The 218585-nt window shown below is 72.8% G+C and carries 212 protein-coding genes, 1 tRNA gene, 2 pseudogenes and 1 riboswitch; of the genes and pseudogenes, 120 read left to right on the top strand and 95 right to left on the bottom strand.

Annotation, left to right across the window (positions count from 1 at the left end):
* Positions 1-2: 2 nt before the first annotated feature.
* On the bottom strand, positions 3-362 hold the full coding sequence (locus tag ACZ4TG_RS29620) for a metal-sensitive transcriptional regulator (RefSeq protein ID WP_468168227.1): 360 nt from the start codon (positions 360-362) through the stop codon (positions 3-5).
* Positions 363-556: 194 nt separating this feature from the next.
* On the opposite strand from ACZ4TG_RS29620, the gene ACZ4TG_RS29615 reads away from it, so the two are divergent.
* Positions 557-1177, top strand: a complete 621-nt coding sequence (locus tag ACZ4TG_RS29615; RefSeq protein ID WP_365924998.1) for a DUF47 domain-containing protein — start codon at positions 557-559, stop codon at positions 1175-1177.
* 5 nt (positions 1178-1182) lie between these two features.
* On the top strand, positions 1183-2184 hold the full coding sequence (locus ACZ4TG_RS29610) for an inorganic phosphate transporter (protein ID WP_468168224.1): 1002 nt from the start codon (positions 1183-1185) through the stop codon (positions 2182-2184).
* Positions 2185-2366: 182 nt separating this feature from the next.
* Here ACZ4TG_RS29610 and pstB read toward each other — a convergent pair whose 3' ends face one another.
* The 7 genes from pstB to mshD form a co-directional block, all read right to left on the bottom strand.
* The gene (pstB, locus tag ACZ4TG_RS29605; protein WP_382642909.1) at positions 2367-3143 is read right to left on the bottom strand and encodes a phosphate ABC transporter ATP-binding protein PstB; all 777 of its coding nucleotides are present in this window, start codon (positions 3141-3143) and stop codon (positions 2367-2369) included.
* A gap of 56 nt (positions 3144-3199) precedes the next feature.
* A complete protein-coding gene (gene pstA / locus ACZ4TG_RS29600) occupies positions 3200-4282 on the bottom strand; it encodes a phosphate ABC transporter permease PstA (RefSeq protein WP_468168220.1) in 1083 nt (360 codons plus the stop codon).
* Positions 4282-5271: a phosphate ABC transporter permease subunit PstC gene (gene pstC / locus ACZ4TG_RS29595; protein ID WP_468168217.1), complete on the bottom strand. Its 990-nt coding sequence runs from the start codon at positions 5269-5271 to the stop codon at positions 4282-4284. Before pstC ends, pstA begins: the two co-directional genes overlap by 1 nt.
* Positions 5272-5400: 129 nt before the next feature.
* The gene (pstS, locus tag ACZ4TG_RS29590) at positions 5401-6540 is read right to left on the bottom strand and encodes a phosphate ABC transporter substrate-binding protein PstS (protein WP_468168214.1); all 1140 of its coding nucleotides are present in this window, start codon (positions 6538-6540) and stop codon (positions 5401-5403) included.
* A gap of 468 nt (positions 6541-7008) precedes the next feature.
* On the bottom strand, positions 7009-7935 hold the full coding sequence (locus ACZ4TG_RS29585) for a CHAD domain-containing protein (protein ID WP_468168211.1): 927 nt from the start codon (positions 7933-7935) through the stop codon (positions 7009-7011).
* A 4-nt stretch (positions 7936-7939) separates the two neighbouring features.
* Positions 7940-10189 carry an RNA degradosome polyphosphate kinase gene (locus ACZ4TG_RS29580; RefSeq protein WP_468168208.1) on the bottom strand — a complete coding sequence of 750 codons (2250 nt, stop codon included), beginning with the start codon at positions 10187-10189 and terminating at the stop codon, positions 7940-7942.
* 237 nt (positions 10190-10426) lie between these two features.
* Entirely contained in the window at positions 10427-11356 is a 930-nt protein-coding gene (mshD, locus tag ACZ4TG_RS29575) for a mycothiol synthase (RefSeq protein ID WP_468168205.1), read from the bottom strand.
* Positions 11357-11474: 118 nt separating this feature from the next.
* Here mshD and ACZ4TG_RS29570 point away from each other — a divergent pair, with 118 nt between their 5' ends.
* Complete coding sequence (locus tag ACZ4TG_RS29570; protein WP_468168202.1) at positions 11475-13289, top strand: bifunctional metallophosphatase/5'-nucleotidase; 1815 nt, start codon at positions 11475-11477, stop codon at positions 13287-13289.
* Positions 13290-13415: 126 nt separating this feature from the next.
* Here the strand turns inward: ACZ4TG_RS29570 and ACZ4TG_RS29565 are convergent, their stop codons facing one another.
* Positions 13416-14195 carry an alpha/beta fold hydrolase gene (locus tag ACZ4TG_RS29565; protein WP_468168199.1) on the bottom strand — a complete coding sequence of 260 codons (780 nt, stop codon included), beginning with the start codon at positions 14193-14195 and terminating at the stop codon, positions 13416-13418.
* A gap of 119 nt (positions 14196-14314) precedes the next feature.
* On the opposite strand from ACZ4TG_RS29565, the gene ACZ4TG_RS29560 reads away from it, so the two are divergent.
* The gene (locus ACZ4TG_RS29560; protein ID WP_468168196.1) at positions 14315-14884 is read left to right on the top strand and encodes a TetR/AcrR family transcriptional regulator; all 570 of its coding nucleotides are present in this window, start codon (positions 14315-14317) and stop codon (positions 14882-14884) included.
* 77 nt (positions 14885-14961) lie between these two features.
* Positions 14962-15831, top strand: coding sequence for a phosphatidylinositol-specific phospholipase C (locus tag ACZ4TG_RS29555; protein ID WP_468168193.1), 870 nt, complete (start codon positions 14962-14964; stop codon positions 15829-15831).
* Here the strand turns inward: ACZ4TG_RS29555 and ACZ4TG_RS29550 are convergent.
* The 5 genes from ACZ4TG_RS29550 to ACZ4TG_RS29530 form a co-directional block, all read right to left on the bottom strand.
* On the bottom strand, positions 15811-17250 hold the full coding sequence (locus ACZ4TG_RS29550; RefSeq protein WP_468168190.1) for a sensor histidine kinase: 1440 nt from the start codon (positions 17248-17250) through the stop codon (positions 15811-15813). The genes ACZ4TG_RS29555 and ACZ4TG_RS29550 overlap by 21 nt on opposite strands.
* Complete coding sequence (locus tag ACZ4TG_RS29545; protein WP_468168187.1) at positions 17247-17993, bottom strand: response regulator transcription factor; 747 nt, start codon at positions 17991-17993, stop codon at positions 17247-17249. The genes ACZ4TG_RS29550 and ACZ4TG_RS29545 overlap by 4 nt, the downstream gene beginning before the upstream one ends.
* Before the next feature lie 51 nt (positions 17994-18044).
* Positions 18045-19262: a S1C family serine protease gene (locus ACZ4TG_RS29540; RefSeq protein WP_468168184.1), complete on the bottom strand. Its 1218-nt coding sequence runs from the start codon at positions 19260-19262 to the stop codon at positions 18045-18047.
* 168 nt (positions 19263-19430) lie between these two features.
* Positions 19431-20453 carry a LacI family DNA-binding transcriptional regulator gene (locus ACZ4TG_RS29535; protein ID WP_468168181.1) on the bottom strand — a complete coding sequence of 341 codons (1023 nt, stop codon included), beginning with the start codon at positions 20451-20453 and terminating at the stop codon, positions 19431-19433.
* A 24-nt stretch (positions 20454-20477) separates the two neighbouring features.
* Complete coding sequence (locus ACZ4TG_RS29530) at positions 20478-21257, bottom strand: response regulator transcription factor (protein ID WP_468168178.1); 780 nt, start codon at positions 21255-21257, stop codon at positions 20478-20480.
* 461 nt (positions 21258-21718) lie between these two features.
* Between ACZ4TG_RS29530 and ACZ4TG_RS29525 the strand changes: the two genes are divergently transcribed.
* The 13 genes from ACZ4TG_RS29525 (at position 21719) to ygfZ (ending at position 31456) form a co-directional block, all read left to right on the top strand.
* Positions 21719-21973: a MoaD/ThiS family protein gene (locus tag ACZ4TG_RS29525; protein WP_468168175.1), complete on the top strand. Its 255-nt coding sequence runs from the start codon at positions 21719-21721 to the stop codon at positions 21971-21973.
* A 10-nt stretch (positions 21974-21983) separates the two neighbouring features.
* Positions 21984-23591 carry a hypothetical protein gene (locus tag ACZ4TG_RS29520; RefSeq protein WP_468168172.1) on the top strand — a complete coding sequence of 536 codons (1608 nt, stop codon included), beginning with the start codon at positions 21984-21986 and terminating at the stop codon, positions 23589-23591.
* 80 nt (positions 23592-23671) lie between these two features.
* On the top strand, positions 23672-24388 hold the full coding sequence (locus ACZ4TG_RS29515) for an LmeA family phospholipid-binding protein (protein ID WP_468168169.1): 717 nt from the start codon (positions 23672-23674) through the stop codon (positions 24386-24388).
* 155 nt (positions 24389-24543) lie between these two features.
* Complete coding sequence (locus ACZ4TG_RS29510) at positions 24544-24633, top strand: Ms5788A family Cys-rich leader peptide (RefSeq protein WP_353962230.1); 90 nt, start codon at positions 24544-24546, stop codon at positions 24631-24633.
* A gap of 190 nt (positions 24634-24823) precedes the next feature.
* Positions 24824-25669 carry a sulfurtransferase gene (locus tag ACZ4TG_RS29505; RefSeq protein WP_468168165.1) on the top strand — a complete coding sequence of 282 codons (846 nt, stop codon included), beginning with the start codon at positions 24824-24826 and terminating at the stop codon, positions 25667-25669.
* A 75-nt stretch (positions 25670-25744) separates the two neighbouring features.
* On the top strand, positions 25745-26035 hold the full coding sequence (locus tag ACZ4TG_RS29500) for a DUF1416 domain-containing protein (protein WP_468168162.1): 291 nt from the start codon (positions 25745-25747) through the stop codon (positions 26033-26035).
* Between the two features lie 125 nt (positions 26036-26160).
* Complete coding sequence (locus tag ACZ4TG_RS29495) at positions 26161-26424, top strand: DUF3099 domain-containing protein (protein ID WP_468168159.1); 264 nt, start codon at positions 26161-26163, stop codon at positions 26422-26424.
* Between the two features lie 114 nt (positions 26425-26538).
* Positions 26539-27264, top strand: coding sequence for a hypothetical protein (locus ACZ4TG_RS29490; RefSeq protein ID WP_468168156.1), 726 nt, complete (start codon positions 26539-26541; stop codon positions 27262-27264).
* Between the two features lie 65 nt (positions 27265-27329).
* A complete protein-coding gene (locus ACZ4TG_RS29485) occupies positions 27330-28157 on the top strand; it encodes a hypothetical protein (protein WP_468168153.1) in 828 nt (275 codons plus the stop codon).
* Positions 28154-29044: a hypothetical protein gene (locus tag ACZ4TG_RS29480; protein ID WP_468168150.1), complete on the top strand. Its 891-nt coding sequence runs from the start codon at positions 28154-28156 to the stop codon at positions 29042-29044. Before ACZ4TG_RS29485 ends, ACZ4TG_RS29480 begins: the two co-directional genes overlap by 4 nt.
* 268 nt (positions 29045-29312) lie before the next feature.
* Positions 29313-29885: a heme-binding beta-barrel domain-containing protein gene (locus tag ACZ4TG_RS29475; protein ID WP_468168147.1), complete on the top strand. Its 573-nt coding sequence runs from the start codon at positions 29313-29315 to the stop codon at positions 29883-29885.
* Between the two features lie 76 nt (positions 29886-29961).
* Positions 29962-30417, top strand: coding sequence for a Fur family transcriptional regulator (locus ACZ4TG_RS29470; protein WP_468168144.1), 456 nt, complete (start codon positions 29962-29964; stop codon positions 30415-30417).
* Between the two features lie 70 nt (positions 30418-30487).
* On the top strand, positions 30488-31456 hold the full coding sequence (ygfZ, locus tag ACZ4TG_RS29465) for a CAF17-like 4Fe-4S cluster assembly/insertion protein YgfZ (RefSeq protein ID WP_468168141.1): 969 nt from the start codon (positions 30488-30490) through the stop codon (positions 31454-31456).
* A 5-nt stretch (positions 31457-31461) separates the two neighbouring features.
* Here ygfZ and dtd read toward each other — a convergent pair whose 3' ends face one another.
* Positions 31462-31887 carry a D-aminoacyl-tRNA deacylase gene (gene dtd, locus ACZ4TG_RS29460; protein WP_468168138.1) on the bottom strand — a complete coding sequence of 142 codons (426 nt, stop codon included), beginning with the start codon at positions 31885-31887 and terminating at the stop codon, positions 31462-31464.
* 132 nt (positions 31888-32019) lie between these two features.
* On the opposite strand from dtd, the gene ACZ4TG_RS29455 reads away from it, so the two are divergent.
* The 9 genes from ACZ4TG_RS29455 (at position 32020) to ACZ4TG_RS29415 (ending at position 38812) form a co-directional block, all read left to right on the top strand.
* Positions 32020-32631 carry an RsiG family protein gene (locus ACZ4TG_RS29455; RefSeq protein WP_468168135.1) on the top strand — a complete coding sequence of 204 codons (612 nt, stop codon included), beginning with the start codon at positions 32020-32022 and terminating at the stop codon, positions 32629-32631.
* Between the two features lie 98 nt (positions 32632-32729).
* Positions 32730-33974, top strand: coding sequence for a GNAT family N-acetyltransferase (locus tag ACZ4TG_RS29450; RefSeq protein WP_468168132.1), 1245 nt, complete (start codon positions 32730-32732; stop codon positions 33972-33974).
* 124 nt (positions 33975-34098) lie between these two features.
* Positions 34099-34995: a sigma-70 family RNA polymerase sigma factor gene (locus tag ACZ4TG_RS29445; protein WP_468168129.1), complete on the top strand. Its 897-nt coding sequence runs from the start codon at positions 34099-34101 to the stop codon at positions 34993-34995.
* A 5-nt stretch (positions 34996-35000) separates the two neighbouring features.
* Positions 35001-35768: a putative protein N(5)-glutamine methyltransferase gene (locus ACZ4TG_RS29440; RefSeq protein WP_468168126.1), complete on the top strand. Its 768-nt coding sequence runs from the start codon at positions 35001-35003 to the stop codon at positions 35766-35768.
* 100 nt (positions 35769-35868) lie between these two features.
* Complete coding sequence (gene sigJ / locus ACZ4TG_RS29435) at positions 35869-36765, top strand: RNA polymerase sigma factor SigJ (protein WP_468168123.1); 897 nt, start codon at positions 35869-35871, stop codon at positions 36763-36765.
* Between the two features lie 54 nt (positions 36766-36819).
* Positions 36820-37245 carry a hypothetical protein gene (locus tag ACZ4TG_RS29430; protein ID WP_468168120.1) on the top strand — a complete coding sequence of 142 codons (426 nt, stop codon included), beginning with the start codon at positions 36820-36822 and terminating at the stop codon, positions 37243-37245.
* Positions 37246-37326: 81 nt separating this feature from the next.
* The gene (locus tag ACZ4TG_RS29425) at positions 37327-37728 is read left to right on the top strand and encodes a helix-turn-helix domain-containing protein (RefSeq protein WP_468168117.1); all 402 of its coding nucleotides are present in this window, start codon (positions 37327-37329) and stop codon (positions 37726-37728) included.
* A gap of 24 nt (positions 37729-37752) precedes the next feature.
* Positions 37753-38328: a hypothetical protein gene (locus ACZ4TG_RS29420; protein WP_468168115.1), complete on the top strand. Its 576-nt coding sequence runs from the start codon at positions 37753-37755 to the stop codon at positions 38326-38328.
* Between the two features lie 145 nt (positions 38329-38473).
* On the top strand, positions 38474-38812 hold the full coding sequence (locus ACZ4TG_RS29415) for a DUF2516 family protein (protein ID WP_468168112.1): 339 nt from the start codon (positions 38474-38476) through the stop codon (positions 38810-38812).
* 49 nt (positions 38813-38861) lie between these two features.
* Here ACZ4TG_RS29415 and ACZ4TG_RS29410 read toward each other — a convergent pair whose 3' ends face one another.
* The 3 genes from ACZ4TG_RS29410 to ACZ4TG_RS29400 form a co-directional block, all read right to left on the bottom strand.
* Positions 38862-40139, bottom strand: coding sequence for a PP2C family protein-serine/threonine phosphatase (locus ACZ4TG_RS29410; RefSeq protein ID WP_468168110.1), 1278 nt, complete (start codon positions 40137-40139; stop codon positions 38862-38864).
* Positions 40140-40530: 391 nt separating this feature from the next.
* Positions 40531-41661: a C40 family peptidase gene (locus ACZ4TG_RS29405; protein ID WP_468168107.1), complete on the bottom strand. Its 1131-nt coding sequence runs from the start codon at positions 41659-41661 to the stop codon at positions 40531-40533.
* Positions 41662-41874: 213 nt separating this feature from the next.
* Entirely contained in the window at positions 41875-42687 is an 813-nt protein-coding gene (locus ACZ4TG_RS29400) for a class I SAM-dependent methyltransferase (protein ID WP_468168104.1), read from the bottom strand.
* Between the two features lie 210 nt (positions 42688-42897).
* Between ACZ4TG_RS29400 and mshA the strand changes: the two genes are divergently transcribed.
* Together mshA and ACZ4TG_RS29390 are read left to right on the top strand one after the other, a co-directional pair.
* On the top strand, positions 42898-44280 hold the full coding sequence (gene mshA / locus ACZ4TG_RS29395; protein WP_468168101.1) for a D-inositol-3-phosphate glycosyltransferase: 1383 nt from the start codon (positions 42898-42900) through the stop codon (positions 44278-44280).
* Positions 44273-44758 carry a type III secretion system chaperone family protein gene (locus ACZ4TG_RS29390; protein ID WP_468168098.1) on the top strand — a complete coding sequence of 162 codons (486 nt, stop codon included), beginning with the start codon at positions 44273-44275 and terminating at the stop codon, positions 44756-44758. Before mshA ends, ACZ4TG_RS29390 begins: the two co-directional genes overlap by 8 nt.
* Positions 44759-44777: 19 nt before the next feature.
* Here ACZ4TG_RS29390 and ACZ4TG_RS29385 read toward each other — a convergent pair whose 3' ends face one another.
* Positions 44778-46169: an MDR family MFS transporter gene (locus tag ACZ4TG_RS29385; protein WP_468168095.1), complete on the bottom strand. Its 1392-nt coding sequence runs from the start codon at positions 46167-46169 to the stop codon at positions 44778-44780.
* A gap of 185 nt (positions 46170-46354) precedes the next feature.
* Here ACZ4TG_RS29385 and ACZ4TG_RS29380 point away from each other — a divergent pair, with 185 nt between their 5' ends.
* Positions 46355-47116 carry a phosphoglyceromutase gene (locus ACZ4TG_RS29380; RefSeq protein WP_468168092.1) on the top strand — a complete coding sequence of 254 codons (762 nt, stop codon included), beginning with the start codon at positions 46355-46357 and terminating at the stop codon, positions 47114-47116.
* A 78-nt stretch (positions 47117-47194) separates the two neighbouring features.
* Here the strand turns inward: ACZ4TG_RS29380 and ACZ4TG_RS29375 are convergent.
* From ACZ4TG_RS29375 to phoU, 4 genes and pseudogenes are all read right to left on the bottom strand, one after another.
* Positions 47195-48175: pseudogene (locus ACZ4TG_RS29375) on the bottom strand (tyrosine-type recombinase/integrase); the annotation flags it as partial.
* Between the two features lie 1088 nt (positions 48176-49263).
* Complete coding sequence (locus tag ACZ4TG_RS29370) at positions 49264-49713, bottom strand: hypothetical protein (protein ID WP_468168089.1); 450 nt, start codon at positions 49711-49713, stop codon at positions 49264-49266.
* Positions 49714-51077: 1364 nt separating this feature from the next.
* Positions 51078-51227, bottom strand: coding sequence for a hypothetical protein (locus ACZ4TG_RS29365; protein ID WP_468168087.1), 150 nt, complete (start codon positions 51225-51227; stop codon positions 51078-51080).
* A gap of 154 nt (positions 51228-51381) precedes the next feature.
* Positions 51382-52059 (bottom strand): phosphate signaling complex protein PhoU, encoded by a 678-nt coding sequence (phoU, locus tag ACZ4TG_RS29360; RefSeq protein WP_468168084.1) that lies wholly within the window; start codon positions 52057-52059, stop codon positions 51382-51384.
* 233 nt (positions 52060-52292) lie between these two features.
* On the opposite strand from phoU, the gene phoR reads away from it, so the two are divergent.
* Positions 52293-53531, top strand: a complete 1239-nt coding sequence (gene phoR / locus ACZ4TG_RS29355) for a two-component system sensor histidine kinase PhoR (RefSeq protein ID WP_468168081.1) — start codon at positions 52293-52295, stop codon at positions 53529-53531.
* 5 nt (positions 53532-53536) lie between these two features.
* Positions 53537-54208 carry a two-component system response regulator PhoP gene (gene phoP / locus ACZ4TG_RS29350; protein WP_465270294.1) on the top strand — a complete coding sequence of 224 codons (672 nt, stop codon included), beginning with the start codon at positions 53537-53539 and terminating at the stop codon, positions 54206-54208.
* A 155-nt stretch (positions 54209-54363) separates the two neighbouring features.
* Here the strand turns inward: phoP and ACZ4TG_RS29345 are convergent, their stop codons facing one another.
* Positions 54364-55041: a DUF461 domain-containing protein gene (locus ACZ4TG_RS29345; RefSeq protein WP_468168079.1), complete on the bottom strand. Its 678-nt coding sequence runs from the start codon at positions 55039-55041 to the stop codon at positions 54364-54366.
* Positions 55042-55701: 660 nt separating this feature from the next.
* On the opposite strand from ACZ4TG_RS29345, the gene ACZ4TG_RS29340 reads away from it, so the two are divergent.
* From ACZ4TG_RS29340 to ACZ4TG_RS29315, 6 genes are all read left to right on the top strand, one after another.
* Entirely contained in the window at positions 55702-56184 is a 483-nt protein-coding gene (locus tag ACZ4TG_RS29340) for a CarD family transcriptional regulator (protein WP_003953493.1), read from the top strand.
* 265 nt (positions 56185-56449) lie between these two features.
* Positions 56450-57196, top strand: a complete 747-nt coding sequence (gene ispD / locus ACZ4TG_RS29335; RefSeq protein WP_468168076.1) for a 2-C-methyl-D-erythritol 4-phosphate cytidylyltransferase — start codon at positions 56450-56452, stop codon at positions 57194-57196.
* Positions 57186-57692: a 2-C-methyl-D-erythritol 2,4-cyclodiphosphate synthase gene (gene ispF, locus ACZ4TG_RS29330; RefSeq protein ID WP_468168073.1), complete on the top strand. Its 507-nt coding sequence runs from the start codon at positions 57186-57188 to the stop codon at positions 57690-57692. Before ispD ends, ispF begins: the two co-directional genes overlap by 11 nt.
* Before the next feature lie 91 nt (positions 57693-57783).
* Entirely contained in the window at positions 57784-59184 is a 1401-nt protein-coding gene (gene cysS, locus ACZ4TG_RS29325; RefSeq protein ID WP_468168071.1) for a cysteine--tRNA ligase, read from the top strand.
* 95 nt (positions 59185-59279) lie between these two features.
* Positions 59280-60251 carry a 23S rRNA (guanosine(2251)-2'-O)-methyltransferase RlmB gene (rlmB, locus tag ACZ4TG_RS29320; RefSeq protein WP_468168068.1) on the top strand — a complete coding sequence of 324 codons (972 nt, stop codon included), beginning with the start codon at positions 59280-59282 and terminating at the stop codon, positions 60249-60251.
* Positions 60252-60402: 151 nt separating this feature from the next.
* Entirely contained in the window at positions 60403-61956 is a 1554-nt protein-coding gene (locus tag ACZ4TG_RS29315) for a DoxX family protein (protein ID WP_468168065.1), read from the top strand.
* A gap of 145 nt (positions 61957-62101) precedes the next feature.
* On the opposite strand, the gene ACZ4TG_RS29310 is transcribed toward ACZ4TG_RS29315, so the two are convergent.
* From ACZ4TG_RS29310 to ACZ4TG_RS29300, 3 genes are all read right to left on the bottom strand, one after another.
* A complete protein-coding gene (locus ACZ4TG_RS29310; RefSeq protein ID WP_468168062.1) occupies positions 62102-62872 on the bottom strand; it encodes a nucleotidyltransferase family protein in 771 nt (256 codons plus the stop codon).
* Between the two features lie 52 nt (positions 62873-62924).
* On the bottom strand, positions 62925-63338 hold the full coding sequence (locus tag ACZ4TG_RS29305) for a hypothetical protein (RefSeq protein ID WP_468168059.1): 414 nt from the start codon (positions 63336-63338) through the stop codon (positions 62925-62927).
* Between the two features lie 262 nt (positions 63339-63600).
* Positions 63601-64689 (bottom strand): ABC transporter ATP-binding protein, encoded by a 1089-nt coding sequence (locus ACZ4TG_RS29300; RefSeq protein WP_468168056.1) that lies wholly within the window; start codon positions 64687-64689, stop codon positions 63601-63603.
* 200 nt (positions 64690-64889) lie between these two features.
* On the opposite strand from ACZ4TG_RS29300, the gene ACZ4TG_RS29295 reads away from it, so the two are divergent.
* A tRNA-Thr gene (locus ACZ4TG_RS29295) sits at positions 64890-64965 on the top strand.
* A 96-nt stretch (positions 64966-65061) separates the two neighbouring features.
* On the opposite strand, the gene ACZ4TG_RS29290 is transcribed toward ACZ4TG_RS29295, so the two are convergent.
* Positions 65062-66441, bottom strand: a complete 1380-nt coding sequence (locus ACZ4TG_RS29290; protein WP_468168053.1) for an NAD(P)/FAD-dependent oxidoreductase — start codon at positions 66439-66441, stop codon at positions 65062-65064.
* Between the two features lie 146 nt (positions 66442-66587).
* On the opposite strand from ACZ4TG_RS29290, the gene ACZ4TG_RS29285 reads away from it, so the two are divergent.
* Together ACZ4TG_RS29285 and ACZ4TG_RS29280 are read left to right on the top strand one after the other, a co-directional pair.
* Positions 66588-67505, top strand: coding sequence for an aminoglycoside phosphotransferase family protein (locus ACZ4TG_RS29285; protein WP_468168050.1), 918 nt, complete (start codon positions 66588-66590; stop codon positions 67503-67505).
* A gap of 63 nt (positions 67506-67568) precedes the next feature.
* The gene (locus ACZ4TG_RS29280) at positions 67569-68045 is read left to right on the top strand and encodes a GNAT family N-acetyltransferase (RefSeq protein WP_468168047.1); all 477 of its coding nucleotides are present in this window, start codon (positions 67569-67571) and stop codon (positions 68043-68045) included.
* A 25-nt stretch (positions 68046-68070) separates the two neighbouring features.
* On the opposite strand, the gene ACZ4TG_RS29275 is transcribed toward ACZ4TG_RS29280, so the two are convergent.
* Positions 68071-69063: a zinc-binding dehydrogenase gene (locus tag ACZ4TG_RS29275; protein ID WP_468168315.1), complete on the bottom strand. Its 993-nt coding sequence runs from the start codon at positions 69061-69063 to the stop codon at positions 68071-68073.
* 146 nt (positions 69064-69209) lie between these two features.
* Here ACZ4TG_RS29275 and ACZ4TG_RS29270 point away from each other — a divergent pair, with 146 nt between their 5' ends.
* Complete coding sequence (locus tag ACZ4TG_RS29270) at positions 69210-69884, top strand: pentapeptide repeat-containing protein (protein ID WP_468168044.1); 675 nt, start codon at positions 69210-69212, stop codon at positions 69882-69884.
* Positions 69885-69945: 61 nt separating this feature from the next.
* On the opposite strand, the gene ACZ4TG_RS29265 is transcribed toward ACZ4TG_RS29270, so the two are convergent.
* The 4 genes from ACZ4TG_RS29265 to ACZ4TG_RS29250 form a co-directional block, all read right to left on the bottom strand.
* Entirely contained in the window at positions 69946-70449 is a 504-nt protein-coding gene (locus ACZ4TG_RS29265) for a hypothetical protein (protein WP_468168041.1), read from the bottom strand.
* Positions 70450-70514: 65 nt separating this feature from the next.
* On the bottom strand, positions 70515-71621 hold the full coding sequence (locus ACZ4TG_RS29260; protein ID WP_468168038.1) for a M4 family metallopeptidase: 1107 nt from the start codon (positions 71619-71621) through the stop codon (positions 70515-70517).
* 166 nt (positions 71622-71787) lie between these two features.
* Positions 71788-72411: a response regulator gene (locus ACZ4TG_RS29255; protein ID WP_468168035.1), complete on the bottom strand. Its 624-nt coding sequence runs from the start codon at positions 72409-72411 to the stop codon at positions 71788-71790.
* Entirely contained in the window at positions 72408-73526 is a 1119-nt protein-coding gene (locus tag ACZ4TG_RS29250) for a sensor histidine kinase (RefSeq protein WP_468168312.1), read from the bottom strand. The genes ACZ4TG_RS29255 and ACZ4TG_RS29250 overlap by 4 nt, the downstream gene beginning before the upstream one ends.
* Positions 73527-73875: 349 nt before the next feature.
* Between ACZ4TG_RS29250 and ACZ4TG_RS29245 the strand changes: the two genes are divergently transcribed.
* Together ACZ4TG_RS29245 and ACZ4TG_RS29240 are read left to right on the top strand one after the other, a co-directional pair.
* The gene (locus ACZ4TG_RS29245; RefSeq protein WP_468168032.1) at positions 73876-74454 is read left to right on the top strand and encodes a GlcG/HbpS family heme-binding protein; all 579 of its coding nucleotides are present in this window, start codon (positions 73876-73878) and stop codon (positions 74452-74454) included.
* A 67-nt stretch (positions 74455-74521) separates the two neighbouring features.
* The gene (locus tag ACZ4TG_RS29240) at positions 74522-75922 is read left to right on the top strand and encodes a M1 family metallopeptidase (RefSeq protein ID WP_468168309.1); all 1401 of its coding nucleotides are present in this window, start codon (positions 74522-74524) and stop codon (positions 75920-75922) included.
* Here the strand turns inward: ACZ4TG_RS29240 and ACZ4TG_RS29235 are convergent.
* Both ACZ4TG_RS29235 and ACZ4TG_RS29230 read right to left on the bottom strand, forming a co-directional pair.
* A complete protein-coding gene (locus tag ACZ4TG_RS29235) occupies positions 75919-76446 on the bottom strand; it encodes a GNAT family N-acetyltransferase (protein ID WP_468168029.1) in 528 nt (175 codons plus the stop codon). The genes ACZ4TG_RS29240 and ACZ4TG_RS29235 overlap by 4 nt on opposite strands.
* A 71-nt stretch (positions 76447-76517) precedes the next feature.
* Positions 76518-77093 carry a TerD family protein gene (locus ACZ4TG_RS29230; protein ID WP_468168026.1) on the bottom strand — a complete coding sequence of 192 codons (576 nt, stop codon included), beginning with the start codon at positions 77091-77093 and terminating at the stop codon, positions 76518-76520.
* 178 nt (positions 77094-77271) lie between these two features.
* On the opposite strand from ACZ4TG_RS29230, the gene arfB reads away from it, so the two are divergent.
* On the top strand, positions 77272-77706 hold the full coding sequence (arfB, locus tag ACZ4TG_RS29225; RefSeq protein ID WP_468168306.1) for an alternative ribosome rescue aminoacyl-tRNA hydrolase ArfB: 435 nt from the start codon (positions 77272-77274) through the stop codon (positions 77704-77706).
* A gap of 105 nt (positions 77707-77811) precedes the next feature.
* Here the strand turns inward: arfB and ACZ4TG_RS29220 are convergent, their stop codons facing one another.
* Positions 77812-78381, bottom strand: coding sequence for a flavin reductase family protein (locus ACZ4TG_RS29220; protein ID WP_468168023.1), 570 nt, complete (start codon positions 78379-78381; stop codon positions 77812-77814).
* Positions 78382-78695: 314 nt separating this feature from the next.
* Between ACZ4TG_RS29220 and cdgB the strand changes: the two genes are divergently transcribed.
* Together cdgB and ACZ4TG_RS29210 are read left to right on the top strand one after the other, a co-directional pair.
* Positions 78696-80381: a diguanylate cyclase CdgB gene (gene cdgB, locus ACZ4TG_RS29215; protein ID WP_468168020.1), complete on the top strand. Its 1686-nt coding sequence runs from the start codon at positions 78696-78698 to the stop codon at positions 80379-80381.
* Positions 80382-80449: 68 nt separating this feature from the next.
* Positions 80450-81499 (top strand): CBM35 domain-containing protein, encoded by a 1050-nt coding sequence (locus ACZ4TG_RS29210; RefSeq protein ID WP_468168018.1) that lies wholly within the window; start codon positions 80450-80452, stop codon positions 81497-81499.
* A 92-nt stretch (positions 81500-81591) separates the two neighbouring features.
* Here the strand turns inward: ACZ4TG_RS29210 and ACZ4TG_RS29205 are convergent, their stop codons facing one another.
* From ACZ4TG_RS29205 to ACZ4TG_RS29195, 3 genes are all read right to left on the bottom strand, one after another.
* Complete coding sequence (locus tag ACZ4TG_RS29205) at positions 81592-82512, bottom strand: 1-phosphofructokinase family hexose kinase (RefSeq protein ID WP_468168015.1); 921 nt, start codon at positions 82510-82512, stop codon at positions 81592-81594.
* A gap of 101 nt (positions 82513-82613) precedes the next feature.
* Positions 82614-83765: an N-acetylglucosamine-6-phosphate deacetylase gene (gene nagA / locus ACZ4TG_RS29200; RefSeq protein WP_468168012.1), complete on the bottom strand. Its 1152-nt coding sequence runs from the start codon at positions 83763-83765 to the stop codon at positions 82614-82616.
* Complete coding sequence (locus ACZ4TG_RS29195) at positions 83765-84697, bottom strand: ROK family protein (protein ID WP_468168303.1); 933 nt, start codon at positions 84695-84697, stop codon at positions 83765-83767. Before ACZ4TG_RS29195 ends, nagA begins: the two co-directional genes overlap by 1 nt.
* Before the next feature lie 210 nt (positions 84698-84907).
* Between ACZ4TG_RS29195 and ACZ4TG_RS29190 the strand changes: the two genes are divergently transcribed.
* From ACZ4TG_RS29190 to otsB, 3 genes are read left to right on the top strand one after another with little or no spacing between them, the layout of a single operon-like run.
* Positions 84908-86212, top strand: coding sequence for an extracellular solute-binding protein (locus ACZ4TG_RS29190; protein ID WP_468168010.1), 1305 nt, complete (start codon positions 84908-84910; stop codon positions 86210-86212).
* Positions 86213-86255: 43 nt separating this feature from the next.
* Entirely contained in the window at positions 86256-86492 is a 237-nt protein-coding gene (locus tag ACZ4TG_RS29185) for a DUF3263 domain-containing protein (protein ID WP_468168007.1), read from the top strand.
* 33 nt (positions 86493-86525) lie between these two features.
* On the top strand, positions 86526-87377 hold the full coding sequence (gene otsB, locus ACZ4TG_RS29180) for a trehalose-phosphatase (RefSeq protein WP_468168004.1): 852 nt from the start codon (positions 86526-86528) through the stop codon (positions 87375-87377).
* A gap of 57 nt (positions 87378-87434) precedes the next feature.
* Here otsB and ACZ4TG_RS29175 read toward each other — a convergent pair whose 3' ends face one another.
* Both ACZ4TG_RS29175 and ACZ4TG_RS29170 read right to left on the bottom strand, forming a co-directional pair.
* Complete coding sequence (locus ACZ4TG_RS29175) at positions 87435-88868, bottom strand: alpha,alpha-trehalose-phosphate synthase (UDP-forming) (RefSeq protein ID WP_468168001.1); 1434 nt, start codon at positions 88866-88868, stop codon at positions 87435-87437.
* A 70-nt stretch (positions 88869-88938) separates the two neighbouring features.
* The gene (locus tag ACZ4TG_RS29170) at positions 88939-89889 is read right to left on the bottom strand and encodes a glucosyl-3-phosphoglycerate synthase (RefSeq protein WP_468167998.1); all 951 of its coding nucleotides are present in this window, start codon (positions 89887-89889) and stop codon (positions 88939-88941) included.
* Positions 89890-90084: 195 nt separating this feature from the next.
* Positions 90085-90242, top strand: a riboswitch (SAM riboswitch).
* Between the two features lie 17 nt (positions 90243-90259).
* On the opposite strand from ACZ4TG_RS29170, the gene thrC reads away from it, so the two are divergent.
* The 5 genes from thrC to ACZ4TG_RS29145 all read left to right on the top strand — a co-directional run bounded on the left by thrC (position 90260) and on the right by ACZ4TG_RS29145 (position 95225).
* Positions 90260-91549 carry a threonine synthase gene (gene thrC, locus ACZ4TG_RS29165; protein WP_468167995.1) on the top strand — a complete coding sequence of 430 codons (1290 nt, stop codon included), beginning with the start codon at positions 90260-90262 and terminating at the stop codon, positions 91547-91549.
* A gap of 34 nt (positions 91550-91583) precedes the next feature.
* Positions 91584-91859: a MoaD/ThiS family protein gene (locus ACZ4TG_RS29160; protein WP_468167992.1), complete on the top strand. Its 276-nt coding sequence runs from the start codon at positions 91584-91586 to the stop codon at positions 91857-91859.
* A 425-nt stretch (positions 91860-92284) separates the two neighbouring features.
* Positions 92285-92491 carry a cold-shock protein gene (locus tag ACZ4TG_RS29155; protein WP_030009783.1) on the top strand — a complete coding sequence of 69 codons (207 nt, stop codon included), beginning with the start codon at positions 92285-92287 and terminating at the stop codon, positions 92489-92491.
* Positions 92492-92814: 323 nt separating this feature from the next.
* Entirely contained in the window at positions 92815-94437 is a 1623-nt protein-coding gene (gene groL / locus ACZ4TG_RS29150) for a chaperonin GroEL (protein ID WP_468167989.1), read from the top strand.
* Positions 94438-94616: 179 nt separating this feature from the next.
* Entirely contained in the window at positions 94617-95225 is a 609-nt protein-coding gene (locus tag ACZ4TG_RS29145) for a phosphoribosylanthranilate isomerase (protein WP_468167986.1), read from the top strand.
* A 20-nt stretch (positions 95226-95245) separates the two neighbouring features.
* Here the strand turns inward: ACZ4TG_RS29145 and ACZ4TG_RS29140 are convergent, their stop codons facing one another.
* Entirely contained in the window at positions 95246-95677 is a 432-nt protein-coding gene (locus ACZ4TG_RS29140) for a MarR family winged helix-turn-helix transcriptional regulator (protein ID WP_468167983.1), read from the bottom strand.
* Positions 95678-95765: 88 nt separating this feature from the next.
* On the opposite strand from ACZ4TG_RS29140, the gene ACZ4TG_RS29135 reads away from it, so the two are divergent.
* From ACZ4TG_RS29135 to ACZ4TG_RS29125, 3 genes are all read left to right on the top strand, one after another.
* Positions 95766-96689 (top strand): quinone oxidoreductase family protein, encoded by a 924-nt coding sequence (locus ACZ4TG_RS29135; protein ID WP_468167980.1) that lies wholly within the window; start codon positions 95766-95768, stop codon positions 96687-96689.
* Positions 96690-96791: 102 nt separating this feature from the next.
* Positions 96792-97532 (top strand): SDR family oxidoreductase, encoded by a 741-nt coding sequence (locus ACZ4TG_RS29130; protein ID WP_468167977.1) that lies wholly within the window; start codon positions 96792-96794, stop codon positions 97530-97532.
* A 125-nt stretch (positions 97533-97657) separates the two neighbouring features.
* Entirely contained in the window at positions 97658-98362 is a 705-nt protein-coding gene (locus tag ACZ4TG_RS29125; protein WP_468168300.1) for a beta-glucanase, read from the top strand.
* A 24-nt stretch (positions 98363-98386) separates the two neighbouring features.
* On the opposite strand, the gene ACZ4TG_RS29120 is transcribed toward ACZ4TG_RS29125, so the two are convergent.
* Positions 98387-98911 carry a hypothetical protein gene (locus tag ACZ4TG_RS29120; RefSeq protein ID WP_468167974.1) on the bottom strand — a complete coding sequence of 175 codons (525 nt, stop codon included), beginning with the start codon at positions 98909-98911 and terminating at the stop codon, positions 98387-98389.
* A 112-nt stretch (positions 98912-99023) separates the two neighbouring features.
* Positions 99024-99359 carry a protease inhibitor I9 family protein gene (locus tag ACZ4TG_RS29115; RefSeq protein ID WP_468167971.1) on the bottom strand — a complete coding sequence of 112 codons (336 nt, stop codon included), beginning with the start codon at positions 99357-99359 and terminating at the stop codon, positions 99024-99026.
* Positions 99360-99725: 366 nt separating this feature from the next.
* Here ACZ4TG_RS29115 and ACZ4TG_RS29110 point away from each other — a divergent pair, with 366 nt between their 5' ends.
* Positions 99726-100907 (top strand): S8 family peptidase, encoded by a 1182-nt coding sequence (locus tag ACZ4TG_RS29110; RefSeq protein WP_468167968.1) that lies wholly within the window; start codon positions 99726-99728, stop codon positions 100905-100907.
* A gap of 61 nt (positions 100908-100968) precedes the next feature.
* A complete protein-coding gene (locus ACZ4TG_RS29105; protein ID WP_468167965.1) occupies positions 100969-102372 on the top strand; it encodes an outer membrane protein assembly factor BamB family protein in 1404 nt (467 codons plus the stop codon).
* On the opposite strand, the gene ACZ4TG_RS29100 is transcribed toward ACZ4TG_RS29105, so the two are convergent.
* Positions 102359-102613, bottom strand: a complete 255-nt coding sequence (locus ACZ4TG_RS29100; protein WP_468167963.1) for a DUF397 domain-containing protein — start codon at positions 102611-102613, stop codon at positions 102359-102361. The genes ACZ4TG_RS29105 and ACZ4TG_RS29100 overlap by 14 nt on opposite strands.
* Entirely contained in the window at positions 102597-103433 is an 837-nt protein-coding gene (locus ACZ4TG_RS29095; protein ID WP_468167960.1) for a helix-turn-helix domain-containing protein, read from the bottom strand. The genes ACZ4TG_RS29100 and ACZ4TG_RS29095 overlap by 17 nt, the downstream gene beginning before the upstream one ends.
* Positions 103434-103548: 115 nt before the next feature.
* Between ACZ4TG_RS29095 and ACZ4TG_RS29090 the strand changes: the two genes are divergently transcribed.
* The 3 genes from ACZ4TG_RS29090 to ACZ4TG_RS29080 all read left to right on the top strand — a co-directional run bounded on the left by ACZ4TG_RS29090 (position 103549) and on the right by ACZ4TG_RS29080 (position 105687).
* Positions 103549-103770, top strand: a complete 222-nt coding sequence (locus tag ACZ4TG_RS29090) for a hypothetical protein (protein WP_468167957.1) — start codon at positions 103549-103551, stop codon at positions 103768-103770.
* Positions 103767-104306, top strand: coding sequence for a hypothetical protein (locus ACZ4TG_RS29085; RefSeq protein ID WP_468167954.1), 540 nt, complete (start codon positions 103767-103769; stop codon positions 104304-104306). Before ACZ4TG_RS29090 ends, ACZ4TG_RS29085 begins: the two co-directional genes overlap by 4 nt.
* Before the next feature lie 73 nt (positions 104307-104379).
* Positions 104380-105687, top strand: a complete 1308-nt coding sequence (locus tag ACZ4TG_RS29080) for a lipase family protein (RefSeq protein WP_468167951.1) — start codon at positions 104380-104382, stop codon at positions 105685-105687.
* 63 nt (positions 105688-105750) lie between these two features.
* Here ACZ4TG_RS29080 and ACZ4TG_RS29075 read toward each other — a convergent pair whose 3' ends face one another.
* The 3 genes from ACZ4TG_RS29075 to ACZ4TG_RS29065 are packed head-to-tail and all read right to left on the bottom strand — an operon-like array spanning position 105751 to position 109276.
* Positions 105751-107274: a PTS transporter subunit EIIC gene (locus ACZ4TG_RS29075; RefSeq protein WP_468167948.1), complete on the bottom strand. Its 1524-nt coding sequence runs from the start codon at positions 107272-107274 to the stop codon at positions 105751-105753.
* Positions 107275-107300: 26 nt separating this feature from the next.
* The gene (gene murQ / locus ACZ4TG_RS29070; protein ID WP_468167945.1) at positions 107301-108290 is read right to left on the bottom strand and encodes an N-acetylmuramic acid 6-phosphate etherase; all 990 of its coding nucleotides are present in this window, start codon (positions 108288-108290) and stop codon (positions 107301-107303) included.
* A complete protein-coding gene (locus ACZ4TG_RS29065) occupies positions 108287-109276 on the bottom strand; it encodes a MurR/RpiR family transcriptional regulator (protein ID WP_468167942.1) in 990 nt (329 codons plus the stop codon). The genes murQ and ACZ4TG_RS29065 overlap by 4 nt, the downstream gene beginning before the upstream one ends.
* 124 nt (positions 109277-109400) lie before the next feature.
* Here ACZ4TG_RS29065 and ACZ4TG_RS29060 point away from each other — a divergent pair, with 124 nt between their 5' ends.
* Together ACZ4TG_RS29060 and ACZ4TG_RS29055 are read left to right on the top strand one after the other, a co-directional pair.
* Positions 109401-109775, top strand: coding sequence for a hypothetical protein (locus ACZ4TG_RS29060; RefSeq protein WP_468167939.1), 375 nt, complete (start codon positions 109401-109403; stop codon positions 109773-109775).
* Positions 109776-109782: 7 nt separating this feature from the next.
* Positions 109783-110052, top strand: coding sequence for a DUF4031 domain-containing protein (locus ACZ4TG_RS29055; RefSeq protein WP_468167936.1), 270 nt, complete (start codon positions 109783-109785; stop codon positions 110050-110052).
* Positions 110053-110427: 375 nt separating this feature from the next.
* On the opposite strand, the gene ACZ4TG_RS29050 is transcribed toward ACZ4TG_RS29055, so the two are convergent.
* Positions 110428-111642: a Cmx/CmrA family chloramphenicol efflux MFS transporter gene (locus tag ACZ4TG_RS29050; RefSeq protein ID WP_468167935.1), complete on the bottom strand. Its 1215-nt coding sequence runs from the start codon at positions 111640-111642 to the stop codon at positions 110428-110430.
* Positions 111643-111698: 56 nt separating this feature from the next.
* A complete protein-coding gene (locus ACZ4TG_RS29045) occupies positions 111699-112364 on the bottom strand; it encodes an HD domain-containing protein (protein ID WP_468167934.1) in 666 nt (221 codons plus the stop codon).
* Positions 112365-112489: 125 nt separating this feature from the next.
* Between ACZ4TG_RS29045 and ACZ4TG_RS29040 the strand changes: the two genes are divergently transcribed.
* Positions 112490-113176 carry a copper homeostasis protein CutC gene (locus ACZ4TG_RS29040; RefSeq protein WP_468167932.1) on the top strand — a complete coding sequence of 229 codons (687 nt, stop codon included), beginning with the start codon at positions 112490-112492 and terminating at the stop codon, positions 113174-113176.
* A 109-nt stretch (positions 113177-113285) separates the two neighbouring features.
* Here ACZ4TG_RS29040 and ACZ4TG_RS29035 read toward each other — a convergent pair whose 3' ends face one another.
* Positions 113286-115259: a HelD family protein gene (locus ACZ4TG_RS29035; protein ID WP_468168297.1), complete on the bottom strand. Its 1974-nt coding sequence runs from the start codon at positions 115257-115259 to the stop codon at positions 113286-113288.
* 494 nt (positions 115260-115753) lie between these two features.
* Between ACZ4TG_RS29035 and ACZ4TG_RS29030 the strand changes: the two genes are divergently transcribed.
* A complete protein-coding gene (locus ACZ4TG_RS29030; RefSeq protein ID WP_468167930.1) occupies positions 115754-115942 on the top strand; it encodes a hypothetical protein in 189 nt (62 codons plus the stop codon).
* Positions 115943-116379: 437 nt separating this feature from the next.
* Entirely contained in the window at positions 116380-117282 is a 903-nt protein-coding gene (locus tag ACZ4TG_RS29025) for a glycosyltransferase family 87 protein (protein ID WP_468167928.1), read from the top strand.
* A gap of 33 nt (positions 117283-117315) precedes the next feature.
* Here ACZ4TG_RS29025 and ACZ4TG_RS29020 read toward each other — a convergent pair whose 3' ends face one another.
* Both ACZ4TG_RS29020 and ACZ4TG_RS29015 read right to left on the bottom strand, forming a co-directional pair.
* Positions 117316-118959, bottom strand: a complete 1644-nt coding sequence (locus tag ACZ4TG_RS29020; protein ID WP_468167926.1) for a DNA repair helicase XPB — start codon at positions 118957-118959, stop codon at positions 117316-117318.
* Positions 118960-119057: 98 nt separating this feature from the next.
* Positions 119058-119330: a hypothetical protein gene (locus ACZ4TG_RS29015; protein ID WP_468167924.1), complete on the bottom strand. Its 273-nt coding sequence runs from the start codon at positions 119328-119330 to the stop codon at positions 119058-119060.
* 22 nt (positions 119331-119352) lie between these two features.
* Between ACZ4TG_RS29015 and ACZ4TG_RS29010 the strand changes: the two genes are divergently transcribed.
* Both ACZ4TG_RS29010 and ACZ4TG_RS29005 read left to right on the top strand, forming a co-directional pair.
* Positions 119353-119820: an N-acetyltransferase gene (locus ACZ4TG_RS29010; RefSeq protein WP_468167922.1), complete on the top strand. Its 468-nt coding sequence runs from the start codon at positions 119353-119355 to the stop codon at positions 119818-119820.
* Positions 119821-119873: 53 nt separating this feature from the next.
* Positions 119874-120173: a hypothetical protein gene (locus tag ACZ4TG_RS29005; RefSeq protein WP_468167920.1), complete on the top strand. Its 300-nt coding sequence runs from the start codon at positions 119874-119876 to the stop codon at positions 120171-120173.
* Here the strand turns inward: ACZ4TG_RS29005 and ACZ4TG_RS29000 are convergent.
* Both ACZ4TG_RS29000 and ACZ4TG_RS28995 read right to left on the bottom strand, forming a co-directional pair.
* Positions 120137-120751, bottom strand: coding sequence for a DUF4291 domain-containing protein (locus ACZ4TG_RS29000; protein ID WP_468167918.1), 615 nt, complete (start codon positions 120749-120751; stop codon positions 120137-120139). The two genes, ACZ4TG_RS29005 and ACZ4TG_RS29000, sit on opposite strands and share 37 nt — an antisense overlap.
* Before the next feature lie 65 nt (positions 120752-120816).
* Complete coding sequence (locus ACZ4TG_RS28995; RefSeq protein WP_468167916.1) at positions 120817-123255, bottom strand: helicase-associated domain-containing protein; 2439 nt, start codon at positions 123253-123255, stop codon at positions 120817-120819.
* 131 nt (positions 123256-123386) lie between these two features.
* Between ACZ4TG_RS28995 and ACZ4TG_RS28990 the strand changes: the two genes are divergently transcribed.
* A complete protein-coding gene (locus tag ACZ4TG_RS28990; RefSeq protein WP_468167914.1) occupies positions 123387-124382 on the top strand; it encodes a hypothetical protein in 996 nt (331 codons plus the stop codon).
* A 120-nt stretch (positions 124383-124502) separates the two neighbouring features.
* On the opposite strand, the gene ACZ4TG_RS28985 is transcribed toward ACZ4TG_RS28990, so the two are convergent.
* Genes ACZ4TG_RS28985 through ACZ4TG_RS28975 form a run of 3 tightly spaced genes read right to left on the bottom strand, consistent with a single transcriptional unit; the run spans position 124503 to position 127395 of the window.
* A complete protein-coding gene (locus ACZ4TG_RS28985; protein WP_468167912.1) occupies positions 124503-125303 on the bottom strand; it encodes an ABC transporter ATP-binding protein in 801 nt (266 codons plus the stop codon).
* Positions 125300-126352: a FecCD family ABC transporter permease gene (locus ACZ4TG_RS28980; RefSeq protein WP_468167910.1), complete on the bottom strand. Its 1053-nt coding sequence runs from the start codon at positions 126350-126352 to the stop codon at positions 125300-125302. The genes ACZ4TG_RS28985 and ACZ4TG_RS28980 overlap by 4 nt, the downstream gene beginning before the upstream one ends.
* Positions 126349-127395, bottom strand: a complete 1047-nt coding sequence (locus ACZ4TG_RS28975; protein WP_468167908.1) for a FecCD family ABC transporter permease — start codon at positions 127393-127395, stop codon at positions 126349-126351. Before ACZ4TG_RS28975 ends, ACZ4TG_RS28980 begins: the two co-directional genes overlap by 4 nt.
* An 80-nt stretch (positions 127396-127475) precedes the next feature.
* Here ACZ4TG_RS28975 and ACZ4TG_RS28970 point away from each other — a divergent pair, with 80 nt between their 5' ends.
* Positions 127476-128129 carry an HAD family hydrolase gene (locus tag ACZ4TG_RS28970; protein WP_468167906.1) on the top strand — a complete coding sequence of 218 codons (654 nt, stop codon included), beginning with the start codon at positions 127476-127478 and terminating at the stop codon, positions 128127-128129.
* A gap of 53 nt (positions 128130-128182) precedes the next feature.
* Here ACZ4TG_RS28970 and ACZ4TG_RS28965 read toward each other — a convergent pair whose 3' ends face one another.
* Positions 128183-128440 (bottom strand): hypothetical protein, encoded by a 258-nt coding sequence (locus tag ACZ4TG_RS28965; RefSeq protein WP_468167904.1) that lies wholly within the window; start codon positions 128438-128440, stop codon positions 128183-128185.
* Positions 128441-128615: 175 nt separating this feature from the next.
* On the opposite strand from ACZ4TG_RS28965, the gene ACZ4TG_RS28960 reads away from it, so the two are divergent.
* Positions 128616-128999, top strand: coding sequence for a cold-shock protein (locus ACZ4TG_RS28960; protein WP_030012939.1), 384 nt, complete (start codon positions 128616-128618; stop codon positions 128997-128999).
* Between the two features lie 67 nt (positions 129000-129066).
* Here the strand turns inward: ACZ4TG_RS28960 and ACZ4TG_RS28955 are convergent, their stop codons facing one another.
* The 4 genes from ACZ4TG_RS28955 to ACZ4TG_RS28940 form a co-directional block, all read right to left on the bottom strand.
* Positions 129067-129939 (bottom strand): 1,4-dihydroxy-6-naphthoate synthase, encoded by an 873-nt coding sequence (locus ACZ4TG_RS28955; RefSeq protein ID WP_468167902.1) that lies wholly within the window; start codon positions 129937-129939, stop codon positions 129067-129069.
* Complete coding sequence (locus tag ACZ4TG_RS28950; protein ID WP_468167900.1) at positions 129923-130651, bottom strand: futalosine hydrolase; 729 nt, start codon at positions 130649-130651, stop codon at positions 129923-129925. The genes ACZ4TG_RS28955 and ACZ4TG_RS28950 overlap by 17 nt, the downstream gene beginning before the upstream one ends.
* 10 nt (positions 130652-130661) lie before the next feature.
* Complete coding sequence (locus tag ACZ4TG_RS28945) at positions 130662-131153, bottom strand: DUF2771 domain-containing protein (RefSeq protein WP_468167898.1); 492 nt, start codon at positions 131151-131153, stop codon at positions 130662-130664.
* A 70-nt stretch (positions 131154-131223) separates the two neighbouring features.
* Entirely contained in the window at positions 131224-132603 is a 1380-nt protein-coding gene (locus ACZ4TG_RS28940) for an MFS transporter (protein WP_468167896.1), read from the bottom strand.
* Positions 132604-132927: 324 nt separating this feature from the next.
* Between ACZ4TG_RS28940 and ACZ4TG_RS28935 the strand changes: the two genes are divergently transcribed.
* The 3 genes from ACZ4TG_RS28935 to ACZ4TG_RS28925 all read left to right on the top strand — a co-directional run bounded on the left by ACZ4TG_RS28935 (position 132928) and on the right by ACZ4TG_RS28925 (position 135839).
* On the top strand, positions 132928-133836 hold the full coding sequence (locus tag ACZ4TG_RS28935; protein ID WP_468167894.1) for a DUF3027 domain-containing protein: 909 nt from the start codon (positions 132928-132930) through the stop codon (positions 133834-133836).
* Between the two features lie 145 nt (positions 133837-133981).
* Positions 133982-134200 (top strand): hypothetical protein, encoded by a 219-nt coding sequence (locus tag ACZ4TG_RS28930; protein ID WP_468167892.1) that lies wholly within the window; start codon positions 133982-133984, stop codon positions 134198-134200.
* 121 nt (positions 134201-134321) lie between these two features.
* Positions 134322-135839, top strand: a complete 1518-nt coding sequence (locus ACZ4TG_RS28925) for an SPFH domain-containing protein (protein WP_468167890.1) — start codon at positions 134322-134324, stop codon at positions 135837-135839.
* A 71-nt stretch (positions 135840-135910) separates the two neighbouring features.
* Here ACZ4TG_RS28925 and ACZ4TG_RS28920 read toward each other — a convergent pair whose 3' ends face one another.
* Positions 135911-136912, bottom strand: a complete 1002-nt coding sequence (locus ACZ4TG_RS28920; protein ID WP_468167888.1) for an SdiA-regulated/phytase-like domain-containing protein — start codon at positions 136910-136912, stop codon at positions 135911-135913.
* Positions 136913-136988: 76 nt separating this feature from the next.
* Between ACZ4TG_RS28920 and ACZ4TG_RS28915 the strand changes: the two genes are divergently transcribed.
* Positions 136989-137672 (top strand): GDSL-type esterase/lipase family protein, encoded by a 684-nt coding sequence (locus ACZ4TG_RS28915; RefSeq protein ID WP_468167886.1) that lies wholly within the window; start codon positions 136989-136991, stop codon positions 137670-137672.
* A 59-nt stretch (positions 137673-137731) separates the two neighbouring features.
* A complete protein-coding gene (locus ACZ4TG_RS28910) occupies positions 137732-138721 on the top strand; it encodes an aldo/keto reductase (RefSeq protein ID WP_468167884.1) in 990 nt (329 codons plus the stop codon).
* Positions 138722-138928: 207 nt separating this feature from the next.
* Here the strand turns inward: ACZ4TG_RS28910 and ddaH are convergent, their stop codons facing one another.
* The 4 genes from ddaH to ACZ4TG_RS28890 all read right to left on the bottom strand — a co-directional run bounded on the left by ddaH (position 138929) and on the right by ACZ4TG_RS28890 (position 142644).
* Positions 138929-139777 carry a dimethylargininase gene (gene ddaH, locus ACZ4TG_RS28905; protein ID WP_468167882.1) on the bottom strand — a complete coding sequence of 283 codons (849 nt, stop codon included), beginning with the start codon at positions 139775-139777 and terminating at the stop codon, positions 138929-138931.
* Between the two features lie 332 nt (positions 139778-140109).
* On the bottom strand, positions 140110-140676 hold the full coding sequence (gene thpR / locus ACZ4TG_RS28900) for an RNA 2',3'-cyclic phosphodiesterase (protein WP_468167880.1): 567 nt from the start codon (positions 140674-140676) through the stop codon (positions 140110-140112).
* 164 nt (positions 140677-140840) lie between these two features.
* Entirely contained in the window at positions 140841-142181 is a 1341-nt protein-coding gene (locus ACZ4TG_RS28895) for an MFS transporter (protein WP_468167878.1), read from the bottom strand.
* 25 nt (positions 142182-142206) lie between these two features.
* On the bottom strand, positions 142207-142644 hold the full coding sequence (locus ACZ4TG_RS28890) for a MarR family winged helix-turn-helix transcriptional regulator (RefSeq protein WP_266574971.1): 438 nt from the start codon (positions 142642-142644) through the stop codon (positions 142207-142209).
* 153 nt (positions 142645-142797) lie between these two features.
* Between ACZ4TG_RS28890 and ACZ4TG_RS28885 the strand changes: the two genes are divergently transcribed.
* Positions 142798-142980, top strand: a complete 183-nt coding sequence (locus tag ACZ4TG_RS28885; protein WP_030156886.1) for a hypothetical protein — start codon at positions 142798-142800, stop codon at positions 142978-142980.
* A gap of 15 nt (positions 142981-142995) precedes the next feature.
* Here ACZ4TG_RS28885 and ACZ4TG_RS28880 read toward each other — a convergent pair whose 3' ends face one another.
* The gene (locus ACZ4TG_RS28880; protein ID WP_468167876.1) at positions 142996-144423 is read right to left on the bottom strand and encodes an NCS2 family permease; all 1428 of its coding nucleotides are present in this window, start codon (positions 144421-144423) and stop codon (positions 142996-142998) included.
* A gap of 138 nt (positions 144424-144561) precedes the next feature.
* Between ACZ4TG_RS28880 and ACZ4TG_RS28875 the strand changes: the two genes are divergently transcribed.
* Both ACZ4TG_RS28875 and ACZ4TG_RS28870 read left to right on the top strand, forming a co-directional pair.
* Entirely contained in the window at positions 144562-144867 is a 306-nt protein-coding gene (locus ACZ4TG_RS28875; RefSeq protein WP_468167874.1) for a DUF2530 domain-containing protein, read from the top strand.
* 122 nt (positions 144868-144989) lie between these two features.
* Positions 144990-147482, top strand: coding sequence for a cation-translocating P-type ATPase (locus tag ACZ4TG_RS28870; RefSeq protein ID WP_468167872.1), 2493 nt, complete (start codon positions 144990-144992; stop codon positions 147480-147482).
* Positions 147483-147547: 65 nt separating this feature from the next.
* Here the strand turns inward: ACZ4TG_RS28870 and ACZ4TG_RS28865 are convergent, their stop codons facing one another.
* From ACZ4TG_RS28865 to serC, 4 genes are all read right to left on the bottom strand, one after another.
* A complete protein-coding gene (locus ACZ4TG_RS28865) occupies positions 147548-150679 on the bottom strand; it encodes a sacsin N-terminal ATP-binding-like domain-containing protein (RefSeq protein WP_468167870.1) in 3132 nt (1043 codons plus the stop codon).
* A 54-nt stretch (positions 150680-150733) separates the two neighbouring features.
* Positions 150734-151348 (bottom strand): class F sortase, encoded by a 615-nt coding sequence (locus ACZ4TG_RS28860; protein ID WP_468167868.1) that lies wholly within the window; start codon positions 151346-151348, stop codon positions 150734-150736.
* Positions 151341-152165 carry a hypothetical protein gene (locus tag ACZ4TG_RS28855; RefSeq protein ID WP_468167866.1) on the bottom strand — a complete coding sequence of 275 codons (825 nt, stop codon included), beginning with the start codon at positions 152163-152165 and terminating at the stop codon, positions 151341-151343. Before ACZ4TG_RS28855 ends, ACZ4TG_RS28860 begins: the two co-directional genes overlap by 8 nt.
* Before the next feature lie 322 nt (positions 152166-152487).
* Positions 152488-153609 carry a phosphoserine transaminase gene (serC, locus tag ACZ4TG_RS28850; RefSeq protein WP_468167864.1) on the bottom strand — a complete coding sequence of 374 codons (1122 nt, stop codon included), beginning with the start codon at positions 153607-153609 and terminating at the stop codon, positions 152488-152490.
* 174 nt (positions 153610-153783) lie between these two features.
* On the opposite strand from serC, the gene ACZ4TG_RS28845 reads away from it, so the two are divergent.
* From ACZ4TG_RS28845 to ACZ4TG_RS28835, 3 genes are all read left to right on the top strand, one after another.
* On the top strand, positions 153784-156474 hold the full coding sequence (locus ACZ4TG_RS28845; RefSeq protein ID WP_468168294.1) for an FAD-binding and (Fe-S)-binding domain-containing protein: 2691 nt from the start codon (positions 153784-153786) through the stop codon (positions 156472-156474).
* Between the two features lie 76 nt (positions 156475-156550).
* Entirely contained in the window at positions 156551-157486 is a 936-nt protein-coding gene (locus tag ACZ4TG_RS28840) for an EamA family transporter (protein WP_468167862.1), read from the top strand.
* A gap of 2 nt (positions 157487-157488) precedes the next feature.
* Positions 157489-157848, top strand: coding sequence for a DUF1801 domain-containing protein (locus tag ACZ4TG_RS28835; RefSeq protein ID WP_468167860.1), 360 nt, complete (start codon positions 157489-157491; stop codon positions 157846-157848).
* Between the two features lie 77 nt (positions 157849-157925).
* Here ACZ4TG_RS28835 and ACZ4TG_RS28830 read toward each other — a convergent pair whose 3' ends face one another.
* Both ACZ4TG_RS28830 and ACZ4TG_RS28825 read right to left on the bottom strand, forming a co-directional pair.
* Positions 157926-158885 (bottom strand): helix-turn-helix transcriptional regulator, encoded by a 960-nt coding sequence (locus tag ACZ4TG_RS28830; protein ID WP_468167858.1) that lies wholly within the window; start codon positions 158883-158885, stop codon positions 157926-157928.
* Between the two features lie 347 nt (positions 158886-159232).
* A complete protein-coding gene (locus ACZ4TG_RS28825; RefSeq protein ID WP_468167856.1) occupies positions 159233-160855 on the bottom strand; it encodes an alpha/beta fold hydrolase in 1623 nt (540 codons plus the stop codon).
* A 321-nt stretch (positions 160856-161176) separates the two neighbouring features.
* Here ACZ4TG_RS28825 and ACZ4TG_RS28820 point away from each other — a divergent pair, with 321 nt between their 5' ends.
* From ACZ4TG_RS28820 to ACZ4TG_RS28790, 7 genes are all read left to right on the top strand, one after another.
* Positions 161177-161977: a TIGR03084 family metal-binding protein gene (locus ACZ4TG_RS28820; RefSeq protein WP_468167854.1), complete on the top strand. Its 801-nt coding sequence runs from the start codon at positions 161177-161179 to the stop codon at positions 161975-161977.
* A 68-nt stretch (positions 161978-162045) separates the two neighbouring features.
* On the top strand, positions 162046-163896 hold the full coding sequence (locus ACZ4TG_RS28815) for an acyclic terpene utilization AtuA family protein (protein ID WP_468168292.1): 1851 nt from the start codon (positions 162046-162048) through the stop codon (positions 163894-163896).
* Positions 163893-165491 carry an acyl-CoA carboxylase subunit beta gene (locus ACZ4TG_RS28810; protein ID WP_468167852.1) on the top strand — a complete coding sequence of 533 codons (1599 nt, stop codon included), beginning with the start codon at positions 163893-163895 and terminating at the stop codon, positions 165489-165491. Before ACZ4TG_RS28815 ends, ACZ4TG_RS28810 begins: the two co-directional genes overlap by 4 nt.
* An 8-nt stretch (positions 165492-165499) precedes the next feature.
* A complete protein-coding gene (locus ACZ4TG_RS28805) occupies positions 165500-167455 on the top strand; it encodes an acetyl/propionyl/methylcrotonyl-CoA carboxylase subunit alpha (RefSeq protein WP_468168289.1) in 1956 nt (651 codons plus the stop codon).
* Positions 167452-168627 (top strand): acyl-CoA dehydrogenase family protein, encoded by a 1176-nt coding sequence (locus ACZ4TG_RS28800; RefSeq protein ID WP_468167850.1) that lies wholly within the window; start codon positions 167452-167454, stop codon positions 168625-168627. Before ACZ4TG_RS28805 ends, ACZ4TG_RS28800 begins: the two co-directional genes overlap by 4 nt.
* Positions 168628-168891: 264 nt before the next feature.
* A complete protein-coding gene (locus ACZ4TG_RS28795; protein WP_468167848.1) occupies positions 168892-169629 on the top strand; it encodes an enoyl-CoA hydratase family protein in 738 nt (245 codons plus the stop codon).
* Entirely contained in the window at positions 169617-170204 is a 588-nt protein-coding gene (locus ACZ4TG_RS28790; protein WP_468167846.1) for a TetR/AcrR family transcriptional regulator, read from the top strand. The genes ACZ4TG_RS28795 and ACZ4TG_RS28790 overlap by 13 nt, the downstream gene beginning before the upstream one ends.
* Positions 170205-170338: 134 nt before the next feature.
* Here the strand turns inward: ACZ4TG_RS28790 and ACZ4TG_RS28785 are convergent, their stop codons facing one another.
* A complete protein-coding gene (locus tag ACZ4TG_RS28785; protein WP_468167844.1) occupies positions 170339-171445 on the bottom strand; it encodes a citrate synthase 2 in 1107 nt (368 codons plus the stop codon).
* A 200-nt stretch (positions 171446-171645) separates the two neighbouring features.
* On the opposite strand from ACZ4TG_RS28785, the gene pdxH reads away from it, so the two are divergent.
* The 3 genes from pdxH (at position 171646) to ACZ4TG_RS28770 (ending at position 174811) form a co-directional block, all read left to right on the top strand.
* Positions 171646-172308, top strand: a complete 663-nt coding sequence (gene pdxH / locus ACZ4TG_RS28780; protein ID WP_468167842.1) for a pyridoxamine 5'-phosphate oxidase — start codon at positions 171646-171648, stop codon at positions 172306-172308.
* A gap of 418 nt (positions 172309-172726) precedes the next feature.
* Positions 172727-173332 (top strand): PH domain-containing protein, encoded by a 606-nt coding sequence (locus ACZ4TG_RS28775; RefSeq protein WP_468167840.1) that lies wholly within the window; start codon positions 172727-172729, stop codon positions 173330-173332.
* Between the two features lie 132 nt (positions 173333-173464).
* Positions 173465-174811: a PAS domain-containing protein gene (locus ACZ4TG_RS28770; protein ID WP_468167838.1), complete on the top strand. Its 1347-nt coding sequence runs from the start codon at positions 173465-173467 to the stop codon at positions 174809-174811.
* 10 nt (positions 174812-174821) lie between these two features.
* On the opposite strand, the gene ACZ4TG_RS28765 is transcribed toward ACZ4TG_RS28770, so the two are convergent.
* Complete coding sequence (locus tag ACZ4TG_RS28765; protein WP_468167836.1) at positions 174822-175577, bottom strand: SIS domain-containing protein; 756 nt, start codon at positions 175575-175577, stop codon at positions 174822-174824.
* 234 nt (positions 175578-175811) lie between these two features.
* Here ACZ4TG_RS28765 and ACZ4TG_RS28760 point away from each other — a divergent pair, with 234 nt between their 5' ends.
* Together ACZ4TG_RS28760 and ACZ4TG_RS28755 are read left to right on the top strand one after the other, a co-directional pair.
* Positions 175812-176504 carry a metal-dependent transcriptional regulator gene (locus ACZ4TG_RS28760; protein WP_468167834.1) on the top strand — a complete coding sequence of 231 codons (693 nt, stop codon included), beginning with the start codon at positions 175812-175814 and terminating at the stop codon, positions 176502-176504.
* A gap of 365 nt (positions 176505-176869) precedes the next feature.
* Positions 176870-177769, top strand: coding sequence for an alpha/beta fold hydrolase (locus ACZ4TG_RS28755; protein WP_468167832.1), 900 nt, complete (start codon positions 176870-176872; stop codon positions 177767-177769).
* Here ACZ4TG_RS28755 and ACZ4TG_RS28750 read toward each other — a convergent pair.
* Together ACZ4TG_RS28750 and ACZ4TG_RS28745 are read right to left on the bottom strand one after the other, a co-directional pair.
* A complete protein-coding gene (locus ACZ4TG_RS28750) occupies positions 177753-177938 on the bottom strand; it encodes a DUF397 domain-containing protein (protein ID WP_468167830.1) in 186 nt (61 codons plus the stop codon). The genes ACZ4TG_RS28755 and ACZ4TG_RS28750 overlap by 17 nt on opposite strands.
* A gap of 11 nt (positions 177939-177949) precedes the next feature.
* Complete coding sequence (locus tag ACZ4TG_RS28745) at positions 177950-178774, bottom strand: helix-turn-helix domain-containing protein (protein ID WP_468168286.1); 825 nt, start codon at positions 178772-178774, stop codon at positions 177950-177952.
* Between the two features lie 216 nt (positions 178775-178990).
* On the opposite strand from ACZ4TG_RS28745, the gene ACZ4TG_RS28740 reads away from it, so the two are divergent.
* The 5 genes and pseudogenes from ACZ4TG_RS28740 (at position 178991) to ACZ4TG_RS28720 (ending at position 182003) form a co-directional block, all read left to right on the top strand.
* On the top strand, positions 178991-179455 hold the full coding sequence (locus ACZ4TG_RS28740) for an ATP-binding protein (protein ID WP_468167828.1): 465 nt from the start codon (positions 178991-178993) through the stop codon (positions 179453-179455).
* Between the two features lie 461 nt (positions 179456-179916).
* Positions 179917-180372: a MarR family winged helix-turn-helix transcriptional regulator gene (locus ACZ4TG_RS28735; RefSeq protein WP_468167826.1), complete on the top strand. Its 456-nt coding sequence runs from the start codon at positions 179917-179919 to the stop codon at positions 180370-180372.
* Positions 180369-181220, top strand: coding sequence for an alpha/beta fold hydrolase (locus ACZ4TG_RS28730; protein ID WP_468167824.1), 852 nt, complete (start codon positions 180369-180371; stop codon positions 181218-181220). Before ACZ4TG_RS28735 ends, ACZ4TG_RS28730 begins: the two co-directional genes overlap by 4 nt.
* A 48-nt stretch (positions 181221-181268) precedes the next feature.
* Positions 181269-181562 (top strand): annotated as a pseudogene (locus tag ACZ4TG_RS28725) (transposase); the annotation flags it as partial.
* An 84-nt stretch (positions 181563-181646) separates the two neighbouring features.
* A complete protein-coding gene (locus tag ACZ4TG_RS28720) occupies positions 181647-182003 on the top strand; it encodes a maleylpyruvate isomerase N-terminal domain-containing protein (protein WP_468167822.1) in 357 nt (118 codons plus the stop codon).
* A 22-nt stretch (positions 182004-182025) separates the two neighbouring features.
* Here ACZ4TG_RS28720 and ACZ4TG_RS28715 read toward each other — a convergent pair whose 3' ends face one another.
* A complete protein-coding gene (locus ACZ4TG_RS28715) occupies positions 182026-183339 on the bottom strand; it encodes a serine hydrolase domain-containing protein (protein WP_468167820.1) in 1314 nt (437 codons plus the stop codon).
* Between the two features lie 357 nt (positions 183340-183696).
* On the opposite strand from ACZ4TG_RS28715, the gene ACZ4TG_RS28710 reads away from it, so the two are divergent.
* A complete protein-coding gene (locus tag ACZ4TG_RS28710; RefSeq protein WP_468167818.1) occupies positions 183697-183882 on the top strand; it encodes a hypothetical protein in 186 nt (61 codons plus the stop codon).
* Positions 183883-184024: 142 nt separating this feature from the next.
* Here ACZ4TG_RS28710 and ACZ4TG_RS28705 read toward each other — a convergent pair whose 3' ends face one another.
* From ACZ4TG_RS28705 to ACZ4TG_RS28695, 3 genes are all read right to left on the bottom strand, one after another.
* Positions 184025-185632: a transporter gene (locus ACZ4TG_RS28705; protein WP_468167816.1), complete on the bottom strand. Its 1608-nt coding sequence runs from the start codon at positions 185630-185632 to the stop codon at positions 184025-184027.
* On the bottom strand, positions 185629-186432 hold the full coding sequence (locus ACZ4TG_RS28700; RefSeq protein WP_468168283.1) for an ABC transporter ATP-binding protein: 804 nt from the start codon (positions 186430-186432) through the stop codon (positions 185629-185631). The genes ACZ4TG_RS28705 and ACZ4TG_RS28700 overlap by 4 nt, the downstream gene beginning before the upstream one ends.
* A 207-nt stretch (positions 186433-186639) precedes the next feature.
* The gene (locus tag ACZ4TG_RS28695) at positions 186640-187317 is read right to left on the bottom strand and encodes a bifunctional DNA primase/polymerase (RefSeq protein ID WP_468167814.1); all 678 of its coding nucleotides are present in this window, start codon (positions 187315-187317) and stop codon (positions 186640-186642) included.
* 215 nt (positions 187318-187532) lie between these two features.
* On the opposite strand from ACZ4TG_RS28695, the gene ACZ4TG_RS28690 reads away from it, so the two are divergent.
* Positions 187533-188915 (top strand): transcriptional regulator, encoded by a 1383-nt coding sequence (locus ACZ4TG_RS28690; protein WP_468167812.1) that lies wholly within the window; start codon positions 187533-187535, stop codon positions 188913-188915.
* A 116-nt stretch (positions 188916-189031) separates the two neighbouring features.
* The gene (locus ACZ4TG_RS28685; RefSeq protein ID WP_468167810.1) at positions 189032-190600 is read left to right on the top strand and encodes a hypothetical protein; all 1569 of its coding nucleotides are present in this window, start codon (positions 189032-189034) and stop codon (positions 190598-190600) included.
* A 90-nt stretch (positions 190601-190690) separates the two neighbouring features.
* Here the strand turns inward: ACZ4TG_RS28685 and ACZ4TG_RS28680 are convergent, their stop codons facing one another.
* Positions 190691-191974, bottom strand: a complete 1284-nt coding sequence (locus ACZ4TG_RS28680) for an ABC transporter substrate-binding protein (protein ID WP_468167808.1) — start codon at positions 191972-191974, stop codon at positions 190691-190693.
* Between the two features lie 196 nt (positions 191975-192170).
* Here ACZ4TG_RS28680 and ACZ4TG_RS28675 point away from each other — a divergent pair, with 196 nt between their 5' ends.
* Positions 192171-192617, top strand: a complete 447-nt coding sequence (locus ACZ4TG_RS28675; RefSeq protein WP_468168280.1) for an SCO4402 family protein — start codon at positions 192171-192173, stop codon at positions 192615-192617.
* Positions 192618-192631: 14 nt separating this feature from the next.
* The gene (purU, locus tag ACZ4TG_RS28670; RefSeq protein WP_468167806.1) at positions 192632-193504 is read left to right on the top strand and encodes a formyltetrahydrofolate deformylase; all 873 of its coding nucleotides are present in this window, start codon (positions 192632-192634) and stop codon (positions 193502-193504) included.
* A gap of 99 nt (positions 193505-193603) precedes the next feature.
* Here purU and ACZ4TG_RS28665 read toward each other — a convergent pair whose 3' ends face one another.
* Both ACZ4TG_RS28665 and ACZ4TG_RS28660 read right to left on the bottom strand, forming a co-directional pair.
* Complete coding sequence (locus tag ACZ4TG_RS28665; protein ID WP_468167804.1) at positions 193604-194929, bottom strand: maleylpyruvate isomerase N-terminal domain-containing protein; 1326 nt, start codon at positions 194927-194929, stop codon at positions 193604-193606.
* Positions 194926-195489 (bottom strand): sigma-70 family RNA polymerase sigma factor, encoded by a 564-nt coding sequence (locus ACZ4TG_RS28660; RefSeq protein WP_468167802.1) that lies wholly within the window; start codon positions 195487-195489, stop codon positions 194926-194928. Before ACZ4TG_RS28660 ends, ACZ4TG_RS28665 begins: the two co-directional genes overlap by 4 nt.
* 324 nt (positions 195490-195813) lie before the next feature.
* Between ACZ4TG_RS28660 and ACZ4TG_RS28655 the strand changes: the two genes are divergently transcribed.
* The 3 genes from ACZ4TG_RS28655 to ACZ4TG_RS28645 all read left to right on the top strand — a co-directional run bounded on the left by ACZ4TG_RS28655 (position 195814) and on the right by ACZ4TG_RS28645 (position 197674).
* Entirely contained in the window at positions 195814-196332 is a 519-nt protein-coding gene (locus ACZ4TG_RS28655; RefSeq protein ID WP_468167800.1) for an EF-hand domain-containing protein, read from the top strand.
* Positions 196333-196421: 89 nt separating this feature from the next.
* Entirely contained in the window at positions 196422-197174 is a 753-nt protein-coding gene (locus ACZ4TG_RS28650; protein ID WP_468167798.1) for a nucleotidyltransferase domain-containing protein, read from the top strand.
* A 47-nt stretch (positions 197175-197221) separates the two neighbouring features.
* Positions 197222-197674, top strand: coding sequence for a GNAT family N-acetyltransferase (locus ACZ4TG_RS28645; RefSeq protein WP_468167796.1), 453 nt, complete (start codon positions 197222-197224; stop codon positions 197672-197674).
* 14 nt (positions 197675-197688) lie between these two features.
* Here the strand turns inward: ACZ4TG_RS28645 and ACZ4TG_RS28640 are convergent, their stop codons facing one another.
* Positions 197689-199416 (bottom strand): AMP-binding protein, encoded by a 1728-nt coding sequence (locus ACZ4TG_RS28640; RefSeq protein WP_468167794.1) that lies wholly within the window; start codon positions 199414-199416, stop codon positions 197689-197691.
* A 127-nt stretch (positions 199417-199543) separates the two neighbouring features.
* Here ACZ4TG_RS28640 and ACZ4TG_RS28635 point away from each other — a divergent pair, with 127 nt between their 5' ends.
* From ACZ4TG_RS28635 to ACZ4TG_RS28620, 4 genes are all read left to right on the top strand, one after another.
* On the top strand, positions 199544-200755 hold the full coding sequence (locus tag ACZ4TG_RS28635) for an amidohydrolase family protein (protein ID WP_468167792.1): 1212 nt from the start codon (positions 199544-199546) through the stop codon (positions 200753-200755).
* Positions 200746-201900 (top strand): acyl-CoA dehydrogenase, encoded by a 1155-nt coding sequence (locus ACZ4TG_RS28630; RefSeq protein ID WP_468167790.1) that lies wholly within the window; start codon positions 200746-200748, stop codon positions 201898-201900. The genes ACZ4TG_RS28635 and ACZ4TG_RS28630 overlap by 10 nt, the downstream gene beginning before the upstream one ends.
* A gap of 5 nt (positions 201901-201905) precedes the next feature.
* Positions 201906-202802 (top strand): acyl-CoA dehydrogenase family protein, encoded by an 897-nt coding sequence (locus ACZ4TG_RS28625; RefSeq protein WP_468167788.1) that lies wholly within the window; start codon positions 201906-201908, stop codon positions 202800-202802.
* A 387-nt stretch (positions 202803-203189) separates the two neighbouring features.
* Complete coding sequence (locus ACZ4TG_RS28620; protein WP_468167786.1) at positions 203190-203663, top strand: ATP-binding protein; 474 nt, start codon at positions 203190-203192, stop codon at positions 203661-203663.
* A gap of 156 nt (positions 203664-203819) precedes the next feature.
* Here the strand turns inward: ACZ4TG_RS28620 and ACZ4TG_RS28615 are convergent, their stop codons facing one another.
* Both ACZ4TG_RS28615 and ACZ4TG_RS28610 read right to left on the bottom strand, forming a co-directional pair.
* On the bottom strand, positions 203820-204686 hold the full coding sequence (locus tag ACZ4TG_RS28615; RefSeq protein WP_468167784.1) for a hypothetical protein: 867 nt from the start codon (positions 204684-204686) through the stop codon (positions 203820-203822).
* A gap of 59 nt (positions 204687-204745) precedes the next feature.
* Entirely contained in the window at positions 204746-205672 is a 927-nt protein-coding gene (locus ACZ4TG_RS28610; RefSeq protein ID WP_468167782.1) for a cyclase family protein, read from the bottom strand.
* Positions 205673-205780: 108 nt separating this feature from the next.
* Between ACZ4TG_RS28610 and ACZ4TG_RS28605 the strand changes: the two genes are divergently transcribed.
* From ACZ4TG_RS28605 to ACZ4TG_RS28595, 3 genes are read left to right on the top strand one after another with little or no spacing between them, the layout of a single operon-like run.
* Complete coding sequence (locus ACZ4TG_RS28605; RefSeq protein WP_468167780.1) at positions 205781-206701, top strand: SDR family NAD(P)-dependent oxidoreductase; 921 nt, start codon at positions 205781-205783, stop codon at positions 206699-206701.
* A 9-nt stretch (positions 206702-206710) separates the two neighbouring features.
* Complete coding sequence (locus ACZ4TG_RS28600; RefSeq protein WP_468167778.1) at positions 206711-207910, top strand: acyl-CoA dehydrogenase family protein; 1200 nt, start codon at positions 206711-206713, stop codon at positions 207908-207910.
* Positions 207911-207914: 4 nt separating this feature from the next.
* The gene (locus ACZ4TG_RS28595) at positions 207915-208982 is read left to right on the top strand and encodes a Zn-dependent alcohol dehydrogenase (protein WP_468167776.1); all 1068 of its coding nucleotides are present in this window, start codon (positions 207915-207917) and stop codon (positions 208980-208982) included.
* A gap of 136 nt (positions 208983-209118) precedes the next feature.
* On the opposite strand, the gene ACZ4TG_RS28590 is transcribed toward ACZ4TG_RS28595, so the two are convergent.
* Positions 209119-209742, bottom strand: a complete 624-nt coding sequence (locus ACZ4TG_RS28590; protein WP_468168277.1) for a flavin reductase family protein — start codon at positions 209740-209742, stop codon at positions 209119-209121.
* 130 nt (positions 209743-209872) lie between these two features.
* Here ACZ4TG_RS28590 and ACZ4TG_RS28585 point away from each other — a divergent pair, with 130 nt between their 5' ends.
* Positions 209873-210772 (top strand): hypothetical protein, encoded by a 900-nt coding sequence (locus tag ACZ4TG_RS28585; protein ID WP_468167774.1) that lies wholly within the window; start codon positions 209873-209875, stop codon positions 210770-210772.
* Positions 210773-210911: 139 nt separating this feature from the next.
* Positions 210912-211688 (top strand): VOC family protein, encoded by a 777-nt coding sequence (locus ACZ4TG_RS28580; RefSeq protein ID WP_468167772.1) that lies wholly within the window; start codon positions 210912-210914, stop codon positions 211686-211688.
* A 33-nt stretch (positions 211689-211721) separates the two neighbouring features.
* Here the strand turns inward: ACZ4TG_RS28580 and ACZ4TG_RS28575 are convergent, their stop codons facing one another.
* From ACZ4TG_RS28575 to ACZ4TG_RS28560, 4 genes are all read right to left on the bottom strand, one after another.
* Positions 211722-212522, bottom strand: coding sequence for an enoyl-CoA hydratase/isomerase family protein (locus ACZ4TG_RS28575; RefSeq protein WP_468167770.1), 801 nt, complete (start codon positions 212520-212522; stop codon positions 211722-211724).
* A 104-nt stretch (positions 212523-212626) separates the two neighbouring features.
* Complete coding sequence (locus ACZ4TG_RS28570; RefSeq protein ID WP_468167768.1) at positions 212627-214861, bottom strand: acetate--CoA ligase family protein; 2235 nt, start codon at positions 214859-214861, stop codon at positions 212627-212629.
* Positions 214862-215075: 214 nt separating this feature from the next.
* Positions 215076-215843 carry a DUF3592 domain-containing protein gene (locus tag ACZ4TG_RS28565; protein ID WP_468167766.1) on the bottom strand — a complete coding sequence of 256 codons (768 nt, stop codon included), beginning with the start codon at positions 215841-215843 and terminating at the stop codon, positions 215076-215078.
* Positions 215844-215967: 124 nt separating this feature from the next.
* A complete protein-coding gene (locus tag ACZ4TG_RS28560) occupies positions 215968-217143 on the bottom strand; it encodes a flavin-containing monooxygenase (protein ID WP_468167764.1) in 1176 nt (391 codons plus the stop codon).
* 180 nt (positions 217144-217323) lie between these two features.
* On the opposite strand from ACZ4TG_RS28560, the gene ACZ4TG_RS28555 reads away from it, so the two are divergent.
* Together ACZ4TG_RS28555 and ACZ4TG_RS28550 are read left to right on the top strand one after the other, a co-directional pair.
* Positions 217324-217776, top strand: coding sequence for a DoxX family membrane protein (locus ACZ4TG_RS28555; RefSeq protein WP_468167762.1), 453 nt, complete (start codon positions 217324-217326; stop codon positions 217774-217776).
* Positions 217773-218201 (top strand): Zn-ribbon domain-containing OB-fold protein, encoded by a 429-nt coding sequence (locus tag ACZ4TG_RS28550; RefSeq protein WP_468167760.1) that lies wholly within the window; start codon positions 217773-217775, stop codon positions 218199-218201. Before ACZ4TG_RS28555 ends, ACZ4TG_RS28550 begins: the two co-directional genes overlap by 4 nt.
* The last annotated feature ends 384 nt before the right edge of the window (positions 218202-218585 follow it).

The following is a 218585-nucleotide window of genomic DNA, read 5'->3' as shown; positions in this document are numbered from 1 at the left end:
GATCAGGTCCGCAGCAGCCGGGCGATCGCCTTCGTGGCTTCCTCGACCTTGGCGTCGATCTCGGCCCCGCCCTTGACGGCGGCGTCCGCGACGCAGTGCCGCAGGTGCTCCTCCAGCAGCTGGAGCGCGAAGGACTGGAGTGCCTTCGTGCTCGCCGAGACCTGGGTGAGTATGTCGATGCAGTACACGTCCTCGTCGACGAGCCGCTGCAGGCCGCGGATCTGGCCCTCGATCCGGCGCAGCCGCTTGAGGTGCTCGTCCTTCTGGTGGTGGTAGCCGTGCACCGCCGGTGCCGCCTGGGTGCCGCCTTCGACGCCGGCTCCGGCCTCGGCGCCGGGACCCTCCGCCTCGATGGTCGTCATGCGTCCTCCCGTGGTCCGGAACGAGGGATGTATACCCCTCATGGGTATAGGGTACTGGCCCCCCGGCGAACGGGCAGGGGTCCGTGCCGCCCACTCTGCCCGATGGAGGACACTGGGGAACCGCCGGTTAGCCGTGGCCGGGGGATGCGCCTAGCATCAGCCTGACCGAATCCAATGCACCCCGAGGACCTCACGTGCGATTTCGTCTGACCCCCAGGGAGACGAGCTTCTACGACATGTTCGCCGCATCCGCGGACAACATCGTCACGGGCTCCAAGCTCCTGATGGAACTGCTCGGAGCGGACTCCTCCGCCCGGGCCGAGATCGCGGAGCGGATGCGGGCAGCGGAGCACGCGGGGGATGACGCCACCCACGCGATCTTCCACCAGCTGAACTCCTCCTTCATCACGCCGTTCGACCGCGAGGACATCTACAACCTGGCCTCCTGCCTCGACGACATCATGGACTTCATGGAGGAGGCGGTCGACCTGGTCGTCCTCTACAACGTGGAGGAACTGCCCAAGGGCGTCGAGCAGCAGATCGAGGTACTGGCCCGGGCGGCCGAGCTGACCGCCGAGGCCATGCCGCACCTGCGGACCATGGACAACCTGACCGAGTACTGGATCGAGGTCAACCGGCTGGAGAACCAGGCGGACCAGATCCACCGCAAGCTGCTCGCCCAGCTCTTCAACGGCAAGTACGACGCCATCGAGGTGCTGAAGCTCAAGCAGATCGTCGATGTGCTCGAAGAGGCCGCCGACGCGTTCGAGCACGTCGCGAACACGGTGGAGACCATCGCGGTCAAGGAGTCCTGAACCTCGTGGACACCTTCGCGCTGATCGTGACCATCGGTGTCGCGCTCGGCTTCACTTACACCAACGGGTTCCACGACTCGGCGAACGCGATCGCGACCTCGGTCTCGACGCGTGCGCTGACGCCGCGCGCCGCGCTCGCGATGGCCGCGGTGATGAACCTCGCCGGTGCCTTCCTGGGCAGCGGCGTGGCCAAGACGGTGAGTGAGGGCCTGATCGAGACGCCCCACGGCAACCGGGGCATGTGGATCCTCTTCGCGGCGCTGGTCGGCGCGATCGTCTGGAACCTGATCACCTGGTACTTCGGCCTGCCCTCGTCCTCCTCCCACGCGCTGTTCGGCGGCATGGTGGGCGCGGCGCTGGCGGGCGGGACCGAGGTCATCTGGTCCGGGGTGATCGACAAGGTCGTCATCCCGATGTTCGTCTCGCCGGTCGTCGGCCTCGTCGTCGGCTACCTGGTCATGGTGGCCATCCTGTGGATGTTCCGCCGGTCCAACCCGCACAAGGCCAAGCGCGGCTTCCGTATCGCGCAGACGGTGTCGGCGGCCGGGATGGCGCTGGGCCACGGCCTCCAGGACGCCCAGAAGACGATGGGCATCGTGGTGATGGCCCTGGTCATCGCCGACGTGCAGGATTCGGGCGACGCGATCCCGATCTGGGTCAAGATCGTCTGTGCCGTGATGCTGTCGCTGGGCACCTACGCGGGCGGCTGGCGCATCATGCGCACCCTCGGCCGCAAGATCATCGAGCTGGACCCGCCGCAGGGTTTCGCGGCGGAGACCACCGGCGCCTCGATCATGTTCGGCTCGGCGTTCCTCTTCCACGCGCCGATCTCCACCACCCACGTGATCACCTCGGCGATCATGGGTGTGGGCGCGACCAAGCGGGTCAACGCGGTCCGCTGGGGCGTCGCCAAGAACATCATCATGGGCTGGTTCATCACCATGCCGGCGGCCGCGCTCGTCGCGGCCGTGAGCTTCTGGATCGTGAACCTGGCCTTCGTCGACTAGCGGGCGGGTGCGCGGCTGTACGGACGACCGAGCACCCGGCGTGACGAAAGCGGGCCGGCTCCCCCCACCCAGGGGGAGCCGGCCCTTTTCTTTCGCCTTGCGGTGGCACCGCCATGCAGCACCGCAGGACGTATCGGTTCACGCGGCGCAGCCGCATGAGGTCTGGTGTCGGGGGTCCGGCTCTAGCCGAAGCGGCCCGAGATGTAGTCCTCGGTCGCCTGGACGGACGGGTTGGAGAAGATCCGGTCCGTGTCGTCGATCTCGACGAGCTTGCCCGGCTGGCCGACGGCGGCGAGGTTGAAGAAGGCGGTGCGGTCCGAGACGCGGGCCGCCTGCTGCATGTTGTGCGTCACGATGACGATCGTGAACCGCTCCTTGAGCTCCCCGATCAGGTCCTCGATGGCGAGGGTGGAGATCGGGTCGAGCGCGGAGCAGGGCTCGTCCATCAGCAGGACCTGGGGCTCGACCGCGATGGCGCGGGCGATGCACAGGCGCTGCTGCTGGCCGCCGGAGAGGCCGGAGCCGGGCTTGTTCAGGCGGTCCTTGACCTCGTTCCAGAGGTTGGCGCCCTGGAGGGACTTCTCGACGATGTCCGTGAGCTCGGACTTCTTGAAGGAGCCGTTCAGGCGCAGGCCCGCCGCCACGTTGTCGAAGATCGACATCGTGGGGAAGGGGTTCGGGCGCTGGAAGACCATGCCGACCGTGCGGCGGACCGCGACCGGGTCCACGCCGGGGCCGTAGAGGTTCTCGTCGTCCAGGAGCACCTTGCCCTCGACGCGGCCACCGGGGGTGACCTCGTGCATGCGGTTCAGGGTGCGCAGGAAGGTGGACTTGCCGCAGCCGGAGGGGCCGATGAAGGCGGTCACGGAGCGGGGTTCCACGGTCATCGAGATGTCGTCGATGGCCTTGTGGGAGCCGTAGAAGGCGGAGAGGCCGCTGACGTCGATTCGCTTGGCCATGAGGGTCACTTCTCTTTCAATGCAGTCTCACGCGGCGGAGCCGCAAAAGTCGATACCTAGCGGCCGGTCTTCGGGGCTTTCCAGCGCGCGATGCCGCGTGCCACCAGGTTCAAGATCATGACGAAGGCGATCAGGACGAGCGCAGCGGCCCAGGCCCGGTCGTAGGAGGCTTCACTGCCGACCTTGTACTGCTCCCAGATGTACAGCGGGAGCGAGGACTGGGCACCTTCGAAGGGGTTGTTGTTGATCAGCTGGGTGCCGAAGACCAGCAGCATGATCGGGGCGGTCTCGCCGGCGATGCGGGCGACGGCCAGCATCACACCGGTGGCGATGCCGCCGATGGCGGTGGGGAGGACCACCTTGATGATCACGCGCCACTTCGGCACGCCGAGGGCCAGCGCGGCCTCGCGCAGCTCGTTCGGGACGAGCTTGAGCATCTCCTCGGTGGAGCGGACCACGACCGGCATCATCAGGATCGACAGGGCCATCGCGCCGGCGAAGCCGGACGGGCCGAAGCCGAGCATCAGGTTCCAGGTCGTCAGGATGAACAGGCCCGCGACGATGGAGGGGATGCCGGTCATCACGTCGACGAAGAAGGTGACGGCCTTGGCGAGCGAGCCCCGGCCGTACTCGACCAGGTAGACGGCGGTCAGCAGGCCGATGGGGGCGGCGATCGCGGTGGCCAGGGCGACCTGCTCGATCGTGCCGAGCAGCGCGTGGTAGACGCCGCCGCCGGCCTCGAAGCTGGTCACGCCGTTCATGGAGTGGCCGAGGAAGTTCCCGTCGAGGACCTTCATGCCGCGGCTGATGGTCGTCCACAGCAGCGAGAGCAGCGGGACGAGCGCGAGGATGAAGCAGACCCAGACGACGGAGGTCGCGACGCGGTCCTTGGCCTGGCGGCGGTTCTCGATCACCGAGCTGGCGACGTACGTCACGGTGACGAAGAGCAGGGCCGCGAGCAGCCCCCACTGGATCTTGCTCTGGAGGCCGAAGACGGCTCCGATGCCGCTGCCGAGGGCGGTCGAGAGGACCGCGATGCCGGCCGGGGCCCAGCGGGGCAGGCCGCCGCGGGTCAGGCTCGCGGGGGCGACGGACTTGCGGGCCCGGGTGGGCCGCTGGTCCTGGATTGCGTGGCTCATCAGGCGTTCGCCCCCGAGAAGTCCTTGCGACGGGCGATGATCAGCCGGGCCGCGCCGTTGACCAGCAGGGTCAGGAGGAACAGGACCAGGCCGGAGGCGATCAGCGCGTCGCGGCCGAACTCGTTGGCCTCGTCGAACTTCGCGGCGATGTTCTGCGCGAAGGTGCCGCCGCCCGGGTCCAGGATGTGCAGCGAGATGAGGAAGCTCGGGGAGAGGACCGTCGCGACGGCCATGGTCTCGCCGAGGGCGCGGCCGAGGCCGAGCATCGAGGCGGAGATGACCCCGGAGCGGCCGAAGGGCAGGACCGACATCCGGATGACTTCCCAGCGGGTCGCGCCGAGGGCCAGTGCGGCCTCCTCGTTCATGCGCGGGACCTGGAGGAAGACCTCGCGGCTGACGCTGGTCACGATCGGGAGGATCATGATCGCGAGCAGGATGCCGACGGTGAAGAGCGAGCGCGCGACGCCGACCTGCGACTTGTCGAAGACGTAGGTCCAGCCCAGGTACTCGTCCAGCCAGAGGTTCAGGCCGCCCAGCTGCGGGACGAGGAAGAGGGCGCCCCAGATGCCGTAGATGATCGACGGCACGGCGGCCAGCAGGTCGACCACGTAGGCGAGGGGCGCGGCCAGCTTGCGCGGCGCGTAGTGCGAGATGAACAGGGCGATGCCGACGGCGATCGGGACGGCGATGACCATCGCGATGATCGAGCTGACGACGGTGCCGAAGAGCAGGACGGCGATGCCGAAGACGGGGGGATTGGCGGACGCGTTCCAGTCGAAGGTGGTGAAGAAGTTGCCTTCGTTCTTCGACAGGGCGATCGACGCGCGGTAGGTGAGGAAGACGGCGATCGACGCCATGATCACCAGGAGCGCGATGCCGGAGCCCTTGGAGAGGCCGGCGAAGATCTTGTCACCGGCGCGGCCGGTGGACCTCGTGCTCTTGGAGACAGGCGGAGCCGTGTCTATCTGGGTGGGTGTGGTGGAAGCCATGGTCTTTCCGGTCTGTGTGGGGGGCAGGCCCCCTGGCGGCGGTGCACCGGATTCCCCCGGGTGGAGGGGGAGGGTCCCCGGGTGCCGGGCCGGTCGGACGGGACCGGCCCGGCACCGCGGGGGTCAGGATCAGGCCAGCGACTTGATGACTTCGCGGACCTTGGCGTTGATCTCGGCCGGGATCGGGGCGTAGCCGTTCTCGCCGAGGATCTTCTGACCCGCGTCGGACGCGGTGTAGTTCAGGAAGGACTTCACGGTCGGCAGCGTCTCGGCCTTGTTGCCCTTGTCGCAGACGACCTCGTACGTCACCAGGACGATCGGGTAGGCGCCCTCGGCCTTGGTGGTGTAGTCGAGCTTCAGCGCCAGGTCGGAACCGGTGCCGGCGATCTTGGCGGCGGCGATGGCCTTGGAGGCGTTCTCGCCGGTGGCCTTGACCGGGGTGCCGGCGCCGGTGTTCACGTCGACGGTCTTGATGCTCTGCGAGCTGGCGTAGGAGAGCTCGAAGTAGCCGATCGCGCCGTCGACGGCCTTGACCTGCGAGGCGACACCGGCGGAGCCGGAAGCGCCCTGGCCGCCCGGGGCGGGCCACTTCTTGGAGGCCTCGTACGTCCAGGCGTCGGGAGCGGCGGCCTTGAGGTACTTGCCGAGGTTCTCGGTGGTGCCGGAGTCCTCGGAGCGGTGGAACGCCTGGATGGCGGTCGAGGGAAGCGTGACGCCGGGGTTCAGCTTCTTGATCGCCTCGTCGTCCCACTTCTTGATCTTGTCGTTGAAGATGTTGGCGATCGTCGCGGCGTCGAGGTTCAGCTTGTCCACGCCGGAGACGTTGAAGCCGAGGGCGATCGGGCCGCCGACCATCGGCAGGTTGATGCCCTGGCCGCCGGTGCAGATCTTCTTCGACTCCTCGACCTGCTCGGGCTTCAGCGCGGAGTCCGAGCCGGCGAAGCCGACGGTGCCCTGGTTGAAGGCGACGATGCCCTCGCCGGAGGAGGAGGACTTGTAGTTGACCTCCACGCCGGAGCAGGCGCCCATGTAGTTCTTGACCCACAGGTCGACGGCGTTCTTCTGGGCGGAGGAGCCGGAGGCGAGGAGCTTGCCCTTGGCGTCGTCGCACTTGACGTCGCCGGCGGCGGGTGCCGAGGCCTTGCCGCTCGCCGAGGTGTCGGTCTTGGTGTTGTCGTCCGAGCCGCACGCCGTGAGGACCAGGGCGCCGGACACGACGAGCGCGCCGAGGGCGGAGGCACGAAGCATGCTCTTGCGCTGAAGCTTCACTTTCGGGTGTTCCTTCCAGAAGCCGCCGGCCGCTTTCTGTATCGGGGCGGCGTGCGAAGAGGACTACGGGGTCACTCGGTGCGGGCGGCAGGTTGTGCGCCCGGCTCGCACCTTGCGCTACCGAAATTAGGCAGAACAGGTGAAGCGGTCGACGGGGGTTGGTGAACGGACGGTGAACCGTGGCGGACGGCCTGGTGCGGTTGGGGGGGTTTGTACCCGGACGTAACGGGGCGTTATCCGCACGTTATCCTGCCGTGACCTTCTCCCGGCCCTCGCCGGGTGGTGGTGACGCGATGGCCGGAACTCGACGGTTCCCTGGTGGGGGCGTGGGGCTGCGGGGCCGTGGGGCTCCGCCAATTCTGCGGCTGCCCAGGCAGGCGCGCCCCAAGCACCGGCGGGCCGACGGTGCGAGGGGCGCGTCAGGGGAGGGCCGCGTCAGTGGGAGGGCCGCGTCAGGGGAGGGCCGCGTCAGTGGCGGGACGGCAGCGGCGCCGGGTGCCAGAGGGCCTGGAAGCACTGGCGGGCCGCCTCGACCGCGTGCCGCTGGTCGGCGTGCAGGACTCCGAGGGCGTAGGCGGTGGCCGGGGCGATGCGGGGGGTGCGGGCCGCCGTCGCCGAGGCGGCCGCCGCCTCGGAGGCGTCCCGGTGGCGGTCCAGGGCCTCCCCGGCGGCCGCCAGCCGGGCCACGTCCTCGCCCAGCGCCTCCCGGGCGTACCGGTGGACCCGCAGGAGGCGGCGTACCTCGTGCCAGGCCGCGTCCTCGTGCGCGGAGTACGGGGTGCCGTCCTGCTCCGGCGGGAGCGCGGACACGGCCGCGGACAGCCGGGTTCCGGCCACCGCCGCCAGCGGTACCAGGACCTCGCCGGCCCGCCCGCGGGCCGCGACCGGGTCCAGCGGGACCTCGGAGGCGAGCACCGCCACCGCGTCGGCCACCGCGTGGAACCGGGCCGAGCCCAGCGCCTGGAGGGTGGCCGAGTGGGCGCGGGTCCGGGCCAGGGTGAGCTGCCGCTCCAGCAGCGCGCCCGCGCGGGCGGAGCCCACGGTGAGCGCGCCGGCGGTGCCCCGGGGCGCCGGGACCTCGGGGCTGCCGGAGAGCCGGTGCAGGGCGTCCATCAGCCGGGACAGCCGGGCGGCGTACGCGTGCTCGTCGGCCAGGGTCGAGGAGAGCCAGACCAGCTCCGTGCGCAGCGAGTCGGCCCAGGCGGACTCGGTCACCACGCGGAACGTGCTCAGGGAGGCGGAGATCCGGCGCGCAGCCCCCCGCAGGCTGCGCGCCGCCTCACCTCCTGTGTCGGCGTCGGCCCCGTTCGCCGCGCTCTCGCCGTGCAGGCGCAGGGCGCGCAGGAATGCGGTGGCCTGGGACCGCAGGTACGTGCCGAGCACGTCGCCTGCCATCGGGTCATGGTTTGGCTGAGCCACGCCGGCGCCTCCGGGCGTCTATGAGCATCTCCTGTACGTGCCGCAGCGGCTGGCCTTCGGGGTCCGTGCTGTGCCGGGTCCATTCGCCGTCCGGCCCCAGGTGCCAGGAGGCGGTGTCGTCGGACATGCCGGTTTCCAGCAGCCGGTCCAGTGCCGCGCGGTGGGCCGGGTCGGCGACCCTGACCAGTGCCTCGATGCGGCGGTCGAGGTTGCGGTGCATCATGTCGGCGCTGCCGATCCACACCTCGGGTTCGCCGCCGTTGCCGAAGGCGAAGACCCGGGAGTGCTCCAGGAAGCGGCCGAGGATCGAGCGGACCCGGATGTTCTCCGACAGCCCCACGACCCCGGGTCGTACGGCGCAGATGCCGCGGACCCAGATGTCGACCGGGACGCCTGCCTGGGCGGCCCGGTAGAGGGCGTCGATGAGGGCCTCGTCGACGATCGAGTTCATCTTCAGCCGGACGTACGCGGGCCGGCCGGCCCGGTGGTGGTCGGCCTCCTTGTCGATGCGCGCGATGAGCCCGTCGCGCAGCGACTTCGGTGCGGTCAGCAGCCGGCGGTAGGTCTCGCGCCGCGAGTAGCCGGACAGCCGGTTGAAGAGGTCGGAGAGGTCCGCGCCGACCTGCGGGTCCGCGGTGAGCAGGCCGAGGTCCTCGTAGAGGCGGGCGGTCTTGGGGTGGTAGTTGCCGGTGCCGACGTGGGAGTAGCGGCGCAGCTGATCGCCTTCCTGGCGGACGACGAGCGAGAGCTTGCAGTGGGTCTTGAGGCCGACGAGCCCGTAGACGACGTGGCAGCCGGACTCCTCCAGCTTGCGCGCCCATTTGATGTTGGCCTGCTCGTCGAAGCGGGCCTTGATCTCGACGAGTACGAGGACCTGCTTGCCGGATTCGGCCGCGTCGATGAGGGCGTCGACTATCGGGGAGTCGCCGGAGGTGCGGTACAGGGTCTGCTTGATCGCGAGGACGTCCGGGTCGGCGGCGGCCTGTTCCAGGAAGGCCTGTACCGAGGTGGAGAAGGAGTCGTACGGGTGGTGCAGCAGGACGTCCCGTTCGCGCAGCGCGGCGAAGATGTCGGGCGCGGAGGCGGACTCCACCTCGGCGAGGTCGCGGTGGGTGCCGGCGACGAACTTCGGGTACTTCAGCTCGGGCACGTCGAGGGAGGCGATCCCGAAGAGGGCGGTCAGGTCCAGCGGGCCCGGCAGCGGGTACACCTCGGCGGCGCTGACGTTGAGCTCCTGCACGAGGAGGTCCAGTACGCCGGGGTCGATGGACTCCTCGACCTCCAGGCGCACGGGCGGGCCGAAGCGGCGCCGCATGAGCTCCTTCTCCAGTGCCTGGAGCAGGTTCTCCGCGTCGTCCTCCTCGACCTCCAGGTCCTCGTTGCGGGTGACCCGGAACATGTGGTGCGCGAGCACCTCCATGCCGGGGAAGAGCTCCTCCAGGTGCGCGGCGATGACGTCCTCCAGCGGGACGTAGCGCTGCGGGGAGGCCTCCAGGAAGCGCGAGAGGAGCGGCGGGACCTTGACCCGGGCGAAGTGGCGGTGGCCGCTGACGGGGTTGCGCACGACGACGGCCAGGTTCAGGGAGAGGCCGGAGATGTACGGGAAGGGGTGCGCGGGGTCCACGGCCAGCGGGGTGAGCACCGGGAAGATCTGGTTGCGGAACAGGGTGAAGAGGCGGGCCTGCTCCTTCTCGGTGAGGTCGGGCCACCGGATGAGGTGGATGCCCTCCTCGGCGAGCTGCGGGGCGATGTCGTGCTGGTAGCAGGCGGCGTGCCGGGCCATGAGCTCGCGCGAGCGGGTCCAGATCTGCTCCAGCACCTCGCGGGGCTGGAGGCCGGAGGCCGAGCGGGTGGCGACGCCGGTCGCGATGCGGCGCTTGAGGCCGGCGACGCGGACCATGAAGAACTCGTCGAGGTTGCTGGCGAAGATCGCCAGGAAGTTCGCCCGTTCCAGCAGCGGGGTCGCGGGGTCCTCCGCGAGCTCCAGCACCCGTTCGTTGAAGGCGAGCCAGCTGCGCTCCCGGTCCAGGAACCGCCCGGGGGGCAGCTCGCCGCCTTCCTTGTCCTCGTAGGCGTCGAGGTCGGCGTCGAGGTCGGGATCGAGATCCACGTGGCCGGCGTTCGGGCGGTGCGCGGCTATGGAACCGATGCGCGACGGCGCCGGGGCGGGGGTGTGAGACGGGTGCTGGGCGGGGACCTCGGTGGGACCTGCGCTGGGCTTGTGGCTCATGACTCCATTCTTCCGCGCACGCGGCAGGACAGGCGCGTCGGAAGTGTCGGCCGTCAGTCGGAGTCGGGGCTGCATGGTGGGAGACTGGCAAGCGCGTCTTAATGCCCGGTTAATGGCGAATGGCTTCCAGGCTCCGCCTGGCGCACGGGCGGGCGCCGGGGGCCGCGCGTTGCTCCGTTCGGGCTCCCGCGTGCGCGGGAGCCCTCGCGGCCCGTACGGGGGCACCCGGCGGGCGGGTCAGCTCTCGGTGCGGTACATCAGGTCGACCTCGTGGGTGGTGAAGCCGAGGCCCTCGTACACGGCGAGGGCGGCCGGGTTGTCGGCGTCCACGTAGAGCATCGCGGTGGGCAGGCCGGCCGCGGCCAGGTGGCGCAGGCCGATGGCGGTGAGGGCCTTGCCGAGGCCGCCGCCCTGGGCGCCGGGGCGGACGCCGACCACGTAGACCTCGCCGAGCTGCTCCGCCGCGTGGACCTTCGTCCAGTGGAAGCCGACCAGCTCGCCGTCGCGTTCCGCGAGGAAGAAGCCCTTCGCGTCGAACCACGGCTGCGCGATCCGGTCGTTGAGGTCCCGCTGCGTGAGCGAGCCCTGTTCGGGGTGGTGGGCGAAGGCGGCCGCGTTCGCCGCGAGCCAGGCCGCGTCGTCGGAGCCGGGGGCGAAGGTGCGCACGGTGACCCCGGGCGGCAGTGCGGGTTCGGGCAGCGGGGGTGCTTCGGGGCCGAGGGGGCGGCGCAGCTGGCGGAGTTCGCGGAAGAGGGTCAGGCCGAGGACCTGTGCGAGGTGCCGGGCGGCGGACTTGCCGCCGTGCGCCCACACCCGGATCCGCTTGCCGGAGGCGGCCAGCAGGGCGGTGCCCAGGGCCCGGCCGTGGCCGCGGCCGCGCAGGGCGGGGTGGACGACGAGCTCGGCGGCCGGGGCCTCGACCGGGTCGGTGTCCTCGAGTTGCCCGTATGCGGCGAGCCGGCCGCCGTCGCTGAGCAGGAAGTGCCGGATGCCTTCGCGGGTTCCGCCGCGGAGCTGGAGGCGGCCCTGTTCGGACACGGCTGTGGTGCCGTCGGTGCGGGCCGCGTCCTCGATCAGGGCGAGTACGGAGTCGGCCTGTTCCTCCGTCAGCTCGTCGAGGATCTGAATCTGCCGTCCTGGTTCCAGGGCCGCTGCTGCGTCAGTCATGACCCCACCGTACGACCGCAACCTGCCCGTAACCCATTAGCCCCTGTCGTGCTACGCGCGTTGACAATAGGCTGCGGCGGACCTCCCAAGTTGTCTCGCTGTCCACAAAGGGGAATAAATGTCAGCGACGCCACAACGGCACCGCCGAGCCCGCCGGTTGACCTTCGCCGCTCTCGCCGTCACGGCCGGGGCCGGAGCCATGGTCGCCGCCGCCCTCCCGGCCGGAGCCGCGAGTGGTGGCGGTACGGCCACGAGCCGGACCGTCGACGTGCAGATGCTGTCGTTCAACGACTTCCACGGCACGCTGGAGCCCCCGCAGGGCTCCTCCGGGACCGTGGGCGAACGCCAGGCGGACGGCACCACCAAGTCCATACCCGCAGGCGGCGTCGAGTACCTGGCGACCAGCCTGCGCGAAGCCCGCAAGGGCCACGAGTACTCCGTCACCGCCGCGGCCGGTGACATGATCGGCGGCAGCCCGATGCTGTCCGGGCTCTTCCACGACGAGCCGACCGTCGAGGCGCTGAACAAGCTCGACCTGGACGTCACCAGCGTGGGCAACCACGAGTTCGACGAGGGCAAGACCGAGCTGCGCCGCATGGCGTACGGCGGCTGCCACCCCACCGACGGCTGCTTCGAGTACGGCAAGACCTTCGGTGGATCCGAGTTCCAGTACCTCGCCGCCAATGTGACGGACGAGAAGACCAAGCGTCCGCTGATGTCGCCCACCTTCATCTGGAAGAAGGGGGACGTGAAGATCGGCTTCATCGGCGTCACCCTGGAGGGCACTCCGGACGTCGTGACCGCCGAGGGGGTCAAGGGCCTCAAGTTCGGCGACGAGGTCGAGACGATCAACAAGTACGCCGCCGAGCTGAACAAGCAGGGCGTGAAGTCGATCGTCGCGCTGATCCACGAGGGCGGTCTGCCCGCCAACGGCGCGTACAACTACGACTGCGACGTGCCGGGCGCGGGCGCCGGCGTATCCGGTGCGATCGTCGACATCGCCAAGAACGTCGACGCCAAGGTCGACGCGCTGGTGACGGGCCACACGCACCAGGCGTACGCCTGCAACATCCCCGACCCGGCGGGCAACCCGCGCATGGTGACCTCGGCGGCCTCCTACGGGCGGCTGTTCACGGACACCACGCTGACGTACGACCGGCAGACCAAGGACATCGTCCGTACGCCGGTCAGCTCGCCCAAGCCGGTCAACAAGGTCGTCACCCGTGAGCAGCCCAAGGCCGCGGACATGACCGAGCTGCTCAAGCGCTGGAACGCGCTCGCGGCCCCGGTCGCGAGCCGTCCGCAGGGCTACATCTCGGCGGACATCGCGGGCCGCGGCTCCGACGCGCCCGAGAAGCCGCTCGGCGACCTGATCGCCGACGCCCAGCTGGAGGCCACGGCCCCGGCGGACAAGGGCGGCGCGCAGCTGGCCATCATGAACCCGGGCGGCATCCGCGCCGACCTCGCGTACAAGGCCGCGGGCGACGAGGGCGACGGCGTGGTGACGTACGGCGAGTCGTACACGGTCCAGCCCTTCAACAACCTGATGAACATCGTGGACCTGACCGGCGCGCAGCTGGTCACCGCGCTGCAGCAGCAGGTCAGCGGCACGGTCAACGGCCCGAACCCGAAGATCCTCCAGGTGTCGAAGGGCTTCACGTACACCCTCGACCTGACGAAGACGGGCGCGGACCGCATCGTCGTGGACTCGGTGAAGCTGAACGGCGCGGCCATCGACCCCGCCAAGACCTACCGGGTCGCGATGAACGAGTTCCTCGCGGGCGGCGGTGACGGTTTCACCGTCCTGAAGGACCACAAGAACAAGCTGGTGGGCGTGCCCGACCTGGAGGCGTTCAACGTCTACCTGGGCAAGTCGACGGCGGCGGCCCCGATCGCCCCGCCGGCGGCGGACCGGATCAAGGTCGTCAAGTAGCACCCGCGTACGCAGCGCGCCCGAAGGGGCGGCGGGCCTTCCGGCCCGCCGCCCCTTCGGCGTTCCCGCGCCTTCCCGCGCCTTCCCGCGCCTTCGGCGTTCCCCCGCACCCCCGTGGCGGAGGGGTCAGAGGGCGGCGAGGAACTTCCCGACGGCCTCGTGGAGGCCCTGCGGGTCCGTGAACGGCAGGAAGTGGTCCCCGTCCAGGGGCGCGTACGAGGTCCCGGGCCGCCGGGAGACCATCGCGTCCGCCTGCTCCTGCGGGAGCGACGCGCTGCGGACGCCGTGGACCAGCAGCGCCGGGCACGTGCTCCCGAGCCAGGCGTCCCAGTGGTCGCCGCGGCAGGCCTCGACGGAGTCGAGCATGTCCTGGGGGTGGAACGGCAGCCGCCAGCCTCCGTCGGGCAGCGGGCGGAGCGCCTCGGCGACGAACTGCGAGCCCACCGGCCCGGCGGCGGCGAGGAGTTCCTCCCGGGTGGGCGCGGCGTACCGCATGCCGTGGAGGAAGGCCGTCCACGCGCCGCCCGCGGGGTGGATCTCCACGGCGGCCTCCACGTTGACGAGCGCCGAGATCCGGTGGGGGTGGGCGGCGGCCAGGTGGACGGCGTTGAGTCCGCCGAGGGAGTAGCCGAGGAGGGCGACGGGGGCGTCCAGGCCGAGGTGGTCGAGCAGCGCGACGGCGTCGGCGACGTATCCGGCGCGGCTGTAGTCGGCGGCCCGGCCGGAGTCGCCGTGGCCCCGCTGGTCGGGGGCGATGACCCGCCACGCGTCGCCCAGGGCGGCGGCGAGGCCGGCGAAGGCGAGGCCCTCGGACATGCCTCCGTGCAGCGCCAGCAGCGGGCGGCCCGGGCCGCCGAAGTCCAGGTACGACAGCGTGCGGTCGTCGATCGTCAGCGTGTGGCGCATGGTTCCGCTCCCCGTGTGTGTCCTGCGGTGACGGGTCCGAGCCTGCCAGGATTTGGGCAAGCGCGCAATACGTATGTCTTGGGCGGGCGCCCAAAAGGTGGCGCGGATACGATCCGGGCATGGGAAATCGCGAGGACCTGCTGGCCGGAGCGCGCCGCTGCCTGAAGGAGAAGGGGTACCTGCGCACCACCGTGCGCGACATCGCCTCGGCGTCGAAGGTGAGCATGGCCGCGATCGGCTACCACTTCGGATCGCGTGAGGCCCTGCTCAACCTCGCGCTCTTCGACGCCATGGACGAGTGGGCCGCCGGCTCCGGCCGGCTCGCGGGCCAGGGCGCCACCACCGCCGAGCGGTACGCCGACACCTGGGACCGCAAGATCCGGGACTTCGGCGACATGCGCTGGCTCTGGATCGCCAACGTCGAGGCCTTCGTCCACGCGCAGTCCTCCCCGGAGCTGCTCGCGACCCTCGCCGAAGGCCAGCGCCGGTCCCGGCGCATGGTGGCCGCGCAGCTGCGCGGGGTCCCCGAGGACGCGGTGGCGGAGGAGGACGTACGCGCCCTCGGGTCGGTGCACATCGCCTTGCTGAGCGGGGTGATGGTGCAGGCGCTGACCGACCCGGAGCACGCGCCCAGCGGCCGGGATCTCGCCCAAGGGCTGCGCGCCATGGCGGAGTTGCTCGAAAGGTGACCACTACCGATGGGTAGTAAAGGCGGGTCCCGCACGCCATAATCCGGTCCCACCACCGGGTCGGCAAAGGGGCGGGCATGGCACTGGGACGTCGGACATTTCTGGTCGGGGCGATGGCGGCCGGCGCCGCCGGACTCGGGGCGGCCGCCCCGGCCTCCGCCCGCACCCTCGCCACCCAGGACTGGATGGCCGGCCTCGCCGACTCCACCGCCCTCCAGCGCATGACCATTCCCGGCACCCACGACTCGGGCGCCCGCCAGGGCGGCCTGTACGTCGCCTGCCAGAACACCTCGATCGCCGAACAGCTCGACTCCGGCATCCGCTTCCTCGACGTCCGCTGCCGGGTGACCGGCGGGTCGTTCGCGATCCACCACGGCGCCTTCTACCAGAACCTGATGTTCGGGGACGTGCTCGTGGCCTGCTGGAACTTCCTCGCCGCGCACCCGTCCGAGACCGTGCTGATGCGGGTCAAGCAGGAGTACTCCGAGGAGAGCGACGCCACCTTCCGCGCCGTCTTCGACGACTACCTCGACCAGCGCGGCTGGCGGCCGCTCTTCCGGATCGCGGACTCGCTGCCCGGCTCGCTCGGGCAGGCGCGCGGCAAGGTGGTGCTGCTGGCCGACAACGGCGGGCTGCCCGGCCTGCGCTACGGCGACGGCAACGCCTTCGACATCCAGGACGACTGGAACGCCGAGCCGTTCGCCAAGCGCGGCAGGATCGAGAACCACTTCCGCCGGGCCGTCCAGCAGCCCGGCAAGCTGTTCGTGAACTACACCAGCACCTCGGCGTACATGCCCCCGCGCTGGAACTCCGACCGGCTCAACCCGCAGGTCCACGGCTTCGTCGACGGCGGGGAACTGGCCGGGCGGACCGGTCTCGGGATCGTCCCGATGGACTTCCCCGCCACCCGCTCCGGCCTGGTCGCCTCACTGATCCGGCACAACTGACGGCTCGGACGGAGGCGGGGTGGGCGCCCCGGGGATGCGCAGCACCGCCTCCGTGCCCGGGCCGCCGTCCCGGGCCGCCCGCAGCTCGGCGCTGCCGCCCGCGCGCCGCACCGTACGGGCCACGATGGACAGGCCCAGCCCGCTGCCGGGCAGGGCGCGGGCCGACGGGGAGCGCCAGAACCGCTCGAAGACGTGCGGAAGGTCCTCGGCCGGGATGCCGGGCCCGTGGTCCCGTACGGTCAGCTCGCCCGCGCGCAGCGAGACCTCGACGACACCGCCCGGCGGGCTGAACTTCACCGCGTTGTCCAGGACGTTGACCACCGCCCGCTCCAGCGCCGCCGCCTCGCCCCGGACGTACCAGGGCTCCAGGGCGGAGCTGAAGGCCAGCTCCGGACCGCGCAGCCGGGCTCGGGACAGCGCGGCCGCGGCGATCTCGTGCAGCGCCACCACCCCGAGCGGTCCCGGCGAGGCCGCGTCGGGGCGCGACAGCTCCTGGAGGTCGCCGATCAGCGCGGCGAGCTCCGTCATCTGCGCCTTCACCGAGGCCAGCAGCTCCCGGCGGTCCTCGGGCGGGAGGGGCCGGCCGGTGTCCTCGCTGCGGGCGAGGAGTTCGACGTTCGTACGGAGCGAGGTGAGCGGGGTGCGCAGCTCGTGGCCGGCGTCCGCGATCAGCTGCGCCTGGCGGTCCCGGGAGGAGGCCAGGGCCGCCGTCATCGAGTTGAAGGACCGCGACAGCCGCGCGATCTCGTCCTCGCCCTCGTCGGGGATCCGCACCGTGAGGTCCTCGGTGCGGGCGATGTGCTCGACCGCGCCGGTGAGTTCGTCGACCGGCCGCAGCCCCGTACGGGCCACCCACAGGCCGGCGGCGCCCGCGCCGAACACGCCGATGCCGCTCACCAGGAGCAGCACCCAGGCCAGCGTGGACAGCGGCTTCTCGATGTCGGCCAGGGGTTTGGCGACGGAGAGGGCGGCGGGCTGCCGGCCCAGGAGCGCGGGCTGGGTGTACACCCGCACGGCGACCCCGTCGGAGGTGACCGCGTCGTAGATGACGGCCTGGCGGCGCCGGCCCTGGGCGACTTCGAGGTCGGTCTCGGTGGCCTGGAGGGTGCTCTTGCCGTCGACCCAGCAGCGCCGGCCGTCCGGCAGTACGACCTGGACCTGCGCGCTGAGGTTGTTGGCGGGCCGGCCCGGCAGGGGCTGGCCGGAGACGCAGCCCCCGAACTCCCCGAACACCTGGTTGGCCTGGGCCTCGGCGTTGGTGGAGCGCAGCGAGCTGTCCAGCTGGTCGTTCAGCTGCGTGCGGACCATGAACCAGCTGACGCTGGCGACGGCCGCGACGGCGACCGCCACCGCGACCGCGACCAGCAGCGCGAGCCGCGAGCGCAGCGGCAGCGCGCGGAATCTGGCGACGGGGCTCATTCGGGCCCTCCGTGGTCCCCGGCCCCGGCGGCGCGCAGTACGTAGCCCACCCCGCGCACGGTGTGGACCAGGCGGGGCTCGCCGCCGGCCTCGGTCTTGCGGCGCAGGTACATCACGTAGACGTCCAGGGAGTTGGAGCTGGGCTCGAAGTCGAAGCCCCAGACGGTCTTCAGGATCTGTTCGCGGGTCAGGACCTGGCGGGGGTGGGCCAGGAACATCTCCAGCAGCGTGAACTCGGTGCGGGTCAGCTCCACCGGCCGCCCGGCGCGGGTGACCTCGCGGGTGACGAGGTCCATCCGCAGGTCCCCGAAGGTCAGCGCGTCCTCGGGTTCCGGCCCGCCGGGCGCGGGGGCGGCGTAGGAGCTGCGGCGCAGCAGGGCGCGGACGCGGGCGAAGAGCTCGTCCAGCTCGAACGGCTTGACCAGGTAGTCGTCGGCGCCCGCGTCGAGCCCGGTGACGCGGTCGCCGACGGTGTCGCGCGCGGTGAGCATCAGGATCGGGGTGGTGCTGCCGGCGGCGCGCAGCCTGCGGGCTGCCGTCAGTCCGTCCATCCGGGGCATCTGGATGTCCAGCACGATCAGGTCGGGGGTGTACGAGGCCGCCTTGTCGAGGGCGTCGAGGCCGTCGACGGCCGTCTGCGTCCCGTAGCCCTCGAAGGCGAGACTGCGGCGCAGGGCCTCACGGACGGCCGGTTCGTCGTCGACGACGAGGATGCGCTGCTGGTCGCCTTCGGCGGCATTCACTTGGGGTCCCCCAGGGATGATGGTCGGTGCTCCCAGGCTCGCACGGGCCGGCTAGAACGAGGTCCCGAAGCCGTTGGCGCCGCTGCTGCCGCTGCCGCTGCCGTTCCCGCCGCTGCCGTTGCCGCTGCCGCCGCCGCGGAGGGAGTCGAGGTCGGCCTTGATGGTGTTGACCGGGATCGCGAAGCCGAGGCCGACGCTGCCGGCGTCGGAGCTGCCGCTGGAGGGGGAGTAGATCGCGGAGGGCATTCCGACGATCTCGCCGTTCATGTTGATGAGGGCGCCGCCGGAGTTGCCGGGGTTGAGCGAGGCGTCCGTCTGGATGGCCTTGTACGAGGTGGTGTTGTTGCCGGTGTTCCCGTTGAACTGCTGACCGTCGTACGAGAACGGCCAGCCGCCGCCCTGCCGGCCCTGCGGGGACTGCTGCTCGGACTTGGGCACGTTCACGTCGCGGTTCAGGGCGGAGACGATGCCGCTGGTGACGGTGCCGGTCAGCCGGTCGGGGGAGCCGATGGCCACGACCTCGTCCCCGACCTTGAGGCCGTCGGAGTTGCCGAGCTTGGCGGGCTTGAGGCCACTGGCTCCCTGGAGCTTGATCAGGGCCAGGTCCTTGTCGGGGTCGGTGCCGACGGTCTTGGCGGAGTACTTCTTGCCGTCGCTCATCGTCACCTGGATCTCGGCGGCGCCGTCGACGACGTGGTTGTTGGTGACGATCTCGCCGTCGGCGGTGAGGACGATGCCGGAGCCGGTGCCCTGGCCGGACGAGGTGCGGGTGTCGATGCGGACCACGGAGGGACTGACCTGCTCGGCGACGCCGGAGACGGTGCCGTTGCTGGACTGGGAGACGTTGGTGCCGCTGAAGCCGGGGCTGCCGGCGGTGTTCTGGCCGAGGAACTGATGGACGGCGACCGCCGTGCCGCCGCCCACGACGGCCGCGGCCAGTGCGACCGCGGCCAGCAGGGCGACGGGCCGCTTGGCGCGGGCCGCGTGGGCCGCGTGGGCGGGGCCCTGCGGGGCGGTCGCGGGCTCGCCCCAGCCGCCGCTGCCGGCGCCCGCCGGTACGGTCTCGCCCTGGATGACCGGCGGCTGGTGCGCCTCGTGCCACCCCGGCGCGGGCGCGGCGGGCGGGTAGGCGGGCGGCGGGGGGTACGCCGAGGCCCCGGCGTCCTGGGCCAGCCGGTCGCGGCCGCGCTGCCAGTCCTCGCCGAACGGCGGGTGCTGGGGGCGGTTCTCCTGCGGGTACTCGCCTTCGCGGCGGAAGCTCTCGGTCATGTCTACGACTGTGTCCGCGGATCATGAGAGCTGTCTGAGTGCCCGCTGAGAAGCCCGACAGAACCGTGTATGCCCGAAATAAGGCCCGGGTGTCTGCGCAACAGCGGGCGCAGGCGTGCCGTCGCCCCTGACGGGGGGGCCGAGGGGGCCGTCAGGGGGCCGGCCGGGCTATCGGCAGCCGCAGGAGCGCCGGATCACCAGCGCCGAGGGGAACTGCTTCAGCCGCTCGCGGCGGGAGCCCGCCACGCGCAGGGCGTCGTCCAGGACGAGGTCCACCGCCGCACGGGCCATCGCCGGGCGGTCCGAGGCGATGGTGGTCAGCGGCGGGTCCGTCAGCGCGGCTTCCTTGACGTCGTCGAAGCCGGCCACCGCCAGCTCGCCGGGCACGTCGATGCGCAGCTCCCGGGCCGCCCGCAGGACGCCGATCGCCTGGTCGTCCGTGGCGCAGAAGATGGCCGGGGGCCGGTCCGGGCCCGAGAGGACCTCCAGGGCGACCTGGTAGGCGTCGTAGCGGTTGTACGGGGCCTCGAAGAGCCGGCCCTCCACCGAGCGCCCGGCCTCCAGCATCGCCCGGCGCCAGCCCTCGACGTGGTCCGCGACCGGGTCGCCGACCGACGGGGTGTTCTCGACGCCGCCGATGCAGGCCACGTACGGGTGCCCGTGCTCCAGCAGGTGGCGGGTGGCGAGCTGGGCGCCGCCGATGTCGTCCGTGATCACGGCGACGTCGTCGATGGCCTCGGGGCGCTCGTGCAGCAGCACGATCCGCGCGTCCCAGGCCTCGATCTCGGAGGCGGCCCGCTCGCTCATGCCCTGGCTGACCAGGATCAGCCCGGAGACCCGCATGCCGAGGAAGGCCCGCAGGTAGTGGACCTCGCGCTCGTCGCGGTAGTCGGAGTTGCCGACCAGCACCATCTTCCCGCGCTCGGCGGCGGCCTGTTCGACGGCGTGCGCCATCTCCGCGAAGAACGGCTGCCGGGCATCGGGGACGATCATGCCTATGAGGTCGGTGCGCCGCGAGGCCATCGCCTGGGCGACCCGGTCGGGCCGGTAGCCCAGCTCCTTGATCGCGGCGAGTACACGCTCGCGCGTGGCCGGGGCAACCGGCCTGGGTCCGTTGTTGATGACGTAGCTCACGACGGCGGTAGAGGTACCCGCAAGTCGCGCCACGTCATCCCGCGTCACCTTGGCCACGCGCGGAAGTCTACGCGGGGTGACCTACCTCTGGGCAGGCCGTCCTGCCGACTGGACCGTTACCGGAGTTTCCTCCATACGGGGGAGGGCCGCGGCCGCCTGGGCAGCCGCTTCCGCCGCCGCCCGCTCGACCTTCTCCGGGGTGACGAAGCGGTAGCCGACGTTGCGGACCGTGCCGATCAGCGACTCGTGCTCGGGGCCGAGCTTGGCGCGCAGCCGCCGTACGTGGACGTCGACCGTCCGGGTGCCGCCGAAGTAGTCGTACCCCCAGACCTCCTGGAGCAGCTGGGCGCGGGTGAAGACCCGGCCCGGATGCTGTGCGAGGTACTTGAGCAGCTCGAACTCCTTGAAGGTCAGGTCCAGGACCCGGCCCTTCAGCTTCGCGGAGTAGGTCGCCTCGTCCACCGACAGGTCACCGTTGCGGATCTCCATCGGGGAGTCGTCGGAGCCCAGCTGCTGCCGGCCGGTGGCGAGGCGCAGCCGTGCCTCGACCTCGGCCGGTCCGGCGGTGTCGAGGAGGACGTCGTCGATGCCCCAGTCGGCGGTGACGGCGGCCAGACCGCCCTCCGTGACGACGAGGATCAGCGGACAGCCGGGTCCCGTCGAGCGGAGCAGCTGGCACAGCGACCGCACCTGCGGGAGGTCGCGGCGGCCGTCGATGAGGATGACATCGGCGCCGGGGGTGTCCACGAGGGCAGGCCCCTCGGCGGGAGCCACCCGGACGTTGTGCAGCAGCAGGCCGAGGGCGGGCAGCACCTCGGTCGACGGCTGCAGGGCATTCGTCAGCAGCAGGAGAGAGCTCATGCCCGACCACCTGCCCGGGTCGGGCGGTTGTGCACGTGCGCGTGCACGGTTCGCTGGTCCATCACGTCGGTTCCTCCTCGGTCCCGTCGAGGACTTTCGCGGCACTGCTTCGTACGTCTTGCCTGGTGCCCGTCCGGTCCCCGCGCCCTGGGGTCCGCACCGGTACCACTGTTCGCGGTCCGTTCAACGTGCTGAAAGCACAAAAGGACCCGGGGGCTACGTTGCCCGGATCCTCTACGCCGCCAGAATAGCCCACGGGCCGTTCGGGGGCAGAGGCTCCGGCGGGCCCCTTCTGTGGTTCGTGCCACGCCCGCCACCTGCGTATGCCCCGGTTTCACCGGATCGGTGGACAGTCGGGCGGCCGCCCGGGCGCACACGGGGCGCGCGGAGGCACGCCGGGGTGGGCCGCCGGAGGGTTCATCATGGAGGCCGACGGTAGAGAGCCGACGATTGGAGCTGCAGTGGCAACCGGAACCATCCGCTACTGGGCGGCGGCCAAGGCCGCGGCCAAGACGGCGGAGGAGCCGTACTCGGCGCGGACACTGGCCGAGGCGCTCGACGCCGTGCGGGAGCGCCACCCGGGGGAGCTGACCCGGGTCCTGCTGCGCTGCTCCTTCCTCGTGAACGACGAACCTGTGGGCAAGCGCCCGCACGATGCCGTCCTGCTGAGCGAGGGGGGCACCGTCGAGGTGCTCCCGCCGTTCGCGGGCGGGTGAGCGGGAGCCCATGAGTACCCCCGAAGAACAGCAGCACCGAGACCAGCAGCACAGAGACCAGCAGCAGCAACAGCAGCAGGACCCGTACGGGACCCAGACCTGGCAGTCCGACACCTGGGACACCGGCTACCAGCCGGTGCAGCCGCTCGGCGGGGTTCCGGGCCAGCCCGGGCAGCCGGTGCAGCCCGTCGCGCCCGAGGGATGGTTCCGGGACGAGGCCCCGGCGGCCGCGCCCGCGCCGCCCGCTGCCCAGGACTGGTCCCAGGGGTCCCAGGGCGCCGGTACCGGGATGCCGTGGCCGGAGTCGGCGGGCGCCGCCGAGACCGCGTACCTGCCGCCGTACCAGGAGCCGCAGCAGCCCCAGCAGCAGTCGCAGCAGCCCCAGCAGCAGTCGCAGCAGCCCCAGGGGTACCCGCAGAGCGCGGTCCCGGACGGCTGGTTCCGCGAGGAGGCCCCGGCGGCCTCCGCGCCCGCCCCCGCCGCCCAGGAGTGGGCTGCCGAGACGGCGTACCTGCCGCCGTACCAGGAGCCCCAGCAGCAGCCGCAGCAGCAGCCGCAGTCGCAGCAGCCCCAGCAGTCCCAGGGGTACCCGCAGAGCGCGGTCCCGGACGGCTGGTTCCGCGAGGAGGCCCCGGCGGCTCCCGCGCCGGGACCCCCCGCCGCCCAGGGCTGGGCCGAGGAGACGGCCTACCTGCCGCCCCAGGCCCAGGAGCCGGCCGTGGAGGCCACCGCCTACCTGCCCCCGGTGACGGACGCCCCGGAGGCCGCGCCGCAGGGACCCGTGTCCGCCGCGGCGCCCCTGGCCCCCGGCGAGGAGCCCGAGTACTCCCCGCCCACCCTCGCGGGCAACACCCTGCGCGCCGTCGACCCCGCCCAGGCCCGTGCCGAGGGCCGGTCGCCGATCATCGACCCCGGTCCGCAGTCGGCCATACTGACCGCCGCCCTCGGCCTGCTGCTGGCCGCGGCCGCCGCCTTCGGGGACCTGGCGCTGCTCGTGCCGCTGATCGCCCTCCAGGGGCTCACCGCGGCCGGCTGGTTCCGTCTCAACGGCATGTGGCCCGCCCGCCAGGGCATCGCCCTCGCCTTCCTCGGAGCCGTGGTCGCGGACGCGGCCGTGCTCGCGGTGGACAGTACGTACGGCCCGGGCGCGATCATCGGCACCCTCGGCGCGTGGGTGCTGCTCACGCTGGTGCTCCAGCTGCGCAGCCACGCGGACCCCGACGAGCGGATGTACGGGCTGATGGCCTCGGTGGCCTCCGCCGCGCTCGCCATCGTCTGCGCCGGGTACCTGGCCGCCGGCTCGGACGCCGTGAGCGTGGGCGCCGCCGCCGTCGCGGTCGCCGTCTTCGCCCGGGCGCTGCCGCTGCCGACCCCCGCCTCCGTGGGCGTCTCGCTGGCCGCCGCGGCCGGGGCGGGCATCGCGGTCGGCACGGTGACGGGCGTCGGGCCCGGCGGGGCGCTGCTCGGCCTGGCCGCCGGGGTGTGCGCCCTGGTCGGGCTGCGCGTGGCCGCGTACGACTACCCGTCCAAGTTCGTCCACATGACGGCCGGTGTCGCGCTGCCGCTGGCGGCCGCCGCGCCCGCCGTCTACCTCATGGGCCGGGTGGTGGGCGGCTGACGGGGGCCGAGTGCCCGGGGCCTTCCCCGGGCGGCATGGTCAACTAGAACGCACGTACTGATCTACAGGGGGAGGGGCACGTGCGTTTCCTACGGGCCATCGTGATCATCGGAGTGGTTCTGGGCGCCCTGTTCGTGGGCGCCGACCGCTGGGCCGTCAACTACGCGGAGAACCGGCTGGCCGACCGGATCCAGGCCCGGCAGGGCCTGGCCGGCGCCGCGGAGGTGGACATCCACGGATTTCCGTTCCTGACCCAGGCGCTCAGCCACGACCTCGACCAGGTCGACCTGACGCTCAAGGGCGTGGAGGCCACCGCCGACGGCCGCAAGACGCGGCTCACCCAGCTGGACGCCAGCTTCCACGGGGTGAAGCTGAACGGGGACTACAGCGGCGGCACGGCGCGGACGGCCGAGGGCAAGGCCCTCGTCTCGTACCCGGACCTCACCGCGGCCTCGGACACCGGGGTGACGGTCGCCTACGGCGGGGCGCCGGGCAAGGTGAAGGTCAGCGCGACGCTGGACTTCCTCGGCAAGAAGTTCACGCGCAGCGTGATCTCGACGGTCACGCTGGAGGACGCCAAGGACGCCAAGGGAGCCAAGACCGTCCGGGTGCGCGCCGACGCGGTGCCGGGCGAGGGGGTCCCGGGGATCGAACAGGCGATACGCAAGAAGACCGACTTCGACCGGCGGCTGGACGGCGGACTGCCCTCCGGCCTCCAGCTCTCCTCGCTGACCTCGGACGAGGCCGGTGTGCACCTCTCCCTGACGGGCGCGGACGTGGTGCTGGCCGGATCGTGAGACGGAGCGGTCCGATCCGCAGAAGGACGGGCCGCGCGAAGCGCCCCGGCAGCCGTGCGACGGCCCGCCGGGGCTTTCTCATCCCATCATACGGACGATCCTGTCTCGCTATATGACACACCGGTGACAGGGCGGCTGATTCGTCCCTACGATCCATGCCTATGAAGCATCAGCAGGCGGACCTCACGAAGCGGCGGGCAGTAGACCTGTGTCGCGTCGCCGCCATGCTCTGTCGCTCCATGTGAAGGTGTGAGCGCTTCCGCTCCACCGGCCGGACGACCGGCTTCCCCGCGTGACCGCACCTGCCTCCTGCCCGCCTGACGCCTCCCCGCGCAGGTCCTGAGAGAGCTGATCCGGGCGGCACGCACCCCGAGCAGCACCAGCCCGCAGCAGCACCAGTACAGCCCCGCCGCACACTGCCCCGGAGGAGACACCATGAGCCGCAGCGACGTCCTCGTAGACGCCGACTGGGTCGAGGCCCACCTGAACGACGCCAATGTCGTCATCGTCGAGGTGGACGAGGACACGTCCGCGTACGACAAGAACCACATCACCAACGCCGTCCGGATCGACTGGAAGCAGGACCTCCAGGACCCGGTCCGCCGTGACTTCGTGGACCAGGAGGGCTTCGAGAAGCTCCTCTCCGCCAAGGGCATCTCCAACGACGACACCGTCGTCCTCTACGGCGGCAACAACAACTGGTTCGCGTCCTACGCCTACTGGTACTTCAAGCTCTACGGCCACCAGGACGTGAAGCTCCTCGACGGCGGCCGCAAGAAGTGGGAGCTCGACTCCCGCGACCTGGTCGACGGCAAGGACGTCCCGAACCGCCCGGCCACCGCGTACAAGGCCAAGGCCCAGGACACCTCGATCCGCGCCTTCCGCGACGACGTCGTGGCCGCGATCGACAACCTGAACCTGGTCGACGTCCGCTCGCCCGACGAGTTCTCCGGCAAGCTGCTCGCCCCGGCCCACCTCCCGCAGGAGCAGTCGCAGCGCCCCGGCCACGTGCCGAGCGCCCGCAACATCCCGTGGTCGAAGAACGCCAACGACGACGGCACCTTCAAGTCGGACGAGGAGCTGACGGCCCTCTACCAGGCCGAGCAGGTCGACCTGGCGAAGGACACCATCGCCTACTGCCGCATCGGTGAGCGCTCCGCGCTCACGTGGTTCGTGCTGCACGAGCTCCTCGGCCAGGAGAACGTCAAGAACTACGACGGCTCGTGGACCGAGTACGGCTCGCTCGTCGGCGTGCCGATCGAGCTCGGCGCCGCGAAGTAACCCCTGCGGGGCACGCAGGGCCGCGCGCCCGCCGCCAGTACCCAGTACGACTTTCTCCAGGACAGGACAGAGAACATGTGTGGAGCACAGACCGGCGGGCCCGACCTCGCCACGCTCAAGCCCGGTGAGACCGCCATCCAGGGCCAGGTGACCAAGGACGGCGAGCCCGTCGTCGGTTACGTGCGGCTGCTGGACTCGACCGGCGAGTTCACCGCCGAGGTCCCGACCTCCGCGACCGGCCAGTTCCGCTTCTACGCCGCCACCGGCTCGTGGACCCTGCGCGCGCTGGTTCCCGGCGGCCAGGCGGACCGTGCCGTGGTCGTCGCCGAGGCCGGCGGCGTGACGGACGTCGCGATCGCCGTCTGACCGCTTCACGCAAGACCGGCCGAAGGGCCGCACCCCCGGGGGTTGGACGCCACTGGAACGGGGTGCGGCCCTTCGCGCCGTCCGGGATCCTTCGCGCCGCGGGCTTTCGGCTCTACGCTGGAGGTATGTACGCCCGGCGGCGCCGCGCCTACTTCCTGCTGATGGGCGGCTGCCTGTTCCTCTTCGTCTCCGCCTGGTCCTTCGTGCGGCTCTTCTCCGTACCGGCCGCCGTGGCCCTGTGCGTCGTCGCCATGGTCATCCCGCCGGTGGCCGCCATGATCGCGAACCGGCGCGGCCCGGACGACCGCTGGTGGGACGACCCCTCCGGCGACCAGAAGTCCGACGAATGGTGGGACGAACTGGACGGAAAACACCGCCGCGAGGACTGAAGGGCCCCTGTACCAAACCGTGATGAGGGCTCGTACAACTGCTCCCCACCGAGATCTGTCTTGTGTGTGCGCCGGTAGTCGACCGGTGCCTCCAGTCCTGTGGGGGGACATCCCTTGGAACAAGCACAGACCGGCCGTCGCCGTGGCCGGGCACCCCTGCTGATCGCGGCCGCCCTCGTCCTGGGCGCCGTCGCGGGCACGGCCACCGGCTACGCGGTCCAGTACCGGCGCCCGCCCACCCCGCTGCCGCCGCTGGCCCAGCAGAAGATCGCCATGCCGCTGCCGGCCGCCCCCGGCGAGGCGACGAGCCGGCGTTCCGTCAACGCCAACCGGTGGGACAGGGCGGACGAGGACCTCTCCGCGAAGCTGCTGGCGGCTCCGGCGGGCGCGAAGGACGCCTACTCCGGGTACCAGTCGCCCGACGAGTTCGCGGCGGACTACTTCGAGCACCCCGACGGCGGCTTCACCAACCTGGTCCCGCACGTGCGGCGGATCGCCACGGCGGGCTGGCAGGAGGGCGACGACCACGTCGACATCCGGCTGCTCCAGTTCGACGACCTCGCCGCGACGACCCGCTACCAGGAGGGTCAGTCCCGCTACCAGCGCGAGGAGAGGTTCGCCGGCAACGACGGCTTCGATCTGCCCGGGGTACCGGGGGACTTCGGACACGCCTGGCTCTACAAGGTGCACGAGAAGGCCGGCTACCTCCCCAACCGCACCGCCCGGGCCATCGTCCGGCGCGGGGACGTCGTCATGGACGTGGAGATCACGAACACCCGCGCCCGGGTCTCCGAGGGCGACATCACCGAACTGGCCCAGAGACAGCTGGAGCGGCTGTGACCGAGCAGCGGAGCGACGCCGTGTCCGAACCGCGGACGGCCCACGAAGCAGTGCCCCACGAAGCAGTGCCCCACGCAGAAGCGCCGCACGCAGAAGCGACCCCGGAGGTGCTGGGCTCTCCCCGGCCGCCCCGCGTGGTCAACCGCAGACTCGCCGCCCTGATCGCCGCCGGCCTGGGCCTGGCCCTCCTCACCGGCGGCGGCTTCTGGGCCTCGGGCCGCATCGCCCAGGCCGACCGGACCTCCCCCACGCGCTACTGGACACCGGCGGGCCCGCAGCCGAGCGCCTCGCCCTCCCCGGTCCCGGGCGTGCCGGCCAACGCGCTCACGGCCAGGCTGCTGCCGATGCCCCCGAACCTGAAGCCCGGCCCCGACCTCGACGACGAGGGCAACGACTTCTACGTCTCCGGCGAGCGCGCGGTGCAGGCGATGAAGGAAGCCCGTACGGGGCTGTCCAGCGGCGAGCGCGCCGAGCGGGACGCGGCGCTGGCCGCCCTGAAGCTCAAGGGCGTGGCCGGCCGCAGCTACCGGGCGGCCTCCAGCGGCCCGGTCACCGAGATCGAGCTGATGCAGGCCGACCCGCAGGCCCTGACCGGGTTCGCGGAGATCAGCAAGAGGTTCCTCGGGCTGGGCGAGCTCCTGAGCGGCAAGAAGCGCGAGACGCCCAAGGTCGACGGCTTCCCCGCGGCCACCTGCGTACTGACGGACATCGTCGAGGACCGCTCGGACCAGGGGGAACACCCCGAGAAGATCGACTCCCTCGACTGCGTGGCCGTCGAGGGCGGCGTGCTCGTGAACTTCCGGAGCTACGGGCCCCGGCTCGCCGTCAACGAGGCCGTCGACCTGTTCGAGCAGCAGCTGAAGCACTTGAAGTCCCCGGGGGAGTCCGCGTGAGCGAGCAGAACACCAGCGGCGCCGTGTCCGCCGTCGAATGGGACCTCCCGGAGGGCGCCGACCCCGCCCCGCAGCCGGCCCCGGCCGGGCCGAGGGACCACCGCAAGCTGTTCGCCGCCCTGCGGTGGGCCGTGGCCGCGGTGGTCTTCGCCGCCGCGGGCGCCGGCAGCGCGTACGCGGTGATGCGCCCCGAGCGTACGGAGCTCCCCGGCCTGTCCACGCTGCCCGACGGCCGCTGGACCTACCCGACGCTGGCCAAGCCGGAGCTCCCGGCGGGCGCCCCGCTGCCCGCGGGCCCGGACAACCCGGACGGCAAGCACTACGCACCGCTGGCCGCCCTGCTGCTCCCCGCCCCCGAAGGAGCCAGGACCGACGACTCGGCCAAGGCCGACAAGGACGCGAAGGTGGCCCCGGACTCCTTCCTGGAGGAGTACGCCCCCGAGGTCCGGCAGAAACTCAAGGAGTCCTTCGAGTACGAGGGCCTGCGCCAGATCGCCGGCCGGTCCTGGACCATGCCCGACGGCACCCGGACCCGGATCTACCTGCTGCGCTTCCACGCGTCCGGGTTCGCGGACGAGCTGGGCGGCTGCAACCTCCCCTCCCGGCCGGCCGGCGCCGACAAGCTGGCCGTCGACCTGGAGTGGAGCAAGGCCGCGGCCGCCCAGTACGACAGGCACGCCTCCGGCGACTTCGGCAGCACCGCCGCCCTCGCCGCCAGCGACATCAGCGTCTACGAGGAGCCCGAGCCCTCCGGCGACGAGCGGGTCCGGTTCGGCTGCCTCCAGGCGGGTGATGTGCGGGCCGTGGTCGTCCAGTCCCGCAAGGGCGGCCTGCCCGCCCTTCCCTTCCACCAGACGGTCGTCCTGCAGAGCCAGCTGCTCAGCTGAGCCCCGGTACGGCCCACCTCACGGAGTGCGCCGGTTCCCGGGCCAGTAGGCTTGGGGACCGGCCCCGTAACGCCCATACAGAACTCCGAGGAGCACCCCGTGCTTGAGGCAGTCTTCACCTCCCTGCTGGTCCTGGTCTGCGTCGGCGTACTCGCCTTCACCGGCCTGGCCGTGAAGAAGCTGTACCAGGGCCAGCGCTGATCTCCTGATCGGCCGCCGCCGCCCCGGATCCCGGAACCCCTCCCACAGATCGCCTGAGCAGCCACACATGATCCAGATCCCGTCCGACCTGAACCCGGGCCTCGTCCCCCTCGCCTTCCTCCTCGGTACCTGGGAAGGCGCGGGCGTCTTCGACTACCCCGGTGAAGAGAAGTGCAACTTCGGCCAGGAAGTCGTCTTCAGCCACGACGGCCGGGACTTCCTGGAGTACCGCTCGCACACGTGGGTGCTCGACGCCGAGGGCAACAAGGTGCGTCCCCTGGAGTCCGAGGCCGGCTACTGGCGCATCGACGCCCAGCGCAAGGTCGAGATCGTCATGGTCCGCGACCAGGGCGTCGTCGAGATCTGGTACGGCGACCTCGCCGACCAGAAGCCCCAGATCGACCTGGTCACCGACGCCGTCGCGCGTACCGCCGCGGCCCGCCCGCACAGCGGCGGCAAGCGCCTGTACGGCTACGTCAAGGGCGACCTGATGTGGGTCGGCGAGAAGGCCACGCCGGACGTCGAGCTGCGCCCGTACATGTCGGCCCAGCTGAAGAAGGTCGTCACCCCCGAGGAGGTCGCCGAGATGGCGCGGAACCTCCCGGACATGCCGGACGACGGCATCGCGTTCTTCCGCTGACCGGTCCACAGGCTGTGGAAGAAGGGGACCTCGGGCTCGACCGGGGTCCCCTTCGCGCGCTTACACTGGCCGGGTGGTGAGCACCGAGAGCACCGAGAGCGGCTCCGACTGGAAGAGCGACCTGCGGCAGCGCGGATACCGGCTGACACCGCAGCGCCAGCTCGTCCTCGAAGCCGTCGACAGCCTGGAGCACGCAACGCCGGACGAGATCCTCGTCGAGGTCCGCAAGACCGCCTCCGGGGTCAACATCTCCACCGTGTACCGCACGCTGGAGCTCCTGGAGGAGCTCAAGCTGGTCTCGCACGCCCACCTCGGGCACGGCGCGCCCACGTACCACCTCGCCGACCGGCACCACCACATCCACCTGGTGTGCCGCGACTGCACCGAGGTCATCGAGGCGGACCAGGACATCGCCGCCGAGTTCACCGCGAAGCTCCGGGCCACCTTCGGGTTCGAGACCGACATGAAGCACTTCGCGATCTTCGGGCTGTGCCGCAAGTGCGCCGCCGCGCACCGCGCCGGGCAGGCCTAGGGCGAAAGAGACGGCCTGGGCGCCCCCTGGGCCCTGGGGCAGTCGAGGGCAGGGCCGTACGCTTGGTGCCATGACCAGCAGCCCCTTGCTCCATCTCCCCGGCGCCGTACCGGCCGAAGGCCGCGACGAGGGCGTCGCCGCCCACTACGGAGAGCTGTACGGCGAACAGCGCGCCCTCGCGGACGGCCGGGGCTTCGTCGACCTCTCCCACCGCGGAGTCATCACCGTCACCGGACCGGACCGGCTGAGCTGGCTGCACCTGCTGCTCACCCAGCACGTCACCGACCTGCCGCCCGGGCAGGCCACCGAGGCGCTGATCCTCTCCGCGAACGGGCACATCGAGCACGCCCTGTACCTCGTCGACGACGGCGAGACGGTGTGGGCGCACGTCGAGCCCGGCACCCAGGAGGCGCTGCTCGCCTACCTGGAGTCGATGAAGTTCTTCTACCGCGTGGAAGTCGAGGACCGCACCGCCGAGTTCGCGGTCGTGCACCTGCCGGCCGGCTCGATCTCCGAGGCCGCCAAGGAGCTCGCCGTACGCGAGACCCCGCACGGCCGCGACGTGTTCGTGCCGCGCGCGGACCTGGAGGCCTTCGCCGCCGCCCACGGCCCCGCCGCGGGCCTGCTCGCGTACGAGGCGCTGCGCGTGGAGGCGCACCGGCCGCGGCTCGGCCTGGAGACCGACCACCGCACCATCCCGCACGAGCTGGGCTGGATCGGCACCGCCGTACACCTCCAGAAGGGCTGCTACCGCGGCCAGGAGACGGTGGCCCGCGTCCACAACCTGGGGAAGCCCCCGCGCCGGCTGGTGTTCCTGCACCTGGACGGCTCCGAGGTGCTGCTCCCGGCGCACGGCACGCCCGTACGGCTCGCCGCGGACGGGGAGGAGGGCCGGCAGCTGGGCTTCGTGACCACCGCCGTCCGCCACCACGAGCTGGGTCCGATCGCGCTGGCGCTGGTCAAGCGGAACGTCCCGGTGGACGCGCCGCTGCTGGCCGGCAAGACGGCCGCCGCGCAGGAGGTCGTCGTAGCGCCGTAACCGGGCTACACGTCGATGACGATGGTGAACGGGCCGTGGTTGGTCAGCGAGACGCGCATGTCCGCCCCGAACCGGCCCGTCGCCACCGTCGCGCCCAGCGCGCGCAGCTGCGCCACCACCTCGTCGACCAGCGGCTCGGCAACCGGGCCGGGCGCGGCCGCGTTCCAGGTGGGGCGGCGGCCCTTGCGGGCGTCGCCGTAGAGCGTGAACTGCGAGATCACCAGCAGCGGGGCGTTCACGTCGCTGCAGGACTTCTCGGCCTCCAGGATCCGCACCGACCACAGCTTGCGGGCCAGCACCGCCGCCTTCTCCGGGGTGTCGTCGTGGGTCACCCCCACCAGGACGCACAGCCCCTCTCCGACGATCTCCCCGACGGTCTCGCCGGCCACCACGACGCTCCCGCCGTCCACCCTCTGCACCACTGCTCGCATTCCACCTGTGTACCAGGCGTGCACCCGTCCGGGGCCGATCGGGTGGAGTGGGACTGCACCGACACCACGGAGAGTGGCACCATGCACGCAGGCGGTGCCCCCAGCACCGGTCGAGGGGACGGACACGTTCACATGAATATTTCTGGTACCTCCGTACCTGTACCCGCTTCGGCCGCGTCGGCCTGCGACGTCGCGGCGGCGGTACGGCCGCCCGCACAGCGCACCGGCGACGAGCAGGGGCCGACCACCCCGGCCACGGCGCTCGGTCTGCCGGAGCTGCGCGCACTGCGCCGCGACGCGCAGCGCGACGAGGCCGATCTGAGCTACGTACGCAGACTCCTGCAAGGCCGCATCGACATCCTGCGCGCCGAGCTGGCCCGCCGCTCGGACCCCGAGGCGGCCCGGCGGACGGATTCCGAGGCGCCGGTGGTGGACCGGCTCTCGGAGATCCTCGCCGACGCCCCGTCCAGCCGCAGTGCCTCCGCCCGCCACGTCACGCTCGGCACCCCGCACAGCGAGGAGTTCCGGCTGCTGGCGGCGGAGATGCTGTCGGACGTGGAGCTGTCGGACCTGGCCGCGCGCACGGACGGCGAACTGCACGACGCGATGGCCCGCCTCGTGCGCTACGAGCAGCAGGTCTCCCGGCGCCGGCAGCAGCTCCAGCGCACGGCGGACGACTCCAGCGCGGAGATCACCCGCCGCTACCGGGAGGGCGAGGCGCAGGTGGACGACCTGCTGGCGTAGCCGCCGGGGCACGAGGGCGGCGGCGGTGAACGGGACCGGCCGGCCCGGGCGGGAAATTCGGGCGACTCGCGCCGGGGCGGCGGTTAGCGTGGCCGGTTATGAGTGCAGACGTCCGGCCGATCGCCGAATCCGAACTCCCCGAGTGGCTGCGAGCCGTGAACGCCGGCTTCCTGCGCCCGGACCGCGTCACCGAGTCAGATGTCGCCCAGCGGGCCAAGTACGGCGACCTCGCCCGCACCCAGGGCGCCTTCGACACCGCAACGGGCCGCTGCGTGGGCACCTTCCGCTCCTTCGCCCAGGAGCTGACCGTCCCCGGCGGGGCGGCCGTCGCCGCCAGCGCGGTCAGCAATGTCACCGTGCTGCCCACGCACCGCCGCCAGGGCCTGCTGACCCGGATGATGTCCGCCGAGCTGACGGCAGCGAAGGCGCGCGGCGACGTGCTGTCGACGCTGATCGCCGCCGAGTACCCGATCTACGGGCGGTACGGGTACGGGCCCGCCACCTCCACCGCGGAGTGGGAGATCGACGTGGCGCGCACCGGCCTGGACCCGCGCTGGTCCGGGCCCGCGGACGGCGGGCGGATCGAGCTGGTGGACGTCGCCGAGGCCCGGACGATCGGGCCCGCGCTGCACGAGCGGCTGAGGGCCGTCTCGCACGGCACGGTCAGCCGGGACGCCCGCTGGTGGAGGGTGGCGTCGGGCCTGGAGGAGATGTCGCACAACCCCTACAAGGACAAGTTCTACGCCGTGTACCGGGACGCGGCGGGTGAGCCGGCCGGGATCGCCGTGTACCAGGCCGACGACCACTGGACGGACGCGAAGCTCCCGCTGAACACCGTGCAGGTCAAGGACCTGATCGCGGTCACCCCGGACGCGCAGCGGGCGCTGTGGCGGTTCCTGTGCTCCATCGACTGGGTGCTGAAGGTCCGCACCGGTTACCGGGCCCCCGACGACCTGGTCCCGCTGCTGCTGCCCGACCCCCGCGCCGCCCGGCTCGTGACCTGCGCCGACTTCCTGTGGGTGCGCCTGCTGGACGTCGTACGGGCGCTGCGCGCGCGGACGTACGCGGCTGCGGGGGTCCTCGTACTGGAGGTCACGGACGCGGCGGGCCTGGCCGACGGCCGCTACCGGCTGGACGCGGGTACGGGCGACTGCGCCCGTACGGAGGAGCCGGCGGACCTGCGGCTCGACGTGTCGGCGCTGGGCTCCCTGTACCTGGGCGACGAGTCGGCGGTCCGGCTGGCCGCGCTGGGCCTGGTCGCGCAGGAGCGGCCGGGTGCGGTCGCCCTCGCGGACGCGGTCTTCCGCACGGCGCGCCGCCCGTGGTGCCCGGACGTGTTCTGAGCCCGCTTCCCACGAGTGCCCGCGCGCCCGTTTCCCGCGCCCCTGTCACATCGGCGGGCTCCGGGGAGTCATGGGGGTGTAGGGGCGGGACACGTACGTACGGACCGGACGAGGGGACACTGCGATGAGCGGCAGCACGCACCGGAGCGAGAGCGACTTCCTGGCGGAGCGCTTCGAGGAGAAGCGCGGCCACCTGCGGGCCGTGGCCTACCGGATGCTCGGCTCCGTGACCGAGGCGGAGGACGCCGTCCAGGAGGCCTGGCTGCGGCTCGACCGCTCGGACACCGCCGAGGTGCAGAACCTGGGCGGCTGGCTGACCACCGTCGTCGCCCGCGTCTGCCTCGACCAGCTGCGCTCCCGCAAGGCCCGCCGCGAGGAGTCGGTGGACTCCCCGCTGGACCTGCCGGAGCCGGTGCTGAGCTCCCCGGACGGGCTCGACCCCGAGCAGGAGGTGCTGCTCGCGGACTCCGTGGGGCTCGCGCTGCTCGTCGTACTGGAGCAACTGGCGCCCGCCGAGCGGCTGTCGTTCGTCCTGCACGACCTGTTCGGGGTGCCCTTCGACGAGATCGCCCCCATCGTGGACCGGACGCCGGCCGCGGCCCGGCAGCTCGCCAGCCGGGCGCGGCGGCGGGTGCAGGGCGGCGCCCCCGCCCCGGACCCGGACCTGGGCCGGCAGCGGGAGATCGTCGCCGCCTTCCAGGCGGCGGCGCGCGGCGGGGACTTCGAGGGCCTGATCTCCGTACTCGACCCGGACGTCGTGCTGCGGGTGGACCTCGCGCAACTGGCCCTGGGCGCCCCGGCGGTGGCCCGGCAGGCGCTCACCTTCCAGCGGCTGGCCCCGTACGCGCGGGCCGCGCTGGTCAACGGGGTGCCGGGCGTCGTCACGATCCCGCCGGGCGGCAAGCCCGTCGCGGTCATGGCTTTCACTGTGAGCGGCGGCCGTATCGTCGCGATCGACATCCTGGCGGATCCGGCGCGGCTGGAGAAGCTGGACGTCACCGTTCTGGAAACCGAGGACTGAGCTACTTGGCAACACTGGTGGAACTCCTGCGCGCGGCCGGCTGCGTGTTCGCGGAGGAGGAGGCGGAGCTGCTGACGGCTGCCGCCAGGGACGACGGCCACCTCGCGGACCTGCTGGCCCGCAGGGTGGAGGGCGAACCGCTGGAAATCGTCGTCGGCTGGGCGGAGTTCTGCGGGCTGCGCATGGAGGTGGGCGAGGGGGTCTTCGTGCCGCGCCGGCGCAGCGAGTTCCTCGCGCAGGAGGCGGTGGCGCTGGCGAGGCCGGGCGCGGTGGTCGTGGACCTGTGCTGCGGGGTGGGCGCGCTGGGTGCGGCGGTGGCCTCGCAGGTCCCCGGGGTCGAGCTGCACGCGGCGGACATCGACGAGGTGGCCGTCGCGTACGCGGAGCTCAACACGGCTCCGTACGGCGGCCGGGTCCACCGCGGCGACCTGTACGCGGCGCTGCCCGAGGAGCTGCGGGGGCGGGTGGACGTACTGGTGGTCAACGCCCCGTACGTGCCCACGGCGGAAATCGGCTACCTGCCGCCGGAGGCCCGCGACCACGAGCCGCGGACCACCCTGGACGGCGGCCCCGACGGCCTGGACATCCACCGCCGGGTGGGGGCCGAGGCCCTGGGCTGGCTCGCGCCGGGCGGGCACCTGCTGATCGAGACGAGCGCCCGGCAGTCGCCGGTCACGGCGTCGGCCCTGACGGCGGGCGGCCTCGCGGTCCGCGCGGTGACCTCGGAGGAGCTGTACGCGACGGTGGTGATCGGGGCGAGGCCGGCCGCCTAGCGGGTGTCCGGAAACAGCCCTCACGAAGTTGATCTTTGGGATACAACGGTGCTGGTCGCGCGCCGTCCCGATGCCGGTGCGCGGGGAAAGGATGAGTCCGGTGGGGGAGAGTTCATGGGAGAGTTCATGGCTGACGGATCGTTTCGAAGAGCAGCGGCCACGGCTGAGGGCCGTGGCCTACCGGATGCTCGGCTCGGTCAGCGAGGCCGATGACGCCGTCCAGGAGGCCTGGCTGCGCCTCGAACGCACCGACACCAGCGACGTCGAGAACATGGCCGGCTGGCTGACGACGGTCGTCGGCCGGGTGTGCCTGAACATGCTGCGCTCGCGCGAGACGCGGCGGGAGGACCCGCTGGAGACGCGGATCCCCGACCCGGTCATCAGCGGCGAGGACGGGCTCCACCCGGAGCAGCAGGCGCTGCTGGCCGACTCGGTGGGGCTGGCGCTGCTGGTGGTGCTCGAATCGCTGGGGCCGGCCGAGCGGATCGCGTTCGTCCTGCACGACATGTTCGCCGTGCCCTTCGACGAGATCGCGCCGATGATCGAGAAGACCCCGGCCGCGACGCGGCAGCTCGCCAGCCGCGCCCGCCGCCGGGTCCAGGGCAGGGCCCCGGCTCCCGACCCTGACCTCGGCCTCCAGCGCGAGGTGGTCAGCGCGTTCTTCGCGGCGGCTCGCGACGGCGACTTCGAGGCGCTCGTCTCGGTGCTCGATCCCGACGTGGTCCTGCGCTCCGACGGCGGCGTGACGCGCGCCCGCCACACGGTGGTGTTCAACGGCGCCCGGACGGTGGCCTCGCAGGCGATCACCTTCGGCTCGCTGTCCCCGTACGCCCGCCCGGCGCTGATCAACGGTGCGGCCGGGGTCATGGTCGCGATGGACGGCCGGCGCCTGTCGGTGATGGCCTTCACGGTCGTCGGCGGCAAGATCGCGGCCATCGACGTCCTGGCCGACCCGGAGCGCCTCAAGTCCCTCGACCTGACGGCCCTGGACCTCTGAGCCCCTCCGCCCCGGGTTCCCCCGCGCGGGGGAACCCGGGGCGAGGATGGCGGGATGAACTTATCCCCCCGCCTGGCGGCGCTGGCCTGCCTCGCAACGGTCACCCTGCTGTCCGGCTGCACCACGGACAGCGCGCCGGCCCCGAAGGGCCCCGACTCCGCCCCCGGCCCCGGCCCCGGCCCCACGGCCACCTCCACCGCCGCGCCCGACGCGGCGGTCCGACTGGCCGAGCGCTACCACCGCTCCGGCGGCACGCAGGACGTGTACGCGATCCAGCAGACCTCCGGCCCCGAGGGCGTCCCCCGATTGACGGTGTGGACCCACACCCCGGACGCCGACCCCAAGCGCTTCGACGCCCTCAAGGCGTCCATCACCGGCTACCTGCAACGAGAGGACGGCCTCTCACCGGAACGGGGCTACCTGCTGGACGTCCTCGGCCCGGACGGCACCCTGCAACACCGCCTCGACGCCCGCCGGTGACGTACGACCGGGGCCGGCTCGGGTGGGAGCTATTGCAAGCGCGTGCTTGCAATAGTTAGCAAGGTGCGGCAGGATCGGCGTATGGCATCGCTCAACGTCGGGAATCTCGGCGAGTACCTCCGCGAGCAGCGGCGGCAGGCCCAGCTTTCGCTGCGGCAGCTGGCCGACGCGGCGGGGGTGTCGAACCCCTACCTGAGCCAGATCGAGCGCGGGCTGCGCAAGCCGAGCGCGGACATCCTGCAGCAGCTGGCCAAGGCGCTGCGGATCTCCGCGGAGACGCTGTACGTGCAGGCCGGGATCCTGGACGAACGGGACCGGGACGAGGTGGAGACGCGGGCCGTCATCCTCGCCGACCCGTCCATCAACGAGCGGCAGAAGCAGGTGCTGCTCCAGATCTACGAGTCGTTCCGCAAGGAGAACGCGCTGGACGCGGACGCCGCCGCAGCGGCCGGTGCCGACGACGAGCTGCCCCATACGAACTGAACTGTGATCCGGGAGGACCAGCACATGGCCATCGCCGATGACCTGAAGAAGACCCTCACCGACCCGACCCCGCTCTACTTCGCCGCCGGCACCGCCGACCTCGCGGTGCAGCAGGCCAAGAAGGTGCCGGGGCTCTTCGAGCAGCTGCGCGCCGAGGCGCCCGCGCGCATCGAGGCCGTGAAGAACACCGACCCGAAGGTCGTCCAGGAGAAGGCCAAGGAGGCGCAGGAGGCGGTCACCGCCAAGGTCGCCGAGGTCCTCGGGGCGATCGACCCGAAGAAGCTGGGCGAGACCGCCCAGGATCTGGCGCTGCGCGGTGTGGGTGTGGCCGCCGAGTACGCGGTGCGCGCCAAGGAGACCTACGACAAGGTCGCCGAACACGGTGAGCAGGCCGTGCGCGCCTGGCGCGGCGAGCTCTCGGAGGAGATCGTCGACATCGCCGAGGTCGTGGAGCCGGACGTCGCCGCGAAGCCGGCGCCGGAGTCCGAGCCGGTCGCCGCCGAGGCAGGCGACGAGGAGAAGCCCGCCGCGAAGAGGTCCACCACCGCGCGCAAGAGCCCGGCGAAGAAGACGGCCGCCACCACCGGTGGCGAGAGCTGATCGCGATTCCGCGAATGGCCGATCGCGGGCCGGGCACCTGGAAGGTGTCCGGTCCGTTGTCGTTTGGGAAGGCGGCGCTGCCGGTAGCGTGGAGTGTCAGACGGCACAGGCGTATGCGTCCCAGGCATGAGAAGGCGGTCGAGCAATGTTGATGAACGGTTTCGACAACGGGGTCCTCCCTTTGCTCGGGTTCGCCATGCTGGCGCTGGCCGTCGTGGCCTTCGTGTTCGCCCTGCTGGCGCGCGAGGACGCCTACCGGGCGGCCGAGAAGCAGACCAAGACCTTCTGGCTGGTGATCCTCGGCATCACGGTCCTCGTGGACTTCTTTCTCGGGATGCTCTTCCTGGAGATCGCCGGTCTGGTGGCGACGATCGTCTTCTTCGTCGACGTACGGCCCGCCCTCAAGCAGGTATCGGGCGGCGGCCGGCGCAGCGGCGGCAGCAGCAGCGACGGTCCGTACGGCCCCTACAACGGCGGCCGGTAGCAGCAGCACCCCGGCCGGGGACGGGCCCGGGCTCCGGGTCCGGTCGGGCTCAGCCTTCGGCGCGGGAGAGCAGGACCACCGCGACGTCGTCGGTGAGCTCGCCGCCGTTGAGGCGGCGGGCTTCGGTGACGGAGGCCTCCAGCAGGCTCTCGCCGCTCAGCCCGCGGTCCAGGTGGCGGTTGATCATCTCGACCATGCCGTCCTGCCCGAGGCGTTCCCTGCCTTCGCCGATCCGGCCCTCGATCAGGCCGTCCGTGTAGAGCATCAGGCTCCAGGTGCCGCCCAGCTCCACCTGGCGGCGCGGCCAGCGCGCCTTGGGCAGCAGGCCGAGTGCCGGGCCGCTGTTCTCGTACGGGAGGAGCCGCGCGGGCCGTCCCGGCCGGGAGATCAGGGGCGCCGGATGGCCGGCCAGGCACAGGCCCGCGCGGCGGCCGTCCGGGGCGATGTCCACGGTGCACAGCGTCGCGAAGATCTCCTCGCAGGGGCGCTCCACCTCCAGGACCTCCTGGAGGGTGGCCAGCAGATCGTCGCCGCACAGCCCCGCGAGGGTGAGCGCGCGCCAGGCGATGCGCAGCTCGACGCCGAGGGCGGCTTCGTCGGGGCCGTGGCCGCAGACGTCGCCGATCATCGCGTGGACGGTGCCGTCGGGGGTGCGGACGGTGTCGTAGAAGTCGCCGCCGAGCAGGGCCCGGCTGCGGCCGGGGCGGTAGCGGGCGGCGAAGCGGAGGTCGGAACCCTCCAGGAGGGGGTTGGGGAGGAGCCCGCGCTCCAGGCGGGCGTTCTCCTGGGCCCGAAGTTTCGATTCTGCGAGCTTGTACTGGGCGATGTCGGCCCGTTTTCTCTCCACGGCGTAGCGAATGGCGCGGCTGAGCAGCCGGCCGTCGAGCTCGTCCCGGAAGAGGAAGTCCTGCGCGCCGACGCGCACGGCCTCGGCGGCGCGCTCCGCGTCGGCCTCGGCGGTCAGTACGAGGACCGCGTGGCGCGGGGCGATCCGCAGGACCTCGCGGAGGGTGGCGAGCCGGTCGTCGGCCGCCCCGGGGCCGGGATCCGCGAGGGAGAGGTCCAGCAGGATGCAGTGCACGTCCGGCGTGAGCAGCCGGGCGGCCTCGGTGAGGTTGCGGGCGGTGCGGAGCCGGATGCGGTGGCCGTCCGTGTCGAGGATCTCGGGCACGGTCAGCCCGCCCGCGGGGTCGTCCTCGATGACCAGGAGCGTCAGGGAGGTCTGCGCGGGGGCGGGTGAGGGGACGTGCACGACGGCGGTGGGCAGAACGGCCTGACCGCCCTCCGTGGCGAGGGTCTCCCTCTGCCGCGGTACGGGTAGGGGCATCGTCTCCGGTTCCTTCCCTCCCCCCGAGGGTGCGCTCATGCGCTCGACCCTAGCGGGCCGGTACGGGCGAGCGGAATGGAGGCCTTGAGGAGGAACCGGGGAGGGCCTCCGTCATATGCCGTTATCGGTGGGGAAATGCGGGCTGATGGATGACCAAGCTCACGGCGGAGGGTGCTGTCGTCCCGCCTGCCGAGATGGAACGGGCCGGTTTCCGCCCGTCGGCGCCGCGCGCGGGGGCCGTCGCCGGCCCCGACCCTGCCCTGCCCCGCCCCGGCCCGCCGTCCGACCCGTCGGCCCGGCCCGACGGCCCGACCGGCCCGGCCGAGTCGATGGCCCGACCCGGCCCGGCCGCCCGGCCCGCCGACGGATACCCGGCCGCCCGGCCCGCGGGCTACGCGTCCGGGCGGACGACCGCCTTGATCGGCATCGAGCCCGCGCCCGCCATCGTCACGTTGCGCCCCGGCCGCGGCGCGTGGACCATCGCGCCGTCGCCGACGTACATCCCGACGTGGCTCGCGTCGTCGAAGTAGATGATCAGATCGCCGGGCCGCATGTCCTTGAGCGCGACCTTCGGCAGCAGCCGCAGCTGCTCCTGCGAGGTCCGCGGGATGGCCCTCCCCGCCGCCAGCCAGGCCTGCGAGGTCAGGCCGGAGCAGTCGTAGGAATCGGGGCCCGTCGCGCCCCAGACGTACGGCTTGCCCGTCTGGGCGGCGGCGAACTGGATCGCCTTCTTCCCCGCCTCCGACGCCTTGCCGTTGACCTCCTTCAGCACGCCGCTCGACAGCCACTGCGTCTGCGCCTGGTGCTGGGCGTCCTGCTCCAGCTGGAGCAGCCGGGCCTTCTCCTCGGCCTCCAGCTTGCTCTCCAGGCCCTCCGCGGCCTTGATCTTCTCCTCGATCTGCTTCTTCGCGTTCTCCTGCTTGACCCGGTTGGACTCCAGCGTCTGCCAGAGCGCGCTCGCGTCCTTGGCGTACTGCTGGAGGTCGTGCTGGGTGCGGTCGAGGTCGGACAGCAGGTCCGTGGTGGCCTTCTCGCCCTGCCGCAGCCGGTCCTTCGAGTCCAGGAACTGGCTCGGGCTGTCGCTCAGCGCCAGCCGCGCGCCCGCCGGCAGGCCTCCCGAGCGGTACTGGGCGCGGGCGGCCGCGCCCGCGCGGTCCTTCAGCCCGGTGATCCGCTCCCGGCCGGCCACGATCAGCTTGGCGATCTCGACGATCCGCTGCGACTGGACCTTGGTCTCGCTCTCCGCGAGGTTGTAGGCGTCCGTGGCGCTGCCCGCCTGGCGGTACAGGTCCTCGATCTCCTTGCGGATCTGCTCCAGGGACTTGGCCCCCGGCTGGGGCGAAGGCGCCGTCGGCGACGCGGGTGCCACGGGCGACGCGGGTGCCACCGGCGAGGCGGGCGCTCCGGGCGCCGCGAACGCCGTTCCCGAGATGCCGAGGCCCGGGGCCGTCAGTATCGCCATCGCGCACAGCAGTGTGAGAGCGGACGCACCCCGCCGATGCCCTCGCTTCACGGTCCCCATGGTCCCCCCAGGCGCCCCTAGTCAGAACCGACTTCACCCGACATCAGATCTGACTATCCATCAGTAACTTGTCATTGCCTTCGGGATGGTGCCACGACTCGGTGAATTCCGACACCCTTGTGGATGCCCCCCTTGATCATCCCCGGCCGCGCCCCGCCCATCCCTGCCGACTCAACGGGCGGTTCCAGGCGCCGGTTCCCCGGCAAGCGATTTTCACCCCGCCGGGCGCAACGCCTCCCAGCGCACCGTCAGTTCCCCCTGCCGCCACCGCACCGGCCCGTCCGCCAGCGGCCAGTCCGCCGCCAGCGCCCGCGCCGTCCGGATCCAGCGCTGCCGCGCCCCGTAGGAGGCGTACGGAGCCGCCGCCGCCCACGCCCGGTCGAAGTCGCGCAGGAACGCGTACACCGGCTCACCCGGCACGTTCCGGTGGATCAGCGCCTTCGGCAGCCGCTCCGCCAGATCCGACGGCCGGTCGAGCGAGCCGAGCCGGGTGGCGAACGTGACCGTGCGCGCCCCCTCCGGACCGAGCGCGACCCACACGTGCCGCCGCCCGATCTCGTCACAGGTCCCCTCGACGAGCAGCCCGCCCGGAGCCAGCCGGGCGCACAGCCGCCGCCAGACCTCCTCGACCTGCTCCTCGTCGTACTGCCGCAGCACGTTCGCGGCGCGGATCAGCATCGGCGCCTCGCCGCCGTCCAGCGGGACCTCGAAGCCGCCGTGCCGGAAACTCAGCCCCTCCCGCTCGTACGGCTTCGCCCCCGCCACCCGCGCCGGTTCGATCTCGATGCCGACCACCCGCACCCGCGGCGCCGCCGCCCGCAGCCGCGCCAGCAGCTCGACCGCCGTCCAGGGCGCCGCCCCGTACCCGAGGTCCACCGCGACCGGCGCCTGCGCCCGCCGCAGGGCGGCCCCGTGCGCCGCCGCGATCCAGCGGTCCATACGACGCAGGCGGTTCGGGTTCGTGGTCCCGCGCGTCACCGTGCCCACAGGGCGTTTCGGGGGCGGCGGGGTGCTGCGGGATGCCATGCGCCGAGCGTATGCGGAGCGCCCGCACAAGATAAAAATCCGGCAAACGCACGAGGAAAACCCCTCCCCCCGGAATGCGGGGCACCGCCGTCCGGGTTGCACTCCTAGAAGAGCGCCGCCCGCGCTCCGTCCGTCATGCCGTCCGCGCGGCGCCCCGGCGTGCGAGCCGCACCGGCCGTCCGAGTCGTCCGAGCGAGAGGAACTGCTCCCTTGAGCCAGTACGTGTCCCGCCTCGGCGGCAGCATCAGCGGCCGGATCGCCGCGGCCCGCGGCACCCGCCACGACCCGCCCCGGCTGCGCCTCCCGGCCGTCGGCCACCACCGCAAGCCGCGCCGCGTGGCCATGCTCAGCGTGCACACCTCACCGCTGCACCAGCCCGGCACCGGCGACGCCGGCGGCATGAACGTGTACATCGTCGAGCTCGCCAAGCGCCTCGCCGCGATCAACATCGAGGTCGAGATCTTCACCCGCGCCACCACCGGCGGGCTGCCGCCCGTGGTCGAGCTGGCCCCCGGGGTCCTCGTACGGCACGTGGACGCGGGCCCGTACGAAGGCCTCGCCAAGGAGGAGCTGCCGGCCCAGCTGTGCGCCTTCACCCACGGCGTGATGCAGGCCTGGGCCGGGCACCGGCCCGGCTACTACGACCTCGTCCACTCCCACTACTGGCTCTCCGGGCACGTCGGCTGGCTCGCCGCCGAGCGCTGGGGCGTCCCCCTCGTGCACGCCATGCACACCATGGCCAAGGTCAAGAACGCGGCGCTGGCCGAGGGCGACACGCCCGAGCCGGCCGCCCGCGTCATCGGCGAGACCCAGATCGTCTCCGCCGCCGACCGGCTGATCGCGAACACCGCCGAGGAGGCCGACGAGCTCGTCCGGCACTACGAGGCCGACCCCGGCAAGGTGGCCGTCGTCCACCCCGGCGTGAACCTCGACCGCTTCACCGTCGGCGACGGCCGGGCCGCCGCCCGGGCCCGCCTCGGACTGCCGCAGGACGCGGTGATCCCCCTCTTCGCGGGGCGCATCCAGCCGCTCAAGGCCCCCGACATCCTGCTGCGGGCCGTCGCGGAGCTCGTGGACCGCGATCCGGCGCTGCGCGGGCGGCTCTTCGTACCCGTCGTCGGCGGGCCGAGCGGCAGCGGGCTCGCCGCGCCCGAGGGGCTGCAGAAGCTGGCGGCGAAGCTCGGCATCGCGGACCTCGTGCACTTCCACCCGCCGGTCGCGCAGGACCAGCTGGCGGACTGGTTCCGGGCGGCGTCCGTGCTGGTCATGCCCTCGTACAACGAGTCCTTCGGGCTCGTCGCGATCGAGGCCCAGGCCACCGGCACGCCGGTGCTCGCGGCCGAGGTCGGCGGGCTGCCGGTGGCCGTCAACGACGGGGTGACCGGGATCCTCGTACCCGGCCACGACCCGGTGGACTACGCGAGGGTGCTACGGCGCTTCGTGGACGAGCCGGGGCTCACGGACCGGATGGGCGGCGAGGCCGCGCGGCACGCGCAGTTCTTCGGCTGGGACACCGCGGCCAGCGGCACGGCGGACGTGTACACCGCGGCGATGCATGATCATCGCCGTCGCGTACGCTCCCACCATGGCTGACACCGCCGAGATCATCGAAGCGACGCTGAACGGCGCCGAGCTGAGCTGGGAGAGCCCGGAGCCGGGCTCGTACGTCGTCCAGCTCCCCGGCACCCGCAAGCTGTCCACCACCTGCTCGTTGCGGGTCGGCAAGCACTCGCTCTCGGTCAACGCCTTCGTGATCAGGCACCCCGACGAGAACGAGGCGGGCGTCCACCGCTGGCTGCTGGAGCGCAACCTCAAGCTGTACGGGATGGCCTACGCCGTCGACCGCCTCGGCGACGTGTACCTGACGGCCCGGCTCCCGCTGGCCGTGGTCACCCCGGACGACCTGGACCGGCTGCTGGGCACCGTCCTGGAGGCGGCCGACGGGGCGTTCAACACCCTGCTGGAGCTCGGCTTCGCGAGCGCGATCCGCCGCGAGTACGAGTGGCGCGTCTCGCGCGGCGAACCGACCTTCAACCTGGACGCCTTCAAGCATCTGACCCGGCCGGAGTGAGCGCTCCGGTCCCCGCCGCTCAGACCTCGGCGGCGGCCACGGCCGCTGCCTGAGGCGCCGGGGCCGGGGTCGGGGCCAGGGCCGGGGCGGGGACCTGGATCCGGACCGGCTGGACGGCCGCGTCGGGCTCGGCCGACTCGGGCGTGGCCGCCCGGGGCTCCGGACGTGCCTCCGCCTCCGCCCCCGCCTCCGCGCCCGCCTCCGCCTCCGCGGGAAGGTTGCGCATCAGCAGCCAGTACCCCAGCGCCGCCACCGTGCCCAGCGCCGCCGTGCCGCCCCACAGCCACCCCGCCCCGAGGTGGTCGAGGACCGTTCCGGCCATCAGCGGCGCCACCAGCGAGGCCACCGCCCAGGACAGCGTGTACATGCCCTGGTAGCGCCCCCGCCCGTGCAGCGGGGAGAGCCGCGCGACCAGCCCCATCTGGGTCGGGGAGTTCACGATCTCGGCCAGCGTCCACACGCACACGGTCAGCCCCAGGCTCCACACCGCGCCGCCGAAGGCCGTCAGCCCGAACCCGTACCCCGCCAGCAACGCCGAGACCACCAGCAGCTTCTGCGGGTCCCGGTGTTCGATGAACCGGGTGACCGGGATCTGGAGCAGCACGATCAGCACCCCGTTGACGGCGATCACCAGCCCGTAGTCCCCGGTCGAGAAGCCCTCCCGGCCCATCGCCAGCGGCAGCCCGAACGACCCCTGCATGAAGATCAGCGAGATAAGGAACGACAGCCCGACCACCCCCATGAACCGGCCGTCGCGCAGCACCGTCCCCAGCCCGACCTCGGGCTCGGCGGCCGCCTTCTCCGCGGCGCTCCTCTCCGGCCGCGACTCGGGCAGCTTCACGAACACCAGCACCGCGCACACCAGCGTCAGCGCCGCCTCGCCCAGGAACCCGGCGAGGTAGCTGTACTCCGCGATGAAGCCCGCCACGGTCGAGCTCACCGCGAAGCCGAGGTTGATGGCCCAGTAGTTCAGCGCGAAGGCCCGTACCCGGTCCTCCGGACGGACGATGTCCGCCATCATCGCCTGCACCGCCGGGCGCGAGGCGTTCGAGGTCATGCCGACCAGCAGCGCCACCGCCGCGATCGCCGCCGGATGCTCCATGAAGCCCAGCAGCGCCACCGAGAACGCCGTCGAGGCCTGCGCCGCCACCAGCGTCGGCCGCCGCCCCAGCCGGTCGGTCATCACCCCCGCGACCAGCGAGGAGACCACCCCGCCCAGCCCGTGCAGGGCCACCACCAGACCCGCGAACGAGCCCGAGTAGCCCCGCTCCAGGGTCAGGTACAAGGTCATGAACGTGGCGACGAAGGCCCCGAGCCGGTTGACGAGGGTGCTCGCCCACAGCCACCAGAACGCGCGCGGCAGACCCCCCACGCTCTCCCGGGCAACCCGTGTCAGACGACCGGTCAACATACGGATTCCCCCAGGCGATGTAAGCGTCTCTTCAGCTCCCCGCACCCTACGAGGGCCCGTCGTGCCCCGCCAGTCAATTGACGCGGAGCGTCAATCGAGGGGGCCTCGGGGCCGGTACGAAGGGCCCTCGGCGCCCCCTGGACGCCGCGCGCGAGCGCCCCTGGACGTCCATTAGGCTCGTACGCATGGCCGACGCACCGTACAAGCTGATCCTCCTCCGCCACGGCGAGAGCGAGTGGAACGCGAAGAACCTGTTCACCGGCTGGGTGGACGTCAATCTCAACGAGAAGGGCGAGAAGGAGGCGGTCCGCGGCGGTGAGCTGCTCACGGACGCCGGCCTGCTCCCCGACGTCGTGCACACCTCGCTCCAGAAGCGCGCGATCCGCACCGCGCAGCTGGCGCTGGAGGCAGCCGACCGTCACTGGATCCCCGTCCACCGCTCCTGGCGCCTGAACGAGCGCCACTACGGCGCCCTCCAGGGCAAGGACAAGGCCCAGACCCTCGCCGAGTTCGGCGAGGAGCAGTTCATGCTGTGGCGCCGCTCGTACGACACCCCGCCGCCGGCGCTCGAGGACGGCTCGGAGTTCTCGCAGTCCGCCGACCCGCGCTACGCGACGATCCCGCCGGAGCTGCGCCCCCGCACGGAGTGCCTCAAGGACGTCGTCGTCCGCATGCTGCCGTACTGGTACGACGCCATCGTCCCGGACCTGCTGTCCGGCCGCACCGTCCTGGTCGCCGCGCACGGCAACTCGCTGCGCGCCCTGGTGAAGCACCTCGACGGCATCTCCGACGCCGACATCGCGGGCCTCAACATCCCGACCGGCATCCCGCTCTCCTACGAGCTCGACGCCGACTTCAAGCCCCTCAACCCGGGCGGCACCTACCTCGACCCGGCCGCCGCCGCGGCCGCGATCGAAGCCGTCAAGAACCAGGGCAAGAAGAAGTAAGAAAAGCGATCATGCCCCTGACCTGCGCACACAGCGCAGATCGGGGGCATTCGTTTGCCCCGGGCCCACTGTGGGCCCTCAGCGTGGAGGACCGTCCGGCCTCAGAGCCCTGCCGAGAGCCTCCCGAGCACGGTCCCGGCTGCTCGGCATGAGGTGGGCGTAGACCTTCAGGGTGAGCCCCGGATCCGAGTGCCCCAGGTACTCGCTGACGGCCTTGATGCTCTCTCCGACGTCCAGCAGCACGGACGCATAGAAGTGCCTCAGCGCGTGCATGCCGTGCTCCCGCGCGGCGGCGTGCTCACGGCTCTTAGCCGCGGGGATGACGCCGACCTTGGCGAGCGCGGGCTTCCAGTGGTCCTCGTTCACCGACGTGCGCCACAGGTGCCCGCCCTGCGGACCGGTGAAGATGAGGCGCTTCGTGACGGGCTGGCCGCCGGCGCGCATCCAGGGCAGCGTGATCTCCACGGGTGGGAAGAGCTTCATGTGCGCCTTGAGCGCGTCCGCTACGGGGTCGGGCAGCGGCACGTCCCGCAGCTTGCCGCCCTTCGGCGGGGCGAACACGGGCACACTCAGGCTCTGCTTGAGCTGCTGGACGACGTGAAGCGTCCCGTTGGCGAAGTCGAGTTCCTCCACGGACAGCCCCAAGATCTCGCCCTGCCGCAGCCCGCAGCCGACGCCCACGTCCACCATGGGCTGGAACCGCTCGACCAGGGCGCCCCGCACGGCGAAGACCCGTTCCGGCTGCCAGGGGACCACACGGCGCGCGCCCATCTCCGGGAGCGCCACCGTGCGCGAGTTGCAGGGGTTCCGGGGTAGGCAGCCGTCCTCGACGGCGGCGCTGAGGACGGCGCGCACGTTGGAGAAGATGACGCGGGCGTACGAGCCGGACATCCCGGAGGCTTCGAGCTGCGTCACGAACTCGCGGATGTGGCTCGGCTGGAAGGAGCCCAGCGGCCGGTCCCCGATGCGCGGGAAGGCGTGCAGCTTGAGCTGAGACGTCATTGACGCTCGGGTGTTCGGGTCGCCGCTCTGGCTCGCCAGCCACTTCTCCGCGAACTCCCACCGGGCCGCGTTTCTGATCATCGCGGCAACGTGCTGCTAGTACTCCTCGCCCGCCCGTGAACCCCCAGAATGGTCCGCGTCTGGGGGTCCTCTCCGTGGTGCCGCTAGACGCTAGACAGCAGGTCACGGGCGGTCTGAGGTGCTAGCGGCACTGCTAGAGCTAGCAGTGCCTGGTGCTAGGCCTAGCAGGGGAAGGAGCGGCCTTCGGCCGCCGACCCCTGGCAGCTCGCTGCGCTCGCGCTCGCCGCTCAGTGGGGCATGGCTGTGTGGGCGACTGGCGGGACGCCATGAGTGTGACGCCCCCGCGTCACGCCTCGTTGCACGTGACGGCCCGGCTGGCCTCGGTGCCCTGGACCTGCGTGACTCTGGCGTCACGGCTGCCGTGACGCCCGTGACGCCGAGCCTCCTTGCGAGGCGCCGTGGGGCGGTCACCGGTTACCGGTTACAGGCCCCGCGAACGCCGGTTCGCGCTGTTCAGGGTGGGGAAGGGCGGTGTCTTCGGCCGGTTACCGGTAACCGGTAACCAGTAACCGCGTCCGATGTCTCTGACCGTTTTGGTCTCCCTGCCGTCGCCCGCCGGCCGCCGTATGGAAGAGGCCACCCGGCCGCGCCGGTGGCCTCTTCGTCTCCCGGCCGCGCCGAGTGGGGGCATAGCGTCCGCAGGGCCTTTCGCTAGAGACAGCTTTGACCTGCGCTGATGCTCTTAGCCGGGTGGGTGCTGCGGACGCTGCGGACACTGCCGGACGCTAGCCAATTCTCGTAGCGTCCGCACGATTCGTGCAGGTCAGAAACGAGCGAGAGTGTCCAGCGGACGCTGCGGACACTGTCCTCCCTCAACTCTCCAGGACGGCAGGTGGCCCCCGGCTAAGAGCTGCATGTCTCCCGTGGCGCCGACGGCTCTAGCTCGACTTCGTCGAGCAGCATGCCCCGAAGTACGGCCGGCCGCCGGAGACCATCGAGGAGTACCGGGCGCAGCAGCTTCAGGAGCAGGCGTAGAGGCTTGACCAGACGAGGAAGGACAGAACCCCGTGTACGCGATGCCCACGGGGTTCTGCGCTGCTTCGCCGGCCAGCGGGACGTCGACGCTACTTCCCGCACTTGGTCTTGTAGCCGTCCAGCAGAGCCTTGCCAGCATCCGAGTTGTCACGCACGTACGCGCTACCGCTGATGCTGATCGAGGTTTCGCTGGTTGAGATGGACTCGCTGCCGGTCCGCTTGTTGCGGGTGTCGTCTCCGGCGACCGTCCAGATGATCTGGGACTGATCCTTGTTGAACTCGCCGGTGCTGGTCACACCCGGCTTCTCGTTGACACCATCGCAGGTGTACTCATGATGCGAGACACTGTTGCCCTTGACGACCAGCTGGCCGAGTTTGGACGTGCCGTTGACGTCCTTGATGTAGTAGGTACCGTCGAGCTTGCTGGCGCCGTCGCTGCTTCCGCTGCAGGCCGTGAGTATGAGTGAGCCCGAGGCCAGGGCCGCGATGGATACGGCGATCTTGGCCCGCGTCCTACGTGCAGTCCTGGTGATGCTCATGGCGTTCTCCCTTCGTTCGTTATGGAAGTCGGTTTAAGACAGAAGGCCAGTCAAAATAACCTATGGATAGGTGACTTTGGCTGACCGGGACCCTCTGTCAGGTGCCTTCTCGGAGGTTGTCGAGCCGATGCTCAGTCAGCGCTAGCGCGACCTCGGACTGATTGAGCGCCAGCTCGCCGTCCTGGATGCGCCACTGCAGACGCTGCACGGGCGGGGCATCTGGTTCTTGGACTGCCAGGTCGCCGAGTTCACTCAGCTTTGCGTACGAGCGTGGTCTTCCTCTCGATCCAGGCACGGAGCTCGGTTGGGTCGACGTCACTCGGGAGCCCCGTGGCGAAAGGCCCTTCGGGTTGCGGCATGTCGATAGGGATGTGCGATAGCAGCACCGCGGGGGTCGTGTTGAGCACGTAGGCGATCGCGACGAGATCGTCGACGGTCCCAGGGCGATCGCATCGCTCCATCTCCGCGAGAGCGTCGGCTGAGATCGGGTGATCGAGCATCGAGACACCACGCCAGCCTGAGCCTTTACCGCATCGTCCGCGAGCTACAGACCCTCCTCGCGACATGGACCGGCGTATGCCCCACCTGCCACCGCGGCATACCCACACCAGCCCCAACCTGACCAAGCCCTACTAGTAGGCGCCCAGGTTCGGCGGCAACTTCCCGCAGCCTGTATGTCACCCCTCTGCCGAGCCTCGTAGAGCTCCCACGCACGTTCCAGGGTCTCCACCGCAGCCGGGATCGCGCCCCGCTCCTCCAGATACTCCCGTTGGCCGCTGAGCTGCCGTCGATTTGGCCAGTGCGAACCCGGTAGCCGCCACGTTCCCGGAGTCGCGCCGGCCTGGGCGCCGATGGGTCGCCGCCGGAGGGCGGTTCTTCCCGTCCCTCTCTTGTCGCTTGTCGCTTGTCGCCTCAAGGGGAAAGACGCCCGAGGGACCGGCATGCAAGCAGCTGAGCTGCGAATACAAGGACGACAAGCGACAAGCGACAAGACAAGCGACAAGCGGACTCGGGCAAGTCCCTGACGGGTTCGGCGGAGTGGCGATAGCGTCGGGGAGGCCCGCATGAAGGCCAATCTGGCGCGAATCCTGGGCCCACTCTGGGCCCTCCGAGGGTGACCAACGTCGAAGGGCAACGACCAACGATGACCGCTCGGGTGCAGGTCAGCGACGGTGCCCAAGTCCGTGAGCAGGGGCGGAAGACGGGCCCGCCAGAACCAGGGCAAGAAGTAGCCCCACGCACGAACGAGCCCCCCGCCCGCGGTCTCCGCGGGCGGGGGGTTTCTCGTTGCGGACGCGGGCGCGCGAAGGGCCCCGGCCGGCGGAGCGGAGGCCCTTCGCGTACGTGGGTCCGGGCGGGCGGGGTCAGCCGCCGCACTGGCAGGGGGCGCCGGACTGGCAGCCGCAGCCGCAGCCCGAGCCGCAGCCGCAGGCCGCGAGCAGCGGTAGGCGCAGCGGCTCCCGGGGTGGCTGCTGCTCGTGCTCCGGGGTGATGGGGACGGGGGAATCGGACATGGATCCTCCTCGCAGGCGGCGTGCGCACGGGTCGTCGTACGTCGTTGTGCCTTCGCCCTCATTCATGCCCAGCCGCACCGGCGCGTCAACGGCGCATTGGGGCAGAACCCCAAGGCGCCCCCGGCACGGCTCAGGCCACGGCTCAGGCCACGGATCAGACGCCCTCGACCTGCGTCGGCTGCTGGAGCTCGTCCGCGTGCTCGCCCGTCACCAGGTAGACGACGCGCTTGGCGACCGACACGGCGTGGTCCGCGAAGCGCTCGTAGTAGCGGCCCAGCAGAGTCACGTCGACGGCCGTCTCGATGCCGTGCTTCCAGCGGTCGTCCATCAGGTGCTGGAACAGCGTGCGGTGCAGCTGGTCCATCTCGTCGTCGTCCTGCTCCAGCTGGAGCGCCAGGTCGACGTCCTTCGTGATGATCACCTCGGCGGCCTTCGCCATCAGCCGCTGCGCCAGCTGACCCATCTCCAGGATCGTGGCGTGCAGGTCGTGCGGCACGGCCCGGTCCGGGAAGCGCAGCCGCGCCAGCTTCGCGACGTGCTGCGCCAGGTCGCCGGAGCGCTCCAGGTCGGCGCTCATCCGCAGCGAGGTGACGACGATGCGCAGGTCGGTGGCGACCGGCTGCTGGCGGGCCAGCAGTGCGATCGCGCGGGCCTCTAGGTCGTGCTGGAGGTCGTCGACCTTCTGGTCGGCGGCGATCACGCTCTCGGCCAGCTTCAGGTCGGCGTCGAGCATGGAGGTCGTGGCCCGCCCGATCGCGGAACCGACGAGCCGGGCCATCTCGACCAGGCTTTCTCCGATCGAGTCCAGTTCCTCGTGGTACGCGTCGCGCATGGTGGTGGTCCCTCTCTTGACTGCTCGCCTGCTGTTGCCGCGGGCTCGTACTACTACTGCCCTACTGCTGCGTGGCTCCTTGCCTCACGTTTACACGGTGGGCCGCAAACGCGTCCGACTCCGGCACCACAAGTGAATCAGCCCCGTCGCCAGGGTGAACTCTGGGCGACGACTGTTCGAGCTGCCACCCGAACGGCTGTGGAAGTGTCGTTGCGCCTGCTTAACCTGGATCCATGGACGTGAACGCGGCGGTCGCCGCAGCTGCAGCGATCGCCGGTCTTTGCACCGGTGTGATCGCGATGCTGGCGTTCCGCTGGAGCGAGCGCGACCAAGCCCGCCCCACGAGGAGCTCCATGCGCCCCGACATCAATGCGGTGCTCCCACCAGGCGTGGACACCGTGCTTTCCGTACTCCGCTCCTCCGCCGTCGTGCTCGACGAGGGGGACGCGGTGGTCAAGGCCAGCTCGGCGGCGTACGCCCTCGGACTGGTACGCGGCGGCAAACTCGCCGTGGAACCGATGCTGCACATGGCGCGCGACACCCGCCGGGACGGAGAGATACGCCAGGTCGAGCTCGACCTGCCCCGGCGCGGCACCGGCCGCGGCGAGGCCCTCGCCGTCTCCGCCCGGGTGGCGCCGCTCGGCTCCCGCCTGGTGCTGCTGCTGGTCGAGGACCTCACCGAGGCCCGCCGCATCGAGGCGGTACGCCGGGACTTCGTCGCGAACGTGTCGCACGAGCTGAAGACCCCGGTCGGAGCGATCTCCCTGCTCTCCGAAGCGGTCATGGACGCCTCCGACGACCCCGAGGCCGTCAGCCGCTTCGCGGGCCGCATGCAGATCGAGTCCACCCGGCTGATCAACCTCGTACAGGAGCTCATCGATCTCTCCCGGGTACAGAACGACGACCCGCTGGAGGACGCCGAGCCCGTACGGGTGGACACGCTGGTCGCGGAGGCCATCGACCGCTGCCGCCACACGGCGACCTCCAAGCAGATCACCATGGCCGCCGGCGGCACCGCCGACCTGCGGGTCTGGGGCAACCGCGGACAGCTCGCGGCCGCCCTCGGGAACCTGGTGGAGAACGCCGTCAACTACAGCCCGGCCCGGACCCGCGTCGGCATCGCCGCGCGACGGGTCACCGCGCCGGGTGGAGACTTGATCGAGATAGCCGTGACCGACCAGGGCATCGGCATCCCGGAAAAGGACCGCGAGCGCATCTTCGAGCGCTTCTACCGCGTCGACCCCGCCCGCTCCCGCGCCACGGGAGGAACCGGCCTGGGCCTCGCGATCGTGAAGCACGTAGCGGCTTCGCACGGCGGGGAGGTGTCGGTATGGAGCTCGGAGGGCCAGGGTTCCACCTTCACCCTGCGCCTCCCCGAAGCAGCCGCGCCGGCCCCGGCGACGGCCCCAGGACCCACCCAGCCCCTGCTTGAAACAGAAACAGCCATTCCTGCCCCGGAGGTCCTTCCGTGACCCGAGTGCTCGTCGTCGAGGATGAGGAATCCTTCAGCGACGCCCTGTCCTACATGCTCCGCAAGGAGGGCTTCGAGGTCGCCATCGCCGCGACCGGGCCCGACGGGCTCGACGAGTTCGAGCGCAACGGCGCCGACCTCGTCCTCCTCGACCTGATGCTCCCCGGTCTGCCCGGCACCGAGGTGTGCCGGCAGCTGCGCGGCCGCTCCAACGTCCCCGTGATCATGGTGACCGCGAAGGACAGCGAGATCGACAAGGTCGTCGGGCTGGAGATAGGAGCCGACGACTACGTCACCAAGCCGTTCTCCTCGCGGGAGCTGGTCGCCCGCATCCGCGCGGTCCTGCGCCGCCGCGGCGAGCCGGAAGAGGTCACCCCGGCGGCCCTGGAGGCCGGTCCGGTACGCATGGACGTGGACCGGCACGTGGTCACCGTCGCCGGCGGCAAGGTGGACCTCCCGCTCAAGGAGTTCGACCTGCTGGAGATGCTGCTGCGCAACGCGGGCCGCGTACTGACCCGCATGCAGCTCATCGACCGGGTCTGGGGCGCCGACTACGTCGGCGACACCAAGACCCTCGACGTCCACGTCAAGCGCCTGCGCGCCAAGATCGAGCCGGACCCGGGCGCGCCGCGCTACCTGGTCACGGTGCGGGGCCTGGGCTACAAGTTCGAGCCGTAAGCCGGCGAGGTGGCCCGGGCTACAAGTTCGAGCCGTAAGCCGGCGAGGTGGCCCGGGCCGGCGATGGCCGGCCGGAGGCCGAGAGCACCGAAAGGGCCCCCACCCGCTGCTGCGGGTGGGGGCCCTTTCCGTACGGCGTTACGGCGCTACGTGCCTCAGTGGCCGGCGCTGTGCGAGGGGGAGCCCGACGGGCTGCCCGACGGGGTGCCCGAGGCGCCGGCGGCCGGGCTGCCGGACGGGGAGCCCGACGGCGAGCCGGAGGGGCCCGCGGAGGCGGAGCCGGACGGGGAGCCGGAGGGGGCGGGACCGGCGGCCGGGGCCACGGTCGGGCCGTAGCCCGCGTACATGCCCGTCGCCGGGACCACGAAGGCGTCCAGGGCCACGTCGCCCGTGCTGCTCAGCTGGAAGGTGACCTCCTGGACCTCGCCGTCCTTGACGGCCTCGCGGCCGGACTCGATCACGGCGGAGGGGTTGCCCTTGCCGCCCAGCACCACGGAGCCGCCGGCCGGCACGAGGATCTTCGTGGCGCCCGCGGCGTCCTTCAGGACGACCTTGCTCTTGGCACCCGCGAGGGTGATGCCGTCAAGGGTCTGCGCCTTGGTGCCGGAGTTGAAGACCGTCGCCGAGACGGACGCCGGGCCCTTCTTGTCCTTCTCGCCCTGGGTGATCACCAGAACGTTCTGGACCTTGATGTCGCCCTTGGTGACGGCGGCGTTGTCCGGCTTGATCTCGAGAGTCTGCGCGTTGTTGCCCGCTCCGCATGCGGCGAGCGAAGCGATCGAGAACACGACGGCGGTAGCGGCGAGGGCGCCGCGTCGAAGGCTGCGGCTCACGGCGGCGGCAACTCCTTGGACGTTCGGACGGAGGGTGGACGCCCCCAGCCACGTGCGCTGGGAGGTTCCCCCTGGGGCGGTTGAGGTAAAGCCGCCCTAAGGGTGTGTCAGCGCGCTTAGGTTACCGAGCCGCCGCCCCGCCCCCGCACCCGACCCTCCGCAGGACGTCACCCGCGCTGTGCCGGTCTCACGAGGGCCTATGCGATCGGCTTCCCGTCCGCCGGCCATCCGCTTCCCGTCCGCCGGTCATCCGCGCGCCATCCGCCCGTGATCTTGCATTCCCCAAATCGCCTGCCGACCCGCCCGGTGATCAATTCCGGGATTCCCCCGGCCCGCCCTCCGTGATCAATTCGGGATTGGGCCGGAACCGTTCCGTACGGGTGTCCGCCAGTCGAACGGAGTAGTCGGGTTTTCCGTCGCCGAACCCGGCAAATCGGGACGTACATCACACCTGCGGGCTCGTCCGCCAGGTGTAACGTGGTCGTTTCGCCCGGTCCGCACAGCGCCTCCGACCTGCGAATACCCCCTTCCGCAAGCCCTTCGCAGCACGTTCGTGTCGTTGTTGTCAAGCCCCGAGATGTGCTCTGACCTGCGAAAACGCCATTCATAACAGTCCGTTCTCGTGTTACCCTGGATAGCCACGGAAGGGGTACCTGTCACATGACGTTCAAGGTTGGCGACACCGTGGTCTATCCCCATCACGGGGCCGCGCTGATCGAGGCCATTGAGACTCGTCAGATCAAAGGCGTGGACAAGACCTACTTGGTGCTCAAGGTCGCCCAGGGCGACCTGACGGTTCGTGTGCCTGCGGACAATGCGGAGTTCGTCGGCGTTCGCGACGTAGTCGGCCAGGACGGGCTGGACCGGGTCTTCGAGGTGCTCCGCGCACCGTATGCAGAAGAGCCGACGAACTGGTCCCGGCGCTACAAGGCAAATCTGGAGAAGCTCGCTTCTGGCGATGTCATCAAGGTCGCCGAAGTCGTGCGTGACCTGTGGCGTCGTGAGCGTGAGCGCGGGCTTTCCGCGGGTGAGAAGCGCATGCTCGCCAAGGCGCGCCAGATTCTGGTGAGCGAGCTCGCGCTCGCCGAGAACACCAACGAGGACAAGGCCGAGGCCCTCCTTGACGAGGTTCTCGCGTCCTGACACGACCAACGGTCGTACACAGTTGTGCCGCGGTGCCCGATGACAAGGAGACTTGTTGCCGGGCGCTGCGGCATGTCTGTACCCATACCTTTTTGCGCACTGCCTGTTCACGCGCCTGCTCACACTGCGTGAACGCCTCACTGGCGTACCGGGTCCGGGCAGCCGGCTCGACCGGTCGTCACGGAAGGGGCGAGGGCGTCGCACCCGGCACCCCTCAGGCCATACCCATGTCGGCCGAAGTCACAAACCTGGCTCGGAGCTACTGATGTCTGACGAATCGCGTCCCCACCGCACCGCCGCCGTGATCCCGGCCGCCGGGCGCGGGGTACGCCTCGGTCCCGGTGCCCCCAAGGCCCTGCGGACCCTCGGCGGGATCCCCATGCTGGTCCACGCCGTCCGCGCGATGGCCCGCTCCCGCGCGGTCTCCCTCGTCGTGGTCGTCGCACCGCCCGACGGGGCCGCCGAGGTGCGCCGCCTGCTCGACGAGCACGCGCTGCCCGAGCGGACCGAGATCCTGGTCGTACCCGGCGGGGAGACCCGCCAGGAGTCCGTACGCGCCGGCCTCGCGGCGCTCCCGGCCGACGTCACCACCGTGCTCGTCCACGACGCGGCCCGCCCGCTGGTCCCCGTGGACACCGTCGACTCGGTCGTGGAGGCCGTACGCGACGGCGCCCCCGCCGTGGTGCCCGCCCTGCCGCTGGCCGACACCGTCAAGGAGGTCGAGCCCGGCAAGCCCGGCGAGCCCGAGCCGGTGGTCGCCACGCCCGAGCGGGCCCGGCTGCGCGCCGTGCAGACCCCGCAGGGCTTCGACCGCGCCACCCTCGTACGGGCCCACGAGCAGGTGGCCGTCGCCGGCGAGGGCGCCACCGACGACGCCGGGATGGTGGAACAGCTCGGGGTCACCGTCGTGGTGGTGCCGGGCCACGAGGAGGCCTTCAAGGTCACCCGCCCGCTCGACCTGGTCCTCGCAGAAGCCGTGCTCGCCCGTAGGAGGGCCACCGATGCCTACTAGTCCGCTCATCCCGCAGGTCGGCATCGGCACCGACGTGCACGCCTTCGAGGCCGGCCGCGAGCTGTGGTGCGCGGGCCTGCTCTGGGAGGGCGAGGACGGCCTCGCCGGGCACTCCGACGGCGATGTCGCCGCGCACGCCGCCTGCGACGCGCTGTTCTCGGCCGCCGGGGTGGGCGACCTCGGCGCGCACTTCGGCACCTCCCGCCCCGAGTGGTCCGGCGCCGCCGGCGTCACCCTGCTGGCGGAGGCCGCCCGGATCGTGCGGGCCGAGGGCTTCGAGATCGGCAACATCGCGATCCAGGTGATCGGCGTACGCCCGAAGATCGGCAAGCGGCGCGAAGAGGCACAGAAGGCGCTCGCCGCCGCCGCGGGCGCCCCCGTGGCCGTCTCCGGGACCACCACCGACGGCCTGGGCCTCACCGGCCGGGCCGAGGGCCTCGCCGCCATCGCCACGGCCCTCGTCTACCGGGCGGACGCCGGAAACGCGGCCCCGTGAGCCCCGCCGCGTCACGTCTTCGGCAACAAACGTCACCCCGCGTCCCCAAAGGGTCGCGGGGCACTGCTACGCGCGCACTACCCTGGATGCCGTGACTATTCGCCTGTACGACACCAGCGCCCGGCAGATCCGTGACTTCACCCCGATCACGCCGGGCTGTGTCTCGATCTACCTCTGTGGCGCCACGGTGCAGGCCGCCCCGCACATCGGGCACGTCCGTTCGTACCTGAACTTCGACATCATGCGCCGCTGGTTCACCTACCGCGGCCTCGACGTCACGTTCATCCGCAACGTCACCGACATCGACGACAAGATCATCGCGAAGGCCGAGCTCCAGGGCCGCCCGTGGTGGTCCATCGGCTACGAGAACGAGCGCGCCTTCAACGACGGCTACAACGCCCTGGGTTGCCTGCCGCCCACCTACGAGCCCCGCGCCACCGGCCACGTGCCGGAGATGATCGAGATGATGCGCGTGCTGATCGAGCGCGGCCACGCGTACGTCGCCGACGGCAGCGTCTACTTCGACGTGCGCTCCTTCCCCGGCTACCTCGAACTCTCCAACCAGGACATCGACGACCTGCGCCAGCCCAACGAGACGGGCATCACCGGCAAGCGCGACCCCCGCGACTTCGCCATGTGGAAGGCCACCAAGCCCGGCGAGCCCGACTGGGAGACCCCCTGGGGCCGCGGCCGTCCCGGCTGGCACCTCGAATGCTCCGCGATGGCGCACAAGTACCTCGGCAGCGCCTTCGACATCCACGGCGGCGGGCTCGACCTGATCTTCCCGCACCACGAGAACGAGATCGTCCAGGCCAAGGCCTTCGGCGACGAGTTCGCGCGGTACTGGGTCCACAACGCCTGGGTCACCATGTCCGGCGAGAAGATGTCCAAGTCCCTCGGGAACTCGGTCCTCGTCTCCGAGATGGTCAAGCAGTGGCGTCCGATCGTCCTGCGCTACTACCTGGGCACCCCGCACTACCGCTCGATGATCGAGTACAGCGAGGAGTCGCTGCGCGAGGCGGAGTCCGCCTTCGCCCGTATCGAGGGCTTCTACCAGCGCGTCATCGAGAAGGCCGGCGGGCCCGTCGAGCCCGCAGCCGAGGTTCCGCTCGCCTTCGCCGAGGTCATGGACGACGACCTGGGCGTCCCGCAGGCGCTCGCCATCGTCCACACCGCCGTCCGGCAGGGCAACAGCGCCCTCGCCGCCGACGACAAGGACGCCGCCATCGCGCGGCTGTCCGAGGTGCGGGCCATGCTGGGCATCCTCGGCCTGGACCCGCTCGACCCGCACTGGGCCGGCGAGGCCGACCGCGGCGAGGACCTCCACGGCGCCGTCGACACCCTCGTGCGCCTCGTCCTGGAGCAGCGCGAGTCCGCCCGCGCCCGCAAGGACTGGGCGACCGCCGACGCCATCCGGGACCAGCTCCAGCAGTCCGGCCTGGTCATCGAGGACAGCCCCACCGGACCCCGCTGGACGCTCGGCCCGCGCTGAGCCCCCCGGAGCAGTCCGCTGTGCCGCCCGGCGTCCCGGGCGGCACACTCTTCATACGTACATACCGCAGCACCAAACGAAAACAGGTAGAGGTCATGGCCGGGAACAGCCAGCGCAGGAACCGTCGCACGTCCAACAAGAAGGGCGCGACGGTCGGCAGCGGTGGCCAGCGGCGCAAGGGCCTGGAGGGCAAGGGCCCCACGCCCAAGGCCGAGGACCGCAAGAAGCACAAGGCCAACCGCATCAGCAACGCCATGGCCCGCCAGGCCGCCAAGCGCCGCCCGGCCCCCCGCCGCGGCGGCCCCAAGGGCACCAGCGAGATGGTCGTCGGCCGCAACCCGGTCTTCGAGGCGCTGCGCGACGGCGTCCCGGCCACCACCCTGTACGTCCAGCAGTTCATCGAGAACGACGAGCGCGTGCGCGAGGCCCTCCAGCTCGCGGCCGAGCGCGGCAACATCAACCTGATGGAAGCCCCGCGCCCCGAGCTCGACCGGATGACCAACGGGCTCAACCACCAGGGCATGGTGCTCCAGGTCCCGCCGTACGAGTACGCGCACCCGGAGGACCTCACCACCGCCGCCTACGACAACGGCGAGGACCCGCTGATCGTCGCCCTCGACGGGGTCACCGACCCGCGCAACCTCGGCGCGATCGTCCGCTCCGTCTCCGCCTTCGGCGGCCACGGCGTGGTCATCCCCGAGCGCCGCGCCGCCGGCATGACCGCCGGCGCCTGGAAGACCTCGGCCGGCACCGCCGCCCGTACGCCGGTCTCCCGCGTCACCAACCTGACCCGCGCCCTCCAGGACTACAAGAAGGCCGGCATCACCATCGTCGGCCTCGCCGCCGAGGGCACCCACACGGTGAACGACCTCGAAGCGCTCGCCGGTCCGGTCGTCATCGTCGTCGGCTCCGAGGGCAAGGGCCTCGGCCGCCTCGTCGGCGAGAACTGCGACTACCTGGTCCGCATCCCGATGCCGGGCGGCGCCGAGTCGCTGAACGCCGGTGTCGCCGCGGGCGTCGTGCTGTACGAGGCCGCGCGCCGCCGCGCCGAGGCTCCCCGCCTCTGAACGGCCCGGCGGGCTTGATCCACTTGGCTCACCGGATGTGACACGTGAGCGTGCCACCCCGCCCCTTTTGGGCGGGGTGGCTTGATCTTGACGGGTCTCGGACAGATCCCTGATGTCAAGGCAGTGTCCTAAACACCCATCACTCGGTTAGATGAGTGTGGACACCAGAACGTCAGGGTTCGACGACCAGCCCGCGCTGAGCATGGTCAAGGTGCCGTGCGACCCCGCACAGGTCATCGTCAACCACGCCAGCTTCCGCGTGCGGCTCGCACCGAGCCCGAGCGCGCGTTCCAAGCCCGCGAATGCCCCCGGCCGCGCGCCCGTTCTCGGCGTCGCCGCGGTCGCCGCCGCCGGCGCCACCCGCCGCAGAGCCCCCGTGGTCTGGAGCGGCAGGTCCGACCCCGGGGACTCGGCGGCCATGGGAGGGCTCCTCCAGGCCGTACGGGAGGCAGGGCGCGGCTCCGACGAGTTCGACGGAGGCACCACCCAGACCATCCCCCGCGTGGACCTCGCTCACGACCTCGCCGAGGACACCCTGGCCACGCCGACCGTCATCGGCCAGCGCAGCTACGGGGATCCGGACGAGACGCGCCCGCTGGCCGCCGTACGGGACCTGCCGTACGCGCCGCGCTACGACGACGGCCCGGCCGGCGGACCGGGGCAGGAGTCCCGGCGGCCCCCGGCCGACGCCCGCGCGCAGGCCCAGTACTACCCCGGCCGCCGGATGAACCTCGGGGTCGTGCTGCTTCCGCTGCGCGTCTTCCTCGGGTTCATCTCCATCTACGCCGGCATGGGCAAGCTGTGCGACCCCGTCTACTTCGACGGCGGCGAACGCGGCTCCATGGTGACCTGGCTGCACACCCTGCACCCCTGGGCGCTCGCCGAACCCCTGCGCGACTTCGCGCTGGCGCACCCCGTCGGCGCCGGGCTCAGCGTGGCCTTCCTCCAGGTCATCGTGGGCGTGCTGACGGTGTTCGGGCTGTGGCAGCGGTTCGCCGCCTGCTTCGGCGCGCTGCTGTCCGCCGCACTGCTCATGACGGTGAGCTGGAAGACCGTCCCCGCCTACGACGCGCCCGACATCATCTACCTGGCCGCCTGGAGCCCGCTGATCATCGCGGGCGCGCCGGTCTACTCCCTGGACGGGCGGCTCGCGAGCGAGGCCTGGCGCACGCTCGGCCCGCGCTCCGAGGTCTGGCGGCTGCGGCGGCGGGTCCTGCGGCGCGGCGCCGTCATGGCCACCGTCGTCTGCGGGCTCACCCTGCTGATCGGTTCCCTGCTCGGCGGAGCCGTCCGCTCCACCGCCGTCGTCACCGTCCCCGGGCCGGGCCGCGCGCCCAGCAACTACCTGCCCGGGACCCCGCTGCCGCAGGCTCCCGCCAAGCAGCAGCCGCAGCCGCAGCGGCCCACGCAGCAGCAGCCCTCGAAGCCGGCCTCGGCCCCCTCGGCCAGCGCCTCCGCGCCGGCCGCCAAGTCCGGCCGCGGCAGCACCGGTTCCACCGCCCGGGAAACCGCCGGGACGGGGGCGCAGTCGCCCTCCGCGAGCCGGGGCGGGACCGGCAGCCAGAGCAGCCCGCGCACCAGCACGCCGCGGCAGTCCGGCCCGCAGCAGCCGCCGTCCTCGTCCACCGGGAACGGCAGCGGGGGCAGCGGGGGCGGCGGAGCCCCGGCGAAGAAGCCCGGTCTGGTGGGCGGCCTGCTCGGCTGACCCCCTGGGAGTGGCGGAGGGCCCGGTGCGCGAGGAGCGTGCCGGGCCCTCCGGCGTGCCGGCGGCCTTGCGTGCCGGGCCGTTCCGCGCGCCGCGGCCTTCCGCGTGCCGGGAGCGCGCAGCGGCGTACCGGCCGGGAAGGCGCTCAGGCGCCGCTCTGCGCCGCCAACTCCTTCGCCGCCTCGGTCAGGTCCTTGGCGGTGTCGATCGCCCGCCAGTAGGCCCCCTGGGGCAGCGGAAAGCCCGCGAGGCGGTGCTCGCGGGCCAGGTGGGGGAAGGTGGTGCGCTCGTGGTCGCCCAACTCGGGCAGCAGGGCGGCGAATTCGGGGCCGAAGACGTACACGCCGGCGTTGATCAGATAAGGCGACGGCGGGGCCTCGATGAAGTCCAGGACCTGCCCGAACTCGTTCGTCTCCACCACCCCCCAGGGAATCCGCGGCCGGGCCAGCGCGAGCGTGGCGACCGCACCGCGCTCGGCGTGGAAGGCCGCCATCTCCCGCAGCGAGAACCGGGTCCAGATGTCCCCGTTGGTCGCGTACCAGGCCTGGTCCGGGTGCGGGAGGTGCCGCGCGGCGTACTTGAGGCCGCCGCCGCGCCCGAGCGGCTGCTCCTCGACCACGGTGGTCACCCGCAGCGGCAGCTGTGCCCGGGCCAGCCAGTCCTGGAGCACCTCCGCGAGGTGCCCGCAGGACACCACGGCGTCGGTGACCCCCTCGGAGGCCAGCCAGGCGAGCTGGTGCCCGATGATCGGCACCCCCGTGCCGGGGATCTCGACCATCGGCTTCGGCCGGTCGTCGGTGTACGGGCGCAGCCGCGAACCCTGGCCGCCCGCCAGGACCACTGCCTGAGTGGGGGAGGCCGGGAACGCGGCCGCGTCATGGGTGGATTGGGGTGGTACGGGAGGAACGTCGGTCATGACGGCCAGAGTAGGGAGGCCCCGGCTCCGGCGGAGGGCGACGCGGCGTACGTCAGCCCATGGACGCGACGCCGGTGGCGTACGCGGTGTCGCACACGGGCCGGGCGTACGACTGGGCCTTCGTGGGGCCGTAGGCGTCGACGGCGGCACGGCCCAGCGCCCGCGCGATGCCCACGCAGTGCTCGGCGAGCGACGGACGGCGGTCCACCTCCTGCTGGAGGTGCGTGAGGACGTCGCCCGGCTGCTCGCCCTGCTGCAGTTCGCTGAGCAGCTTGTCGCGCAGCACGTCGTGTGCGGCGCGCGGCTTGGCGGGCACGGAGACGCCCTCGGCGGACGCGGTCAGGACCTGGGAGGAGGAAGTGTCCGCCCAGGGGACCATGGTGACCGCGAGGGTCCCGGACAGGACCAGGACGACGGGCAGGACCAGGGCGAGGGAACGGCCGATACGGCGGGCAGTGTGGGTCACGAGGGCGAGAGTAGCGCTCGGTGAAGATTTGGCGACATTTAGTCACTCGGTCGGGGGATGGTTCGACGTGGCTTTTCGAATTAAGGGTTGACGGGTAGGGCTGAATGGCCCGGTCTGCAGGGGTTCCTGAGGGGGCCGCCCGCGGTGGTGGCGGCGCCGCCGCGGTCCGTGTTCCCGTCCCTGCCCGCGCCGGCGGCGCGCAACTCGCGCGGAAGGGGCGCCCCTTGGGAGGGACGCCCCTTCATCGCCGGTCGTGCGGACGTCAGTCGGAGAGGCGGGCGCCCGAGGACGTCGAGAACACGTGGATCTCGCTGGGGCGCGGCACCACGTGCAGGGTCGAGCCCTTCTCGGGCACCTGGCGGCCGTTCACGCGGACCACGATGTCCTGCCTGCCCTCCGCCTCGGAGGTGGAGCCGTAGACGTAGCCGTCGGCGCCGAGCTCCTCGACGACGTTCACGGTGATGGTCAGGCCGCCGGTGTCGCCGATGTCGAAGTGCTCGGGGCGCACGCCGACCGTGACGGTGCGGTCGCCCGCGTCGGCCGCGGCGGACAGTGCCTCGCGGGACACGGGGACGACGCTGTCGCCGAACTTCACGCCGCCGTCGGTGATCGGGACCTCGACCAGGTTCATGGCCGGGGAGCCGATGAAGCCGGCGACGAAGAGGTTCGCGGGGCGGTCGTACATGTTGCGCGGGGTGTCGACCTGCTGGAGCAGACCGTCCTTGAGGACCGCGACCCGGTCGCCCATCGTCATGGCCTCGACCTGGTCGTGGGTGACGTAGACGGTGGTGATGCCCAGGTCGCGCTGGAGGGCGGCGATCTGGGTGCGGGTCGAGACGCGGAGCTTGGCGTCGAGGTTCGACAGCGGCTCGTCCATGAGGAAGACCTGCGGCTTGCGGACGATGGCGCGGCCCATGGCGACGCGCTGGCGCTGGCCGCCCGAGAGCGCCTTCGGCTTGCGGTCGAGGTACTGGGTGAGGTCCAGCATCTTCGCCGCGTCCTCGACCTTGCGGCGGATGGTCGCCTTGTCCTCGCCGGCGATCTTGAGGGCGAAGCCCATGTTGTCGGCGACGGACATGTGCGGGTACAGCGCGTAGTTCTGGAACACCATCGCGATGTCCCGGTCCTTGGGCGGCAGGTGCGTGACGTCGCGGTCGCCGATGCGGATGGCGCCGCCGTTGACGTCCTCCAGGCCGGCGAGCATGCGCAGCGAGGTGGACTTGCCGCAGCCCGAGGGGCCGACGAGGACGAGGAACTCGCCGTCCTCGATCTGGAGTTCGAGCTGGTCGACGGCGGGCTTGTCGCCGCCGGGGTACAGCCGGGTCGCCTTGTCGAAAGTGACAGAAGCCATGGTGGTGAATCCCTTCTACCGGCAGGAACGTGCCGGACGATCCGAGTGGAAGGTCTAGTCCAGTAATCGGACTTCCGCCCGACGCTACCTGGCCGGGTCCCTTCTGTCAGCCCCCGGGCCGGGTCGGAAAGTTCTTCGCGGGCCATGGGCGGGGCTGTGTAAAGTGAAGGCGATTCTGTGCGCTGCGCAGTGTCGCGCGTGCCGCCTTAGCTCAGTTGGTAGAGCAGTTCACTTGTAATGATCAGGTCATCGGTTCGATTCCGATAGGCGGCTCCATCCCAGGTCAGAGGCTTGTCTGCCCAGGGAATCCGTACGGAACCGAGGGCCCCGGACCAGCACGGTCCGGGGCCTTCGGCGTTTGCGCGCGGGCGCTCAGTGGCGGCCCGAGATGCGGTCCGCGAGGCGGGCCAGCGGGGTGGTCGTCGGGGTGTGGGTGGCCGTTTCGCGCCGGTCCGCCTCGCGGTAGGCGGCGTACAGGGCCTGCACGCCGAGCCAGCGGAACGGCTCCGGCTCCCAGCGGCGGACGCGGTGGTCGACCCAGGGGAGGGCGGTCAGCTCCGTGGACTCCCCCAGGACCAGGTCGCGCAGGGTGCGGGCGGCGAGGTTGGCGGTGGCCACGCCCGAGCCGACGTAGCCGCCCGCCCAGCCCGTGCCGGTGGTGCGGTCCAGGGTGACGGTGGCGCACCAGTCGCGCGGGACGCCCAGCACGCCCGACCACGCGTGGGTGATCTCCGTACCCGTGAGCTGGGGGAAGAAGGAGGTCAGCAGGGCGGTGAGGGCGGTGATGGTCGCGGGCTGGGTGCGTCCGTCGTTGTCCGTGCGGGAGCCGAAGCGGTACGGGACGCCCCGGCCGCCGATCGCGATGCGGTCGTCGGCCGTGCGCTGGGCGTACATGTAGGCGTGGGCCATGTCGCCCAGCACCTCCCGGCCGGACCAGGACAGGCTTTCCCAGACCTCGGCCGGCAGCGGGGCCGTCGCGATCATCGAGGAGTTCATCGGGAGCCAGGACCGCTTCTGGCCCTTGAGGGCTGCCGTGAAGCCCTCCGTGCAGCGCAGTACGTACGGGGCGCGGACGGTGCCGTAGGGGGTGATGGCCCGGCGCGGGGCGATCTCGGTGACCGGGGTGGACTCGTGGATGGTCACGCCCAGGCGTTCGCAGGCGGCGGCCAGCCCCCGGGCCAGCTTCAGGGGGTGGATGCGGGCGCCGTGCGGGGACCAGCTGGAGCCGACGGCGTCGGCGATGTCGATGCGGGCGCGGGTGTCGGTGGCGTCGTACAGCTCGCGGTCCTTCTCGCCGAAGGCGAGTTCGGCGGCGTGGAAGGCCTTGAGGCGGGTGAGCTGGGCGGGGGTGCGGGCGACTTCGAGGACGCCGCCGCGGTGGACGTCCGCGTCGATGCCCTCCCTGGCGGCGGTGTCGATGACCTCGGTGACGGTGTCGTTCATGGCGTGCTGGAGGCGGCGCGCGGCGTCCTGGCCGTGGAGCGCGGCGTAGCGGTCGCGGCCGGCGATGCCGTTGTAGAGCCAGCCGCCGTTGCGGCCGGAGGCGCCGTAGCCGCAGAACTTCTGCTCCAGGACGGTCACGCGGAGGTCGGGTGCGGAGGCCTTGAGGTAGTACGCGGTCCACAGGCCGGTGTAGCCGCCGCCGACGATGACGACGTCGGCCGTGGCGTCGGCGGTGAGGGGTGCGCGGGGTGGCTGGCTGGCGGTGGTGTCGGTCGCGAACCAGAAGGAGATTCCGCCGTTGATCGTCATGGGGGAGTTGGTACACCTCGTTCCGGAGGGGTGTCCAGGTGCGTGGTGCCGGGTTTCGGCGCGGGATCCGAGGCCTTTTGGCTGATGCGGAGGGATGGTCGGGTTCCCAGGCTGGGGCGGGGGCGTTCGGTCGTAGCCTCCGGAGGGTGACAGAGATTCCGGACGGGTTGGTCCAGGCGCAGCTCAGGTTCAACGGCGAGGCGGGGCGGGAGTTCATCGCGGCGCTGCCGGGGCGGGTGGCGGAGTTCCTGGCGCGGTGGGAGCTGAGACGGGCCGGGCCGGGGATGCACGGGATGACCGCACTGGTGCTGCCGGTGGAACGGGCGGACGGATCGGCGGCCGCGCTCAAACTCCAGCTGCTGGACGAGGAGAGCGCGGGGGAGCCGGCCGCGCTGCGCGCGTGGCGCGGGGAGGGCTGCGTACGGCTGCTGGAGCACGACGCGGCGACGGGGACGATGCTGCTGGAGCGGCTGGACGCGGGGCGGCACCTGTCGGTGCTCGCGGCGCGCGACGGGCGGCAGGCGGTGCGGGTGGTCGCCCGGCTGCTGGCGCGGCTGACGTCGGTGGCCGCTCCGGCGGGGCTGCGCGGGCTGGGGGACATGGCGGCCGCGATGCTGACGGAAGTGCCGGGGGCGCTCGGGCGGTTGGCGGACGAGCGGGAGCGGCGGGTGCTGCGGGACTGCGCGGCGGCGGTGGCGGAGGTCGCGGGGGAGCCGGGGGACCGGCTGCTGCACTGGGACCTGCACTACGACAACGTGCTCGCGGGTGACCGGGAGCCGTGGCTGGCGATCGATCCGAAGCCGCTGGCGGGGGACCCGGGGTTCGATCTGCTGCCGGCGATCGGGAACAACTTCGCGGTGGACGCGGTGTGGTGGCGCTTCGACCTGATGACGGAGGTCATGGGGCTGGACCGGGAGCGGGCGCGGGCGTGGACGCTGGGGCGGGTGCTGCAGAACTGCCTGTGGGACGTGGAGGACGGGGAGCCGTTGCAGGAGGAGCAGCTGGTGATCGGCGAGCTGCTGCTGGGGGGCCGGGCCGGGGGCCGGTCGCAGGGCTGGTCGTAGGACCGGTCGGGGCCGGTCGGGGCCGGTCGGGGCCGGTCGGGGAGCCGGCCTTAGGGTGCCCGCATGATCCGTAACGCTGAAGTCGCCGACGTCCCCGTCATCCGGGCCATGATCCGTGAGCTGGCCGAGTACGAGAAGGTGCCGCACGAGGCCCGGGCCACCGAGGAGCAGCTGCGGGAGGCGCTGTTCGGGGCGCGGCCGGCGGCGTTCGCGCACGTCGCGGAGTCGGACGAGGGGGAGGTCGTCGGCTTCTCGGTGTGGTTCCTCAGCTTCTCGACGTGGCGCGGGGTGCACGGGATCTACCTGGAGGACCTGTACGTACGCCCCGGCGTGCGCGGCGGCGGGTACGGCAAGGCCCTGCTGGCGGAGCTCGCGCGGATCTGCGTGGAGCGGGGGTACGAGCGGCTGGAGTGGTCGGTGCTGAACTGGAACGCGCCGACGATCGCGTTCTACGAGGCTCTGGGGGCGCGGCCGCAGGACGAGTGGTCGGTGTACCGGCTGACGGACGGGGCGTTGGGCGCGCTGGCCGGGGCGCGGTAGCCCCCGGGCGGGGCGCCGTCGGCGGTCAGGGTTCGAGGACGACCTTGCCCGTGGTGGCGCGGGATTCGAGGGCGTGGTGGGCGGCCGCGGCCTCGCTGAGGGGGTAGCGCTGGACGGCGGGGCGCAGGCGGCCGGCGGCGGCTTCGGCGAGGGCGCGGGTCTCCAGGACGCGGATCGGGTCGGGGGCGCCGACGCGCTGGAGCATGGCGGGGCCGAGGACGTTCCGGGTGGTGATGCGGCGGGCGGCGAGGTCGGCGCGTTCGGCTTCGGTCAGGGTGAGCGGGCCGCCGGACCAGCCGAAGACGAGGTGCCGGGCGCCGGGGGCGAGCAGGCCGAGGGCGGCGCGGGCGGTGGGGCCTCCGACGGAGTCGAAGAGGAGGGTGGCTCCGTCGGGGTGGTGCGCGCGTACGGCGTCCGGCCAGGCGGGGTCGGTGTAGTCCAGGGCGAGGTCGGCGCCGTTGGCGGCGGCCAGGGCGGTCTTCGCGGGCCCGCCGGCGAGCGCGATGACGGTGGCGCCGGCGTTCTTCGCGTACTGGACGAGCAGGGTGCCGATGCCGCCCGCGGCGGCGGGGACGAGGGCCACGGAGTGCGGGCCGAGGTCGGCGAACTGGAGGATCCCGAGGGTGGTGCGGCCGGTGCCGATCATGGCGACGGCCTGTGCGGGGTCGAGGCCGGGCGGGACCGGGTGGAGCCGGTCGGCGTCGGCCACGGCGTACTCGGCGTAGCCGCCGGGGTGGAAGCCGAGGTGGACGACCACCCGGCGGCCGAGCCAGCCGGGGTCGGTGCGGGGGCCGAGGGCGTCGACGGTGCCGGCGACCTCGCGGCCGGGGGTGGTGGGGAGTTCGGGGAGGGCGGGGGCGGGGCCCTGGATTCCTTGCCGGAGGGTGGTGTCGAGGAGGTGGACCCCGGCGGCCGCGACGGCGATCCGGACCTGGCCGGGGGCCGGGACGGGGGCGGGCGTGCGCTCGTACGAAAGGTTCCCGGCGGGGCCGAAGGAGTGCAGGCGGATCGCGTGCATGGCGCGGGCCGTGGTGTCGGTGTCCATGCGGCCAGCCTCCGACCTCAAGCGGGCTTGAGGTCAAGGGATTCAGGGGAGCCGGGCCTCCGGGTTTCGGGGGACGCGGGTGCGGGGGCTTTGTCAGTGCCGTGGGTCACGATGGGGGAATGGTGCGAAAAGGGCAGGCGCAGACGGTGAAGGCGGCGCGGCGGCCGCAGGTGCGGCTGCCGGAGCTGGCGGTGTGGGAGGGCGGCGGGCTGGAGCCCGACGGGGATTACGACGGGCTGGAGTTCGCGGACCTGGACCTGGCGGGGCAGGAGGGGGTGGGGGCGCGGTTCATGGACTGCGCGCTGCGGCGGTGCGCGCTGGACGAGGCGGGGCTGGCGAAGGCCCGGTTCCTGGACTCGGTGCTGGAGGGGGTGCGGGGAGTGGGGACGGACCTGTCGGGCGCCTCGCTGCGGGACGTGGAGCTGGTGGAGGCCCGGCTGGGCGGGGTCCAGCTGCACGGGGCGGTGCTGGAGCGGGTCGTCGTACGCGGCGGGAAGGTCGACTACCTGAACCTGCGGAAGGCGCGGCTCAAGGACGTGGTCTTCGAGGGGTGCGTGCTGGTGGAGCCGGACTTCGCGGGCGCGGTGCTGGAGCGGGTGGAGTTCCGGGACTGCACGCTGCGCGGGGCGGATTTCACCGGGGCGCGGATGACGGACGTGGATCTGCGGGAGGCCGTGGAGCTGGGGATCGCGCGGGGGGTGGAGGCGCTGGCCGGGGCGGTGATCAGCCCGGCGCAGCTGTTCGACCTGGCCCCGGCGCTGGCGGCGCAGCTGGGGGTGCGGGTGGTTCCGTAGGGATCGGTCGGTGCGTGGCCGGTGCCGGTGCCGGTGCCGGTGCCGTTGTCGGTGTCGGTGCTTAGGCCGGGACCCGGGGGAAGCGGGACTGGAGCGTCCAGATGACCGGGTTGTCGGCGAGGCCCTCGTGCATGTCGACGAGGTCCGCGATCAGGTCGTGCAGGAAGTCGCGGGCCTCGCGGCGCAGCAGGCGGTGGGTGAAGGTCAGCGGGTCCTCCTCCGCCGGCATCCAGTCGGCCTCGATGTCGACCCAGCCGAAGCGGCGCTCGAAGAGCATCCGGTCGCTGGACTCGGTGAAGTCGAGTTCGGCGTACTGGCGGTTGGCGGAGCGGCTGCCCCGGGGATCCTGGTCGAGCTGCTCGACGATGTCGCACAGTGCCCAGGCGAAGTCCAGTACGGGAACCCATCCCCAGGCTGTGGACACTTCCCGGTCCGCGTCGGTGTCGGCGAGGTAGACGTCCCCGCAGAACAGGTCGTGGCGCAGGGTGTGGACGTCCGCCGAGCGGTAGTCGGTCTGCGGGGGGTCCGGGAAGCGCCGGGAGAGGGAGTAGCCGATGTCGAGCACGTACCCGATGGTGTCACGGGTGCGCCTCCCCCGGCGCCGGGGCCCCGGCCGGGCCCGGCGGTGGATCAGCGGACGTTGACCGCGGTCCAGGCGGCGGCCACCCGGCCGACCTCCACGCTGCCGGCGCCGTAGAGGGCGGAGGCGGCCTGGAGGGTGGCGGTGCGGGCGCGGGCGTAGTTCGTGGTGGAGGTCATGTACTGGGTCAGCGCCCGGTACCAGATGAGGGTGGCCTTGTCGCGGCCGATGCCGAGGAGCTTGGAGCCGTCGTGGGTGGGGGAGTCGTAGGAGACTCCGTTGATCACCTTGGGGCCGCTGCCTTCGGAGAGCAGGTAGTAGAAGTGCCGGGCGGGACCGGAGGCGGCGTGCGGGCCGATGCTGCCGATGTCGCGGGACCAGTAGTCGCGGGAGGTGCCGTCGGCGCTGGGGCGGTCCATGCGGCGGGGCGGGCCGTCGAAGGCGCGTTCGCCCAGGAGGTAGTCGCCGATGTCGGTCTTGTTGTCGGCGAAGAACTCCCCGGCGGTGGCCAGGATGTCGGAGGTGCCCTCGTTGAGCGCGCCGGGTTCGCCGGAGTAGCCGAGGCCGGCGGTGGAGGCGGTGAGGCCGTGGGCGAGTTCGTGGCCGACGACGTCGAGGCTGGTGGGCGGGCGGCCTGGGGTGGCGCCGTCCCCGTAGCTGACGCAGGCGCAGCTGCCGTCCCAGAAGGCGTTGCCGGAGTTGGTGCCGTAGTGGACGCGGGAGGTGGTGCCGACGCCGTCGCCGCGTACGCCGGCACGGCCGAAGGCCGCCTGGTAGAAGTCCCAGGTCACGGCGGTGCCGTAGTGGACGTCGGCGGCGGCCGTCTGGCGGGCGGCGGGGGTGGCGCCGCTGCTGGAGCCGGTGCCCCAGATGTTGTCGGCATCGGTGAAGAGGATGCCGGGGGTGGTGGTCTGGTTGAGGGCGTCGAGGGTGCGCTGGTCGCCGCGGGAGGGGTCGCGCAGGGTGTACGCGGTGCCGGTGAAGGTGGTGGAGAGGGGGACGGTGCCGGCGTATTGGCTGCGGCCCGTCCCGGTCGCGGGGGTGGGGGCGGCTCCCGCGGGCCCGGGGGCGGCGGTGGCGGCGGTGGTGGCCGCCGTGAGGGCGGTGAGGGCGGCGGCGGTACCGAGGAGTACGGCGAGGCGGGTGAGGGTGGTCACTCGGGCTGCTCCTTTGGGGTGGCCGGGGTGGCGGCGCGGTGAGCGTGCCATTGGGTGGGGGTGTTTGGCAGGTCTATGACAGGGATCCGCGTGCGGTTGTCCGAAGACGGGGGCCGGGTGTCCGGAACCCGACGGGTACCGGCCGCTGCGCGGGGGCGCGGAGGGGTCAGGGGAGGAGGCGTTGTTCCTTGGCCACCGAGACGGCGCCCGCGCGGGTGTCGACGCCGAGCTTGTCGTAGATGCGGCCCAGGTGGGTCTTGACCGTGGCCTCGCTGATGAACAGGGCGCGGGCGATGTCGCGGTTGCCGAGGCCGCGGGCCAGCTGGCCCAGGATGTCCAGCTCACGGTCCGTCAGGGTGGGGCGGCTGCCGCGCATGTGGGCCATCACGCGGCTGGCGACCGGCGCGGAGAGCGTGGTGCGGCCCGCCGCCGCGGAGTGGATCGCGGCGAAGAGCTCCTCGGGGCGTTCCGCCTTGAGGAGGTACCCCGTGGCGCCCGCCCCGATCGCCCGGGTGATGTCCGCGTCCGTGTCGTACGTGGTCAGGACCAGGACGTGCGGGGGGCCGGGCAGCGCGGTGATGCGGCGGGTGGCCTCGACGCCGTCGATGCCCTCGCCCAGCTGGAGGTCCATCAGGACCACGTCCGGGCGGAGTTTGGCGGCCAGGGCGACGGCTTCCTCGCCGCTGCCCGCCTCGCCGAGCACCTCGATGTCGGGCTCGCTGCCGAGCAGGGCCAGCAGGCCGGCGCGGACCACCACGTGGTCGTCGCAGAGCAGGATCGTGGTCGTCATCCCGTGGGCTCCAGGGGGATCGAGGCCGAGAGGACGGTGCCCTCGCCCGGGGTGGATTCGACGGTCAGGCTGCCGCCGAGCTGGCTGACGCGGGCGCGTATCGCCGGGAGGCCGTGCCCGCGGTTGCCGGGAGCGGCCGCCGGGGACTCCGTGAAGCCGTGGCCGTCGTCCGCGACGTCCAGGACCACCTGGTCGCCCAGGAAGCTGAGGGTGAGGGCGGCGGTACGGGCCCCCGAGTGCTCGCGGACGTTGGCCAGCGCGCCCTGGGCGATGCGCAGGAGCGCCGACTCCGCCCGGTCGGGCAGCGGCGCCGGGCTGCCCTCCAGGTGGAAGCGGACCTCGATGTCCGGGCCCGCGCCCAGCGCGCGCAGGGCGTCGACGAGGCCGGCGCCGCCCGCCAGCTCGGGCGGTGCCAGGTCGTGGACCAGCCGGCGGGCCTCCGCCAGGCCGCGGGCGGCGATGTCGGTGGCGGTGCGCACGTGGGAGCGGGCGGTGGCCGGGTCGCTGTCCCAGGTGCGGTCGGCGGCCTGGAGCAGCATCTGCTGGCTGGACAGGTGCTGGGCCAGCGTGTCGTGGATCTCCATCGACAGCCGCTGGCGCTCGGCGAGGGTGCCTTCGCGGCGCTCGGTGGCGGCGAGTTCCCGGCGGGTCCGGATCAGGTCGTCGATCAGCGCGCGCTGGGCCTGCGTCTGGCGCTCCATGTGGACGAAGACGGCCGTGGCGAGCGCGGCGACGGCGGGCGGGGCCAGCAGCAGGTTCGGGTCGAAGGCCTGGGACAGCTTGAGCTGGGCCGCCACCACGAACACGGTGAGCAGGGCCACGAGGACGATCGCCGCACGGGGCGGCAGGGTGCGCAGCGCCGTGTAGAAGAGCGGTACGGCGCACCACGCGAAGCTCGGCGCGAGGACGACGAGGACCACCCAGGTGGCCACGACCAGTCCGAGCCACAGGAGGCGCCGCAGGGTGGGCGCGGCGCCGAGGGCGGGGCCGAGTACGTACAGCAGCGCGAGGGTGACGCTGAGGGCGATGATCCACGGGGTGCGGGGTTCGCCGGGGTGGCGGAGCAGGAAGCGGGCCAGGGAGGCGCCCAGGAGCAGGAAGAACGCCGTGTGCATGACGGTGGCCAGGGCGCGGGTGTCGGGGTTCCGCGGCGGTGCGTGGCTCACGGGTGCTCCTGGGGTGCTGCTGGGCGGGTGCGGTGCGTACGTCCATCCTGGCGCGTCGGCATCCGGCTCGGCGCCCGGGTCGGCGCCCGCGTCGGCCTGCGCGTCACCGGTGCCGTCGGCGCGGACGTGCGCTGACCAGCCAATCCGCCCCCGTACCCGGTGCGCATCGACCGATCGGTTGACCCCGGGGTCAACCGGTGCGGTGGCCGTCGCGAGCCGGTACGGCGACGGGTGGGGCGCGGTGGCGGGCCGAGGCTTGGAGCAGCAGGAAACGAGCCCGACGCATCCAGGAGCAGACATGAACACCCGCACCCGCGTTCTCACCGGTACCGCTCTCGCCGTCGCGATCGGCGCCGGGACCTTCGGTGCCGTCAGCGCGAGCGCCGCGCAGGCCGAGTCCGCCCCGGCGGCCGCGTCCGCCGCCGCGCCGGCCGCTTCCTCGAAGAAGGACGACGACAAGAACGACAAGAACTTCACCACCACGACGCACCTCACCGTCGACGCCGCCACCCGCGCCGCCCAGGCCGCGCTCCAGGCCGCCGGGAAGGAGGGCCAGAAGGTGACGGTCGCCGTCGTCGACCGCAACGGCAACACCATCGTCACCCTGCGCGGCGACGGCGCGGGCCCGCAGTCCTACGAGTCGGCGGAGCGCAAGGCGTTCACCGCCGTGTCCTGGAACGCCCCGACCTCCGTGCTGGTCGGCCGCCTCGCCCAGACCCCGAACCTGAAGGACATCCCCGGCACCCTCTTCCTCGGCGGCGGCGCCCCGGTGCAGGCCAACGGCGCCCCGGTCGCGGGCATCGGCGTGGCCGGCGCCCCGAGCGGTGACCTGGACGAGAAGTTCGCCAAGGCCGGCGTGGACTCCCTCGGACACTGACACCCCCGGTCCACGTGACCGCCTCCGGCCGGAGCCCCGGCTTAGGATCGAACGCGTGGACCACCGCATGCTCTCCCGCCTCGCCGCCCCTGCCGTTGCCGCCCTGCTCGCCCTCACCACGGGCTGTACGGGCGCCACCGTGGAGGGGCGGCCCGGTGCGTCCGGGCTCCGCGACCCGTACTTTCCCAAGGCCGGAAACGGCGGCTACCAGGTCGACCACTACGACCTCGACCTGGCCTACGACCCCGCGGACGGGGAGCTGAACGGCACGGCCGTCATCACCGCCCGCGCGGAGCAGGGGCTCAGCTCCTTCAACCTCGACTTCGCCGGCCTGCGCGTCGAGGGGGTCACCGTCCAGGGCGAGGCGGCCCGCTTCAACCGCACCGGCAACGAGCTCACGGTGCGCCCGCCCGAGGACCTGAAGAAGGGCGAGGTGTTCCGTACCGAGGTCGACTACACCGGGACGCCGAAGGCGCTGACCGATCCGGACGGCTCCAAGGAGGGCTGGATCACCACCGACGACGGTTCCGTCGCGGTCGGTGAACCGGTCGGGTCGATGGGCTGGTTCCCCGGCAACCACCACCCCGCCGACAAGGCCACCTACGACATCAAGCTCACCGTGCCGCACGGCTACGAGGCCGTGTCCAACGGCGAACTGCGCTCCCGCACCGAGACCGGCGACGGGCAGACCGAGTTCGCGTGGCACAGCCCGGAGCCGATGGCGAGCTACCTGGCGACCGCCGCCGTCGGGAAGTTCAAGGTGTCCACCGGCCGCACGCCCTCCGGGGTGGGCGTCTACAACGCCGTGGCCCCGGGCGAGGCGCCGGGGAGCGCGGCCGCGCTGGCCCGGATCCCGGAGATCGTGGAATGGGCGTCCGGAAGGTTCGGCCCGTACCCCTTCGGTACCGTCGGCACGATCGTGGTGCCCGACGGGACCCTGACCTACGCGCTGGAGACCCAGACCAAACCCGTCTACTCCGGTGCGCCCGACGAGGAACTGATCCTGCACGAGCTGGCCCACCAGTGGTTCGGCGACTCGGTGTCGCCGAAGTCCTGGAAGGACATGTGGCTCAACGAGGGCTTCGCCACGTACGCGGAGTGGCTGTGGGCCGAGGAGCACGGCGGCGTCAGCGCGCAGAAACGGTTCGAGGCCTTCCTCGCCGGCGACGAGTCGGTCGACGAGGAGGCCGGCTCCGACTGGGCCGCCTTCCCGCCGGCCGCCCCGCCCACGGTCAAGGACATCTCGGCGGACCCGGTGTACTACCGGGGCGCGATGGTGCTCCACCGGATCCGGCAGGAGGTGGGCGACGAGAAGTTCTTCGCCCTGCTGCGCGGATGGGCCGCCGACCACCGGCACGGCAACGCGAGCACGGCCGACTTCACCGCCTACGCGCAGGAGAAGACGGGCCACGACCTGAAGGCGGTCTGGGACGTGTGGCTGTACGGGGAAGGCCGCCCGAAGGGCTAGTCGGCGCCCCGGAGGACCTTGCGCAGGACCGTGCAGGGGCGGCCCCCCTCGCGGTCGGCGGCCTGGCGCAGGGGGACGTAGCCCTGGGCCTGCCAGAACGCCAGGGCGCCCGGGTTGTTGTCGAGTACGGCGATCCGCACGGCCGCGCGTCCTGCCGCGCGGAAGCGGTCCTCGACCAGGCCGGCGAGGGTGCGGCCGTATCCCTCGCGGTGCGCGGTCGCGTCGACGAGGAGGAGGCCGATCCAGGGGTCCGGATCACCGGAGGCCGGGTCGGGGTGGTGGGCGAGCGTGGCGGCCACGCCGACGAGACGGCCCGCGGAACGGGCCATCAGGACTTCGGCGCCCTCGTGGGCGAGTTCGTCGGCCAGGGCCGCCGCGACCTGTTCGACCGTGATGCGGGCCGGGTCGGGGAAGTCGCCGCTGAGCTCGAAGAACGCGTGGTTGGTCGCGTAGAGCGTGGCGATCTCGGTGAGGACCGGGCCCGGTAGGGCACCGTCCACGGGGACGAGCGGTTGCAGGATCACCTGGCGAACGGTAGCGAAGCCCCCTCCCGCAACGGCGGGAGGGGGCTTCACCAGCGGTGATACCGAGGAGATCAGACGTTGACGCCGAAGTCCTGGGCGATGCCGGTCAGGCCGGAGGCGTAGCCCTGGCCGACCGCGCGGAACTTCCACTCGGCGCCGTTGCGGTAGAGCTCGCCGAAGACCATGGCGGTCTCGGTCGCCGCGTCCTCGGAGAGGTCGTAGCGGGCGATCTCGGCGCCGCCGGCCTGGTTCACGACGCGGATGTACGCGTTGCGGACCTGGCCGAAGTTCTGGCTGCGGGTTTCGGCGTCGTAGATCGAGACCGGGAAGACGATCTTGTCGACGTCGGCGGGGAGGCCGGCCAGGTTGACGTTGATGGCCTCGTCGTCGCCCGCGCCCTCGCCGGTGCGGTTGTCACCGGTGTGGACGATGGTCTGGTCCGGGGTGGACTTGTTGTTGAAGAACACGAAGTGGCCGTCGGAGACGACCTTGCCCGTGGCGTTGACCGCGATGGCGGAGGCGTCCAGGTCGAAGTCGACGCCGGTGGTGGTGCGGGTGTCCCAGCCGAGGCCGACCGTGACGGCGCTGAGGCCGGGGGCCTCCTTCGAAAGCGAGACGTTGCCGCCCTTGGACAGGCTTACTGCCATTTTGACTGGTGTCCCTTCCTCGTCACATGACCGCGAGATGTGGCCAAGTTACCGCTGACCTCCATAACGCGGGGAGGGGGGCGGTAGGTTCCACGGCTTTCGGCGGGCTTCGTCCGGCTCGGCCCGGGCGGATGCCCGCGGCGAAATGTGGGTGACGGGGACGGGGCGGGCACGGATCATAGGGGGCATGCCTGGTCCCTATGTCATTCGTGGTTCGGTCGTGCTGCCCGAGGGGGAGCTCGGCTGGCGGTTCTCGCGTTCCTCCGGGCCGGGTGGGCAGCACGTGAACACCTCGGACTCGCGCGTGGAGCTGCTGTTCGACCTGGCGGCGACCAAGGCGCTGCCGGACGTGTGGAAGGAGCGGGCGCTGGAGCGGCTCGCCTCGCGGCTGGTGGACGGGGTGGTGACGGTGCGGGCTTCCGAGCACCGGTCGCAGTTCCGCAACCGCGAGATGGCGCTCGTACGGCTGGCCGCGCTGCTGGCGGAGGCCACGGCGCCGCCGCCGAAGGCCCGCCGGGCGACGAAGATCCCGCGGGGGATCAACGAGCGCCGGCTGCGGGAGAAGAAGGCCCGGGCCGAGACCAAGCGGGGCCGGACCGGCCGCGACTGGTAGCCCGGGACTCCCGGCCCCCGCGGCCCCCGGCCCTCACGCGCCCGGCAGCCCGCATCGGACCCCGGCCCTCACGCCCCGGGCAGCCCGGCTCCAGGCCCGGCCCCGCTAAGCGCTCAGGTGGCGGTAGCGCCCGCGGAAGTACAGCAGCGGCGGGGCCTCCGGGCGCGGGAAGGCGGTCGCGAGGACGCGGCCGATCACCAGGGTGTGGTCGCCGGCCTCCACGCGGGATTCCGTGCGGCACTCCAGGGTGGCCACGGCGTCGGTGAGGAGCAGGGCCCCGGAGACGGGCCCGCGGGCCTGCGGGAGGCCCTCGAACAGCAGCCGGTCGCTGATCCGGCCCTTCATCGCGAACCGGCCCGCGACCTGGACCTGGCTGTCCGCGAGGACCGAGACCGCCCACAGCGGCTGCTCCGCCAGCAGGTCGTCCATGCGGGAGCCCTCGCGCAGGCTCACCAGGACCAGCGGCGGGTCCATGGACACGGACATGAAGGCGGTCGCCGTCATGCCGGCGTCCTCGCCCCGGGGTCCGCCGTCCGTCAGGGCCGGCTCGTGCGCGGTGATCAGGCACACGCCCGCCGCCAGCCGGGACATGGCGGCCCGGAAGTCGTCGTTGCTCACCCCCTCAGCATGCGGGGTCACGGACGGGGAGTCGGGTACGGCGGTCGTTTTCGGCACGGCAGGAACGCTAGTCTCGCTCTCCCGCGCCGCACATCGGACCCTGGTCCGAGCCGTGTCCCCGCCCCTTGGCCTAGGCCTGGGCGTATCGTTTGCTCCCGGGAATGAGGGGGAGCGCTCCCAGTCGGCACAGGGCCTGTGACCGGCCGCCTGGGCCCCGTTATTCATCTCATGTGACTTGAGTCACAGAGAGCAAGATTTGTTGACCCTGTGTACCTGCCGCACAGCTCACTGTGATTCAGTGGACGGGACACCGCAACGAAACGCCGATGACAAACCTGGAGTTGCTGTCGAGGTCTCGGGGAGAGCGAGCAATGGAGACCGAGTCGGAGCCGTACGTCCGTCTTGCGACCCTGCGGCAGCTGCACCGGGTGGTGGCCGAGCTCAACACGGCCCGCAGCCTGGCGGACACTCTGCAGACCGTCGTGGACGGCATCGTCGTGGGCCTCGGCTACGAGCTCGCCTGTGTCAACCTCGTACGCCCTGACGGGGATCTGGTCGTCGCCGCCTTCGCGGGCGACCCCGCCGCCGAGGCTCTGATCACCGGTCGGGTCGGCTCCCGGCCCGCCTGGGAACGCCGCCTGGCGATGGGTGAGAACTGGGACGGGCTCCGCTTCATCCCGCACACCGAGGGCTGGGTCCTGATGGAGGACGACGTCCCCCAGTGGCACACCGACGGGCCCGATCCGCGCTTCGAGGACGAGTGGCATCCCGAGGACCGGCTCTACGCCCCCATGTATGCGGCCGGCGGGGAACTTCTGGGTGTCATTTCGGTGGACAGACCGCGCAACGGGCGCCGCCCCGGCGCGTGGGGGCGCGAGGCGCTCCAGATGTACGCCTTCCAGGCGGCGATTGCCATCAGCAACGCACGGCTGCGCGCGAACATGCAGCGGGCCCTCGTACGGCTGGAAAGAGAACAGCAGGCGCTGCGCGCCAGCGAGGAGTCCTTCCGCCAGGCGTTCGAGTACGCGCCCAGCGGCATGGCCATCGCGGAGATGGGCGGCGACCAGCACGGCCGGCTGCTGCGCACCAACGACGCGCTGTGCCGGCTGCTGGGCCGCCCGGCCTCGGTGCTGCGCCGCTACTCCTTCTCCGACCTCGTGCACCCCGAGGACATCGGGACCCTCCTGCGCACCTCCGCCGAGGGCGGCCGGGCCGAGCTGCGGCTGGGGCGGCGCGACGGGACGTACGTATGGGTCTCGCTGCGCAATTCCGTGGTGGCCGACGCGGCCGACGGCCCCCGCTTCCTGCTCACGCACGTCGAGGACATCGAGGAGCGCAAGCGGCACGAGCTCCAGCTCGCGCACCGGGCCAGCCACGACTCGCTGACCGGCCTGCCCAACAGCGCCGAGCTGCGCTCCCGCCTCGGGGCGCGGCTCTGTCGCAGGCCGCAGTCCGTACGCGCCACTGCCGTGGAGGCGCTGGACGCGGCCTTCGAGGGACGGCCCGAGGCGGGTGGTGCCGCCGAGCACGGCTTTCAGCCCGACGGGTTCCCGGACCCCTTCGAGTTCCCGGGCACGCCCGCGACGGCCGGCGGCGAGGCCGGCCCGTACGACCACCACGTGCACGCGGTCGCGCCCGCCACGGACATCGACGACGGTACGAAGGGGCTCGCGGTGCTCTTCTGCGACCTCGACGGGTTCAAGTCGATCAACGACCGCTTCGGGCACCACACGGGCGACGCGGTCCTGATCGAGGTCGCCCGGCGGCTGACGACCTGCGTCAGGGACGGTGACACCGTCGCTCGGCTGGGTGGTGACGAGTTCGTCGTCCTCGCGGACGGGCTGGGGGCGGCCGACGCCGCCGACCTGGCCGTCCGGCTGCGGAACGCGATCATCCCGCCGATCCGGGTGGACGGCCGGGCGGTGCGTGTCGGGGCCAGTTTCGGCATCGGCTGGGCCAGCTGCGGGATGTCGGCGGACGAGGTGCTGCGCTCCGCCGACCAGCGGATGTACATCGAGAAAAGGTCCCGTTCCAAGGCGCACCGCCGGGCCGGCTGAGACGATCGGCCGCTCGTGGGCGCACGTGTTCGGGGTAGGCTCCCGTGGGTCGAAAGGAGTGACCTGCGATGACGACGCCCGCGAACAACGGCCCGAACAGTGGGGCGAACCAGCCCGAGGACGACGACCCGTTCGGCTACCTCTACGCGGACGGCCAGGCCGCCGGAGCCACCCCGCCCGCATCGGGCGGTGGATACGGCTACCCCGGCCCGACGGCCGGTGGTCAGCCCGGCACGCAGCCCGGCGTCCCCCGGACCTCGTACAACCAGGTGCGTACGGTCGGCGAGCGGACGTACGGCGGCCAGCGCGGGCAGGTGCCGCAGCAGCAGCCGCCGCAGTCCTACCAGGCCCAGTACCAGGCCCCCGAGGCCTTGCACGCGGGCGGCTACGGCGTTCCGCCGCAGCACCAGCCCGCGCAGCCGCACAGCCAGCCGGCCCACGCCCCGGGCGGGCACGGCGGGCACGGCGGCGGGGGCTCCAGCCGGCGCGGGCTGCTGATCGCGGCGGTCGCCGTGGTCGCCGCCGTCGCGATCGGGATCGGCGCGGCCCTGGCCTTCGGCGACAAGGGCAAGGACAAGGACGACAAGGGCCAGGCGAACGGCCAGCAGTCCCAGCAGCCCGTCCAGCCGAACCCGAACTCCCCGGCTCCCCAGCCGAGCGGTTCGCCGGAGCCCTCGCAGTCCCCGCTGCCCAAGGGCGACGCGGCCGGCGCGGGCATGACCCTGACGGGCGGCGCGCAGCTGCAGAGCACCGTCCAGGGGTCGAAGAGCTCCGACGGCCAGTACGTGGGCGCCTTCAACCAGAGCGGCGCCGCGCTGACCTGGACGGTGGACCTGCCGGAGGCCGGTGAGTACACGCTCTTCGTGAACTACGCGGTGCCCGGCAAGGACGCGAAGGCGACCCTGACGGTCAACGGGCAGAGCCCGAACCAGACGCTGAACCTGGCGAACTTCGCCAAGGCCGAAGCCGGCGCCTGGGACAAGGGCTGGACCCGCACCTACGCGTACATCAACCTGAAGAAGGGCTCCAACACGATGAAGATCTCGTGCGAGCCCGGCAACCAGTGCGACGCGATCTTCGACACGCTCGACCTGGGCCGGGGTCACCTCAAGCGCTGACGGGACGCGGGACGTGCGGTGAAGCGGGGCGCCACTCGGGTGGCGCCCCGTTCGTGCGTCGCGGGGCCGGCGCGGGCTCGCCCGGGCGGTGCCTAACCGCTGCTCAGGACCGAGATGCTGTGCCGCAGTTCCTCGTAGGTGGGCGCGTCGAACTCGCCCGCCGCCGGGGCGTGGACGGTGGCCGCCGAGAGGGCGACGGCGCGCGTGAGGCGGCCCGGCCAGTCCAGGCCCTCGGCCAGCCCCGACAGCAGGCCCGCCACCGCGGAGTCGCCGGCCCCGGTGGGGTTGCCGCTCAGTGCGCGGGGCGGGGCGGCCTGCCAGGTGCCGTCGGCGGTGGCGGCGAGCAGCCCGCCCGGGCCGAGCGAGGTGACCACCGCGTGGGCGCCGCGGCGGCGGGCGTCGCGGGTGGCGGGCAGCGGGTCGCGGGAGCCGGTCAGTTCGGCCAGCTCGGCGGCGTTCGGCTTGATCATCTCGGGGCGGGCGGCGATGCCGCGGCGCAGGGCCTCCCCGCTGGTGTCCAGCAGGACGGGGACCCCGGCCGCGCGGGCCGTCCGTACGAGGACCGCGTACGCGCCCACCGGCACGCCCGGCGGGAGGCTGCCGCACAGGGCCACGGCGCTCGCGCCGGGCAGGAGTTCGGCGTAGCGGGACAGGAACCGGGCCCATTCGGCGGGAGTGATCTGCGGGCCGGGTTCGTTGAACTGGGTGGTGTCGCCCGAGGCTTCGTCGACGACGGCCACCGTGCGCCGGGTGGCGTCCGCGCAGGGGACGAGGGCGTCCACCACGCCCGGGGAGTCCGCCAGGAGGCCGCGTACGACCGCGCCCACCGGGCCGCCCGCGAAGCCGGTCGCGGTGACCTCGTGGCCGAGCGCCGCGAGGACGCGGGCGACGTTGATGCCCTTGCCGCCCGGGCGTTCGGTGACACCGGCGACCCGGTGCGAGGTGTGCGGGCGCAGTCGCGGCACCCGGTAGGTGACGTCGAGTGCGGTATTGAGCGTCACGGTGAGGATCATGGCCAGCCCCGGTCTCGGTGGATGCCGGGATCATGCCAAACAGTCGGCGGCCCGCCCAGTCCCGAGGGCCGGCCGCCGCTGCCGGTACGCCGATCGGGCGCTCAGCGAAGCGGGCTGACGATCCATTCGCCGCGCCGCATGACGCCCTTGACGTCGAACTCGGCGTCCAGGACGACCAGGTCGGCGTACTTGCCGGGTTCCAGCGAGCCGACCTGGTCGTACAGGCCGAGGAGCTTGGCCGGATTGGCGGAGATCGCCTGGACCACGGACTCGACGGGGAGCTTGTCGACCGTCACCGACCGCTTGAAGGCGGTGTCCAGGGTCAGGGTGGAACCGGCGATCGAGCCGCCCTCCACGAGCCGGGCCACACCGTCCTTGACCTCGACCTCCAGCGGCCCGAGGTGGTAGGTGCCGTCGCCGAAGCCGGCCGCGTCCATGGCGTCGGTGATCAGCGCGACGCGGTGGGCGCCCGCGTGGTGGAAGGCCAGTTCCAGCATCGCGGGGTGCAGGTGCGTGCCGTCGTTGATGAGCTCGACGGTGACCCGCTCGTCCTCCAGCAGCGCCGCGATGGGGCCCGGGGCGCGGTGCTCCAGGCCGGGCATGGCGTTGTAGAGGTGGGTGGCCACGGTCGCGCCCGCGTCGATGGCCTGGCGCGTCTGGTCGTACGTGGAGTCCGTGTGCCCGATCGCGGCGATGACCCCGTGCTCCGCGAGCAGCCGTACGGAGTCCAGCCCGCCCGGCAGTTCGGTGGCGAGGGTGAACATCCGGGCGGCGCCGTGCGCGGCGTCGACCAGCTTGCGGACCTCGGCCGGATCGGGGTCGCGGAGCAGGTCCTCCTTGTGCGCGCCCTTGCGGCAGGGGTTGATGAAGGGGCCCTCGAAGTGGATGCCCGCGATCTCGCCCTGCTGGGTCAGCTCGGCGAGCAGCGCCGCGCGGCGGGCCAGTTCGTCGAGGTCGCCGGTGACGGTGGAGGCGATCAGGGTGGTGGTGCCGTGCTCGCGGTGGGTCCGTACGCCCTTGAGGACCTCTTCGGCGCTGCCGGAGGTGAAGGAGGCGCCGCCGCCGCCGTGGTTGTGCATGTCCACGAAGCCGGGAACGATCCAGTGCCCGGTCAGGTCGACGGCGCGGGCGTCCTCGCGGGCGGCGCCCGCGATGCGGTCGCCGTCGACGATGACGCGGCCGTTCGCCACGGTCCCGGTGGGCAGCACCACCTTGGCGCCGGAGAGAACGGTGCTGTGTGCGCTTCCGGACATCAGGCAGGTACCTCCGTGGCGAGTAGGTCCCAGGCGAGCAGACCCGCGCCCAGGCATCCGGCGGTGTCCCCGAGGGCCGCCGGAACGATCTCGGGCAGCCGCTGGAACGTCACGCGCTCCTCCACGGCCGTCCGAAGTGGTGTGAACAAGGTTTCCCCGGCCTCCGCGAGCCCGCCACCGACGATCAGCGTGCGCGGGTCCAGCAGGGTGATCGCGGTGACCAGCCCGTCGGCGAGGGCGCCGATGGCGGACAGCCACACCTCACGGGCGCGTACGTCGCCCGACTCGACGGCCTTGGCACAGTCGGCGGCGTCGGCCCCGGGGTCGCCGGAGGCGGCGGCCCAGGCGCGGCTGACGGCGGAGGCGGAGGCGAGGGTCTCCAGGCAGCCGTGCTGGCCGCAGCCGCAGGCGGGGCCGCCGGGGCGGACCACGATGTGGCCGATCTCGCCCGCGTAGCCGTGCGCGCCCGCCTCGATGCGGCCCGCGATGCCGATGGCGCCGGCGATGCCGGTGCCGAGCGGGATGAACAGGAAGCGGTCGGCGCCCCGGCCCGCGCCGATGCGGCCTTCGGCGAGCCCGCCCGTGCGCACGTCGTGGCCGAGGGCCACCGGGATGCCGCCGAGGCGCCTGCTGAGCAGCTCGCGCATCGGTACGTCGCGCCAGCCCAGGTTCGCCGCGTACACGGCGATCCCGTTCTCGGCGTCGACGATGCCGGGCACGGCCACCCCGGCGGCCGAGGCGGCCGTGCCGAAGCGTTCGCGGCCCAGCTCCAGCAGGTCGGCGGCGAAGTCCAGGATCGTCTCGACGACGGCTTCGGCGCCCCGCTCGCGGCCGGTGGCGCGGCGCGCCTCGTGCAGCAGGGTGCCTTCCGGGGCGATGAGGGCGGCCTTCATCCCGGTGCCGCCCACATCGAGGGCGATGACGTGTTTCACGGGTTTCACAGAGACAGTCTCGCGTGCTCAGGAGGCAAAGGTCTAGTCCAATGAGGAGGATTGTTGAGCTGCCATACAAAATGGGAGCCCCGGTCCGGCAACGGTCCGGACACGGTCCGCGCGCGCGGTGCCTTCCGATGTGGAGGAGTCGCCAAAGTGGTGTAGACCTTACGTCGAATCGTACGTACAACAAGGGGTGGATCGAGAACTGTGAAGGGCCGTTACCTGAGCCTGGCCGCGACCGGGGCCGTGCTGTGCCTGACCACCGCGACGCTGACGGGCTGCGGAACCGTGTCGGCGCTCTCCGGGGACAACGAGGTGACCCTCCGGGTCGTGGCGGCCGACTACGGCGACAATCCGCAGAACTCGTCGGCGGCGTACTGGAAGGACCTCGCCGCGAACTTCCAGAAGGACCACCCCGGCATCAAGGTCGAGGTCAGCGTCTACTCCTGGACCGAGGTCGACGCCAAGGTCGCCGAGATGGTGAAGGCCAAGAAGGCCCCCGACATCGCGCAGATCGGCGCCTACGCCGACTACGCCGAGGCGAACAAGCTCTACACCGTCGACGAACTGCTCTCCGTGCAGACCGAGGCCGACTTCCTCGGCCCGCTCGCGGACGCGGGCAAGGTCAAGCGGGTCCAGTACGGGATGCCCTTCGTGGCCAGCACCCGGCTGCTCTTCTACAACGAGAAGCTGCTGACCGACGCGGGCGTGCTCCCCAAGGACGCCAAGGGCGGCTGGCAGCCGAAGAGCTGGGCGGACCTGGAGGCGGCCGCCAAGAAGCTCAAGGGCGCCGGCGTCCCCACCCCCTTCGCGCTGCCGCTGGGCCGCGAGGAGGCGCAGGCCGAGACGATGATGTGGATGCTCTCGGGCGGTGGCGGCTACACCGACAACGAGGAGAACTACGCGATCGACTCCGCGGAGAACGTCAAGAGCCTGGAGTTCCTGCGCGACAAGATGGTCGGCCAGGGCCTGACCGGCTCCGTCGAACCGGGCAAGCTCGACCGGCAGGCCGCCTTCGACGCCTTCAGCCGCGGCGAGGTGGGCATGCTCAACGGCCACCCGACGCTGGTCAAGCAGGCGGCCGCGAAGGGCGTGAAGTTCGGCATGGTGCCGATGCCCACCGTCGACGGCGCCGACCACTCCGCGATGGGCGTCGCGGACTGGGTGATGGCCTTCAAGAACGGCCACAAGAAGGAGTCCGGGCAGTTCCTGGACTACCTGTACGAGGCCAAGAACGTGACGGCCTTCACCAACAAGTACGACCTGCTGCCCGTCACCACCAGCGGCTACCGGGCCATGCAGGCCGGCAACGGCGGCTCCACCCCGCAGCTGAAGACCTTCCTGGCGGCCCTGCCGAGCTCCAAGCTCTACCCGGCCGGCAAGAAGTCCTGGGCGGGCGTCAGCGAGGACGTGAAGCAGAACATCGGCAAGGTGGTCCAGCCGGGCGGCCAGCCCGAGAAGGTGCTGGGCGACATCGCGACGGCGGCGCGCAAGGCCGACGGCGACCGCTGAGGCCCTCGGGGGCGGTGTCGGTGGTCGGCGTTAATCTGGCCGTATGACGGACGACGGGCGGTTGACGGCCACCGAGGCCGCCGTGCTCGCGTACGAAGGACGTACCTGGACGGGGCCCGGCGCCAAGGAGCGGGCCATTCGCGAAGGACTGGGGATGGCCCCCGTCCGGTACTACCAGCTGCTCAACGCCTTGATGGACGATCCACGGGCGCTGGAGCACGCCCCGGGCACCGTCAACCGGCTCCGCCGGATCCGCGAAGCCCAGCGGGCCCGGCGATAGCCCTCGTACGGCGGGACCGTTAGGGTCGTCCGTATGGGGAGCCATCCGCACGATCTGCCGATGCCCGTGCCCGCCACCGCTGCCGGACGCGAGGGACTGGAAGCCCTCCTCCGCGCACCCCGGAAGTCCGTCGTCGCCCTCGACTTCGACGGCACCCTCGCCGACATCGTCCCGGACCCCGACCAGGCGCGCGCCCACCCGGACGCCGTCCCGGCGCTCTCGCAGCTCGCGCCCGAGGTGGCGGCCGTGGCCGTCATCACCGGCCGGCCCGCCGGGGTCGCCGTCCGGTACGGGGGCTTCGCCGGGGTCCCGGGGCTGGAGCACCTGGTGGTGCTGGGGCACTACGGGGCCGAGCGGTGGGACGCCGTCACCGGCATCGTCCACGCGCCCGCCGAGCACCCCGGGGTGGCGGCCGTACGGGCCGAGCTGCCGGGGTTCCTGGAGTCGATCGGGGCCTGGCGCGGCACCTGGATCGAGGAGAAGGGCCAGGCGCTGGCCGTCCACACCCGGCGTGCCGCCGACCCGGAGCGGGCCTTCGCCGCGCTGCGGGAGCCGCTGGCGGAGCTGGCGGCCAGGCACGGGCTGATGGTGGAGCCGGGCCGGGCCGTGCTGGAGCTGCGGCCGCCGGGGATGGACAAGGGCGTCGCGCTGACCGAGTACCTCGCGGAGGTGCAGGCCGAGGCGGTGCTGTACGCCGGGGACGACCTCGGGGACCTGGCCGCGTACGCCGCCGTCGAGAAGCGGCGGGCCGACGGACTGCCCGGGCTGCTGGTGTGCAGCGGCACCGAGGTGCAGGAGCTGGCCTCCCGCGCCGACCTGGTCCTGGCGGGACCGGGCGAGGTGGCCGCCTTCCTGGCCGCCCTCGCCGCCGCGCTGCGTTCCTGAGCGCGTTCCTGAGCGCTGTCCGACCAGGGCCGGCCCGACCAGGGCCGGCCCCGGCCGCTACTCCTCGCGCAGGGTCGCCAGCTGGGTCGTGAACCAGTGGGCCGGCGGGAGGGCCGTGGCGGCGGCGGCGAGCCGCTTGGTGCGTTCCGCACGCTCCGACTTCGGCATGGTCAGGGCCTTGTACAGGGCCTCCGCCGTCTGCGTCACGTCGTACGGGTTCACCGTCACCGCGTCCTCGCGGAGCTCCCCGTACGCCCCCGCCCCGGTCGACAGGACCAGCACGCAGCCCCGCTCCGACACCACCGGGATCTCCTTCGCCACCAGGTTCATCCCGTCCCGCACCGGGTTGACCAGCGCCACGTCGGCCAGCCGGTACGAGGCCAGGGAGCGCGCGAAGTCGTCCTCCACCGAGACCAGCACCGGCTGCCAGTCCTCCGTGCCGAACTCCGCGTTGATCTCCTCCGCCAGCCGGGCGACCGCCGCCGTGTAGTCCCGGTACACCGCCAGGTCCTGCCGGGACGGGTAGGCCGACGCCAGGTGGATCACCTTGCCCTGCCACTGCGGGTAGGTCGTCAGCAGCTCCCGGTACGCGTGCAGGCCGCGCACGATGTTCTTCGACAGCTCCGTCCGGTCCACCCGGACGATCGTCTTGCGGTCGCCGACCTCCGCCCGCAGCGCGGCCAGCTTGTCGTCCACCTCCGGCCGGTGGGCCAGCGCCCGCAGCTCGTCGCCGTCCACCCCCAGCGGGAAGACCCGTACCGCCGTGCTGCGCTGCGGCCAGATCGAGTACCGGCGGTGGTCGACCTGCGACCCGTGGGCCCGGGCCCGCCCCCACGCGTCGTCGATCTCCATGGCCCCCAGGAAGGCGTCGGCCCACTCCTCGGTGTGGAAGCCCAGCAGGTCCGCGCCGAGCATGCCCCACGCCAGCTCCTCGACCACGTACTGGGGGAGGATGCGCAGGTACTCGGGGGAGGCCCACGGGGTGTGCGTGAAGTGGGAGATCCGCAGGTCGGGCCGGAGGATGCGCAGCATGCCGGGCACCAGCGCCAGGTGGTAGTCCTGCACCAGCACGGACGCGCCCTCGCCCGCCTCCTGCGCGAGCGCCTCCGCGAAGGCCTTGTTGTAGGCGCCGTACGCCTCCCACAGTCGGCGGAACTCCGCGTCGAAGACCGGCTCGCGCGGGATGTCGTAGAGGTGGTGGTGGGTGAACCAGAGCACCGAGTTGGCGATGCCGTTGTACGCGGCGTCGTACACCGCGGGATCGATGTCCAGCATCCGGACACCCGGCTCGGACACGCCCTGGCGGACCGCCTCCCGGTCCGCGTCCGAGAGCGCCGCGCAGATCCACACCGCGTCGGGCTGCTGCGCGAGGGCCGCGGAGAGACCGGAGACGAGACCGCCCCCGCCGCGCCGGGCGCTGAGGGTGCCGTCGTCGGCGAGGGCGTACGAGAGGGGGCCGCGGTTCGCCGCTACGAGTACCTGTGAGGACATGCGGCCAACCTAGCCCGGCCGGTCCCCGCTCAAACGTCCTCCCCCGGCTACCGCTGGAAGGTGCCCCCGGTCACGCCACCCGACGGCCCGAGTACTCCTTGACCTCGATCATCGGCGGCCGCTCCTCGGTGTCCACCGCGTACGTCCGCGGTACGAAGCCGTCCGGGCCGCGCTCGAACTGCGTCAGCTCCGGCCGTACGAGGTGCCCGCGCGAGAGCCGCAGCTGGGCCGTCCGGTAGATCGCCGCGGCCATCCGGCCCAGCGCCCGGCCGTCCTGGTGGCGGTGCAGCCGCACGCCGACGTCCACCTGGGCGAGCGCGTCCAGCCCGACCGTGTGCAGCGCGTCCACCAGCAGGCCCAGCTCGACGCCGTACCCGACGGGGAACGGCAGCCGTTCCAGCAGGGAGCGCCGTACGGCGTACTCGCCGCCCAGCGGCTGTACGAAGCCGGCCAGCTGCGGCCAGTGCAGGTTGAGCAGGGGGCGGGCGACGAGCTCCGTCACCCGGCCGCCCTGGCCGGGCGTGTCCCCCAGCGGGCGGTCGTACATCGCCTTGACGAACTGCACCCCGGGGTCGGTCAGCAGCGGGCCGACGATCCCGGAGACGAAGGCGGAGGAGAAGTCCCGCAGGTCGGCGTCCACGAAGCAGACGACGTCCCCGGTGGTGGCCAGCAGCGAGCGCCACAGCACCTCGCCCTTGCCGGGCAGCGCCGGGAGCCGCGGCAGTATCGCGTCGCGGTGCACCACCCGGGCGCCGGCCGCGGCCGCCACCTGCGCCGTACGGTCGGCGGAGCCCGAGTCGACGACCAGCAGCTCGTCCACCAGAGGGGTGGGGAGCCCCTCGATCAGGTCGCGGCGGATCACCTCGACGATCCCGCCGACCGTGGCCTCCTCGTCGAGCGCGGGCAGCACCACGCTGACCGTGGTGCCCGACGCCCGTTTCCGGTCGAGCAGCTGGTCGAGCGGTCGGTCGGCGGCGGACCAGGAGCGGTCGGCCAGCCAGCGCTCCACCTCTTCCAGCACTTTTGGTACTCCCTGAGAGTCGATCGGTCATCGGCGTTTCGGGCGAAATGTGATCCATCTCGCCGTTCGGACGGCTGTCTCAACCGCCCGGCCCTTCGGTTACAGTCTTGAACAACGCGATGGACCACCGCATGCCGGGGGTCCGCGTGTACAAACGCCCGGGCGCGCCATAGAGCGCGTTGCCCGGTGCCATACCGCTCATCCAGAGGGGCAGAGGGACACGGCCCGTTGAAGCCCCGGCAACCCTCCAGTCGGTTCTCGCGTCACGCACATCTGCGGCGTCAGCGAGGTCCCCGGCTAGGGAAGGTGCCAATTCCGTCTCATGGCGAAGTGCGCCATGGGGAAGATGAGGAGAAAGGGCCTCGCCATCATGGCTGCACAGACTGTCGCCACCTCTGCCGACCTCGATTCGGTCGATCTCGGACCCGCCACCGGCCTTTCCTGCCGCGAGTGCGCCACCCGCTTCGAACTCGGTCCCATCTTTGCCTGCGCCGAGTGTTTCGGACCGCTTGAGGTCGCCTACGACCTGCCGACCGGCGACCCCGAGGCGCTGCGCGCCGCGATCGAGGCCGGCCCCCAGAACATCTGGCGCTACGCGCCGCTGCTGCCGGTCCCGGCGGACGTGGCCTCCAAGCCGAGCCTGAACCCCGGCTTCACCAAGCTCGTGGACGCGCAGAACCTGGCCAAGGAGCTGGGCGTCACCGGCAAGCTCTACGTCAAGGACGACTCCGGCAACCCGACGCACTCCTTCAAGGACCGCGTCGTGGCGATCGCCGTCGAGGCGGCCCGCGCGTTCGGGTTCACCACCCTGTCCTGCTCCTCCACGGGCAACCTGGCCGGCGCCGTCGGCGCCGCGGCCGCCCGCGCCGGCTTCCGGTCCTGCGTGTTCATCCCCCACGACCTGGAGCAGGGCAAGGTCGTCATGGCCGGTGTCTACGGTGGCGACCTGGTCGGCATCGAGGGCAACTACGACGACGTCAACCGCTTCTGCTCCGAGCTCATCGGCGACCCGCTGGGCGAGGGCTGGGGCTTCGTCAACGTCAACCTGCGCCCGTACTACGGCGAGGGTTCCAAGACGCTGGCGTACGAGATCTGCGAGCAGCTCGGCTGGCAGCTGCCCGACCAGATCGTCATCCCGATCGCGTCCGGCTCGCAGCTGACGAAGATCGACAAGGGTCTGCAGGAGCTGATCAAGCTCGGCCTCGTCGAGGACAAGCCGTACAAGATCTTCGGCGCCCAGGCCGAGGGCTGCTCCCCGGTCTCGACCGCCTTCAAGGCCGGTCACGACGTGGTCCGCCCGCAGAAGCCGAACACCATCGCCAAGTCGCTGGCCATCGGCAACCCGGCGGACGGCCCGTACGTCCTGGACATCGCGCGGCGCACCGGCGGCTTCGTCGAGGACGTCACCGACGAGCAGGTCGTCGAGGCCATCAAGATCCTCGCGCAGACCGAGGGCATCTTCGCCGAGACCGCGGGCGGCGTGACCGTCGGCGTCACGAAGAAGCTCATCGAGAACGGACAGCTCGACCCGGCGCTGACCACCGTCGTCCTGAACACCGGTGACGGCCTCAAGACCCTGGAGGCGGTGGCCGCGGAGAGCGGGCAGACCGCCACCATCCGCCCGAGCCTGGACGCGTTCCGCGCCGCCGGCCTGGCCTGACCCTCACCCCGAACTCCGGAAAGGCAGTAGCGCCATGAGCGTCAACGTCCGCATCCCCACCATCCTGCGCACCTACACCGGCGGGCAGGCCGAGGTCTCCGCCGAGGGCGCGACCCTCTCCGAGGTCATCGAGTCCCTGGAGAAGAGCCACCCGGGCATCGCCGCCCGCGTCCTGGACGACCAGGGCAAGCTGCGCCGCTTCGTGAACGTCTACGTCAACGACGACGACGTGCGCTTCGAGGGCGGCCTGCAGGCGGCGACCCCGGACGGCGCCGGAGTCTCGATCATCCCGGCCGTCGCCGGAGGCTGAGCGGACGGGCGCGCCCCTCGGGGCGACGCCGACGCCACGGATACGCACAAACCAGAATTGCCCCCTCCGCTAATAAGCGGAGGGGGCAATTCTGGTTGGTTGGGCGCGGTAGAGTTGGGGAAGTCCCATCCGCTGTTCTTGCCCGCCGCATATGAGCGGGCCACCGGATGGTTGACATTGAGTCAACATGCAAGTGCGATATGGGCCTTTGGTGCCGGGATGTCAGGCCCGAGTTGCCCGGGAATATGCCAAATTTTCACTCTATTTCAATGTTTTCGCGTGTCCAGAATTCTCGTCGGAATGACCTGTTGCAGACAGCACCGGTGCGGATACATTCAGCCGCGGTCGAGGCGTTCCGGCGCAAGTTCTGACCCGGGTCCGCGAAGTGCGGATCTGCGCAAGGGCCAGTAATAGGGGAGTTAGGCATGGCTCAGGGCACCGTCAAGTGGTTCAACGCGGAGAAGGGCTACGGCTTCATCGCGGTCGACGGTGGTGCGGATGTGTTCGTCCACTACAGCGCCATCCAGATGGACGGGTACCGCACCCTTGAAGAGGGTCAGCGGGTCGAGTTCGAGATCTCGCAGGGCCAGAAGGGTCCGCAGGCGGACATGGTCAAGCTCGCACTCGGCTAGTCCCGGCGCGATCGACCACCGACGCAGCAGGTACACGTGCATACGAGGGGCTCACATCCTGGACACGGGATGTGGGCCCCTCGTGCGTGCCCGCCTCCCGCCAGGGCGTTCGCGGGGTCTTGCCCGAAGCCGCTTGCACTCGGAGGGGTCGAGTGCTAATCATTGGCGTTAGCACTCTCCGGGTGAGAGTGCTACTAAACGAGGACCGGGCCGGTGAGGCCCGCAGGGTCCGGCGGGAAGGAACCGCCTGACTCGCTGGCCGTCCGTCGCGGGCGCGGGCGCGGTCCGGAGCAATCCACCCCTGTCCGGGAGGACCACTTCAGATGGCCAAGATCATTGCGTTCAACGAGGAGGCCCGGCGCGGTCTCGAGCGTGGGATGAACCAGCTCGCCGACGCCGTCAAGGTCACCCTTGGCCCCAAGGGTCGCAACGTCGTCCTTGAGAAGAAGTGGGGCGCCCCCACGATCACCAACGATGGTGTCTCCATCGCCAAGGAGATCGAGCTCGAGGACCCGTACGAGAAGATCGGCGCCGAGCTGGTCAAGGAAGTCGCCAAGAAGACGGACGACGTCGCCGGCGACGGTACGACCACCGCCACCGTGCTGGCCCAGGCCCTCGTCCGCGAGGGTCTGCGCAACGTGGCCGCCGGCGCCAACCCGATGGCCCTCAAGCGTGGCATCGAGAAGGCCGTCGAGGCCGTCTCGGCCGCCCTGCTCGCGCAGGCCAAGGATGTCGAGACCAAGGAGCAGATCGCTTCCACGGCCTCCATCTCGGCCGCCGACACCCAGATCGGCGAGCTCATCGCCGAGGCGATGGACAAGGTCGGCAAGGAAGGCGTCATCACCGTCGAGGAGTCCCAGACCTTCGGTCTGGAGCTGGAGCTCACCGAGGGCATGCGCTTCGACAAGGGCTACATCTCGGCGTACTTCGCCACCGACATGGAGCGTATGGAGTCGGCTCTCGACGACCCGTACATCCTGATCGTCAACTCCAAGATCAGCTCGGTCAAGGACCTGCTGCCGCTCCTGGAGAAGGTCATGCAGTCCGGCAAGCCGCTGCTGATCATCGCCGAGGACGTCGAGGGCGAGGCCCTGTCGACCCTGGTCGTCAACAAGATCCGCGGCACCTTCAAGTCCGTCGCCGTCAAGGCCCCGGGCTTCGGTGACCGTCGCAAGGCCATGCTCGGCGACATCGCCATCCTCACGGGCGGCACGGTCATCTCCGAGGAGGTCGGCCTCAAGCTGGAGAACGCCGGTCTCGACCTGCTCGGCCGCGCCCGCAAGGTCGTCATCACCAAGGACGAGACCACCATCGTCGACGGTGCCGGTGACAGCGACCAGGTCCAGGGTCGCGTCAACCAGATCCGCGCCGAGATCGAGAACTCCGACTCGGACTACGACCGCGAGAAGCTCCAGGAGCGCCTCGCGAAGCTGGCCGGCGGCGTGGCCGTCATCAAGGCCGGTGCCGCGACCGAGGTCGAGCTCAAGGAGCGCAAGCACCGCATCGAGGACGCCGTTCGCAACGCGAAGGCGGCCGTCGAGGAGGGCATCGTCGCCGGTGGTGGCGTGGCCCTGCTGCAGGCCTCCTCGGTCTTCGAGAAGCTGGAGCTCACCGGTGACGAGGCGACCGGCGCCAACGCCGTGAAGCTCGCGCTGGAGGCCCCGCTCAAGCAGATCGCCGTCAACGGTGGTCTCGAGGGTGGCGTCGTCGTCGAGAAGGTGCGCAACCTGCAGATCGGTTGGGGCCTGAACGCCGCGACCGGCGAGTACGTCGACATGATCGCCGAGGGCATCATCGACCCGGCGAAGGTCACGCGCTCCGCGCTGCAGAACGCCGCGTCGATCGCCGCGCTGTTCCTGACGACCGAGGCCGTCATCGCCGACAAGCCCGAGAAGGCCGGCGCCGGCGCCCCGGGCGGCATGCCGGGCGGTGACATGGACTTCTGATCGGCCCCGGGCTGATCGGCTGTTCCGTACGCGTTCCGAGGGCGGTACCCCCAGCGGGGGTACCGCCCTCGGGCGTTCAGAACGTGGTGTCGAGGGTGCAGTCGAACGGGGGACGACGGCCGCGCCCGGTGCTTGGGACGGGGCCGCATCGGCAGGGTGAGTTTGGTTGACTCGGGGGCATGAGTGAGAGCAGCGCACCCTTCGTCAAGATCTGCGGGCTGAAGACCGCGCGCGACGTCGACGCGGCCGTCGAGGCCGGGGCCGATGCCGTCGGGTTCGTCTTCGCGCCCGGCAGCCCCCGCACGGTCGACGCCGCCCTCGCCCGTGAGCTCGCCGGGCGGGTGCCGGCGGGGATCCTCACGGTCGGGGTGTTCCGCGGGCAGCCGGTGGCGGAGGTCCGGCGGCTGACGGAGGAGAGCGGGGTGAGCTCCGTACAGCTGCACGGGGACGAGGGCCCCGAGTACTACGGGGAACTGCGCGCGGAGGGCCGTACGCTCATCCGCGCCACGGCCACCGCCGTCGCCGCCGTCGGGGAGTACGGCGAGGACCTGCTGCTGATCGACGCCCCCGATCCGGGCTCGGGCAAGCCGTGGAACTGGGCCTCGGCGGAGTTCACCGCGCCGCAGGGCCGCTGGCTGCTGGCGGGCGGGCTGATGCCGGGCAACGTGCGCGAGGCCGTGCTGACCACCGGGGCGTGGGGCGTGGACGTGTCCAGCGGGGTGGAGCGGGAGCGCGGGGTGAAGTCGCCGGAGCTGATCCGGGCCTTCATCGAGGCCGCGCGGGGCTGACCCCGGGTCCGGGCCCGGTCCTACGGTGCTTCGTGGAGCCGGGTGAGCAGGCCCATCAGCTGGCGCCGCTCGTCCGGGGTGAGGGGTGCCAGCAGTTCGGCGTTGGCCGCTTCGGCCAGGGCCGCGCAGCGGGCGAGCGCGGCCGCGCCCTCCGGGGTGATGGTGACGGCGTTCTTGCGGCGGTCGGCTGGGTCCGGGGTGCGCTCGACGAGGCCCGCCGCCTGGAGGTGGTTGAGGGCGCCGACCATGTCCTTGGGGTCGACGGCCAGTCGGCGGCCCAGGTCGGCCTGGGCGACGGGGCCGTATTCGGCGGTCGCGGCCAGCACCGCGTGGTGCATGAGCTTCAGCCCCTCCGCGTCGATCGCGTCGGCGACCAGGCCCCGGCCGCGCGCCGCGACGCGGCCGATGAGCCAGGTCGGCAGGGACTGGATGCGCTGGAGGGCTGGGGTCATGGGTCCAGCCTATCCAAAAATTCATTGGACTCTCCCACGATTCTCCCCTTATCGTTGGGGAACCCAATGAAATGGATCGGGAGGTCCTGTGCTGCGCATCCGCCATGAGGTCAACGGTGGGCCCGAGGTGCTGTTCGCCGAGGAGGCCGACCGGCCGCGAGCGGGGGCGGGCGAGCTGCTGGTCCGGGTCGAGGCGGTCGGGGTGACGCTGCCCACCGTGCGCAAGGTCCGGGAGGGCGGCGAGCCGGTCTCGTTCGGCGGCGAGATCGCCGGGGAGGTCGTCGCCACGGGGGCGGGGGTGACCGCCTTCGCCGTCGGAGAGCGGGTCACCGGGCTGTGTTTCGCCGACGCCTACGCCGAGTTCGCGGTCCTGGACGCCGCGATGGCTTCCCGGATCCCGGACGGCGCGAGCGCCGTGGAGGCGGTCGCGCTGGTCCGCAGCGGGCTGGTGGCGCGTGGCGTCTGTGAGGCCGCGCGCGTGGAGCCCGGCGAGTCGGTCCTGGTCACGGCGGCGGCCAGCGGCGTGGGCACCCTCGCGCTCCAGTACGCCAAGGCCTGCGGGGCGGGGCGCGTCGTCGCCGCCGTCGGCAGCGCCGCCAAGGCCGGGTTCGTCCGCGGCCTGGGCGCCGACGAGGTGGTCCTGTACGAGGACGCCGACTGGGGCGGCCCGTACGACGTGATCCTCGACGGTGTCGGCGGCGACCTGCTCGGCCCCGCCGTGCGCGCCCTGGCGACGGGCGGCCGGCTGGTGGCCTTCAGCTCCGGCGGCGGCACGGTGGAGGCGTACGAACTCCTGGTCCGCGGCGCCTCGATGATCGGCTTTCAGATGCGGGCCATCGCCGCCGGCAAGCCCGAACTGTACGACCGCTGGCTGCGCGAGCTCTGGCAGATGCGCGACGCGGGCACTCTGCGCACCGCCGTGCACGAGGTGATCCCCCTCGCCGAAGCCGCCCGGGCCCACGACGTGATCGAGCGGCGCCGCAACCTCGGCAAGGTCGTCCTCGCTCCCTGATCCGCGGAGGGCGGCCCCGGGCGGCTATCCCTAGCGACCGTTACAGATCTTGTGTTAGGTTCATTCTGTAGTGATCGTTAGAGAATCTTGGGGGGAGCAGTCATGGGCAAGACCGCACTGGTCACGGGCGGCAGCAGGGGAATCGGCCGGGCCGTCGCCGAGCGGCTCGCGGCCGACGGCGCCGAGGTCGTGCTGACGTACGCGAACGACGAGGCCGCGGCCCGCGAGACCGTGGAGCGGATCCGCAAGGACGGCGGCCGGGCCCACGCCCTGCGGGCGGAGCTCGGCCGGCACGGGGACGCGGCCGCGCTCTGGGCGGCGTACGACGGGCTGGAGCTCGGCGGAGTGGACATCCTCGTCAACAACGCCGGGATCGGGCTGGCGATTCCGCTCGGCTCGGTCACCGAGGAGGACTTCGACCGGGTCTTCGCGGTGAACGTGCGCGCACCGTTCTTCCTCGTCCAGGAGGGCCTCGGCAGGCTGCGCGACGGCGGCCGGATCATCAACGTCTCCAGCGGCGCCGCCCGCATCGCCATGCCGGACGCGATCGCGTACGGGCCCACGAAGGGGGCCCTCGACACCCTGACCCTGAACCTCGCCAAGGCGCTCGGCCCGCGCGGGATCACGGTCAACTCCGTCGCCCCCGGGATCGTCGACACCGACGTCAACGCCGACTGGCTGCGCGGCAACGCGGACGCGCAGGCGTACGCCGCGTCGATCGCGGCGCTCGGCCGGGTCGGCCGGCCCGAGGACATCGCCGACGTCGTGGGCTTCCTCGCCTCCGACGCGGCGCGCTGGGTCACGGGCCGGGTGGTGGACGCCACGGGCGGCGCGGCCCTGTAGACCGGGCCGATAGTCGCCATGTGGAGTCATGTGATTACTCTGAGCGAGAATCGAAGTGTGACTCGGGGCGGGATGGGCAGCCCACAAGCATGGACTCGGACAAGCTCGGATGGCTGCGGCGCCTGATGCGCCGCCTCGCTCCAGGGGACGGCGGCGGTGGCGTGGCGGTGTTCACGCCCCGCCGCGCCCCCGTCTTCACCGCCGACTTCACCTCGGAGGCCCAGTGGGTCGCCGGCCGCTCGTGGGCGTATCCCGACGGCGGCCCGGTCAACCCGGGCGACAACAAACTCGACCACCTCGTCACCGACCCCGCCTACAGCCGCGGCGGCGTCTTCCGGGCGACGCTGCGCCCCGACGGCAACTGGGACAGCGGGCTGCTCACCACCGAGGGCAGCGACGAGGGCTTCATGGTGCGCACCGGCGACGTGCTGGAGGCCCGGGTGAAACTGCCGGCGCAGCGCGGGGCCTGGCCGGCGATCTGGACCTGGCGGGACGGCGGTCAGGAGATCGACGTCTTCGAGTACCACCCCGACAACCCGGACCTGCTGGAGCTCTCGAACCACGTCCGCGAGGCGCACCGCTACCACCGCGACCCGTCGGTGCGGCCGGGCGGATGGGTCGACGTGAAGGTCGAGTTCGGGCGGAACTCGGTCGTCTGGTGGATCAACGGCGCACGCGTCTTCAGCGACGGAAGGGGCGTGGGCCGCGCCTGGCACGCGTACCTGATCGTCAACCTCTCGGTGTCGGCGGGCCGGTACCACCCGGCGCCGGAGCCGGGCGTGACGGAGATGTCGTACGAGGTCTCGCAACTGCGCGTGTACCGCCGCTAGGCGGGGCCGCGGGCGGGCCTCCTCCTAGCCGTTCCACGTCTTGAACGTGACGGCGGCGTCCCCTTCGCCCTCCCACCGGACGTCGATGTCCACCTGGTCGATCCGCCCGTACGAGGGCGGGACGATGCTCAGGTGGGACTGCTGCTCGCCCTCGCTCAGGCGGGCCTGGGTGCCGGGGAGGGCGGTGAGCCAGGCGTGGACATCGGACCGGGGCATGCGGAAGGTCCCGGTCCATGCCGTCGCGAAGGCGCTGCTGTCGATCTCCGTGCAGTCCTCGGCGCCCGTACCGGCCGGGAGCCGCCAGCCGATGCTCTTCAGGGCCTTCGCGCAGGGGGCCGGGCGGCTCTCGGTCTTGATCGGCTGGAAGAACTGGACGATCCAGACGAGCGGAGGCCCGACCACCAGGAGCGCGGCCGCGGCGATCAGCCACTTCGCCCACCGGGGCATCGGCCGGGAGGGGGCGGGGGGTTGCCAGGAGGCGCCCCATGCCGCTGCCCCCGGGTGCTGCCCCGCGTCCGCCGTGTCCGCCGTGTCCGCCAAGTCCCCCATGCCCGCCAGCCCCTCGAAGATTTGAATGTGTTCAAGATTCTCGCACGGCGGAGCGAGCCCTGGATCCACATCCGGGCCGACACCGGTTCCCTGAGGGGCTGGTGGCCGACTGTCAGACGCCCCCGAAGCCCGCGGTCTTCCCGTCCGCCTCGATGGACTCCACGCCCGGCATCGCGCGCAGGGCGACGACCTGGCCGGGGCTGAGCCGGGCGGCGAAGCCGTTCATGGCGTGGCGGAAGACGTGCACGGGGGTGGCCCCGACCCACCGCGCCACGGTGGCCGGGTCGACGTCCTTCCGTACGGTGACGATGTACGTGGGGTTGTCGACGGAGGCCGTGTGGGGCGCGGGTTCTGGCACGGCGGCGGTGGCCGCGGACAAGGGCAGGGCGGCGACGGCGGCCAGTACGGCGGCGGCCACGGGCAGGGCTCGGCTCAGACGGTTGCGCATGGGGGGAGGCCATCACGCGCGGCGGGGCCGGTCAACGACGCCCGCGGGTGTGGCGGGGGCACGGGGGAGCGCACCGGCCGTGCGCCCCCTGATACGGGTGCGGGCCGTACGGGTGATCTTGCCGGGGCGGTCACGGGCGGTGCGGTCCGGGGCGCGGCCTTGACGGCAGAGGAGGATTTTCCTTTCTGCGGTTTGTGGGACATGCCGTGTTGACGTACTCCCAGGCGATCGCCCACGCGAGGGGCGGTGGTTCAAGCGGCTTTGCCGTGGCACCGATGGAAGTGAGGGCCGCACCCGCGGAAGCACACGGTGTCGCGGGTGCGGCTCACCCACACCACACGTCCACTCCGTCAGGGAGTTCCTTCCATGCGCCTGCTCGCACGCCTGGCCACCGCCGCGCTCCTCACCGTCCCCACGGTCACGGCCGGAACGGCCTCCGCCGCCGCCCCGGAGCCGACGCCGGCGCCGCTGATGACGGCCGCCAACGCGGTGCCCGGCCAGTACATCGTGACCCTGGAGAAGGGTCAGGACGCGGCGAAGCTCGTGCAGCGGCTCGGCCTGAAGGCCTCGTTCGTCTACACCTCGGCGCTGAACGGCTTCGCGGTCCCGCTGACCCCGCTCCAGCTGACGCTCGTCCGCAACACCCTGGGGGTCAAGGCGGTCGAGGAGGACGCCGCGATCCAGTCCGTGCCGCAGCCGACCAGGACGCCGGGGCTGCGGGCGCCGTCCAATTCCTGGGGTCTGGACCGCATCGACCAGAAGAACCTGCCGCTCGACAACAACTTCACCGTCCAGGGCAACGGCGCCGGGGTGACCGCGTACATCCTCGACTCCGGCATCGACTTCGCGCACGACGAGTTCGGCGGACGCGCCAAGCCCGGCTTCGACGCCCTCAACGACGGGCGCAACGGCCAGGACTGCCATGGGCACGGCACGCACGTCGCGGGCACGGTCGCGGGCAGGACGTACGGGGTGGCGCGCAAGGCGAACCTGGTCAGCGTCCGCGTCCTCGGCTGTGACGGCAAGGGCACCTGGTCGGGGATCATCGCGGGCATGGACTGGGTGGCCAAGAACGCCAAGCAGCCGGCCGTCATGAACGGCTCCCTGGGCGGGGACAAGTCGGACGCGGTCAACAACGCCGCGACCGCGGTCTCCGACGCGGGTGTCCTGCCGGTCATCGCGGCGGGCAACTCCGCGAAGGACGCCTGCTTCATCTCACCCGCGTCCGCCGCGCGCGTGATCACCGTCGCCGCGTCCAACCAGTGGGACGAGGAGTCCGACTTCTCCAACTACGGCTCGTGCGTCTCCCTCTACGCACCTGGGCAGGCCATCGTCTCCGCGAAGCTCGGCGGCGGCAGCGTGGCCCTCGACGGGACGTCGATGGCCGCGCCGCACGTAGCCGGTGTGGTCGCCCTCTACAAGCAGGCACACCCGACCGCGGACCCGGGGGAGCTCAACGAGTTCCTGGACTCCGAGTCCACCAAGGACGTCCTGGCCAGCATCAGCAAGAGCAGCCCGAACACGCTGCTGTACACCGGCGGCATCTGACCCGGACCGGGTGACCGGTCCCCCGGCGGGCGCGCCAACTAGGCTGCGCCCAGGGGGGATCATGGACAACCACACATCCCAGGGCGCGCGGTGGCTGCCGCGGGCCCTGTTCGTCGTCGGCGTGGCGGTCGCCGCCGTGGCCGCGCTGTACCTCGTCCTGCTCGGGCACATGGCGTTCGTCGACTGGACCCGGGGCACGGGCCGGCTGCTGCTGTGCACCCCTGTCCTGGTGCTCGCCGCGTACGTGCTGCTGGCGCGCGGGCGCCGCGCCGCCAAGGGCGCGCTGGTCTGGTGCCTCGCCGCGGGCCTCGCACTGGCCGCGCTGTGGCCCGCCTGGCAGGCGTACGAGTCGATGCGCGGCCCGCAGGCGTACGTGTGGACCTGGTGGCAGCGGGAGAAGCCGGAGTCGGCCCGGCCGATCGGAGCCTGGCTGCGCCCGTCGTCGGGGCTCGTACGGGTCCGTGCGGACGGCCTGTACCTCTACGACAGCGGAGGCCGCTCGGGCGGAGGCCTGGGCCCGAGCGAGGGCGTCACCTTCTGCGCCGTGAGCCGGACCATCCCCGAAGGCATCGGGCTGGTCGCCGGCTCGCGGACCCCGGACGGGTGCGGGGCGCAGGTGCTGGCCGTGGACCTGAAGGACGGCGAGAAGCTGTGGGCCAAGGACCGCCCGGCGGCGCCGGGCCGGGACACGGACGAGGTGCCCGTGGCCGCGGTGGGCGATACGGCCGTCGCCGTGACGGACGGCGCCCTCCTCGGACTGGACCTGCGCGGGGGTGACGAACGCTGGCGGGTGCCGGTACCGGCCGGCTGCCGGGTCCGCGCGCTCGACGGAGCCGCCGACCGGGTGCTGTACGTCGAGGACTGCCGCGGGGGCGGCTCGGCGCGGCTCATCGCGCTGGACGCGCGGACCGGCACCCCGGCCTGGCAGAGCCCGCTGCGCACCGCGGGACCGTCGGCGCAGGTGCGGATGCTCTCGGCGCAGCCGGTCGTCCTGCGCGCCGGGGGCTCGGTGCTGCTGTTCGACGATGCCGGGCGCGAGCGGGGTGCGGTGCCGGTGGCCGGGCCGCAGGAGGACCTGACCGCGGAGCCCGCACCGGTGGTGAGCGGCGACCTGCTGATCACCCCGGTGAAGGGCAGGGTCCCGGGGGTCTCCGCGTACTCCGTGCTGGACGGTAAGCGCGTCTGGCACGCGGAGCTCGACGGCGCGACGGTCCTCGGGCTCGTGCGGGGCCGGGACCCGGGCGGGGTCGACGTGGTGACGTCGACCGCTGCGCGGACGCACCTGTGGCACCTGGACGGGACCACGGGCAGGCCGAAGGCCGAGCCGACGATCCTGCGCGAGGTCCCGCTGGGCAGGCGGTTCGAGATCTACCCGCAGGGCCCCGAGGGCTACACGTTCGTGAACCTGGACCCGGCCGGCGAACTGCCCTCGTACGTGGCCCTGGCGCGGGTCAGAGGCTGGTGACGAACGCCGCCCAGGCGGCGCCCCGGAAGGTGAGGTGAGGGCCGTCCGGGACCTTGGAGTCCCGGACGGGCACCAGGTCGGGGTGCCCGTCGGCCACTTCGAGGCAGTCGCCGCCGTCACCACCGCTGTGGGTGGACTTCCGCCAGGTGGCCATCTCCAGGCAGTTGCCGCCGTCGCCGGCGCTGTAGCTGGATTTGTGCCACGTGGCCGCTGACAGGTCGTACTCAGGCGTGCTGGTCATGTTCGTAATCCTCCGCCACCGACTCGATCATGGCCAGGGACTTGCGCGGTGACAGCGCGTTGGCCGTGAGGAGATCGTAGGTCAGGGTGTGGTGCGCAACCGTGGCCGGATCATCGAACAGCTGGCCTGTGCCCATGCCTTGGACGTAGGAGAGCGGGGGAGCGTCCTCGAAGGACATCTGCTTGAGGGGGCCCAGCAAACCCGCATGCATACCCGCGCTGAACGGCAGCACCTGCACGATGATCCGGTGCGACCGGATCAGCGCCGCGATGTGGCGCAGCGCCTCCGCCAGTACCGTCGGATCCTCCCCCGCTCGGCGAAGGACGGCCTCGTCCAGGACACACCAAAACAGCGGGGTTGTTGGATCATTGAGCAGCGCGGCCCGAGCCAGCCGATTCGCGACCAGCTCGTCGATGGTCTCCTCCGTGGCTGTCGGCTGGTACGCGCGGAAGACCTCGCGCGCATAGGCCTCCGTCTGGAGCAGGCCCGGGATGATCAGCGGCGCGTACTCGCGGATGGCCTTCGCCAGACCTTCGGCTTCCGCCGCGTCTGCGATGTGGTCCGGGTACTTGGACTTGGCCGCCGCCCCGCAGTTGCGGGTGAAGAACCCGCCCGTGTCGAGGATCTCGTCCAGTTGCCGCGCGAATTCGAGGTGCATGCGCCGCGTGCCCGCTTCGAGCTGGCCGATGAACGAGCCGCTGACGAAGAGGGGTTCGCCCAGTTCGGCCTGGCTGAGTCCGGCGCGTTCGCGGGCGACGCGGAGTTCGGCGCCGAGGAGGGCGCGTGGAGAGGCGGAGGGGTCGAGGTTCTTGCCTGCCATGGCAACTCCCTGGCCAACAGGTGGGGTTGTTTCGGGTCCGTCCTTGAAAGGCTAGCGAGCGCGTCGCCACTCTGTGTGAAGAAGCTGGATACGCAGAGTAGAAAGGTGACATGTCATGGTCCTCACTCCACAGGAGCGCATGCAGGCGGCCGAAGAAGCCGTCCAGCAGCTGAGGGAGTCCCTGGCCGGGGTCGGGGTGCTGTTCCCCTCGCTCGACGTGGAGCGGGTCTCGGCCGCCGGTACGTACGGCCTGCCCCTCGTGGACCTGGGCCGCTGCAACCTGGACACCGCCCTTCGCCTGGCCGCCGTGCTCCACGAGCGGGCGGCGGGCGCGTGAGCGGGGCGGTCGACGCGGCCGAGTTCGCCTTCGAGCTCGGCTGGCGGCTGCGCGGCCTGGAGACCGCGCTTGCGCCGCGCGGGGCCTCCGGGCCGACGGCCGGGAGCCCGCAGCAGCCGCCTCCGCCGCCCGGGTGGCTGCGGTTCACGCTGGTGCACTGCCCGGTCGAGGGGTATCCGGGCTACGACGATCCGCGCTACGAGGGGCTCCGGGCGGACCCGCCGCAGGGGTGTGCGGTCGAGGACCTCGGCGGGTGCCTCGGGCTGCGGTGCGAGCGGCCGGGCGGGCGGCTGCTGGACGCGGTCGCGGAGCTGTGCGCGGAGGTCCGTACCCGGTACGGGCTGCTGATGACCGGCCTCGGCATCGACCGGCTGTGGGAGTGGGCCGAGGACGGTACGGACGGCTGGGGGGCCGAGATCGTCGGGCAGCTGCTGCTGATGGCGGCCGAGCGGGGACCGAAGCTCGGCTACGGAGTGGACGACCTGGCCCGCTTCCTTCGGGAGGCCGCCGTCCTCCCTGCGACACAAAGGGGATGAATCATCGTCATGTGTGACAAATCACATCACCCTCCTTAGTCTCTGGTCCGGCACCGAGTGAATGGACCATCAGATGAGACGACGGCTTTCGGCGATCACCGCGGCCGGTGTGGCCGCGATCCTCGCGCTGGGATGCGGCACCGCCGCTGCCGGGACGGGGAATCCGGACGGCGGCAACGGCAACGCGCAGTGCGCACCGGGCGTGCCCGTGGGGCCGGAAGGGGAGAAGTTCTACGATCCCCCGTCTCCGCTGCCCGAGGGTGAGCACGGCGACCTGATCTGGGCCCGGCGGGTGAACGCGCCCGACGGGGCGCGGGCCTGCCGGATCCTGTACCTCTCGACCCTCCAGTCCGGTACCCCGGTCGCCGTCTCGGGGATCGTGGCCTGGCCCGACGCGCCCGCGCCGCGCAACGGCCGCAACGTGGTGGCCTGGGCCCACGGAACGGTGGGCGGGCCGCGCATGTGCGCGCCTTCGGCGGTGCCGAACCCGGCCGTCGACCTGGTCGACTACTTCACGTACGAGAGCCCGTTCGGCATCGACGTGGGCGTCCCGGCGCTGACGGAGTTCCTCGGCTCCGGCGACGTCGTGGTCGGTACCGACTACCAGGGCCTGGGCACGCCCGGCGTGCACCAGTACGTCGTCGGCGCGACGGAGTCGAACAACGTCCTGGACTCCGTCCGGGCGGCGCGCCAGATCACCGACACCCACGCGAACAACAAGACCGCGGTGCTCGGCTGGTCCCAGGGCGGCGGCGCGGCGCTGTTCGTCGGCCAGAACGTCCGCTCGTACGCCCCCGAGACCCAGCTGGTCGGCGTCGCGGGACTGGCGCCGGCGGCCGACCTCGGACCGCAGTTCGAGGGCCTGGTGCCGCCCGGTCCGACGGACGCCACCGCCCCGTCGCACACGGCGGCGCTGCGGGTCAACGTCTACCGGGGCTTCCTGGCGGCGTACCCGGAGCTGAAGGCGACCGACGTGCTGAAGCCGGCCGGGCTGGAGGCGCTCCAGGGCGACGGGGTGGCGTGCATCGAGCACTTCTCCGACGTCATCCAGAACAACGTGGGCAACGTCGGGCAGCTCGACACGCTGTTCAAGCCGGTGCTGGAGGTGCCGCGCGCCTGGTACCAGCGCTTCCACGAGAACACCCAGGGGTACGTCACCACGGTGGCGCCGGTGCTCGTGATGCAGGGGACGGCGGACACCGTCATCAACCCGAACTCGACCACCCAGTACGTGCGCCGGGCCTGCCAGTTCAGCCAGCCCGTGCAGTACACGACGTACCAGGGCGCGACGCACCAGACGATCCCGGTCGTCGCCGAGCAGCAGTACCTGGGCTGGATCGCGGACCGCTTCGCGGGCCGTCCGGCGCCGTCCAACTGCTGACCTGAGGAGCGGACCGCTCCCGGCCGGTGCGCCCGCCGGCCGGGAGCGGTCGTGCGTGCGGGGTCAGCTGCCGACGGGGACCGGGGCCGCGGTGTCGGTTCCGGTTCCGGTTCCGGTTCCGGTCGCCGGGGCGGCGGCGGGGGCCGTCTGCTCGCCGGGGCCGGGGCCGGTGTTCAGGTCGGTCAGCATCTGCCGGGTGAAGCCGAAGAAGTACGTGGCGACGAAGCCGGTCAGGTAGCCGACCGCCAGCCCGCCCGCGTAGATCGCGATGGTGGCCCCCATCCCGGACTTGCCGTCGAGCAGCGGGAACAGGGCCCAGCCCGAGGGGCCGATGGCGGTGGAACCGAAGGCCACGCCCAGCTGGTTGAAGAGGCCGACGAAGGCCCCGCCCGCCGCGCCGCCCACGCAGGCGGTGACGAAGGGGCGGCCCAGCGGCAGGGAGACCCCGTAGATCAGGGGTTCGCCGACGCCCAGGAAACCGGCCGGGAGCGCGGACTTGATGGTCGTACGGATGGACGGGTTGCGCGGGAGGCGGTAGTAGACCGCGATGGCCGCGCCGACCTGGCCCGCGCCCGCCATGGCGAGGATGGGCAGCAGGACGGTGTAGCCGGACTCCTGGATGAGCGTGGTGTGGATCGGGATCAGGGCCTGGTGCAGGCCCAGCATCACCAGCGGGAGGAAGAGCCCGCCGAGGACGAGGCCCGCGAAGGCGCCGCCGGTGGCGAGGAGCCAGTTGGCGAAGGAGCCGATGGCGGTGGAGACCTCACCGGCGAGGAACATCAGGCCGAAGAGGGTGACCAGGCCCGAGACCAGCACGGTGAGCGTGGGCGTGACCAGGACGTCCAGGGTCTCCGGGACCCACTTGCGGCACCACCTCTCCACCTGCACGGCGAGCAGTGCGGCGGCGAGCGCGCCCAGCACACCGCCCTGGCCGGGGGAGAGCTGCTGGCCGAAGGCGTCGATCTTGGCGACGCCCGGGAAGACGATGATCGCGGCCACGGCGCCGCCGAGGACCGGCGTACCGCCGAACTCCTTGGCCGTGTTGTAGCCGACGAACACCGCGATCAGGGACATGAACCCGGACGCGATGGCGGCGAGCGCGGGGACGACCGCCGGCAGCCAGCCCAGGTTCGTCAGGAGGCCGTTGAGGCCCGCGATGATGCCGCAGCCGATCAGCGCGGGGATCAGCGGGACGAAGATGTTCGCGATGCGGCGCAGGAACAGCTTGAAGGGCGTGGCGTTCCGGGCCTTGCGGGCCTCCTTCATCGCCGCGCCCTGGGCGGCGAGTCCGTCCGCGGTGACGGCGGGGGTCTGTGGAGTTGCCGAGCGGGCTTCCGCGACGAGCGCCTCGAACTCCGGGGTCACCCGGGCGACGGCGCCCGGACCCAGCACGATCTGGTAGGTGTCGTCCTCGACGACGCCCAGCACGGCGGGGACGGCCTTGAGCGCCTCGTCCTGGACGAGCGAGCGGTCGCGCAGGCCGATGCGCAGGCGCGTCATGCAGTGCGCGATGGAGGTGATGTTGTCCGGGCCGCCGACCAGAGGAAGGATCGCGGCGGCTGTGGCGCGGTTCTTGTCCGTGGGCATGGTGGGGTTCGCCTTGCTGCTCGGGGTCAGCGGGTGGGGGACTGCGGGGTGGTCCGGGTCCCGGGCTGGCTTGCGGCCTGGCTTGCGGGCTCGCTTCCGGTCCGGGCCAGGGCGGCTCGGAGGTGGCCCTGGGCGGCGGAGAGCAGGCCGGCCGCGGTGGGGCCGTCGACTCCGCCGAGGATGACGAGGATCGCGTTCTTGACCTCGCCGTCGGTGGCGGTCAGCGCGGCCTCGATCTCCGCGTCGGGCGCGCCGGTGGCCAGCGCGACGATGCGGCGGGAGCGGGCGCGCAGCTTCTCGTTCGAGGCGCGCACGTCGACCATGAGGTTCCCGTACGTCTTCCCGAGGCGGATCATCGTCACCGTCGAGATGAGGTTCAGTACGAGCTTCTGCGCGGTGCCCGCCTTGAGGCGGGTGGAGCCGGTGAGGAGCTCGGGCCCGACGACCACCTCGATGCCGTGCTCGGCGGCGGCGGCGAGCGCGGAGCCGGCGTTGCAGGACAGCCCCAAGGTGAGCGCGCCCCGGGTACGGGCGAACTCGACGGCGCCGATCGCGTACGGGGTGCGGCCGGAGGCGGAGATGCCGATCACGGTGTCGTCGGCGGTCAGGGCGAGGGCGGTCAGGTCCGCCGCGGCCAGCTCCGCGGAGTCCTCGGCGCCCTCGACGGCCTGGACCATGGCGGAGGGGCCGCCCGCGATCAGGCCGATGACCTCGGAGGGGTCGGTGTTGAAGGTCGGCGGGCACTCGCTGGCGTCCAGCACGCCGAGCCGCCCGGCCGTGCCGGCGCCCGCGTAGACGAGCCGGCCGCCACGGGCCATGCGTACGGCGATCCCGTCCACGGCGGCGGCGATCCGCTCCAGCTGCCCGGCGACGGCGGCCGGGACGGTGGCGTCCTCGGCGTTCATGATGCGGGCGATCTCAAGGGTGGACAGCCGGTCGATCCCGGCCAGCTCGGGGCGGAACGCCTCCGTGGTCAAGGAGTCGAGCTGGGCGCGGAGTTCGGCGTGGGCGGTCATGGGCGGGGCTCCTCCTGGCGCGTGGAGCGCTTGCTGGTGGGGGCGGTGGCGGAGTGCCGGGGCGCGAGCGCCTCGTAGGAGGCGGCCAGGGCGGGCGCGGCGGTCTCGTACGTCCGCTGCGCGACGCCGACGAACAGGCAGTCGACGACGAGCAGCTGGCTGGTCCGGCTGGACATGGCCGCCGGGCGCAGCCGGCTCTCGCGGGCGGCGGAGGTGGCCAGCACGTGGTCGGCGTAGTGGGCGACGGGGGCGTTCGGGCGGCCGGTGACGGCGATGGTCGTCGCGCCGCGCTCGAAGGCACGGCGCAGCGGCTCGATCACGTCGCCGGTGGTCCCGGAGTGGGTGACGGCGACGGCCACGTCGCCGGGGCGGAGCTGGACGGCGTTGGTGACGGCGAGGTGGGGGTCGGTGTGGGCGTGGGCGATGAGGCCGATCCGCAGCAGTTTCTGGGCGAGGTCCTGGCCGACGAGGGACGACGCGCCGACGCCGTAGACGTCGATGCGGCGGGCCGTGGCGAGGGCGTCGACGGCGGCGGCCAGCTGGCCGAGGTCGAGGCCCGCGGCGGTGTCGGCGAGGGTCTGGGCCTCCTCGTGGGCCAGCTTCGCGACCACCTCCGCGAGGGGGTCGTCGACGGCTATGTCCACGGTGACGGCGGGGGCCGCGCCGGACTCCTGCTGGGCGGCGAGGGCGGCGAGCGCCAGGCGCAGGTCGCGGTAGCCGGGGTAGCCGAGGAGGCGGGCGGTGCGGACGACGGTGGCCTCGCTGGTGCCGGTGTGGGCGGCGAGTGCGGAGACGGTGAGCCTGGCGCAGCCGGCGGGGTCGGAGGCGACGGCTTCGGCGACGGCCTGCATGGAGCGGGTCATGGAGGGGCCGAGGCTGCGGACGCGGGCGCGGAGGGCGGCGGGGGCCGGGGCGGGGGGCGCGTCGAGTGCCGGGTCGAGTGCCGGGTCGGCGGGGGTGAAAGTTTCTTTCGCTGACTTGCTCACGGCTGAAATCTATTTTCAGGGGTGGGGGGTGGTCAAGACGCCATAAGGCATCGGCGCGAGGGGACTTGGGGGCCGGGGAAAGAGGCCCTTCGTCTCGGGCACCCCACGGGTTCACAATGGGGCCATGGACCACGCGACCCCCCTGGAGCAGGCGCTGCACGCCGCCCGTGCCCTTGTACTCGCCGATCTCGTCGCGGGCGAGGTCGCCGAGGCCGATGTCGTCTCCCTCGTGGAGGACTCGGTCACGCACCGCCGCTGGTGGGTGGAGCAGTGGCCCGAGGGGGTCGACTACCTCGCCGGACTCGTCGCCCAGGACGTGCAGGACGCGCTGCTGGAGAAGTACGGGCGCTGGCCGCTGTGCCCGGTGTGCGCGCACGGCGACCCGCACGCGCTGGACGTCGACCCGGAACTCGGCCCCGATCCGCACTGGGTGTGCTCGGAGGCGGGCGTCAGGGTGGCGGCCGTCGGCGGGCTCGGCCCCGTCTTCGGCCGGCGGTGAGGCGCCGGTGACGGTGTACATCGACCCGCCGACCTGGCCGGGGCACGGCCGGATGTGGTCGCACCTGGTCAGCGACGTCTCGTACGAGGAGCTGCACGCCTTCGCGGCGGGCATCGGGTGCCCGCCGCGGGCGTTCGAGCGGGACCACTACGACGTGCCGTCGCACCGCTACGCGGACGCGGTGGGGGCAGGGGCGGTGGAGGTCGGCAGCAAGGAGCTCGTCCGGCGGCTGACGGAGGCGGGCCTGCGGAGGCCGAAGGGGCGGGCCGCGCCGTAGTCGGTGCCCTGGCCGGTGTCTGGCCGGGCGGTGGTCGGGGCTGGGTGTGTCCCTGCCGGACCGGGTTGGTTTGCCGCGCGGCGGCGTGCCGTTTCGTCTGCGGCGCCGTTGCTTCCGGCCCCGGGCTGCGCCCGGGTTCGCCTCAAGCGCCGGCGGGGCTGGGGTGGTGGGCCGGTCGGGCACCATCCAGCCTCGCCGGCGATTGAGGCGCGGGGGTCTGGGGCGGAGCCCCAGGGGGCCCGGCGGAGCCGGGGTCGCTTGCGCGGCGGCGGCGCGGACGAAGCCGGTCCGGGCGGGCTGCTTCAGCCCCGCCGGCGATTGAGGCGCGGGGGTTCGGGGGGCGGCCCCCGGCAGTGGTGTCGCGCCGGGGCGGCGTCAGCGGGGGGTGAGGGTGGTCGTCGCGTGGGTCGGGGAGTGGGTGATGACGCGGGACGCGTGCGGCGGGGTGCGGCGGTCCAGCCGGAGGGCCATCGCGGTGAGGCCGATCGCGGTGAGCGTCATCGCCGCGCCCGCCCAGGCGGTGGCGGAGAAGCCGAGTCCGGCGTCGATGACGGTGCCGCCGAGCCACGGCCCACCGGTGTTGCCGAGGTTGAACGCCGCCGTGGTGGTGGCTCCGGCCAGGGTGGGGGCGGCGCCGCCGATGTTGAACATCCGGGCGTTCAGCGCCGGGGCGGTGAAGAAGGCCGAGACGCCGAGCAGGAACGACAGCGCGACGGCCGCCACCGGGACGGGGGCCAGCAGGGCCAGCGCCGTCAGGAAGACGGTCGAGGCGGTGATGCCCCAGATCATCACGCCGAACAGGTGCGCGTCCGCGACCCGCCCGCCGATGGTGGTGCCGACCAGCGCGCCCACCCCGAAGAGGCCCAGGATCCACGGCACCCAGCCGGAGTCCAGCCCGGCCACGTCCGTGAGCAGCGGTGACAGGTAGCTGAACGCGCAGAAGACGCCGCCCGCGGCGAGCGCGGTGATGCCGATGGACAGCCACACCTGCCGGTCGCGGTAGATCCGCAGCTCCCGTCCGATCTGCGGCCGCCGGTCGGGCAGCGGGATCTTCGGGATCAGCGCCAGGATGCCGACGAGGGCGACGGCGGAGGCCGCGCCGACCGACCAGAACGCGGAGCGCCAGCCGAGGTGCTCGCCGAGGAAGGCGCCGGCGGGGACGCCGAGGACGTTGGCGATGGAGAGGCCGCCGATCATCACGGCCATCGCGCGGGCCCGCTGGTCCTTGTCGACCATGGCGATCGCGACGGCGGCGCCGACGGCCCAGAAGCCCGCGCAGGCGAGGGCCGAGACGACGCGGGAGGCGAAGAGCAGCTCGTACGAGGGCGCCAGCGCGCCCGCGACCTGCCCGAGGCCGAAGAGGCTGATGAGGGAGACGAGGGTGGTGCGGCGCGGGAGGCGCAGGGTGGCCACGGCCAGCAGTGGCGCCCCGACGACCATGCCGATCGCGAAGGCGGATATGAGCAGGCCCGCCCGGGGGATCGTGACGCCCATGTCCTCGGCGATGGGTGGGAGGAGCCCGGAGAGCATGAATTCGCTGGTCCCGAGGGCGAAGACGGACAGGCCGAGGACGTAGACGGCGACGGGCATGCGGGATCGTGCGGAGTCTGCGGGCATGCCAGTCACAAACCACCGCGAACGTGATCTCATTCCCCGGCGTCGGTGAGCGCGACCAGCTCGGCGGCGAGGTTGCGGCGCGCGCGGGCCTCCCAGTGCGTGGTGCCGTACGGGGTGCGGAAGAGCCGGGGCAGGCCGAGGAGCTGGCTCAGGACGGCGGCGCGGCCCGCGCGGAAGGCGTCGTCCGGGACGAACCCGTACTCGGCGCGTACGGCGGCGGTGTAGGCGGCGTACGCGTCCGGGGTCCCGGCGAGCACGGCGAGGTCGGCGTCGCAGAGGGCCTCGCCGTTGGTGTCGCCCGGGGCCGGGTCGTGGGTGACGGTCAGCCGGACGAGGCGGGCCACCTCGGCGGTGAGGGCGGGTTCCAGGCCGAGCTCGGGCAGGGCGCGCTCGGCGAGGGCGGCGCTGCGCTCCTCGTTCTCGGAGCGGTCCGGGCGGTAGACGGCGTCGTGGAACCAGGCCGCGAGCTGCACGGCGGCGGGGTCCTGCGCGTGCGGCGCGAGGACGTCGATGCGCGCGAGTACGTCGGTCAGGTGCGCGGTGGTGTGGTAGCGGCGCTGGGGTTCCGCCCAGGCGGCCAGGAGGCGGTCGGCGTAGGGGGCGGGGTCGGTGCCCGGTGCGGCGCCCGCGGCGGTGAGGGTCGCCCGCCAGCGGGCGTGGAGCTGGGTGGGGCCGGGCTGCGTGTCGGGTGTCATGCGCACATTGTGGGGGTGGCGTGATTGTGCTGGTGGAGCGTGGGCGGAGGCCCGTACCCTGGATATTGGACTAGACCTATTTTCCATACGGGTCATACGAGCAGCTTTCCGAAGGATGGGATCGAATGAGCAACCGTGCGCTCCTGGAGGTGATCGCCCTCGACGCCGAGGACGCGGTCGCGGCCCAGGCCGGTGGAGCGGACCGACTCGAGCTGGTCACCGACATGGCCGCCGACGGTCTCACCCCGCCGCGCGAGACCTTCGCGGCGATCCGGGCGGCGGTCGACATCCCGCTGCGCGTGATGATCCGGCGTACGGACGGCTTCGCCGCCGGGCAGGTCGACCTCCTCGTCGCGCAGGCACGGGCGCTGCGGGCCGAAGGGGCGCAGGAGTTCGTCCTGGGCTTCCTGAACCCGGACGGCAGCCCCGACCTGGCCGCCGTCGAGGCGGTCGTGGCGGAGCTGGACGGCTGCCGCTGGACCTTCCACCGGGCCATCGACCGCGCGGCCGACCGGGACCAGCTGCGCAAGGCCCTCGACGGCCTGCCCGGGCTGGACACGTACCTGACCGCGGGCTCGGCGGCGGGCGTCGACGAGGGCCTGCCGGTGCTGCTGGCGGAGGCGGCGCGCAGCGGCGAGCCGGGGTACGCGGCGCGGATCCTGGTCGGCGGCGGCCTGACCCTGTCCCACCTGCCGGCGCTGCGGGAGGCGGGCATCGACGCCTTCCACATCGGCGGCGCGGCCCGTCCCTCCGGCTGGCACCGCCCGGTCTCGGCGGCGGCGGTGGCGGACTGGCGGGCGGCGCTGTCCTAGGCCGCGCCGGCCCGGGCGCGGCCGGGCTCCGGGGTCGGCGGGGCGGGCGCGGGCCGCTCCGGGGTCGGCGGGGCGGGTGCGGCCGGCCCCGGGGCCGGCGCCGGGGGCGTCAGGCCAGGGCCGTCGGCAGCGGGGCGGCGTGCACCAGCCGCAGGCCCGAGACCGCTCGGGTCAGGCAGACGTACAGCCGCCGCAGGCCCGTGCGCTCGTCCGGCTCACCGGCGACGACGGCCCCCGGCTCGTCCAGGACCACGTAGTCGTACTCCAGGCCCTTCGCCAGCGACGCCGGCACCAGCGTCAGCCTGGACTCGGCCGTCGTCTCCTCGCCCGGCTCCAGGTAGGGCAGGTCCGCCGCCCGCAGGGCCTCGGCGAGTTCCGGGATCCGGGCGTCGGCCGCGATCAGCCCGATCGACCCCTCGTACGCGAGGGAGTCCCGGCAGGCGGCCAGGACCGACGCCGTGAGGTCCGCGGACTCCTCGATCGCCAGCGACCCGGGGGTCTCGCGCACCGAGGACACCGGCGCCAGCCCCGGGGAGATGGCCGGCAGCAGGCGTGACGCGTACGCGATGACCTCGCGCGGCACGCGGAAGCCCGCGGTCAGCTCCTCCAGCACCGCCTCCGGCTTGCCCAGGTGGGCCAGCGCCTCGTCCCAGCTCCGCGTCGCCCACGGGGTGGTGCCCTGGGCCAGGTCCCCGAGCACCGTGGCGGAGCCCGTCGTGCAGCGCCGCCCGACCGCCCGGTACTGCATCGGGGACAGGTCCTGGGCCTCGTCGAGGACGACGTGGCCGAGCGAATGCGTGCGCTCCACCAGGTCGGTCGCCTCGTCGATCAGCACCAGGTCGGCCGCCGACCACTTCGCGGACTTCACGCTCCGGGCCGGCTTCGCCCACAGCAGCAGCTTCTGCTCCTCCTCCGAGAGGACGCCCGCCGCGTGCTCCGCCAGGAACTCCGGGTCGGACAGCAGGCGCAGCACCAGCTTCGCCGGCTCCACCAGCGGCCAGACCGCCTTCACCGCCGCCTTGACGGCCGCGTTCCGCGCCACCGCGTCCTGGACCCGGTCGTCGGGGGCCTCGCCCGCCTGCTCCATCCGGACGAGGACGGCGTGCGCGATCCGCTGCGGGAGCGCGTCGCGGGCGGCGCCGTAGCGGATCTCGCGGTTCTGGAGCTCCTCGACGATCTCGGTCAGCTCGTACGCGGGCACCCGCCACCGGCGTGAACCGCGGACCACCATCAGCGGTTCGGTGGGGAGGGTGACGTGCGAGTGGACCGCGCGGCGCAGCACCTGCGCCATCCGGGCGTCGCCCTTGACCACGGCGGCTGCGGCCGCGTCGGTGCCGCGTACCTCCAGGCCGTCGCGGGCCACCAGGTCGTCGACGGTGGCCTGCTTCACCTCCAGCTCGCCCAGCGCGGGCAGCACCTGCTCGATGTAGTGGAGGAAGGACCGGTTCGGCCCGATGACCAGCGTGCCGGTGCGGGCGAGGCGGTCGCGGTGCGCGTAGAGGAGGTACGCGACACGGTGCAGGCCGACGGCCGTCTTCCCGGTGCCGGGGCCGCCCTGCACGCAGACCGAGCCGGACAGGCCGGAGCGGACGAGCTTGTCCTGGTCAGGCTGGATCGTCGCGACGATGTCCCGCATGGGGCCGACGCGCGGGCGCTCGATCTCCTGCTGGAGCAGCTTGCTGACGGCGGCCGCCTCGGCGGGGTCGGAGAGGTGCTCGTCCTCGTACGCGGTCAGTTCCCCGGCCGTGTAGCCGAAGCGGCGGCGCAGCGCGATGTCCTGCGGGTCGGCCTTGGAGGCGCGGTAGAACGGCTGGGAGACGGGGGCGCGCCAGTCGATCACCATCGGGTCGCCGTCGGCGTCGTGGACGTGCCGGCGGCCGATGTAGAACTGCTCGCCCTCCGCGCCCTCGGCGAGTTCGGCGCCGGGGGCGTGCAGGTAGTTGAGGCGGCCGAAGAAGAGGGGGGTGTGGGCGAGGTCGGCGAGGGCCCTGATGCGGTCGTCGATCTGGGCCTGGAGGACGATCGCGTTGACCCAGTTCGCGGTGACGTCGCGGATGTCGAGGGACTCGACGTCCTCGCGCATCGCGCGGAGCGCGGAACGGGAGGCGGTGAGGTGCGCCTGTTCGCGGGCGAGGGGGTTGGCCGCGGCCTCGGCGGCGGCCTCGGCCTCGGCCTCGGCGGTGTCGGCCTCGGCGGTGTCGGTATCGGTGTCGGTATCGGTGAGAGCGGCGGACTCGGGGGCGTGCGCGGGCACGGGACTGCCTCCAGCTGCTGATCTGCGGGGATCGGTACGGACAGATGCCCGCCGGTTTCCGTCCGGCGGGCGGCTCTCCCCGGTGCGGCGGGAGGCGGCAAGAGCGGAGATTCTAGCCAGCGGCCGGGTGGCGCGCGAATGGATTTGACGGGCCGTGGGTTCCCCGGGACCAGGACCTCCGTACCGGTGGGTCATACCTGGGAGTGTCAGACCTCGGGCAGAGACCCTAGGGGGTGCCATGGGCCGGGAGGAGGACGCGGGGGCCTCGGGGATTCCGTCCGGAGGGCGATGTGCTGACCGGGGCGAAAACGGACGATGGATACATGAGCACCGCAACCTTCACCCCGGTCCAGGGCGCCGCCGTCAGCGGAGCCACCGCCACCTCCTCCGATTCCCGTCCGCGCCTGCGCGTCGGCGGAGTCCTGCGCGCCGCGCGGGTCTTCGCGGCGACCGCCGTGAGCGTCGTCGTCCTGGGCGAATACGCCGAGGACGCGGGCGTCATACGCCGCTGACCCGGGCGGGCTCCGGCCCGGGTTCGGGCCCTGGTCCGGCTGGTCCGGGCCCTGGGTTCCGCCGGTCACGGCCCCGGTCCGGGCGGGTTCTGGTCCTGGTTCCGCCGGGTCCCCGGCCCTGGTCCGGGCGGGTCATGGCCCTGGTCCCGCCGGTACCGGTCCTGGTCCCGCCGGGTCCCGGCCCTGGTTCCGCCGGTTCCGGCCCTGGTTCCGCCGGGTCCCGGCCTTGGTCCCGGTGGTTCTGGTCCTGGTTTGGGCGGGTTCCGGTCCTGGTTCCCGCCGGGTCCCCGGTCCTGGTCCGGTCGGGTTCCGGCCTTGGTCCCGGTGGGTTGCGGCCCCGGTCCCGGAGGGTTCCGTACGGCGGCCACGGCTCGCCCGTGCCGCCGCCGTGGCCTGATCCCGGCGAGGGCCGACGCTGATCCACTAGGGTCCGCTTCGTGACCCGGAGCCCCGACCCCGCCCGCTCGTCGTCGTCCCTCGTCGGCGTGCTGGCCACGGGCTCGCTGCTCGCGCTGGGTGTGCTCTGCATCGCCTGGCGCATCCCGATGGCCGACGCCCTCGTGCACGGTTTCTCCGCCGCCGAGTGGCGCCCGCCCGCCGCTTATCCGCCGTTCGCGGCGATCCTGTTCACGCCGGCCGCTTGGCTGCCGACCGGCGTGCTGAAGGCCGTGCTCGTCCTCGGCAGTGCGGCCCTGCTGGCCCTGCTGGTCGTGCTGTCCTGCCGTCTCGCGGGACTCGGCGCGCGGCCGGGGCCCGTGCTCGCCGCGACCATCGCGGGGCTGTGGCTGGAGCCGCTGTTCCAGCCCCCGCTGCCCGGGCAGATCAACCTCGCGCTGGCCTGCCTCGCCGTCTGGGACCTGGGCCGGCCCCGGGCCGCACTCGGCCGGGGATTCGCGCTGGGCACCGCCGCCGGCATCACCTTGACCCCGGCGCTCTTCATCCCCCACCTGCTGCTGACCGGCCGGATCCGCACCGGCCTGACGGCCCTGGCCGCCTTCGCCGGGACGGGCCTGCTGGGCCTGCTCGTCCTTCCGCAGGCCTCCGCCGACTTCTGGGCCCGCCACCTGCCCGCCACCGGCCGGGCCCTCCTGCTGGACTGGCCGCACCTGTGGGTCTGGTGCGTGCCCCTGGTGGCGTACGCGGCCCGCGCGGCCCGGGGCAGGCCCCCGGCCGGGCCCGGCCGGGTGCCCGCCCAGAGGTCACCCGGCGCGGAGCCGGCCGGCTCCGCCGACCGCCCGCAGGCCCGGTACCGGGCCCGGGCCCGGGATCAAGGCCGGGCCCGGGGTCGTGAGCAGCAGCGGGCGGCGGCGTGGCAGGGGGTGCTGAGCCGGGATCCGTGAGGGCGGCCGGCGGCCGGCCTTCGGATCCCGGCCTCAGTCGTTGGTGAGCAGCTCGTCGGCGTCCATGATCCGGTAGGCGTAGCCCTGTTCGGCCAGGAACCGCTGGCGGTGCGCGGCGAAGTCCTGGTCGATCGTGTCGCGCGCGACGACCGAGTAGAAGCGCGCCTCGTGGCCGTCGGCCTTCGGGCGCAGGACGCGGCCGAGGCGCTGCGCCTCCTCCTGGCGGGAGCCGAAGGTGCCGGACACCTGGATGGCGACCGTGGCCTCGGGCAGGTCGATGGAGAAGTTCGCGACCTTCGAGACGACCAGCACGCTGATCTCGCCCTCGCGGAAGGCGTTGAAGAGCTTCTCGCGCTGCGCGTTGGAAGTCTCGCCCTTGATGACGGGCGCGTCCAGGTGTTCGCCGAGCTCGTCGAGCTGGTCGATGTACTGCCCGATGACCAGCGTCTGCTCGCCCTGGTGCTTGCGTACCAGCGCCTCGGTGACCTTCCGCTTCGTCGCGGTCGTCGCGCAGAAGCGGTACTTCTCCTCGGTCTCGGCGGTGGCGTACGCGAGCCGCTCCGAGTCCGTGAGGTTGACCCGTACCTCGACGCAGTCCGCGGGGGCGATGTAGCCCTGCGCCTCGATCTCCTTCCACGGGGCGTCGAACCGCTTGGGCCCGATCAGCGAGAACACGTCGGACTCGCGCCCGTCCTCGCGGACCAGCGTCGCCGTCAGGCCGAGACGGCGGCGGGCCTGGAGGTCGGCGGTGAACTTGAAGACCGGCGCGGGCAGCAGGTGCACCTCGTCGTAGAGGATCAGGCCCCAGTCCCGGGAGTCGAAGAGCTCCAGGTGGGGGTAGACGCCCTTCCGCTTCGTCGTCAGGACCTGGTACGTGGCGATCGTGACGGGGCGGATCTCCTTGCGGGTGCCGGAGTACTCGCCGATCTCCTCCTCCGTCAGCGAGGTCCGCTTGATCAGCTCGTGCTTCCACTGGCGGGCCGAGACGGTGTTCGTGACCAGGATCAGCGTGGTCGCCTTGGCCATCGCCATGGCCCCGGCGCCGACCAGCGTCTTTCCGGCGCCGCAGGGCAGGACGACGACACCGGAGCCGCCGTGCCAGAAGCCCTCGACGGCCTGCTGCTGGTACGGGCGCAGCGCCCAGCCGTCCTCGACGAGGTCGATCTGGTGCGCCTCGCCGTCGACGTACCCGGCGAGGTCCTCGGCCGGCCAGCCCAGCTTGAGCAGGGTCTGCTTGATCTGCCCGCGCTCGGAGGGGTGCACGGCGACGGTGTCGGGGTCGAGCCGGGCCCCGACGAGCGGGGTGATCCGCTTGGACCGCAGGATCTCCTCCAGCACCGGCCGGTCGGTGCTGGTCAGGACCAGCCCGTGGACGGGGTGCTTGGTGAGCGTGAGGCGGCCGTAGCGGGCCATGGTCTCGGCGACGTCGACCAGCAGCGCGTGCGGCACGGGGTAGCGGGAGAACTCCACGAGCGCGTCGACGACCTGCTCGGCGTCGTGCCCGGCGGCCCGGGCGTTCCACAGCCCGAGCGGGGTGATCCGGTAGGTGTGGATGTGCTCGGGAGCACGCTCCAGCTCGGCGAAGGGGGCGATGGCCCGGCGCGCGGCTCCGGCGAGCTCGTGGTCGACCTCGAGAAGGAGCGTCTTGTCGCTCTGGACGATGAGAGGCCCGTTCACAGAGAGAGGTCCCTTCTGTCGGTGGCGGCCGCCCGGACGCGGACGGCCAAACCTCCAGTCTGCCGTATCGGCGGGGCGGCGGGGTGGTTCTGGGCCGGTCAGGACGTGGTGGAGGCCAGGACGGCCGGGGCGGCGGCCGGGGCGACGGCCCGGCGGGTGACCGGGCCCCGGCTGCCCGGGGGCAGGGCGGGCGGCAGTTCGGCCGCGCCCGGGAAGGCCCGGTGGGCGCCGGTGCGCAGGTCCTCGTCCTCCGGCTCGTGCAGCGCGGCCGGGCAGGCGTGCGGGTCCAGGCCGGGGCCAGGGCGGCGAAGGTCTCCAGCGGCGTCCGCGCCGGCCAGGGGCGGCGGCCCGAATCCGGTGGGCACCGGCAAGGGCGCTGCGTAGGGTCGCCGCATGACTGATGATCAGCAGGGTTTCGTACCGGACCGGTTCGAGGTGCCCGGCGGGCTGGACGGGGACGGCTTCCGGCTGGAGCCGCTGGGGGCGGAGCACAACGAGCGGGACCTCGCCGCCTGGGGCGGCAGCATCGCGCACATCCGGGCCACGCCCGGGTTCGCGGGGCGGGGGTGGCCGCCGGTGGAGGGGATGAGCACCGAGGAGAACCTCGGGGATCTGGTGCGGCACGCGCGGGACTTCGCCGAGCGGCGCGGGTTCACGTACAGCGTGGTGGAGGGCGCGGACGAGGTCATCGGGTGCGTGTACGTGTATCCCGGCAAGGAGGACCCCGGCCGGGTGCAGGTCAGTTCCTGGGTACGGGCCGACCGGGCGCCGCTGGACAAGGTCCTGCACGAGACGGTTTCGCGCTGGCTCGCGGAGGTGTGGCCCTTCGACGCGGAGCGGGTGGACTACGCGTCCAGGTGAGCCGGGGCGCCGGGGCGCGGGGTGAGGGGCCGCGGGGGCGGGGGCGGCGGGCGGTGCGCGCCCGCCGAGTCCGCCTTCGCGCTCCGGCGAACGGAGCAACGGGCACTGGGACGCGGCTCGCCGCCCTGTGGGCGGACCGCGGAGCCGGCGCGGACCGTCCCGCCACGTTGTACGCGGCGGCCCTGACCTTCGCCGCCTGGGGGCAGCCGCTGTTCGGCGCCGTGTCGCGCCGGACCTACCGGGCGGCGGCCCCGACGGACGCCGGCACGCGGCACATCTCCGACATCTCGGTGACCGACTCCGGCCGGCCCGGCGGCTACGCCCCGAGGTGCGGCAGCGGACCCGCCGGATAGGGGGTTTCGGCCGGGAGCAGGGCCCGCGCCGCGTCGTCGTCCCCGGACCGGACCAGGCCGTGGATCTCCCGGGCCAGCGGGGTCACATCGCGGACGGAGACCGTCCACTCGTCGGCGTACGCCCGCGAGAAGGGCCCCGACAGGCCCAGTTGGAGCGAGCGGTACGGCAGCGGGTTCAGGTGCAGGTCGCGCTCCGGGTCCCACTGGACGCGGGCCGGGGCGCAGCGCAGGGCCTGCTGCCAGGACGCGCGGTCGGGGTGCACGCCCGGGACGTAGTGGGACAGGCACGCGTCCCGCAGCGCCCGGTCGAAGCCGGCACGGGTGATCTCGACGGCCAGGACGGTCTCCTGGTCGGTCTTCGTGGCCCATCCGCAGCGGTACATCATCCACAGGAACGACGGCTTGATCCACGTCATCCGCTCCCGCTTCCACGCGGGCGGGAAGCGGCCGTCCCGGGCGGCGGGCAGGCCGAGCGAGGGCGCGTACGCCTGGTAGACCGTGACGGTACCGGCGGTGTGGGACGCGCGGATCCGGCGGGCGGCGGGCGCGGGCGGGGTTTCGGGCGGGGTTTCGGGCATGACCCCAGGGTGCGTGGCCGCGCACCCTGCCGGCCAGCGGATTTCTCCCGTACGAAAGAGACGGCCTAGACCTGGTCCTCCGCCAGTTCCGCGACTCCCGTGATGCGGTGCAGCGCGAACGTCCGCACCTCGTCCGCCGTGTGGTCGTACCCGGTGACGAAGCCGCCCTCCACCCGTACCGGCGCGATGACCCGCTGGCTCGCCGCGCCCTCCGCGTTGACGTACCCGATCCACACCGCCGACCCGGTCAGCGCGGCCGCCTGCATCGTCGCCAGGGTCTCCGCCGCGCTCGTGCGCGGCAGTTCGCCCGGGCCCCCGGCGGAGGGGGCGGGCTCCTTGCGGACGGCCGTCGACGCCAGGTCGCCCGCGCGGATCGCCCGTACGGCAGCCCCCAGCAGCGTCGCGTCCGGCACCGGCGGGCCGTCCGGCACCGGCGTCGGCGCCGAGCGCGCCGGGGTGCGGTGCGCGTCGGACCGGGCCACCACCACGTCGCCCGTACGGGATTCCGCGGCCGGGGCGTAGCCCATCGCCCGCAGCCCGTCGAGCAGCACGGTCGGGTCGGCCTGCGCCGCGAGCACGGTCGGGGCGAGCCTGCGCAGGCCCAGGCCGGCGGAGCGCTTGTCGGCCAGGATCTCGTTCAGCATGCCGTCGTCGTCGCAGCGCACGTACGAGGAAGCCGCGCCCACCCGCAGGTGTCCGTGCCGCCGGGCCACGTCGTCGATCAGGTACGCGAGCGGCTGCGGCACCGGGGTCCGGCTGTGCTCGGCGAGGAAGGCGTGCAGGTCGACGGCGGTGTGTCCGGCGTCCAGTGCCCGGCGCACCGACCCGGGTGTGAAGCGGTACACCGTCGCCCCGCCCTTGGACTCCACGTCGGCCAGCGTGGCCAGCACCTCGGCCAGGGGCCGCCGCAGCGGGCCGGGGGCCACGGCCGTCAGGTCTGCCTGGAGCAGGACGTGGTCCACCGGCTCGGGGAGCAGCGGTGCGAGCAGCGGCGCCGGGTCGCGGTGTTCCAGCAGGGCGCGGCCGTGCGCGGCGAGGGCGCCGCGGCCGGTGACGCCGAGCACCTCGGCCTCGGTCAGGGTCCAGTGCGCGAGGCGGGCGCGCAGATCGCTCGTGCCGCGTACCGGCCGCTCCCAGGCGAGCCGGCCCAGGAGGGTGCGCTCGTCGGCCGAGCCGCCTTCGGGCAGGTCGGCGAGGAGGTCCAGGACCCGGCGGCGCACCTCCGGGGCGGCGGAGCGGTCGAGGTCCGGGCCGAGCGTCGACAGGGTGCGGCCCTTGCCGTCCTGTTCGCCGACGAGGCCGGACGTGCGGGTGGCGGGCAGCCAGGCCCGCGCCAGCGCCGACCAGCGCTCGGCGGGCGGGAGTTCGCACCAGTCGTCGAAGGCGGGGGTGGGCGCGTACCGCTCGTCGGCCTCCCCGTCGCTGGCCAGCAGCCCCGCCGCGTAGGCGAGTTCGATCCAGAACGCCGCCGACGGCTCGGTGGTGTCCAGCGTCGCCGCCGTCCGCTTGAGGTCCCGTACGGACAGTCCGCCCGCCCGGAGCACGGCCGGACCGGCGTGCTCCCAGGACTTCACCAGCTCCTCCACCGTCGACAGCGCGGCCAGCGCCTGGCCCGCCGCGTTCGCGTCCACAAGCTGTGGACGGTGCTCGCGGTGCGCGGGCACCGCCGGGGCCACCGGCTCCGTCACCCGGTGCGCGAGCCCGCCGCGCAGGTACAGCGCCACCTCGCGGGGCAGTACGACGGTCCGCGCCGAGGCGGGCAGCAGCAGACCCCGGTCGCGCAGCCAGCGCACCGGCGGCGTCGGGTTCGGGGTGACCTCCCCGTACGGCGGCCCCCACACGAGCCGGCCCAGCACCTGGTGCGCCTCCGCCGGAGCCTCGTCCAGCAGCGCCGACATCCGCTCCGGGTCGGTGAACAGCCCGGTGAGCGCGGCCACCGCCGACACGGGGTCGTGGGTCGCGGGCAGCCCGGCGGCGGCCACGATCTCCTGCACCCGCGTCGGGGACATCCCGGCGGTGGCCTCCGCCACGGTCGGGCCCAGCCCGGTCGGGGACGGCCGGCCCGCGGACGGCGCGAGCAGCTCCCGGGCGGTGCGCACCAGCCGCAGCCGCTCGTCGTCGCCCCACACCAGGGCCTGGTCGCGCAGGGTCCCCAGGGCCCGGGGGAGGGCGGCGCGGGCCCCGTTGTCCTCGGCGGAGGTGGTGCCGGTGTCGCCGGTCAGCAGCGCTTCCAGCACCGGGTACGGGCAGGGGTCCGGGGCCACCGCGAGGGCCTCGGCCGTCTGGAGGGCGAACCGGTCCAGGCGGTCCAGGGCGCGCACCACGGAGGCCCGGGTGCCGGCGCGGGTGGCCAGCTGGGTCACGTCGCCCGGTACCGGGTTGAGCAGGTCGGGGCGGGCGTGCAGCAGCGCGGCCAGCGCCACGTCGTCGCGGGCGCGCAGCGCCTCGGCGAGGGAGCGCGGGGCGCCTCCCGCAGTTCCCGCGGCGTTGCTCGGCTCGGGCACTGTCGCCTCCTGGTCACGTCGGCCGGTCCGTCAGCCGGTCCACATCCGCTCAACGGTATCCGCTGTGCCCGCAGCAGCTCCACGGGCGCACGCGCTACCTTCGGGACAAGCGGGACGGGAGGAGCCGGGGCGTGGGGATCGAGAGCGACCAGCTGGTCTACGAATATCTGAGCCAGGTCGGGGACTTGGCGCAGCGGCGGCAGCTGTCCTCGGGGGACCGGATGCGGCTGGTGGCGGGTCTGCGGGACGAGATCGACCGTCGGCGCGCCAAGTACGACCCGGACACCCCGGCGGCGGTCCGGCGCATCCTGGAGCGGATCGGTACGCCGGAGGAGGTACTGGCCACCCTGGGCACCGCGACCGGGTCCGCGCCGGCCGCCGCGCCGCCGGTGGTGCCGGCCCCGGGCGTGCCCACCCAGCGCAGCGGCCTGCGCCGCAAGCCCGTACCGCCGCCGCGTCCGGCCGAGAACGTGCCGCCGCACCTGGCCGGCCTGGACGATCTGGGCGGCGGCGAGGGAGCCGAGCCCGACTGGTGGCGGCTCTCGCCGGGAGGGCCGGGCGGGTTCGGGGGGCCGCAGGTCGAGGGTTTCGCGGGCGGGATCGAGATCCCGGACCTGTTCGAGGACCCGGAGACCGAGGACCGGGAGGAGGAGGGGGCCGCCCCGGCGGCGCCGAAGACGCCGCCCGGTCCGCCGCGGTCCCGTACGCGGTCCCTCGTACGCTTCCTGCGCGAGCGGCGCGAGAAGCGCAAGGCGGCCGCGCCGGAGCCCGTGGCGGCCGCGCCCGCCGCCCGCCCCAAGCCGCACGCCTTCCTGCTGCTGGCCGCGCTCGTCCTCGTCATCGGCGCGGTCACCGGCTACTGGCTGCTGCTCGTGGTCGGCTGGCTGCTGCCGTACGCGTCCCGGGTGCTGGGGCCGACGGAGCGCAAGGCGGTGGTCTTCGGCCTGCCGGGCGCCGTCTTCGCGGCGGGCGTGGTGTGGCTGTGGGGCCGCAGCGACGGCCGCTGGGGGCAGGCGCTGGCGAGCGACCAGGTCGGCGGGGTGTTCCAGGGCATGTGGCCGTGGCTGGCCCGGGCGGCGGGCATCGCCTGCGCGCTGTACCTGGTGTGGCGGGCGCGCAGGCGCTGACCGGGGCCCGCGGCCACGGCCGGACGCACGACTGCGGGTGCCGGCTACGGCTACCGGCTACCGGCTACCGGCTCCCGCTCCCCGCTACCGCCCCCCCGCTACCGCCCCTCCCGCTCCCCGCTACGGCTGCGGCCGGGACGGGCGCGGAGCGGCGGGGATCACCAGCGGGGAGCCCGTTATCGGGTCCGGGATGACGAGGGAGTCGAGCCCGAACACCTCGCGGACCAGCTCGGCCGTGACGACCTCGGACGGCGGCCCCGACGCCACCACGCGGCCCGCCTTCATCGCCACCAGGTGGTCCGCGTACCGCGCGGCCTGGTTCAGGTCGTGGAGGACGGCGACCACCGTCCGCCCCCGGTCGTGGTTCAGCTGCCGCACCAGGTCCAGGACCTCCACCTGGTGCGCGATGTCCAGGAAGGTGGTGGGCTCGTCCAGCAGCAGCAGGTCGGTGTCCTGCGCCAGGGCCATCGCGATCCACACCCGCTGGCGCTGACCGCCCGACAGCGCGTCCACGGGCCGGTCCGCCAGGTCGGAGACCGACGTACGGGCCATCGCGTCGACGACCGCCCGCTCGTCCGCCTCCGACCACTGCTGCCACCAGTGCTGGTGCGGCTGCCGGCCCCGCGCCACCAGGTCCGCGACCGTGATGGCCTCCGGGGCCACCGGCGACTGCGGGAGCAGGCCGATGGTCCGGGCGATCTGCCGGGTGGGGAGCCGGGCGAGGGCCGTGCCGTCCAGCAGGACCGAGCCCGCGCGGGGGCGCAGCAGGCGGCCCAGGGCCCGCAGCGTGGTCGACTTGCCGCAGGCGTTCGGGCCGACGATCACCGTCACCCGGCCGTCCGGCACCTCCAGGTCCAGGTCCTCGACGACGACGCGGTCCTCGTACGCGAGGGTGAGTTCCCTCGCGGAAATCCGGCTCACGACGTGCCTCCAGTACGGCTGCGAACGATCAGCCAGATCAGGTACGGGGCTCCCACGGCGGCGGTCAGCACGCCCACCGGGAGCTCGGTCGGGGACAGCAGCCTGCGCGCCAGCAGGTCGCCCAGGACCACGATGACCGCGCCCGTCAGGGCCGAGCACAGCAGCGGGATCTGCGCGGTGCGCGTCATGCGGCGGGCGATCTGCGGTGCCAGCAGGGCGACGAAGTCCACCGGGCCGGCCGCGCCCGTGGCCACCGAGGCGAGGACGACGCCCAGCGCGACGAGCCCGAGCCGGACCCGCCCCAGCCGGACCCCGAGGGCGGTGGCGGTGTCGTCGTCGAGCGAGACCGTGCGCTGCGCCCGCGCCGCCCACAGCACCCCGGGCAGCAGCGCCAGCAGCACCCAGGACAGCGGGCCGGCGACGTCCCAGCCGCGCCCGTTGAGCGAGCCCGTCATCCAGATCTGCGCCTGCTGGGCCACCAGGTAGTCGCCCTTGGTCATCAGCAGCGTCGTCACCGAGCGCAGCGCGACGGCGAACCCGATGCCGATGAGGACGAACCGGGCCGCGTTGAGCCCGCCGCGCCACGCGAAGACGTACACGAGGGCGGCGGCGGTCATCCCGCCCAGCACCGACAGGTACGGCAGCACCGCGTACGAGCTCACGCCGAAGGTCAGCGCCGCCACGGTGACGGCGCTCGCGCCCTGGCTGATGCCGATGATGTCGGGGGAGGCCAGCGGGTTGCGGGCCACGGTCTGGATCAGCGCGCCGGCCACCCCGAAGGCGAGGCCGACCAGCAGCCCGGCCGCCAGCCTCGGCAGCCGCAGCGTCCCGACGACGAACTCGTCCGGCGAGGGCCGCCCCAGCAGGACCTCGACCACCTCGCCCGGGGACACGAAGGACTCGCCCACCGCCAGGTAGGCCACGCACACGGCGGCCGTCACGGCGGCGAGGGCCACCGCGACGAGGGCGGCGCGGCGGTGCAGCAGGAAGGATCCCCGGCCGGTCCGGACCAGCGCGTACCCGGCGGGCACCACGGCGGCGGCGCTCACGCGGCCACCGGCTTGCGCCGTACCAGCGCGACCAGGAACGGCACCCCGATCAGCGCCGTCATCACCCCGGCCGGGACCTCGCCCGGCGCCGCCACCACCCGGCCGATCACATCCGCGACGAGCAGCATCACCGGCCCGATGAGGGCGGCCACGGGCATCACCCAGCGGTGGTCGCTGCCGACCGCGGCCCGCGCGATGTGCGGAACGGCGAGCCCGATGAAGGCGATCGGCCCGGCCGCCGCGACCCCGGCGCCGGTCAGGACGGCGGCTCCGAGGCCGCCGACGACGCGTACGGCGCCGACGCTGCGGCCGAGCCCCTTCGCCACGTCCTCGCCCAGCGCGAGCGCGTCCAGGCCCCGCGCCACGGACACCACCAGCACCGCGCCGACCAGCAGGAACGGCCAGATCTGGTGGACGACCTCGAAGTCCCGGCCGGCCACCGAGCCGACCTGCCAGAAGCGGAACTCGTCCAGCGTCGAGGCTTTCGTCGTGAGCACGCCCGTGGTGACCGACACCAGCAGGGCGTTGATCGCGGCCCCGCCCAGCGCCAGCTTCACGGGCGTCGCGCCGCCGCGCCCGCCGGACGCCACCGCGTAGACGGCGACCGCCGCGACGGCGGCCCCGGCGAAGGCGAACCACACGTACCCGCTCAGCGTGTGCACCCCCGCGAAGGCGATGGCGCAGACGACGGCGACCCCGGCTCCCTGGCTGATGCCGAGGATGCCGGGGTCGGCGATCGGGTTGCGGGTGATGCCCTGGAGCGCGGTCCCGGCGAGGGCCAGGGCCGCGCCCACCATCAGGGCGATGAGGGTGCGCGGGACGCGCAGCGTGCGGACGACCTCGGCGTCGGCGCCGGTCGCGCCGCGCAGCAGGGCGGCGAAGACCTCGCCGGGGGGTATGGAACGGGCGCCGACGGCCAGGCTCAGGAGCACCGCGCACAGCAGCGCGGCGGCGCCGGCGGCGGTCCACGCGATACGACGGGTCGTCAGAGCGCGTCTGGCGGGGGCCGCGGGGGCCGGCGTCGGCGTGACGAGGACTGACATGTCACCAAATTTCACTGTCTGGTAAGGCAACGCCAAGGCTACGGTCCCGTCCGTTCGCCCCTTCTCGGCACAATGGCCGTATGAGCTCCGAGACGACGTCCGCCCCGCCCGCCGCCCCCCTCCTGACGGTCGGCTTCGACCTCGACATGACCCTCATCGATTCGCGCCCCGGTATCAAGGCCGCCTACCAGGCCCTTTCGGCCGAAACGGGGACCTTCATCGATGCCGACGAGGCGGTGACGCGGCTCGGGCCGCCGCTGGACGAGGAGCTCGCGTACTGGTTCCCCGAGGCGCAGATCCCGGCGATGGCCGACCGCTACCGGGAGATCTATCCCACACACGCCATCGCGCCCACCCCGGCGATGCCCGGCGCCCGCGAGGCGATCGAGGCCGTCCAGGCCTTCGGCGGCCGGGCGATCGTGGTCACCGCGAAGCACGAGCCCAACGCCGTCCTGCACCTGAAGCACCTCGGCATCGAGCCGGACGCGGTCGTCGGCTGGCTGTGGGCGGAGGCCAAGGCGGGCGCCCTGCGCGAGTACGGGGCGCAGGTCTACGTCGGCGACCACGTCGGCGACGTACGCGGGGCCCGCGCCGCCGGCGCGGTGTCCGTGACGGTGCCGACCGGGCCGTGCCCGGAGCCGGAACTGCGCGCGGCGGGCGCGGACGTGGTGCTGCCGGACCTCACCGCGCTGCCGGCGTGGCTCGCGGAGTACGTCCGCACGCGCGAGGTCTGAGCGCCGTACGGCCGGGGGCCCCGCAGGTCCGAGACCCGTACGGACGGTCTTCCTCAGGCGGCCTGGGACGCCCGGGCCGCCTTGCGCTGCGCCGCGGCCGAGCGGAGCACGCCCGCCGCCGAGATCGCGAAGCCGACGCCCATCAGCATGCACACGGCCCACGCGTACGAGGGGAACGGGTCGGTGCCGAGGAAGAGCGGGGCCATCGTGGCGAGCGTGGCGACGGCGCCGACGATGAACACGATGCCGCCGGCCTTGACCAGTCCGTCGCCGGGCCGGGCCGCGTCGTCGGGATGAGGAGTAACAGTCACTTCACCAGGGTAGTTCCCTGGCCGAAGCAGCAGAGCGGAAGGACCGGGGAACGTCTTGTCTCCGGATTCTGGAGCATTAGCCTGGAGGTGGCGGGTCAGGGGACCCGCTGCGCTGCTATCCGGGGCCGTTCACGCGGCGTTCCGGACCCGACGAGTACAAGGACAGAGGACGGACGTGCCTACCGGCAAGGTCAAGTGGTTCAACAGTGAGAAGGGCTTCGGCTTCCTCTCCCGCGACGACGGCGGCGACGTCTTCGTCCACTCGTCGGTGCTGCCTGCCGGGGTGGACGCCCTCAAGCCGGGCCAGCGGGTCGAGTTCGGAGTCGTCGCGGGCCAGCGCGGTGACCAGGCACTTTCGGTGACGGTGCTGGATCCGGCGCCCTCCGTCGCGGCCGCTCAGCGCCGCAAGCCGGACGAGCTCGCCTCGATCGTGCAGGACCTGACGACCCTGCTGGAGAACATCACCCCGATGCTGGAGCGCGGCCGCTACCCCGACAAGGTGCACGGCACGAAGATCGCCGGCCTGCTGCGCGCGGTCGCCGACCAGCTCGACGTCTGACCTCCCGCGGTCCGCGAACGGCTGCGCCCCGCCACTCGAAAGAGCGGCGGGGCGCAGCCGTTCGCGGCTACGGAAACGCGAGCGCGTCCGGCCCGATGGCCGGAACCAGACCCTCCGCCGCGGCCCTGGTCAGCAGCCCGCGGACCGCCGCGTACCCGGCGTCGCCGAGGTCGGCGGTGAACTCGTTGACGTACAGCCCGATGTGCTGGTCGGCGACCTGCGGATCCAGCTCCTGCGCGTGCGCGCGTACGTACGGCCGCGAGGCCTCCGGGTCGTCCCACGCCATCCGCACCGAGGTACGGGCCGCCTCGGCCAGCGCGTGCAGCGCGTCAGCGCCCAGCGAGCGCTTGGCGATGATGGCGCCGAGCGGGATCGGCAGGCCGGTGGTCGATTCCCAGTGCTCGCCCATGTCGGCCAGCCGGTGCAGGCCGTAGTCCTGATAGGTGAACCGGGCCTCGTGGATGACCAGTCCGGCGTCCACCCGCCCGTCGCGGACCGCGGGCATGATCTCGTGGAACGGCATCACGACCACCTTGCCGACGCCCTCGGGCAGCACGTCCGCCGCCCAGAGCCGGAACAGCAGGTAGGCGGTGGACCGTTCGCTCGGCACGGCGACGGTCTTGCCCGCCAGGTCCGCGCCGGGCTCACGGGTCAGCACCAGCGGCCCGCAGCCGCGCCCGAGGGCCCCGCCGCAGGGCAGCAGCGCGTACTCCTCCAGCACCCAGGGCAGGACGGCGTACGACACCTTCAGCACGTCGAGCTCACCGCGCTCGGCCATGCCGTTGGTGAGGTCGATGTCGGCGAAGGTGACGTCCAGCACGGGCGCGCCGGGGATCCGGCCGTGCGCCCAGGCGTCGAAGACGAAGGTGTCGTTCGGGCACGGCGAATAGGCGATGCGGACCGGCGTCGCCACCTTCGCCGGCTCAGCGGTGCTGCTCATGCTGTCCTCCCCATTGGACGAGTACGGGTCCCAGCGCGCGGAAGCCGTCGCGCAGCGCCGTCAGCGCGTCCCCGATCCGCCAGGCGGCGCGGTCACGGGGCCCGACGGCATTGGAGACGGCGCGGATCTCCAGCACCGGCAGCCCGTGCGCCACGGCGGCCTCCGCGACCCCGAAGCCCTCCATGGCCTCGGCCCCGGCGAGCGGATGCCGGGCGGCGAGCTCGGCGGCCCGGGCGGCGGTGCCGGTGACGGTGGAGACGGTGAGTACGGGCGCGAGCAGCGCCCCGGTCGCCTCCGCGACCCGGGCGGCGAGCTCGGCGGGCGGCAGGTGCACGCCGCGGCCGAAGCCGAGCGCGTCGACGGAGACGAACCCCTCCGCGGTGTCGGCCCCCAGATCGGCGGCGACCAGCGCGTCGGCGACCACGAGGGAGCCGAGCGGGGCGGCGGGCGCGAACCCGCCGCCGATGCCGGCGGAGATGACGAGCGAGTAGTCGGCCAGCGCGAGCGCGGTGGCCGTGGCCGCCGCGGCGGCGGCCGGCCCGACGCCGCCGACGAGCACGTCGGCGGCGAGGCCGGGCAGGTCCCGGCGGGAGATGAGGTACCCGCCGGGCAGGGTGCGCGGGTCCGGTGTGGCCGGGTCCGGATGAGGGGTGAGACCGGTGGCCACGGAGTCGGCCTCCGCGGCCACGGCGGTCACGATGAGCGCGCGCACGGTACGGGTGCTACTTGAGCTTGATCTTGAAGACCCAGACGGAGAGCGGCTTGCCGTCCTCGGCCACCTGGACGAAGCCCAGCATCTTCGAGGCCGGGGCCTCGCCCTGGCCGCCGGTCGCGAAGACGTCGGCGCCCTGGAAGCTGCGGTAGGTGTTCGACGAGGGCTCGGTGATGGGCTGCCCGTCCAGGACGGCCTGCCACTTCTTGCCGTCCTCGACGACCTCGGGCTCGACGCCCAGGCGCAGCGTGTCGCCCCGGCCGTACTCGACGGTCTTGGCGTCCTTCACGTTGGTGAGGCACTCCTGGACCCGGTCCATGGAGAGTTCCTTGCCGTCGCCGTCGTGGCACGCGGCCTCGGCGGACACCGTCGAGGTGCCGACGGTCACCGTCGCGAGCGGCGTCGGCTTGTCGCAGGCGGACAGGAGGAGGAGGCCGGCGGACACGGCTCCGAGGGCCGCGACGCTGCGGCGGGCCCTACCCGAGAAAAGCGGTGCGGTCATGAGCCGAAGGCTATCGGGCCCCTCGGCTCCGCCGCCGCACGGGGGTCCTCCGCCGCGTGGCTCGCCCGGGCTATGCCACCCGGGGGCGCGAGGAACGGTGGTGGGGGCGGGGGGTGGCAAGGAGGCCGCGGTAGGCCATCAGCGTGCCCGTGGCGACGATGGCCGCCGCGACGGCCATGCCCAGCACCCCGTTCAGCGGCAGCGCGATCCCGATCGCACCCCCCAGCACCCACGCCACCTGCAGCAGCGTCTCGGAGCGCGCGAACGCCGACGTCCGCACCGCCTCCGGCACGTCCCGCTGGATCATCGCGTCCAGCGACAGCTTCGCCAGCGCCTGGCAGAACCCCGCCGTCGCCCCCAGCACCGCCATGAACACCCCGCTGAAGAACACCGCCGCCAGGATCGCGACCCCGAGCGTGAGCGACAGCACCGCCGCGATGATGGTCTCCGGCGCCCTGGCCCGCAGCCACGCGCCCACCGCCGTCCCGCACGCGTTGCCCACGCCCGCCGAGACGCCCACGATGCCCAGGGACACCGCCGCGCTCTGCCCGGCGAGCGGGTGCTCGCGCAGCAGGAACGCCAGGAAGAAGATCAGGAACCCGGACAGCCCGCGCATCGCCGCGTTCGCCAGCAGCCCGCACAGCACCGGCCGGCTCACCGTCCGCAGGCCCGGCTTGCGCGAGTGCGCCTCGTGCGTGGACAGCCGCGCCCGCCGCTCGCCCTTCGCCTCGTCCACCTTGTGCGGCAGCGAGAACGCCGCGAAGGTCCCCCAGATGAAGATCGCGCAGGCCCCGTACAGCGGCCACGGCGGCCCGATCGTGTGCAGGGCGGCCGCCACCGGGGCCGCCGCCCCCGTGGCGAGCAGGCCGGCCAGCGTGACCCGGGAGTTCGCCTTGACGAGGGAGAACTTCGGCGGCAGCAGCCGCGGGACCACGGCGCTGCGTACGACGCCGTACGCCTTCGACGCCACCAGGACGCCCAGCGCGGCCGGGTACAGCTCCAGGCCGCCGGTGGCCACCGCGCCCGACATCATCACCGCGAGCAGCGCCCGGGCCAGCATCGCCGCCGCCATCGCGGCCCGCCGGCCGTGCGGCATCCGGTCCAGCAGGGGGCCGATGACGGGGGCCAGCAGGGTGAAGGGGGCCATGGTGATCGCCAGGTACAGGGCCACCCGGCCGCGTGCCTCGTCCGTGGGCACGGAGAAGAACACCGTCGAGGCCAGCGCCACCGTGATCATCACATCGCCGGCGCCGTTGATGGCGTGCAGTTCGATGAGCCTGCCGAGGCCCGACTCGCCGGCCCCGTGCGCGTGCGTGGCCCGCCGGATCCCGCGCGCCGCACCGGTGAACGGGAGGTGAAGGGCACGCCCGACGGCCCGGCCGGCCCGCTTGGCCGGTCCCGAGCCGTCGTCGGACGACCGTGCGGGTGCCACGTGGCCATAGTGCCCCACTCGGCCCTCCCGGACCCCTCCCGGCGCGTTTCGGGCACCTGGCCGGTCCCGCGTTGTCCGCGAATCGGACCTTGCATGTGGGCCGAAGGCTTCGGAGGAGGTAGCGTGCGTAGCGCGCCACCGGCGGTTGCTCCTGGCCGCGCGCCTCTTCGTGATCCCGCAGAATGGATCGCAGGTAGGTGCGCCCTGGACCCGATCGGGCGCGGACGTCGACGCGGCCCTCTGGTCCGCTCCGCCCGCGCTACGTAGGGACAGCCGACGGGTCGTTGTGGACGACAGTACGGACGGCGCACTCGTGAGACGGCGTAGGAGAGAACGAGACCTGTGAGTGCTGCGACGACGCGAAGCCGTACCCCCGACCGCCTGTGCGCCGAGGCGGTAGACCTCGCCCGCGCGGCGGCCGAGGAAGCCGCCGCCCCCGGAGTGGTGGGCGAGCATGTCTCCGTCATCGCCGAGGGCGACCGGGTCGTCACGCACTTCTTCGAGTGCAAGGACCCCGGTTACCGAGGCTGGCGCTGGGCCGTCACCGTGACGCGCGCCTCCCGCGCGAAGAACGTCACCCTCGACGAGACGGTGCTGCTTCCGGGCGACGACGCCCTGCTGGCACCCGAGTGGGTGCCGTGGAGCGAGCGGCTGCGCCCCGGGGACATGGGCCCGGGCGACCTGCTGCCCACCGACGCCGAGGACCTGCGGCTGGAGCCGGGCTGGTCGGGCGAGGACGCCCCGCCGCCGAACTCGGTGGTGTCCACCGAGATGGCCGAACTGGTCGAGGCGGAGGACGCGGACGTCACCGACCGGGTCGTGGTGCCCGAGCGCGGCTCCATCGCCTCCGTCGCCGAGGAACTCGGCATGCGCCGGGCCCGCGTGCTGTCGCGGTACGGACTGCACAGCGCGGCCGACCGCTGGGACGAGGCCTTCGGCGCGAAGACCCCGATGGCGCAGGCGGCTCCCGCCAGCTGTGTCTCCTGCGGGTTCCTCGTCAAGATCGGCGGCTCGCTGGGCCAGGCGTTCGGCGTCTGCGCGAACGAGTTCAGCCCGGCCGACGGCCGGCTGGTCTCCCTGTCCTACGGCTGCGGAGGCCACTCCGAGGCCGCGGTCATGCCGAAGCCGCTGCGGCCCGCGCCGCCGGTGCTCGACTCGATGGCCACCGACGAGTTCGTCCTGCGCCCGTCCCCGGACACCGGCTCGGTCCCCACGACGGACCTCTCCCCGGCGGACCTCGGCCACTCCTGAGGCTCCTGGGGCCGGCCCGCGGGCGTGGGCCGTTCGGCCGGCCGGGTGAGCCCGGGCGCGGACGGGCGTACGTCGCGCCGTGCGTCCGCGAGCCCGACGTCCACGAGCCCGTACGTCCGCCCGGCACGGGGGCTACCCTCGGCCCATGGGGGACACGGACATGGTGGGGATGACCGGCCGGGTGACCGGAGCGGTCGGGCCGGGACTGGTGGGCGAGGTCATCGTGCGGATCCGGGGCGGGGCCGAGCACTTCCTGGCCCACCCGGCCCCCGGCACGGGCCGGCTGGCCGTCGGAACGGTGGTGACGGTGGTCGAGCACCTGCCCCCGCGCACGGTGTACGTGATGGCGCTGTACGACAACTGACCCCCCGTACGACCTGTGCGTATCAAGATGGCGACAAGAACGCGCAGGCGTCTTCACCCGGAACCCGCACAGGAGCACACTCGCCCTCGTCGGTGTCGAACGGCACCGCGATAAGGGGGCGTTGCCGATGTTCATCGGCGTCGTGGCGGGACTCGTTCTCGCCGCCACAGTGGTTCTGATCGGCCTGTTCAAGCTCATGTGGCGAGTGGCCGAACCGAACGAGGCACTTGTCATATCCGGCTCCGCGCACAAGACCGAGGGACTCGGCGAGGGCATGGGGTTCCGGATCGTCACCGGGCGCGGAACGCTCGTACTGCCCGGCGTCCAGGCGGTACGGAAACTGTCGCTGGACCTCAACGAGACCCAGCTGAACGTGGACTGCGTGACGCACCAGGGCATCCCGCTGCGCGTCAAGGGCGTGGTGATCTTCAAGATCGGCGACGACTTCGTGTCCATCGCCAACGCGGCGCGCCGCTTCCTGGACCAGCAGAAGATGATGCCCGAGCGGGTGCACATCGTCTTCGCCGGCCATCTGCGGTCCATCGTCGGCGGGCTGACGGTCGAGGACATGATCCGGGACCGGGAGAAGCTGACCGGGCAGACCCGGGCGGCCTGCGGTACGGAGATGGAGAAGCTCGGGCTGATCGTGGACTCGCTGCAGATCCACGAGATCGAGGACCCGACGGGCTACATCAAGAACCTGGCGATGCCGCACGCGGCCGCCGTACAGCGCGACGCGCGCATCGCGCAGGCCGACGCGAACCTGCGGGCCACCGAGGCCGAGCAGGCCGCCTTCGCCCGGATGTCGGAGGCGACCCGCGACAGCGAGATCCTCCAGGCCGGCTACCAGGCCGAACGGGACAAGGCGGCCGCGACCGCCCGGCAGGCCGGCCCCCTCTCGGAGGCGGCGGCCCGCCAGGAGGTCGTCGTCCAGGAGACCCGGGTCGCGGAGCTGGAGGCGAACCGGCGCGAGCAGCAGCTGCAGGCGGACGTACGCAAGCCCGCGGACGCGGCGGCCTACGAGACCCGGACCCGGGCCGAGGCGGAACGCGACGCGCGGATCTCGGCGGCGCAGGCCAAGGCGAAGGAGACGGAGCTGGCGGCGGCCGCAGAGGCGACGCGCGTGACGACGGCCGCCAAGGCCGAGGCCCAGGCCGTGGAGGCGCGCGGGCTCGCGGCCGCGACGGCCACCCGGGCGTCGGGCGAGGCGGAGGCCGCGGCGACCCAGGCCAGGGGCCTGGCGGCGGCGGAGTCGGCCCGGGCGAACGGTCTCGCGGCGGCGGAGGCCTCGAAGGCCAAGGGCCTCGCCGAGGCCGAGGCGATCAAGGCGCGGGCCGCCGCGCTGGCGGAGAACCAGGAGGCGGTGGTCGCGCAGCAGCTGGCCGAGACCTGGCCGGCGATCGTGCAGGCCGGGGCCGGGGCGTTCGGGAACGTGGAGCACATGGTCCTGCTGAACGGGGCCGAGGGGATGTCGGAGATGTTCGCGAAGGCCCTGACGATGGGCGGTACGGGCCTCGGCCTGGCCCGCCAGCTCCTGGCCTCGATGTCCCAGCAGCCCCCCGCCGCAACCGCCCCGGCCAACGGCCACTCGGCGTCGACGTCCCACCAGCAGGTGCAGGTCCCGATCCGCGAGGAGTGACGCGGCAGGCGGCGGGGGGTCCGGCGGGGGGCCGGCGGGCCCCCGCCGCCGTTGCGCGCCTACGCCGCCGGTCACGCCTTCGGCGTCCGGCGGCGGAAGAGGCGCCGGGCCGCCACCACCACGACCGTGGCGCCCGCCAGCACGAGGGCGCCCTTCGTGAAACTGCCCTCGTCCTCCTCCGAGGCACCGGCCGACGGCGATCCCGGCCGGGCCGGGGCCGGTGTACCGCCGGAGGGGGACGCGGCGCCCGGCCGTACCGGCACCTCCACGACCCGGCTCCCCGCGCCCTCCGCCCCGAACATCAGCGCCGACCCGTCCGCCGTGTACGTCACCGACTCCGCCTGCCCCTGCCACGGCGCGGCCACCGCCTCACCGGGGCCGTCGGGCCGCCCGTCCTTCCACGCCCAGGTCTTCGCGAAGAAGTACCCGCGCAGCGTCAGCGCCCCGCCGTCCGGCGAGAACGCCCCGTCCGTCACCCACGGCAGGTCCGCGACCCGGCGGAACACGTTCGGACCGCCCGGCGCCAGCCGCTCCGGCCCCTCGTACAGGCCGCCCTTGTCCTCGCTCTTGCTCGCGATGTACACCCGGCCCGTCACCGGATGCACCATCAGCGCCTCCGCGTTGCGGGGCCCGTCGGCGTACTTCACCGTGAACTGCTCGGCCTTGAGCGTCACATCGCCCAGTTCTTTCGGCTCCGGGAACCGGTAGATCCACACGTGGTCCCAGGTCCCGTCCCTGTTGTCCCCGATGTCACCGACGTACAGCTGCCCGTCCGGCCCCAGCGAGATCGCCTCGACGTCGCGCGGCTTCCCGATCCCGGTGAGCGTCACCCGCGCCACCGTCCTGCCCGTCGCGGAGTCGACGGCGTACACGTACGGCCCGTCGTCGCTGTCGTTGTGCGTCCAGTACACGCCGGGGTGGATCCGGCTCGCCGCCAGCCCGCTCGACTCCTTGATCCGCGGGTCGGAGATCGTGAACCCCGAGGGCGTGTCGGCGGCCAGGGCCGGGGCCCCCGGCAGCACGGCGAGGGCAACGGCGGCGGAGCAGGCGGTCAACGTCGGCAGCAGGCGCATCCCCCAAGCCTGCCAGCCCGTCCCGCGTGTCCGGCATCACAGGGGCTCCTGTCGCGTGATCCGCGATGATGACCGGATGCGTTTCATGTTCGTCGGCGACTCCATGACCATCGGACGCGCCGGCGACTACACCTGGCGCTACCGGATGTGGCAGCACCTCAGCGCCACCATGGGCGGGCCGTACTCGATCGTCGGCCCGCGCTGCGAGGTGTACGACACCCGCACCGACGGGCCCACCAGCCACGCGTACGCCGACCCCGGCTTCCCCGCGCCGGCCCGCCGCCATCTGGCCGGCTGGGGCGAGGGCTGGCAGCACATGGCCCCGCTGATCGGCCCGGCCGTCCGCGAGGGCCGGGCCGACGTACTGCTCGTCTCCCTCGGCCTCATCGACCTCGGCTTCTACACCAAGGCCGAGCAGACCGCCGCCAACACCCGCCGCTTCATCGCCGAGGCCCGCGCCGCCCGCCCCGGCATACGGATGGTGCTGCTCCCCGTCATCCCCAACGTCCGGGCCGAGTCGGACGAGCCCTTCGCGGCCGAGGTCGCGCAGTTCAACGTGCTCCTCGCGAAGGCGGTAGCCGACCTGTCGACCGACGCCTCGCCGGTGCTGCTGGCCGCGCGCCCGGAGGCGTACGACATCCACCGCGACACCTACGACGGGACGCACCCCAACGCCTCCGGCGAGCACCGGCTGGCGGGGGAGTTCGCCGCGGTCCTCCACCAGGCGTGGGGCATCGGCGGCCCCTACCAGGGCCTGTAACACGCCCTTCACCGTGGGGCCTTGCTTCGAGCGCACTCCAAGCAGTTGTCTAGTGACCCATGAAGTACACGCAGCTCGGACGCACCGGCCTCAAGGTCAGCCGACTTGTACTCGGCACCATGAACTTCGGCCCCCAGACCGGGGAGCCGGAAAGCCACGCCATCATGGACTCGGCCCTCGACGCCGGGATCAACTTCTTCGACACCGCCAACGTCTACGGCTGGGGTGAGAACAAGGGCCGCACCGAGGAGATCATCGGCACCTGGTTCGCCCAGGGCGGCCGCCGTCGCGAGAAGACGGTCCTCGCCACCAAGGTCTACGGCTCCATGGCCCCCGACGGCGAGTCGTGGCCCAACTACGACCGCCTCTCGGCGCTTAACATCCGGCGGGCCGTCGACGCCAGCCTCAAGCGGCTCAACACGGACTACATCGACCTCTACCAGTTCCACCACGTGGACCGGCAGACCCCGTTCGAGGAGATCTGGCAGGCCGTCGAGGTCCTGATCCAGCAGGGCAAGATCCTCTACGCGGGCTCCTCCAACTTCCCCGGGTACAAGATCGCCCAGGCCAACGAGACCGCCGCACGGCGTGGCGGCGTCGGCCTGGTCAGCGAGCAGTGCCTCTACAACCTCGCCGAGCGGCGCGCCGAGATGGAGGTCATCCCGGCCGCCGAGGCGTACGGGCTCGGGGTCATCCCGTGGTCCCCGCTGCACGGCGGCCTGCTGGGCGGAGCCATCCGCAAGTCGTCGGAGTCGGGCCGCACCGCCTCGGGCCGCTCGGCGGAGGCACTGTCCAACAGCTCCGTGCGGTCGCAGGTGCAGGCGTACGAGGACCTGCTGGACAAGCACGGCCTGGAGCCCGGCGAGGTCGCCCTGGCCTGGCTGCTGACGCGTCCCGGGGTCACCGGCCCGATCGTCGGTCCGCGTACGCCGGAGCAGCTCGCGTCCGCGCTGCGGGCGGTGGAGCTGGAGCTCTCCGAGGAGGTCCTGGCGGGCCTCGACGAGATCTTCCCGGGTCCGGGCGCCTCGCCGGAGGCCTTTGCCTGGTAGGGGCGGGCCGGGCGGCTACTGGCCGACGGCGGCCGCCACGGCGACGACGACGAACATCAGCACGAGCACACCGGCCATGACACGGTTTCTGGTCTTCGGGTCCACCCGTCGAGCCTAACGCGGCGGCCCCCGGCCCTCGGGCCGGGGGCCGCGAGACGTCCGTCATGGTGCCCCGGCCCGGGGTCCGGCGTCGGCTCAGATCTCGGCTCAGGTCTCGCGGAGCTCCAGGGTGCAGCACTTCACGCTGCCGCCCGCCTTGAGGAGTTCCGAGAGGTCGACGCCGACCGGCTCGAAGCCGCGCGCGCGGAGCCGGTCGGCGAGGGCGGTGGCCGCCTGCGGCAGCAGCACGTGGCGGCCGTCGGAGAAGGCGTTGAGCCCGAAGACCGCCGCGTCCTGCGCGGTGGCGAGGAGGGCGTCGGGGAACATCGTGCGCAGCACGGCCCGGCTGCCCTCGGAGAACGCGCCCGGGTAGTACATGACCTCGTCGTCGGAGAGCACCGCGAGGGCCGTGTCCAGGTGGTAGTACTCCGGGTCGACGAGGGTCAGGCCCGTCACCGGGAGGCCGAAGAACTCCTGGGCCTCGGCGTGCGCGCGGGGATCCGTACGGAAGCCGGTGCCGGCCAGGATCCGGCGGCCGACGGTGAGGAAGTCGCCCTCGCCCTCGTTGACGTACTCGGGCCACAGCAGCTCTCGGTAGCCGCGGCCCTCGAACCACTTCAGGTACGCGGGCCCCTCGGCCGTGCGCTGCGCGTGCCGGAACCGGGCCCCGTACACCTTGCCGTCGACGACGGTGGCGCCGTTGGCGGCGAACACCATGTCGGGGAGCCCGTCGAGCGGGTCGATCTCCTCCACGAAGTGGCCGAGCTCCCGGTAGAGGTCGCGCAGCCGCTCCCACTGGCGGACGGCGAGGGCATTGTCGGTGCGCTGCTCGGGGCGCATCCAGGGGTTGATGGAGTACGTGACGTCGTAGTGCCGGGGCCGGCACATCAGCAGCCGCCGCCGGGTGGCGACGCGGGCGCTGGCGGGGGCGGGGGCGGCGGTCTCGCTGAGCGGCACGGGGACTCCTGCGGGGGAAGGGGCCGGACGGACGACGGCGTCCGGCACGACGCTCTCCCGCCGGGCGCACGGGAACGTGCCGGGGACGCGTCCGCTGCCTGAACCGGCCCCTAACAGGTCGCCCCGACCCCCGCCCTGCCGCCTCGGCCCCGGGCCGGCCCCGCCAGGTCGGCCGTGACCAGGCCCCGCAAGGTCGGCCGTGAGCCGCGCCCTGACGGCTCCGCCCCGAGCCGGGCCCGGCGGGTCCGCCCCGGGCCGGGGCTGACGGGTCTGCCCCGGGCCGGGTCCGGCGGGTCCGCCCCGGGCCCGGCTCGACGGGGCCGCCGTGAGGGTCAGTGTGCCGCCGCCAGGGGCCATGCGCCGACCAGCTCGTAGCGGGGTTGCTCGCCCGGGACGCCGCTCACGGGGAGGTTGCTGCGGACCAGGCTGAGCGCGTCGACCTGCCAGGGTGTGCCCTCGAAGCCGGCGAGGGCGTCGAGGAGGGGCCCCAGGGCGACGCCGGAGCCAGGCCGGCCGCGGGCCAGGGTGAGGTGGGGGGTGTACCGGCGGTGCTGCTCCATCGGCACTCCGGCCCGCCGGGCGGCGGCGTCCGCGCGTTCCGCGAGCATCCGCATCCCGTCGAGCCCTCCGGCGGCGCCGGCCCACAGGGCGCTCTCGCCGAAGTGGCCGCCGCCGTGGATCCGGAGGGGGAAGGCTTCCGTGCGGGCGGCGGCGCGGGCGAGGCGGGCGTGCAGGTCGGGAAGGAGTTCCTCGCGGACCTCGCCCATGAAGGCGAGCGTGAAGTGCCACCCCGCTTCCGCGGTCCAGCGCAGTCCCCCGTCCTTCGGCAGGGCGGCGACGGCGTCGCGCAACTCGGCGACGGCGTGCGGGGGCGGCATCACGGCAGCGAAGAGCCTCATGCCCCGACGGTAGCGCGTACGGCCCCTGTTCCCGGGCTCTGTCCCCGGACCCCGGTTCCCCGGCATCCGCCCCCCGGGGTACGGCGGCCGGCCCCCGGGGAACGCCCCCGCCCCCGGGGCGCGGCGGCCGGCCCCGCAGGGCCGCCCCCGGGCCCCGCCTGGGGTCAGGCGGCCGTGACCAGGTCGCGGGTGCGCTGGGCGGGGACGAACGTGACGCCTCGGCGGCTCACCCGCAGCCGGAGGTTGCCGACGCGGGAGAGGACGACGGCGATCGCGAGGGCGGCGACCAGGGAGATCAGGCCTCCCGCGGCCATGCCGGCGCGCGCGCCGTAGGTGTCGGTGATCCAGCCCACCAGCGGGGCCCCCACCGGGGTGCCGCCGGTGAACACCATCATGAACAGGGCCATGACCCGTCCCCGCATCTCGGGGTCGGTGGCCATCTGCACGCTGGAGTTGGCGGTGACGTTGACCGTCAGTCCGAACATCCCGATCGGCACCAGCAGCGCCGCGAACAGCCAGAAGCCCGGCGCGTACGCGGTCGCCGTGACCAGAGCGCCGAACAGTACGGCCGCCGCGACCAGCAGCCGCAGCCGGGAGTGGCCGCGCCGGGCCGCCAGCAGGGCGCCGGCCAGGGAGCCCGCGGCGATCAGGGTGTTGAAGAGGCCGTACGTGCCGGCGTCCCCGTGGAACACGTCGCTGACGAAGGCGGACAGCCAGATCGGGAAGTTGAACCCGAAGGTTCCGATGAACCCGACCAGCACGATCGGCCAGATCAGTTCCGGACGGCCCGCGACGTACCGCAGGCCCTCCCGCAGCTGGCCCTTGGCCCGCGGCTGCGGCTCCACCGGGTTGAGTTCGTTCGTCCGCATCATCAGCAGACCGGCGATCGGCGCGGCGAAGGACAGCCCGTTCAGCAGGAAGGCCCAGCCGGATCCGACGGCGGTGATCAGCACACCGGCGATCGCCGGGCCGACCAGCCGCGCGGACTGGAAGTTGGCGGAGTTCAGGCTGACCGCGTTGGCGACCTGGTCCTTGCCGACCATCTCGGAGACGAACGTCTGGCGCGCCGGGTTGTCCACGACGGTGACGAGGCCGAGCAGGAAGGCGGCGAGGTACACGTGCCAGACCTGGACGTGTCCGGCCAGGGTCAGTACGGCGAGTGCGACGCCGGTCAGGCCCATCGCGCTCTGGGTGGCCAGCAGCAGCGGCCGCTTGGGCAGCCGGTCGGCGAGTACGCCTCCGTAGAGCCCGAACATCAGCATCGGCAGGAACTGCAGGGCGATGGTGATGCCGACGGCCGAGGCGGAGCCGGTCAGGGAGAGGACGAGCCAGTCCTGGGCGATGCGCTGCATCCAGGTGCCCGTGTTCGAGACGACCTGTCCCGTGGCGAAGAGCCGGTAGTTCCGGATCTTCAGCGAGCTGAACATGGAGTTCTTGCGTCCAGCCGCGTCGTTGGTGGTGGATATGTGGCCGGGTGCGGAGTTTGCTCCGTTTCCCGTACTCAAAAGGGTCGCCTCCTGGCGTGTGCGGTTACAGGTGGGCGAGCTTCTCCAGGACGGGCGCGGCCTCGCGGAGCTTGGCCCATTCGTCCTCGGTGAGCTCGGCCGCGAGCCCGGCCAGGAAGGCGTTGCGCTTGCGACGGCTCTCTTCGAGCATCGCCTCGGCCTCCTCGGTCTGGCTGACCACCTTCTGTCGGCGGTCGTCGGGGTGCGGCTCCAGCCTGACCAGTCCCTTGGCTTCCAGCAGCGCGACGATGCGGGTCATCGACGGCGGCTGGACGTGCTCGCGCCGGGCCAGCTCGCCGGGAGTGGCCTGGCCGCAGCGGGCGAGCGTGCCGAGCACCGACATCTCGGTCGGGCTCAGCGACTCGTCGACACGCTGGTGCTTGAGCCGGCGGCCCAGCCGCATGACGGCGGAGCGGAGATCGTTCACGGCGGCGGCGTCGTCACCATGGGAAAGGTCATGCATGTTCTTTAGAGTAACTCATTACTCTCGCTAAAGAACACCCGGTTCCCGCGTCATGCCTCACATCACACCTGGCTCGTCGCCCCATCACTCGTACGGGTGAGTCGGTTCCGGAAAGTGACACGCGTCCACGCCCTGTGCCCCGACTCTTTCGCCATGGGGACACATGTGCTGAGCATGCGCATAGACGGGGAGCTGCTCGACCGCCTCCGGACTCATGCGGCCAAACGCGGAATGAGCGTCCAGGACTATGTCGTCCGGACGCTCATTCGCGATGATTTCGACGAACGCTTCAAGGCGGCCGTCGACGAGACAGAGAAGTTCTACGGGCTCACGTAGGGCCCTCCGGCGGTACTACGTCAGGCCGAGGGCCGGCATCGCGTAGTAGAAGACGAACACCGCCCCGACGACGTACATGGCGGCCGGGACCTCACGGCCCCGGCCCGTCGCCAGCCGCAGGGCGCAGAAGGTCACGAAGCCGATGCCGATGCCGTTGGTGATCGAGTAGGTGAACGGCATCATCACCATGGCCAGGAAGGCCGGGACGGCGATGGTGAAGTCGCTCCAGTCGATGTCCCTGACCGAACCGGCCAGGATCAGGAAGCCCACCGCCACCAGCGCCGGGGTCGCCGCCTGGGACGGGACCATGGTGGCCAGCGGCGTGAGGAACAGCGACACGGCGAAGAGGCCGCCCGTCACCACGTTCGCCAGGCCCGTGCGGGCGCCCTCGCCGACACCGGCCGTGGACTCCACGAAGCAGGTGGTGGCGGAGGAGGAGGTGGCGCCGCCCGAGGCGACGGCCAGGCCGTCGATCAGCAGGACCCGGTTGATGCCGGGGAAGGTGCCGTCGGGCTTCGTCAGCTTGGCCTCGTCGCCGACGCCCAGGATGGTGCCCATCGCGTCGAAGAAGCAGGACAGCAGCACGGTGAAGACGAACAGGATGCCGGTGAGCATCCCGACCTTCCCGAAGCCGCCGAAGAGGCTCACCTGACCGACCAGCCCGAAGTCGGGCGCGGCCACCGGGTTGCCCGGCCACTGCGGCACGGTCAGGCCCCAGGCGGTGCCCGGCAGGTCGGTGACGAGCTGGACGGCGACGGCGATCACGGTCATGACGACGATGGAGATCAGGATCGCGCCGGGCGTCTTGCGGATCAGCAGCGCGAGCGTGAGGAGCACGCCCAGGATGAAGACCAGTACGGGCCAGCCGTGCAGGTGGCCGTTGCTTCCGAGCTGGAGCGGGACCGTGGTGTGCGCGGCGTCGGGGATGCGGGAGACGAAGCCGGAGTCCACCAGGCCGATCAGCATGATGAACAGGCCGATGCCGATCGCGATGCCCTTGCGCAGGCCCAGCGGGACGGCGTTCATGACCCGCTCGCGCAGACCGGTGGCGACCAGCAGCATCACCACGAAGCCCGCCAGCACCACCATGCCCATGGCGTCGGGCCAGCTCATCCGGGGGGCGAGCTGGAGCGCGACGACGGTGTTCACCCCGAGGCCCGCCGCGAGCGCGATCGGGACGTTGCCGATGACCCCCATGAGGAGGGTGGAGAAGGCGGCCGTCAGGACGGTGGCGGTGACGAGCTGGCCGCCGTCGAGCTGGTGCCCGTACATGTCCTTCGCGCTGCCCAGGATGATCGGGTTGAGCACGATGATGTAGGCCATCGCGAAGAAGGTCGCCAGCCCGCCGCGGACCTCGCGGGCGACGGTCGAGCCGCGCTCCGAGATCTTGAAGTAGCGGTCGACGGCGTGGGTGGGGGCCGCGGCGGGTGCCGAGGTGCTCATGCGGTCCTCAAGGGGGGTTATTGGTGGTTCGTACGAGTAAATCCGGTCGCAGGCAAACCGTTTCAGTATGAACACATGAACGATGGAGCGTCCATCTCCGCGCGTAGACCGCGTTTCACGCCGCCTAGACTTGGACGCATGGCGAAATGGACCGCACAGCACGAGGCTCCCGAGCCCCTGGAGGGCCCCGTCGTCGCGACCGTCGTCGGCGGCACGATCATCTGGTTCGCCATCTTCCTCGTTCAGCTCCCCTTCTACGGGTGGTTCGCGGACCGGGGGATGCTGTGGTGGGTCTGGACCCCGCTGGCCGGCGCGGCCCTGGGTCTGTTCGGCATCTGGTACGCCCGCGGCCGCGAAGCGGCGATCAAGCGGCACAAGGAGCAGCAGGCGGCCGAGGCCGCCGCGGCCGGCACCCCCGGAGCACGCCCCGGCCCGGCGGTCTAGCCCCCGTCCGGCCCCCGCGGGAAGGCGGGGGGAGTACCAGCGGACGATTTCGGTCATCCCGAAGTCGGATCTTCGCACCGCTCGGCGGGTGAAGGCCCGGAACCCCCTTTACCGTCGAAAGCATGACGCAGCGGGCAGAGACCGAATCCGACGGGCCGGAGCCGGGCGGTGGCAGCGGTGCTGGTGGCGGTGGCGGCGCGACCGCCGGTACGGCCATCGACGCGGGGGCCGAGCTGGACCCGGTACACCCGGTCCGGCCGCCCGCCCCCCGGTTCAAGCCGGGCGGTCTGAGCACCGCCGAGGTCGCCGAACGCGTCGCGCGCGGAGACGTCAACGACGTGCCCGTGCGCTCCTCGCGCTCCACCGCCGAGATCGTCCGGGCGAACGTCTTCACCCGCTTCAACGCCATCATCGGCGTGCTCTGGGTGATCATGCTCATCGTCGCGCCGATCCAGGACAGCCTGTTCGGCTTCGTGATCATCGCGAACACCGGCATCGGCATCATCCAGGAGCTCCGCGCCAAGAAGACCCTCGACGGGCTCGCCGTCATCGGGGAGGCCAAACCCAGCGTCCGCCGCGACGGCCGGACGGCCGAGATCTCCACCTCCGAGATCGTCCTCGGGGACGTCATCGAGCTCGGACCGGGCGACAAGGTCGTCGTCGACGGCTCCGTCGGCGAGGCCGACGGCCTGGAGATCGACGAGTCCCTGCTCACCGGCGAGGCCGACCCGGTCCTGAAGAAGCCCGGCGACCCGGTCATGTCCGGCTCCTTCGTGGTCGCCGGCGGCGGCGCCTTCACCGCCACCAAAGTCGGCCGCGAGGCCTACGCCGCCCAGCTGGCCGAAGAGGCCTCCCGCTTCACGCTCGTCCACTCCGAGCTGCGCAGCGGCATCTCCACCATCCTCAAGTACGTCACCTGGATGATGATCCCGACTTCCATCGGCCTGATCATCAGCCAGCTCGTCGTCAAGGACGACAACCTCAAGGACGCCATCGCCCGGACCGTCGGCGGCATCGTCCCGATGATCCCCGAGGGCCTCGTCCTCCTCACCTCCGTCGCCTTCGCCATCGGCGTCATCCGGCTCGGCCGCAAGCAGTGCCTGGTCCAGGAGCTCCCCGCCATCGAGGGCCTCGCCCGGGTCGACGTGGTCTGCCTCGACAAGACCGGCACCCTCACCGAGGGCGGTATGGACGTCACCGAGCTCCGCCCCCTCGGCGGCGCGGAACCGGCGTACGTCAAGAAGGTGCTCGGCGCGCTCGGCGAGTCCGACCCGCGGCCCAACGCCAGCCTCCAGGCGATCATCGACGCCTACCCCGACAGCGCCGAGTGGCGCTGCACCGAGTCGCTGCCCTTCTCCTCCGCCCGCAAGTACAGCGGCGCCAGCTTCAGCGAGGGCGACGGCGAGAACAACACCTGGCTGCTCGGCGCCCCCGACGTGCTGCTGCCGGCCGGGGACCCGGCCCTCGACGAGATCAACGACCTCAACGAGCAGGGTCTACGGGTCCTCCTGCTGGCCCGCTCCGCCCGCGAACTCGACGACCCGGCCGTGGCCGGCGGAGTCCGGCCCACCGCCCTGGTCGTCCTGGAACAGCGGCTGCGGCCCGACGCGGCGGACACCCTGCGCTACTTCGAGGACCAGAAGGTCAAGGCGAAAGTCATCTCCGGCGACAACGCGGTCTCCGTCGGCGCGGTCGCGGGCAAGCTCGGCCTGCCGGGCGCCCAGAACACGGTCGACGCCCGCAAGCTGCCGGCCGACCGGGACGGGATGGCCCAGGTCCTCGACGAGAACGCCGTCTTCGGCCGGGTCACCCCGCAGCAGAAGCGGGACATGGTCGCCGCCCTCCAGTCCAAGGGCCACACGGTCGCCATGACCGGCGACGGGGTCAACGACGTACTCGCCCTCAAGGACGCCGACATCGGCGTGAGCATGGGCTCCGGCTCCGAGGCGACCCGGGCCGTGGCCCAGATCGTCCTGCTCAACAACAGCTTCTCCACCCTCCCCTCGGTGGTCGCCGAGGGCCGCCGGGTCATCGGCAACATCACCCGGGTCGCCACCCTCTTCCTCACGAAGACGGTCTACTCGGTGCTGCTGGCGATCCTGGTCGTCTGCTCCCAGGTGGAGTACCCCTTCCTGCCGCGCCACCTGACGCTCCTGTCCACCCTCACGATCGGCATCCCGGCCTTCTTCCTGGCCCTGGCCCCGAACAAGGAACGGGCGAAGCCGCACTTCGTGAAACGGGTGATGCGGTACGCGATCCCCGGCGGTGTGATCGCGGGGACGGCCACCTTCATGACGTACCTGATCGCCCGCCACCACTACGCCGGGCCGGACGCCCTCAAGGCCGAGACGAGCGCGGCGACGCTGACGCTGTTCCTGACCTCGATGTGGGTCCTGGCGATCATCGCCCGCCCGTACACCTGGTGGCGGGTCGGCCTGGTCGGTGCGATGGGCGGGGCGTTCCTGATCGTGCTCGTCGTGCCGTGGCTCCAGGACTTCTTCCAGCTGAAGCTGGAGGGCGCGGTGATGCCGTGGACGGCCGTCGGCATCGCGGTCGTGGCGGCGGCCCTGATCGAGCTCGCCTTCCGCTGGGTCAACCGCAAGTTCCCGGCCTGACCGGCCTGACCGGCCTGACCGGCCTGCCCGCCTGACCGGCCTGCCCGCCTGACCGGCCTGCCCGGCTAGTCGAACCAGCGGTCGCGGGCCAGTTCCGCCGTGCGCGAGGGGTCCTCCAGCAGGGCCGCGACCTCGAAGCGGCGCGGCCACTGGCCCGCCGACCAGGCGAGGGCCGCCGCCACGCCCTCCAGGGTGGAGGCGTGCAGGGTGCCGTCCGGGGTGCGGCGCCAGTCGAGCTCGGTGCCGCCCGCGACGAGCTCCTCGTGCTCGACGTACGACCGGGGGGTCGAGGGGCCCAGGAGCAGGAGCACCGACTCCGGGACCTGGTGCTCCTCGCCCGGGGTGCTGACCTCCGCCGGGACCGTGTCCGACAGGCGGCGGACCTGGAGCAGGTCGGCCAGGTCGGCCGCGCGGGACGGGGCGACCGGCAGCAGCGGCAGGCCCGCCGTCAGGGGGAGGAGGTCCGGGGCGTCGGCGATGAGCGCGTCGGCGGCGTCCACCACGCGGATCTCCCCGTCCACCACGGCCCGCAGGTCGTCCGGGAGGGTGACCTGCTCGGGGTCGAGATCGGCCAGCGCCCCGTACAGGGCGTGCAGCTGCCGGTCGCTCACCTCGCGGTCCGGGTCCGCGAGCCGGCCCAGCAGCTCGGCCGCGCCGCCGGGCTCGTCGAGCAGGGCCGCCACGGTGGTCCGTACGCCGAGGGCGCGCAGCACCTGCTCGTCCTCGAAGCCGGTGGCGTCCGCCGAGGTGTACAGGCCCTCCAGCAGCGGGTCGCCGCCCGCCGCGCGCAGGCCCGCCGGGCGGCGGCCGTCGAGCACCGGGTGGTCGCGCAGCCACCAGGCGGTGTACGGGCGGACGGACTGGGTGGTGCCGTCCGGGAGCAGCACCCGCACGGGCTGGGTCAGGGCGTCGCGCAGCGGGGGCTGCGCGAGCATGGCCAGCGCCTGGGGCCAGCACTCGTCGTCGACCAGGTCGAGGTCCCGTACGGCGATCAGTTCGGTCGCCACCGGCGGCAGCGGGGTGTCCGGCAGCTGGTCCAGTACGTCCTCGCACCACACGTCCACCGCGTCCAGCAGGCCCGCGTCGTCCGGCTCGGCGAAGTCCCCGTCGCGGGGCTCCAGTTCGTCGGGATCCAGGACCAGGTCGGTCGCGCGGACCAGCTGGAAGGTGGCCAGCACCCCGACCGCGGTGAGCGTGGCGGCGTCCCAGCGCTCGGCCAGCTCGGCGTCCACGTACGGGACTTCGTCCTCGCGGATGACGGAGGCCAGCGGGGATCCGGGGAGGAGGAGTTCGCCGGCCGGCGTGAGCTCGCCGTCCTCGTCGGGCAGGGCCAGCGCGCCCAGCCAGGGCTCGTCGCCGGGCGCCAGATCCGCGTCGCGGACCAGCGTCAGCACCACCTCGGCCAGCTCGTCGGCGTCCAGCGCGTCCTCGTCCCAGACCTCGCCCGCGTCCATCGAGGCGGCCACGGCCGCCCGGACCTGCGGGGTCGTCAGCACCGCGCGCGGGGTGGCCGGGAGGGCGCCCAGCTTCTCCAGCAGCGGGTGCGCGGCCTCCGGGTGGGCCACCTTCAGGCCGAGCCGGGCCAGGCTCGCCGGGGTGTCCGCGCCGGGCAGCAGGAGGTGGCGCGGCCCGATCGCGGTGCGGCCGTCGGCCAGCGGCACGGGCAGCCCGGACAGCCGGTCGGGGTCCACCCCGGCGAGGCTGTCGTAGAGCCGGTGCCACCACTCCGGGGTGCGCTCGATGCCCGCGATCCGCTCGATGGCGTCGCCCAGCGGAAGCCGGCCGACGCCCAGGGTGCGCAGCTCGGAGCGGCGCTCCAGGCCGGCCGGGAGCAGGGTCGGCAGTACCTCGGACAGGACGCTGACGGTGTCGGCGCCCGCGCCCTCCACCACCTCGGCCTCGAAGGGGCGCAGCGCGGCCCGCTCCTCGGGGGCCTCGGCCGGGGCGGCGGGCGCCAGGAACGCCGTACGGGGCAGCCGCTGGAGCACGGCGGCCCGCAGGGCGCCGTCCAGCGGGCCCTTGCCGAGCGGGCCGGGGACCAGGTCGACGAGGGCGGTGCTCACCGGGTCCCAGGCGCCGAGGAGTTCGGCGTAGGCGTCGGCGGCGCGCTCCACCAGGAAGTCGGTCAGCGGCCCGGGGGCGGGGTGGCGGCGGCTGGTGTCCAGCGGCAGCGAGGCGATCAGCAGGGCGGGGATGCCCAGCGGCTCGTCGGTCGGGGTCGGCGCGTGCACGACCGGGGCGGTGGCGGGGTAGACGGGCGCGCCGTCGGCGTCCACGGGCGCGGCCCAGGTCACCGTCCAGTGGGGCCGCAGCCGCTCCTCGACGGGCCGGTCGGCGAGCAACTCCCGCTCGATGGGGCCGCTGTGGCGGACGGTGCGCCAGCGGTGGGTGCCGGAGGCGGAGTCCTCGATGACGGTGTACGGGCCTTCGGCGCGCCGGTACAGCACGCGGTGCCCGGCGGCCGGGGTCTCGACGACGACCTCGCGCAGTCCGGGCAGGGTGAGCAGCAGGGCGTCGTCGATGCCGGCGAGCAGCCGTTCCACCAGTTCCTCGGCGGCACCGTCGCGCAGCGGGAGGACCACGACGGTGTCGTACCCCTCGGGCGCGGAGCCCTCGGCGGGCAACGGGAGGCGCAGCAGCGGGACGTGGCCGTCGCGGCGGCGCAGTTCGTCGCCGAGGCCGGGGCTGCCGTTGGCGGCGTCCCGGGCCATTTCGCGGGCCTCGGCCAGCGACCAGCGGACCCCGCCGTGGCGTCCGAGCACCGCCGGTTCGTCGGAGACGGCCAGGACGGCCGCGAAGCCGACGCCGAAGCGGCCGACGGTCTCCGCGGAGCCGACCGCCCCCGCGGGCTCCCGCTTCGCGGAGGCCCGCAGGGTGCTCAGCGACTCCACGCCGGTCGCGTCCAGCGGGGCGCCGGTGTTGGCGACGGCCAGCACCGCGTGCCCGCCCTCGCCGGGGTGCAGGGTCAGCCGCAGCCGTCCCGGCACCTTGGCCCGGGCCGCGGCGTCGGCGGCGTTCTGGGCCAGCTCGATGACGAGCCGGTCGCGGTAGCCGCCGAGTGCCAGGTCCTCCTCGGCGTTGGCGTCCTCGCGGAACCTGGCGGGGCCCGAGCCCCAGGCGTCGAGCACCCCGCGTCGCAGCCGGGCCGTGCCGAAGGGGTCCACGCCGCTCTGGGCCGCCGTCACTCGCACGCTCACGCCGCTGCCTCCAAGAATTGCCGTGCCGAACTCCTGAAGGTATCGCGTATCGAGCTACCCCCGGCCGGTGAGGTGCGCGAACACGACCACGTTGGAGTCCCAGTGGCGGTCGGCGGTGAGGTTGCCGCCGCAGGTGATCAGGCGGAGCTCCGCCTTGCCGTGGGTGTCCCCGTAGACCTTGTCGGTGGGGAAGGCGGCCTTCTTGTACGTGTCCACCTCGTCGACGGCGAAGACGGCGGTGCTGCCGTCGGCCCGGTGGACCTCGATCCGCTCGTTCCTCTTCAGCGTCTTGAGGTCGTGGAAGACGGCCTCGGGCGCCTGCGGGGTGTCCATGTGGCCGACGATGGCGGACGCGCCCGCCTCGCCGGGGGTGGGGCCCTCCTCGTACCAGGCCGCGTCCTTCGGTTTCGCGAAGTCCGGTTCCGTCATCTCGCCGTTCGCGTCGAGCCCGACCGCGTCGAGCGGGGCGTCGACCTCGATGCCGGGGATCTCGATGCGGTCCGGGACGGAGGGCGGCAGGGCGGGCACCGCCCGGGCGGTGTTCCCCGGGTCCTCGGCGGCGGCCGCCGAGCAGCCGGAGGCGAGTACGGCGGCGAGGCCGGCGGCTCCCGCCAGGGCGGCCGCGCGGCGTGCGCGGCCGCCCCGGCGGGCGGTGAGGAGGTCAGCCACGGCCGGCCGCGTCCTGGACGGGGCCGACGGGGGCCTGGCCGGTGTTCACGGAGCCCTTGGGCTTCTTGTGCCCGCTCGGGTTCAGCGGCTTCACGTCGGGCCGCGCGTCGTGGCCGGAGCCCTCGGTGGAGAACTTCACGGTGTCGAACTTCTTGCCGTCCGCGAAGGCGTCCACGCCGTAGTAGCCGCTCTTGACGTCCTGGGCGACGACGGCGGTACCGGTCCAGGTGCCCTTGCCGTCGCTCTTGAGGTCGACCTGCCCGCCGGCGAAGGCCTCGGACCTGACGTACGCGCTCTTGTCGCCGGAGCCGGTCTTGACGGTGACGGCGACCTTGTCGCCGGGGCGGCCGAAGTCCTTGGACAGCCGCAGGGTCGCGGCCTGCGGCTTGGGGTCGGGCTTGCCGCTCGCCTTCACCGTCAGCTGCGCGGTGGCCCGCACCTTGCCGCCGGGGGCGGAACCGGTCAGTGCGACGCCGTAGTTGCCGTCCTTGACGTCCGCGACCTCGGCGGTGCCCGTCCAGGTGGTGCCGTCCTTGCCGGGGGTCAGCCGGACGCCGTCCAGGGCGGCGGAGGACACGGACAGGGAGGTGGAGCCCTTGGGGGCGGTCACGGTGAAGTCCAGGTGCCCGCCGGGCTCGGCGGTGGAGGCGGAGAGCTTCAGGGACGCGTCGGTGGCGCCGGTGCCGGTGCCGGTGCTCGCGCTCGCGCTCGCCGAGGGGGACGGGCTCGGGGCATCGGCGGCGAAAGCGGTGGCGGCTCCGCCGAGGGCCGTCGACGAGGCCAGGACGATCGCCGAAAGGGTGAGTGCCTTGCGCATGGTTTCCTCCTGAACGGGCCGGGGTTCGTTCCCGGCACACCAGACATGAGGGACATCCTGGGCGCTTGGTTGCAGGGGTCGGCGGGCCGCGCGGCGGCCCCGCCGAAGGTCCTTCGCCGCATCGGCGCAGGCCGCGGGGGCACTCGGGAGCCGCCGTTTACAGCCTCTTTGCCCCGATTTTTGGGACCAAAGTCCCGGCGGAAGCGGCTCGGGCACGGGCTCGGGCACGGGCCCGGGTACGTGCTCGGGTACGGGCTCGGGTACGAGGAAGCCCCCGGTGACGGAAGGAGTCACCGGGGGCTTCACGCCGAGAGGGATCAGATCAGAGCTTCTCGATCACGTAGTCGACGCACGCCGTCAGCGCCTGTACGTCCGCCGGGTCGATCGCCGGGAACATCGCGACGCGCAACTGGTTGCGGCCGAGCTTGCGGTAGGGCTCGGTGTCCACGATGCCGTTCGCGCGCAGCGCCTTGGCGACCGCGGCCGCGTCGATGTCGTCCGAGAAGTCGATCGTGCCGATGACGGACGAGCGCTTGTCGGCGTCCACGACGAACGGGCTCGCGTACTTCGACGCCTCCGCCCAGCCGTACAGGTTGCGCGCGCTGGCCGCCGTACGGCCGGTCGTGAACTCCAGGCCGCCCTGGCTGTTCATCCACTCCAGCTGCTGGTCCAGCAGGAAGAGGGTGGAGAGCGCGGGGGTGTTGTACGTCTGGTTCTTCAGCGAGTTGTCGATCGCCGTCGGCAGCGAGAAGAACTCCGGGATGTGCCGGCTGCCGGACGCGTGCACGCGCGCCGCGCGCTCCAGGGCCGCCGGGGAGAACGCCGCCAGCCACAGGCCGCCGTCCGAGGCGAAGGACTTCTGCGGGGCGAAGTAGTAGACGTCGGTCTCGGTGATGTCCACCGGCAGACCGCCGGCGCCCGAGGTCGCGTCCACCAGAACGAGCGAACCGGCGTCGGCGCCCGCCACGCGCTTGATCGGCGCCGCGACACCCGTCGAGGTCTCGTTGTGCGTGTACGCGTACACGTCCACGCCCGCCTCGGCCACCGGATCGGGGTGCGTGCCGGGCTCCGAGGAGATCACGGAGGGCGCGTCCAGCCACGGCGCGAGCTTCGCGGCGGTGGCGAACTTGGAGGAGAACTCACCGAAGGTGAGGTGCTGGGACTTCTTCTCGATGAGCCCGGCCGTCGCGATGTCCCAGAAGGCGGTGGAGCCGCCGTTGCCCAGGATCACCTCGTAGCCCTCGGGGAGGGAGAAGAGGTCCCGGAGTCCCTGCCGCACCGAGCCGACCAGGTTCTTGACCGGGGCCTGGCGGTGGGAGGTTCCGAGCAGGGAGGTACCGGTGGCGGCCAGGGCGTCGAGCGCCTCGGTCCGCACCTTGGAGGGGCCCGCGCCGAAGCGTCCGTCGGCGGGCTTGATGTCAGCGGGAATCTGGATCTCAGCCACGGGCGGAGCGTATCCGGTCCCGGTCACGGCTCCGGGACCGCGTCCACCCGGTGAGACGCCCTGGGCGGTGGGAAGGTGGTGGCCGTGACGGCACCCGGGGAACTCGAACGGACATTGCGGGCCGACCTGCGCGGGGAGGTGGACTTCGGCGCCGCCGCGCGCGCCCTCGTGACCATGGACGCCTCGAACTACCGCCGCGTCCCGGTGGGAGTGGTGGCCCCGCGCGACGCCGAGGACGTGTCCGCCGCGCTGCGGGTGTGCGCCGAGGCCGGGGTCCCCGTCGTACCGCGCGGCGGCGGCACCTCGATCGCGGGCCAGGCGACCGGCACCGGGGTGGTGCTCGACCTCACCCGGCACATGAACGCCCTGGTGTCGCTGGATCCCGGCACCCGGACCGCCGTCGTCCAGCCCGGGCTGGTCCTCGACCGGCTGAGCGCCGCGGCACGCCCGTACGGCCTGGCCTTCGGCCCCGACCCGTCCACGCACTCCCGCTGCACCCTCGGCGGGATGATCGGCAACAACGCGTGCGGGGCCCACTCGGTGGCCTGGGGGACCACCGCCGACAACGTGGCGGAGCTGGCGGTGACGGCGTACGGGGGCTCCTCGTACCGGATCGGGACCGGCTGGGCGGGAGCCCCTCCGGGCCTGCGGGAGCTGGTGGCGGCAAACCTCGCGGTGCTCCGCACCGGGCTGTCCGGCGGCTTCTCCCGCCGCATCTCCGGCTACGGAGGCCTCGACGCGCTGCTCCCCGAGCGGGGCGCGGAGGTGGCCCGCGCCTTCTGCGGGAGCGAGGGCACCCTGGGGGTGGTGACGGAGGCGGTGGTGCGCCTGGTGGAGGCGCCGCGCGCGCCGGTGCTCGCGGTGCTCGGGTATCCCGACGAGAGCGCGGCCGCCGACGCGGCGGCGGGGCTGCTCCCGCACGGCCCGCTGACGGTGGAGGGCATGGCGCGGGACCTGGTGGGGAGCGCGGCGGGCCTCCCCCGCGGGGGTGCCTGGCTGTTCGTCGAGATGCGGGACGAGGGCGCGGCCCGGGCCCTCGTACGGGACGCCGACGCGCTCGATGCCGCGCTGGTCTGCGACCCGGTGGCGCAGCGGGCGCTGTGGCGGATCCGCGAGGACGCGGCGGGCACGGCGACGCGGATGCCCGACGGGCGGATGGCCTGGCCCGGGTGGGAGGACTGCGCGGTTCCGCCGGTCCGGCTCGGCGCCTACCTGCGGGACTTCCGGGCCCTGCTGGCGGCGCACGCCCTGCACGGGTCCCCGTACGGGCACTTCGGGGAGGGCTGCGTACACGTCCGGATCGACTTCGACCTGGTGTCGGCGGCGGGGGTCCGCCGCTTCCGGGCCTTCTCGCAGGAGCTGGCCGCTCTGGTGGTCTCGTACGGCGGCTCGCTGTCGGGGGAGCACGGCGACGGCCAGGCCCGCGCGGAGCTGCTGCCGAAGATGTACGGGCCGCGGGTGATCGGGCTGTTCGGCGCCTACAAGGACGTGTGGGACCCGGCGGGCGGCATGAATCCGGGGATGCTGGTCAGGCCGTCGCGGCTGGACGAGAACCTCCGCTTCGCGGTGCTGCCGCAGACCCCCTTCGCGGGAGAGGTCGCCCGCTGCGTCGGGGTCGCGAAGTGCCGCTCGACGGACGTCGGCGGACCGGGGGTGATGTGTCCCTCGTACCGGGCCACGGGGGACGAGCGGCACTCCACGCGCGGCCGGGCCCGGCTGCTGCACGAGATGCTGGCGGGGGAGGTCGTCACCGACGGGTGGCGCTCGCGGGAGGTCGCCGAGGCGCTGGACCTCTGCCTGAGCTGCAAGGGCTGCCGCAGCGACTGCCCGGTCGGCGTGGACATGGCCGCGTACAAGTCGGAGTTCCTGCACCGCCACTGGGCCGGCCGGATCCGCCCGCTGTCCCACTACACCCTGGGCGGCCTCCCGCAGTGGCTCCGGCTGATCGCCCGCTTCCGGGCGGCCCGCCCGGCCAACGCCCTGGCGCGCCGGCTCCCGGTCCCGGGACTCGCCCGCGAACGGGCCCTGCCGGCGCTGGCCCCCGAACCGTTCACGCGGGGGTGGCGCGCCCGGCCCGCGGCCGAGCCGCCGCGGGGCCCCGCCCCCCGGCCCGCGGCCGAGCCGCCGCGGGGCCCCGCCCCCCGGCCCGCGGCCGAGCCGCCGCGGGGCCCCGCCGTCACGCTCTGGCCCGACACGTTCACGGAGTACCTGGCACCGCAGGCCGGCCACGCGGCGGTCCGGGTCCTGGAGGCTGCCGGCCTGGAGGTGACCGTCCCCCGGGGCAGGGTGTGCTGCGGGCTGACGTACCTCTCCACCGGCCGCCTGGAGCGCGCCCGCACGGTCCTCCACCGCACCCTGGACGCCCTCGGCGAGACCGACGGCCCCGTGCTGGTCCTGGAACCCAGCTGCGCCGCCGCCCTGCGCACCGACCTGCCCGCCCTGCTCCCCGACGACCCCCGGGCGCACCGCCTCGCCGCTGCGGTCCACACCTTCGCGGAGACCCTCGAAGCGCACGCCCCCCACTGGCAGCCGCCCCGCCTGGACCGGGCGGTGGCCGGCCAGACCCACTGCCACCAGCACGCCGTCCTCGGGGACGCGGCCGACCGCCGGCTGCGCGAGCGGGCCGGCCTGACGGGGGAGCTCAGCGGCGGCTGCTGCGGCCTCGCCGGGAACTTCGGCTTCGAGCCGGGCCACCACGAGGTGTCGGTGGCCTGCGCGGAGGAACAGCTCCTGCCCGCCCTGCGCGCGGCGCCGCCCGGCACGGAGGTCCTGGCCGACGGGTTCTCCTGCCGCACCCAGATCGCCGAGCTCGGCGGCGGCCCGCGCGCCCGTCACCTGGCCGAACTCCTTGCGGAGGGCCTTTAGCGCAGCTTAGGGAGGTGTGCGCAATGTAAGGCAGCACGCAGCTTGTCACCTGTTACAGACCCCTTAGCCTGGGGAGATGACCCCGCCCTCCCAGCCCGCCCCGCTGTCCGTGACCGCGCCCGCCCCGACGCCCGTGCGGGCCGCCCCGTCCGGTGGCGCCCGCGCCCGCTTCGGGCCGGTCGCGCTGGTGGTCTCGGCCGGGGTCTCGGTGCAGTTCGGCGCCGCCCTCGCGGTCATGATCATGCCGAGGGCCGGTGCGGCGGGCGTGGTCACCCTGCGGCTGGCCGCAGCCGCGCTGGTCCTGCTGGTGCTGTGCCGCCCCAAGGTCCGCGGGTACGCGCGCTCGGACTGGACCACCGTCCTGTGGTTCGGCGTGACCATGGCCGGCATGAACGGCCTCTTCTACCAGGCCATCGACCGCATTCCGCTCGGCCCGGCCGTGACCCTGGAGGTCCTCGGCCCGCTCGCCCTCTCGGTGGTCGTCTCCCGCCGGCTGGTGAACCTCCTGTGGGCGGCCCTGGCCCTGGCCGGTGTCGGCCTCCTCTCCAGCCACGGCGGCGCAGGCTTCGGCGGACTCGACCCGCTGGGCGCGGCCTTCGCGCTCGGAGCCGGCGCGATGTGGGCGGCGTACATCGTCTTCAGCGCCCGTACCGGCCGCCGCTTCCCGCAGGCGGACGGCCTGGCCCTGGCCATGGCGGTGGCGGCCGTCCTCTCCCTCCCGCTGGGCATCGTCGAGGCGGGCTCCGACCTCCTCGTCCCGGGCACCCTGGCCCTCGGCCTGGGCGTCGCGGTCCTGTCCTCGGTCCTCCCGTACACCCTGGAACTGCTGGCCCTGCGCCGGCTGCCCGCCCCGACCTTCGCGATCCTGATGAGCCTGGAGCCGGCCATCGCGGCGACCGCGGGCTTCCTGGTCCTGAACCAGGCCCTGTCCACGCTGGACGCCCTCGCGATCGCCCTGGTGATCGCGGCCAGCATGGGCGCCGTCCGCTCCCAGATCGGGAAGAAGGCCTGACGGTGGACCCGGTCACGACCTACCTCTCCACCGTCCCGGACGAGCGCCGCGAAGCCCTCACCCGGCTGCGCGAGCTCTGCCTGGCCGAACTGACCGGCTTCGAGGAGGTCATCGCCTACGGCATGCCCGCGTACGTCCGGCCCGGCGCGCAGGCGGGGGAGATCGCCTGGGCCAGCCAGAAGCAGTACGTCTCCTTCTACCTGCTGCGCACCGACGTCCGCGACGCCTTCGCGGACCGGCTGGCCGGCCACGACATGGGCAAGAGCTGCCTGCGCTTCCGCCGCCCGGCGACCATGGACTTCACCCTCCTGCGCGACCTGCTGCGCGCCACGGCCGCCGCACCCCCGGGCCCGGTCTGCTGACCTGCCGGCCCCCGGCCCCCGGCCCCCGGCCCCCGGCACCCGGCACCCGACACACGGCCCCCGGCCCCCGGGACGGCTCAGGCGTAGCGCTCCGACATCGCCGCCAGCGCGGCCCGGACCCGGGCCCGCAGCGCCGGCGGGGCGAGGACCTCCGCGTCGGCGCCCAGGGACAGGAACTGCGCCTGCGCCTGCTCCGCCGACTCGACCGGCAGCGCCGCCCGGGTCCAGCCCGGCAGATCCGGATCCGCGGCCCCCCTCGCGGCGAGGGCCCGCGCCTGGACCCCGGTCAGGGTGGCCGCGCCGCGCGCGGAGAGCCGTACGACCGCCTCCTGCGGGTACAGCCGCTCCAGGAACTCCGCCTGGCTCCGCTGCCAGTGCGCCGCCAGCTCGAAGCCCTCGGGGAGCTCGGCCGACTCGGCCGTCTCCGTGACCGACAGGATCTGGTCGACCCGGTAGGTCCGCGGCTCCTCGGGCCCCGCGACGAGGTACCACCGGCCCGCCTTGAGGACCAGTCCGTACGGGGCGAGGCGCCGGTCCACCTCGCGCGGCTCCCGCCACCGCCGGTAGCGGACCTCGATCACCCGGCCCCGCCACACCGCGTCCGCGACCCGCCCCAGGAACGGTGCCTCCTCGTGCTCCGCGTACCACCCGGGCGCGTCCAGGTGGAAGCGCAGCCGCATCCGGTCGGCCTGCTCCCGCAACTCCGCCGGGAGCGCCGCCCGCAGCTTCAGCTGGGCCGCCGACAGGGCCTGCCCGAGCCCGAGCTCCGCCGCGGGGCCCGGCATCCCGGTCAGGAACAGGGCCTCGGCCTCGCCCGAGCTGAGCCCGGTCAGCCGGGTCCGGTAGCCGGCGAGCAGCTGGTAGCCCCCGCTGTGCCCGGCGTCCCCGTACAGCGGCACGCCGGCGGCGGCGAGGGCCTCCGCGTCGCGGTAGACCGTCCGCACGGAGACCTCCAGGTGCCCGGCGAGCTCGGCGGCGGTCATCCGCCCCCGGGTCTGGAGCAGCAGCAGGATCGACAGCAGACGGCTGGACTTCACCGGACCCCATCCCCTTCCGCCGGTTCCTCCGGCTCCCACTCTCCACCGGCTCCACTGACAGAGGATGTCAGTGAAGCCGTCCTACGGTTCCCCCGCCACCACGCACACGACGCGCACACCGGGAGCCCGTACATGGACGACTTCGGCTTCCTCGCCGGGACCCGGGACGTCGCCAACCGCCGCCGCACCTCCTGAGGCGGTACGTACGTCCCGCCCCGCCGCCCACGGGGGAGCGGCGGGGCGGGACCACACCGGCGGGGAGGCCGGCAGCTCTCGGCAGGACGGCGGGCGGCGGCCTCGGCGGGCCGACAGCCTCGACGGACGGCAGCCTCGGCGGGCCGGCGGGCTCAGCCGAGCGGCAGGTCCAGGTAGGAGGGCGTGGCCTCCGGGGAGGTGAAGGCCAGCGTCGCGCGCGGCAGGTTCGCGTCACCGTAGAACGGGTCGCGGGCGTCGATCACCAGCATCAGCCGGTGCCCGCGCGGGACGTCGTACGCCGTGGCCTGGAGGTCGACGTCCGCGCTGATCAGGCTGTCCGGGGCCGAGCCGGTGTCGCTGTACGGGGCGTGCGTGACGATGTGGGCCGTCCCGTCGGGCGCCATGTCCAGGAGGTACGCGACGAACCCGGACCCCGGGTTTCCCGCCCGGTACGTCACGCGCAGCCGGGGCGTACCGCGCAGCCGGGCGGTCTCCTCCTCGGGCGGCGCGGCCCAGACGGCGGCCACGGTGCGGTCGATGTCGCCGGTCGGGTAGAGCTTCGGGGCGCCGGCGATCTCCGCGTACCCGGACCTCACGATCTCGTCGGCGACCGTCGCCGGGGTGTCCACCCCGCACAGCACGTTCGCCGACCAGCCGGCCTCGGGCTTGTCGGCCAGCTCCCCGCCACCGGTCAGGTGGACGCGACGGATCCGCTCGGTGAGGGCCTGCCAGGTGGGGCGGGGCTCCAGGCTCTTGCTCCACATCACCTCGCTGACGACCTGGCCTTCGGCGGCGATGCCGTTGTCCAGGCCCTTGAGGTGGTGGTCGAACCAGCGGTGGGCGTCGGTCCAGATCCGGTTCGGCAGGCCGAGGATGCCGGACATCTCGGGCCCGGAGTGGTCGCCGATCGAGAAGTCCAGGCGCTTGGGCCCGGTGAGCTCGTTGAACATCTTCAGCGTCTGGTTGCCGGGGAAGAGCGTCTCGTGCCAGGCGTGCGCGAACAGGACGGGGACCTGGCGGCGGTTGAGCTCCTTGATGTGGGTGAAGGGCGAGCGCTGTTCCGCCCAGCGCAGGGTCCCCTCGATGTCGCGGTTGGCCAGTACGTTCTCGAAGACGCTCTCCGTCTGCGGGCTCAGCCGGGCCTTCGCCGCCGCGGCCAGCAGGGCCTGTACGGCCGCGACATGACGGGTCGAGTTCTCGTAGAAGGCCTCGCCGAGGTCCCCCCAGGTGCTCAGCGCGACGACCGCGTCGATCCGGGTGTCGTGCGCGGCGACGAGCTGGCTGATGCCCGAGCCGTACGAGTCCCCGAGGAAGCCGATCTTCGTGACCGGACCGGCGGTGCGCTCCACGATGTGGTCCAGGGCGCGGCTGCCGTCGGCGACGTCGAGCGGGCCCGCGACCTCGACCTGGCCTTCGGAGGCGGCGAACCCGCGGGCGGTGTAGGCGAGGACGTCGTAGCCGCGCGCCGCGAAGAGGCTCGCCTGGACGGCGTAGGTGAGCCAGCCCAGGTTCGTCCAGGGCGAGGGCATGACGATCACCGGCCGGGGCTGTGACCCGGTGTGCCGCCAGAGCGCGGCGTCGAGCAGGTCGCCGTCGGCGCCGGTCACCTTGCCGCGGCTGAACACGGCGACGGACCGGACCTCTGCGACGTCGGCGGCGCGGGACGGGGACAGGCCGGTGATGTCACCGGTCTCCAGGGCGGTGGCGAAGGCGGTCAGGGCGGTCGCGTCGAGTTCGGGGTAGAGCGAGAAATCGGCTGAGGTCACGTACGTCACGTCAGTTCATCCTCTTCGTCGAGTGCCATGACATGAACGGATGCGCGCGCTCTGGGCCCGGAGCGGAGCATTCAGTATCGGCGCGACATCGGTGACGTTTCGCGGGTTTCCGGCGTACGGCTGAAATCGCCCCCGCCCCGTCCGGCGGCCGCGGCCGGCTCACCCCCTGCCGGACCGGCCCATGCTCCAATTCCCCCGACCCGCGGCCGAGTTGCGGACGCTGGCGGGAACGCGACAGCCCGCGGCCAAATCATGCAAGCATGCTTGATTGTTTTGCCGGGCGCTGCCAGGCTTCCCCCCACGCCGAGAGGGGAGCGCACCGTGCCCGATCCGTCCGCCGTCGCCGTCTTCGCCGATCTCCGTGAGGAGGGGCGGGAACTCGATGCCCTGGTAGGGGAGTTGCCCGAACCGGGCTGGGCGAAGCCCACGCCCGCGAGCGGCTGGACCGTCGCCCACCAGATCGCCCACCTGCACTGGACCGACCGGGCCTCGCTGCTGTCCCTCACCGACGCCGAGGGCTTCGGTCGGATGGTCGAGGAGGCCCTGGCAGCCCCGGAGACCTTCGTCGACGAGGGCGCGGCCGAGGGCGCCGTCCTGCCGCCCGGCGAACTGCTGACCCGCTGGCGGGCGACCCGTACCGCCCTCGGCGAGGCGCTCGCCGCGGCCTCGCCGGACACCCGCTTCCCCTGGTACGGGCCGCCGATGAAGGCCGCCTCGATGGCGAGCGCCCGGCTGATGGAGACCTGGGCGCACGGCCAGGACATCGCCGACGCGCTGGGGGTGCGGCGGACCCCGACCGCCCGGCTGTGGCACGTCGCGCGGATCGGGGTGCGGGCCCGCGACTACGCGTACGCGGTGCGGGGCCTGCCGGTGCCCGAGGCCCCGTTCCGGGTGGAACTGACCGCCCCCGACGGCTCGGAGCCGTGGACGTACGGCCCCGCCGACGCCGGGCAGCGCGTCACCGGCCCCGCGCTCGACTTCTGCCTGCTGGTGACCCAGCGCGTGCACCGGGCGGACACCGCCCTGACGGCCCGCGGCGCGGATGCCGACCGCTGGCTGGACATCGCCCAGGCCTTCGCGGGCCCGGCCGGCCCCGGCCGGGAGCCGGGAGGCGCCCGGTGACCCGCCGCCCCCTGCTGATCGGCAACGCCTCCGGCTTCTACGGGGACCGGTTCGCGGCCGTGCGCGAGATGCTGACCGGCGGCCCGCTGGACGTCCTCACCGGGGACTACCTGGCCGAACTGACCATGCTGATCCTGGGCCGAGACCGGCTGAAGAACCCCGGTCTCGGCTACGCCAAGACCTTCCTGCGGCAGCTGGAGGAGGGCCTGGGGCTCGCGCACGAACGGGGCGTACGGATCGTCGCGAACGCCGGCGGCCTGAACCCGGCCGGGCTCGCGGCCGCCCTGCGGGAACTCGCGGACAGGCTGGGCGTGCCCGTCTCCGTCGCCCACGTCGAGGGCGACGACCTGATGCCGTTCTCGGAAGGGGCCCTCACCGCCAACGCCTATCTCGGCGGCGCCGGCATCACCGCCTGTCTGCGGGCGGGCGCGGACGTGGTGGTCACCGGCCGGGTGACGGACGCGGCGCTGGTCAGCGGGTCGGCGGCCTGGTGGTTCGACTGGCCGCCGGACGCGTACGACAGGCTGGCGGGGGCGGTGGTGGCGGGCCACGTCCTGGAGTGCGGAACCCAGGCCACCGGCGGCAACTACGCCTTCTTCACGCGGCACGACGTGCGCAGGCCCGGGTTCCCGCTCGCGGAGATATCCGAGGACGGCTCCTCGGTCGTCACCAAGCACCCCGGCACGGGCGGAGCGGTCACCACCGGCACCGTCACCGCCCAACTCCTGTACGAGACCCAGGGCGTCCGGTACCTCGGCCCGGACGTGACGGCCCGCCTGGACACCGTCCGGCTGCACGACGAGGGCGCGGACCGGGTCCGGATCACGGACGTCCGCGGTGAAGTACCCCCCGACACCCTCAAGGTGGGCGTGACCCGGATCGGGGGCTGGCGCAACGAGGTGGTCTTCGTCCTGACCGGCCTGGACATCGAGGCCAAGGCGGAGCTGGTCCGGGCCCAACTCGCGGACACCCTGCGGGAGGTGGCCGTGGCCGACTGGACCCTGGCCCGTACGGACCACGCGGACGCGGACACGGAGGAGAGCGCGAGCGCGCTGCTCCGCCTGGTGGTCCGCGACCCGTCCCCGGACCGGGTGGGGCGCGGCCTGTCCGCCGCCGCGGTCGAACTGGCCCTGGCCGGCTATCCGGGCTTCCACGTCACGGCCCCGCCGGCCGCGGCCCAGCCGTACGGGGTCTTCACCTCCTCGCTGATCCCGGCGGCCGCGGTCCCGCACGTGGCGGTTCTCCCGGACGGCACCCGGCGGCCGTGCTCCGCAGATCCGGCCCGCGCGGCGTTCGAGCGCACGGGCGGGGGTCCGGGCGCGGAGCCCATGGTTTCGGGAAGCGGCGGGGCGGGGGACGGCCCCGCGAGGCCCGACCGCCCCGCGCCGCAGGCTCCGGCAGGGCCCACCACCCGCGTCCCCCTGGGGACACTGGTCGGGGCCCGCAGCGGCGACAAGGGCGGCGACGCCAACGTCGGCGTCTGGGCCGAGACCGACGAGGCCTGGGCCTGGCTGCACGCCACCCTCACCACCGGGGTGTTCCAGGAGCTGCTCCCCGAGACCCGCGGCCTGCCCGTCCAGCGGCACGCGCTCCCGCACCTCAGGGCCCTCAACTTCACCGTCACCGGCATCCTCGGCGACGGCGTCGCCTCCGGCCACCGCTTCGACCCCCAGGCCAAGGCCCTCGGCGAATGGCTCCGGGCCCGCCACATCGACATCCCGACCCACCTCCTGCCCCCCGGCTCCGCCGATGACCAGCCTGCCCACGACCCCGCCCCCGCCCCCGCCGCCGGCGACCGGCCCGGCCCCGGCCCCGCTGGCGGCCGGCCCGCCCCCGACCCCGCCGGTGACCGGCCCGCCGCCGGCCCCGCAGACGCCCCGCCCGCTCCCGACCCCGCCCCGGAGGGGACCCGCCCATGACCCGCCTCGGCACCACCGTCGACCCGCACGCGCCCGAGCACACGGCCGCCCGTACCGCCGCCCTCGCCCGCCTCGCCGAACTCGACGCCGAGCACCACAAGGCCCTGCTCGGCGGCGGCGAGAAGTACACGGCCCGCCACAAGACCCGCGGCAAACTCCTCGCCCGCGAGCGGATCGAGCTGCTCCTGGACCCGGACACCCCGTTCCTGGAGCTGTCCCCGCTCGCCGCCTGGGGCAGCGACTACCCGGTCGGCGCCTCCATGGTCACCGGCATCGGCACGGTCGAGGGCGTCGAGTGCCTGATCACCGCCAACGACCCCACGGTGCGCGGCGGGGCCAGCAACCCCTGGACCCTCAAGAAGGCCCTGCGGGCCAATGAGATCGCCCGCCAGAACCGGCTCCCCTGCATCAGCCTCGTCGAGTCCGGCGGCGCCGATCTCCCCTCCCAGAAGGAGATCTTCATCCCGGGCGGTGCGATCTTCCGCGACATCACCCGGCTCTCGGCCGACGGCATCCCGACCGTCGCCGTGGTCTTCGGCAACTCCACCGCCGGCGGCGCGTACATCCCCGGGATGTCCGACCACACCATCATGATCAAGGACCGCTCGAAGGTGTTCCTGGGCGGTCCGCCGCTGGTCAAGATGGCCACCGGCGAGGAGAGCGACGACGAGTCCCTCGGCGGGGCCGACATGCACGCCCGGACCTCCGGCCTCGCCGACCACTACGCCCTCGACGAGTACGACGCGATCCGCCAGGCCCGCCGGGTCGTGGCCCGCCTGGCCCACCGCAAACCGCACGCCGACCCGCCGCGCGCCGAGGAGCCGGTGTACGACCCCGAGGAACTGCTCGGGATCGTCCCCGCCGACCTCAAGACCCCCTTCGACCCGCGGGAGGTCATCGCCCGCATCGTCGACGCCTCCGACTTCGACGAGTTCAAGCCCCTGTACGGCCCCAGCCTGGTCACCGGCTGGGCCAGCCTGCACGGCTATCCGGTCGGCATCCTCGCCAACGCCCAGGGCGTCCTGTTCAGCGCCGAGTCGCAGAAGGCCGCCCAGTTCATCCAGCTCGCCAACCAGCGCGACATCCCGCTGCTCTTCCTCCACAACACCACCGGCTACATGGTGGGCAAGGAGTACGAGCAGGGCGGCATCATCAAGCACGGCTCCATGATGATCAACGCGGTCTCCAACTCCCGCGTCCCGCACCTGTCCGTGCTCATCGGGGCCAGCTACGGCGCCGGCCACTACGGCATGTGCGGCCGCGCCTACGAGCCCCGGTTCCTCTTCGCCTGGCCCAGCGCCAAGTCCGCCGTCATGGGCCCCGCCCAGCTCGCGGGCGTGCTCTCCATCGTCTCCCGCCAGTCGGCCGCGGCGAAGGGGCAGCCCTACGACGAGGAGGCCGACGCCGGCATGCGGGCCTTCGTGGAGGCGCAGATCGAGTCCGAGTCCCTGCCGATGTTCCTGTCCGGGCGGCTGTACGACGACGGGGTCATCGACCCGCGCGACACCCGTACCGTCCTCGGCCTGTGCCTGTCGGCCGTCCACAACGCCCCCGTCGAGGGCGCCCGTGGCGGCTTCGGCATCTTCCGGATGTGAGCCCGCAGATGACCATCACCTCCCTGCTCGTCGCCAACCGCGGCGAGATAGCCGTCAGGATCTTCCGCACCGCCCGGGCCCTGGGCCTGGCCACCGTCGCCGTGCACTCCGATCCCGACGCCGACGCCCTGCACGTGCGCTGCGCCGACGCGGCCGTCCGGCTGCCCGGCGCGGCCCCCGCCGACACCTACCTGCGCGCCGAGCTGATCATCAAGGCGGCGCTGGCGGCGGGCGCCGACGCCGTGCACCCCGGCTACGGGTTCCTCTCCGAGAACGCCGACTTCGCCCGCCAGGTGCGGTCCGCCGGGCTCGTCTGGGTCGGCCCGCCGCCCGGGGCCATCGAGGCCATGGCCTCCAAGACCCGGGCCAAGGACCTCATGCGGGCCGCCGGGGTGCCGCTGCTCGAACCGGTCGACCCGGCCGCCGCCACCGCCGCCGACCTGCCCCTGCTGCTCAAGGCCGCGGCGGGCGGGGGCGGCCGCGGGATGCGCGTCGTACGGGACCTCGCCCTGCTCGGGGAGGAGCTGGAGGGCGCCCGCGCCGAGGCCCGGTCCGCGTTCGGTGACGGAGAGGTCTTCGCCGAGCCCTACGTCGAGCGCGGCCGCCACGTCGAGGTGCAGGTCCTCGCGGACGCCCACGGCACCGTGTGGGCGCTGGGCACCCGCGACTGCTCGCTCCAGCGCCGCCACCAGAAGGTCATCGAGGAGGCCCCGGCCCCCGGCCTGCCCGAAGCCCTGCGCGAGAGCCTGCACCGGGCCGCCGTCGCCGCCGCACGGGCCGTCTCCTACCAGGGCGCCGGCACGGTCGAGTTCCTCGTCACCGCCGACGGCCGCCCGTACTTCCTGGAGATGAACACCCGCCTCCAGGTGGAACACCCCGTCACCGAGGCCGTCTTCGGCCTCGACCTCGTCGCCCTCCAGCTGCGCGTCGCCGAGGGCGCCGCCCTGCCGGCCGACTGCCCGGAGCCCTCCGGGCACGCCGTCGAGGCCCGGCTGTACGCCGAGGACCCGGGCCTCGACTGGCGCCCGCAGAGCGGTGTCCTGCACACCCTGGCCGTCCCCGGCGAGGTCCGCGTGGACACCGGCTTCGGCGACGGGGACACCGTCGGGGTGCACTACGACCCGATGCTGGCCAAGGTGATCGCGCACGCCCCGACCCGCGCCGAGGCGGTGCGGGCCCTGGCCCATGCCCTGGCCGGAGCCCGGATCCACGGCCTGACGACCAACCGCGAGCTCCTCGTACGGTCCCTGCGGCAACCGGAGTTCGCCGCCGGGCAGCTCGACACGGGCTTCTACGAACGCCACCTCGGCTCCCTCACCGAAGCCGTCCCGGGCGATCCCTCCCCGGCCCTGGCCGCCCTCGCCGCGGCCCTGGCCGACGCGGCCCCGGCCCCGGACGCCCCGCTCGCCGCCCGCCTCGGCGGCTGGCGGAACCTCCGCTCCCAGCCGCACGTGCGCCGCTACAGCACGGGCGGCACCGAGTACGAGGTCCGCTACCACCCGGCCCGCAGCGGCCCCCCGGTCCCCCTGGACCATCCCGGTGTCCGCGTCCTCGCCGTCACTCCCGGCCTGGTCACCCTCGAAGTCGAGGGGATCCGGCGGGTGTTCCACGTGAAACATAAATCGAACAAGGGGGGCATCGGGTCCGCCGAGGTCTACGTGGACTCCCCGCTCGGAGCCCACACCCTGACCCGCCTGCCCCGGTTCTCCGACCCCCAGGACCGCACCGAACCGGGCTCCCTGCTCGCCCCCATGCCCGGCACCGTCGTCCGGGTGGCCGAGGGACTGGCCCCCGGCACGGCGGTCACCGCCGGACAGCCCCTGATCTGGCTGGAGGCGATGAAGATGGAACACCGCATCGTCGCGCCCGCCTCCGGCACGCTCACCGCGCTCCACGCCGTCACCGGCCAACAGGTCGAATTCGGCGCCCTGCTCGCCGTAGTCCAGGAGGAAACGCCAGCATGAGCCCCGCCAGCGGCACCACCACCCTCGAAACCGAAGAGCACAAGGCGCTGCGCGCCGCCGTCGCCGCCCTCGGGCAGCGCTACGGCCGCGCGTACCTGGCCCGGATCGCCCGCGAGGGCGCTCACCCCGACGAGCTGTGGGCCGACGCCGCCAAGCTCGGCTACCTCGGGGTCAACCTCCCCGAGGAGTACGGCGGCGGGGGCGGCGGCATCGCCGAACTCTCCATCGTCCTGGAGGAGCTGGGCGCGGCGGGCTGTCCGCTGCTGATGATGGTGGTCTCGCCCGCCATCTGCGGCACGGTGATCTCCCGCTTCGGCACCGAGGCCCAGAAGCGGGCCTGGCTCCCGGGCCTCGCGGACGGCACCCGCACCATGGCCTTCGGCATCACCGAACCCGACGCGGGCTCCAACTCCCACCGGATCACCACCACCGCCCGCCGCGACGGCGAGGAGTGGGTGCTGACCGGCCGCAAGGTGTTCATCTCCGGCGTGGACATCGCGGACGCCACCCTCATCGTCGGCCGCACCGAGGACGCGAGGACCGGCAGTCTCAAGCCCTGCCTGTTCATCGTCCCCCGCGACACCCCCGGTTTCTCCCGCTCCGTCATCGACATGGAGCTCCAGGCGGCGGAGAAGCAGTGGGAACTGGTCCTGGACGAGGTCCGGCTGCCCGCCGACGCCCTGGTCGGCGACGAGGACGCCGGGCTGCTCCAGCTGTTCGCCGGGCTCAACCCCGAGCGGATCATGACCGCGGCCTTCGCGATCGGCATGGGCCGCTACGCGCTCACCCGGGCCGTGGAGTACGCCAGGACCCGTACGGTGTGGAAGGAGCCCATCGGCGCGCATCAGGCCATCGCCCACCCGCTGGCCCAGGCCCACATCGAACTGGAACTGGCCCGCCTGATGATGCAGAAGGCCGCCCGCCTCTACGACGCCGGCGACGACATGGGCGCGGGCGAGGCCGCCAACATGGCCAAGTACGCTGCCGCCGAGGCCTGCGTACGGGCGGTGGACCAGTCCGTCCACACCCTGGGCGGCAACGGCCTCACCCGCGAATACGGCCTGGGCTCCCTCATCACCGCTTCCCGGGTCGCCCGAATCGCCCCCGTCAGCCGGGAGATGATCCTCAACTTCGTCTCCCACCAGACCCTGGGCCTGCCCAAGTCCTACTGACCACCCCGGCCCCAGGACCCAGTCCGGTCCCAGGACCCACCCCGGCCCCAGGACCGGACCCGGCCCCAGGACCGGACCCGGTCTCAGGACCGGACCTGGTCCCAGGACCGACCCGGTCTCAGGACCGGACCTGGTCTCAGGACCGGACCTGGTCTCAGGACCGGACCTGGTTCCGGGACCGGACCCCGGGCCGGCCCCGGCCCCGGCCCCGGTCCCGGAAACGCCCGGCCAGGGCAACCGCACCCGTACCCCTCCGGAGGAGACATGCCCCCACCCGTGCACGCCGGCCAGGCGCCCGGCATCACCACGCTCACCCTCGACTCCCCGGACAACCGCAACGCGCTCTCCGCGGACCTCGTCGCCGGGCTGCGCGCGGCCCTCGCCGAGGCGGGCGCCGACCCGGAGGCCAGGGCGGTCGTCCTCACCCACACCGGCAACACCTTCTGCGCCGGCGCCGACCTGAAGTCCCCTTGCGACCCGGCGGACTTCCTGGCCCTGCTCGGCGAGATCGCCGGTCTCCCGAAGCCGGTCGTCGCCCGCGTCACCGGACACGTCCGGGCGGGCGGCCTCGGCCTGCTGGGCGCCTGCGACATCGCCGCCGCCGGGCCGAAGTCCACGTACGCCTTCACCGAGACCCACCTGGGCGTGGTCCCGGCCGTCATCTCCGCGCCGCTGCTGCCGCTCCTGGACCCGCGCGCCGCGTCCCGCTACCTCCTGACCGCCGAGGCCTTCGACGCGGCCGAAGCCGCCCGGATCGGCCTGCTGACCCTGCACGGCGAGGACGTCGACGAGGTACTCGTCCCGGTGCTCGCGGGGCTGCGCAAGGCCGGCCCGGAGGCCCTCGCCGCCACCAAGAGGCTGCTCACCGCCCGGGTGCGGAGCGCCCTGGAGCGGGACGGAGCCGCGCTCGCGGAGCTCTCCGCGCGCCACTTCGGTTCCGCCGAGGCCCGCGAGGGCATCGGAGCCCGCTTCGAGCGCCGGGACCCCTCGTGGGCGCTGTGACCGGCCCCAAGCAGGCCCGCAGCCGGGTCACCCGCCGCCACCTCCTGGAGGCCGCCGTCTCCTGCCTGGCCGAACACGGCTGGGCCGGCTCCACCGTCGCCGTCGTCGCCGAACGCGCCGGCGTCTCGCGGGGAGCGGCCCAGCACCACTTCCCGACCCGCGAGGACCTCTTCACGGCCGCCGTCGAGTACGTGGCCGAGGAGCGCTCCACCGCGCTGCGCGAGCTCTTCCAGGCCGGTCCGGCGGCGCGGCCCGTCGTCGTCGAGGCCCTGGTGGACATGTACACGGGCACGCTGTTCCGGGCCGCGCTCCAGCTGTGGGTCGCCGCCTCCAACGAGGAGCAGCTGCGCCCCCGGGTCACCGAGCTCGAAGCCCGCGTCGGCCGCGAGACCCACCGCATCGCCGTGGAGCTGCTGGGCGCCGACGAGTCGGTGCCGGGGGTACGGGAGACCGTGCAGGGCCTGCTCGACATGGGCCGCGGCCTGGGCCTGGCCAACGTCCTGACCGACGACACCGCCCGCCGGGCCCGGGTGGTCGCCCAGTGGTCCCGGATCCTGGACGGCGCGCTCGCCTGATCAGGCCCGCAGCCCGGGCCGGTACGCAGCCCGGGCCGGTACGCCCGGCGGCGGGCCCGAGCCCGTACGCACGACGGCGCCGCACCCCCTGACCAGGGATGCGGCGCCGCCGCGCGTACGGGCTCGGGCCGGGATCAGGCCGTCTCGGCCATGTCCTCGTAGCCGTCGATCTCGCGCGGGTTGCGCTGGCCGGGCCCGGTGTAGCGGGCCGACGGGCGGACCAGGCGGCCCGTGCGCTTCTGCTCCAGGATGTGCGCCGACCAGCCGGCGGTCCGGGCGCAGGTGAACATCGAGGTGAACATGTGCGCCGGGACCTCCGCGAAGTCCAGCATGATCGCGGCCCAGAACTCCACGTTCGTCGCGAGCACCCGGTCGGGGCGGCGCGCGTGCAGCTCCTCCAGCGCGGCCTTCTCCAGCGCCGCGGCCACCTCGTAGCGCGGGGCGTCGAGCTCCTTGGCGGTGCGCCGCAGCACACGCGCACGCGGGTCCTCGGCGCGGTAGACGCGGTGCCCGAAGCCCATCAGCCGCTCGCCCTTGTCCAGGGCCTTGCGGACGTACGCCTCGGCGTTGCCGGTGCGCTCGATCTCCTCGATCATGCCGAGGACGCGCGAGGGCGCCCCGCCGTGCAGCGGGCCCGACATGGCGCCGACCGCGCCCGACAGGGCCGCCGCGACGTCCGCGCCGGTGGAGGCGATGACGCGGGCGGTGAAGGTGGAGGCGTTCATGCCGTGCTCGGCGGCCGAGGTCCAGTACGCGTCGACGGCCTTGACGTGCTTCGGGTCCGGCTCGCCCCGCCAGCGGATCATGAACCGCTCGACGACGGAACCGGCCTTGTCGATCTCCTTCTGCGGCACCATCGGCAGGCCCTGGCCGCGGGCGGACTGGGCGACGTACGACAGCGCCATCACGGCCGCGCGCGCCAGGTCGTCGCGGGCGGTCCGCTCGTCGATGTCGAGGAGGGGTTTCAGGCCCCACACGGGGGCCAGCATGGCGAGCGCGGACTGCACGTCGACGCGGATGTCACCGGAATGGACCGGGATCGGGAACGGCTCGGCAGCGGGCAGCCCGGGGTTGAAGGCACCGTCGACCAGCAGGCCCCAGACGTTCCCGAAGGAGACGTGGCCCACCAGGTCTTCGATGTCCACCCCGCGGTAGCGCAGCGATCCGCCCTCCTTGTCGGGCTCGGCGATCTCCGTCTCGAACGCGACGACCCCTTCGAGCCCGGGTACGAAGTCGGACATCAGGCGGCTCCTCAGATAGTGCGAACACGCGCGGCTCCCGGCGTGATTCGCGGTCCGGCGCGGTCATCCCCGTTGATGCCCGGCACGGCCGTTGGTCACCCACACGGGGACCCTCGGACCGGCCCCAAGATTTTGTCCGTTCCCACTGGGCTTCGGAAGCGTGACATACGGCACACTCCCAGCAGTCGTACTGCGGCAGGATGGCACGTGTGACCGATCAGGACCTTGACCCCGCCGTCATGCGCAAGCAGTACCGCTCCCAGATCATCGACGTGGACGACATCGCCGGTGATCCGATGGAGCAGTTCGCCCGGTGGTTCCAGCAGGCCGCCGAAGCGCATCTCTTCGAACCCAACGCGATGGTCGTCGCGACCGCGACCCCCGACGGCCGCCCCAGCTCCCGCACGGTGCTGCTGAAGCAGTTCGACTCGCGGGGCTTCGTCTTCTTCACGAACTACGCCTCCCGCAAGGGCCGCGAGCTCGACGCGAACCCGTACGCCTCCCTGCTGTTCCCCTGGCACGCGATCGCCCGCCAGGTCGTCGTGACCGGTACGGCCTCGCGGATCGGCCGCGACGAGACGGCCTCGTACTTCCGCTCCCGGCCGCACGGCTCCCAGCTGGGCGCCTGGGCGAGCGAGCAGTCCCGGGTGATTGCCTCCCGCGCCGAGCTGGACCGCCGGTACGCGGAGCTGGAGGAGCGCTACCCGGAGGGGGAGCAGGTGCCGGTGCCGCCGGAGTGGGGCGGGCTGCGGGTGGCCCCGGACGCGGTGGAGTTCTGGCAGGGCCACGAGAACCGGCTGCACGACCGGCTGCGCTACGTCCGCGACGGCGAGAAGTGGCAGGTGGAGCGCCTCTGCCCGTAGCCGGCGGCGCTGTGGCCCGGGTGAAAACACGGGCCGGGTGAAAACACGGGCCGGTTGAAAATACGGGCCGGGTGAAAACAGGCGACCCGCGGGCTCTGGTTCCTCTCCTGCAGTGAGAGGAGCCGGCCGGACGTACCGGCGAGCCCGCGGGTCGGGTGACTGCTTGGGATTGGCGCCTGGCGTTCCCGCCGGGCACCGCACTGGGTGCGTGCGACGACGGGCGCTTTAGCCCGCAGCCACCTCACGCGTCCGGTTTCCGTACATTTCGGGAACCACCTCCCTTCTCGTGTACGGCAGAGCCTACGACCGCTTCCCGGGTCCCTCAACTTATTTATCCGCGCCCCGCAACTGCCCTTTCTGCGGGCCGGGTTGCTTCCTACACTGGCCGTCCCGCGCGGGGAATCGGGGGAGGGGTGCCATGAGTGCGCAGCTACTGCCGCGCGACTACCGGGTCCGGTCGGAGCAGATGGCCGGGGTCTACGTCGCCGTCGGCATCGGCACGCCGGGCGTGCTGCTGTCGGTACTGAACCTGGACGACACCCCGGGCTGGGTGAAAGTGCTGGTCATCGGCGTGGTCCTGACCTTCTTCGGCTGGCTGGTGGTCGCCGCGAAACGCTGCTCCACCTCCGCGGACCTCAAGGGGATACGGGTCCGCCGCTTCACCGGCAGCCGCCGGCTGGCCTGGGAGGACGTCCAGGACATCCGCGCCGTGCCGAACCCGAGCGCGCACATGGCGAAGAACCAGCCGAACGTCATCTCGTACGCCTACGACTACGCGGGGCGCCGCGTCCAGCTGATGTACGTGGACGACAACCACGTGGACGTCGGCCGCGAGATCGCCGCCCTGCGCGCCGCGTGGGAGCAGCTGCGGGGCGAGGACTGGGAGCCGGAGCCCGAGGCACTGGACCGCATCGAGCGGCAGGCGGTGCGCGAGGGCCGGCTGCTGACGGGGGTCTTCTGGGGCTGCGGCGGCCTGATGGTGCTCGGCTTCGTCGTCGCCATGGTCCTGATCTTCACGGGCTAGGGGTCCGCGGGCACCGAGCGGCGCCGGCGCAGTACATACCGGGACGATTCCGGGAAGCGGGTGTGGGCTGCGTCACGTTCCAGTTCAATGATCTGACGTGCCGCACACGCGAACACCTGCAGGGGGTGCCAGGTGAGTGCTTCCGGACGTAACGAGACCACCGACGATCTGCTCGCAGCGCTGCTGGACGGGATGGACGCCGCGCTCTGCGCGTTCGACTCCGACGGCGTGATCACCCACTGGAACCGCGAGGCCGAGCGGATCCTCGGCTGGACCGCCGCCGAGGCGGTCGGCCGGCGCGGGTTCGCCGGCTGGGCGGTGCGGGCCGCCGACGCGCACGAGGTGGAGGACAGGCTCATGTCCGCCCAGGACGTGCCCGGGCGGCAGGTGAACGAGTTCGCGCTGCTCACCAAGGACGGCGGGCGGGTCCTCGTACGGACCCAGTCCGCCGGGGTCCCCGGCGCGGACGGCAAGCCCGCCGGGGTCTACTGCGCGTTCAGCGAGGTCCACGCGCAGATCGACCTGGAGCGCTCCATCGCCCTCAGCGAGGCCCTCATGGAGGACGCCTCCTGGGGCGTCGTCCTCGTCGACGTGGACCTGCGCCCCGCCGTGGTCAACACCCACGCCGCCCGCGCCTTCGGATCGGGCCGCACGGCGCTCCTCGGGCGGCCGCTCGGCGAACTGCTGGCCCAGGGCGTCGAGGAGCTGGAGGGCGCCCTCCAGCACGTGCTGGCCGAGGGGGCGCCGCCGTCCCCGGTGGAGCTGTGGGTGTCGGTCCGCACGCCCGAGGGGGTGCGGCGGCGGTGCTGGCGGTGCGGGTTCCTGCGGCTGGCCTCGCCGCTCGCGGAGGAGCCCGTACCGCTCGGGGTCGGCTGGCTGTTCCAGGACGTCACCGAGGCCCGGCAGGCCGTGCTGGACACCGGGCAGCTGCGGTTCCGGTCCAACCAGCTCCACCGGGCCGGGCGGGCCGCCGCCGAATGCGAGGACCCGGCGGAGGCGGCCGCCGTACGGCTGGACTTCGCCCTCGCCGGGTTCGCGGAGCACGCGCTGGTCGACCTGCTCCAGGAACCGGAGGACGCGGCGGACCCGGGCCGCAGGCGGCGCCTGGTGCGGGCGGCCGTCTCCGCCTCCGGGCAGACGCTGCTGCTGCCGGGCCCCGGCGCGATCCCCCTGCGGTACCAGGCCATGCACCCGGCGCTCCAGGCCCTCGACCGGATCGGCCCGGTGCGCGCCAGTTCCCCGGCGGGCGACCCCGCCCAGGCGTGGGCGCGGGCCCGCCACTGGCCGCAGGACGCGGCGCACGCGCTGTGCACGGTGCTGCGCAGCCGGGGTCGCACCCTGGGCGCGCTGACCTTCCTGCGCGGGCCCTCCAGAGCCGCCTTCGAGCGGGCGGACGCGCTGTACGCGGAGGAGGTCGCCGCCCGGGTGGCCGCGGACCTGGACCTGGCGGCCCGGACCCGGAGCCGGGACCAGGCCTAGGCCGTCCTGCTCAGTGCCGGAAGAAGATCCGGTCCCCGTACTCCTGCATCACGCGGCCGTTCCACTCGTGGCCGCCGTCCACGTTGCCCGAGCGGAGCAGCGGGGGCTCCAGCCCGCGCGCGGCCAGCTCGCCGGCCGCGGCCGCCATCACGGCCTGCATGATCGCGCTGGTCACGACGGTGGAGGCGGGCGCGAAGGGCGCGTCGATGCCGTCGATGCTCAGCTCGGCGTCCCCGACCGCGATCTTGCTGTCCAGGACGATGTCGCAGTGGTCCTTGAGGAAGGTGCCGGAGACGTGCCGGGACTTGGTCTCGGTCGCGTACGCCACCGAGGTCACCCCGATGACCTTGAGCCCGATGGCGCGGGCGTTCATGGCCATCTCGACCGGGAGGGCGTTGCGCCCCGAGAGGGAGATGATCACGAGTACGTCCCCGTCGGCGGCCGGACTGCTGTCCAGGACCGCCCCGGCGAGCCCGTCGACGCGCTCCAGGGCGCTGCCGAGGGTGGCGGGCATGACGTCGATCCCGGCGGTGCCGGGGACGGCGAGGAAGTTCATCAGCGCGAGTCCGCCGGCCCGGTAGACCACGTCCTGGGCGGGCAGCGAGGAGTGGCCGGCCCCGAAGGCGAAGAGCCGCTTGCCGGCCGCGACGGCATCGGCGATGACCGTGCCCGCCTCGGTGATCCTGGAGGCCTCCTCGTCGCGCACCCGCTCCAGCAGGCCGATGGCCGCGTCGAAGAACTGCCCGGCCAGCTTGCTCTCGCTCATACGCCGATGGCCCTTCCAGGGTGGGGTGCGTCCGTGTCCGCCGCTCACCGTGCGGTCTGTACCAAGGGCGTGTCAATACGAACGTCAATCCCGGTACCAAAGGCCTGACGGGGGGCGTACGGACGGGCACCCCGCGATGTCCGGTACAGGCCTTGGCGCCCGGCACGGGACGGTTGTCGGCGCGATGCGTCAGAATTGGGGACAGGGCCAGCGCACGCAATCCGAGGGGCACGAATGTCCGGACTGATCGATACCACGGAGATGTATCTCCGAACCATCCTCGAGCTGGAAGAGGAAGGCGTGGTCCCCATGCGCGCCCGCATCGCCGAACGGCTCGACCAGAGCGGTCCGACGGTGAGCCAGACGGTGGCGCGGATGGAACGCGACGGCCTGGTGGCCGTCGCGAGCGACCGGCACCTGGAGCTGACCGACGAGGGGCGGAAGCTGGCGACGCGCGTGATGCGCAAGCACCGGCTCGCGGAATGCCTGCTCGTCGACGTCATCGGCCTGGAGTGGGAGCAGGTGCACGCCGAGGCCTGTCGCTGGGAGCACGTGATGAGCGAGGCGGTGGAGCGGCGGGTGCTGGAGCTGCTGCGCCACCCGACCGAGTCTCCGTACGGGAACCCGATCCCGGGCCTGGAGGAGCTGGGCGAGAAGGCCGAGGCGGACCCGTTCCTGGAGGACGGCATGGTCAGCCTCTCCGAGCTGGACCCGGGCACCGAGGGCAAGACGGTGATCGTCCGCCGGATCGGTGAGCCGATCCAGACGGACGCCCAGCTGATGTACACGCTGCGCCGGGCGGGCGTGCAGCCCGGTTCGGTGGTCAGCGTGACGGAGTCCCCGGGCGGGGTGCTGGTCGGCAGCGGTGGAGAGGCGGCGGAGCTGGACTCGGAGGTCGCCTCGCACGTCTTCGTGGCGAAGCGCTGATCCCCCGTACGGGCGTAGTACTGGCGGGTACGAGGTAGGACAGGGCCATGGACCTGACCATGGCTGTGCTCCGGCTGCCGCCCCGGGCATGACGAGACGATGATGACCTTGGATGTGGGCGGTCCCGGCGCCTTGCGGCGCCGGGACCGGTCCTCCCCCAGCTGACCTGGAGCCCCGAGCTCTCAAGGTCATCCCCTTCGGACCGTCTTCCCCGAGCGGCCCGCCTCCCTGTTGAAAGGATCTCCATCGGCAGCGGCGGCCAATCCTTGAGCAAGGTCACTCGAAAGAGCGGTGTTGTTGGCGAGAGAGCCGTTTTCGAATGCGGGTTCGATACTCTGGCCGGGAGCGAAGGGGGTGCATCTGCGGTGGTACAGCGCATCGATGTGACTGGGGTCGACGGCGTACGCCTGGCCGCCTGGGAATTCCTCGAACCGGGCCGCGACCCGGGTCCGCAGCCCTCCGCGCCCGCCGAGCCGGAGCGGCCCGGGGTCCTGTTACTCCACGGCCTGATGGGCCGCGCCCTGCACTGGGCCGGCACCGCCCGCTGGCTCTCGGAGCACCGCCGCGTGATCGCCCTCGACCAGCGCGGCCACGGCCAGAGCGAGCGCCCGCCGGCCGGCCCCGCCCATCCGTCCCCCGTGGGCCGCGAGGCCTTCGTGGCCGACGCCGAGTCCGTCATCGAGCAGCTCGGCCTCGCCCCCGTGACCCTGATCGGCCACTCCATGGGCGCCCTCACCGCCTGGCAGCTCGCCGCCCGCCGCCCGGAGCTGGTGGAGGCCCTGGTCATCTGCGACATGCGGGCCTCGGCCCTGGGCGAGGCCTCGCAGCGGGAGTGGGAGGACTGGTTCCGCCGCTGGCCCCTGCCGTTCCCCACCCAGGACGCCGCCCGCCGCTGGTTCGGCGAGGACGACCCCCGGGTCGAGCGCCCGGATCCCGGCCGCGGGGCGTTCTTCGCGGAGGTCATGCACCAGGCCGCCGACGGCTGGCGCCCGCTGTTCTCCCGCCGCCAGATGCTGACGGCCCGTGAGACCTGGGTCCATGACGCGCACTGGGAGGAGCTGGCCCAGGTCCGCTGCCCGACCCTGGTCGTCCGGGGGCTGGACGGCGAACTGGGCCGCGCCGAGGCCCAGGAGATGGTCCGGGTCCTGCCCGCCGGCCAGTACGCGGAGATTCCGGACGCGGGGCACTACCTCCACTACGACCAGCCCGACGCCTGGCGGGGGGTGCTGGAGCCGTTCCTGGCGGGGGTCAGGACCTCGTCCTGATCCCGGCGACCAGAGCGGCCCAGGCGCCCGCCGTGGTCCGCAGCACGCGGTGGGGCGGGGGGTCGGCGCTCTCGGCGACCAGGATCTGGTCGCCGGGGGCGGTGGCGACGTGGACGCAGGCGTTGCCCTCGGCGCAGTAGGAGGAGCGCTGCCAGGAGTGTTCGGGCATGGCTGTTCCCTTCAGAGGTCCCGGGCGACGGCCACGATCAGGTCGCGGGTTCGTTCCGGTGACATTGACACTGCTTCGAGCTGGTCGAGCAAGGTGCGGTACTTGGCCAACTGGGCCTCCGCGTCCAGGAACACCACGCCGTGGGACTGGTCGAGCTGGACCGTGTCGAGCTGGGGCACCGGGCCGTGCGCGTAGAAGATCGACTGCCCGGACCCCGGGAACGCGCCCGCCGAGAACGGGATCGCCCGGATGGTGACCTGATCCCGCTCGCTCATGGCGAGGAGGTGCTTCAGCTGCGCCCCGGCAACGGCAGGCCCGCCGACGGCGATGCGCAGCGCGGCCTCGTGGATGATCGCCTGGTACGGGGTCGGTTGGTCCGCGTAGAGCACCGCCTGCCGCTTCACGCGGAACGAGACGCGGTGCTCGATGTCGGGCGGCGGCAGCGCCGGGACGGCCTGCCGGAAGATCTCGCGGGCATGCTCGGGGGTCTGCAGGAGGCCGGGGACGTGCACGATGAACGCGTCGCGCAACTCGCGTGCGTGGTGCTCCAGTTCGGCGAGGTCCAGCCAGGCTGCCGGGAGCGTGTCGCGGTAGGTCTCCCACCAGCCACCGGCCCTGCGCTCGCCGGTCATGCCGATCAGCGCGTCGACGTACGGCCGGTCCGTGCATCCGTAGAGCCCCGCCATCGCGTGCACCCGCTCGGGGCTCGCGCCGATGCGGCCCGCCTCCAGGTTGCTGATCTGGGTCTGCCGGATGCCCAGGAGCTTGGCGGCCTCGGTGGCGTTGAGTTCGGCCCCCTCGCGAAGTTTGCGCAGCTCGGCGCCGAACCGGAGCATGCGTGCCGTCACGGTGCTCAACGGGCCTCCCTGCCAGGGGTTTCACCCACACGAGTGGCGATGTAATCCATAACGCCGAACTCGTGAAACGCATGACATCGAACCGCTACTTTAGGACCCAGGCCGCAGCCTGGAAGTACCCCGCTCGACGGAGCGACCTGGTCACCGGGCACCGCACGCACACGGTCCAACTCTCCTCCTTGATCGGAGACTTCCATGGACGCAACCGTAACTCCGTCCTGGGCCTACACCCTCCAACTTCCGCACGATCCGCGGGCCGCCGGCATCGCCCGCTCCACCCTGCGGGCCGTACTCCGCAGCCACGGGATGGCGCCGCTGACGGACACCGCCGAGCTGCTGGCCAGCGAGCTCGTCTCCAACGCCTACCGGCACTCCCGCGGTCCCTGCGCGCTGCGGCTGCGGGCGATGGCCCCCGATCGGGTCCGGGTCGGGGTCTGGGACAGCAACCCGGACATCCCGGCCGCCTTCGGGAGCGAGGCCGCACCGCCGGCGGCTCCCGGTGCCGAGAGCGGGCGCGGGCTGGCCCTCGTACGGCTCTGCGCGGAGCGCTACGGCTCGTACCGGCTGGACGGGGCGCACCGCGGCAAGATGCTCTGGGCGGAGTGCGGGCCCTGGGGCGCGCCCGGCTCCGCCCTCCTCGGGGAAAGGCCGGACGGCTGATCCGGTACCGGCCTTCGTGACCCTTCGATCATGGAGCTAAGAGCTGTCCCGCAATCCCACGAAGCTGAGGGTCATGCCGTGTCCGGGTCAGCGCCGATGGCACCGGCCGAGCGAAGTGAACGCCCGAGGTCTCCGGTGAGGATGCGGGGGTGGCGCCGCCACCACCACAGGTCGGGGCCGGGCGGTCTGTGGAACTGATCGAGTGCTTGACCGTCGTCGTCGATAGTCACGGCCTTGTACTGGTCGTCCAGAGCTTTGATCCGCGGGGTCCAGAGCTGGACGACGTGTTCGTCCAGCTGTCGGCGTACGACTCAAACTGCGCAGTCGCGTACGAGTGAACGTGCTCAGGCTCTGCTGCTCTGAACCTATGGCTACATCGACATAGAAGATGTCATGATGACATCATGAGTGTCGATGGGTGTACGAAGGATGAGCCCCCGTTGGGGCCTCTGCTGTACGAAGTGATCCGCAGCCTGTGGCCGCTGCACCGCACGGTCGTGCGTGCCGTGGAGCGGGAGCTGATGGGCACGGGGATGACAGCTGGTCAGCATGCGGTGATGGATGAACTGGGCAGGGGCGGCCCCCGAACGGTTCCTCAACTGGCCCGCCTGCTGGGGCTGGACCGGCAGCCGGTCCAGCGTCTGGTGAATGATGCGACAGCCCTGGGGCTGGCCGAGAGCGCCCCGAACCCGGAGCACCGGCGCTCGCGCTTGATCCGGCTCACCCCGAAAGGGGAAGCCGTCATCAGGGGCATCCAGGAAGCCGAGGAAACCGAACTGCGGCGCCGGCTGTCCGATCTGACCGCCGGTGACGTCACGACGGCTCTTCACGTGCTCCGTCGCCTTGGCGAGGAGTTCAAGGACCTTGCGCAGGATGCCCCGCCGCACCCCACGGATCGAGGAGACGACCCACGATGACGCATGCGCGGACACACGCGGTCACAGCCACCACCGTACCCGTCGAGACGGGCGAGCTCTATTGCGAGTCGGCCGGCGAAGGCCCCCCCGTCGTACTGCTCCACGGCGGCATGCTCGACCTGAACATGTGGAACGAGCAGTTCTCGTGGCTCGCGAGCCTGGGGTACCGCGTCATCCGCTATGACGCCCGCGGCCACGGACGCTCCTCCACAGTGGCTGGGGACTACGCCAACCATGACGATCTGCACGCTCTGCTCACCCATCTCGATGTCCCGTGCGCCACGCTCGTAGGGCTTTCCCTCGGGGCGCGGACCGCCGTCGATACGGCGATAGCTCATCCGGAGTCTGTGTCGGCACTGGTCCTTGCCTCGCCCGGGGTGAGCGGTCGGCCCTTCGCCGACCCCTACGTCGCGCACCACACCGCACAGCAGATGGCCGTGATGGGTGACCCGGACGGCGGAGCGCAGCGGTTCGTGGAGCACTTTCTCCGGATGTGGGTGGACGGGCCGTACCGTGAACCGTCCCAGGTCAGCCGCACGCTGCGCGAGCGGATGCATGCGTCGGCGTCCGCCAATGTCGTGCGGCACGCCCGCGGGTTGGGGGCGGGGATGCCGAGAGAAGTCGGTGCGGCGGACCGGCTGGCCTCCATCGGCGTGCCCACCCTGGTTCTCGACGGAGAACTCGACAGCAGTGACATTTCGTCAAACGCTCAGGCCATCGCCCGAGCCGTTCCCGCTGCCAGGCACCAACGGTTCGCCTCGGCGGCCCACATGGTCAACCTCGAGAGCACGGCACCCTTCAACCTCGCGGTCGAATCCTTCCTCGCGTCCACGACTGACCTCAACTGAGCACGTTCACCTGTACCGGCGTGAGCACATTCGGGGGTACGCCGACACCAGCAGGAGTCCGGTGCCAAGGCCGCCGTCGGCAAGACCATGACGATCGCCGACGGCGGCTACCCGGGCACCGGACTCGTCATCCCGCACCGCCGCGAGCGCGGCCAGGCCGGACTCGCAGACTGGAAAGAGGAACACAACAAGTCCCACAAGCAGGTCCGGGCCCGCGTCGAGCACGCCTTCGCCCACATGAAGACCTGGAAGATCCTCCGAGACTGCCGCCTCAAAGTCGACGGCGTCCACCACGCCATGCTCGGCATCGCCCGGATGCACAACCTCGCCCTCGCCGGATAGGAGAGCAGGCCGCACCGCGGCCGGCCATGCCCGCAGCGTCTCGGGGATCATTTACGGGACAGCCCTTAGGCCAGGGGGCGACGGATGGCCGTCGACGGTTTCAAACTGCTTGCTGACGCGCACGACTACCTGCTGGCCGCCGTGCGCGGTGTTCCCGCCGACGACTGGGCCAATCCGACACCCTGCTCGGAGTGGACGGTGCGGCCGGTGCTGAACCACGCGCGGCCGGACCAGCAGGCGCTGGTCGTGCAGATCACGGGCGCCGCACCCGCGGGCGACCCCTTCGAGCCGGCGGACGCGACGGCCGGCGATCCGGTCGCGGAGCTGGCGGGGGTGCTGGAGGAGGCTGCCGCAGCGTGGGAGTCGGGGCGGGACGCCGAGAGCGTGCCCACGCCATGGGGCCTCGCGTTCACCGGGCGCGACCCGCATTGGTCCGGCTGAGCCCGCCCGCCCCGAGGCTCGGCTAGAAGGCGCCGGGGAGGTCGAGGCCGGCGTAGACCTGGTTGAGGACGGTGGGCAGCATGGCGATGGCCGTGGCCCGGCCGTCGGGCGCCACGGTCAGATTCGTCCAGACGACGAGCGTGACGTCGTTGTCCGGGTCGTGGCCGATGAAGGAGTTGAAGCCGGGGAGTTCACCACCGTGGTAGTACATGGCGGCCTTCGGGCCGAAGCGCTGGTGGGCGATGCCGTATCCGTACTCCTGCCCCGGGGGCGCGTCCGGGCCCTCGGACTGCGGGCTGTCGAGCCACTGCTTCTGGAACGCGGGGTCCAGCACCTTGCCCGTCACCAGGGACCGGATCCAGGTGGCCAGGTCGTCCGCGGTGGAGACGGCGGCTCCGGCGGCGTTGGCGTAGCTCGGGTTCTGGTGGGTGTAGTCCAGCGGCTTGAGCTTCCCGGACCGGGCCGCCGCCTGCACGTCGGCCGGGTAGGGCTGGTCGATCAGCGCGTAGGCCGTTCCGCCGTACATGTAGCCGTGCGCGTAGGGGTCGGGCAGGGAGGTGTCGTCGGCGGCGGGCAGTGAGGTCCCCTTCAGTCCGAGCGGGGTGAACAGCCGGTCCCGGAGCTGCTGGGCCAGGGGGCGTCCGCCCGCCTTCTCGGCGACCAGGCCCAGCAGGTCGTAGTTGGTGTTGCTGTACTCGTAGGACGCGTCGGGCGCGAAGTTCGGCGGGTGCCCGAACGCGATCGCCAGCATCTCCTGCGGCGTCCGGGCCTTGCCCGGGTCGGCGTCCAGGGACTTCGAGAGCTCGGGTGCGTCGGTGTAGTTGTAGAGCCCGCTGCGCATCTTCAGCAGCTCAGCGATGGTGATGTGCTCGCCGTTCGGTACGCCCGGCACGTAGTCGGACACGGGGTCGGCCAGTCGGAGCCTGCCCTCCTGGGCGAGGAGGAGGACCAGGGCCGAGGTCATGGTCTTGGTGTTGGAGGCGATCCGGAAGTGGTCGCCGGTGGTGGGTGGTTGGGCGGAGCCCAGCTCGGTCGTGCCGACGGCCGTGCGGAAGGTGCCCTGCGGGGTGCGGAGCAGGACCACCGCGCCGGGCACCATGAGCTTCTCGGCCGCGCGTTCCACGGCGGTCCGCAGCGCGGCCGGATCGATGTGCTTCAACGTCGGCGAAGCACTCGGGTCGGGGGCGCGGGCCGCTGCCGCTGCCGCGGTCACGGGCGGGGAGTCGGGCAGCGCCGGGGGGCCTGCCCCCGGGGGCAGCGCGAACCCGGCGACCAGCAGGGCCGCGGCCGGTGTCAGCGCGAGCGTGCGGCGGGAGGCGGCTCGGGAGTTCCTCATGTCGGCGTCACAGCCCTCGTGCTCGGCGGTCCGGTACCGCACGGTGAGGGGTGATGCGGCAGGGCCGAAGAGGTTGAAACGGAACAACGGGGTAAACCGTCTCATTTTAGCATTGCGGCCCCCGGGGGCGCTCCCCCGAGAGTCGTCCTGGACCCGTCGCGTCGGCTACTCGGCGCTCGGGAGCCAGCCGCGCTGGACCGCCCGTACGCCGAACTCGAAGCGGCTGCGGGCGTTCAGGTGCTCCATGCTGATCTCCGCGGCCGACTGGACGGCGGACGGCTACAACACCCGCCCCGACGTGGGCGTCCGACCGCCTGGCTGCAGGATGCCGCCCCCCGCGCCCTCACCAACGGCCGCGTGGCATGGACCACTCGGCCAGCGACCCGGTACGTGATGGTCAACGGCTCGGCGCTGCACATCTCGGGCGCCGACGCCCCCGTGTACGTGATGGCCGGCGGCCTCGCGGTCCCGCTGACCTACGCCACTTCACCGGCCCCGGCTACGACAAGCGTCCGCTGGAAGGCATCCCCGGCACCTGGCTGAAGGCCGCCGCGGCCAAGGCCGCTCCCGCCGACGCGAAGCTCCCGACCGCCGCCTGAGCCGGCCCGCACGAGAAACGGGCCGGCCTCCACTCCCCACCGGGAGCGGAGGCCGGCCCGCCGCGCGTACCGGCCCACCGGCACGCTCAGCCCTTGCTGACCGCCAGCAGGATCTCCGGCAGCTTGCGGGACACCGTCGGGGCCGCGATGCGCAGGCCGGCCCAGGTGGCCAGGGTGCCCCAGGCGACGCCCAGGGGCAGCACCACCCAGCTGAGGGACTGGTCGTCCCCCACGGCCAGGACGATCGTCAGCACGATCACCGGGGCGCAGATCACGGCCGAGGCGAACAGGCCGCCGAAGATGCCCATCCAGGCGAGACCGGCCTGACCCGGGACGACGTTCTTGAAGGCGCCGTCCGTGGGGATGGAGTACGGTGCGCGCGCCGAGGCGACCGACCCCGCGCACAGCATCGAGCCCAGCAGCGCCAGCGACAGGCCCAGGCCGGCCGGCAGGGCCGCCCAGTTGCCGATCAGCCCGGCCGTGAGGGCCGTGACGAGGATCGCGTACGGGACGGTGACCAGGGCCAGCGCGTAGGCACGGGCGCGGAGTTCGACGAAGGCGTCACGCGGGGTCGAGATGGTCTGCGCGACCATCCAGAACGCCGAGGTGTCCTGCCCGAACTGGTTGTACATCTGGACGCCGACCATGCCCGTGCCGAAGCAGGCGAGGTAGATGGAGCCGGTGCCCTGGAGGGCGTTGAAGACCGGGACGATCATGCCGACCGCCAGCGCGGTCACCCAGGCCGCCTTCGTCTTCGGGTCCCGCACCACGTAGCGCAGGGAGCGCTGCATGGCCGCGCCCGTGCGGCCCGCGGGGAGGAACGACCAGACGCCGCCGTTGCCGCGGTCCTTCTCGGGCTTGGCCGCCGCGATCGTGGAGCCGTCCGGGGTCACCATCAGCTTCGTGAGGCTGCGCTCCCAGAACCACAGGAGACCGGCCAGGGCCGCCAGCGTGAGGGCCAGCTGGGCCGCGGCGACCCCGTAGTCGCCCCGGCCCGCCGAGTCGACCATGCCGACGGCCGTCGCCGGCGGCAGCCAGCGCACCACGGCCTCCGCCGGCTCCAGGGTGCTCAGGCCGCCCGACTGGAACAGCCGCTGGCTGGCGAAGTTCGCCAGCTGCGCGCCGATCGCGATCAGCAGGCCGCTGAGCAGGGCCAGGTCGCGCCCCTTGCGGCTCGACAGGAGCCGCACGTTGGCCGTGGCCACCGCGCGGGCCAGCGCCACGCAGCCCAGCAGCAGCAGCGGGACGGCCACCACACCGGCCACCACACCCGCCGCGCCCCGCGCGACCGCCACCACCGAGCCGACGGCCAGGCAGAGCGTGAACAGCGGGCCGATGCCGACCAGCGAGGAGGCGAGCAGGGCCCGTACGAGCGGACGCGGGCGCAGCGGCAGCATCACCAGCCGGCTCGGGTCGAGGGTCTCGTCGCCGCTCGGGAAGAACAGCGGCATGAAGGTCCAGGCGAGCGCCAGGATCGCGGCGAGCAGCACGACGACGGTGCCGGCGTGCGCGTTGCCGCGCAGCAGGGACAGGCCCAGCGTGACGAAGAAGGCCACCACCAGCGCGAAGACGAGGTTGCTGATCCAGACGGCCCTGCGCTTGGAGGAGCCCTTGAGGCCGTTCTTCAGCAGGGACAGCTTGAGGCGGACGAAGAGGGAGGTCAGGGGGACGGCGGGGGCTTCGGTGGTGCTCATCGGGCGCCGCCGAGCCAGTCGAGGGAGTCGCCCGCGGCGCGGTCGTGCGCTCCGACGAGTTCCAGGAAGGCGCTCTGCAGCGAGGGCGCGTCGCCCCGTACGTCGGCCAGCGGGCCGGCGGCGCGGATGCGGCCGGCGGCCATGACGGCCACCCAGTCGCACAGCGACTCGACGAGCTCCATCACGTGGGAGGAGAAGATCACGGTCGCACCGGAGGCGGTGTAACGTTCCAGCACCCCGCGGATGGTCTGCGCCGACACCGGGTCCACGCCTTCGAACGGCTCGTCCAGGAACAGCACTTCGGGGTTGTGCAGCAGGGCGGCCGCCAGGCCGATCTTCTTGCGCATGCCCGTCGAATAGTCCACGACCAGCTTGTGCTGCGAGCCCGCCAGGTCCAGGACCTCCAGCAGCTGCGTCGCCCGCTTGTCGGTCTCCTCGCCCGGCAGCCCGCGCAGCCGGCCCATGTACCCGAGGAGTTCGCGTCCGGAGAGGCGCTCGAAGAGCCGCAGGCCCTCGGGCAGCACGCCGATCCGCGACTTCACCTCGACGGGGTCCGCCCAGACGTCGTGTCCGGCGACGAGGACGCGGCCCATGTCGGGCCGCAGCAGGCCGGTGATCATCGACAGTGTCGTGGTCTTGCCGGCGCCGTTCGGGCCGACGAGCCCGATGAACCTGCCGGCGGGGATCTCCAGGTCGATGCCGGCCACGGCCACCTGCTCGCCGAACCGCTTCCACAGTCCCTCTACCCGCACGGCGGCGGACGGCGCGGGTCGCGCACCACCTGTCCCGCCGTCCGTCATGCTCTTCGTCGCATCACCCTGGTTCGGCATGCGCCTGCCTCTCGTCTGTTCCCCGTGGTCGTACGTTCCTCACCATAGGAGGAGGGGGAGAGGCGGCAGCAGTTACTTATGTCATGAACTTCCCGCCACATCTGTCCGACCGCCCGGCCGTCGGGTAGGCGCCGCCGGGCCCGGTCGGTCCCGCCGGCACGGGGCAGGAGCACCGGGTCAGGCCGTGCGGTTGTCCCGGGCATGGCTCCCGCACGCGTACGCGAGCGCGTCGATCAGCTCCTCCGTGTCCGGCAGCCAGCGGTTCGCCGGAGTGGGCTTGCGCGCCCACTGCACCGAGCCCCGGCCGCCGAAGCGGGTCGGCGGGGCGGCGACGTACTCGCCCTCACCGCGCGGGGTCAGGTCGATCGCGGCGGGCGACCAGCCCAGCTTGCGCACCAGGTCCGCCACCTTCGCACCGGCGCCCGGCAGGACGAAGAAGAGCATCCGGTGGTCGGGGGTGAGGGTGACCGGGCCCAGGGTGCGCTCCATCCGCTCCAGCCGCGCCAGGGCCAGGAAACCGGCCGCGTCCGGCACGTCCAGCGCGTCGAACGTGCGGCCCGTCGGCATCAGGATCGAGGCCTCCGGCTGCTTCGCCCAGATCCGCCGGACCTGTACCGCGCTGCCGGTGGCCTGCGCCGCCCAGTCCTTCACCGCCGGGTGGGCGCCCGGTGCCACGCAGTCCGGGGCCCCGCACGAGCACACCTCCCGGCCGTCGCCCGCCTCCAGCCAGGTGCCGGCGAAGACGTCCCAGTGCCGTTCTTCCGCGTACCGCACGGCATGGTCCAGCAGCTGCTCGCCGCGCTGCTTGGGGATGGGTGCGGTCTCCGTGACTCCGATGGTCTCTTCCACGCCCATCACAACTCTTGCGGTCAGCGGGGGTTACGGGCGTAAACCAGCCCGTGGGCGGAGCATCGATCCTGCATACGGGGCGCACTGATGCATGGACGGGGGCGCGTGGGAGGCCGGGGCGCGGTCCGTGGGTAGCGACACGACGCAGAGGGGAAGATTCTCCGCACATCAGGCGGGAAGTGATCATTCCAACGCTCTCCCGTGGCTTCAGGGGGTTTTGAATGGCAGCCAGGCCTCTCGTCGCCCGTCAGCCGAACGAACGGCTGCAGGCGCTCATCCAGGAAGCCGGGTGCTCCAACGCCGGGCTCGCCCGGCGCGTGAACATGTGCGGGGCCGAGCACGGCCTCGATCTCCGCTACGACAAGACCTCCGTGGCCCGCTGGCTGCGCGGCCAGCAGCCGCGCGGCCGGGCGCCCGGCATCATCGCCGAGGCGCTGGGGCGCAAACTCGGCAGGACCGTCACCATCGACGAGATCGGCATGGCCAACGGCAAGAACCTCGCCTCCGGCGTCGGCCTGCAGTTCTCCCCGACCGTCATGGGCGCCATCGAGCAGGTCTGCGAGCTGTGGCGCAGCGATGTCGGCCGGCGCGACTTCCTCTCCGGATCGAGCGTGGCGGCCTCGGCGCTCGTCGAGCCCAGCCGCGACTGGCTGATCACCGGCGCCGACCCGCAGGTGGCCCGCAGCGGCGGCTCGCGCGTCGGGATGTCCGACGTGGAGGCGGTACGGGCGACCACCGAGGCCCTCAAGGACCTCGACCACCGCTTCGGCAGCGGGCACGTACGGCCCGTCGTCGTGCACTACCTCAACTCCGTGGTGTCCGGGCTGATCGGCGGCTCGTACCGGGAACCGGTGGGCCGGGCGCTGTTCGCGGCCGTGGCCCGGCTGACCGAACTCGCGGGCTACATGGCGGTGGACACCGGCCAGCCCGGCCTGGCCCAGCGCTACTACATCCAGGCGCTGCGGCTGGCCCAGGCCGCGGGGGACCGCGCGTACGGGGGCTACGTACTGGCCGCCTCCATGAGCCACCTCGCCGCCGAACTGGGCAACCCGCGGGAGATCGCGCAGCTGGCGCGGGCCGCCCAGGAGGGCACGCGCGGGCAGGTCACCCCGAGGGTGGAGGCCATGTTCTACGCCGCGGAGGCGCGCGGGCACGCGCTGCTGGGCGACAACCGGGCCACGGCGGTGCTGTCCGGGCGGGCGGTGACCGCGCTGGAGCGGGCGGAGCCGGAGTCGGGCGACGACCCGCCCTGGATCCGGCACTTCGACCGGGCGTACCTGGCCGACGAACTGGCGCACTGCCACCGGGACCTGGGCCAGGCGGACGCGGCGGCGGCGCGGGCGGCGGAGGCGCTGCGGGGCCTGCCGGAGACCAAGGCCCGGCGCCGGGCCATCGGCATGCTGCTGCTGGCCGCCGCGCAGGTGCAGCAGCGGGAGGTGGAGCAGGCCTGCCAGACGGCGACGCAGGCCGCCGAGCTCCTGGGGTCGCTGCGCTCGCGGCGCGGGGCGGAGTACCTGGAGGACTTCCGGACGCGGCTGGAGCCGTACCGGGAGGAGGCCGCGGTGCGGGAGTTCGGGGCGCGGCTGGAGGTGCAGCCGGCCTGACGGCGGGGCCTCCCGCAGGGGCCGGGTCCGGGTGGGCCTGCCGGTGACGGCGGATGACCGGGTAGCGTGACCCGACGGTTCCGTAGGTTCGGACAAGTCGGAGAAGGAGTCTCCCGGTGACGCAGAGCGGACAAGGGGGCGCCCCCCAGCCCGGGGCGCCGTGGGGTCCGGATCCGGCCTACCCGCAGCAGCCGGAGCCGGTCCCGGCCCAGCCGGGGTACGGGCAGCAGCAGGAGGACTACCCGCTGCCGCAGCCCCAGCAGGGCCAGCAGCAGCCCGGGCAGCCGTACCAGCCTGAGCAGCACCAGCAGGGCCGGCAGGGTCAGCAGCAGGGTCAGCACCAGCAGGGCCAGCCCGCGTACGGGTACCCGCCGCAGGGGCAGCCCGCGTACGGCTACCCGCCGCCCGGGCACGTCGTCGGGCCCGGCTTCGAAGGGCCCGGGGATCCGCACGGGTACGGCTACCCGCCGCTGCCCGACGCCGTCACGCAGTACATCGCGCCGGTTCCGGCGGGTCCGGGTCCGGGTGAGGACGCGACGCAGTACATCGCGCCGGTTCCGGCGGGTCCGGGTCCGGGTGAGGACGCGACGCAGTACATCGCGCCGGTTCCGGCGGGTCCGGGTCCGGGCGAGGACGCGACGCAGTACATCGCCCCCGTCCCGGCGGGCCCCGGCCCGGGCGAGGACGCGACGCAGTACATCCCGCCCGTCCCGGCGGGTCCGGACGCGCCCGCGCACGCCGAGGCGGCGACCCAGTACATCCCGCCCGTGCCCGCCGGCCCGGCGCCGAACGCGGCCGAGGGGTTCGACGGCCTGTTCCGCAACGACGACGACAGCGCCGGGCACACCCAGCACCTGCCGCCGATCCAGGAGCCGGTGCTGCACCAGCAGCCGCCGCGCCCCTATCCGCCGCGCGCCCAGGGCCCCGGGGGCCCCGGGCGTCCGGTACCGCAGCAGCCGTTCCAGCCCCAGCAGCCGCAGCCGCAGCAGCCGTTCCAGCCCCAGCCGCAGGCCCAGCACCTCCCGCCGCCCGCGCCGCAGGAGTCCGGGCGCAAGGTGTCGCCCGGGGTGATCGCCGCCGTGGTCATCGGCCTCGCGGTGGTCGGACTGGGCGTCGGGGCTCTGCTGTCGGACGGCAAGGCGCAGAACACCGACCCGGGCGCGGCGCCCGCTCCCGCCCCGACCGGCACCGGCGGATCGGCCGCGGCGGGCGAGGCTCCGGTCGACCCGGCGCGCCCGCAGGCGGTCCAGCTCGACAAGCTGCTCGCGGAGAGCAACGACAGCCGGGCCGCGGTGATCAAGGCGGTCGAGGACATCAAGGTCTGCAACAACCTCGGGCCGGCCGCCGACGACCTGCGCAACGCGGCGCGCCAGCGCGAGGAACTGGTCACCAAGCTCCAGGACCTCAAGATCGACAAGCTGCCCGACCACGCGAAGCTGGCCGCCTCCCTCACCAAGGCCTGGAAGTCCTCGGCGGACGCCGACAACCGCTACGCGGCCTGGGCGGACGACGTGAACCACGACAAGGGCAACTGCAAGGACGGCAAGGCCAAGTCCACCGACAACGCCGCCGCGGGCAACAAGTCGAGCGGCGAGGCGACGAAGGCGAAGGAGGGGGCCGCGGCCATGTGGAACTCCATCGCGGGCAAGTACGGCCTCACCAAGCGGGACAAGTCCCAGCTCTGAGCCGGGAGTGCCGCCGCCGTCGCCCCGCGGGTCCTCGTACGCGCGCCGTACTCGCGCCGTACGAGGACCGTACGAGGACCCGCGGCGCGATCAGGCCGCCCGCGGGGCCTGTTCCAGGGTCGGGGTCATGTCCAGGGTCTGCTCGCCGGGCTGGGCGATGAGGCGGCCCGACTGGACGATCTGGAAGCTGACCTGGCCGTTCGAGATGCGGGGGTAGCCGGCGACGGCCCGCAGGTCCTGGTAGCGCCAGCTCAGGTCGGGGGTGAGGCCGCCGGTCTTGACCTTCTCGACCTGGTTGAGGGTGCGGCTGAGCTTGCGCGCGGTGATGTCCTCGCCGGACTTGAAGCGGTGCAGGACCTCGTTGAGGACGGAGTACGCGATCCAGGTGGTCTGCGTCCCGCTGTCGTCGGGGTCGACGGTGTCGTCCCCGAAGGCGTGCTCGGTGATCACCTTGCGCATCGGCTCCCACAGCGGGTCCGTGGCCACCGGGTACCAGCTGGTGAGGTACGCGCCCTCGAAGGGGCTCTCCCTGCCGCCGGTGCGGTCCACCAGGGACTGGCTGACGCTGCCGAGCACGGAGGAGATCTGCGCCTTCCTGCGCTGGGCGTCGCCGCGGCGGAAGGCGTCGAAGAAGGTCTCGGTGCGTTCGCCGAGGACGGCGGTGACGCAGCTCCTGTCCTTGTTGGTGGCGATGTTGCCCAGTGCCTCGCGGGCCTGCGGGCCGAAGTCGGCGGAGTCCTCGGCGGCCCGGATGTCGGCGGCGTCCGGCACCCTGTTGGCCTTGAGGCCGGCGTTGAGCAGCACCGGCATGGAGTCCCCGGCGAGGGTGTCGGGGCGGACCAGGGTCACCTGGTTGCAGGCCCGGCCCAGCTGGTGGCCGGCGCCGGCGAGGAGGACGGGCTGGCCGCCGTTGACGGGGTAGGACAGGGGGCTCTGGAACTCCTCGGAGGAGACGCCGTACCCGCCGATGAAGGGGATGCCCTCGGACTCCAGCGGGGCCATGAAGGCGCGCCCGTGCTGGCTGTAGGAGCCGACGACCGCGATCGCCTTCTGCGCGATCGCCTCGCGGGCGCAGTCGGCGGCGCCGGACGTAGTGTTCTTCTCGTTGCAGGTCAGGACGCGCAGCTTGTGGCCGTTGATGCCGCCCTGGGAGTTCACCCAGCGTTCGTACGCCTTGGCCATGCCGGGCATGCCGGGCATGTTGGTCGCCTTCGTCCCCATGGGCCCGAAGGTCATGACCGTCAGGGTCCCCCCGGAGCCCCCCGAGTCCCCCGAGCTCCCGGGGAGCACCCCGCATCCGGCGACGAGACACGCGCCCATCGCCGTGGCGACGAGGGTGCGGGTCAGGGTTGCCGTCCGTATCCAGTTGGTCATGTCCACGCACCATTCCGCCCCAACGGGAACTGAAGAGTGAGGTGCACACAACATTGAGTGACGCCCAGGTGAACTACCGGGTGGCGGTCACGCACAGGTGCTTCAAGATCGCGCGAGGGGGGAACGTACGATCGAAAGCGTGACATTCGTCCAAGGTTCGAAGAACTCTTCCCGCCGCGGCGCCCGCTCCTCCACCATGGGCGGCATGCCCCTCAACGACATGCCGTGGTGGCGCTGGCGCATCAACGTGCGCTCGGCGCTGCACATGCTTTCCGACCCGGTGTTCCAGGAGGAGATCTGGCTGACCGGCGCCGAAGGGTACGGGGACGTCACCGACGCCGTGTACCGGCTCGTCGAGGACACCTGGCTCGACAGCTGGTCCGCGGAGAAGTACGTCGGCACGATCTTCCGCGACTCCGGTGAGGCGGCCGTGGTCGACCTCGCCGTGCTGCGGGTGCTGCGGATCCTGCACCAGGTCGGACCGGACGCGCCCGTGTCCGCGTACCTGGAGCACCACGCCTGGCCCGAGGCGGTCCGCGCCGCCCGCGAGGCCCACGTACGGCTCGCGACGGCGGACGGCGACGACCCGGACGTGCCGCCCCGGTCGCTCGACGTCCTGAGGATCCTCACCCGCGCGGTGTGAAAGGCTGTGGGGTCATGAGCGACGACCCGCAGCAGCAGCCCCAGCAGTACGTCCTGACCCTGTCCTGCCCGGACAAGCAGGGCATTGTGCACGCCGTGTCCAGTTACCTGTTCATGACCGGCTGCAACATCGAGGACAGCCGGCAGTTCGGCGACCGTGACACCGGTCTCTTTTTCATGCGGGTGCACTTCGAGGCGGACGCTCCGGTCACCCTGGAGAAGCTGCGGGCCAGCTTCGCCGCCATCGGGGACTCCTTCCGGATGGACTGGCAGATGCACCGCTCCGACGAGCGCATGCGGATCGTGCTCATGGTGTCGAAGTTCGGCCACTGCCTGAACGACCTGCTGTTCCGCTCCAGCATCGGGGCGCTGCCCGTGGAGATCGCGGCCGTCGTCTCGAACCACACCGACTTCAAGGAGCTCGTCGGCTCCTACGACGTGCCGTTCGTGCACATCCCGGTGACGAAGGACACCAAGGCGGCGGCCGAGGCCGAGCTGCTGGAACTGGTGCGGGCGGAGAACGTCGAGCTCGTCGTCCTCGCTCGGTACATGCAGGTGCTGTCCGACACCCTGTGCAAGGAGCTGAGCGGGCGGATCATCAACATCCACCACTCGTTCCTGCCGAGCTTCAAGGGCGCGAAGCCGTACCACCAGGCACACGCGCGGGGCGTGAAGCTGATCGGCGCGACGGCCCACTACGTGACGGCCGACCTCGACGAGGGCCCGATCATCGAGCAGGAGGTCGAGCGGGTCGGCCACGAGGTGACCCCGGACCAGCTCGTCGCCGTCGGCCGCGACGTGGAGTGCCAGGCCCTGGCCCGCGCCGTGAAGTGGCACAGCGAGCACCGCGTACTGCTGAACGGCACCCGCACGGTGGTCTTCGCCTGACCCTGGCCCTTGGCTCCTGGCCCTGGCCTGGCCCCGGCCCCGGCCTCCCTTGGCCCCTGGCCCCTCGCCCCCGAACCCCTGACGCCGCCCCCGGCCGGCCTACAGCCGGCTGAGGGAGGCCGCGGCGAACAGCACGTCGCGGATGGCCTCACGGTCGCCGTGCTGCCCCGCGGCCGCCTCCTCCGGGGAGATGTGGCCCGCGGCCAGCTGGCAGAACTCGGTGCCGTCCAGGGCGATGTGCGCCACCGTGTGCTCCGGGGAGGGCTGCGCCGCCGGGGAGTCCAGCGCGATGTCCCAGCCGCCCCCGCCCGCGCCCTCGATCTCCAGGTGCAGGGTCCGCCCCGGAGCGCCCGCCGCGACCAGGCCGCGCGCCGGGGCCGCCAGCCCCGTCCGCCGCCGCTCGGCCAGCGCGCCGGGCAGCAGCCGCGCCGCGAGGTCGATGATGCGGTGCAGGTGCGGCGCGGACGGCGGCTCGTACGGATAGTCCACCGCCTCCGCGATGTCCCACGCGTGCACCCAGCACTCGAAGGCCCGCTCCAGGAAGGCGTCCCCCAGCGGCAGGGCGAAGTTCCCGTAGTCCACCGCCAGCTCGGCGACGCCGCGGCCCGCGAAGGACACCGTACGGACCAGGGTGTGCCCCTGCTCCCGCCACGGCTCGCGGACCCGCCGGGTCGTCGGGTAGGGCGACGAGCTCCAGAAGTGCTCCGTACGGTCCGCCGGGCTGCCCGCGGGCGCGTCCGGGCCCAGCGGGTCGTCCAGCCCGAGGGCCGTCGCGACGAGCCCGTCCACCGTGAGCAGATGCCCGATCACCCCGGCGACCGTGGTCCGGCGGGACTGGCGCCGCTCCTCCTCGAACCACTTGAGCCGTACCGGGGTGTGCCACTCCGCGTCGCCGAAGTCCCGCAGCAGCGCGTCGAGCCGCGCCGTCTCCGTGTCGTACGGAGTCGCCCACACCGGCACCGGGATGCGGGCCGGCCGCTTGCCCAGGCAGTCCTCCAGCACCCGGGAGCGCAGCAGCGGCTTGAGGTCCAGCGTCTCCTCGGGGTGCAGCAGGCCCACCGCGTCGCGCAGCCGCAGCGCCTCCTCCGCGCAGGGCGCGCACTCCGTGAGGTGGTCCTCCACGGCCCGGGTCTCCTCGGCGGAGCAGGCGGCCAGCGCCCACGCCCCGAGCAGGGACTTCAGTACGGCATGGGAGGGCGGCGGCTCGGGCGGCCTGCGGGCGTCCGTCCCGGGCAGCGGGTCCGCCTCCGGCAGCGGCTCCGCCTCCGGCAGCGGGACCGGGGCCGGGACCGGGACCGGGGCGTGCCGCGGGTCGAGGTCGTCGGCGGGCCCGCGCGGACCCGGTATCCGCGGCGAACCGCTCACGGGCCGCTCGTATCCGTCGTCGGGGAAGTCCTCGGGGAAGTCTTCGGCGGGGCCGGTCATCGGGGCGTTCCATATCCGGGCGGAGAGGTGCCCTCCCGCGGGAGGGCGTTGGCGGTCGACAGCAGCTGGAGGCCGAGCCGCAGCCGGCGGCGCGCCTCGTCCTCGCTGATCTGCAGGTCGGCGGCGGCCTGCCGGTAGTCGCGCCGCTTGAAGTAGGCGAGTTCCAGGGCGGCCCGCAACGGGGCCGGCATGGAGGTGACGATGTAGTCCGCGCGGGCGGCGGCATTGGCGCTGCGCACCTTCTGCTCGAGCTCCTCGCGGGAGCCCCGACCCAGTTCGGCCTGGCGCAGCCGGGCCACGGCCTGGCCCTGGGTGATCCGGGCGACCCACGAACGCATGGAGCCCTGCTTGGGGTCGTAGGCGTCCGGGTTCTCCCAGATGTACCCGAAGACCTCGCGGGTGATCCGGTCCGCGCCCTTCTCGTCGCCCAGCACCCGGTGCGCCAGGCTGTGGACCAGCGAGGCGAACCGGTCGTACAGCTCTCCGAGCGCGGCGGCCTCGCCGCGGGCGAGCCGCTGCTGCATACGACGGTCCCAGCGCGGTGGTACGTCCTTCGGCATAGTGCCCCCAGCCGTGTGTCGACTCATCGAATGTAGTGGGCACATGGTGATGTGCGCCTGTTTTGCGGGAAGCCGCCCCCGGAAAACTGCCCTCCGTGCTAGGGCCGTTGCAGGCGGTGGCGATCCGGCACGTGACACCCGTACGGGCACGCCGATGGGCACACACATGCGCGCCCCGCCGCGCTCCCCGTGCGCGGGTTCGATGCGGCCGCCTCCTTGACCCCTTCGCTTAACGCGCAGGCCACCGAGGCCTTACGCTCCTGCCTTGTCTTGAACTGCACCTCAACTGCACCCCATCGCACATGTGAAGGCGGAACGCCGAATATGGACAGCGCAGAATACGAGCGCAAGATCGCCGCCCGATTCGCCACCTTCGACCAGGACGGGTCCGGCTATATCGACCGCGAGGATTTCAGCGCGGCCGCGAAGGCCGTGCTGGCCGAATTCGGTACCACGGCACGCTCCGACAAGGGTCAGGCCGTCTTCGGTGGTGCCGAGGCGTTCTGGCAGGGCATGGCCGGGATCGCGGACGTCGACGGGGACCAGCGCGTCTCCCGCGAGGAGTTCGTGACCGGCGCGGCGAAGCGGCTGCGGGACAGCCCCGAGCGGTTCGCGGAGATCGCCCGGCCGTTCCTGCGGGCCGTGATCGCGGTGGCGGACGAGGACGGCGGCGGCGCGACCCCGCAGGCCGCGGCCCGCGTGCTGCGCGTGCTCGGCACCCCGGCCGAGCTCGCCGGCCAGGTGGCCACCGCCCTCGACGCGGACGGCGACGGCCGGATCACCGAGGACGAGATCCTGGCGGCCTTCGCGGGCTACTGCGGCGTCGAGGCCCCGGACGCCTGACACCCCGCCACGGCGGCGGGCACCGGGCCGGTGCCCGCCGCAGGGAAACCCCCTCGTCGCCGGTCGCGGTGCGTGGAACCATGACCGGCATGGACCAGGACCAGGACCAGGACCCGGCCGGCCAGGCCCGACGCCTCGTACGGCACCGCTTCCCCGACGCCCTCGCCGCCGTGCTGGCCGGCTCCACGGCCGCCGGCCGGGCGACCGCGACCAGCGACCTGGACATCGCGGTGATCGTCGGGGACGGCGCCGAGACCTTCCGCGAGACGGTCCGCTTCGAAGGCCGCGTCGTGGAGCTGTTCGTCCACACCCGTGCCGGTCTCGCGGAGCTCTTCGCCGCGGACGTCGCCGCACGCCGCGCGGTCCTGCAGAGCATGCACGCCACCGGTCTCGTCCTGACGGACCGGGACGGGGAGGCCGCGCGCGCCCGCGAGCTGGCCGCGGCGGACCTGCGCGACGGCCCGCCGCCGCTGGGCCCCGCGACGGTCGAGACGAAGCGGTACGGGCTCACGGACGCCCTGGACGACCTCGGGGACGCCACCGACCCGGTCGAGCGGCTGGCCGTGGCCGGGTACGTGCTGGCCTCGGCCGCGGAGCTGCTCCTGGACCACCACCGCGCCTGGTCGGGCGGCGGGAAGTGGCTGCCGAGGCGGCTGCTGGAGGCGGATGCGGAGCGTGGAGCGGCCCTGCTCGACGGGCACGTGAGGCTCTGCGCGTCGGGGGATCCGGCGGCCCTGGCGGGCGCGGCCGCGCGGGTGCTGGACCTGGTCGGCGGGCCGGTGCGCGAGGGGTACCGCAGGACCTGGCACGGCGTCATCGATTCCGCGGCGGCGGCGCGGTAGGGCCGCGGTAATGGGTGCAACGACCACGCGGTCCTAGAATTCCCGGTATGGAGTCCATACCTGTCAGGCCCGCCGAGGCGCGGGACGCCGAGCAGCTCACGGCCTTGATGCACGCGTCGCGGGCGTACGAGGGGAAGTACGCCTCGATCATCGAGGGGTACCGGGTCACCGGCGAGTACATCGCGCGCCACCAGGTCTTCGTGGCCGTCGACGCCGCCGACGAGCCGCTCGGGTTCTACGCGCTCGTACTCGATCCGCCCGAGCTGGACCTGGCGTTCGTGTCGGACGAGGCGCAGGGGTCGGGCATCGGGCGGCTGTTGGTCGAGCACATGGTGGAGCAGGCCAGGGAGGCCGGGCTGAGCGAGGTGCGGGTGGTCTCGCACCCGCCCGCCGAGCGGTTCTACCGGCAGCTCGGCGCCGTACGGGTGGGAACCGTGCCGCCTTCGCCGCCGAAGATCGGCTGGGAGCGGCCCGAACTGCGCTTCGCCATCGAGAACTGAGCCGGCCGGGCCCCTCAGGCGTAGCGCTCGCGGAGCTTGTACTTGAGCACCTTGCGCAGGGCGTCGTTGCGGGGGAGCGCGTCCACCAGCTCCAGCTGTTCGGGGAGCTTGTGGGGGGACAGGCCCTGGGCGCGCAGGTACGCGGTGACCTCCGCCAGGGTCAGGGGGGCCGCTCCGGGGGGCTGTTCGACCACGGCGCAGACGCGTTCGCCGCGGACGGGGTCCGGGAGGCCGATGACGGCGACGTCACCGATGGCGGGGAGCTGGTGCAGGAGGTCCTCGATCTCCTTCGCCGAGATGTTCTCGCCCTTGCGGATGATGACGTCCTTGCCGCGTCCGGTGAGGACCAGGTGGCCGTCCGGGGTGAGGTGCCCGAGGTCGCCCGTGATCAGGTAGCCGTCGGCGTCGAAGACCTCCTGCGCCCCGGAGCGGTTCAGGTAGCCCTGGCAGACGGCCTCGCCGCGCAGCCGGACCTCCCCGTCCGCGGACGAGGGGAGCGGGGTCCCGTCGGGTGAGGTGATGCGGATCGACATGCCGGCCGGGGGGCGGCCCTCGGTGGTCGCGAGGTTCTCCGGTGTGTCGTCCGGGGAGCCCATGGTGATCATGGGGACCTCGGTCATGCCGTAGCCGTGGGTGAGCTGGCACCCCAGCTCGCGGACCACCGCGTGGTAGATCTCCGGGGGCTTGGGGGCGCCGCCGCCCGCCAGCAGGCGCAGCGTGGGGATGAGCTTGCGTCCCGGCTGCTTGCGCTGCTCCGTGAGGAACAGGGAGTAGAACGCCGTCGAGCCGCCCGCGACCGTGACCCCGTGGCGCCGGTACCCGTCGAGCGCGTCCGGCATCGCGAACTTCTCGAACAGGACCGCCGGGAACCCGTACATCAGCAGCATCACGGTGTAGTCCGGGCCGGCGATGTGGGCGAACGGGAACGCCATCGAGCCCACGTCCGCCGGGGTCAGGTGCAGCGCGTGCGCCAGGCAGGAGCCGCCCGCGATCAGGGAGCGGTCGGTGTGCAGGACGCCCTTGGGGTCGGAGGTGGTGCCGGAGGTCCAGTAGATCCACCGGACGTCGGTGCCGGACGAGGGGGGCGGCGGGAGGGTCGCGGGATCGCCCGCGGGGAGGGACTCGTAGGCCTCGAAGATCCCGCGCGCGCCGAGGCGCCGCGCCATCGCCGTGTGGTCGAAGCCCCGCCAGACGCCGGGTACGGCGAAGAACTCCGCCTTGGACTCGCGGAGCGCGAAGCCGACCTCGCGCTCCCGGTAGAAGGGGATGACCGGGGACTGGACCGCGCCGAGGCGGGCCAGGGCCGCCGAGAGCAGCACCGTCTCGATGCGGGTGGGCAGCTGCCAGGCGACGACGGTTCCGGGGCGTACGCCCATGTCGTGCAGGCCCGCGGCCACTTCCTCCGAGCGGTCGCGCAGCTCGCCGAAGGTGAGGGTGCGGTCGTCGGCGGGGTCCGCGGCGGCCTCGATGAGCACCGGGGCGTCCGGGGTGAGGGCGGCGCGGCGGGCGATGAGCTCCCAGAGGGTGCGGGAGCGGCTGAGCCGGACGGCCGTGGCCCGCGCGCCGCCGCCGTCCGCGTCGGTCGCCGCGGCCGTCTCCGGCCCGCTGTCCGCGGCCGTTTCCAGCCCGCCGTCCGTGGCAGCGCCCGCGTCCGTGGCCCTGCCCGTGTCCCCGCCCGCCCCCGCCCCCGACCCCGCGCCCGTGCCCGTGCCCGTGTCCGCGTCCGTGCCCGTGTCCGCCATGCCGGACCCCCTTTAGCTGACGGTGAGTCAGATCCAGCGCAGAGCGTAGAGCGCGGACGCTTGTCGGTCCAGGGGTGGCGGAGCTAGCTTGTTTCTGACGATCCATCAGATTCGGCGAGGGGACACCATGGAACTGCCTCGGATCATCAGCGTCGACGATCATGTGATCGAGCCCGCGCACCTCTTCGACGTGTGGCTGCCCGCCAAGTACCGCGACCGCGGGCCCAAGGCGCTGACCGCGGGCATCGGCGATCTCGTCTACACGGGCGGTAAGTACGTGATCTCCATGGACCCCGACGGCCCGCCCACCGACTGGTGGATCTACGAGGACCTGAAGTTCCCGTACAAGCGCAACATCGCCGCCGTCGGCTTCGACCGCGACGACATGACCCTGGAGGGCATCACCCGCGAGGAGATGCGCAGGGGCTGCTGGGACCCCAAGGCGCGGCTCGCCGACATGGACCTCAACCACGTCGAGGCCTCGCTGTGCTTCCCGACCTTCCCGCGCTTTTGCGGGCAGACCTTCGCCGAGGCCCACGACAAGGAGGTCGCGCTCGCCTGCGTCCGGGCCTACAACGACTGGATGGTCGAGGAGTGGTGCGGCGACAGCGGCGGCCGGCTCATCCCGCTGTGCATCATCCCGCTCTGGGACATCGACCTGGCGGTGGCCGAGATCCGGCGCAACGCCGCACGCGGGGTACGGGCGGTCACCTTCTCCGAGATCCCGACCTACCTCGGGCTGCCGTCGATCCACTCCGGGTACTGGGACCCCTTCTTCGCCGTCTGCCAGGAGACCGGCACCGTCGTCAACATGCACATCGGGTCCTCCTCCCAGATGCCCGCCGCGTCCCCCGACGCGCCGCCCGCCGTCCAGGCCTCGCTCAGCTTCAACAACGCGATGGCCTCGATGATGGACTTCCTCTTCTCCGGGGTGCTGGTGAAGTACCCGACGCTCAAACTGGCCTACAGCGAGGGCCAGATGGGCTGGATCCCGTACGCCCTGGAGCGCGCGGACGACGTCTGGCGGGAGCACCGCGCCTGGGGCGGGGTCAAGGACCTGATCCCCGAGCCGCCGTCGACGTACTACTACCGGCAGATGTTCTGCTGCTTCTTCCGCGACAAGCACGGGATCGCCTCGCTCGACGTCGTCGGCCGCGACAACGCGACCTTCGAGACCGACTACCCGCACGTGGACTCGACCTTCCCGCACACCAAGGAGGTCGCCCTCGACCACGTCAAGGGCCTCGACGACGAGACGGTCTACAAGCTGATGCGCGGCAACGCCATCCGCATGCTCGGCCTGGACCTGGACCTGGATCTGGACGAGCAGTGGACCTGACCTACACCGACGAGGAGCGGGAGTTCCGGGCACGGCTGCGCGAATGGCTCGCCAAGACCCTGCCCGAGCTGCCCGCCAAGCCCTCCCCCGACGACTGGCCGGGCCGGCGCGCGTACGACGCGGGGTGGCAGCGCAGGCTGTACGACGCCGGGTACGCGGGCCTGCACTGGCCCGTGGACGCGGGCGGGCGGGGGGCCACCCCGACCCAGCACCTGATCTTCCTGGAGGAGACGGAGCGCGCGGGAGCCCCGTACGTCGGCGCGAACTTCGTCGGGCTGCTGCACGCCGGCCCGACCATCGCCGCCGAGGGCACCGCCGAGCAGCGCTCGCGCTGGCTGCCGCCGGTGCTGCGCGGGGACGAGGTGTGGTGCCAGGGCTTCAGCGAGCCGGACGCAGGCTCGGACCTGGCCGCCCTGCGCACCCGCGCGGTGCGCGACGGGGACGAGTACGTGATCTCGGGATCGAAGATCTGGACCTCGCACGCGGAGGTCGCCGACTGGTGCGAGCTGCTCGTGCGCACGGATCCCGAAGCCCCCAAGCACCGGGGGATCTCCTGGCTGGCCATGCCCATGGACGCGCCGGGGGTGACGGTCAGGCCGCTGCGCACCCTCGCGGGATCGGCCGAGTTCGCGCAGATGTTCCTCGACGGGGTGCGGGTCCCGGTCGCCAACCGGGTCGGCGCGGAGAACGACGGCTGGCGGGTCACGATGGTGACCCTGTCCTTCGAGCGGGGGACGGCCTTCGTCGGCGAGGTGGTCGCCTGCCGGCGGACCCTGTCCGAGCTGGCCCGGACCGCGAAGGAGAACGGGCGCTGGGACGATCCGGTCGTACGTCGCGCCCTCGGACGGCTCCACGGCGAGTTCGGCGCCCTCTGGCGGCTGACGCAGTGGAACGTCAGCGAGTCCGAGCGCTCGGGCGGCGTCCCGGGCACGGGTGGCAGCGTCTTCAAGCTGGCGTACTCGCATGCGCGCCAGGAGCTCTACGACGTGGCGGCCCGGGTGCTCGGCGCGGGCTCGCTCGTGCTGGACGAGGAGTGGGTCCACGACCGGCTCTCGTCCCTCTCGTACACGATCGCGGCGGGCACCTCGCAGATCCAGCGGAACATCGTCGCCGAGCGCATCCTCGGCCTCCCGAAGGGCCGGTGAACGGCTTGGACTTCCAGCCGACCGAGGACCAGCGGAACCTGCGGGCGGGCATGCGGGACCTGCTCGCCGGGCGGTACGGCCGCGAGGCCCTGCGGGCGTCGCTCGACGCCGCCGTCACCGTCGACCGGCAGCTGTGGCGGGAGCTCGGCGAGGCGGGGTTCTTCGCGCTGCGGCTCCCCGAGGCCGACGGCGGGGTCGGTCTCGGGCTCCCGGAGGCCGTCCTGGTCTTCGAGGAGGCCGGGCGGGTGCTCCTGCCGGGGCCGCTCGTGGCCACGCACCTGGCGGCCGGACGGGTCCCGGGGGCCGCGTCCGGGACCACCGTGGTGACGGCCTCCGACCTGGACGGCACCCTCGTGCCGTACCTGGCGGAATCGGACGCCGTGCTCGGGGTGCCCGTACTCCCTTCGGGCGAGCCGGTCCGCTCGGCGGACCCGCTCACCCCCCTGCACCGGGTCGTCTTCGCCCCCGCCCCCGACGGGCACCGGGCGGAGGGGGCGCTGCTGACGGCCGCGCTCCAGCTCGGGAGCGCGCTGCGGACGGTGGAGCTGGCGGTGCGGTACGCGGGGGAACGCGAGCAGTTCGGGCAGCCGATCGGCGCCTTCCAGGCGGTCAAGCACCTGTGCGCGCAGATGCTGGTGCGGGCCGAGGTGGCCCGTACGGCGGTCTACGCGGCGGCGGTGACCTCTGACCCCGGGGAGATCGCGGCGGCCAAGCTGCTGGCCGACGAGGCGGCCGTGCGCAACGCCCGGGACTGCCTCCAGGTGCACGGCGGTATGGGATTCACCTGGGAGGCGGACGTCCACCTGCACCTCAAACGGGCCTGGGTGCGGGCCGAGCAGTGGCGCACGGCGGCGGAGGCCGAGGAGCTGCTGGCGGCCGAGCTGCTGAGGAGCGCGCCGTAGCCGGAGCGGACGGTAGCCGGAGCGGACCGTAGCCGCGGGGTGCGGTCCGGGTGTGCGCGGCGCTTGCGCGCTGTGACAGGAGGGCACGGGAGGGGTGGGGCGGGACGCATGTCCGATTACGGAGAGTTGATATCGGTTTGTGTCCTTCGGCCGCCGCATTACGTACCGGAGCCGGGGGTCTGCTCCGGTACGCTCCCACGAATGCGAGCGGTTGAGCGGCATGAGGGTCGCACAGTATGCACCACGCCTACTCCTTCGCGCTGGAATATGCCCGAAGCGCTTGTTGTGGTGACTGTATGTCAACCATGCTGCTCCGCAAGGGGGTCACGGTCCGTGATCCCGTTCCGTCGTGAGGCGACGTGTCCGCCGGTTCGGATGGTGTGAGCGGTGCAGGTGCTTCAGGTTCAGCTTGAGGTGGGAGCGGACCCGGCCGAGGTCGGCAGGGCGCGCCGGTGGGCGCGGTCGCGGCTGGCCGGATGCGGCATAGGGGTCGACGAACCCCTCGCCGAGACCCTGATCCTGCTGATCTCCGAGCTGGTCACCAACGCGGTCGTGCACACGGGCTGTCCCGCCGTGCTGCGGATGCTGTTCGGCGGGCCGGGGGTGCGGGTCGAGGTGGCCGACGCGAGCGACCGGGCGCCGGCCCGGCGGCAGGCCGCCGGTGACGACACGGGCGGGCGCGGCCTGGAGCTGGTGGACGGGCTGGCGGACCGCTGGGGCTGGCAGCGCGAGGGCGGCGGCAAGCGGATCTGGTGCGAGATCGACCGGGCGGAAAAGGCGGCCGCGGACTGCGCCACGGACACCCCCGAGAGGCCTTGCGAACATTTTGACCCGGCCCGGGAACCGCGCGTGTACCTCTAACGAGGTGTTGACGGTTCGTCACGTGTTGATCACTCTAGTGGTGAACGATTCGTCGCGAGGGGACGCCAAGGGTCCTGCCTTGACGAGTGCGGGTCGTGGGGTGGCGGCTGCCGTGCCGCGCTCGGGGCGTGCATGCGCGTCGCCGCCACCCGCAGGTCAGAGCGTGCGGGGCCGGTCCGGCGACCGGTCCCTGGTGCGGGTCCAGTCGAGGATCGCGACTGCGGTCAGCTCGCAGCTGTCCACGAAGTCCAGGGCCGCCGCCGGGTCCACCTGGGCCTCGGTGTCCGCCGCCCGGTCGTACAGCAGGCAGAGCCGGCGGTGCAGTGACACCAGCGGTACGGGCAGGCCGTGCCGGGCGAGCGCCTCGGAGATCGCCAGCGGCTCCGGGCGCGCCGGGAGCCGCTCCAGCCCGGTGAGGGCGTCCGCCGACAGGTCGGTCAGCGCCTCCCAGGCCCGTACGAGGGCGAACTGCGGCGAGCGGTCCACGATCCGCCGGGCCTCCCCGAAGCGGGCGAGCCAGCCGGCCGGGCCGGGCGCAGTGCGGCCCTGGAGCGGGATGCCGGGCTGCGGATACACCTGGCCGGGCTGCCCGAAGGCGGGCGGCCGGTCGGGGTCGGGCCGGTCGCCGTCGGGCCGGTCGGGCACGCGGCGGCGGTCGGTGCTGTTGCCGTCGGGCGCGTCACGGTGGTCGGCGCTGTCGCGGTCGGGCCGGTCGGGCTCGGCCCAGTCGCCGTCGGGCACGTCACGGTGGTCGGCGCTGTCGCGGTCGGGCCAGCCGCCGTCGGGTCGGTCGGGGGCGGGCCGCCAGGGGGCCTGGGCGGCCGCGTAGACGCCCCGGGCGAGGGAGTCGCGTACCGCGGCCGCCTCCGCCGCGAACTCCAGCGAGCCCACCGGGGTCTCCAGGCGCGTCACCCGGCCCAGTACCGCCGTCAGGTGTGCGCGCAGACCCCAGACGAGCAGCAGGGTGACCACCGGCCACACCAGCGCTTCCACGTACTTGAGTACCAACTCGGCCACGTCCACCGGGACATGGTGTCAGGTACACGCGGCGACCGGGCGGCTCGGGAACCCCGGCCGCCGGGTCAGAGGATCGCCACCGGGGCGACCGGCGTCCCCACGGCGCCGACGAAGGGCTCCGGCATCGCGGAGAGGAGGAACGCGTACCGGTTCTCTTCTGCACAGGCTGTGGACAACTTTTCGAGGTTCCAGTTCTGGCCCTGGTGCATGCCCATCTCCACCAGGTCCAGCGCGTGCACCGGCAGCCAGAGGTTCTCGATCTCCGGCGGGAAGATCTCGAAGGTAAGGGTGTCATTGGCGACGGCCGCCACGTCACGCGCGTGGAACCATTCGGGCGTGCGCACGGACAGGCCCGGCGAGGGGAATCCGTAGCCGTGCTTGTCGCCGGCCAGGTAGACCTGGATCTGGCCCGTGCGGACCAGGACGACGTCCCCGGCGCGGACGGTCACCCCGCCGAACTCCTCCGCCTCCGCCAGGTCCTGGGGGGTCACCGCGTGGTCCCCCGGCAGCCGGTCCAGGCCCTTGGCGCGGGCCACGTCGAGCAGCACCCCGCGCGAGACGATGTGCCCGGCCTTGTCGATGCCGCTGAACTCGGCCCGCGCGTGCGCCGTGATGCTCGTGGCCGGGCGGCCGTTGTAGATCTTCCCGGAGTGCGAGACGTGCGTGAGGGCGTCCCAGTGCGTGCCGCACTGGAGCCCCATCGTCACGGCGTCGTCGCTGCACGCCACCGTGCCCGGCCCGAAGAGCTCCTGGTTGATCTGCACCATCGTGTGCAGCGGGTTGATCCGGCCGGGGATCAGGCCGGCCTGCACCCCGTCCTCCTTCAGGGGGAGCGCGAGCGGGATCCGGCGGCCGGTGCGGACCTCGGCGGCGGCCGCCCGTACGACCTCGTCGGTGATGAGGTTGAGGGTGCCGATCTCGTCGTCGGCGCCCCAGCGGCCCCAGTTGTTGACGCGCTTGGCGATGTCGTGGAACTCGGCGGGCATGCCCATGGACTCATCAGCTCCTTGCCGTACGGAAACCAACCAGGTCTTGTGCAGGCGTATCCGACTGCCCATAGAATCTAACGGTCCGTCAGAAAACGCGGGAAGGGGCCGGGCGTGGGGAACTTCTTGGCAGGCAAGGTCATCGCCGTCACCGGTGCGGGCCGGGGCATAGGACGGGCCGTGGCACTCGCCGCGGCCGCCGAGGGCGCCAGGGTCGTCGTCAACGACTACGGCGTCGGCATCGAGGGCGGCGAGCCCACCAGCGAGGTCGCGGAAGCGGTGGTGAAGGAGATCGTGGCGGCCGGCGGCGAGGCGGTGGCCGTCGCCGACGACATCTCGACCATGGAGGGCGGCCAGCGCATCGTCGACACGGCGCTCGCCCGGTACGGACGCATCGACGGGGTGGTGTGCGTCGCCGGCATCCTGCGCGAGCGGATGCTCTTCAACATGACCGAGGAGGAATGGGACCCCGTCGTCGCCACCCACCTCAAGGGCACCTTCACCGTCTTCCGCGCCGCCTCCTCCGTCATGCGCAGGCAGGGCACGGGCACCCTGATCGGCTTCACCAGCGGCAACCACCAGGGCTCCGTCGCCCAGGCCAACTACAGCGCCGCCAAGGGCGGGATCATCTCCCTCGTCCGGTCGGCCGCGCTCGGCCTGGCCAAGTACGGAGTGACGGCCAACGCCGTCGCACCCGTCGCCCGTACCCGGATGTCGGCCAACGTGCCCATGGAGCTCAAGGAGATCGGGGAGCCCGAGGACGTCGCCGCGCTGGTGACCTACCTGCTGTCCGACAAGGCCGTCGCCGTCGGCGGCGAGAAGATCACCGGCCAGGTCTACACGATCGCCGGCCCGAAGATCGCCGTCTGGGCCCAGCCGCGCGAGCTGCGCGCCGGGTACGCGGAGGGCTCCTGGACCCCCGAGAAGATCGCCGACTTCCTGCCCGGGACCGTGGGCACCGACCCGATGCCGATGCTCGCGCAGCTCGAAGCGATGGCGCAGGCGGCGGCCGCCAAGGACCGCCCCAACGCCTGAGGGGGGCCGGTGGACTTCAGTTTCGGGGCCGAGGACGAGGCACTGCGCGGCCGCGCCCGGTCGTGGCTGGCGGAGCACCTCGTGGGCCCGTACGCGCAGGCCCTCGGCCTCGGCGGCCCGGGCAGCGAGCACGAGGGCATCGAGGCGCGCCGCGCCTGGGAGCGGGAGCTGGGCGGCGGCGGGTGGATCGGGCAGGGCTGGCAGGTCCCGGACGGGGCCTACGGCCAGCAGCGGCTCTCCCTGACCGGGCAGGTGGTGTGGGCGGAGGAGTACGCGGCGCTGCGCGCTCCCGGCCGGGTGGGCCACATCGGGGAGAACCTCCTGGCCCCCACCCTCGTCGCGTACGGGAGCCGGGACCAGCAGGACCGCTTCCTGCCCGGGATCGCGCGCGGCGAGGAGCTGTGGTGCCAGGGCTACAGCGAGCCGGGCGCCGGATCCGACCTCGCGGGGATCCGTACGGCCGCCGTCCGCGACCCGGCGGACGGCCTGTACCGGGTCACCGGCCAGAAGATCTGGACCTCCCTGGCCCAGGACGCGGACTGGTGCTTCGTACTGGCACGCACGGAAGCGGGCTCGAAACGGCACCGGGGGCTGTCCTTCCTGCTGGTACGGATGGACCAGCCGGGGCGTGTCGAGGTCCGGCCGATCCGGCAGCTGTCGGGGACGGCGGAGTTCAACGAGGTCTGGTTCGACGGGGCCGTGGCCGCCGAGCACGTCGGCGGCGAGGGCGAGGGCTGGACCGTGGCCATGGGCCTGCTCGCCCTGGAACGCGGCGTCTCCACACTGGTCCAGCAGATCGGCTTCGCGGCGGAGCTGGAGCGGGTGCTCGCCGCGTACGCGGCCTCGGGCGAGGCGGATCCCGTGCTGCGGGACCGCCTCGTACGGCAGTGGGCCGAGCTGCGCACGATGCGGTGGAACGCGCTGCGGACGCTGGGCACGGCCGGGGATCCGGGTGCGCCGAGCGTGGCCAAGCTGCTGTGGGGCGGCTGGCACCGGCGGCTCGGGGAGCTGGCGGTGGCGGTCCGGGGCGCGGCGGCCACGGCCGGGCGGGCGGACTGGGAGCACGCGGCCCCGTACGAACGCGGACTTGACGAGGACCAGCGCCTGTTCCTGTTCACCCGGGCCGACACGATCTACGGCGGCTCGGACGAGATCCAGCGGAACATCATCGCCGAGCGGGTGCTCGGCCTTCCCAGAGAGTCGCGGTGAAGGTATGAGAGGCGTCGTGTTCGACGGCAGGCGGGCCCAGGTGGTCGAGGACCTGGAGATCCGCGATCCGGGGCCGGGGGAGGTGCTGGTCGCGATAGCGGCGGCCGGGCTGTGCCACAGCGACCTGTCGGTGATCGACGGGACGATCCCGTTCCCGCCGCCGGTGGTGCTGGGGCACGAGGGCGCGGGGGTGGTGGAGGCCGTCGGCTCCGGGGTCACGCACGTGGCGCCCGGGGATCACGTCTCGCTGTCCACCCTGGCGAACTGCGGGGCGTGCGCGGACTGCGACCGGGGGCGGCCGACGATGTGCCGCAAGGCGATCGGGATGCCGGGACAGCCGTTCTCGCGGGGCGGGAAGCCGCTGTTCCAGTTCGCCTCCAACTCGGCCTTCGCGGAGCGGACCCTCGTCAGGGCCGTACAGGCGGTGAAGATCCCCGAGGACATCCCGCTGACGTCGGCGGCGCTGATCGGGTGCGGGGTCCTGACGGGGGTCGGGGCGGTGCTCAACCGGGCGAAGGTCGACCGGGGCGAGTCGGTGGTCGTCATCGGCACCGGGGGCATCGGGCTCAACGTGCTCCAGGGCGCCCGGATCGCGGGCGCCACCACGATCGTCGCGGTCGACGCGAACCCGGCGAAGGAGGCGGTGGCCCGCCGGTTCGGGGCCACCCACTTCATCGACGCCTCGGCGGTCGCGGACTCCTCCGCGGCGGTGCGGGAGATCCTGCCGACGGGCGCGGACCACGCCTTCGAGTGCGTGGGCAGCGTGAAGCTGATCCGCCAGGCGATCGACCTGCTGGACCGGCACGGGCAGGCCGTCCTGCTGGGTGTGCCGGGCTTCACGGAGGAGGCTTCGTTCCTCGTCTCGTCCATGTACCTGGACAAGACGATCATGGGCTGCCGGTACGGGTCCTCGCGCCCCCAGCGCGACATCGCGCTGTACGCCGAGCTGTACCGGCAGGGGAAGCTGCTGCTGGACGAGCTGGTGACGCAGGTCTACCCGGTGGAGGACTTCGCCAAGGCGGCCGACGACGCCCACCACGGGCGCGTGGCCCGCGGGGTGCTCACCTTCTGAGTCAGGTCGGGGCCGGCCGCGCCCGGGCCGGCCCCGGTCGGTCCCGGCCGGCCGGAGCGGCCGCGTCGGCCCCGGTCGGTCCCGGGTCGGGCCTGGCTGGTCCGTGAACGGCCGAAGCCGCCCCGGCCGGCCCCGGTCAGTCCGTGAAGCGGCCGAAGCGGCCCCTGTGGAAGAGCAGCGGGTCGCCCTCGCCCGCCGCGCCCATGGCCTCGACGCGCCCCACGACGATGAGGTGGTCCCCGCCGGTGTGGACGGCGTGGATCCGGCAGTCGATCCAGGCGGGCACGTCGTCGAGCTGCGGCGAGCCGGTCACGGGCGCCGGGCGGTAGGGCACCCCGGCGAACTTGTCGGCGCCGCTGACCGCGAAGGAGCGGCACAGGCCCCCTTGTTCGGCGCCCAGGATGTTGACGCAGAACACCCCCGCGCGGGCGATCCGCGGCCAGGTGGTCGACGTGCGGGCCACCATGAAGGTGACCAGGGGCGGGTCCAGGGAGAGCGAGGCGAAGGACTGGCAGGCGAAGCCGGCCGGACCGTCCTCGTCCGCGCCGGGCGGTGCGGTGATGACCGTGACCCCGCTGGCGAAGTTCGACAGTACGGCCCGGAACTCGGCGGGGCTGACGGGCGCGCGCTCGTCCTCGCCGACCGCCCGCAGGTCCGGGCGTGGCAGCACGTCCACCGGACCGTGCTCCGGCTCCGGCTCCGGCGCGGCGGAGGTGGGGGAGCCGACCGACCTGAGGTATCGGACGACGGTGGCCGCCATCCCTGCGTGTCCCATCACAGTGTCGATTGAAGCTGACGGTTCGTCAGATTGGAAGGGGTGGGGACGGGCCGGCCCGGAAGGTGTAACCTCCAGGTCTATTGAACGTGTTCAATTCACCTCGGGGGTCATTGTGGTCACGGGACAGCGGACGGGAACGCAGGCGAAGCCGGTGCGCGGCGGCAGGTTCGCGCGCCTGGCCGTCGGCGCGGAACTCGCCGCCGCGGGCCAGTTCCTCGTGTGGGCGGTGTTCCGGGTCGCCCTCTCCGGGCTGCGCGACGACTACGGCACCACCTTCTCCGGCGGGATCGAGGTCATCGTCCTGCTCGTCCTCGGACCGTTCCTCCTCCTGCTGTGCGCCGGCCTGCACTGGGGGCTCTTCACCCTTCCGGTGATGGCGCTGACCCGGCTCAGCGGCCACCCCCGCTGGGCGGCGGCCTGGATCGCCGGATTCGCCGCCGCGTACGCGTGGCCGGTCAGCTCCGCGGTCGGCGCCCCGTACGGCCAGACGTGGGCCTGGATCGCGGCCGCCGGCGTGCTCCCCGCGCTGGCCGCCCTGTACGCCCACCGCAGGCAGCAGTCGTGGCCGCGGATGCTCGGCCTCGTCACCGCGCTCACCGGGTTCGCACTGGGCCTCACCGTCCTCGCCGGGTTCTGCCAGCTCCGGACGGGCTGGTTCTCGTACGAACCCCCGCGCCTGGCCGCAGCGCAGTACGCCGGCGAGTGGACCGGGTCCGCCGGCGCCCGGCTGGAGCTGCGCGAGAACGGCGAGGCCCTGGTCCGGGACCTGCCCGTCAACGCCGGCTTCGGGGACCCGGAGCGCTGCTCGGGCACCGGCACCTGGAACTTCGAGCCGCGCAGCCGGGCACTCCACCCCGGGCCGGACGACTTCCGCGACGGGGTCTCGCTCACCGTCGCGGGCTGCAAGGGCGTCCGGCACTGGCAGGTGGCCGGGACCGCCTCCGAACCCCAGCTGTTCAGCCTGCTCGACAACCCCGACGGCGACGACCTCGTGATCCTGCGCCGCCGGTAGCCCGCGGGCAGCGCGCGGCGCCGGTTCCCCCGTACGGGTGGAACCGGCGCCGCGCGTGGACCCGTACGCCGGACAGCCCGGGGCGGGCTCGGCATCGTGGCCTGCGGCCCGTTGGCCCCGCCCACCCAGGAGGATCCCCATGCTCGGCACCGAATTCCGCACCGGATCGCCCAACTGGCTCGACCTCGGGAGCCCCGACACCGGCAGGGAGGCGGCCTTCTACGGCGCTCTGTTCGGCTGGCAGTTCGTCTCCGCGGGTCCCGAGGCCGGCGGTTACGGCTTCTTCCAGCTGGACGGGAAGACCGTCGCCGCCATCGGACCGCTCACCGAGGAGGGCGCGAAGCCGGCCTGGATGGTGCACTTCAAGACCGAGGACATCCAGGCCACCGTCAAGGACGTCAAGGACGGCGGCGGGAGCATCCGCGCCGAGCCCATGGACGTCATGGGCGAGGGATGGCTGGCCCAGGCCACCGACCCGCAGGGCGCCGAGTTCGCGCTCTGGCAGCCCGGCAAGACCACCGGACTGGGGCTGACCTCCGTCGACAACACGCTGGTGTGGGTGGAGCTGCACGTACCCGACCCGGTCGCCGACATCGCCTTCTACCACGGCCTGTTCGGCTGGCGGCAGCAGGAGATGCAGGCACCCGGCATGACCTACCGCGTGCTCAGCATCGCCGACGGCGACCAGCAGCAGGGCTCCTTCGGCGGAGTCGCCCCCTCACAGGGCGACGGGCCGATGGGCTGGGTGCCGTACTTCAACTCCCCGGACGTCGACGCCACCGTCGCGAAGGCCACGGAGAACGGCGGATCCGTACTGATGCCGGCGACGGACGTGCCGTCCGTCGGCCGCATCGCGTTCCTCGCGGACCCGGCGGGGGCGATGTTCGCCCTGCTGAAGCCCGACCCGCAGATGTGAGCCGGTGAACGACGGGGGCGCACGGCCCCGGGGTCAGCGCCCCAGGTACTTGGGGGTGCGGCGCTCCACGAAGCTCGCGACGCCCTCGTTCGCGTCCGCGGTGGTCATGTTGATCTCCTGAGCGGTGGCCTCGGCGGCCAGTGCGGCCGCCCGGTCACCGTCCAAGGAGGCGTTGACCAGCTGCTTCGTCATGGCGATGGCCCGCGTCGGGCCCTGCGCGAGGCGCTCCGCCCACTCCCGGGCGGCGGCCTCCAGGTCCCCGGCCGCAACCACCTTGTTGACCAGACCGAGGCGTTCGGCCTCGGCGGCCGCCACCGCGTCCCCGAAGAACATCAGCTCCTTGGCCTTCTGCGGCCCGAGCAGGCGCGGCAGCAGGTACGCGCCGCCGCCGTCCGGGACCAGGCCGCGCCGGACGAACACCTCGATGAACCGGGCCGGTTCCGCCGCGATCACCAGGTCGCAGGCCAGCGCCAGATGGGCCCCGATCCCGGCGGCCGTGCCGTTCACGGCGGCGATCACCGGCTTCTCGCAGTCCAGGACGGCCGTGATGAGCCGCTGCGCCCCCAGCCGGATCATCCGGGCCACGTCCCCGGCGACCCTGTCCCCCGAGGCGGGACCGCCGCGCAGATCGGCTCCCGCACAGAACCCCTTCCCGGTCGCCGTGACGACGACGGCCCGGACGGCGGGGTCCGCGGAGGCCTCCGCGAGCAGGGCGATGATGCGCTCGCGCTGCTCCCAGGTGACGGCGTTCATGGCCTCGGGACGGTTCAGGGTGATCCACGAGACGCCGTTCTCGGTGCGGTGGAGGACCTCGTCCCCGGCGGTTGCGGTCATGGTCGGGCTCCCGTTCGTGGTGGAGTGCGGGCCCCTCGCTCGGGGCTCGGGCGGGGGCTGGGGCGGGGGCGGGGCGGGGGAGGATCCGCACTGCGGCGACCAGGTCAGCGGCAGATCGCCAGGGCGTCCAGGGCCACCGCCCCCTGCCCCCTCGGGAGGACCATCAGCGGGTTGATGTCCAGCTCCGAGAGCTCGTCGCCCAGTTCCAGCGCCATCCGCTGGACCCGCAGGATCACCTCCACCAGCGCGTCCACGTCCGCCGGCGGGGCGCCCCGTACGCCCTCCAGCAGCGGGTGGCCCCGCAGCTCGGTGAGCATCGCCCGGGCCTGGTCCTCGCCGAACGGCGGCACCCGGACCGCCGCGTCGTGCAGCACCTCCACCAGGACCCCGCCCAGCCCCACGGTCACGGTCGGGCCGAAGAGGTCGTCCTGGGTGACGCCGACGACCATCTCCACCCCCCGCTCCACCATCTGGCAGACCAGGATCCCGTCCAGCGGGACGCCCTCGTAGCGCGCGATGTCCGTCAGCTCCCGGTACGCGTCGCGGATCTGGCTCGCGGAGGTCAGGCCGATCTTCACCAGGCCCAGCTCCGTCTTGTGCGCCAGCTGCGGACCCGAGGCCTTCATCACCACCGGGTAGCCCACCAGCCCGGCCGCCCGGACGGCCGCCGCCGCGCTCGTCACCAGCTGCTCACGGGGGACCCGTATCCCGTACGCCCGCAGCAGCTGTTTCGCGGCGTGCTCGCTGAGCTGCTGGCCGGGGCGCATCAGGGCCTGCGCCTTGCGGTACGAGGGCGACGGCGTGCGCGGGGCCTCGTCGAAGGGGGAGCGGTAGGCGGCGGTGAAGCGGTGGTGGCCGAGGTAGGCCCGTACGGCGGTGATGCAGTTGCCGAAGGTACGGAACGTCGCCACCCGGGAGGAACCCAGCAGGGTGGTGCGGTAGGCCTCCTCGGTGCCGACGGGGGAGCCCCAGACCACGCAGATCAGCTTGTCCGTCTGCTCGGCGGCGTCCACCAGGTCCTGGGCGAGCTTGTCGCTCATGGGAGGGAAGGGGCCGGTGATCGGACAGATCAGCACGCCCACGGAAGGGTCGGCGAGGATCGCGTCGATGATCTTGCGGCCGCGCCAGTCGCCCACGGGGTGGCCACCGTTGTCCACGGGGTTGGCGACGTTCAGGTACTCGGGGATCCACTGGTGCAGCTCGTCCTGCTTGGCCTGCGGGAGGGCGGGCAGGCTCAGTCCCGCCTCCGTGGCCAGGTCGGAGAAGTGGGCGCCCGTACCGCCGGAGATGGAGTACACGACCACCCCGTCCGCCAGCGGTCTGCGCGCCCGGGCCAGCAGGGCGGCGGTGTCCTGGAGCTCGTCCAGCCCGTCGACCCGGATCACCCCGAACTGGCGCATCGCCGCGTCCACGACGGTGTCGGCGCCGGTCAGCTTCCCGGTGTGGGAGGCGGCCATCCGGGCGCCCGTCTCGGTGCGGCCGACCTTGACGGCGACCACCGGCACGCCGTTGCGGGCGGCCCGGTCGGCGGCCAGCAGGAAGGACCGGCCGTCCTTGAGGCCCTCCACGTAGCAGGCGATGGCCCCGACCTCGGGCTGCTCCGCGAAGTAGGAGATGAAGTCGGAGGTCTCCAGGTCCGCCTCGTTGCCCGTGGGAGCCCAGTGCGAGAGCCGGATCCCCAGCTCCTGGAGGGTGTACACCGGCCGGCCCTGGTGGCCGGACTGGGTGATCAGCGCGATCGCCGGCCCGTCGAGGTCGTCGCGGAACCTCTCGAAGGCGTTGAGGTTGGTGTTCGGGCCCAGCAGGCGCAGCCCCGAGCGCTGTACGGCGGCCGCGAGGCGGGCCTGGGCCGCGGCGCCGGCGTCCCCGGTCTCCGCGAAGCCGGAGGCGAAGGCGACGGCGAACTTCACCTTGGCCTCGGCGAGTTCCTCGATGACCGGCAGCGGATCGCCGACGAGCAGGACCGCCAGGTCCACCTGTTCGGGCAGGTCGGCCACGGAGGCGTGGCAGGGCAGCCCGAAGACGGTGGGGCGGGTCGGGTGCACGGGGTGGATCCGGGCGCCGACGCGCTCCGCCCAGCCGATGAGCTGCCGGGTGATGCCGGTGTTCGGCCTGCCCTCGGCGTCGGAGGCGCCGATGACGGCGACCGACTCCGGCCGGAAGAACCGGTCCAGGTCGGGCACATCGGCGTGCAGGGGCCGTCCGCTGATGTCCAGTGCGACCGCGTCCTCGGCGGTCGGGGCCGCCGTGGAGTGGACGGCCGCCCTGGGGGTTTCCCCGCAGGCCTCGACACGTGCGCGGAAGTCGGTGGTGAGGGTGCCGTGAGTAGATCCAAGCATCGTTCCGCCCGCTCCTGCTCGATGAACTCCATGAACCGAACTCATGAGTGCACGAAGAGAATGCACTAACTGACGCGTAGTCAGATTACTTAACTGACGCGCCGTCAGGAACAGCCCTGCGCAGGAAAGCTGGTGGAGGTGATGTGGTGAACGGTGACAGATTCCGCTACGGCCGGTCCAGGGGGGATTCGGCCGAGCCCGCGCACGGGGGTGATCAGCGCGGGATGTCAGGGAATCCCGGGGGGAGCGGGGGCGGCCCGGAGAGGTCCTCCGACGGCACGGGAGGCATGGGTGGCAGGGGCGGCATGGGCGGCATGGGCGGCATGGGCGGCGGGGAGGGCAGGGGCGGCATGGGCGGCGGGGAGGGCATGGGGGGCGCGGACGGCATGTCCGGCAGGGAGGGGAATCCCGTCGGCGGGGGCGGCAGTTCGGTGGGCCAGCCGCCGGAGGGCGCGGCCGGGCGCCCCGGAGCCTCCGGGGCGGCGGGGGCCGCGGGCGGCCTCGGGATCCTGTCGCCGATCTCGGTCATGCCCGTGACCGCGACGAAGAAGACGCAGGCCGCCACGGTGCCCAGCAGGGTGAAGAAGCCGAGGCAGCCGATGGCGAGCGCCGCCTTCGTCCGCTCCGTCCGGTCGCCCGGAGCCAGGGCGGTCGCCCGGTCGGGCCGCCCCTGCGGGTACCGCACGGTGACGGTCTCCCCCTCGAAGACGGTCGCCTGCCCGGCCTCCTCGAAGCGCCTCACCCGCCCGTCGAGGTCGGTGAACTCGTAGACGTGGGTCAGGCTCCGGTGGGTCGAGCGGTGGCCGTGACCGCTGCGGCGGGTGACCGTCGTCAGGTAACTCCGCAGGCAGCGGCCCTGGACCGCGATCCCGCTGCTCCACGCCGCCCGGAGCCGGCGCTGCCGGACCACGACCACGGCGATGCCCACGACGCCGCCGAGCGCCACCAGTGCGGGGAGGGCGGTGAACAAGATCTGGAACATGAATCACCCGTCGAACGTGTGGAAACGCCATTCAACAGGTAGAGCGTCACAGCGGCGTCCGGGTTCCCGGCCGGCCGCGGGACGTCGACCCCGGCCGACGGTCCGGCACGGCAGGGCCGGGAACCTAGCCGCAGCGGCGGCCCTTGCGGGCCACGGCCTTGGCGATCTTCTCGGCGTCCAGCGCCATCTCGCGGAACATGCCGCTGATGGGGTTGGTGAAACCGGTGAAGTACAGGTCGGGGGCCTGCGCGGGGGTGCGGGCGCCGTGTACGAGGGGGCGGCCGCGGTCGTCCAGTACGCCGAGGTGGCCGACCAGGCCCTCCAGGGCGCGCCGGTAGCCGGTCGCCGCGATCACCGCGTCCGGCGCGATCCGCGAGCCGTCGGCCAGCACCACCTCGGCGCCCTCGAAGGAGGCGACGGCGGCGACCGGTTCGACCCGCCCGCCGCGGACCGCGTCGATCAGGCCGACGTCCTGGACCGGGATCGCGCCCTGCCCGACCCTGCTGTACAGGCCGGTGGAGGGGCGCGGAAGGCCGTACGCCGACAGGTCCGGGACGGAGGCCTTCGCGACGAGCGCGCAGAGCCGGTCCACGAGCCGTACGGGCAGCCGCCGCACCAGGATCCCGGAGCGCTGGGCGGGCCAGCCGGCGGTGGAACGGCGCACGATGTGCGGGGCGGTGCGCACGGCGAGCCGCACCCGCGCCGCCCCGCCCTCGGCGAGGTCGACGGCTATCTCCGCCCCGGTGTTGCCGACGCCGACGACCAGCATGTCCCGGCCCTCGTACGGCTCGGGGCCGCGGTAGCCGGCGGCGTGCAGCAGCTCCCCGCCGAACGCCTCCCGGCCGGGCCAGTCGGGAAGCGCGGGGGTGTGGTTGAACCCGGTGGCCACGACCACCGCCCCGGCGGCCAGCTCCCGGCCGCCGCTGGCGTGCAGGGTCCAGCCGGAGTCGTCGGCGGCGCGCTCGACCCGGGTCACCTCGACACCGGTGACCAGCTCCAGCTCGTGGAACTCGGCGTACTTCTCCAGGTACCGCACCACGTTCTCGCGGGCCACCCACCGCCCGAAGCGACGCGGCATGGCGAGGCCGGGCAGGGCGGATAGGCGGCGCGTGGTGTGGAGGCGGAGCCGGTCGTAGTGGCTGCGCCAGGAGGCGCCGACGGCGTCGGACTTCTCGACGACCACGGCACGGACCCCGCGGGCGCGCAGCGCGGCGGCGACGGCGAGGCCGCCGGGGCCGGCGCCGATCACGTAGACGGGGCGGGGCTGGGTGGTCATGTCGGGCGCGGGGGCTGCGGGCATGAGGAGTGATCGTATCGACACACAGAGTTGATGGGTCTCGGACAAGGAGGGAATCGATTGCGGATCGATCACGGACCGCGGGCCGGGGCGCGGGCCGGGGTGCGGCGGAGCTCTTGCGCGATCGGCCCCGATCCGCTCAACTGACGTACCGTCAGATCGCGAGTGGGGTGGAGGACGCCGATGCAGACCATCTGGCTCAGCGGGGCCGAATGGACAGCCGTGCTCCGGATAGGCCTCGGCCTGTGGTGGCTGGAGAGCTGGCGGCACAAGGACAAGAAGGGCTGGTTCGAACGCGGCACCGGCATCGCCTGGGCCGCCGACGTCGCGGGCAAGCACCGGTGGGGCTTCGTGCGGGGCGGCTTCGACAAGGTCGTCCGGCCCCGGCCGAGGCTGATGGCGTACGTGGTGGTGTACGCGGAGCTCGCGCTGGGACTCGGCCTGGTCCTGGGCCTGCTCACGCCGGTCGCGCTGGTGGGCGGGCTGCTGCTGAACCTGCTCTACCTGGTGCTGATGATCCACGACTGGGCCGAGCAGGGGCAGAACGCGATGATGGCGCTCATCTCGGCCGTCGCGCTGTTCGCGATGGGCTGGCAGGTCTGGTCACTCGACGCGGCGATGGGACTCTTCCTGTGAACACGGCCCGGTACGACCTGCCCGAGGTGGACGAGTTCACCCGCCCGTACTGGGAGGCGGCGGCGGAGGGACGGCTGCTGGTCCGCCGCTGCGGGGAATGCGGGCGGGCGCACCACTACCCGCGGGAGTTCTGCCCGTACTGCTGGGCGGGGGAGGACCGGGTCACCTGGGAGCAGGCCGGTGGGCTGGCCGCCCTGTACACGTGGTCGGTGATCCACCGGAACGACCTGCCGCCGTTCGGGGAGCGGGTGCCGTATGTGGCGGCGGTGGTGGATCTCGCGGAGGGGCCGCGGATGATGACGGAGGTGGTCGACTGCGAGCCGGGCGCCCTGCGGGTCGGGATGGCGCTGGCGGTCGCCTTCCGCGAGGCGGAGGGGGTCTGGATCCCGCTCTTCGCCCCGGCCGGTGCCCTGGCCGGGCGTTGACGGGGGCCCTGGCCGGGCCGGTGCCCTGGCCGGGCCGGTGCCCTGGCCGGGCGGGGGTGGGGTTCGGGTTGCCCCCCTGCGGGGCGGGATCAGGTTTGCAGCTCGGCTGCCGTTGCCCTGGCCGGGCGATTGAGTTGGTCGCCTGCGGCGCCGTTGCTTCCGGCCCCGGGCTGCGCCCGGGCGCCTCAAGCGCCGGCGGGGCTGGGTTTGGCTGCGGCCTGGGCGGGGTGCCGGGGACGCCGCCGGGGTGGGGTGTGGTCCGGGGCGGGCATGATTTATGGCGCCCGAACCGAGCCCCCAGTTGCCGGGCGGTACAGGGCGCCAACAAATCACGTTTTAGCCCCGGACAACACCCCACCCCGACACCGCCCCCGGCCACGAAGC

Source organism: Streptomyces sp. NPDC028314 (assembly GCF_055565795.1).
Note: the sequence above shows the minus strand (reverse complement) of the source record. Positions and strands in the feature narration are given on the sequence as shown.

What these genes read in the sequence shown, in the direction of transcription:
- ACZ4TG_RS29620 (WP_468168227.1), bottom strand. Translation starts at nt 362, where the DNA reads ATGACGACCATCGAGGCGGAGGGTCCCGGCGCCGAGGCCGGAGCCGGC.
- pstB (WP_382642909.1), bottom strand. Translation starts at nt 3,143, where the DNA reads ATGGCCAAGCGAATCGACGTCAGCGGCCTCTCCGCCTTCTACGGCTCC.
- pstA (WP_468168220.1), bottom strand. Translation starts at nt 4,282, where the DNA reads ATGAGCCACGCAATCCAGGACCAGCGGCCCACCCGGGCCCGCAAGTCC.
- pstC (WP_468168217.1), bottom strand. Translation starts at nt 5,271, where the DNA reads ATGGCTTCCACCACACCCACCCAGATAGACACGGCTCCGCCTGTCTCC.
- ACZ4TG_RS29585 (WP_468168211.1), bottom strand. Translation starts at nt 7,935, where the DNA reads ATGGCAGGCGACGTGCTCGGCACGTACCTGCGGTCCCAGGCCACCGCA.
- ACZ4TG_RS29580 (WP_468168208.1), bottom strand. Translation starts at nt 10,189, where the DNA reads ATGAGCCACAAGCCCAGCGCAGGTCCCACCGAGGTCCCCGCCCAGCAC.
- mshD (WP_468168205.1), bottom strand. Translation starts at nt 11,356, where the DNA reads ATGACTGACGCAGCAGCGGCCCTGGAACCAGGACGGCAGATTCAGATC.
- ACZ4TG_RS29570 (WP_468168202.1), top strand. Translation starts at nt 11,475, where the DNA reads ATGTCAGCGACGCCACAACGGCACCGCCGAGCCCGCCGGTTGACCTTC.
- ACZ4TG_RS29565 (WP_468168199.1), bottom strand. Translation starts at nt 14,195, where the DNA reads ATGCGCCACACGCTGACGATCGACGACCGCACGCTGTCGTACCTGGAC.
- ACZ4TG_RS29560 (WP_468168196.1), top strand. Translation starts at nt 14,315, where the DNA reads ATGGGAAATCGCGAGGACCTGCTGGCCGGAGCGCGCCGCTGCCTGAAG.
- ACZ4TG_RS29555 (WP_468168193.1), top strand. Translation starts at nt 14,962, where the DNA reads ATGGCACTGGGACGTCGGACATTTCTGGTCGGGGCGATGGCGGCCGGC.
- ACZ4TG_RS29550 (WP_468168190.1), bottom strand. Translation starts at nt 17,250, where the DNA reads ATGAGCCCCGTCGCCAGATTCCGCGCGCTGCCGCTGCGCTCGCGGCTC.
- ACZ4TG_RS29540 (WP_468168184.1), bottom strand. Translation starts at nt 19,262, where the DNA reads ATGACCGAGAGCTTCCGCCGCGAAGGCGAGTACCCGCAGGAGAACCGC.
- ACZ4TG_RS29530 (WP_468168178.1), bottom strand. Translation starts at nt 21,257, where the DNA reads ATGAGCTCTCTCCTGCTGCTGACGAATGCCCTGCAGCCGTCGACCGAG.
- ACZ4TG_RS29520 (WP_468168172.1), top strand. Translation starts at nt 21,984, where the DNA reads ATGAGTACCCCCGAAGAACAGCAGCACCGAGACCAGCAGCACAGAGAC.
- ACZ4TG_RS29510 (WP_353962230.1), top strand. Translation starts at nt 24,544, where the DNA reads ATGCCTATGAAGCATCAGCAGGCGGACCTCACGAAGCGGCGGGCAGTA.
- ACZ4TG_RS29505 (WP_468168165.1), top strand. Translation starts at nt 24,824, where the DNA reads ATGAGCCGCAGCGACGTCCTCGTAGACGCCGACTGGGTCGAGGCCCAC.
- ACZ4TG_RS29500 (WP_468168162.1), top strand. Translation starts at nt 25,745, where the DNA reads ATGTGTGGAGCACAGACCGGCGGGCCCGACCTCGCCACGCTCAAGCCC.
- ACZ4TG_RS29495 (WP_468168159.1), top strand. Translation starts at nt 26,161, where the DNA reads ATGTACGCCCGGCGGCGCCGCGCCTACTTCCTGCTGATGGGCGGCTGC.
- ACZ4TG_RS29475 (WP_468168147.1), top strand. Translation starts at nt 29,313, where the DNA reads ATGATCCAGATCCCGTCCGACCTGAACCCGGGCCTCGTCCCCCTCGCC.
- ygfZ (WP_468168141.1), top strand. Translation starts at nt 30,488, where the DNA reads ATGACCAGCAGCCCCTTGCTCCATCTCCCCGGCGCCGTACCGGCCGAA.
- dtd (WP_468168138.1), bottom strand. Translation starts at nt 31,887, where the DNA reads ATGCGAGCAGTGGTGCAGAGGGTGGACGGCGGGAGCGTCGTGGTGGCC.
- ACZ4TG_RS29455 (WP_468168135.1), top strand. Translation starts at nt 32,020, where the DNA reads ATGAATATTTCTGGTACCTCCGTACCTGTACCCGCTTCGGCCGCGTCG.
- ACZ4TG_RS29450 (WP_468168132.1), top strand. Translation starts at nt 32,730, where the DNA reads ATGAGTGCAGACGTCCGGCCGATCGCCGAATCCGAACTCCCCGAGTGG.
- ACZ4TG_RS29445 (WP_468168129.1), top strand. Translation starts at nt 34,099, where the DNA reads ATGAGCGGCAGCACGCACCGGAGCGAGAGCGACTTCCTGGCGGAGCGC.
- ACZ4TG_RS29430 (WP_468168120.1), top strand. Translation starts at nt 36,820, where the DNA reads ATGAACTTATCCCCCCGCCTGGCGGCGCTGGCCTGCCTCGCAACGGTC.
- ACZ4TG_RS29425 (WP_468168117.1), top strand. Translation starts at nt 37,327, where the DNA reads ATGGCATCGCTCAACGTCGGGAATCTCGGCGAGTACCTCCGCGAGCAG.
- ACZ4TG_RS29420 (WP_468168115.1), top strand. Translation starts at nt 37,753, where the DNA reads ATGGCCATCGCCGATGACCTGAAGAAGACCCTCACCGACCCGACCCCG.
- ACZ4TG_RS29415 (WP_468168112.1), top strand. Translation starts at nt 38,474, where the DNA reads ATGTTGATGAACGGTTTCGACAACGGGGTCCTCCCTTTGCTCGGGTTC.
- ACZ4TG_RS29410 (WP_468168110.1), bottom strand. Translation starts at nt 40,139, where the DNA reads ATGCCCCTACCCGTACCGCGGCAGAGGGAGACCCTCGCCACGGAGGGC.
- ACZ4TG_RS29405 (WP_468168107.1), bottom strand. Translation starts at nt 41,661, where the DNA reads ATGGGGACCGTGAAGCGAGGGCATCGGCGGGGTGCGTCCGCTCTCACA.
- ACZ4TG_RS29400 (WP_468168104.1), bottom strand. Translation starts at nt 42,687, where the DNA reads ATGGCATCCCGCAGCACCCCGCCGCCCCCGAAACGCCCTGTGGGCACG.
- ACZ4TG_RS29390 (WP_468168098.1), top strand. Translation starts at nt 44,273, where the DNA reads ATGGCTGACACCGCCGAGATCATCGAAGCGACGCTGAACGGCGCCGAG.
- ACZ4TG_RS29385 (WP_468168095.1), bottom strand. Translation starts at nt 46,169, where the DNA reads ATGTTGACCGGTCGTCTGACACGGGTTGCCCGGGAGAGCGTGGGGGGT.
- ACZ4TG_RS29380 (WP_468168092.1), top strand. Translation starts at nt 46,355, where the DNA reads ATGGCCGACGCACCGTACAAGCTGATCCTCCTCCGCCACGGCGAGAGC.
- ACZ4TG_RS29370 (WP_468168089.1), bottom strand. Translation starts at nt 49,713, where the DNA reads ATGAGCATCACCAGGACTGCACGTAGGACGCGGGCCAAGATCGCCGTA.
- ACZ4TG_RS29365 (WP_468168087.1), bottom strand. Translation starts at nt 51,227, where the DNA reads ATGTCCGATTCCCCCGTCCCCATCACCCCGGAGCACGAGCAGCAGCCA.
- phoU (WP_468168084.1), bottom strand. Translation starts at nt 52,059, where the DNA reads ATGCGCGACGCGTACCACGAGGAACTGGACTCGATCGGAGAAAGCCTG.
- phoR (WP_468168081.1), top strand. Translation starts at nt 52,293, where the DNA reads ATGGACGTGAACGCGGCGGTCGCCGCAGCTGCAGCGATCGCCGGTCTT.
- ACZ4TG_RS29340 (WP_003953493.1), top strand. Translation starts at nt 55,702, where the DNA reads ATGACGTTCAAGGTTGGCGACACCGTGGTCTATCCCCATCACGGGGCC.
- ispD (WP_468168076.1), top strand. Translation starts at nt 56,450, where the DNA reads ATGTCTGACGAATCGCGTCCCCACCGCACCGCCGCCGTGATCCCGGCC.
- ispF (WP_468168073.1), top strand. Translation starts at nt 57,186, where the DNA reads ATGCCTACTAGTCCGCTCATCCCGCAGGTCGGCATCGGCACCGACGTG.
- rlmB (WP_468168068.1), top strand. Translation starts at nt 59,280, where the DNA reads ATGGCCGGGAACAGCCAGCGCAGGAACCGTCGCACGTCCAACAAGAAG.
- ACZ4TG_RS29315 (WP_468168065.1), top strand. Translation starts at nt 60,403, where the DNA reads ATGAGTGTGGACACCAGAACGTCAGGGTTCGACGACCAGCCCGCGCTG.
- ACZ4TG_RS29310 (WP_468168062.1), bottom strand. Translation starts at nt 62,872, where the DNA reads ATGACCGACGTTCCTCCCGTACCACCCCAATCCACCCATGACGCGGCC.
- ACZ4TG_RS29300 (WP_468168056.1), bottom strand. Translation starts at nt 64,689, where the DNA reads ATGGCTTCTGTCACTTTCGACAAGGCGACCCGGCTGTACCCCGGCGGC.
- ACZ4TG_RS29290 (WP_468168053.1), bottom strand. Translation starts at nt 66,441, where the DNA reads ATGACGATCAACGGCGGAATCTCCTTCTGGTTCGCGACCGACACCACC.
- ACZ4TG_RS29280 (WP_468168047.1), top strand. Translation starts at nt 67,569, where the DNA reads ATGATCCGTAACGCTGAAGTCGCCGACGTCCCCGTCATCCGGGCCATG.
- ACZ4TG_RS29275 (WP_468168315.1), bottom strand. Translation starts at nt 69,063, where the DNA reads ATGCACGCGATCCGCCTGCACTCCTTCGGCCCCGCCGGGAACCTTTCG.
- ACZ4TG_RS29270 (WP_468168044.1), top strand. Translation starts at nt 69,210, where the DNA reads ATGGTGCGAAAAGGGCAGGCGCAGACGGTGAAGGCGGCGCGGCGGCCG.
- ACZ4TG_RS29255 (WP_468168035.1), bottom strand. Translation starts at nt 72,411, where the DNA reads ATGACGACCACGATCCTGCTCTGCGACGACCACGTGGTGGTCCGCGCC.
- ACZ4TG_RS29250 (WP_468168312.1), bottom strand. Translation starts at nt 73,526, where the DNA reads ATGCACACGGCGTTCTTCCTGCTCCTGGGCGCCTCCCTGGCCCGCTTC.
- ACZ4TG_RS29245 (WP_468168032.1), top strand. Translation starts at nt 73,876, where the DNA reads ATGAACACCCGCACCCGCGTTCTCACCGGTACCGCTCTCGCCGTCGCG.
- ACZ4TG_RS29240 (WP_468168309.1), top strand. Translation starts at nt 74,522, where the DNA reads ATGCTCTCCCGCCTCGCCGCCCCTGCCGTTGCCGCCCTGCTCGCCCTC.
- ACZ4TG_RS29230 (WP_468168026.1), bottom strand. Translation starts at nt 77,093, where the DNA reads ATGGCAGTAAGCCTGTCCAAGGGCGGCAACGTCTCGCTTTCGAAGGAG.
- cdgB (WP_468168020.1), top strand. Translation starts at nt 78,696, where the DNA reads ATGGAGACCGAGTCGGAGCCGTACGTCCGTCTTGCGACCCTGCGGCAG.
- ACZ4TG_RS29210 (WP_468168018.1), top strand. Translation starts at nt 80,450, where the DNA reads ATGACGACGCCCGCGAACAACGGCCCGAACAGTGGGGCGAACCAGCCC.
- ACZ4TG_RS29205 (WP_468168015.1), bottom strand. Translation starts at nt 82,512, where the DNA reads ATGATCCTCACCGTGACGCTCAATACCGCACTCGACGTCACCTACCGG.
- nagA (WP_468168012.1), bottom strand. Translation starts at nt 83,765, where the DNA reads ATGTCCGGAAGCGCACACAGCACCGTTCTCTCCGGCGCCAAGGTGGTG.
- ACZ4TG_RS29185 (WP_468168007.1), top strand. Translation starts at nt 86,256, where the DNA reads ATGACGGACGACGGGCGGTTGACGGCCACCGAGGCCGCCGTGCTCGCG.
- otsB (WP_468168004.1), top strand. Translation starts at nt 86,526, where the DNA reads ATGGGGAGCCATCCGCACGATCTGCCGATGCCCGTGCCCGCCACCGCT.
- ACZ4TG_RS29175 (WP_468168001.1), bottom strand. Translation starts at nt 88,868, where the DNA reads ATGTCCTCACAGGTACTCGTAGCGGCGAACCGCGGCCCCCTCTCGTAC.
- thrC (WP_468167995.1), top strand. Translation starts at nt 90,260, where the DNA reads ATGGCTGCACAGACTGTCGCCACCTCTGCCGACCTCGATTCGGTCGAT.
- ACZ4TG_RS29160 (WP_468167992.1), top strand. Translation starts at nt 91,584, where the DNA reads ATGAGCGTCAACGTCCGCATCCCCACCATCCTGCGCACCTACACCGGC.
- ACZ4TG_RS29155 (WP_030009783.1), top strand. Translation starts at nt 92,285, where the DNA reads ATGGCTCAGGGCACCGTCAAGTGGTTCAACGCGGAGAAGGGCTACGGC.
- groL (WP_468167989.1), top strand. Translation starts at nt 92,815, where the DNA reads ATGGCCAAGATCATTGCGTTCAACGAGGAGGCCCGGCGCGGTCTCGAG.
- ACZ4TG_RS29145 (WP_468167986.1), top strand. Translation starts at nt 94,617, where the DNA reads ATGAGTGAGAGCAGCGCACCCTTCGTCAAGATCTGCGGGCTGAAGACC.
- ACZ4TG_RS29140 (WP_468167983.1), bottom strand. Translation starts at nt 95,677, where the DNA reads ATGACCCCAGCCCTCCAGCGCATCCAGTCCCTGCCGACCTGGCTCATC.
- ACZ4TG_RS29130 (WP_468167977.1), top strand. Translation starts at nt 96,792, where the DNA reads ATGGGCAAGACCGCACTGGTCACGGGCGGCAGCAGGGGAATCGGCCGG.
- ACZ4TG_RS29125 (WP_468168300.1), top strand. Translation starts at nt 97,658, where the DNA reads ATGCGCCGCCTCGCTCCAGGGGACGGCGGCGGTGGCGTGGCGGTGTTC.
- ACZ4TG_RS29120 (WP_468167974.1), bottom strand. Translation starts at nt 98,911, where the DNA reads ATGGGGGACTTGGCGGACACGGCGGACACGGCGGACGCGGGGCAGCAC.
- ACZ4TG_RS29115 (WP_468167971.1), bottom strand. Translation starts at nt 99,359, where the DNA reads ATGCGCAACCGTCTGAGCCGAGCCCTGCCCGTGGCCGCCGCCGTACTG.
- ACZ4TG_RS29110 (WP_468167968.1), top strand. Translation starts at nt 99,726, where the DNA reads ATGCGCCTGCTCGCACGCCTGGCCACCGCCGCGCTCCTCACCGTCCCC.
- ACZ4TG_RS29105 (WP_468167965.1), top strand. Translation starts at nt 100,969, where the DNA reads ATGGACAACCACACATCCCAGGGCGCGCGGTGGCTGCCGCGGGCCCTG.
- ACZ4TG_RS29100 (WP_468167963.1), bottom strand. Translation starts at nt 102,613, where the DNA reads ATGACCAGCACGCCTGAGTACGACCTGTCAGCGGCCACGTGGCACAAA.
- ACZ4TG_RS29095 (WP_468167960.1), bottom strand. Translation starts at nt 103,433, where the DNA reads ATGGCAGGCAAGAACCTCGACCCCTCCGCCTCTCCACGCGCCCTCCTC.
- ACZ4TG_RS29090 (WP_468167957.1), top strand. Translation starts at nt 103,549, where the DNA reads ATGGTCCTCACTCCACAGGAGCGCATGCAGGCGGCCGAAGAAGCCGTC.
- ACZ4TG_RS29080 (WP_468167951.1), top strand. Translation starts at nt 104,380, where the DNA reads ATGAGACGACGGCTTTCGGCGATCACCGCGGCCGGTGTGGCCGCGATC.
- ACZ4TG_RS29075 (WP_468167948.1), bottom strand. Translation starts at nt 107,274, where the DNA reads ATGCCCACGGACAAGAACCGCGCCACAGCCGCCGCGATCCTTCCTCTG.
- murQ (WP_468167945.1), bottom strand. Translation starts at nt 108,290, where the DNA reads ATGACCGCCCACGCCGAACTCCGCGCCCAGCTCGACTCCTTGACCACG.
- ACZ4TG_RS29060 (WP_468167939.1), top strand. Translation starts at nt 109,401, where the DNA reads ATGGACCACGCGACCCCCCTGGAGCAGGCGCTGCACGCCGCCCGTGCC.
- ACZ4TG_RS29050 (WP_468167935.1), bottom strand. Translation starts at nt 111,642, where the DNA reads ATGCCCGTCGCCGTCTACGTCCTCGGCCTGTCCGTCTTCGCCCTCGGG.
- ACZ4TG_RS29045 (WP_468167934.1), bottom strand. Translation starts at nt 112,364, where the DNA reads ATGACACCCGACACGCAGCCCGGCCCCACCCAGCTCCACGCCCGCTGG.
- ACZ4TG_RS29040 (WP_468167932.1), top strand. Translation starts at nt 112,490, where the DNA reads ATGAGCAACCGTGCGCTCCTGGAGGTGATCGCCCTCGACGCCGAGGAC.
- ACZ4TG_RS29035 (WP_468168297.1), bottom strand. Translation starts at nt 115,259, where the DNA reads ATGCGCGAGGACGTCGAGTCCCTCGACATCCGCGACGTCACCGCGAAC.
- ACZ4TG_RS29030 (WP_468167930.1), top strand. Translation starts at nt 115,754, where the DNA reads ATGAGCACCGCAACCTTCACCCCGGTCCAGGGCGCCGCCGTCAGCGGA.
- ACZ4TG_RS29010 (WP_468167922.1), top strand. Translation starts at nt 119,353, where the DNA reads ATGACTGATGATCAGCAGGGTTTCGTACCGGACCGGTTCGAGGTGCCC.
- ACZ4TG_RS29000 (WP_468167918.1), bottom strand. Translation starts at nt 120,751, where the DNA reads ATGCCCGAAACCCCGCCCGAAACCCCGCCCGCGCCCGCCGCCCGCCGG.
- ACZ4TG_RS28975 (WP_468167908.1), bottom strand. Translation starts at nt 127,395, where the DNA reads ATGTCAGTCCTCGTCACGCCGACGCCGGCCCCCGCGGCCCCCGCCAGA.
- ACZ4TG_RS28970 (WP_468167906.1), top strand. Translation starts at nt 127,476, where the DNA reads ATGAGCTCCGAGACGACGTCCGCCCCGCCCGCCGCCCCCCTCCTGACG.
- ACZ4TG_RS28955 (WP_468167902.1), bottom strand. Translation starts at nt 129,939, where the DNA reads ATGAGCAGCACCGCTGAGCCGGCGAAGGTGGCGACGCCGGTCCGCATC.
- ACZ4TG_RS28945 (WP_468167898.1), bottom strand. Translation starts at nt 131,153, where the DNA reads ATGACCGCACCGCTTTTCTCGGGTAGGGCCCGCCGCAGCGTCGCGGCC.
- ACZ4TG_RS28930 (WP_468167892.1), top strand. Translation starts at nt 133,982, where the DNA reads ATGGGGGACACGGACATGGTGGGGATGACCGGCCGGGTGACCGGAGCG.
- ACZ4TG_RS28920 (WP_468167888.1), bottom strand. Translation starts at nt 136,912, where the DNA reads ATGCGCCTGCTGCCGACGTTGACCGCCTGCTCCGCCGCCGTTGCCCTC.
- ACZ4TG_RS28915 (WP_468167886.1), top strand. Translation starts at nt 136,989, where the DNA reads ATGCGTTTCATGTTCGTCGGCGACTCCATGACCATCGGACGCGCCGGC.
- ACZ4TG_RS28910 (WP_468167884.1), top strand. Translation starts at nt 137,732, where the DNA reads ATGAAGTACACGCAGCTCGGACGCACCGGCCTCAAGGTCAGCCGACTT.
- thpR (WP_468167880.1), bottom strand. Translation starts at nt 140,676, where the DNA reads ATGAGGCTCTTCGCTGCCGTGATGCCGCCCCCGCACGCCGTCGCCGAG.
- ACZ4TG_RS28890 (WP_266574971.1), bottom strand. Translation starts at nt 142,644, where the DNA reads ATGCATGACCTTTCCCATGGTGACGACGCCGCCGCCGTGAACGATCTC.
- ACZ4TG_RS28885 (WP_030156886.1), top strand. Translation starts at nt 142,798, where the DNA reads ATGGGGACACATGTGCTGAGCATGCGCATAGACGGGGAGCTGCTCGAC.
- ACZ4TG_RS28880 (WP_468167876.1), bottom strand. Translation starts at nt 144,423, where the DNA reads ATGAGCACCTCGGCACCCGCCGCGGCCCCCACCCACGCCGTCGACCGC.
- ACZ4TG_RS28875 (WP_468167874.1), top strand. Translation starts at nt 144,562, where the DNA reads ATGGCGAAATGGACCGCACAGCACGAGGCTCCCGAGCCCCTGGAGGGC.
- ACZ4TG_RS28870 (WP_468167872.1), top strand. Translation starts at nt 144,990, where the DNA reads ATGACGCAGCGGGCAGAGACCGAATCCGACGGGCCGGAGCCGGGCGGT.
- ACZ4TG_RS28855 (WP_468167866.1), bottom strand. Translation starts at nt 152,165, where the DNA reads ATGCGCAAGGCACTCACCCTTTCGGCGATCGTCCTGGCCTCGTCGACG.
- ACZ4TG_RS28845 (WP_468168294.1), top strand. Translation starts at nt 153,784, where the DNA reads ATGGACGCCTCGAACTACCGCCGCGTCCCGGTGGGAGTGGTGGCCCCG.
- ACZ4TG_RS28840 (WP_468167862.1), top strand. Translation starts at nt 156,551, where the DNA reads ATGACCCCGCCCTCCCAGCCCGCCCCGCTGTCCGTGACCGCGCCCGCC.
- ACZ4TG_RS28815 (WP_468168292.1), top strand. Translation starts at nt 162,046, where the DNA reads ATGCTGACCGGCGGCCCGCTGGACGTCCTCACCGGGGACTACCTGGCC.
- ACZ4TG_RS28810 (WP_468167852.1), top strand. Translation starts at nt 163,893, where the DNA reads ATGACCCGCCTCGGCACCACCGTCGACCCGCACGCGCCCGAGCACACG.
- ACZ4TG_RS28805 (WP_468168289.1), top strand. Translation starts at nt 165,500, where the DNA reads ATGACCATCACCTCCCTGCTCGTCGCCAACCGCGGCGAGATAGCCGTC.
- ACZ4TG_RS28800 (WP_468167850.1), top strand. Translation starts at nt 167,452, where the DNA reads ATGAGCCCCGCCAGCGGCACCACCACCCTCGAAACCGAAGAGCACAAG.
- ACZ4TG_RS28795 (WP_468167848.1), top strand. Translation starts at nt 168,892, where the DNA reads ATGCCCCCACCCGTGCACGCCGGCCAGGCGCCCGGCATCACCACGCTC.
- ACZ4TG_RS28785 (WP_468167844.1), bottom strand. Translation starts at nt 171,445, where the DNA reads ATGTCCGACTTCGTACCCGGGCTCGAAGGGGTCGTCGCGTTCGAGACG.
- pdxH (WP_468167842.1), top strand. Translation starts at nt 171,646, where the DNA reads ATGGCACGTGTGACCGATCAGGACCTTGACCCCGCCGTCATGCGCAAG.
- ACZ4TG_RS28775 (WP_468167840.1), top strand. Translation starts at nt 172,727, where the DNA reads ATGAGTGCGCAGCTACTGCCGCGCGACTACCGGGTCCGGTCGGAGCAG.
- ACZ4TG_RS28765 (WP_468167836.1), bottom strand. Translation starts at nt 175,577, where the DNA reads ATGAGCGAGAGCAAGCTGGCCGGGCAGTTCTTCGACGCGGCCATCGGC.
- ACZ4TG_RS28760 (WP_468167834.1), top strand. Translation starts at nt 175,812, where the DNA reads ATGTCCGGACTGATCGATACCACGGAGATGTATCTCCGAACCATCCTC.
- ACZ4TG_RS28750 (WP_468167830.1), bottom strand. Translation starts at nt 177,938, where the DNA reads ATGCCCGAACACTCCTGGCAGCGCTCCTCCTACTGCGCCGAGGGCAAC.
- ACZ4TG_RS28745 (WP_468168286.1), bottom strand. Translation starts at nt 178,774, where the DNA reads ATGCTCCGGTTCGGCGCCGAGCTGCGCAAACTTCGCGAGGGGGCCGAA.
- ACZ4TG_RS28740 (WP_468167828.1), top strand. Translation starts at nt 178,991, where the DNA reads ATGGACGCAACCGTAACTCCGTCCTGGGCCTACACCCTCCAACTTCCG.
- ACZ4TG_RS28730 (WP_468167824.1), top strand. Translation starts at nt 180,369, where the DNA reads ATGACGCATGCGCGGACACACGCGGTCACAGCCACCACCGTACCCGTC.
- ACZ4TG_RS28720 (WP_468167822.1), top strand. Translation starts at nt 181,647, where the DNA reads ATGGCCGTCGACGGTTTCAAACTGCTTGCTGACGCGCACGACTACCTG.
- ACZ4TG_RS28715 (WP_468167820.1), bottom strand. Translation starts at nt 183,339, where the DNA reads ATGAGGAACTCCCGAGCCGCCTCCCGCCGCACGCTCGCGCTGACACCG.
- ACZ4TG_RS28705 (WP_468167816.1), bottom strand. Translation starts at nt 185,632, where the DNA reads ATGAGCACCACCGAAGCCCCCGCCGTCCCCCTGACCTCCCTCTTCGTC.
- ACZ4TG_RS28700 (WP_468168283.1), bottom strand. Translation starts at nt 186,432, where the DNA reads ATGACGGACGGCGGGACAGGTGGTGCGCGACCCGCGCCGTCCGCCGCC.
- ACZ4TG_RS28695 (WP_468167814.1), bottom strand. Translation starts at nt 187,317, where the DNA reads ATGGGCGTGGAAGAGACCATCGGAGTCACGGAGACCGCACCCATCCCC.
- ACZ4TG_RS28690 (WP_468167812.1), top strand. Translation starts at nt 187,533, where the DNA reads ATGGCAGCCAGGCCTCTCGTCGCCCGTCAGCCGAACGAACGGCTGCAG.
- ACZ4TG_RS28680 (WP_468167808.1), bottom strand. Translation starts at nt 191,974, where the DNA reads ATGACCAACTGGATACGGACGGCAACCCTGACCCGCACCCTCGTCGCC.
- ACZ4TG_RS28675 (WP_468168280.1), top strand. Translation starts at nt 192,171, where the DNA reads ATGGGCGGCATGCCCCTCAACGACATGCCGTGGTGGCGCTGGCGCATC.
- purU (WP_468167806.1), top strand. Translation starts at nt 192,632, where the DNA reads ATGAGCGACGACCCGCAGCAGCAGCCCCAGCAGTACGTCCTGACCCTG.
- ACZ4TG_RS28665 (WP_468167804.1), bottom strand. Translation starts at nt 194,929, where the DNA reads ATGACCGGCCCCGCCGAAGACTTCCCCGAGGACTTCCCCGACGACGGA.
- ACZ4TG_RS28660 (WP_468167802.1), bottom strand. Translation starts at nt 195,489, where the DNA reads ATGCCGAAGGACGTACCACCGCGCTGGGACCGTCGTATGCAGCAGCGG.
- ACZ4TG_RS28655 (WP_468167800.1), top strand. Translation starts at nt 195,814, where the DNA reads ATGGACAGCGCAGAATACGAGCGCAAGATCGCCGCCCGATTCGCCACC.
- ACZ4TG_RS28650 (WP_468167798.1), top strand. Translation starts at nt 196,422, where the DNA reads ATGGACCAGGACCAGGACCAGGACCCGGCCGGCCAGGCCCGACGCCTC.
- ACZ4TG_RS28645 (WP_468167796.1), top strand. Translation starts at nt 197,222, where the DNA reads ATGGAGTCCATACCTGTCAGGCCCGCCGAGGCGCGGGACGCCGAGCAG.
- ACZ4TG_RS28640 (WP_468167794.1), bottom strand. Translation starts at nt 199,416, where the DNA reads ATGGCGGACACGGGCACGGACGCGGACACGGGCACGGGCACGGGCGCG.
- ACZ4TG_RS28635 (WP_468167792.1), top strand. Translation starts at nt 199,544, where the DNA reads ATGGAACTGCCTCGGATCATCAGCGTCGACGATCATGTGATCGAGCCC.
- ACZ4TG_RS28610 (WP_468167782.1), bottom strand. Translation starts at nt 205,672, where the DNA reads ATGGGCATGCCCGCCGAGTTCCACGACATCGCCAAGCGCGTCAACAAC.
- ACZ4TG_RS28595 (WP_468167776.1), top strand. Translation starts at nt 207,915, where the DNA reads ATGAGAGGCGTCGTGTTCGACGGCAGGCGGGCCCAGGTGGTCGAGGAC.
- ACZ4TG_RS28590 (WP_468168277.1), bottom strand. Translation starts at nt 209,742, where the DNA reads ATGGCGGCCACCGTCGTCCGATACCTCAGGTCGGTCGGCTCCCCCACC.
- ACZ4TG_RS28580 (WP_468167772.1), top strand. Translation starts at nt 210,912, where the DNA reads ATGCTCGGCACCGAATTCCGCACCGGATCGCCCAACTGGCTCGACCTC.
- ACZ4TG_RS28575 (WP_468167770.1), bottom strand. Translation starts at nt 212,522, where the DNA reads ATGACCGCAACCGCCGGGGACGAGGTCCTCCACCGCACCGAGAACGGC.
- ACZ4TG_RS28570 (WP_468167768.1), bottom strand. Translation starts at nt 214,861, where the DNA reads ATGCTTGGATCTACTCACGGCACCCTCACCACCGACTTCCGCGCACGT.
- ACZ4TG_RS28565 (WP_468167766.1), bottom strand. Translation starts at nt 215,843, where the DNA reads ATGTTCCAGATCTTGTTCACCGCCCTCCCCGCACTGGTGGCGCTCGGC.
- ACZ4TG_RS28560 (WP_468167764.1), bottom strand. Translation starts at nt 217,143, where the DNA reads ATGCCCGCAGCCCCCGCGCCCGACATGACCACCCAGCCCCGCCCCGTC.
- ACZ4TG_RS28555 (WP_468167762.1), top strand. Translation starts at nt 217,324, where the DNA reads ATGCAGACCATCTGGCTCAGCGGGGCCGAATGGACAGCCGTGCTCCGG.